Origin of the sequence: Campylobacter helveticus, assembly GCF_002080395.1 — a bacterium.
In the GTDB taxonomy this organism is placed as follows: domain Bacteria; phylum Campylobacterota; class Campylobacteria; order Campylobacterales; family Campylobacteraceae; genus Campylobacter_D; species Campylobacter_D helveticus.
In genome coordinates, this window is the sequence record NZ_CP020478.1 from 1,246,600 (window position 1) to 1,477,285 (window position 230,686).

A 230,686-nucleotide genomic window follows, 5' to 3' on the forward strand; every position below is an offset into this window, starting at 1 on the left:
CATTTGTTACGAAGCGACCAAAGAGCAAAATTATAAAAACTCACAAATTATCATCGCTCTTTCCAACAATGCGTGGTTTAATCACTCAAGCGAATATAAGCTCCAAAAACTTCTCATACAATTTTACGCAAATAAATATGGTGTCAGCGTTTATCACGCAACTAATGGCAAAGAAAATGCACTTATTTTACCAAAGAAAAGGCTGGATTTAAGATGGCTTGAGGAATTTAAAAAATGGAAGGAAAAATTATTTAAAAGCTAAAAAAGTTTCAAAATTCGCCCATTTAAAAATGCTTTGCACCCTTTTAAAACCCACCTTTTCAAGCAAATTTAAATTTTCTTTTTCCGTATAAGGCACAAGCACATTTTCCAAAGCCTCTCTTTTTGCGGCAATTTCAAAAAGAGAATACCCTTGTGCTTGTTTGTATTCTGCATAAATTTCTATAATATTTTTCGCTAAAAAAGGCTCTTCGTAGAGGATTTTTTCACTCATCAAAAATACGCCATTTTCGTCTAAATTCATATAAATTTTACGCAGTAAATCCTCTCTTTTAGGGGGTCTAATGAACTGCAAAGTATAATTTGCCACAAAGGCATCATTTTGATTAAATTCCCAAGAATCCAAAGTCTGTTCATAAAATTCCACTTCCGCTCCAAAGGCTTTAGCCTTATGCTTTGCAAGCTCTATCATCGCCTTAGAATTATCCACTCCACTTAATTTTACATCTTTTCTTAACTCAAAAAATTTCAGTAAAAAATTCGCACTCGAACAACCCAAATCACAAAGCCTCGCATCCTTTTTCAATAAGCGACTTAAAATTTTTACACCAAGTTCTAAATTTTCCTTATAAAAAGGCACTGAGCGTTCTATCATATCGTCAAAAACACTCGCAACACTTGCATCAAATTCAAACTGCTTTTTAGGATTTTGTTTAAAAAGTTCATCTTTCATTGTTTAAAATTTCCTTTGCTTGTCCTATATCTTGACTGATTTGTGCTTTAAGGGCTTTTAAATCGCTAAATTTTTCGTTTTCTCTTAAAAATTTCACAAAAAAAAGCTCCATTTCTTCACCGACTTGCACCGCGTTTTTAAACTCTTCAATGATGTGCGTTTCTATACTAAAAGCCAAATCTGTGCTTCTAAAGCCTAAAAAACTTACACTTTTAAAGCCTTTTTCTTGTACCTTTATCAAACTCGCATAAACGCCATTTTTAGGCAAAAAATAATTTAAATTCTCCAAATTGAGTGTGGCAAAAAGCTCCCTTTTTCCAAGCCCCTGCCCTTTCACAAGCCTAGCTTTAATGCTATAAATGCGTCCTAAAAAACGCCGAGCCTTTTCCACAGCCCCAAGCGATAAAAACTCTTTAATCAAACTTGTATGCACACTAAGTTCCTCAAGCTTAAATTCTGGCACTACGCTCGTTTTTATCTTGCTTAATTTTTCAATATCATAAGCCACAGCTTCCTTATTTCTACCAAAAGTAAAGTCATAACCCACAACAATATGCTCTAAATTGACAAATTCTTTTTTTAAAAACTCTAGAAAATCTCGTGCGCTCAAATGGCGAATTTTTTCAAATTCAAGTGTAAAAATAGCTCTTTTGCTTAATTCTTGCTTTTGCCTTTCATCACTTAAAACCTCCCCTTTAAATTTATCAATTATCAACAAAGCGCCATTTTTATCTAGCTTTTTAATCAACTCCAAATGCCCCAAGTGAATGCCGTCAAAACAGCCTATGGCAAGGGTTTTGACGCTAGCTTTTTCTAAAATAATAGAAAAATTCATCATTCCCCTCCTTTCCCTTAAGGCTTGAAAGCTCACATTTTTCCAAAATCCAAGCATAGGCAAAACAAGCCTTTTCAAAACCATCTCTTGCTTTTTTAACACTCTTTTCATCTTTTAAAACGCCTTTTTTATCGCGTTTTGCTTCTTTTCCTACTTCAAATTGTGGTTTAAAAAGCAAAATAATATCTTTTTTGGCAAATTTATCAATATAAAAAAGCAAATTCAAAAGTGAGATAAAACTCACATCACAGGTGATTAAATCAAATTTCTCATCACTTTCAAACTCTCTTAAATCTAGCCCCTCAAGGCTTTTTACCCTCGTATCCTGCCTTAAACTTGTATGAAGTTGATTTTGACCCACATCAAGCGCAACAACACTCTTAACACCATTTTGCAATAAAATTTGCACAAATCCTCCCGTGCTAGAACCTATATCAAGGCAATTTAAGCCCTCAAATTTAAGGGGGAGTTTTTCTAAAAAACCCTTAAGCTTTATCGCCGCTCTACTGACATAAATATCACCCAAAAGCTCTAAATTTAGTCTTTCATTTTCCCCATTAAGCTCAAAAGAGGGTTTTAAAAAAGCTCCATTTAACGCAACTTCTTTATTTTCTATTAATTCTAAAGCCTTGTTTCTGCTGATTTTAAGGCGTTTGGAAACAAAAACATCATACCTCATATCTTAACCATAGCATTAAACTCAGCCTCTTCAATGCACCTTACGCCAAGCTCTCTTGCTTTTTGAAGCTTTGAGCCAGCATCCTCACCAAAAAGCACAAAATGCGTTTTTTTAGACACGGAGGAGCTTACCTTACCACCAAGTGCTTCAATTTGCGCCTTAAATTCTTCTCTTGGGCGTGAAAGTGTGCCAGTGATGACAAAAGTTTTTTCATAAAATTCGCTTTGAGTGTTAATCTCTTGTTGTTCGTTTTGCAAATTTAAAAGCTTATAAAAAGCTTCAATTCTTGCCTCATTTACCCTTGCAAATTCCGCTAGGCTCAAAGCCATTTGTTCGCCAAAACCCTCTAAATTTTTATATTCTTCAAAGCTTTTTTTGTGCCACTCTTTATCAAAACTTAAAGCTAATTTTTTCGCCGCAACCTCACCGATATGCTCAATCCCAAGTGCCGTGATAAAGCGGTAAAGCGGACAGGTTTTTGCCGCCTCAATGGCACTTAAAAGCTTGGAAATCTTTTTCTCTTTAAAACCCTCAAGCCCCTCAAAATCTTGGGATTTAAGATAAAAAATACTTTCTATTGTGCGAATTTTTTGCTTTTCATATAAAAGCTCCACAATGCTTTCTCCAAGCCCGTCTATATTTAAACACTTTTTAGAAACAAAATAGATAATGGAATTAACAAGCCTTGCCCTGCAGTCTAAATTTTGACATTTTATCAAAGCACCCTCGTCTAAAAGCTCACTTTCGCACTCAGGGCAAAATTTTGGACGCTCTATTTTAACGGCATCTTCGCCCCTTCGCTCTTTAAAAACTCTCGTGATTTTAGGGATAACATCCCCGCTTCGTATCACGCTCACGCTATCTTTTATGCGTATATCAAGCCTTTCTATCTCATCAAAATTATGTAAAGAAGCTGATTTTACCATGACTCCGTCCAAATTCACAGGCTCTAAAACCGCCACAGGCGTTACCACTCCACTGCGTCCCACTTGCAAACTTACGCCTATTAACCGTGTGCTTTTTTCAAGTGCTGGAAATTTAAAAGCTGCCATAAATTTAGGATATTTTACCGTGTAGCCAAGTTCTTTGCAAAGTGCTAATTTATCCACCCTCACAACCATACCATCCATCATCATAGGCTTTAAATCTCTCAAAGCTAAAAGCTCTTTATAGCAAAGCAAAACCTCATCTAAATTAACACAAAGCTTTACAAATTCATCTTTTAAAAAGCCAAGTTCTCTTACAAAGTGCATTAGCTCACTATGTGTTTCAAAATGAAGCGAATTTTCCCCCACACCCCAAGGATAAAATTTCAAATTTCTTTCCTTAGTAATACCTGTATCAAGCTGTCTCAAACTCCCACTTGCAGCATTTCTAGGATTTGCGAAAAGATTTAAGCCCTCTTTAGCCCTTTTTTCATTTAGCTTTTCAAAATCTTCCTTTAAAATCACCACTTCCCCGCGAATTTCGATTTTGCCTTTATAAGGGATATTTTGAGGGATACTTTCTATCTCTTTCACATTAAGGCTGACATCCTCGCCTACCTCGCCATCCCCTCTAGTCGCAGCACTGACTAAAGTCCCATTTTCATAAAGCAAATTTAAACTCGCCCCATCAAATTTAGGCTCGATAAAAAAGCCTTCTTCACACCTAGCCCTCTTCGCCCAAGCTCTAAGCTCTACCTCATCAAAAACATCCTCCATAGACCACATTTTGCTCAAATGCTTATTTTTTTTAAATTTACTTTGTATCACTGGAGCGATTTTTTGCGTGGGAGAATCTTTAGAAATTAAATTTGGATTTTGCGCTTCAAATTCTTTCAGTTCTCTTATTAATTTATCGTATTCTTCATCACTAGCCAAAGGCTCATCTTTTTCATAATATGCCCTCATCCATAAATTTGCAAGCTCGACCTTTTTTAAATACTCATTCATATTATCACTTCCTCGTAAGCCTTTTGAAGTGCAAAAAGCTGCTTATGCTCGTATAAATCGTGCGTTCTAATAATGCTAGCACCATTTTCATAAGCCCTTAAATGCAAAAATAAACTTCCAGCCAAACGCTGCTGCACCTCGCTCTTAAAGTAAAAATTAATCGTGCCTTTACGACTTGCACCCACAAGCAAAGGTTTGTTAAATTGTAAAAAATGCTCCAAATTTTTTAACAAAATCATATTATGCTTTGCACTTTTTCCAAAGCCAAAACCTATATCTAAAATGCTTTTTTTCACTCCATAATGCTCTAAAATTTCAAGCTTAGTTGCAAAAAATCGCTCAATTTCTAAAATCACATTATCATAATTTGGATTTTCTTGCATATTGTGCGGTTCGTTTTGCATATGCATAAGACAATAATACGCATTGTAATTTTTCGCTAATTTTGCCAAATTTTCATTTTTAAGTCCCATAATGTCATTAATCATTCTAAAGCCCTTATTTAAGGCATATTCAAGACAGTATTCATCAAAGCTATCTAAACTAAAAATAGTCTTTGTGTGATAATTTTTCGCATAAATTAAATCAAGGCAATTTTTAAGACGCGAAAATTCCTCTTCTCTACCGCAATAAAAACTCCCAGGTCTTGAGCTTACCGCACCTATATCGATAAATTCAGGCTCTAAATCCAAAAGCTCGTTTAATCTTGCCTCAAAATCCTCTTCCCTAACGCGACTCTTAGGATTAAAACTATCTTCGTTAATATTTAAAATCGCCATTAATTTCACACTTTTGGGCTTTATAAATTCTTTTTGCAAAAAACTTGCCAAGCTTTTTAGCTTAAAATCTTGCTTCTTTTCCTTGTCTATCAAACTTAAAATTTGCTTCTTTGAGGCAATTAAAAGAGCGTTAGAGCTTTTATGTTTTGTGATGACCTCCTCATCACTCACTAACTCAGCTCCAATGCTAAGAGCATCTTGCTTTAAAATATTTGCCGCAGGAGAGGAGATATTTTCTATAAAAATAAAATGTAAATTTGCCTTTTCCTGCATAATCTTACGCCCCATTTTATGTGGCTTAATTAAATCACAAAGTAAATTAAAATCACTATTTGCGTTAAGTTTTATAAAGTTCATTTTGGCTTCTTTTCGTATAAATTTAATAAAAGCGTGGCAAGTAAAATTTGTGCTTTTGAATTTAATTTTGAAAGCTCATAAGTCTCATAAAAAAACTCAAGCTCCTCCTCACTAAAATCCTTTACTTTAAGACTTTCTCGGCTCAGTTTTATAATCAACTCACCCAAAGTATTTTTGTCCAAATTTTCGTTTTCTTTCAAAAATTCATAAATCATTTTTAAATCAAGCTTCTCAAGCTCTAAATCTAATTTCATCTCCACCTTTTGTTTTTTTCTTTTTTCGCAAATTAGGCGTGATTTAATGGTGGGCAAAAGCAAATTTTTGGAGGGGACGACGATTAAAAATTTAATATTTTTAGGCGGTTCTTCAAGAAGTTTAAGTAAGAAATTTTGTGCTTCGTGACGGAAAGAATGTGCCATTAAAACGATGATTTTCTCGCTACTTTCTGCAATGTAACTTTCCTTTTCCACAGCCCTTGCGTCTTCAAGCAAAAATTCATTTGGCACACTTTTTGGGATAAATCTTAAAGCATTTGCTCCAAATTGAGTGAGCATTTCCTCTCTCACCCCATCAAAATCATCACTGATTACAATTTTACTGATAAACATCAAAGGCTAACCTTTGAAAACAAAATCGCATCCAAACTCTTATCAAAAAGCTTATAAAGGCTAATAAGCTTAATATCCAAATCCTTATCACTAGAATCTAAATAAAAGCTATTTTGTAATTGCTCGTCAAAAAGCCAAAGAAGGCTGTCGTTTTTTGACTTTGCGATGTTGGATTTTTCATCCCTTGCTGTGCCAATGTAAAAATAAATAAAGCCATTTGGAAAGGCGATTTCTAACATATCATTAAGCAAAACGACATCAATGCTATCATCTTTTTTAATTTGAATTTTACGCCCCAACAAAGACTTAAGAGAAAAAAAAGGAAGCAACGGACGAGCCGAATTTGCATTGATATGCTGAAGAAAATAATTCTCATACCAGCTTCTTGCCTCATCGCAAATTAAAATAAAAGCCCTACCCTCCAACAAATATTTAAGTCTTGAAGCAACCAAAGGCGACCATTCTAAACGGCGACTCTCCATCCACGCCATAGAAGCTCCGCCGTTTCGTATATTTTCTAAACTCCAGCTTAAAAAATCACTCATTTATCAAGCCCATAAACCTCGTGTAACGCACGAACGGCTAATTCTCCATATTTTTCATGCACTATCATTGAAATTTTTATCTCGCTTGTAGAAATCATTCCTATGTTAATGCCCTCATCTGCTAAGGCTTTAAACGCCGTAGAAGCTACACCTGAGTGCGATTTCATCCCCACTCCCACAACAGAAACTTTAACCACAGCATTATCGCTTTCTAGTAAAACCTTATCGCCCAATATCTCTTTCATCGTTTTTTTAGCTAACTCAAGCTCATTTTCAGGCACGGTAAAGCCCAAATTTGTCGCACCATTTGTGCCGACATTTTGGATTATCATATCGACATTAATATTTGCCCTAGCAAGACTTAAAAAAATCTCAGCCGCAATGCCCGGTTTATCCTCGATATTTCTTAAAGTGATTCTTGCTTGATTTCTATCAAGCGCTATGCCACTAACTAAAGCTTGTTCCATTCCATCTTCTTTTGTTATCATTGTTCCCTCATTATTATTAAAACTACTTCTTGTAACCAAATTTACATTTAGCTTTTTAGCAAGCTCAACAGAGCGATTTTGCAAGACCTTCGCACCCAAACTTGCAAGCTCTAACATCTCTTCATACGAAATTTTGTCAAGCTTCTTAGCCTTAGGTTCGATACGCGGGTCCGTTGTATAAACCCCATCAACATCGGTATAAATTTCACATAAATCCGCATCCAAAGCCCCAGCCACAGCCACAGCACTTAAGTCGCTTCCTCCACGCCCCAAAGTCGTTACATTTCCCTCTTCATCTACGCCTTGAAAGCCTGCGATGATGACGATTTTACCCTCTTTCAAAGCTGCCTTTATAGCACTTGTGTCAATGTGCTTTATCCTAGCCTTGGTAAAAACGCTATTAGTAATAATACCCGCCTTTCTACCAGAAAAAGACACAGCCTTATAGCCTAATTCATTTAAAGCTATGGATAAAAGTGCTGAAGTTACCCTCTCTCCACTGCTTAAAAGCATATCCATATCCGCTCCGTTGGGATTTTTACTAAAATGCTCGGCTTGTTCAATGAGGCTATTTGTAACCCCACTCATCGCAGAAACAACCACCACAAGCTCATTTCCAGCCTTTACGCTCTCTATTACGCGTCTAGCCACCGCATCAATGCGCTCCAAATCCCCAACGCTCGTTCCGCCATATTTTTGAACTATTAGCATTAGATATAACCTTTCTCCTCAAAATATTTAATCACCTGCATATAAATCCTTTTTTTAAAATGATTAACCAGCTCAAAAAATTCCTTTTTGCTTACAAAACGATAATCATCAAATTCAGGGTGCTTAGTGTTTAAATTTATCTTAGCATTTGGCTTCAAACGCACCAAAAAATATTTTTGAATTTGCCCATCATAAGGATACATTTTAGAAACAACCTTACTAGGAAAATCATAACTCAACCACTCAGGATACTCGGCGATGACTTCAAGCTCTTTTGTGCCTATCTCTTCTTTAAGCTCCCTAATTAAAGCCTCTCTTGCACTCTCCCCCTCATCAATGCCGCCTTGTGGAAATTGCCAAATATCCTCCATATCACTTCTTTTTCCCACAAAAAGCCTACACTCAAAAGGATAAGCACTAGAAAGGACAATTGCAGCGACATTAGGACGATATTTTTTAGTTTTTTGCACACACTTTCCTTAAAAAACCAAATTTTAACAAAAAATAAATTACAATTAGAAAATGAAAATTAAATTTAAAGGTTTTAATGCATTTTTATATTCATATTCCTTTTTGCGAAAGTAAATGTCATTATTGTTCTTTTACCTCTTTAAAGAAAAAAGATTATGAAGAAGCGTATTTTAACGCTTTGCTAAAGGATTTGAACTATCAAATTTCTTATTTTAAATTAGCTAAAAATTCTATCAAAACGCTTTTTATAGGCGGTGGCACTCCAAGCGTAGTAGATGTGAAATTTTATGAAAAAATCTTTAAAACCCTCACACCTTTCTTAGAGGAAAAAGCTGAAATAAGCTGTGAGGCAAACCCAAATTCAGGCAATTTCAACTGGCTTAAAAATATGAAAGAACTAGGCATTAACCGCATTTCTTTTGGAGCGCAAAGTTTTAACGAAAAAAAACTTCAATTCTTGGGACGCACCCACTCATCAAAAGCGATTTTTGAAAGCCTTGAAAATGCTAAAAAAGCAGGATTTAAAAATGTTAATTTGGATATGATTTATGATACTAAGCTAGATGATAAAAAAATGCTTAAATTTGAACTTTTTCATTTAGAAAAAACAAAACAACTCATCAAACATCTTAGCGCATATCATCTTAGCATAGAGGAAAATACGGCTTTTTCTAAACTTTTTCATTATAAAAAAAATGCACCAAATTTAATGCGTTATTTTATAAAAGGCATTGAAAATTTAGGCTTTAAACAATACGAAATTAGCAATTTCTCCAAAAATAAACCCTGCCTTCATAATCTTTCCTACTGGCAAGGCAAAAACTACCTAAGTGCTGGACTTAGCGGGGTAGGATTTTATGAAAATCAAAGATTTTACACGCACAAAAATCTAAAAGAATACATTAAAGAGCCTTGTTTTAGAAAAATAGAGCATTTAAGCTTAGAGGATTTAAATTTAGAACGCTTATTTTTGGGGCTTAGAAGCGTTGTTGGAGTCAAAGAGAATAGCTTAAATAACGCACAAAAAACAAAAGCAAAGCTACTTCTAAAAGCAAAAAAACTCGAATTTGAAAAAGGAAGATATTTTAATAAAAACTTCCTTTTAAGCGATGAATTAGCTCTTTTTATCAGCTCTTAAAATTTTCAAGCAAGCTAATTAAACTTTTATATCTTGCAATAATTTACTTAAATAATCAATCGCTTGATTTTTCCTTGCCTGAAAATGTGCCTCACTCTCAGCTTGTCCCATAAAGTATCCTTTTTGGATAGCATTAGATTTTAAAACCTCAATCATCTCACCAAGAGCTTCGTGTTGTCTAAAAGTGCTAGAATTATCCAACTTATCATTATATTCTTTGATAAATACACTTTTATTTTTTCTAAAATTTAGAATGGACTGACTTGCCCAAGTAAATCCAACCAAATCAATGTAATCCTCTTTAGACAGCTCTTTTTCTGCTTTATCTAAAGCAGTATCAAGATAACTTTTCGCCCTTACATTTTTGCCTGCAAAATCATTTTGCAGGTAGTGGGCGTTATTTGTGAGCTTCATAGTATTTTACCTAATTTGAATACTTGTGCTCATTGAATTTCCCGGTGCATTAATAGAACGAGAAGCGAATTCAAAAGTTCCACTAGAATTAGCAGGTTTAGAAATATCCCAAATGTCATACCAACCATCAATAATATTATCACCCGTGTAATCCATTCCCTCTGAGCTTAACTGCACCGCTTCATTACCTGCAAATTTGGCTCTATCATTGCTACCACCCCCATAGCCCAACACAAGAGTATGCACCACAAATGGATTACCACCGTGGTCATTGTTGGTAGCCGTTTGGTTTTCTGCCAATTCTTCTCTTCCACCTTGCTCAGATACCACTCCCAACACCGCAACATAATAAACAGCAGGGGCAGGAGCTTTCATTGCTTTATTATTATTTTTATTAGCCTCATAAGCTTTTTTCATCGCCTCTAAAGCTTTATCAAAATTCGCCATTAAGATATTTTTGTTTATTAGCAGAATTTGGCTCTAAGAAAATATTAACACTATTGCGAGTAATTTTTTCTTTCCCATCTATTGACACCTTATCAGCAGCAAAAGCAATGCCACAACTTAAAACACTAGCAACCGCAACACGGATTAAACATTTAACCATACTTACCCCTTTTACACTTTATTGTAAGCAAAAACTATTCCAAATAAAGATTCGAAGAAAAAAAATTATGAGGATTTAGCCTCGCTTCACAAGGCTAAATCCTATCTTAAATGCTCGACAATCCTAAACGCATCATTTAAGCCCGTAACGATACTTGCACCATTTTTAGTCGCGATATCACCAGCGACAAAAATCCCACTCACATTAGTTTGCTTATTTGCATCCATTAAAGGCACACCTTTATCATCGACATTAACACCGCATTTTTGCAAAAAATCAAGCGGAGTTGAACCGCCGATAGCGTAAATAATTCTATCATAAAGCTCAATAGAGCCGTCATTAAAGCACACTTTAGCCTTGCCATTTTCATCTAGCACCTCGCTAATATCCACGCCAAGTTTTAACTCGACCTTGCCCAAATTTCCAGCCTCCATAATATCACTTAAATTAATATCATTTAACCTTGTGAATTCCTTTTTGCGGTAACAAAGTGTAATTTTATTATTATTTGCCAAATCCACAGCATACTCAGCCGCAGAATTTCCCCCACCAACAACAAGGATTTTTTCATTTCCTAGCACGGAATTTGCGTTAAAATTAATCATTTTAGTCAAAGTCATAGGTAGTTTATAATCAGGCTTATTTGGCTTACCCATACGCCCGATGGCAATGATGATATTGTTACACAAATAGGATTCTTTTGCCGTTTGGACGATAAAACCCTCATCTTGCTTTTTCACGCTTTCGACTTCGCTATTAAATTCCACCTCGATATTATGCGTTTTTAAAGCTTCTTCAAAACACGCTATCGTGCTTTCTTTCGTGCCGTCTTCAAAAGGAATATGCCCGTAATTTGTCCCCTCACAACCCTTATAAGCCTTATCCACGCGTTTGCCATCTTTATAATACTGCACTAAAGTTTGACAAATCAAACTCGTCTTTTCTAAAAGCAAAAGCTTTTTATTTTTAAGCTTTGCCTCCACAGCACAAGCAATTCCAGTAGGACCAGCACCGATAATAATCAAATCGAGTTTTTTCATATTTTTTCCTTAATTTTTAGTTGAAATTTAACAAAATTTTACAAATGAAAACTAAAACGCATAATTAGCTCAATCTAAAAACTGCACTACCTCATCAAATTTAAAACGACTCTTACTTGGCAAATCTTTATCATCACTATATCCAAGGGCTATCATTAGCGTTGAAAGCTCTTTATTTGTGTCAAGTTTTAAGTAGGCATTAAGCTTTTCCGCATCAAAACCCCCTATGGTGCAAGTCGCGATATTTAAAGCATTTGCAGCATATAAAATTCCAGCTAATGCGATATACGCTTGCTCTCTTGCATAAGCAATTTTTGCTTTTTTGTCCATATTTTGCAAAAAGGGTTTATAAAGGCTAAGGCGTTTTTGAAGTTCTTCTTCACGCATTTTTCTTTGTCTTAACTTTTCTTCAAAATACTCCGCAAAATCAAGCCTTGAAAGTATGATGATAACAGCCGCAGCATCTTTTATATGGCTTTGATGATTTGCAATGAAGCTTAATTCTTCCTTTTTCTTAGCGTCTCTTACGACAAGAAATTTCCAAGGCTCAAGCCCTAAAGAACTAGGACTTAGCCTAGCCACTTCTAAAATTTCTTTTAAATGCTCTTCCTTAAGTGCCTCTTTTTTAAAATTCCTACAAGAATATCTTGTTTTAAAAATTTCTAAACTCATAAATACTCCACAACCTCATCAAATTTCAGGCGGATTTTAGCATATTTGGGTTCATTTTTCTTATAGCCCAAAGATAAAATAACAGCCGTTTCAAAAGGCTCTTCAAGCCCCAAAAACGCGTCAATTTTTTCTTTTTCAAAACCCCCTATCATACAGCTATCCACGCCTATACTCATCGCAGCCAAGCTCATTTGCATTAGAGCTAGATAGCACTGAAGTTTAGAGTATTCATAAAGCTCTTTTTCGCTCATTTTGTTTGTTTTATGTGTGTAAATTTGTAAAATTTTTTGAAAATTTTCTTCGCTACTTCCAGCAAAACGGCGGATTTGTGTTCTTGCAAAAGCATCTTTTTCCCTCAAGTCTTTTCTAGCGACTAAAATGACATTATGGCTTGCAGTGGCGACATTTTGCTGATTTAAACAAAGCTTAGAAAGCTCTTCCTGCCTATCTTTTAAAACAAAAAATTTCCAAGGCTCAAAGCCGTGAGAACTTGGAGCTAAAACCCCACATTCTAGTATAAATTTCAAATCTTTTTCTGGGATTTTTGTATCGTTAAAAAGCTTACACGCGTGGCGTTTTTCTAGCAGGTCCTTAAAATTCATCTTCCTCTCCTTTTAAAGTTGTAATTTGATAATAAAAATTAATCGTCTCAAACAAATTATACTTCGCTCTTAAAAGCTCTTGTTTTGAAGAAATTAAAGCATTTGAAGCGTCTAAATAATCCTTTAGCTCACTCTTTCCAAGCTCGTATTTTTGAAAGTAAGCTTTCGTAATAAGCTCTTGTTTATCTCGTATCAAGCCCAAATTTGATAAAAGTTTTAAATCGCTCTCATAATCTTTAAAAACCAAATAAAATTCATTTAAGGCACTTTGTAAAATTTGCTCGTATTCAAACCGCAAAGCTTCATAAGCAAACTGCGAAATTTTAATATTTTGCCGCACCCTTCCATAATCTAAAAACGGCAAAGAAATTTGGACATTTCCACTTAGAATTTCTAGCTTAAAATTCTCTTTAAATTCCTCACTTTCCCCTCTTAAAGCTCCACCCAAAGAAATGCTCGGCAAAATAGACTTTTGCATACTACGATAATCTTTAAAAGCCGCCTTTAACGCACTTAATTTTGCTCTTACATCAGGGCGATAAGCTAAATTTTGCAAAGGGATATTAAAATCAGGCTTTAATAATTTAAAATCGTCTAAACTCGCCTTTTGGAAATGCTCCAAATAAAAAAATCCTTCTTTTTTACCAAGCAAATCCTGTAAATTCTTTATAATTAAATCGCGATTCTGCTCGTTTGTAAGTAAATTTTGCCTCGCTCTTAGTAAGCTTTGCTCCACATTTAATTTATCAAGCTCCTCTATCTTTCCAAGCTCAAATTTTAAGGCATAAAGCTCACTCATCTTTTCCAAATTAGCCACATAATCCTCAAGTAGAATTTTCACATCATTAAAATAAGCCAATTCAAAAACGCTATTTAAACTTGTATTAATAATGCTAAGTTTTAAACTCGCCAAATCATAAGCACTCGCACTCGCTCTTAATTCCTCCGCTTTAACGCTATCTAAAATCTTGCCATAAATATCAAGCTCATAGCTTAAATTTAAGCCATTAGAATAACTTTGTTGATTTGTGCCAGAATGCAAATTTTTCATTCTATTAAAACCCAAAGTTCCATCTAAGCTTGGATACAAATCATAATTTATCAAATCAGCTCTCGCTAAAGCACTTAAAAGAGAAGTTCTAGCGACATTAATGTCTTTATTATTTTCTAGCACGAAATTGAGAAAACCTTGCAAATTCGCATCTTCGTAAGCTCGCCACCATTCAAACCTCGCCTCAATCTTTTTCAACTCCTCTTCTTCCAAAACCACCTCTTTTACAGGCTCTATCTTAACTCCACATCCGCTAAATACCAGCAAAACAAGCAATAAAAAACTCAATTTTCTCATTTTATTCCTTTGATAAGGCGCTAATTGGATTTAAATTTGCTGCATTTTTTGCAGGGAAAAAACCAAAAATAAGCCCGATTAAAATAGAACTTAAAAGCCCTATAAAAACAGCACTGCTGGAAAGTATCATTGAAAAATCACTCGCAAAAAGATTAAAAACAAATATCACACCAAAAGAAAGCGCCACGCCCATAAAAGCGCCTATGACACATATCATCACAGCCTCAATTAAAAACTGCATTAAAATGTCCTCTTTTCTAGCGCCTATTGCCATTCTTATGCCGATTTCTCTTGTTCTTTCACTCACGGAAACTAGCATAATATTCATCACACCTATGCCACCCACCACTAAAGCGATTAAAGCCACGCAAATAGTTAAAATAGTCGTTGTGCGTTTATTTGCCGTGATGGCTTCTTTGAAGCTGTCTAAATTAAAAGTGAAAAAGTCTCTTTGCCCTCTTTTAAGCTCCAAAATTCTTATAATGGCATTTTCCGCCAAGCTTGAGCTGACCTCATCTTTGACTTTTACAACTATCTCTCTTAAATTTCTATCTCCTGTTAATTTATTCATCAAAGTCGTATAAGGCACATAAAGACGGACGATATTATCCTCTATGGGACGCTTATTATCCTTTTGCAAAACGCCGATAATTTTAAAAGGCGTGGAGTTAAATATCACAACCTTTCCTAAAATTTCCTCACTACTCATTTTAGGAAAAATATTTTTCTTCGCATTAAAATCTAACACCGCGACATTTGCACTCTCACTAATATCTTTTGCATCTAAAATACGCCCCGCTTCAACCTTTAAGCCGTCCATACTAAAGCCATTTATCCCCCTGCCCTCAGCTCTTGCATTTAAAGAAACATTTGTATAAGTGATAACGCCAGAAGTTCCCCCTTTAGCTTCAACAGCTTCTAAGTATTCTAAGCTTCTTAAGGTTTCTAAATCGCTAAAATTCAGCCTTGTCCTACCCGAGCGTAAATCCCCAAAACCTCGCCCAGGTCTTATTTCTATGGTATTTGTGCCAAGACTTGATGTTGTTTCTAAAACTTTAGCTTGTGAGCCAAGCCCAAGTGCCACCACACAAACAACCGAAGCAATGCCTATGATAATGCCAAGCATTGTTAAAAGAGACCTTAATTTGTGTGCGATAATGGAAGAATAAGCTATCTTAAAACATTCAAAAGCTTGATTTTTAAGCAAATTTAAATTTTTCTTTTCCTTTGGCATCGCCTTAATATGAAATTCTTTTATTTTTAAATCCTGCTTAGTATCGCTTAAAATTTCGCCGTCCTTTATCTCTATAATGCGCGTGGCTTTTGCGGCAATTTTTGCATCGTGGGTTACGAGGATAATGGTATGTCCTTCTTGATGAAGCTTTTGTAAAATTTCAAGCACCATAACACCACTTTTACTATCAAGCGCACCCGTTGGCTCATCGGCTAAGATTAAATCCCCTCCATTCATCAAAGCCCTAGCAATGCTCACTCTTTGCTGCTGTCCGCCACTTAACTCATTTGGCTTTGAGTTAATCCTATGGGAAAGCTCCAAATTTTCAAGTAAGCTTATGGCTCTTTGATTTCTTTCCTCGCTTTTTTTACCCGCATAAACGCTAGGTAAAGCGACATTTTCCTTAGCGCTTAAAAGAGGCAAAAGATTATAACGCTGGAAGATAAAGCCTATTTTCTCACGCCTAAGCCTTGCTTTTTCATCTTTGCTTAAATTTGTAACCTCATAATCTTCAAAGATAAAACGCCCAGCACTTGGCTCATCTAGCGTTCCTATGATATTTAAAAGAGAAGTTTTCCCACTCCCACTTTGCCCTATAATCGCGACAAATTCCCCTTTTTCTATATGCAAATTTACCTTATTTAAAATGGTGTTTTGCCCGATTTTCTTAGTGATATTTTCAAGCTTTATCATTAAAATCTAAATTTCATAGCAGGAGCTAGTGCTTCAAGACTTGAGGAAATGATTAAGTTTTCCCCCTCGCTTACACCCTCCAAAATTTCAGTATTTAATGCGTCTTTTATGCCAAGCTTGACATATTTTTTACGCACACTATCCTCTTCCAAAATTTCGACAAAATAGCCCTTATCATCATTTTTAATCACATAAGTTGGCACAGCGATAACATCATTTGCACTCGCAACAACAATTTCATTTTGGATACTCATACCTATACGAAGCAAGTTTTTTTCATTATCGACAAAAAATTTTGCATAATAATAAATCGCATTGCTTGTTGAATTTGAATTATTTGAAGAATTTTGCTGTGAGCTAGAATCGCTAATTTGCGTATCCGCAGGGTCAATGCTTGCAATTTGTGCCTCGTAGGTTGTATCAGGGTCGCTAAGTAAGGAAAATTGCAATTTTGTGCCTATTTTTATCTTACTTACATCGGCTTCTGCAATTTCCATTCTTACTTCCATTTGCTCTAAATTTGCAATGCGAACAAGGGTTGGGGTGTTTTGATTCGCATTAACCGTTTGCCCCTCATCAACAGCCACATTAATAATCACGCCGTCCATTGGAGCCGTGATGATGGTATAGTCTAAGTCCTTTTGTGCGTTCTTAAGGGTGATTTCAAGCTCAATCACTTCAGCATTTAAAGCCGCCACATCTGCTTTTAGGGTAAAATAATTATCCTTAAGAGTTTCGAGGCTTTCAAGAGAAGTCGCCTTTTTAGCATAAAGCTTTTGCTCCCTAATATACTGCTTTGAAGCAATGCTTAAGGCGACTTTTTTGCTTTCTAAATTTGCCTTTGCGCTCTCAAGTCTAGCCCTAGTAATATCCAAATCATTTTGCTGCTTATCTTTATCAATTTGTGCGATTAAATCGCCTTGCTTAACCTTATCGCCCACATCGACATAAAGTTTGATAATTTGTCCGCTCACTTGCGCACCCACATCAACTTGCTCTTTAGCATACACTTTTCCCACAGCTTCTATGGTTTGAGAAATATTTTTGCGTGTGATTTTTTGAGTGAGATACTCAACTTCTTCTTTGGAAAAATAACTATAAGCAAAAATTCCAAATACCACTAAAATACAAGCAGTTAAGCTAGTTATTATCTTCTTTTTCATTATCCAACCTTAAATGCCATATTGTATTCGGGCAAAGTGAATTTTTTGTGAATTTTAAAATAATTCTCCGTGCTTTTCATAATGACTTATCTTAGTAATAGCATTTTTTTCATCGACAAAAATGACCTTAGGCTTAAACCCCTCCAACTCTTTTTCGTCTAAATTTGCATAAGCCATAATAATCACCTTATCACCCACTTGCACTTGCCTAGCAGCCGCTCCATTAAGACAAATCGCACCCTTTTCTTTAGTCGCTATGGTATAAGTTTCAAATCTTGCGCCATTATTCACATTAACCACCTGCACCTTTTCATACTCAAGCATTCCACTCGCTTTAAGAAGCTCTTCATCTATGCTGATACTTCCCACATAATCAAGCCTTGCCTCACTCACACTTGCGCGGTGAATTTTGGATTTTAACATTGTGATTTGCATTTTTATCCTTTATTTTTAGTTGGCATTTTAGCTAATTTCAATCCTTTTTGCCACAAAAGCCCTATCAAAACCATTTTCATCCTTAAAAAATTCGACTTCAAAATGATATTTGCTTAAAATTTCTTCTAAAATTTCCTTTTGGTCATAGCCAAACTCACAGGCTAGAAATTTCACTCTTTTTTTGTGAGCTAGAATGATGATTTTTTCTAAAATTTCATAACCTTTTTCTCCCCCAAAAAGAGCATTTTTAGGCTCATTTTGCACCCATTTATCAAGAGGATAAGAATTTTTGATATAAGGGGGATTAGAAAAAATCAAATCAAATTCACCCTCTTTCAAACTAAGATTTTCAAAATCCTCCAACACAAAGTCAATCAAATGCCTCACTTCGTGCTTTTGTGCGTTTTTAAGCGCTAAATTTAAAGCAAGTGGGTTAATATCACAAGCCTTGATTTTAAATTGACACTTTTTAGCTAAAATAATGCTTAATATCCCACTTCCAAAGCCTATTTCCAAAGCACTTTTTGGCTTTTCTTTTTGACATAACTGCAAAAGTTTTTCAAGTAAAATTTCACTATCATAACGAGGGATTAAAACGCCCTTTTCAATGTGAAATTCCAAGCCATAAAAATCAACTTTTTTAAAAAGATATTCATAAGGCTCTCCCTCTTTAAAACGCCTTATAAGCTCAAAATACTCCCTCTCATCAAAATCAAAATTCTCATTTAAAAAAAGCCAAACCTTATCTTTTTGCAACAATTCACACAAGATAAATACAGCCTCATTTGAGTGCCTATCAAGCTCCAACCTAGCAAGGCGTAAAGCTTCTTTTATCTTCAAGAAAGTGCCTTAATCCTCTCGCTAATGCTAGGGTGAGAAAGATGAAAGAAAGTATAAAGTGGGCTTGTTTTAACAAAAGCTTTATTTTCTTTTGCAAGGGCGATAAGAGCGTCTTTCATATCCTCTTTTGAGCTTAATTTCGCTCCGTGTTTATCGGCAGCAAATTCATTTTTACGACTCAAAAAATTAAGAAGTGGAGAAACAAGAGAGGTAAAAATATTTCCAAAAATAAGCAAAAGGGCAAAAACACCCGCATTAACACCCTCTAAACCACTTTGCACATAAACAAAATTAGGCAAATTTGCAAAAAGAAAAAAAAGCACAAAAAGCATCAAAGCCCCGCTAATCAAAGCTTTTAAAATGTCCTTATGCACAAAATGCCCCAACTCGTGTCCCAAAACAGCTAAAAGCTCCCTTTCGCTTAGAGCCTTTAAAAGCGTATCAAAAAGCACCACCCTTTTACTTTTGAAAAGCCCACCAAAATAGGCATTAAGCCTCTTATCTCTCTTACTTGCATCGATGACATAAACGCCATTTGCACTAAAACCGCATTGTTTCATTAAAGCTTCAATTTTACTTAATAAATTCACATCATCAAGTTTTTGCATTTTATTAAAAAGCGGAGCGATGAGGGTTGGATAGATAAGATTTATCACCAAAATCACACAAAAAGAAAAGGCAAAAGCCCCAAGCCACCACAAATTCCCTAAAAAATCATAACACAAAAGCAACACATAAATAATCATAAAACCAAAAATAAGCAACAATGCTAAAGATTTCAAACTATCTTTTATAAAAAGAGCAACACTCATATTAGAAAAACCCTGCGCCTTATCCTTAACAAAATCTTTATAAATGCCCAAAGGCAAATTTAACAAAGTTGTTATCAACAAAAAGGCTAATAAAAATAAAGTATTTTCAAGTCTTGTATTTTCGCTGATTAACAAATTTTTAAGATAAGCCAAGCCAAAGCCAAGCCAAATAATATTAATCATTAAAGTGTAAAAATTAGAAAAAAGCTCAAATTTTTCATTTTCAATGGCAATATCAGCCGCCTTTTTATATTCTTCTTCGCTTAGAATTTCTGCCTTTTTTTCTCTTTCTTGCTCTAAAAAGCGTATTTGCACATAAGAAACAAGTGCAAAAATAGCCGTATAAAGACACAAAATCGCAATTAACAACATCTTCTTCCTTCAAAATTCATCATAAAAGCTAGTCAAAAAGCTTTCTAAAATCCTCTAATATTTTTTTTGCCATAAGTTCATAGCCTGCAACACTCAAATGCACATCTCTTAAAGAAAGCTTTTTTTCTATCCATAAAGCTTTACCGCCACTTTCTTGCATAAATTCGTGCATATCAAACAAAAGTGTTTTTTCCTCTTTTGCCAACTCATAAATGGCTTTTTTAACCTCGTGAAAATTAGGACTTAAAATATAATTTTTACCTTTTTTTTGCGTCACAGTTGGGGGAGAAATGAGCATAAAAACGGCATTTTTATTTTCTTTTCTTAAAATTTTAAACCATTCTTTATAATTTTTCTTAAATTCTACCCTATCAAAATCTTTCAGCAAAGCATCATTTGAGCCGTAAGCTAGGATTATCAAATTGTTTTTTAGTAAAGCTAATTCTTTTTTGACGACATCCAAATTCCAGCTTTTCCACAAATCACTCCTCGCCCCATTAATCGCCAAAGTATCTAAAAATTCATTTTTGCCATTTTTATCCATTATAAAATAGCCACCAAGCTCGGCATCTTTTTGCAAAGCGGTAATTTTAAGAGGAAAAGTGGGGGTAAATTCTTTATAAGACCATTTGTTTTTAGCGTTTGAACGCAAAATAAAATCTCTATCTTTAGCGTCTTTTATGCTAAAAGCATTTTGAGAAAGCGGAGCTTTAAAAAGAATTCCCACCTTAAATTCTTTCGTCTCTAGCTTGGTATTTAAATTAATACTAGCACCTTTTTTATCGGCTTTTGCGACAACACCTCCCAAAGGATAGCTATAATACTTTTCGCTAGGAATTTTAGAATTTAAAATAGAAAAATCTTTAAATTCATAATTTAAATTAAGATTTTGCTGGTATTTAGGCTGCAAAGCATAGGCAAAACCCACAGCATTAGAGCGTAAAACATAATCTCTTATCACACGCGGGAAAAAATCCGCAGCCATATGGGAGTCGCCATAAATTCGTATATTAAAACCTTTTTGCGCCTTAAATTTTTTCCCAAGATTCTTTAAGTCCTTTTTTGGGGCATAATTTTTAAACGCTTTAGAATTGACACTTTGTTTTAAAATATGCTCAATCTCATCATTCATACTCGCCTTTAAGCTTAAAGCAAAACAAAAGCAAAGGATAAGAATTTTAAAAGCTTGCATTATTATCCTTTAGTCTAATATACTCAAGCAAAAGCTTTGACATCTCCCTTGCTCCACTTGGGGTAAAATGCACCCCATCATCGCTTCTTACCTTTATGCTTTTATTGTTCTCATCTTTGATGTAGGCTGAGTAGGCATCATTTTTACTAAAGAAAAGTTTGGTATTGATGAAAATACCCTTATTTTTCAAAATTTCTTGACTATAAATTTGATTTAAAACGCTAACCTTTTTATTTAAATCCTCTTTTTTCACAGGCGGAATTTCATACCATAAAACCTTCGCATTATATTTTTCGGCGATTTTTAAGATTTCATCAACTCTTTGCGTATAAATTTCAAGCCAAGATTTGGAATTAAAACGATGATAAATTCCCTCCCTTTTAATATCCCAAGGGTCATTTGCTCCAAGTAAAACGACTAGGTATTTGATATTTTTATTATTTTGCAAAGTTTTAGTTGTCTCTTTAGCCCAGTCAAAATAAGACTTGTAAGAAAGTCCTGTATTTTGTTTGCTCAAATCCACAACCTTCAAGCCTAAATTTTTCAAGTCCTTATTAAGCGCCACAGCCACGCCTTGCATTAAAGAATCGCCTATAAGCAAAAACTGCTCCCCACTATCAACCTCAAGCTTAGTGTTGTCGATAAAGCTTATATTAGCCTCTGGCTCAATTTTCTCTTCAACCGCTGGTTTGCTTAAAGCAAGGCTTAAATTCTGCTCTTCTTTTATGCTTAAATTTTCTTCTTTTTCTTCCACCTCAAAAGAGGCTAAATTTGGATTTTCATTACTTAAAATCATACGCACTTGCTCAAGCTTGATTTTAAGGGCGTTTGCTTCGTTTAAAATATCATTTTGTGGGTAAAAAATGATATGATATTTTTGCTCTAAATAAGAACTTATACTTTTATTCATCACTAAAACAACTAAAACAAAAACAATAACCAAAATAAACAAAAACTTAACTATCTGCATTAAAAACTCGAATAAATAAATTCAGGCATTCCGCTTGGCATAAAAGCAAAAACAAGAAGCAAGATAAAGGTAATGATAAAGGGCTTTAATAAAAAAGGTGTGAGATTTAAAATTCTCACACAATACTCTTTAAAATTAATAAACAAAGGATAAGTGATAAAAAGCACCACAAAGGCAATCAAAATATACATATCTTCATATTTTAAAGGAAGGAAAAAATTCTCATAACAAGCTTTAAAGTATTCGAGTGCTTCGTTTAAGCTTTTGTAATAAAAAAATACCCACGCAAAACAAACAAAATGAAAGGTTATAAAACGCCCCACAAAGGCAAATTTTTTAAGACTAAAAGGCGTGAGAGCTACCAAATGTAAAAACACAACTCCAAAGCCGTGCAAAATACCCCAAATGAGAAAATTAATCGTATTTCCGTGCCAAATTCCAGAAAGGACAAAAGCGATGAGTATATTAACATTTGTCCGCACTAGACCTTTTTTATTACCCCCTAATGGAATATAAATATAATCTCTTATGAAAGTTGAAAGGCTAATGTGCCACCTCGCCCAAAAATCTTTAAGATTTTTCGCAAGATAAGGCATATTAAAGTTTATCGGCAAAACAAAACCTAGCATTAAAGCAAACGCACAAACCAAATTCACATAACCACTAAAATCACAATAGATTTGCACCGCATAAGCATAAATCGCACTTAAAAGCTCGGCAAAATTATAAGAATCTGGGTCATTAAGAATCTTTTTTGCATAAATCCCCAAATAATTAGCTATCAAAACCTTCTTAACAATACCAAAAAGTAGTAAAACGATGATGAGATTGGCATTTGTAAATTCTCTTGTTTTGTGTGCTTGAGAAAAGAAATAATCACTTCTCATAATAGGACCCATCAGCAAGGTTGGGAAAAAAGAGAGGTAAAAAGCTAGGTCAAAAAAGCTCACAAGTTTATGGTTTTTATAGACACTAACAAGATAAGTTATAGAATTAAAGACATAAAAGCTAATCCCGATAGGAAAAATAATATCAAAATTAATAAAATCTAAACCAAGATAAAATAAAATCGTATCTAAATCACCCTTGATGCTTGGAAAATACTTAAACACACAAAGATTTAAAATCGCAAAAAAAAGGCAAGTGAGAAAAATATATCTTTTGCGCCTCACAAAAATTAAAAGGGCAAAGTAATGGATAAAAAAAGTATAAACAAGTAAAATTAGAGAAAAAAGCGGATTTATCAAACTATAAACGCAGTAAGAAAAACCCAAAATCAAAGCATTTTGTAGTCTAAAGCTATCTTTAAAGAACCAATAGCACACAAAAAACACTATCATCAAAATACTAAATTCTAAGGAAAAATAAATCATAGAAAACCCATAAAATCCTAAAACTAGGACTTATTTAGTAATTAAAGTTTTGATATATTGGTCGGCTAGATAAAGCCCATTACCATTATCACTCATCAGCTTGATTTTATCAACTATACCGCGAAAAAGCGCCTCCTCTTCGTGCTGTTCGCTCACATACCACTGCAAGAAATTAAAAGTCGCATAGTCCTTATGTGCCAACATATGCTCAACTAAATTATTAATAGACTGAGTAATGCTTTGCTCGTGTGCGAAAGTCTTTTCAAAAACATCAAGTAAAGAGCTAAAATTCTGCTCAGGTTTTTTCACGGCCTCAAGCTCAACCTTCGAATCTGTTTCATTGAGGTAGGTAATAAGACGCCTAGCGTGCTCACTTTCTTCACTCGCGTGTGCGAATAAAAACGCTCCAGCTCCGTCAAAACTATTTTCATAGCACCAAGAACTCATAGCAAGATACAAATTCGCCGCATACATTTCTTTATTAATCTGTTCGTTTAAAAGCTTTACAACTTCATTTGACAGCATCACTTCTCCTTGTAAAATAATTTTGGAATAATACGCTAAGATTATTTAAATCTAGCATAAAATTTTTTATATTTTTAAAAGAAATTTGCATCAAATTTACCCAAAATGTGAATTTTTCACAAATTCACAAGAAAACTTAAAAAACAATAAAAAAATTTTTATGATTTTTAAAACTTAAAGTTCTATTTTAAGGTATTTTAAAACAAATTTCACAGCGTGAAAAGCCTGTGAATAAAAATAAATTTTCCCCAAACTTAAATATCGAATTTTATCTTCACTCTTACCAACTTCCACCCATTGACTCCATTTTTTTTTTTGATATAATCCCCTCAATCAACAAAATTCCAAAAACCAAAACATTAAACTACCAACAAAGGAAAACGCTATGATAAACAATCCTAACTCAGCCATACAAAGAATGAAAAATCATCTCTCTTATAAATTAGGGCAAGAGCTTATTGCATTTGACACGGGGGGGGGGGGGGGTAAGCTCTCTTCTTTTTAAACTCTATTTAATTAAAAAAACCCACAAAAAACATCTTAAAATTTATCAACAAATCACAGAAGTCTTCCCAGAACTTAGACGCATACCTTTAGAACAATGTAGCGATTATAAACAAGGCTTAGAATGTCAGTTTCATCTTTCTTATCTTTTAGGACAAGCCTTAATCAAAGCAGATAAGACTTGGTATAAGGGAGGCTATTTTAAACTCTTTAAAGACATCAAAGAAGCAAAGCAAATTTATAAAGCTTTTAAAGAGATGAAGGAAGAGCTTGGTGTTGTGCCAAATTTAGAAGGTGTTAAAGCAAATCATCTCAAAAAATCCTTAGTATCAAAAGAATTTCAAAGTCTTTTAAAAACATCATATATCCCTTTACAAAATCTCATCTTAGATAATTTTGCTTTTATCTTAGAGCATTTAGAACTCATCTATTTATGGCTTAACTCTAAAGAATTTAAAGACAAATATGAAAAGGAAAATTACCCTTATCCTCCATTACTTAATCCAGATATCTTAAATGAGCTTTTAAATTTAGAAGATGAACAAAATAAAGAAACACTAAGAATCAAGCTTAAAGAACTTTCCAATACACAACATACAAATGCTTTAAGTGATACTATAAAAGCCTATGCTAAGGCTGGGCTTGATTATAGACTAATCCCAGCTGAGAAAGCTTGGGAAATGAATTTGCCTTTGCCGAAAAATTATAAATTTTTGTTTTGGGGGAGTCATGGAGTGGGGAATACTGGCATTCATACTTTCTTATACCAGAGCGGTTTTACAGTCTATAGTTGCCTCGCTGATGAAGGCTCCAAAGCAACTTATCTTTATCAATATAAAGGCGTAATAAGTCATAAAAAAGGAGAAAATATTTATTTGTCTCTTATTGAATATTTTAATGCTGCGTATTATGATGAGGATGGAGATAAGCTTGGTAGTTTATATCCCGATACGCCAACTTTACATCAAACGAGAGACCCAATTTCATCTCATAAAACACATACAACAGTAAAAAGACCGGGAGCAAACTACAAAAGAAATGTAAATGTCGACGATGATGTAAAAGAAATTGTAAAAAATAGAGTGGGCTATTGGGGAGGAAGAGGCATTATTAACAATCCCTCTTTTATAGGCTCTTTGTCAATTATAGAATCCAAATATGAGATTTATCACGATTTTTTACTTAAAAAAAGATTAAAAAATATTAAAGATATTATTATCATTGATAGTGCTGATATAATAGGAGAAAAAGGTGAAAAAACAATGCTTCGTTTAGCCAAAGAATTTAATTTTGAAATACCAGATTTTGAAAGAATTAGAAAAATATTTTCTTTAAGAATATCCGAGTATTTTCCAACAATTTTCCCTCTTTATGTTGATTGCGATAAATATTTAAAATGCTTCGTTTGTCTTACCAAATTTCAACTTATGGATAAGGAACATATTAATGTCAATTCTTATTTTGGTTTCAAAGATGAAGAATTTATCGCTTGTGTGCACAAAGATGAATTGAAAATTTTCCGTCAAAATGTTTCAAAAATTCATCTTTGTAAGGATAAATTGCAAAAAATTGCTCTTGAGTTAGAAATTCTTAAGAAAAACGAAGAATACAAACGCAATAGAATAAAAGAAGATAAGCTTTTAGACTATCTTAAAGCTCACCCAAATATCGCTAAGAAATTTAAAAAAGTTCTAGATGAAAAGCATTTGCCCTTTATCAAAGAACAAAGACCCGACATCGTTGCTTCGTGGAAATACTACCAAGAATTTGAAAAGATGTGCGAGGAATTACAAAACCAAGATATTGTATAATTAAAAAAAACAATATCTAGGATAAAAATGGGTGTTTTTCTTGTTATTTTAGGAGGGATTTTTTGGGCTGTAAGTGGGGTGTTAGCGGAATATCTTTTTGAAAATCATTATAGTGTTGAGTGGGTAAGTTTTTACCGCCTTTTTTGCACGGGACTTATTCTTATTATTTTAAGCCTTAAACGCTTTGAGGTGCAAATTCTCACGCAAAAAAGCACCTTATTTTCTCTTTTCATTTACGCCCTTTTTGGACTTTTGCTAACGCAATATGGCTACTTTAAGGCGATTTTTTACACGGACGCTGGAACGGCTACGATGATACAATATAGCGCCCCCTTAATCATTATACTTTTTCTTTGCTTTAAAGATAAGGTTTTGCCTAAAAAACTCGAATTTTTGGCACTTAGTCTTATTTTAATAGGACTTTTTCTCATCGCAACTGGAGGAAATTTAAGTGATTTTAAAATGAGTTTTTGGGGGATTCTCTGGGCTTTAGCTGGGGCTTTTGGCGTGGCGTTTTACTCACTTTGTGCAAGGGGCATTATAGAAAAATATGGCATTTTTTTACTAATGGGCTGGGCAAGTTTAATTGCTAGTGGAATTTTACTCATTTTACTGCTTGGTAAAATTCCTTCTTATGACTTTGATTTAAAGGGCTATTTAGCCTTGGCTGGGATCATTTTTATAGGCACGATAGGAGCATTTTGTCTTTATTTAAAAGGGGTCGAATATATCGGTGCATTAAGGGCTAGTATGATAGCGTGTATTGAGCCAGTAGCGGCGGCTTTTATGTCTTATTTCTTCCTCAAAACACACTATGGCTTTTTAGAGCTTTTCGCTTTTAGCCTCATTATCGTTAGTGTCTTTTTAAATGCGATGAAAGTAAAACCAAAAATTGACTAAAGCTTGTTATAATTTCGCTTTATTAAAGGAAAATTATGACTTATTTACAAATAGAAGGCACAAATCATTTAAGCGGAAGCGTCACCATCAATGGTGCGAAAAATGCAGCTTTACCGCTCATCGTTTCTAGCATTTTGGCAAAAAATGAAGTTGAAATTTCAAATGTCCCTGAGGTGGAGGACATTAGAACCCTCATTTCACTTTTGCAAAATTTAGGGGCAAAGGCAAGTTTAGAAAATCATAAAGCCATCCTAAACACCGCAACGCTTAATCAAACCACAGCAAAATACGACATCGTAAGGAAAATGAGAGCCTCCATACTGACCTTAGGACCTCTTTTAGCACGCTTTAAACATTGTGAAGTGAGCCTTCCCGGAGGCTGTGCCATAGGGCAAAGACCGATTGATTTGCACCTTTTAGCTCTAGAAAAAATGGGAGCAAATATCCAAATCAAACAAGGCTATGTCGTCGCAAGTGGAGCTTTAAGGGGTGCGGAAGTGCTATTTGATAAAATCACAGTTACAGGCAGTGAAAATATCATTATGGCAGCAGCTTTAGCTAATGGCAAAACAAGACTTTTAAATGTCGCAAAAGAGCCTGAAGTCGTGCAGCTTTGTGAGGTTTTAAAAGACGGAGGGCTTGATATTAAAGGAATTGGCAGTGATGAGCTTGAAATTTATGGCACGGCTGGGGAGTGTTTGGAATTTAAAGAATTTGCTGTGATACCTGATAGGATAGAGGCAGGGACATATCTTTGCGCTGGGGCTATTGTCAATTCAAAAATTAGCATTTGTAAGGTAAATCCAAGTCATCTAAGTGCAGTTTTGGCAAAACTTGAGCAAATGGGCTTTGGTATCGTTGTGGAGGGGGATAGCATTACCTTACTCCCTGCGAAAGAAATTAAGCCTGTGGAAATTCTTACAAGCGAGTATCCGGGCTTTCCTACCGATATGCAAGCACAATTTATGGCTCTAGCCCTTAGGGCAAATGGCACAAGTATCATCGATGAAAGGCTTTTTGAAAATCGCTTTATGCATGTGAGTGAGCTTTTAAGAATGGGAGCGGACATTAAGCTAAATGGACATATTGCAACCATTAACGGCGGTAAAGAGCTTAACGCGGCTGATGTGATGGCGACAGATTTAAGAGCTTCTTCAGCACTTATCCTAGCAGCTCTTGCAGCAAAAGGGGTAAGTAGGGTGCATAGAATTTATCATTTAGATAGGGGTTATGAAAATTTGGAGGAGAAATTTAAAACACTTGGCGCAAATATCACAAGGCTTAAAGAATGAAAAATATTTTCGAAACCTTAGAGCTTCTAAAAGAGCAAATCGCACCCCTAAAGGAAAATGAGCTTATCGGTTTAGAAGACGCACTCGGTAGAATTTTAGCTTGTGATTTGTATGCAAAAAAAAATTTGCCAAGTTTTGATAATGCTGCCCTAGATGGCTATGCGTTTAATTATGCTGACATCAATGAGCCTTTGCGTATCAAAGGGACAATTTTGGCTGGCAATAAAACGCTTTATGAGCTTGGTAAAAACGAATGTTATAAAATAATGACAGGGGCATTAATGCCTAAAAATGCCGATACAATTTTAATGCTTGAAGAAGAAAATTTAGAAAACGGCAAACTTGTCATCAAAACAAAACCAAAGCAATTTAACGCTTTTCGTTTTAAGGGCGAAGAGCAAAAAATGGGGGAGCTTTTACTTAAAAAAGGACAAAAACTCAATGCTTCAATGCTAACCCTGCTTGCCGCACAAGGAATTTATAAAATAAAAGTGGTAAGAAAACCAAGAATTGCCATATTTTCAAGTGGAGATGAATTGAAAGAGCCTTGGGAGGAATGCGATGAAAAAAGCATTTATAATGCGAATGCTTTGGGCGTGAGTGCGCTACTTAATGGGTGTGATTTAAGCTATCTTGGCATAATCAAAGATGAAATGAGTGAAGTAAAAAAAGCCTTGCAAAATAGCAATTTTGACCTTATCATCACAAGTGGAGGGGCGAGTGTGGGTGAGGCAGATTTTATGGATAAGGTTTTAAAAGAGCTTGAATTTAAAAAACTTTTTGATGGGATTAAAGCGCGTCCAGCAAAGCCTACAAAACTTTATGAAAAAGATGAAAAATTAATTTTGATTTTACCGGGAAATCCTATGGCGGCTTTTCTTTCTTGTTTTATTTTTGCTAAAAAAATTGTCGATTTACTTGGTGGAAATTTGGAGGAGACGAGTAAAATTAAGGCTTTTATGGGACAAGATTTAAAGCTTAAGGTGGGGAGAAATAATTTGATTTTGGGAAATTTAAAAGGAAATCATTTTATCCCATTTAACGACAACAAATTTGGCTCAGCTATGATTTTACCGCTTGTAAAAAGTGAATTTTTATTCATTAGCGAGGAGGGACAAGCTCAAATTACAAAGGGCGAAGAGATGCAAATCATACGCCTTTAAGGCACTTACATATTTACTATTTTTAGTTAAAATCCCGCCTATGAATATGAAAAATTTATATAAAAGCATCTTATTTTCTTTTACTAAAAGTTATATCCTAGCCTTACAAAGCCTCTATTGGTCCCACCTTAATATTTCGAATTTTAATTTTAAATTTTCAAAATATTAAGGATATTTTTAAACTTAAATCTTTAAAACTTTTTTATAAATATGCTGTGCCTAATGTTATTAGCGTGGCTTTTTTCTCTGTTTATATTATTATTGATAGGATTTTTGTAGGGAAATATCTAGGTAGCGATTCGCTTGCGGCGCTTGGTTTAGTAATGCCTTTTGTGATGATAAGCTTTGCATTAAGCGATATGATAGCGATTGGCTCATCTGTGCAAATTACGATGAAATTAGCCTTAGACAAATTTAAAGAGGCTAATCGTGTATCTTTAGTTCTCATTTTTGCATTTAATACTCTCATAGCTTTTTGGCTTATTTTATTTCACCTCTTTTAATCGACTTACTTGATACAACAGCACAAATTCAAGCCCTTTGTAAAGAAGTCGCTTTGGTTTTTGCTTTATTTATGCCTGCGATTTCTCTTCATTTTGCTCTTGATAATTATTTAAGAATTTGCGGAAAAACTGCTCACGCTATGATTGTAAATATCATCGTAGCCTTTAGTAATGTCATTTTAGATTATCTTTTTACATTGTGTTTGACTGGGGTTTATTTTCGGCTGCATTGGCTTTAGCCTTGGGACTTTTTTGGATATTTATCCTTTTTTTACTCAAAAACTTCGGTTAAAATTAAGCGGAATTTATCTTTCTTTTTAAAACTTTAAAAAATATCATTTATAATGGAAGTAGTGAATTTTTTGGAAATATTTCTGCTTCAATTTATGAAATTTTTGCTAATTTTATCTTAATGGAGTTAGCGGGAGCAAAAGCTGTGGCTGCTTATTCTATTATACTTTATATTGATAATTTTATCACTATGCTTACTCTTGTAATGTGTGAGGCTATGCAACCAGATTTAAGCTATCATTTTGCTCAAAAAAATGACAAAGAATTTTTGGAATTTAGCACTCAAGCTTTATATATCTTTTCTTTTGTTTTTCTTATTTGTTGGTTTAATATACTTGTAAGCTGTATGCTAACAGCTTTTAACAAAGCTCATTTTTCACTTATTTTAAGCCTTATAAGTAATCTTTTTGCACCTCTTATTTTTGTCCTAATTTTGTCAAATTTAATAGGCTTAAATGGAGTGTGGATGAGTCCATTTTTGGCTGATTTTTGTGTCTTTTTCTTAGCTTTTTATTTTCTTAAAAAAGTTTAAAATCATAAATCGGTTGTTATATTAATGTAAAGAAAGGTTAAAATACAGCTTGACAAAAATGGCTTTTTTGTATTATAATTCATCTTTCTTGCGGGAATAGCTCAGGGGTAGAGCACAACCTTGCCAAGGTTGGGGTCGCGAGTTCGAATCTCGTTTCCCGCTCCACTTCAAATTTGAGTTAAAATGAATTTAGAACAAATCTTAGAAAAAACCAAAAATGTCCGCCTCATCGCTGCGAGTAAATATGTCAATGCTGAAATCATAAAAGAGTTTTATTATAAAGGCTTAAGCGAATTTGGCGAAAATCAAGTCAAGGCTCTAAGCGAAAAAAAAGAAATTTTAAAGAATGAGAACTTGGCTATTAAATGGCATTTTATAGGCACATTGCAAAGCAATAAAATCAATCTTCTTATCAAGCAACGACCCATATTATGGCAAAGTTGCAATTCTTTAAAACTTGCCCACGCGGTTAATAAAAGGCTTGATTATACCCTTGATACCCTACTTGAAATTAATAGTGCCTTTGAGGAAAGTAAAAGTGGAATTGAGCCCAATAAGGCTTTGGAGGAATATTTGCAAATTAAAGAAGAATGTAAAAATTTAAACCTTAAGGGCGTGATGTGTATAGGAACGCATAGCAACGATGTAAAAATGATACAAAAAAGTTTTGAAACAACTTATAAAATTTATGAAAATTTGCAAAAATACGGCGCAAACATTTGCTCTATGGGTATGAGTAAGGATTTTGAGTTGGCTTTGAAATGCGGTTCAAATATGCTAAGACTTGGGAGTATTCTTTTCAAAAGCCCTTAAAAAGGGCTTCTTTTAGTATAACAAAGAGGCGATTTTGGATTGAAGCATAATATTGCTTTGTGCGGCAGCGAAAGCGGCGGCATTTTCTTTTAAGTATCCAGCATTAAAGTCATTGACATTCTTCGCCATATCATTATTTAGCAAATTATTTTCTGCGGCTTTAGTGTTGATACTATTTTGCACACTCGCGTTAATATTAGAAGTTAAAGCATTGATACCTGAGCCTATCTCACTTCTTAGACTACCTAGTTGGTCAGTGAAACTTGTGATGCTTTCTTGATTATCTATGCTTAAACCATCGGTGTTTAAAGAATTTAAATTTGTTGTTTCTGTGCCACTACCTACCACAAATTCCATAGTTTGAAAAACATTTTTGCCGTTAAAAGTTGCATTATTAAAAGAGTCGTTAATAGACTGCGTCAAACGAGTTGCCTCACCCCTTAGCATATTTTTTTGTGCGTCAGTCATTACGCCGCTATTCATCCTCACAGAAAGCTCATTAAGCCTATCAGCACTTTGGGAAATATTTGTCAAACTTGCATCAGCGATTTGCAAAACACCTATCGCATCATAAGCATTTGCCACGCCTTGGTCTATGGTGCTTGACTGCGACCTTAAGGAATCTGCAATCGCCAAATTTGCACTATCAACTCCGCTAATAGCCCTCATCGCAGCGATATTTTCTAAAGCCTTATCCTGCGACTTTTGCGCATTGTTTAAATAATAATTTTGCTGCATCGCATTAGAGTTGTTAATTTTCATATCGATACCTCCTTCAATTTTTCGAAATTTTAGTCTTTTTTGGCTATTTTAAAGCTTAAAAAATATAAAAATATTTGCATACAAACGATAATTTTTATCACCACCTCACTCGCCTCGTGCATACTTTGAAATTCTGCTGTTTGTATCACGCTTTCGCCTAATTTTTGAGCTTCTAAAATATACGCGGTAAAATGAAATACAAAGAATAAAGCAAGAGCTAAAACGATGAAAGAAAGGGCAAATTTAGAGAATCTTAATTGAAAATTTTCTCTCTTTTTAAGAAAATTCACCAATTCATAAAAAGCATTAAAAAATGCTACCACAAGTAACACATAGCCCATTTTGACGAAAATATCACTCATTATAAGCCCACTTTGAAAGTGGTTTAAAACATTATCTCCAATTAAGTTTTGTGGATAAAAAATGACAGGTGCGACCACCACACCTAAAACAAGCTCCACCCCTATCACCGCAGCTAATAAAAAAAGATTGACCGCTTTCATTTTATTCCTTATTTTGTGCTTTCATTGCGATTAAAACACCCTCTATCATTTTTTTAATATCTCCGTCTAAAATTCCCTCTGCATTAGAAAAAGCTTCATTGCTTCTTGTGTCCTTAACCTGCTGATAAGGAAAAAGCACATAAGAGCGAATTTGATGCCCCCAGCCCATTTCGCTTTTTTCCCCTGAATTTGCCACCGCTTCTTGCTTCATTAACTCAAGCTCATAAAGGCGTGAGCGAAGCATTTTGAAAGCTGTGGCTTTATTTTTATGTTGGCTTCTGTCATTTTGGCACTGCACGACTATGTTGGTAGGGATATGCGTGATACGGACAGCTGATTCTGTTTTATTAACGTGCTGTCCGCCCGCCCCACTTGCGCGGTAAAAGTCGATGCGCAAGTCCTTTTCTTCAATCTCAATCTCAATGTCATCATCAAGCTCCGGACTTACCATAACGCTAGAAAAGCTTGTATGCCTACGCCCAGCACTATCAAAAGGCGAAGTTCTCACAAGGCGGTGAATTCCATTTTCTGCTTTTAAATACCCATAAGCATTTTCTCCCTTAACCAAAAAACTCACATCTTTAAGTCCCGCTTCATCACCTTCTTGAAAATCCAAAGTTTCGACTTTAAAACCCTCCCTCTCGCAAAAACGCAAATACATTCTATAAAGCATACTTGCCCAGTCATTACTCTCCGTCCCACCAGCACCTGGATGTATGGAGATGATGGCATTTTTATTATCATTTTCTCCGCTTAAAAGCATAGAAATTTCAAGACTTGTAATACTATCTTCCAATTTAGGCGCATCTTCAAAAAGTGCTTTTAAGGTCTCATCATCATTTTCACTATTTGCCATATCAAAAAGCTCACTCGCGTCATTTAGAGCATTAAAAGCGTTTTCATAAGCTGTGAGCAAATTTGTAATTTTCGTTTTTTCTTTACCTAGAACGGCGGCGTTTTTGGCATCATTCCAAAAATTTGGGTCATTTTCCTTAGCCTCAATTTCACTAAGCTTTATCCTAAGCTCGTTAGGTTTTATAATGGAGGCTATATTTTTAACCTTACTATCAAGGTTTTTTAAAAGTTCGCTAAATTCATAATTGTCCATAATTTTTCCTTAAAATCCGCATTTTATCAAATTTAGTTTAAGGCTTTTCAAATGGAAAATTGATTTAATGTTTTTATAACAATTAACGCCCAAATTTTTTCTTTAAGCTTAAAGCCTTGAAAATAAACCACACATAGCCTCCCTTATACCAAGTTTTATGTGCTTTGATTGAAGCTTGTTCTTTTTAAGAGCAAGAGATGATTTTTCATTCTTTGTATGGCTGAGTTAGGATTGTTTATCATAGCGTTTTCCTTTGTTGGTAGTTTAATGTTTTGGTTTTTGGAATTTTGTTGATTGAGGGGATTATATCAAAAAAAAAAAAAATAGAAGGCGAGGGAAACCAAACTAAAACCCAGCCTTATCAATTTTAATCTCCAAGTCGCTCTTAAAATCAATCTCACACCAGCCTCCATTTATCTCAACCGCCAAAGCATTGTCAAATTTATCTATCAAGGCTTGTAAAAAGCTCGTCATATACATGTTTTCAAAGTCCTTGCCATCATAGAGTGCGCTTCTATCTAGCCCATCATAAAAGGCCAAAACCTCAGGCAAAAAGGTGTGCGAAAATTTAAAAAGCCCGATGTATTGCGCCTCTATGTCGGCGTAGCTTGAGGGCTTTTTGCCAAGCTCTATGATTTTGCCCTCTTTAAATTTCAAGCTCTCAGCGTCTTCGAGCGGATTTTCAAAACGCTTCTCCCAAAGCTCACGCCAAGCTCTATCCACCACGATGGCTAAATCCGCCCTAGCTCGTGATAGCTTTTCAACACTTTCCTTAAAATAAACAATATCTGCATAAGAGATAATCAAATCCTGCCCCTCATCAATGCACTTTTGTATAAATTCCCTCGCACAAAAAAGCGTAAAAAGCATATTGCTTTTATCATAATTTTCATTTTTATAAAAGCTCTTAACACCAAGTCCAGCTACAAAGTCTTTTAAAACGGGAGCTAAATATCCGCCAACAACGGCAATTTCACTCACGCCCCCAGCCCTTAAAGCTTCAATTTCATATTCGATAATCGCTTTTTTTTCATACTCCACCATACATTTTGGCTTTTCTTTTGTCAGTGGCATTAGCCTTGAGCCAAAGCCTGCTGCTAAAATCAACGCTTTCATTTTACTCCTTTAAGCCATTTTTTAAAAATAGCACTTTCACCAAGCCCCTTTTCACGCTCGATGTGCCACATAATGCCATAAATTTGCCTTTTTTTATGTTTAAAAGCCTCTATACTTTTATCCTCAGCCACAGCGAGGCTTTTTAAATTTTCCCCCAAATTTTCAATGCAAAAATTATGAAAGGAATTTACTTCAAATACACCCTTTTTTGTCAAAATGCTATGAGTGCCTATATGATTTTGACAGGGCTTTAAAGAAGACTTAAAATACCACGCTATCATTTGCGCACCTCTGCAAATTCCTAGAAGTGGCAAGTCGTTTTTAAGACAATGGGCAATGATTTTACTCTCATAAGCATCTCTTTTTAGAGAAAGTTCGTTAGGATTTAAAGCGTTTAAGTCATTGCCTCCGCTTAAAATCACGCCCCTAAGATGCGGTGCATAAGCCTTAAAATCAACCTCATAAGAAAGCGGCAAGGGTAAAAAAGGCTTTAAATTTTCTTTAAAAAATTCCCCCCACTCAAGCGCTAGGGCTTCTCTTAGCTCGTAATAGCTCTCGTTTGAAAGTAAGCGTTGTGAAATTCCTATAAACAAAAGATTTGCTCACTTTCACACTCTATCTTAAGACGGCTTGCTTTAAGATATTTTTCAAATTCAACCTCACCCACGCCGATAACTGCAGGGAGTCCTAGCTCGGAAGCCCTTATCGCCATATGCGAATTGGCTCCACCATAGCAAGTGATGAAGCCGGCGATTTTTTTAGTAAATAAATAATCATAGCCCGGGTCAGCTGCGTAAATTAACACAATTTTACCCTCTAAGTTTTCCTCATTTTCCCGTGCCGTATTTGCCACAACGCTTTTTTGCGTGATGAAATTTGGACAGAGTTTAGCACTAAAGAAAGAAAAAATTTGCTCCGCATCGCTAAGTAAAGACGGAAGCTTAATGCTTTTGGTTAGCTCGTATTCTTTTTTATAATGCTTAATTTCTCTTAAAAACTGTTCTTTTGGACTTTGAGAATAAAGGCTTGAGTAAAGATTTAGCACGGCATTAATATCAAGATGTGCCATATCTTCTTTATCTATACCATAATACTCCCCAAGCTCCCCTATAAAAACAATGGCTTGCGAAAGAAGCTTGGTAAAATCAAATTTCACCATTTCACGCCCCTCAATCGCCTCTTTTAAAAAGCTAAAAAACTCATCCGTCCCAACACTTAATCCGTGCTCATTTAAAAGACTTTCAAATTTAGCCTTTTTGCTTGCACTTAGGCTAAATTTTTTCTCTTTTATTTTCGTTTTATTTTCGTTTTGTTTCAGTTCAAAATAAGCATTAAAATTCTCATCATAACGCGGAGAAAGTATATTGTAAGTGCCAGCCCTTAAATGCCCAAATTTCTTTAAAAATGCTGGTTTTGTTTTAGAATTTAAACTCTCACTTTCTAAGCTTAAGGTTTTGCTTATAGTTTGAAGAGAATTAAGAAAATCCGCCCTTTCCTTCTGTGTGAAAAAGCCTATCTCTACTAAAGAATTAAGCATTTGCATCGCGACAAATCCAGCCCTAGCCACCCCTGCAAAAGGCAAAGTGCCATAACGCTTACATTCTTCTAAAAGCCAGTAAATTTTATCAAGTAAAGAAAGCTTCGAGCTTGTAAGTTTTGCATAAATATCATTAAGTTTTTTAGCTTTTTGTATGTCTTTTAAATAAAGTCCTTTTGGATTGATAATATTATTTGTCAGCTCTAAAAGAGAAAATTCAAGGCGTTTGATTTCATTTTCATTAAAATTATGTTTTAAAAGTTTTTTAAGTTTGTTGGGCGTATTAAAATCATAACAAGAAAAAACGATATTAAATTCTATCTTATCGTGTAAATCGTGATTTAAATCAAGCTCATTAAGATAGTGATTGACAAGCTTTTCAGCGATTTTATCGTCCAAACTTTTTGGCACAAAAGAATTAAAAGAAAGCCTCACATCGACATAAGGAATTCCTAAAAACGAGTGTATAAGCGGGTGAGAGCGCAAGTCTTTATAGCCGTAATTATCCCTTTGATACGCCCAAATATTATCCGTAATAATTTGCTTATAAAGACTAAAAGCAAGGCGTTTTGGACGCAGTCCTATGATTTCAGCAGGATTCCAATCGGGCATCACGCCAAAAATAGCCTTTTCTCCCAAAACGCGGGGGCGCGGCTCTTGTAAAGAAATAAAGCGTTTGTAAAATCTATCTAAGGCTTCTTTAGGTAAAGAGTGAAATAAATTAATTTTACCCTCCATTACTAAAGGTCTCACCTGCAAACAAAAAAGCTCCCTCTTACCTCCGTAATTTGCAAAGGCAAATTCCACATCTAAAAAATTACACGCAAAAAGCTTTTCAAGCTCCTTAATTAAGCTTATAATTTGCTTGGTATCTTTATCTTTAAATTTCAAGCTTTCACGGTAGTGAAAATAGCTTAGAGCATTTTGCGCACTACCATCTGTGATAGAGGAATTTGAGCCGCTTTTGTCGTATTGTAAGCAAAAATAAGGGGCAAAATTATCTTTATCTACGCTAAAACCAACCCCACAAAGCTCGATTTTTTCAAGACAGGGTTGGATAAGAATTTCATCTTTTTTAGAGGGCATTGAAGAGCCCACATTAAAAAGAGCGTTTAAAAGCTCTTTTTCATTTTGCGCGTGGATATTTGCAAGGCTTAAAAAAGCCCCCGCGTTGGAATTTTTCGTGCTATCCTCCGCCTTAGAAGAAGAGCGGATAATGAGTTTTGTGGCTTTTAAATTTCTTATTGTTTGAAGGATTTTTGGCGTATCCTTTTCTAAATCCTCTAAAGTGGTTAGCACCATAGGTAAAATTTTAGCAGATTTTAATCTCCCCTCCAAAGAAGCTAAATTTCTAGCCTTAGTTTGAAAGTTCAAAGCCATTTTTATCCTTTAAATTTTCTTAGCACTCCAGCAACGCGTGGTGTATTTAATGTCAAATTCCTTAGGCAATCTTTCGGTAATTTTTGCAGAAATTTTTTCAAAAAGCTCCACGCCCTCACTCGTTTCTAAATCCCAGTAAGGATTTTTCACGCTTTTCCACGCATTGATGTAATTTTCTATGCTTTGGTGAAAATAAAAATCCTCTTCCAAATAAATGATATTGTCAAACAAATCTTTACGACTCTCAATAATAGGGCGTTGGTCTTCTCTTCTCGTGCCTCTTGTATAATTTGGCACAAATTCCATTATGGTGTCTTCAGCGATCTTTTGCATAGGATCGTTTAAATCCCTATGATTCCACATACAAGAAAAATAGCTCCCCTTTTTAAGCAAACGATGTGCTTCGCTCAAGGCTTCGTTTCTATCCATGACATTAAAACTTGAGCCAAAGGTTACCCAGTCAAATTCTTCTGCTTTTAGCGTGGAGTCTATACCCGTAGCACGAACCCACTCGATTTTTTCTCCCTTAGTTCTTTCCACGCCTATTTCTCTCATCGCATCGTTTGGCTCGACTGAGACGACCTCGCATCCTCTTTCAAGTAACATAATGCTTAAATTTCCTGTCCCAGCACCGATATCAGCGACCTTTAAACTAGAATCGCCGGGCCACCCCCCCCCCCTTTTTTGTGCTAGACACACGAGCATATCAATGCTCTTTGGTGCGTAATTTGGGCGGTATGAGTAAAATTTCGCATGCTTTGTGTAATCCCACACTTGTTCAACTAATTTTTCCATTTTTTGTCCTTTATATAAATTTTTTAGGCTTTTTTAGCCGTCCAAGCCCTAATTTTATAAGGCACTTCTATGGTTTGAAGATGAGAAATTTTAGCCTCTATCATCTTTAAAATCTTCTCCCACACTTCCTTGCCTGCTTGGGCTTGTATATCATTTACAGAGTGCCACGCCCCAAGATAACGCTCTTTATCCCAAGTTTCTGTGTAATCACACTCCATAAAAAAGCAGTCCTTAAAATCCCCTGTGGATACGAGAATTTCTTCCCATTTTTTCACATTTTGAGTCCCACTACTCACACGAGTAAGCTCAGGAACCATATGCTTAATCTCCTTTTCAATCTCATCGAAAATCGAGCCCTCTACGATATGGCGTGGATTCCAAATGGCGGTAAAATAACCTGCGCCGGGGCCACCCCCCCCCCCTTGCAAGAGTCGTGCAAATTCGGGTAAAGATTTCTTAGGGTCAGTCCAGTGAAATGATGAAGCCATTATTACCCAGTCAGCCACGCCACTTTTCACACCTGTTTCCTCGCCACTTCCTTTTTGCCACGCGATATTGGGGCAGTTTGCGGTGAATTTAATACCCTCTTCACGCATATTATCATTAGGCTCCACAGCAGTGATGTTAAGCTTAAAAATTTCGGCTAGCATTTTAGTGAGCTTACCCGTGCCAGCGCCTACTTCTACGACATTTAGCTCATTAAGTGGCTTATTAGTATCATTGATACACTTTATCAATTTTTCAAGCAAAAACGCACTATAAGCAGGTCTATTGATATAATGCTTTGCAACTTCGGTAAAATCGCCTTGTTTCATCACTTATCCTTATAAATAAAATAAAAACGAGATTATACAAAAAAAAAAAAAAACAAATTCTAGCCCTCAATTTCGTAATTTTAAAAAGTTAATATTAACCAATTGTTAAAATGAAAAGTTTAGATTTGCATTTAATATTAAGATTATTTTGATGAAATTATTTGAAATTTAATTAAAAATGCTTAAAAACAACAAACCTTAAAGGCAAACAATGGGAAATACTGAACTTTTAGAGAATATGCTTAAACTTCAACAAAAATTAAACGACGAAACAAACGGAAAAGGCTGGGAAAATGGCTATACTAAAGAGGGTAAGCTCATAAGTTGGAGGCGGTGCATTTATATGGAGTGTGCCGAGCTAATCGACTCTTTTGCGTGGAAGCACTGGAAAAACATTAAAAATCCAACAAATTGGGATAATGTCCGCATAGAGCTTGTGGATATTTGGCATTTTATCCTTAGTCTTTTGCTCGAAGATAAAGGTAAAAAAGAATTGACCTTTATCGCTATGGAATTAAGTTCCGTAAGCGTTTTTAAAGATTTTGTAAAAGAAAAAGGAACGCCAAGTGATGAGGATATGTATGCTATCGTAAGCGATATAGAGCTAATTATCCATAAATGTAGTGGCTTTGGCTTTGATATGGGTGGGCTTTTATCGGCATTTTTTACCCTTTGTATTAAATGCGGACTCAATCTAGAAAGCCTTTATAAAATTTACATCGGCAAAAATGTGCTAAATGCCTTTAGACAAGCACACGGATATAAAGAGGGGCATTATAAAAAAATATGGAACGATAAAGAAGATAATGAAGTTTTAAACGAAATTTTAAACCAAACCTTAAGCTATGAAGCCATTTACAAAGAACTTGAAAAGCGTTATGAGGCACTTTAATGAATATTTTTTGGTTAAGCCTTAAGGATTTTACGCGTTTTGAATTTTTTAAATACGCATTGCTTTCTATCGCTGTGGGATTTTCACTAATGATAATTTTGGGCTATTACTCTTTTACGAGCGTAAAGGACTATTTAGACGCACTTTTTGCTCCAGAAAGCGACTCCATTTTTGCGTGGTTTTATTCCTTTTCTTTAGTGAGTTTTTTAATCCATAGCTTGAATTTTTTAGCCGTGAGTTTTTTTGTCATTTTTGCTTCTAGTGCCGTCTCGCTTTTTTTGCTTTCTTTTTTCACACCACTCATCGCCACTAAAATTAATGCCAAATACTACAATCACGAGCCTAAAGAAAAAATGGGCGATTTAGCCTTATTCTTTCAAATGTTTAAAGTTTTACTCAAATTTATCCCACTTTTTTTCTTAGCTTTGATTTTATTTTTCATCCCGTTTATTAATTTAATCGCCTTTTTTATAGCTTTTTACTATCTTTTTCACAATGCCTTGATTTTAGAAGTTTTAGGGGCTGTTTTAGACAAAAAGAAATTTAAAGAGCAGACAAACACGCCTTTTGAGTTTAAATTTTATACGCTTATTTTTTATGTTTTAGCCTCTTTTCCTTTTGTTGGGCTTATTTTGCAGCTTTTTTTCGTCATTTTTCTCATTCATCTTAGCTATCAAAAAATTTATTTTTTAAGTCCAAAACTTAGCAATGTTTCAAGCTCGATTTGATGATTAAAACAAAAAGGGCGTAAAAGCTTGGGAATTTGTAGTTTTCTACATCTTTCCTTAAAGCTTTTAGGCATTTTCTCACAACGCTCATAAGTAAAAATAAAAGCCTTATTTTCCACATACACCACGCCTATTTTGGCACTAATCACACAATCTTTTTTAAGACACTCTTTTCTTTGCCTTTCACTCATTAAAACGCCGAGTTTTTTGCAAGCCTTAGCAATTAAACTTTCATTTTTCACGCAAATCAAAATTCCCCCAAATTCCTCTATTTCCCCCAAATTTAAGGCTTTTAAATCCTCTTGCAAAAAAACAAAACTTTTTTGCACACCCTTACTAAAATGCTTTAAAAATTCCTCGCTAAAATGCTTTCTAATGAAATTTCTTTTAAATGTCTCATTATGATTACTCTCATCATTAAAATATTTCAATCTATTTTCTTTTAAAAAAGCTAAAATTTGCCCCTTTGGCACATTAAGCAGAGGTCTTATAAGTGTAAAATGCGTCCTTTTTTCAAGGGCATTCATTCCCAAAAGCTCCATTAATCCAGCCCCCTTACCAAGCTGCATTAAAAACCACTCAAATTTATCATCAAGCTGGTGGGCTAAAATCACATTTTCATAGCCCTTTTCAAGACAAATTTTTTCAAAAAAAGCATAGCGAAAATCTCTTGCATTTTTTTCAAAATTGCTAACAAATTGAGGGGCTGTTTGTGTAAAAATTGCCTTATTAAAGCTCTTGGCTAATTTTTTAGCCTCTTCTTCCTCCAAATCGCTATTTAAACGCGTTTTGTAGTTGATTAAAGCCATATCAAAAGCGATGTTTTCTCTACAAAGCAAATAAAATAAAGCCGTGCTATCACTCCCATAGCTAAAAGCAAGTAAATTTTTGCGTCCCCTTAAATGCTTTAAAAGGCTTAATTTAGGCAAGTTTTAAAACCCTAGCTAATAATTTTGTATCTAGGGCTTGTGTGATTTCGCATTCATAAATTTGCCCTCTTTCCAAAGTGCCACATTCGCTTTCATTGATGAGAATTTCACCATCAATTTCTCTATCCCAACGCAAGTCTTTCCCAGCGATAAAAAATTCCCCCTCACTGCTCTCCCCCTCACAAACAACCAAGCGTTTTTGACCGACTTCTTTTTTAAAGCTTTTTTCAAGACTTTTTGCGACAATTTTTTCCAAAATCTTAAGACGCGCATTAATTGTTTTTCTAGGCACTTGCTCCATTTCAAACGCTAAAGTATCTTCTTCTTTGGAATAACCAAAAACGCTAATCCTATCAAATTCAAAACTTTCTATAAATTCACAAAGCTCATTAAAATCCTCTTCACCCTCACCCGGATGCCCCACAATAAAACCCGTGCGTAAAAAGCTATCTTTCGCCTCTCTCATCATCGTCAAAAGCTTTAAAATTTGAGCTTTTTTGCTGCCTCTTTTCATAATTTTTAGCATTTTATCGCTAATGTGCTGCAAAGGCATATCAAAATAATTGACAAACACCTTTGAAGCAATGATTTTTCGCACCACTTCCTCACTTAAAGTGCTAGGATAAAGATATAAAATGCGTGCAGCCCTTATGCTACTTAGCTTTTCGACCTCATCAATTAAACGCAAAAGCCCGTCCTTTTGCCCCTTATCAAAAAGATAAGATGAGCTATCTTGTGCGATGAAAGAAAAGTCCTTATATCCTCTACCTATAAGGCTTTGAAGTTCTTTTACAATACTTGAAATTTCGCGTGATTTAAGGCGTCCTTTAAAATGCGGTATAGCACAAAAAGCACAGCTTTGATTACAGCCCTCGCTAATCTTAATAAAAGCGTGGGAATTTGAACCTGTAATCACCCTTTTAACATTTTCGCCTTGCAAATAAGTCGAATTTGAAAACAAATTTTGCTTTTTTAAAATTAACTCATCTATCTTTTCAAAATCACCCACACCCGTAAATAAATCCACCTCAGGCAAAGCTTTCATCAATTCCTCTCTATAACGCTGCATTAAACAGCCCGTAACGACAAGTAAAGAGTCCTTTTTTCTCTGTGTGTGAAGATTTAAAATCGTTTCTATACTCTCTTTTTTCGCACTTTCTATAAAACCGCAAGTATTGACTATCAACACATCAGCTTTTTTAGGCCCATCACATAAAGTATAGTTTTCAAGGCGTCCAAGCATAATTTCACTATCGACTAAATTTTTATTACACCCTAATGAGTGAAGATATAAATTTGGCATTATTGTCCTTTAAAAATTTCGTAATATATCATAAAATAAGTATCTTAATTAATCTTTTATTATAGCTAAAAAGTATAATTAATCTAAATTCTCCAAGGAAATTTAATGCTAGAACTTTTCAAAAAAGAATGCAAGGCATTTTTGCAAGAAAGACTTTATGATTCTTACATCCACCGCTTTGCTTATGGTCTTGATGCTTCTTGTTACCGCTATATCCCAAAACTTGTTTTAAAACCCAAAAACGAAGAAGAAGTCGCTAAAATCATCATCTTAAGCGATAAATTTAATATCCCCCTTACTTTTAAAGGGAGTGGGACAAGCCTTTGCGGACAAGCTTTGAGCGATAGTGTCTTAGTGCTTTGTGTGGAAAATTTTAAAACAATTGAAGCAAATGCACATTCTATTTGGTGTGAATGCGGAGTCATCGGTAGCGATGCCAATGAAGCTTTAAAGCCTTTTGGTAAAAAAATAGGACCAGACCCCGCTACTATCAATAACGCCACCATAGGAGGGATTTTTTCCAACAACTCAAGCGGAATGTGCTGCGGAGTCAAGCAAAATAGCTACCAAACCATAAAATCCGTGCGTGTTATCCTAAATGACGGCTTTATCCTTGATACGAGTAAAGAAGAAAGCCTAAAAGAATTTACAAATACTCACGCCACTCTAGCCAATGGGCTTTTAAACTTACGAGAAGAGCTTTTGAAAGATGAATTTTTGACTAAAGAAATCAAACGCAAATTTGCCATTAAAAATACCACAGGCTATGGGCTAAATTCCTTATGTGATTTTAGTGGGCTAAAAGATATTTTAAATCACATTTTTATAGGAGCTGAAGGCACTTTAGGCTTTGTGAGTAAAGTTGAGTATGAAACCTGTGAGGATTATGCTTATAAGGCTACAGGCTTACTTTTTTATGAAAATTTAAGTAAAGCCTCTAATGCCGTTAAAATCTTAGCTTCACACGAAGATAAGGTTTTTGCTGCCGAGCTTATGGACTGGGCTTGTTTGGAGCTTACAAAAGAGCTTTGCGATATGCCCTCCTCGCTTAAAAATCCCAACTGCGCCCTTTTAATCGAACTTCAAAGCGACGAAGAAGAAAAGCTTTTAAACAATATCACTTTCGTTAAAGAGGTTTTAAAAGAAGCTCCTGCTCTTTTTGAGCCTGAATTTAGCCTTGATTCAAACATTCAGGCAAATTGGTGGAAAATCCGCAAAGGCTTACTTCCCATTTCAGCCTCCAAACGCCCTAAAGGTAGTGTTGTCATTACAGAAGATGTTTGTTTTGAAATAAAAAATTTCACAAAAGGCATAGGGGACATTGCAAAACTTTTCACAAAACACAATTTTGAAGGCATTATCTTTGGACACGCCCTCAGTGGCAATGTGCATTTTATCATCACACCCCTTTTAGACGACGCGAAAGAAAGGTTAAATTTTGAGCTTTTTATGCAAGATTTAGTCGCTCTTGTCGTATCTCTTAAAGGAAGCATTAAGGCGGAACACGGCACAGGGCGTATGATGGCAGCTTTCGTGGAGCAAGAGTAGGGAGAAAGGGCTTATAGCTTTCACAAAAAAATCAAAATGCTTTTTGACCCTAAAAATTTGATTAATCCGGGCGTTATCATCAACGAGGATAAAGAAATTCACAATAAAAATTTCAAACCCTCGCACGAAATTGAGGATTTTTTAGAAGCCTGTATGGAATGTGGCTTTTGTGAAAAATACTGCCCTAGCAAAAATTTAAGCCTCACCCCACGCCAAAGAATAGCCGTGCATAGAGAAATCAAACGCCTTGAAGCGCTAAGGCACAGAAGCAAGGAGGAAGAAAATGAGCTTTTAGAACTTAAAAAGGGCTATTCCTACGAAGTGGTCGCTACTTGTGCTGGGTGTTCGATGTGTGCTACGGCTTGTCCGTTAGAAATCGATAGCGCCAAAATCGCCAATGCCTATAACAACGAAAATGCCAAAGGAATTTTCCTCGCAAAAACCCTAGCTAAAAATTTAAGTAAAAGCGTGAAAATGGCAAAATTTGGCTTAAACCTAGCAAAGTTTGGACAAAATACGCTAGGAAAAGAAAAAATGAAAAATTTAAGCCTAAGTTTCAATAAGAAATTTCACACGCCCATAGTGCCTGTTTTTATGCCTACGGGAAATCACTATCCTTTAAATTCACGCATCAATGGCACAAAAAGCGTGATTTATCTAAGCTCTTGTTTAAATAGAGCCTTTGCACCCTCCCCTTTGGCTAGAGATAAAAGAACTTTGCAGGAAGTTTTTGAAAGTCTTTGTAAAAAAGCTAAAATTTCGGTGCTTTATCCTAAAAGTATCGATAAATTTTGTTGTGGTAAAGCCCTTAAAAATTACACCTTAAAAAATCCTGAGCTTAATCCACTAAACGCTATGATGGACGAGCTTTTAACTTTGAGTGAAAATGGTAAAATCCCTCTTGTGTGCGACCATAGTGCTTGCGGTGCCGAGCTACTTTTAAAACTAGATAAAAGATTAAAAATTTTCGATATGAGCGAATTTGTGGAAAAAGAAATCTTAAAGTATTTAAACATTAAACCGCTTGAAGAAGATATTGGAATTTATGCGGTATGTTCAAGTAAAAAATACGGCTTTGATACGAGTTTAAGAAAGATTGCCTCACTTTGCACTAAAGGCAAGGTTTATGAGCATAAAAATACGCATTGCTGTGGTTTTGCAGGTGATAAGGGCTTTATGAAGCCTGAGCTAAATATGAGTGCTTTAAACGATTTTGAAAAGTTTTTTAAAAATTTGAAAATTAAAAGGTTTTATTCTAGCTCAAGCACCTGCGAAATAGGACTAAGCGATAAGACAAAAAATTCTTGGCAACATTTAATTTATCTAGTAGATGAACTAAGCGGATAAGGGGCAAAGCCCCCTTTTATCAAGCATAAAAATCGAAATTTTTGTCTTTTTGTGTGGCGTTTTGCTCGTTTGCTTTTTCCTGAGCTTTTTCAAGCTGTTTTTTCATCTGCTCTAAAACCTCATCAAGCAATTTTTTACTATCTTCTAGTAGGCTTGAATTTTGCTCTGCATTTGGCGTTTGGTTTTTATTGAGTAAATTTTCTAATTTATTAGTAAAACTATTCATAATCGCATTTTGATGATTTTCATCTTTTGGCGTTGGAAGAACATTTGCCATTTGCATTGCACTTTGGATAAAGTCTTTTGGCTGAAGCTCACCCACCTTAGAATTTGCTAAAAATTCTTGTATCATAGGCTCGACTTCCTTCATCGCCACTTTTATCTCATCAAGTTCATTTTGTGTTAATTTAGACCCCTCAAAAGTAAAGCTAAATCCATACTCACGCTTCAAACTTAAGCTTTTAGAATTTTCGTCTTTAGCGTAGTTGATATTTTGATTATCATACATATCAAGGCTAAGTTTTTTACCACTTTTAGTTGTGTAGTCAAGGGAGAAGTTTTGATTTTTACTCACATCGATTTGCATTGTTACTCCTTTATGATTTATGTGATATATCGGCACTTTTTAAATTTACTTTAGTATAATTTTGCAATGGATAAAAAAATTTTACACTTTTTTAAAAAAAATACACTTTTAGCAATGTCAATGCGTGATGATTTGGGTGTTTATACCGCTAGTGCGTTTTATGCTTTTGATGAGACAAATTTAGCCCTCATCATCGCTTCACACGAAGATACCAAACACATCAAACTCGCCTTTTTAAATCCAAACATCGCCCTAAACATCGCCAAAGAAAACAAAATCGCCCTTTTAAAAGGTGTGCAAGCTAAGGCTATTTTTATGGAAGCCTCTAATGAGCAAGAGAAAATTTATTTTGCTAAATTTCCTTTTGCTAAACTTAGTAATGCTAAAATTTACGCTTTAAATCTTAGCTGGGTAAAACTCACGGATAACACCCTAATGCTAGAAAAAAAACTTGAATGGACGAGATAAATGAGACTTGCAATTTGTTTTATGGGGCATTTAAGAACTTATAAGCAAACTTATCAAAGTTTTTTAGATAATGTCTTAAAGCCAAATTTAGAGGATAAAATGTGGAAAGATGGCATCGATATATTTATCCACACTTGGGACACTTTTGAAAAATCGGGATTTGCTTGGCATACACACAACGAAACTCTTAATAATCAAAAAGTTGATGCCGAAGTTATCGAGGAAGTGAAGCAAATTTATCAGCCTAAAAAAATGCTTGTCGAAACCCTAACGCAAGACAGGGGAATGCGTCTTTCCATAGAAAGGTCGCAAAAACTTGCCCTCGAATATGAAAAAGAGCAAAACATTTCTTATGATTATATAATGGTTTTAAGACCAGATTTGTATTTTCATACTCCATTATTTCTAAGTTCTTTTATCGAAATTTATCAAAAGGACAAAAATTTAGCCGACTACCCTCTACCTACAAAGCACATTTTTGCCGCACACAATGCCTTTGGGAGAATGGTAGTTGATGACCCTAGATTACTTTGTGAGGCGGATTTATTATGGTTTGGCAATATTAAGCCAATGCCACTTATCTCAGGCTCGCATAATCCACAAAACATTTTCCTTATCGCTATAGATTATAGACTTCATAGGGATTTTTTCCTACAAAGACAAGATTTTAGATTAGGTTGGCAAAATGAAGATAGCATAATATCAGCCCAAAGCGTGATAAAATCACATCTATCTTATCAAATAGGTGAAATGGCTATGCTTTGCAAGAATTTTAAAGATTGTTTAAATTTGCTTCTCATTTTGCCTTTTTTAAAGAAAAAATTTAAGGGTCAAGAAAAAACACGCACCAACCATTTTTCCCTCTCTTTGTGCAAAGATTATGATAAATATATCAAAATCAAAAATTCCCCCACCTACAAACTTGGGCAAAAAATCATTAAAATCCATAAAGAAAATGGGGATTTGGGTTTAATCAAATTTGTTCTTTTCAAACTTTTGTCCTATAAAGAGGGGCTTTAGTCTTTTGTTAAAAATTCTTTTTTATAATTAAAGATTATCATTAGGGAGAAAAGTTGCTTGAATGCTTAATGTAATTTATGCTTTATTTTTTAGAGAGCTTAAAACACGCTTTGGTGCAAACCGCTATTTAGGCTACATTTGGGTTGTTGGAGAGCCTTTAAGCGTGGTTTTGGCTATTACCATTATTGTTACAATTATTAGAGAATATCATCATCAAGTAATGCCTGATGGAATTTCTATTTTTATGTTTTTAATCTCTGGCATAGTGCCTTATTTTATGTTTAGAAGCATCGTTACACAGCTAATGAACGGCATTAGTGCAAATTTGGGACTTTTTGCTTATAAGCCTGTCAAGCCTATCCATGTTTTTATCGCTAGAACTATGCTTGAATTTTGCATTTATTTTGTGATTTTCTTTTGCGTTTTATTTGTAGCTGGATGGTTTTTGCGTTTTGATGTTTTACCTGTATATTTTTTAAATGTAATGTTTTGTGTGTTTTTATTAATGCTTTCTGGTTTTGTTTTGGGGCTTTGCTTTGCGATACTTAGCCATTTTTTTGAAATTTTAAAAACACTTTTGATGTATTTTAGCATTGTTTTTTACTGGACTTCTGGGGTGATTTTCCCCACTTGGCTTATGCCACGCCCATTACTTGATATATTTTATTACAATCCTTTGCTTCATATAATGGAGCTTTTAAGATATAATTTTTTCGATTCTTATCCTTTACAAGATGATTATAGCTATACTTATCCTATATTTTGCATTATGTTTTTACTTCTTATAGGATTGTTTTTTTATCATCATAATAGACAAGCCTTAACCGCAGTGAGAAAACAATGATAAAGCTTGTCAATTTAACCAAATCCTACCCACTTTTTGCAGGGGGAAGGCATTATGTCTTTAAAGACTTTAATTTTGAATTCCCTGAAAATTGTAGCATTGGTCTAATGGGCGGTAATGGTGCTGGGAAATCAACCCTAATGAAACTTTTAAGTGGGGCTGAATTACCCGATAAAGGCAAAATCATCACAAACAAAAAGCTTTCTTGGCCACTAGGCTTAAGTGGAGGGATACAAGGCTCACTCTCCGCAAGAGATAATGCTAAATTTGTCGCAAGGGTGTATGGCTACAAGGGTAAAGAATTGTTAGAAAAGGTCAAATTTGTCGAAGAATTTGCAGAACTTGGGAAATTTTTCGATGAGCCGATGAAAAATTATTCTTCTGGTATGGGGTCTAGAATCACCTTTGGACTTAGTATGGCTTTTGACTTTGATTATTACCTCATCGATGAGGCTGGGGCTGTTGGAGACCCAAAATTTAGAGAAAAAAGCATTAAGCTTTATAGAGAAAGACTTTCTCGCTCTAAGGTGATTATGGTTTCACACGATGTAGCCGAAATTAAAGAATGGTGTGATAAAATTGTCTTTATGAAAGATGGAAAAATTACGGTTTATGATGATGTCGATGAGGGCATAGCTGTATATCAAGGAAAAGCATAATTATGGAAGAAAATAAAACTTTATTAGATAAAATTAAGGACTTAAGCATACTAGATTCTTTTAAAATCGTATGGTTTTTGATGATTTTTGTAGTTATTTATTATGTTTTCATCGCAGCCGATAGATATGTAAGCTCGATGAGTCTTAGTGTGCGTTCAACCAGCGGAGAAAGTGTCCAAGCAAGTGGAATTTTATCTTTACTCAGCACCACTTCTAATAATAGTGAAGATATGAAATACCTACGCGGATATATTCATTCTCTTGACTTGTTGCAAAAACTAGAAGAAAAAATTAAACTTAAAGAACTTTATCAAGAACAATTCATTGATTTACCTAACAAAATTTACAACTCAAGTTCAACCGAAAGCTATCTTAAATATTTTCAAAACCGCGTTAAACTTAGGGTTGATGACAAAACGGGACTTTTAAATGTCGATGTGGAGGGCTTTACACCGGAGTCTGCTAAAATCATAGCCCAAAGCATTATGGAGGAAAGCGAAAAATTTATCAATGAAATTTCTCATAAGGCGGCAAGAGAGCAAATGAAATTTGCCGAAGAAGAGGTTAATACCTACAAAGAAAGGTATTTAAAAGCACAAAATGCTCTCATATCTTTTCAAAATAAATATGGAGTTTTTGACCCCCTTAAACAGGCTGAAAGTAAGGAAAAGCTCATCGCTCAAATCGAGGCAAACCTAGCCCAAAGAGAAGCTGCTCTTTTGAATTTGCAAAGCTATATGAATGATAGCGCCCCTGAAGTTATCGCGTTAAAATCCGAAATTCTAGCAATCAAAAAACAATTAGAACGCGAAGTGGCAAAAATTTCAACAAATAATTCAAATGAGAAAAAACTCAATGATATGGCGGCTAAATTTCAAAATCTTACCATAGAGGCGAAATTCGCCCAGCAAGCTTATGAGGCAGCTCTTAAAGCTTATGAAAGTGCGAGGATAGAGGCTGGAAGGAAAATTAAGCAGCTTGTTATCGTGCAAAGTCCCAATTTGCCGGAAAGTGCGAGATACCCTGAAAGGATTTATAATATCATCACAGCTTTTTTAATTTTATCTTTAATTTTTGGCATTACGAAATTTGTGAAAATGATTATAGAGGAGCATAGATATTAAAATGAAAAAAATAGTTTTATTATTAACAGGTTTTATTTTAGCTTTTGGTGCAGTCGATGTGTCGCAAATAGTAGGAATTAATGAGGGTCCAACTTACGATAGTAACACAAGCTCAGCTTATTCTAATCAAAGCTACAAAAGTGAAAATAATGCAAGTGCCTCAAGCACAAATCCAACTCAAATTCCTGTTTTTGGTTCGCATCTTTTTAGTGGTAATTTTAAAAATTTCACGCAAAGAGTTTATAATCCGGACTATAAAATCGCCGTTGGAGACCAAATAAGCCTTAAAATTTGGGGAGCTGTGGAATTTGCACAGGTTTTAGTGGTAGATTCTCAAGGTAATATTTTTATCCCAAAAGTTGGTGCGGTCAATCTTTTAGGCGTAAAAAACAGCTCTTTAGTGCCTGTGATAAAATCAGCCGTTAATAAAATTTACAAAAACAATGTCTTCGTTTATGCGGATATGAACGCCTATCAAAATGTAAGCGTTTTTGTAACAGGAAGCGTTAATGCTCCGGGTCTTTATCAAGGATTAAGCTCCGATTCTATCATACAATACCTAGACAAGGCGAACGGAATCAACTTAGAATATGGAAGCTTTAGAGAAATTCAAATTTTAAGAAATAATAAGGTGATTAGAAATATAGACCTATACGACTTCTTGCTTAAGGGACAATTAGAACTTTTCCCTTTTAGAAGTGGTGATGTTATCTTAGTGGGAAATGTCGCCACATACGCTTTTGTCAGTGGCGATGTGCAAAAACCTTTTAGATTCGAACTTGGAAGCGATATTAAAACGCTTAATGATTTGGCTAGAATTTCAGGCGCAAAACCTATCGTTACAAATGCTGTTGTAAGAAGCTATGGCGATGAGCATAAGCTTGAGGTCAAAGCTTTTAACAAAACACATTTTCCTCAAGTTCCTATAAGAACAGGTGATGAAGTGGAATTCCGTCCTGAATACATCACAACAAACATCAGCGTTAAAATTCGCGGAGAACACGATGGACTAGGAACGCTAGTAGTAAAAAAAGGCACAACTTTGGAGGATATTTCAAGGCTCGTTATGGCAAATTCAATGTCCAATATGAAAGCGTTGCAAGTCTTTAGAAAAAGTGTCGCAAGAACACAAAAAGAACTAATAGCCGCACAGCTTAAAGAGCTTGAAACCTTAGCTCTCACCAGCTCATCTGTCAATTCCGAACAAGCAGCAATCCGTGCAACTCAAGCCAAAACCATACTCGAATTTATAGAAAGAGCGAAAAAAGCCGAGCCTAGAGGGCAAATTGTCATCGATGACGCTAAAGCTTACAAAACTTTAGTGCTAGAAGATGGCGACACTATCAATATCCCAAGCAAAAATAATCTTGTCATAGTCCAGGGCGAAGTATCCCTGCCGGGAGCTTTTGTCTATGGCAAAAAAGAAAATTTAAAATACTACATCGACTTAGCAGGAGGTTATAGCGATAGAGCGGATACCTCAAAGGTGCTTGTCATACGCACGAACGGCAAAGCGGAAAAATATCGCTCGGGCATCGATGTCAAAGCGGGAGATTCTATTTTAGTGCTTCCAAAAGTCGATAGTCAAAATTTACAAATTTTTTCTATGCTAACGCAAATTCTTTATCAAATAGCCATAGCTACAAATGTCGTGGTTAATCTTTAAGGAAGCAAAATGAAAGAAGCCATTAAAGTAGCTAGGGAAGTTTTTGAAATCGAAGCGGAAGCCATTAGGAATTTAAGCGAAAATTTGGATGATAATTTTGCCAAAGCCATCAAACTCATCCTAAATATAAAAGGGCGTTGCATTATCAGCGGTATGGGGAAATCAGGACACATCGGTGCTAAAATAGCCGCTACACTTGCTAGCACAGGAACACCAAGCTTTTTTATGCACCCCGGTGAGGCACTGCACGGGGATTTGGGAATGATAACAAATGAAGATGTTTTAATCGCCATTTCGAATTCAGGCGAAACGGAAGAACTTTTAAAAATCATTCCAGCGGTTAAAAGAAGACAAATTCCCCTCATCGCGATGTGTGGTAATGCCAAATCCACCCTTGCCAAACAAGCTGAAATTTTTCTCAATATCGCAATCAAGAAAGAAGCTTGTCCTTTGCAACTTGCCCCTATGTCCTCAACTACCGCTACACTTGTGATGGGCGATGCCATCGCTGCTGCCTTGATGAAAGCTAAAAATTTTCGACCAGATGATTTTGCACTTTTTCATCCGGGTGGTAGCTTAGGGCGTAAGCTTTTAACCAAAGTCAAAGATTTAATGGTCAGCAAAAAACTGCCTATCGTGGAACCAGAAACCGAATTTAACGAACTTGTCGATGTGATGACAAGCGGCAAGCTTGGGCTTTGTATTGTTTTAGAAAAAGATGAGCTTGTTGGCATTATCACAGATGGAGATTTACGCCGTGCGCTTAAGGCAAATGCCAAACCAAGGTTTGACTTTAAGGCAAAAGAAATTATGAGTCATAATCCCAAAATCATCGACCAAGAAGCTATGGCGACAGAAGCCGAACAGCTAATGTTAAAACACAAAATTAAAGAAATCGTTGTGGGTAAAGATGGGAAAGTCGTTGGCGTTATCCAACTTTATGCGATAGGAAATGTTTAGTGGCGCGCTCTAGAGGATTCGAACCTCTGACCTTTTGAACCGCAATCAAATGCTCTATCCAGCTGAGCTAAGAGCGCAAGAGATGAAATTATACAAAAATTTACTTAAATTTAGCTTCTTTTTGCGTAGAATTCTTTCTTAAATTCGCTAAATTTGTTTTGCATTATCGCCCCCCTCATCTCTTTTACTAAAGTTAGATAATAATGCAAATTGTGCAAACTCGCAAGCCTAAAAAATGTCAATTCCTTCGCTTTAAAAAGATGATTTAAATATGCTCTTGAGTAAGTTTTGCAAGTATAGCAAGAACAAGTCTTATCAATGCTTTCATTGTCATTAATAAATTCAGCTCTTTTGATATTAAATTTCCCAAAGCTTGTAAAAAATGTGCCGTTTCTCGCATTTCTCGTTGGCATCACACAATCAAACATATCCACACCGCGTTCAACATTTTCCACTAAATCCTCAGGCGTCCCAACGCCCATTAAATATCTTGGACGCCCCTCGTCCATAAAAGGCGTTAAATTCTCAACAACCTCATACATTAGAGCATTTTCCTCACCCACGCTTAAACCACCTATGGCAAGTCCATCAAAGTCCATCTCACAAAGCTCTAACGCACACTTTTTTCTTAAGTCAAATTCCGTCCCCCCCTGAATAATACCAAAAACATTTTGACTTAAAGCCTCACCTTGTTGTTGCTTAAATTTATGATGCGTTATAGCCTCTTTTGCCCACTTTATCGTTCTTTCAACGGAAAGTTCAACCCTCTTTCGACTCGCAGGTAAAGCCACTAAATCATCAAGAACCATACAAATATCACTATTAAAATCATACTGCGTTTCAAGCACACTTTTGGGGGTAAAAAGGTGCAAACTCCCATCAATATGACTTTTAAATTTAATCCCCTCTTCGAAATGTTTTGTATTTTGACTCAAAGAAAAAGCTTGAAAGCCACCACTATCCGTTAAAAAACTATGAGAAAATCGCGTAAAATTATGCAAACCACCCAAATTTCTTATAATTTTTGAGCCGGGTCGCAAATAAAGATGATAGGTATTTGCTAAAATAATTTTCGCTTTTAAAATTTCACTCATATCATAAGCGTCAAGACTCTTAACCGCAGCAGCTGTGCCAACAGGCATAAAAATGGGCGTTAAAAAAGAACTATGTGCCGTTTTTATCTCGCAAACCCTTGCGTGATTATCCTTGTGCTTTAGTTTAAATTCCATTTGCTATAATTCCCTTTTTGGAGTGTATTATGAATCATATTTTAATTATCATTGATGGCATTTTAGCAAAGCATTTCTTAGAAAGGCTTTGTTTTCAAAAAAGCTTGAGTTATTTTTTTACTATCGTCTATCAAAAAAGTGAAAGCGTGAATTTAAGCGAAAAAAATGAATACCTAGAATTCCACCAGTTTGACCCCACAAGTAGTGCAAGACTTGAGTGCATTATGAAACCCTACAAACAAGCTTTCATCTATATGCAAGATGAATTTGAGACAAAGAAAACTTACGAAGCTTTGAGGGGACTTGACTTAAATCTTGAAATTAACATTATGGATTTTTGGGGGCTGGGCATTAATGATAAGCTTTGTCATTTAATTGACGCAAGAATGAATTTAAGCAAAAGACTGACAGACTTTTTACCAGATGTCGCTCTTACAGCTCAATATATAGGACTTGGGGTGGGGGAGATAATGGAGATTAAAATCCCCGCTGGTTCAATCTTTGCTTATAGGCACATAGGCTCTATTCAGCAAAAAAGGTGGCGTATCGTTCTAGTCTATCGCAATGAAAAAATTCATTTCATCAAACCTTCTTTAATCCTCCAGCCAGGAGATAGTATTTTAATCGTAGGAGACCCTGTCATCCTACAAAGTGTTTTTCATAATGTAAAAGCTAGCACGGGACAATTTCCCGTGCCTTTTGGAACTAATGTTTTCACTCTCATCGATATGAAAAAGATGAATGAAAAAACCCAAGAACTTCTCATCAATACCACTCTAAGCCTTGTGAAAAAAACAAATGCTAGAAAATTTTTCATAAGAATTATTAATGCGACACTAGGCAAAACCTATCAAAAGCTCAAAGCCCTTTCTTTAGAATATGAAAATATCTTTTTTGACTATACAAATACAAATTTTAAAAATATCCGTAGCTTTTTAGAGCAAAATGATGTGGGCGTTTTTATCACAGATAATAAACATTTTGAAAAAGAAAAAAGGCAACTTTTTGAGCTTAAAATTCCCATCTTAAAAGTCGGCACTATGGATTTTGATAAGCTAGAAAAATCCGTCATTTTAAGCTCGGATGAAAGTGAAATCGAAAATCAAGCCAATGTGATAGTGGATTTAAGTAAGCAGTTAAAACTTGAGGTAAGCCTTTATTATTACCATCCTAATCGCAAACATAGTAGTGAGTTAAAAGACTATTTTAACAGCCTTTCTAAACTTTACGATAAAAATATACAAATCATTCAAAGCAATCTGCAAAATCCAATTCTAAGTTTAGAATACAAAGAAGATTTGCTACAATTTGTCAGTTTTACGCCGGAGCTTTTAGATAATGACATTAGCAAAATTTGGAGTATGGATTTAAATAGAAATTATTACAAACTTAGCAAAAATTACCAACTTTTCATACCTATGAGTTAAAATTACAAAAAGGAAAAAAATGCAAATCGAAGTCAAAGTTAAAGAGCCTTATAAAGTTTTCATTGATGAGGGTTTAAATTTTAAATTTAAGGGAAAAGTTGCAATTTTAACCAATCCAAAAGTCGCAGGACTTCATCTTAAAAGTTTGCTTGACAAAATAGAATGCGAAGAACTTTTTATCATTAGCGTAAAAGACGGCGAAGAGTATAAAAACCTAGCCACTATCGAAGAAATTCTAAATCAAATGTGCAATTCTAAACTTGACAGAAAAAGCCTACTAATTAGCTTTGGTGGGGGGGTAATTAGCGATATGGGGGGCTTTGCAGCAAGTATTTATCAAAGGGGGATAGATTTTATCAATATCCCCACCACACTTTTAGCTTGTGTAGATGCCGCTGTGGGCGGGAAAACTGGGGTTAATAATCATTTTGGGAAAAATCTCATCGGCACTTTTTACCAACCTAAGGCTGTGTATTGCGAAAGTGCATTTTTAAGAACTCTAAAGCAAAGAGAGCTTAGTGCAGGTTTGGCTGAATTTATCAAAATGGCAATCATTTTTGACGCAAATTTACTCAATTTCATAGAAAAAATAGACGCGAAAAAATTCTTAGAGGCAAAATGCGAAGAAGAAATTTTAACCCAAATCATCGCCAAAAGTGTGGAATTAAAAGCTAAAATAGTCGCGCAAGATGAAAAAGAAAGTAAAACCAGAATGTTGCTAAATTACGGACACACTTTTGCCCACATCATAGAAAATGAAACAAATTATAAAAGCTATCTTCACGGAGAGGCTGTGGCTATAGGTATGAATATGGCAAATCATCTAAGCTACGAACTTGGGCTTTTGAGCAAAGAAGAGTGTAAAAGAGTGGAGCAAATTTTACAAAAATTTATCCTACCTACGCAGTATAAAATTAAAAGTGTTGAAGAGTTTTATCAAGCTTTCTTCCTAGATAAAAAAAGTGCAAACCAAAAAATTCGCTTTATCTTGGCTGCGCCACTAGGAAGAGGCATTATAAAAGAAGATGTTGAAAAATCCATACTTTTAAAATGTTTGGAGCAATTTGTATGAAAAAGATATTTTTTTTAGCTTGTTTTGTTGTATTTTCCTTTGCAGAGCTTAATAACAGCCTCGTTTTAGAAAGCAAAGCTAAAATCAACACACTTAACACCATCATAGAGGCAAGCATTCATAATATACGCTATGATAATTTCATCAAGTATCAAAAAATAAGCGATGAGCTTATCATTTTAAGAGATGAGTTAAACAAAGAGCATTTAAGCTACGAGGAAAAAGATGCCACACAAAGCAAAATAGCAAACCTAGAAGAACAATTAAGACTTTTAAAAGACTACAAATATTTAAATTTTGCCCAAAGTTTAAATATCGGTGAAAATGTCGAAATCCTCCCAAAACTTACAAATCCACTTGCCATCATCGGTGCTTTTTCTCATATTAAGAAGTTAAAAGATGAAAGAGATGAGCAAAGCTTAAAGATTGAAGAATTTGAAAATTTGGTTTTAAAAATTAAAGAAAAAAATACCGAGCTTAAAGAACTTATAAAACTTGACAATAGTAAAGAAAATTTAAACGCCTTAAAAGAATCAAATAAAAAATTGAGCGAATTTGAAAACGCTTTACAATTTGCGAAAGTCTCTTTTTCCGTGTATGAAAAAAAGATTGAGGATGAAATCACACGCGTTAATGCTGAGATAAAAGTGCAAACGCTAAGGGCGATTAACATCTTTGTTGCTATTATTTTAGTCATCATTTTTTCCTTCTCCTTAAAATTTATCGCCAAAAAATATATTAAGGATAATGAACGCTACTATACAGCAACTAAAATCATCAATTTTATCAATCTCAACATCATCTTTCTCATCTTGCTTTTTGCTTATATAGAAAATATCACCTATCTTGTTACCATACTTGGCTTTGCTTCGGCTGGTCTTGCTATCGCTATGAAAGATATGTTTATGTCTATGCTTGGTTGGTGTGTGATTGTTTTTGGTGGGAGTATGAGGGTTGGAGACCGCATTAAAGTAATACAAAATGACTTAACTTATGTGGGAGATATTATTGATATTTCTTTTTTGCGTATCACGATTTATGAAACCTTAACTTTAGAAACTTATATGAAAAATCGCCGCAGCGGAAGGATTATTTTTATCCCAAATAACTATGTTTTCACACACTTAATAGCAAATTACACCCATCACGGAATGAAAACCGTGCTGGATGGCATTGACATTACCATAAGTTTTGATTCAAATTTAGAAAAAGCCAAAGAGATAATGGAGCAAATCGTTACAAAACAAGCCAAACCTTACACAGAATTAGCAAAAAAAGCTATGAAAAGGTTACAAAATGAGTATAGTATTAAAAATCCCAAAGTCGAACCAAAAATCTACATCTTTTTTGAACACTGGGGAGTAAGACTTTCGGCTTGGTATATGGCAAATTCTTACGCCGCACTTAATTTAAGAAGCACAATAAGTAAAGAGTTAATTAGTGAGTTTATGAAACACAAAGATATTAAAATAGCCTATCCTAGTCAAAACCTTTATCTAGACAAAAAACAAAACGCAGCCCGACAAGGGGATTTTAATGGATAAAGTCTTTTTTAAAACTTTTGGTTGTAGAACAAATATTTATGATAGTGAGCTAATAAAAAGCTATATGAAAGATTTTCAGCTTACGACTAATGAAAAAGAAGCTAATATTGTCATTATTAATTCTTGCACGGTAACAAATGGGGCGGATAGTGGATTAAAAACCTACATCAACAGCCTTAAAAAAAATAATATTAAAGTTATACTCACAGGCTGTGCGGCGGTAAGTAGGGGCAAAGAGCTTTTAGATAGTGGAGCGATTTTTGGCGTTTTGGGTGCTTCAAATAAGGCTAAGATTAATGATTTTTTAAAAGCAAAAACGCGTTTTTATGAGCTTGGAGACTTAAATTTCATCGATAAAGATATTGTTAAAGATTATGAAAATCACACAAAAGCCTTTGTGAAAATTCAAGAAGGGTGTGATTTTAACTGCTCTTATTGCATCATACCAAGTGTGCGTGGTAAATCAAGAAGCGTAAAAGAAAATGACCTTTTGGAACAAATTAAAATCTTAATTCAAAATGGCTACACCGAAATCGTTCTAACAGGCACAAATATAGGCTCTTACGGCTTAAAAGACGGCACGACTTTGGGCAAACTCTTGCAAAAAATAATGCAAATTCAAGGCTTAAAACGCATCCGCTTAGGTAGCTTAGAACCCGCACAAATTGACGCGAGCTTTATGGAAATTTTAGATGAAAATTTACTTGAAAAACATCTTCATATCGCCTTACAACACACCAGCGAAACAATGCTACGCATTATGAGGCGTAGAAGCCATACAAAAAATGATTTGTTACTCTTTCAAACCCTTGCAGATAAGGGTTTTGCATTAGGGACAGATTTTATCGTTGGACATCCGGGGGAGAGTGAAGAACTTTGGCAAGAAGCTTTAAAAAATTTCAAAGAATTTAAACTTACTCACCTCCACGCCTTTATCTTTTCACCGCGAAATAACACCCACTCAGCAACGCTTAAAAACACCATAAAAGGCGATGTTGCAAAAGAAAGATTAAATACGCTTAAAAACATCGTGCAGAAAAATAATTATGAATTTAGAAAGGCAAAAAAGGCTAAACTTGAAGTTTTAGTTGAAAGCAAAAAAAATGACTTTTATGAGGGCTATGACCAGTTTTTTAATAAAATTAAAATCATAAGCTCAAAAGATTTAAACAAAATGTGGCTAAATATTGAAGATTACGAAATTAAAGAGGAATTTAACGAAACGAGGCTAAGATGAAAAACAACAAAATTATCCTAATTTCTTTTATTATCTTATGTATGCTTTTAGCCATAGTTTATTTTAAAAACGAACCCAAATTCATCGATGAAGCATTATATAAAAGCCTTTTAGAACAAAAGCTTATCCAAAAGGCGACCATTGATGAAAATGAAATTTTACTCAAAGCTGCGGGGGAACATTATGTCATCATTAAAGAGGGCGTGGATATCAAAGAACTTTTGACACAAGTGCCTGTGGAGATAAAAAAAGATTATAGTGCTTGGATATTTTTCACACTTTTAGTCTTTTTACTCGCATCACTTATCAGTTTTAATTTTTTCCGCCGTAAAAAAGAAATGCAAAAATTCCCTATAAACAAAGCCACTCAAAACCCCTCTTTGCAAGAACCACTTAATTCTATAAAACCTGTCATTTCAAGCGTTACCTTTAATGATGTTGCAGGTGTTAATGAAGTAAAATTAGAGCTTAATGAGTTGGTTGATTTTCTTAAAAATCCTCAAAAATATAAAGAATTTGGCGTAAAAATGCCAAAAGGCGTTTTGATGATAGGACCTCCAGGAGTTGGTAAAACCCTCATCGCAAAAGCCGTTGCGGGCGAAGCTGGAGTGCCATTTTTTTATCAATCTGGCTCAAGTTTTGTTGAAATTTATGTAGGAATGGGAGCAAAAAGAGTTAGAGAGCTTTTCTCTCGTGCTAAAATGATGGCACCAAGTATCATTTTTATCGATGAAATTGACGCAGTTGGAAAAGCAAGAAACGAACTTTCAAATGGCGAAAGAGATAGCACCCTCAATCAGCTCTTAACCCAAATGGACGGCTTTGAAGATAACAGCGGTGTCATCGTCATCGCCGCAACCAACAAAATAGAACTAATGGACGAAGCACTACTTCGCTCAGGACGCTTTGATAGACGCATTTTTCTTTCTCTGCCTGATTTTAAAGACCGATTTAAAATTTTAGAAATTTATATGAAAAATAAAAAAAATAAAGTCGATTTGGAACAAATCGCAAAACTTAGCGTAGGCTTTAGCGGTGCGGGGCTTGAAACTCTTGTTAATGAAGCCGCCATTAATGCCCTTAGGCGGGGGAATGATTTGGTTGAAGATAGCGACTTTTACGCGGTTTTAAATAAGGTTCTTTTAGGCAAGAAAAAAATTCTTAATTTAAGCGAAAAAGAAAAGCAAATTCAAGCCCATTACCAAGCGGCAAAAGCTTTATGTGCGTATTATTTTGACATTAAATTTGATAAAATCACACTCATTGAAGATAGATTTAACGAGTATGAATCAAATATCAAATCAAAATCCGAGCTTTTAAATAAAATTAAAACACATCTTGCTGGATTTATCGCTATGAAACTTTTATATAACGAAAGCTATACAAATTCACAGCAAGATTTTTTAAAAATTAAAGAACTTGTAGAATTTATGTTAAGTTTCAATATGATTGAAGACAAAAGCCTAGAAATTCAAAAAAATGAGGTCGAGGAATTTTTAAAAACAAGAAAGGAGCTTATCGCTCTCTTAGCTAAACTTTTGCTAGAAAAAGAAAGTCTAACTTATAAAGATGTCAAAAAAATAAGTTTATAAATTTAACAAAGGAAAAAAATGAAAGCGAAAGGAAGTGAGTTAATCCCTATTTTAACCATAGCTGGAAGTGATTGTAGTGGTGGGGCAGGAGTGCAAGCTGACTTAAAAACTTTTAGTGCTTATAGGCTTTTTGGTATGAGTGTGATTTTAAGCGTGGTCGCAGAAAACACAGCAAGAGTCATTAGTGTGCATAATGTCCCTGTAAAATGTGTTGAAGAGCAGTTTTTAGCGGTATTTGAGGATATACCTCCAAAAGCAGTTAAAATAGGTATGATAGGAAGCAAGGACTTAATGCTTTGTGTCAAGGAAAATTTAGAGCATTTTAAACCGCAAAATGTCGTTATAGACCCTGTGATGTTTGCCAAAAATGGCTTCGCCTTAATGCCTGTTGAGTGTTGCGATTTTTTTAAAAATAATATTTTAAAATTTGCCGACATTCTCACGCCAAATATCCCAGAGGCAGAGTTTTTAAGTGGCTTTACAATTCAAAATGAGGAAGAAATGATAAAAGCAGCTAAACACCTACACGCGCAAGGCGCTAAAGCCGTTTTGATAAAAGGCGGACATAGAAACGAAAATGCCAACGATGTCTTTTTTGATGGGGAAAATATCCACATTTTAAAAGGCGAACGCATAGAAACGAAAAACACACACGGCACAGGTTGCACTCTAAGCTCCGCCATAGCTTCAAACTTAGCTCTTGGCAAAAACGCCCTTGAAAGCGTCAGTGAGGCAAAAGAATATGTTAGAGGGGCGATTTACTACAGCTTAAATTTAGGTAAGGGAAATGGACCTACTAATCATCTTTGGGCTTTTTAATGCCTGATTTAAGTTTATATCTCGTCGCAAGTCGTGGAAATTTAAGCGATGAAGCCTTTTTAAATGTGCTTGAAAGTGCTGTAAAAGGAGGAGTTAGCATTATCCAGCTTAGAGAAAAAACTCTTAATGCAAAGGATTTTTTCTCTCTTGGCTTAAAGGTCAAAAAACTCTGCCAAACCTATCAAATCCCCCTTATTATCAATGATAGAATCGACATCGCCCTAGCTTTAGACGCACACGGGGTGCATTTAGGACAAGAAGACTTGCCTCCAAACATAGCGAGAAAAGTTTTAGGCAAAGATAAAATCATAGGTTTAAGCCTTAAAACAACACAGCAGTTAAAATTTATCGAGGAAGCCAATTATCTAGGCTGTGGAGCCATCAAAACAACTCCAACGAAAGAAAGTAGTGTTTTACCCCTTGAAACCTTAAATCAAATTTGCGAAAGCTCTCCTTTGCCCGTCGTGGCGATTGGGGGCATTGATGAAGCTGTTGTAAAAGAATTAAAGGGGATAAAGCTTAGCGGAGTGGCTGTAGTAAGGGCTATAATGGAGGCTAAAAATCCTACTTTAGCCGCAAATGCATTAAAAAAGGCTGTGCGTGAAAATTTATCTCTTAAATGAAACCAAATTTGAAGGTGTGGAAAATCTTATCTTAAACGAAGTGAAATTTTTTGATTTTAATGTAAATTTAGAGGATTTTGACGCACTCATTCTTACATCTAAAAACGCTGTAAAAGCCCTAGAAAAAGCTAAAATAAAACTAGATTTTGATTTAAAAATTTACGCTGTGGGAGAAAAAACAGCAAAAAAAGCTCAGCAACTTGGCTTCAAACATATCAAAATTCCCTCAAAAGCTTATGGAAAAACACTTTTTGAAGAATTTAAAGAAGAATTAAAGGGACAAAAATGCCTTTATCTTAGAGCCAAAAACATCGCTTCAAATTTAAACGAAGATTTACGAGATAATGCAGTCGATTTAAAAGAAATTATCGTTTATGAAAATGTCTTTAAGCCTTGCAAAATAGCACTTTGCCAACCAGCCATTTTTATCTTTACCTCTCCACTGAGTGCTTTAAATTTCTTAAAAAATTATCACCCCCATCCAAAAGATAAATTAATAGCCTTAGGACAAAGCACAGCAAAGGCACTTAAAGGTTTTGACTATCATCTTGCTAAAGAACCCTCAATAAAGGCTTGTGTGGATTTAGCTAGGCTTTATAAAAACCCACTCCAGCAAGATTAACGCTTTTAATTTGCCCTCTCTCAAGCAAATTTTTTAAATGCTTTTTGCTTTCATCATCAAAACACGCCACATCAAGCTCACTTTGAGGACGCAAACGCAAAGTATTTAAAAGCTCTTCCTCGCAAAAGCTAAGTTTCGCACCTTGCTTTTTTTTCGCTATAAAAACAGGCACAGAGCTAATAAAACGGCTAAGCTCTTCAAGTCTAGCTTCTTCAACCCCACTCACAGCATAAGCTGGTGGTCTATCGATACTGCTTAAATCCACTCTCGTAGGTGCGATTTTAGCTAAGGCTTCATTAAGCAAAGCGAATTCCTCTTCTTTGTCATTTAGCTCCTTAACAACCAAAATTTCCATTACCAACGCGCCACTAAATTTAGCTCTAAATTCCGCCATTTTTTCTATCATCGTGTTTAAATTTATCTCTTTTAAAGCCCTGTCTATCTTATAAAAAGTCTTTTCGTTTGCACTATCAAGACTAAATTTAACAATATCACAAAGCATTAAGCATTGCATTTTTTCCTCATCTAAAACTGCTGTGCCATTGCTTAAAATAAGAATTTTTTTATCCTTAACAAGCTTTTTTAATTCTAAAAGCAACTCTTTTAAATGCGGATAAAGGCTTGGCTCTCCATTAGCCGTGAGAGTAAGCACATCAAATTTCACGCCTTTTTCTAAGACAATTTTAAGCTCATCTAAAATTTCTTTTACGCCTAAAACTTTCTCTTGCTCTTTGATGGGTTTTGCCGCCTCAAGCTCACAATACACACAATCAAAATTACACTGCTTCATCGCTCCACTTAAATCCACCCCCAAAGAAAGCCCAAAACGCCTAGAATTTATAGGACCAAAAACTATCATTTAACCGAGCTTTCTTGCACGAGTTTGATAAAATATTTTGCATTTTCCACAGGGATATCAGGAAGAATTCCGTGTCCTAAGTTAAAAATATGTGCCTTGCCACGCATAATTTGCAAAATGTCCTCAACGCCCTTTTTTATAGCGTTTTTATCATAAAGTCTGCAAGGCTCCATATTGCCCTGAAGTGTAAATTTATGCGAAAGCTTATCTCTAGCTAAGTCAAGCGGAGTACTCCAATCCACCCCAAACACATCAAATTCCCCATCAATTCTTTCTAAATACCCGCTCACGCCTTTTGGAAAGAGTATCACGGGGATATGTGGATATTTTTGTTTAAGATAAGCAGCAAGCTCTTTCATATAAGCGAAAGAAAATTCGAAAAACGCCCCCTCCTCTAAAGCCCCAGCCCAGCTGTCAAAAATCTGCACCGCATTTGCCCCCGCTTTAATTTGCTCTTCCAAATAAGCTTTCAAAACTTCATTTAATTTTCTTAAAATTTGATGTAAAAACTCAGGATTTTGATAAAGTAATTTTTTGCATTTAGCATAATTTTTACTTCCCCTACCCTCTATCATATAAGTAGCTATCGTCCAAGCACTCCCACAAAAGCCAATTAATGCTTTATCTTTTGGCAATTTTTCCCTTGTCAAAGAAAGTGCGTCATAAACATAACCAAGCCTCTTAACCGCCGCTAAAGAATCAAGCCTATCTAAATCCTCTTTATTTTTAAGAGGGGTGCTAAATACAGGACCTTCACCCTTTTCAAAACGAAGCTCAAGCCCCATTTCCAAAGGAACAACTAAAATGTCAGAAAAAATAATCGCCGCATCTACACCTAAAATATCCACAGGCTGTAAGCTTACTTCACTTGCTTTTTTATAATCCTTACAAAGTGAGAGAAAATCCCCAGCACTCTGCCTTACCGCCATATACTCACTTAAATACCGCCCTGCTTGACGCATCATCCACACAGGAGTATAGGGCGTTTGCCTCCTAAAACACGCATCAATAAAAATCATTTTCTTTCCTTTATAAATTTATTCATTTCGCAAAGTGTCTAAAATATTTACTTCGGTCGCCTTTTTCGCAGGGTAAAACGAAGAAAGTGCGATGATACATAAAGCACCTACTAAGGTAAGTACAAAGTCCAAAATAGACAAATCAAGCGGCAATTTCGAAGTGCCATAAACATCAGCTGGTAAAGAGATAATGTCGAAATTTCCCAAAAGCCAAAGCGTGATAAAGGCTAAAATCACCCCGCACACCATACCGCTACCGCCTATTAACATACCCAAAGCAAAAAAGCTTTTTTTTACCTCCGCTTTGCTTGCTCCAAGTGCAAGCAAAAGGGCTATTTCACTGCGGCGGTTCATCACTATCATCAAAAGTGAGCTTACTATATTAAGCCCAGCAACAAGGATAATGAGCATTAAAACGATGAAAAGTGCGCGCTTTTCAAGCTCTAGGGCGGAGAAGAAATTTTGATTTTGCTCCCACCAGCCTATGGCGGCATAATCCTGCCCCAAATAAGCCCTAAGCTTTTCTATATCCTTAAAGGCTTCTTGGCTATAAATATGCACACCATCATAGCCCTCTTTCACACCTAAAACTTTCCTAAGTGCCTTAGCCTCCACATACATATAAGCCTTATCGTAAAAAATAAGCCCGGAATTAAACTTAGCCTTCACATCAAAACGCTTTGTGGTAGGGGTCAAAGAGAAACCGCTAGGGTTCAAATTTGAAAAGATTAAAGAAAGTTTATCGTTTTTTTGAAGGCGAAACTCATCAGCTAAAGCCCCCCCTATAAGTATGTCATAACCGCTTAAATTTGTATCTTTAAGAGCATTTTGGACAACTTCGTTAATTTTCTTTTCCTCTTCAAAATTCACACCAAAAACAATTCCGCCCTCAAAGCGATTATCCCCTTTGGCTATCACTTGAGTGCTTAAATAAGGGCTAAAAAGCAAATGCGGAAACCGCCCTCTTAACTCCGCCACAAATTCATCATCAACAGGTGCATAAAATTTCGGCAAAAGGGTAATGGGATAATTCATCACAAAAAAGCGTTTTTGAAATTCCTTATCAAAGCCATTCATTATCGCCATAGCGACCAAAAGCACACAAAGCCCCACGCACACACCCAAAAACGCCAAAAGCATAGAAAGATTGATAAAAGGTTGCTCTTTATCAAAACGAAGGTATTTAAAAAGTAGATAACGCGTTAGACTCATCAAAGTTCTCTCAAAATTAAATTTTTCACATTAAATTCCATATTAATTTAAAAATTATCCCTCATTCAATTTTCCAAATCTTAAAAAATTCCTCAATAAGCCTAGCACTACGCTCTTCTACACTTTGCAAATTCCATTCATTTTTGTCCAATAATTCGCGAGTAATGAGTAAATCGGCACATTTTTTAATGCAATTTTTACGACTTCCATCGCCTTCTAGCTTTATTTTCCAAGCACAATTTTTTATAGTGCTATTCAAAGAGCCTTTTAAAAGGGTCATATTACCAATCTGATAAATATAATTCTTCGCTTTCTCATCATCGCCAACAATATCTTTCCAATGCGTTTGCCAAGTTTGTGGTATTAAATGCTCCAAAGTATAATCATAATTCAACTCCACTAAATCTTGCTTATCTTTGCTAAGATATCTTCTATATAATTCAATCCAAAATAAAATAAGTTTTGGAGCTCTATTATTCAAATACAAATGCTCTAAAGCCTTTTCTAATTCACTTCTACTTGGTATATCATTGAGCTTTTCTTTTAAATCTCTTAAAGGATTATTCAAATCAATACTTCTTACAATAGCGGCAAATTTTTTACTATAACTATTTGTATCATACCCACAAACATAACGCGTCATAATGTAATTTTCTATGACTTGCAAACACTCATTTAAAAGTGTCTGCTCTTTAACACTATGACTTAAAAATAAAATTAACGGCATAGCGGTATTGACATTTATCACGCTTATGATATGAAATAAACGCTTCATATCCTCATCAAAACGCAACGCCCCTCCCTTAAAAAAGGGTAAATTTATATAAATTTCTGCATATTCTTTAATGTGCTTTAAAAAGTTTTCTAATTCATTATTGTTAAAATTTTCAATATATCCTTTATAAAGAAAACTTAAATCCTCCAAAGAATTTTTCTCTGGATTAAAAAATTGCCCCACAACAGCAAAAGCATGAAGAAAAATTTCACTTTGCACCCTTTTAATTCTACCTATCTCAACTTCTATTTCCCAAAATTCTCTATTTTCTTTCACTTCAAAAACTGCTTCCCAACACTCCTTATAAAGCTTCTCATAATCTGCACCTATTTTAAGAGCCTTTGCAAAAATAGCATTTTTAATAATATCTGTCGCCGTTAGTCTTAAACCAGCCGTATTAATGGAGTCAAAAATTTTCTGCTCATCTTCGTTTGCTTCCAAATTAATAGCAACCCATAATTTTGACTCTAAAATAAAATCTAAAAAGTCCCTAAAATCCAATTTTTCACTTTCAATTTGCTCTTTAAAATACTGATAACATTGAAAAATTTTCTCATTTTGATATAAATGATTAATCCCCTCATCGCCACGCAAAACAGCCGCAAAAACTTCTCTATCAACTTTAGAATGCTCTATTCTTGGCTTTTTATTTTTAGTTGGTTTTTGAAACAAATACTCAGTATAATCACTCTTATCTTCATCGTCTAAACGCTCATATAAAACCTTAACTAAAAGGGAAAAGGTTGTTAATCTTTGCTGTCCGTCAATCAAACTTCTTTTTGAACCCTCTCCAGCATTCGTGGCTAATTGCTTAAAAATGACAGAGCCTAAAAAATGGTCTTTTTTATTATCTTTATAACTCTCCTTTAAGTCCTTAAATAATTGTTCCCACTGCTCTTTATCCCAAGCATAAGCTCTTTGAAAAAATGGAACTTCGATACAATTTTCCTCTCGCATAAAGCCAAAATTCTTCTCTGACGCTTTCATTGTTTTTCCTCTCTAATTAAAAATCTCTCTTATTATGCTCAAGCCCTATCTGCCATTACTCCCCTCTTAGGACCACTTTTTCCGTGGCATTCTTTAAATTTCTTTCCGCTTCCGCAAGGACAAGGTGCATTTCTAGGAACTTTTTTAAATTCTGCTTCGCCTAAATTATCCTCACTCGCGCCGATTTGTGCTGTGCTTTCTAAAAGTTCATCATTTTCTTTATTTGCTTTTTCCTCCAAATTTTCTGCATCTTTTTGAGAAATTTGCACACTAAAAAGTAATTTAATGCTATCAAATTTTATGCGTTCTACCAACTCTAAGAAAAGATTATAGCTTTCTTTTTTATACTCCACCAAAGGGTCCTTTTGATTATACCCACGAAGCCCTATGCCCGTTTTTAAAATATCCATTTGATACAAATGCTCGCGCCAAGCATTATCTAAAACTTGCAAATATAAAATCCGCTCGATATTTCTTAACTGCTCACTTGAAATTTGCGCCATTTTTCCCTCATAAGAGCGTTCTAAAATTTCACTGAGCTTTTCCTCCAAAGCAACTAAATCAAGCTCTTTAAAATCCACTTCGTCAATCTCGGTCGCAAAGTCTTGTGCAATTTTTTGCTTTAACGCTTCAAAATCACCCAAATTCTCACCCTCCATCATCGAATTTAAAGTTGTCTGTGCGTATTCTTTTATATTTTGTGAAATTTTTGCTCTTATATCGTAATTTTCATCCAAAAGCTCGTTGCGGTAGCGGTAAATTGTTTTTCTTTGCTCATTTGCCACATCATCATACTCAAGTAGGTGTTTTCTACTCTCAAAATGCAAACTTTCCACTTTCTTTTGAGCATTTTCAACAGCTCTTGTAACAATGCGACTTTCAATGCTCTCACCCTCTTTAATGCCAAGCCTATCCATAATGCTCTTTATCCTATCGCCACCAAAAATGCGTAAAAGATTATCTTCTAGGCTTAGATAAAAACGACTCACACCAGGGTCCCCTTGACGCCCCGCGCGACCGCGAAGCTGATTATCTATCCTGCGGCTTTCGTGCCTTTCTGTGCCGATGATGTAAAGTCCGCCAAGCTCTCTTACTTCATCATCTATTTTTATATCCACACCGCGTCCCGCCATATTTGTCGCTATGGTAACGGCTCCTTTTTTACCCGCATCAGCGATGATTAAAGCTTCTTGCTCGTGGTTTTTAGCGTTTAGCACATAATGAGGGATTTTTTCTTTTGCAAGCATAGAGTGAAAAACCTCACTTCTTTCAATACTAGCCGTTCCCACAAGCACAGGCTGTCCCTTAGCATTTGCCTTTTTAACCTCCTCAATGACGGCTTTAAATTTTTCCTCTTGAGTTTTATAAATCAAATCATCCTTATCTTGTCTTTTGATAGGGATATTTGTAGGGATAGAAACAACATCAAGGCTATAAATTTGAGAAAATTCACTCGCCTCAGTTTGAGCCGTGCCTGTCATACCTGCTAATTTATCATACATTCTAAAATAATTTTGAAAAGTAATGTCTGCTAAAGTTTGGCTTTCTTCTTGGATTTTTACGCCCTCTTTTGCCTCCAAAGCTTGATGAAGCCCCTCGCTAAAACGCCTTCCCTCGCCAAGTCTCCCCGTAAATTCATCAACGATAACGACTTCATTGCCCCTTAAAACATAATGCACATCTTTTTCAAAAAGATTATGCGCTTTTAAGGCTTGGTCAAGTTGGTGAGCCAAAATAGCATTATCAAGGCTATATAAATTTTCCACACCAAAAAGCTTTTCAGCCTTAGCAATGCCCTCTTCAGTCATTAAAATCGAGCGGTTTTTCTCATCTACGACGAAATCCCCACTCGCTTTAACTCCCCTTGCCAAATCTTTAGCCTCCGGCGCTTCACCCCTTTTCATTTGCTTTGCCACTTCATTTGCTTTAATATAGCCATCTAAAGTGCGGTTGGTCGGTCCTGAAATAATCAAAGGTGTCCTCGCCTCATCAATCAAAATGCTATCCACCTCATCAACGATGACAAAATGATGTTCTCTTTGCACTTTCTCAGCCTTAGAAAATTTCATATTATCACGCAGATAATCAAAGCCAAATTCGTTATTTGTCCCATAAGTGATGTCGCACTCATAAGCTTTTTTATGCTCTAAATCACTATTAGCAGAAGAAAGCACCGCCCCCACACTAAAACCTAGAAAATTATAAATCGCACTCATCTGCTCGGCGTCTCTTTTTGCTAGATAGTCATTAACCGTAACCACATGCACACCCTTGCCACACATCGCATTTAAAACCACAGGTAAGGTTGCCACTAGGGTTTTACCCTCACCTGTTTTCATCTCGGCGATTTTACCCTCGTGAAGCGCCATACCACCGATGAGTTGCACATCAAAATGACGCATATTAAGCGTTCTTTTTCCCACTTCCCTAACGATAGCAAAAACATCATTTAAAATATCATTTTCTTTTTTCTCTCCGCTTAAAATTTGCTCTTTAAATTTTGCAAATTCAGCCTTTAGCGCCTCATCATTTAAAGCTTGATATTTGCTTTCTAAGGCGTTAATTTGTGCTACTCTTTTAAAATATTTTTTAACCTCGCGTTCATTTTTTGTTCCAAATATGTTTTTTAGGGTATTTAAAAGCATTTTTAACCTTCTAATAAAATTATTCTAAGCCGTAATTATAACGATATTTTAATAATCTTTAGTTAGAATGCTAAGATAAAATTTAAAACTTTTTGGAGAGTTGATAATGAAATTTTTTGTTTTTTTAACCCTATTTTGTGCCTTAGTTTTTGCTTACGATTTAGATTATGAAAATTACACCAGCGAATTTAGTCAAAGCGTGAGTTCTAAACAGAGCAAACTTGATTATGAGGGACATTTCATTTTGGAAAAAGATAGAGCCTTTTGGTCTTATGAAAAACCAAGCAAAAAAGAAATTTATATCAATAAAAATGACATTATCATCGTGGAACACGATTTGGAGCAAGTCAGTTTTGCAAAGCTTGAAAAAATCCCAAATTTAAGCGCCATTTTCAAACAAGCAAAAGAAATCTCCCCAAACAAGCTCAAAGCCACTTACGAAAACACAGACTACATCATCACGCTTTTTAATGGCGAGGTTAAGAGCATAAGCTACAATGACGAATTTGAAAATAAAGTCCTCATTACGCTTCACAAACCTCAAAAAAATACCAAAATCAACCCCAGCATCTTTAAACCAAAATTTCCGCAAAATTACGACATCTTACGCTAATTTTGCGTAGAATTTGAGTCAAATTCGAGCTTAAAACCTGTGGTATTGCTTTCTTGGATTAAGTCTTTCTTAATCCTTTCTTCAATATCCCTAGAAATTTCAAAAAGCTTAGGATTTATCGCGTCCTCGTCATCCTTCATCTCTTCATTTTCAAAGATTTTAGGCAGGGTTAAATTATGATTTTGCTCACTAAGATTATTTTCTATTTTAGGCATTTCTAGCTTTGGAATTTCAAGCTGTGGTGAATTTTCTAAATCTTTCACACTTTCCTTAACTTCTTCTTTTAAATTTCTATCCTTTGCCTCCGTGCTTTCCAAAAAACGCTTAAATTCCTCAAGGTCAAATTTCTCCACTCCACTTAAAGAAAGGATATAAATGTCATTAAGTTTAATTTTATATTTTTTATCTACAAATTTGCTGAGGGTTTTTTTAAAATTATTTTTACCAAGCTCTGTAAAAATATCCTCATAAAAGAAGCCAGAAATTACCGTATTGACACTATCTATGAGCTTTTTTTCATTTGCTTTGATATTTTTACCCTCAAATTCTAAGGAAATTTCTATTTTCTTTAGCACATTAGCTCCACTCTTTGAGTAAAGCTCCGTTCTTAATTTCTCAAGCTCCACCACTTCAGCACTCAAAAATAAAGGCAAAATTAAACCAAACAGCACTTTTTTCATCATAAATCCTTTCAAAATTCTAAATCAACAAAATGATTTTCCTTATAAAAACAACTCACACTCTCGTCAAATTTTAACGCCCTCTCAAAATAAGTTCTAAAATCCCAACTTTTAGAATACAAAATTTTAAGATTTAAAGGGTCGGTAGCTCTTGAAAGTGCCACATAAAGCTGTCCATTTTCAAAAATGTTATCAATATCGCACACAAGTTTTTCTATGCTCATTCCCTGTGATTTGTGTATAGTAATGGCATAGGCTAATTTTATAGGATACTGCACCGCACAAGCCCTAATGCTTAAATCAAGCTCATCATCCTCACTTTGCAATTCGCTCAAAGTGAAGGTATAAGGCTCTAAAAGTATCATTTGTCCGTTATTTTTCATAATCTGCAAAAACACCCCTCGCTCATCCTCCACAATCCCCTCAACTACCCCTTGTTCGCCATTATAATAATTTTGCTCGAAATTGTTCATACAAAAAATGATTCTAGCCCCAATTTTTACCTTAAGCTCTTCCAAAATTCCAAGTCCGCTAACCCACGCCTTAAATTGTCCATCGCTTAAATTTGTATCCCTTTTTTCAAATTGAGCTTTAAAACTTAATAGTGGTGCATTTATCTTGGCTAATTTTTGTTCGTTTATAAAATTAACCTTCTTATTTATCCCACAAAGCAAGGTAAAACTATCATCTAAATCCTTTAAATCTTGCGTTTTAACAAGAAATTTTTCAAAATAATGAAGCGTTTGCTCTTTTAAGTAACCCTCACGCAAAAGAGATAGATGCTCGTAAAATTCAGCATTATTTGTTCTTTTTGGCACGGAAAGCTTGACATTTTTAAGTCTTAGCTCCTCCCAAAAAAGCGAAGCAAAAGCGTAGTAGGTATTAACAAATAAAGAATTTTGCTTTTCCTTTACCACTGGAGGCAACTGAAAAAAATCACCCACAAGCAAAATTTTTCCCGAAAAAGTCGAATTTTTAAGCCTTAACGCTACCATATCAAATACAATAGCACTTACCATAGAAATTTCATCGATAATAATTAAGTCAAGTTTGGAAAGCACTTTTTCTAATTTTTTAAGCTTTGCTCTTTGCAACCTATCATATTTTTTCAAATCCTCAAGGCTTTCCATCCTACCCAAACAAAAAAAACTATGTAGAGTAACACCACCTACATTAAGGGCGCTCAAAGCACTTGAGCCAAGAGCTATAAGTTTTTTATTTTGATTTCTATAAGAAATTTTAAGCTGATTTGTCAAAAAACTCTTACCAACACCAGCTCCGCCACTTAAAAAAACATTATGATGTCGCAAAATTTTTTCTAATTTATCAAGCATTATGTTTCCTTAAAGTATAATTATAGCTATTTATTGTAAAAGGTTGATAATGCGTTTTATTTTATGTTTTTTAGGTCTTTTTTTTATCGCTTGCTCCACCCACGAAACTCCAAAAAAACCTTTAGAAAATCCTATCTCAAAAGAAACAAATTCCTTTTATGCTAAATTAGAATATGAACAAAATTTAAGCATTCTCCCTACCTTAAATAGCAAATTAAATCCTAATGCAAAAAATTATAAAAAATCTTTCTTTACCCCTTGGCATAGTAGCTTTAAAAATCTTAAGAGTGCTGATTTATTTTGGTCTTTTGGGGTGTATAAAAGTGGCAATTATTATTTTTTCAATAAACAAAAAATCCCACTTTCTTGGTTTAATGCCAACATCAAAAATGCCAACACAAAAGCCCTAAACTCACTCAATCAAAAAGCCCTAGTCGTGCAAAATACTATCTTAAAAAATTTCCCAACACAAAAAGCAATTTTGAAAAATCCTTTTTTGCAAAGCGAGGGAATTCCATTTGATTATGCAAGCGATTCTGTTTTGAATGCGGGTAGTGCGGTTTTAATCTCGCATCTAAGCCTTGATAAACGCTACGCTTTTGTAATGAGTGAAAGCGGCTTTGGCTTTGTGGAGCGAAAAGATTTGGAAATTTTTAGCGATAAAAGAGCAAAAATTTATGAAAATTTAAATTTCATCACTCCACTCAAGGAAAAAGCAGCTGTTTTAGATGAAAGTGGCAAATTCTTTTTTGAAACACGCATAGGTGCGCTTTATCCTTACTACAAAAGCGATTTAAAATATTATTATGGAAAAATAGGCGCTAAAAAATACAAAATAAGCAAAAAAATCGCCTCAACCTTCCCGCTAAAATTAAACGATATGCATTTTAAAAGTCAAATCGCAGAGCTTTTATCCTTGCCTTATGGCTGGGGAGGATATGATTTTGAAAGGGATTGTTCTTTGTTTTTAAGAGATATTTTTGCCCCTTTTGGAATTTATTTACCGCGTAATTCTTTAGCACAAAATAAAACTTTCAAAAATTACGACATTAGCTTTCTAAGTAGTGAAAAGAAAAAAGAATTGCTTAAGAAATTTGCAAAACCTTACGCTACACTGCTTTATATGAAAGGACACATTATGCTTTATGCTGGAGAGCTAGGTGATAAAAGCGTGGCACTGCATAGCATTTGGGGATTAAGGCTAGATGATAAAGACAAAAGACTTTTGATAGGACAAAGTGTATTTACAAGTCTTGAAATCGGCAAAAATCAAATTCCAAAAGAAAATCTACTCTTAAGCAAACTCTCCCACCTTTCCTTTTTGAAACTGAGCGAGGAAGAAGATTTAAAGCTTAAAAACTATCTTTTTAAGCTTAACCCTGAGCTTCGGCAGTGATTTTCTCCACATACTTAGCCCTTAATTTTGGCACAAATTCGCCAACCTTACCGCCATTTATAAGCCTGTCATCAGCCTTTACAACGCTAAGAAGTAAAAGCGTGGCTGCCGAGATGAACACCTCATCTGCTTCATAAACTTCTTGCATACTAAAAGCTCTTTGCTCTATCTTTAAGCCAAGTTCACCAGCAAATTTAAGGATATTTTGCCTTCTAATCCCCGGTAAAATCGCGTTTGAAAAAGGCTTAGTAACAAGAGTTTTATTTTTAATGATAAACGCAGAAGCACTTGAAGCCTCATTAACCTTACCATTTTCTATCATAAAAGCCTCAAACGCTCCAGCCAAAACAGCCTGTTCTTTAGCGTAGCATTGTGCTAAAAGTGAGATGGATTTAATATCACGCCTTTTCCAACGCAAATCAGGCACACTAATCACGCTAACACCCTCTTCAAATTCATTCTTTAAGACATTGCATTCAAAAACAAAAGCCGTAATGGTGGGCTTAAGATTCTTAACAAAGCTAAATTCCCTAGACGCCACACCCCTGGTTACTTGCATATAAATTCCGCCCTCTTTAAGCAAATTTTTAGCGGTTAATTCGTTTAAAATTGCTTCAAATTCCTCTTTTTCATAAGGAAAATTAAGCTTTATAGCCTCCAAACTTCTCGTAAATCTTTGCCAAAATTCCTCTTTATCGACCATCTTGCCAAAAATAACAGGCACAACTTCATAAATTCCATCGCCAAAGATAAAACCCCTATCAAAAACGCTTATCTTTGCTTCATCTTTTGGCAAAAATTCTCCATTTAAAAAAACAAATTCTTTTTCTCGCATCATTTCAAAGCCTTTTTTGCTTAATTATACTCCAAATTTATGCTAAAATACGCCAAATTTAAATCAAAAAAGAAGTCAAAATGAAAAAATTTAAAGATTTTAGCCTTAATTTCCTTTTCAAAATTTCCAAGCACCCTGTGCTTTTAAGAGATTTACTAGAATCAAATGTCCTATTTAACGAAGGTATGCTTATAGACCCAGCCAAATTAAATTTCAAAATTAAAACACTTAATGCTTATATTTATTATGGGATTTTATGCCTTGTCGTTTTACTTCCCCTACTCGTTATAACGCATTATTTTTTCACGCTTTTGGATTTTCATATCAGCATCATTAGTGCGGTTTTGGTTACCGCTTTTGTATTTATAGGTTTTGATATTTTTAAGCTTTACGCAAGGAAAATCATATCAAAAAAGCTTATCTTAAAAGCGTGGCAAAACCATTTTCCCTGCTTTGCTTATGAAAAATATTCGCAAATTGTAGAAGAAATTTACAAACAAGCCCTAGAAGAGGAAGTGCCAAAAAACTCACTTGAACAATATGTCTTAGAAAAAATCGTTCAATATCACTCTAAATAATCTAAAATTTGATTTTGAAAACGCATATTTTCCAAACGCCTTTTAAGCTCTTTATTTTCTTCATTTAGCACACTTTCCTCCGCTTTTAGTGTGGCAATTTCTCTACTTAGATAATAAATTTGATTGCGTATATAAATTTGCGGCGCAAATAAAAATAAAGCAAAAGTAATCAACAAACTCGCAAAAAGCAAATGATTCGCATTTAAATTTCTGTCTTCTTTCGTTGCATTACTAAACCCCTCAAGCAAAGTATTTTTAGCCTCTAAAGCCTTAATGTCTAATTCTTTTGTGGTAGCGATGGGCTGAGTGTTAGTCTCTTTTTCTATCAGTTTTAAAGGCTTTTCCTCCACCTTTTTAAATTCCGCCTTAATTTTCGTTTCTTTTTTTTCAGCTTTTAAATCAATTTTTTGTGGAGCTTGGGATTTTGAAACTGAAATTTTAGGATTTGCATTGAAAGAAGTTGGCTTGATTTGATTTAAATTTGAAGATTCTTTTGTAGTGTTAATTTGAGTTAAGGTTTCTTTTTTGAGAGCTTGCTCTACTTTTTTTACTCTTTTAAAACTAAAAGTAAAACTTCTCTTTTTCTCACCTTTTACTTTTTTATTTTCAGTTTTTACACTTTCTTTTTCTTCCTTTTTGTTTTCTTTTGCCCTCTTTTTCCCCTTAAAATAAACAAAAAATTTAGAACCTAAGGGCTGTCTCTCTTCTAATTTGACATTAATTAAATCTTCTTTAAGATAAATGTTGGATTTTTTCGCCGAATTTGGCTCAAAAAATTCTTCGTTAAGCAAATTTTGTCGCTTGTTTTTTACGCGTCTTCTTAGAATATCATCGCTAGAAATTTCTTTTTTAAGTTCCTCATCCATAGGAATTCCACGCGTCATCGCACGCGAATATTTAAGCATTTTTTGGCGTATATTTTGCTTTTCTTTTAAAAAATCTTCTTCTAACATCAACTCTCACTTAAAATAAAAAGCTCGCATTTTCGCACAAGAAGAACGCGGATTACTTTTTTTCTCAATTTCACTTGGAGTTATGGGCTTTTTGGTTAAAATTTCACCCAAGCTATGATTTGCTCCACATTCACAACGCAATGCCCTTTCATTGCAAATGCAAGCCTTAGCCCACTTTTTAAAATAATTTTTTACCACTCTATCCTCTAAAGAGTGGAAGCAAATTATAGCCAAAATGCAGTCTTTTAGATTCAAATTTTCCAGTTTTTGTAAAAAAAGCTCTAAAACCTCTAGTTCTCTATTTACCTCTATCCTTAAAGCTTGAAAAGCCAAAATGGCACGAGGTATTTTTCTATTTCTAAGTCTTGTGTCGCCCAGAATTTCACAAAGCTCTTTCGCACTTTTTAACTCTTTTTTTGCTCTCGCTCGAACAATTTTTTCCGCCAACAAATCTCCATCTCTTAACTCGCCGTAAGTTTTAAAAATCTCAGCAAGTTTTTCTTTTGGATAAAAATTTACAACCTCAAAAGCACTTAACTCTTGACTTTTATCCATTCTCATATCTAAAAAATTAGAATGCACAGAAAAGCCTCTTTCATTTTTATCTAAGTGCAAAGATGAAACACCAATATCTGCAAGTATGCCTCTTAAATTTCCCGGCTCAATCTGCTCTAAAATTTGTGAAAAATTCGTATGATGTAACTTAATTCTCGTGCTGAAATTTTCTAAACGCTTTTTAGAGAATTTCAATGCTTCCATATCTTGGTCGCAAGCGATTAAGTGTAAATTTGGATGCGTCTTAAGTATCATTTCGCTATGCCCCGCATAACCCAAAGTGCAATCTAAAAAAGTCCCCTCATCAATCTTTTGAAAAAGCACATTAACTTCTCGCGCTAAAACTGGGATATGTGGAATTTGCAAAATCTATCCTTAAGCTTATTTTCCGCATTATAGCTTAATTGGGTAAAAAGTAATGAAATATTTAAAAAATTAAAGCTTGTTTAAAACTTATTTGATAAAATAAAAGCTTTATAAAAATGCTGAGAGGAATATTATATGCTTACTTGGATGCAACACCATAAGAAATATCTGGTCGTAACTATATGGATTAGCGTAATTGCCTTTGTTGGGGCTGGTGTTGTGGGCTGGGGGGCATATGATTATAACCAAAATAGAAATAGTTCTGTCGCTGTTGTAGGTGATGAAAAAATCTCTTTTGTGGAATTTAATCTAAGATATAACCAAATCTATGGTTACTATAATCAAATTAGCAATGGAAAATTGGACGAAGAAAATGCTGAAAAGTTAGGGCTTAAAGATTTAGCATTAAATTCTCTCATCGAAGACAAACTTTTGCTCAATTTTGCTAAAAGCTTGGGGCTTTGGGCTAATGAAAAGGAAGTCATACAAGAACTTTCTGGGGCAGAAGAATTTCAAAATGTTAATGGAATTTTTGATAAAAATATTTACTACGCCATTTTAAAACAAAACAACATACTTTCTAAGAATTATGAGCAAATTTTAAGCGATAAAATTATTCTTAACAAACTCAATAAAATTTTTGAATTGCCCAGCAAGGAAAATGAATTGCAAATGTTGGCAGCAAGTTATTTTATGCAAGATGCTTTAGAAATATCCAAAATAAGCCTTGACAAAAAAGATTTAGCCGTCGATGAAGTCGCACTCAAAAAACTATGGGAAGCCCATAAGGATAATTTTAAAACACAAAAAAACTACGAGCTTTCCAGCTATTTTATCGAAGCGAAAAAGGCTAATTTTACACAAGATGAACTCAAAGCTTTTTACGAGGATGAAAATAACAAATTTAAATATAAAGCCCAAGATGGCAAAATTTTAGATTTTGAAGTAGCCAAAGAAATGGTGATAAAGGATTTAAGCTTAGAAAAAACAAAAAATTTAGCTAACGAGAAATTTGTCGCCTTGAGAAATCAAAAAGATAGTTTTCAAAAAGATTTAAACATTAGTGAAAGTGATAAAACCTATCCGCTCGAACTCCTAGCAAAGGCTAAAAATAACGATATTTTAAAACCTCTAGTTTGGCAAGAATGTGAAGGTAAAATTTGCAAAGATGGTTTTATCATCTTACGTTTAAACAAGGTAAATCCTGTGCGCGTCAAAAATTTCGAAGAAGCAAAAGCTGAAGTTTTACCACTTTATTATAGTGAAGAAGCAAAGAAAGCCCTTGAAGAAAAAGCCCAAAAAGCATTAAATAATTTCAGCGGTATAGAGCTTGACTTTGTCAGCAGAAATTCTATCAAAGATTCTAAAAAAATTAGTGATGAAATGCTAAATAATGCCGAATTTAGCTTCTTTCTTTCGCAAGTTTTTAACTCCGAACAAAATAGCTCTTATGTGCTAATTGATGATAAAAAAGCTATACTTTATAGGATTAAAAAACAAAAATTAAATCCAAATAAGCAAGATTTTAATCAATACAAAACAATGCTGGAACCAAGCTTAAAGTCTCTTAAAAGTAATGAAATTAAGCAAGAGCTTTTGGAAGAATTAAAAAAGACATACAAGATTAAAATTTATCACTAAGGGAAAAATGTGAATATATTAGGAATTGACTTAGGCTCAACGCAAACTTGCGCTATCATCGCTCAAAAAGATGAAGACGGACTTAAAATTATAGGCTTTGCAAAAACAAAAACAAGTGGAGTGAAAAAGGGTGCCATTACTAATATAGAATTAGCCTCAAAATCCATAGAAGAAGCTGTTAGTAGTGCTGAAATGATGAGCGGAGTGCATTATGATAAGGTCGTTGTTTCCATTTCTGGTGCTTATACCAAAAGTGTTGATAGTGTGGGCGTTGTTAATATCCCAAACCACGAAATCGGCATTAAAGAAATTCACAGGGCTGTAAGCACGGCTAAACATACAGCAAATTTGCCAAGTGGATATGAGATTATCCATGTTTTACCTTATAATTTCAAAATCAACGACTTAGAACATGTTGATGACCCTTTAGGGATGAGCGGAAATCGTCTTGAAGTCTCAACACACATTGTTATCTCACAAGAATCACACATTAAAAATTTGAAAAAAGCCGTAGAGTTGGCTGATTTACGCGTGGACAATATCGTTCTTTCAGGCTATGCCTCATCTATAGCTTGTTTGGACGATAGTGAAAAAGAACTTGGTGCGGTTTTAATCGATATGGGTGGAGCAATTTGCGATATGGTAGTGCATATGGGAAATTCAATACGCTATAACGACTGCTTACAAATAGGCTCAATTAATATTACGCAAGATTTATCCATCGCCTTGCACGCACCACTAAAAGAAGCGGAGAAAGTGAAGCTTAACTACGCTGCTTTTTCTACACAACCAAATGTCCTCATACAGGTTCCAGCTATGGGAGATGAAAAAAAGGTTAATGAATATGCCCTTGATGCCGTCTCTAATGTGATTTATGCAAGAACTGAAGAAACTTTAATGATTTTAGCAAAAATTTTAAGCGACAATCGGTATGCCAATAGCACAGGCGGAGGCGTAGTGCTAACTGGAGGTATGACAAAACTTGCAGGACTTGATGAGCTTGCTTCTGCCACTTTTGATAATAAATCTGTCCGCCTTGCAAATGCTAGAAAAGACTTAATCGGCGGCTTTAATGAAATTTTTAACGACCCAGAAAATACTTGCGCCATAGGACTTTGTCTTTATGGAGCTGGATATTTCACCCCTTATGAATTAGATTCTAATGAAAAATTAAGATATAAAGGCGAAATTGAAAATTTCAATCGCCAAATTAAACAAGAATTTATCCCTCAAAAAGAAGAAGAGGATGAAATACGAAATGAACTTTTCAATGATGATTTGCAGGAAAATGATGCGATAAGCATACAAGAGCAACTAGATTTTAAAGAAAATAAAGAAAAAAAGCCAAGTGTCTTTAGTAACATTTGGCATAAGATTATGAATCAATTTTAACTCATTTTAGAAAGGGAATGATAACCGCCCTTTCTTTGCGAGTTTCTAGGCAAGTCTTCTCTTATATAAAATCCTCAGTTTTCTCTATCTCACACTAAAAACAAAGCTTTGAAATTACTTTTTGTAATGCAATAATATCTTTAATTTAAAAAAAATTATAAAAATACACTTAAAAGCCTCTCAAAAATTTAGCTTTTTAAAAGTTAGTATTTCTCCAAAAATTGTTTAAAATTTCTTAGCAATATTTAAATAGGTTGCATTAATTTGTAGAGAATTTTTAAAAAAAATCATTTTTTTTTTTTGTTTTTATCAATTATTAAGCTTAATGATACTACATTTACATAAAAGTTAATAAAAATTAAATGAGATGATTTATATCTTAAATAATTTATTTCATTATATTAACTTAAAAATTAATTTATAAGGTGTATCTTATGAAGAAGTTCGTCCCTAAAGGAATGGTTTTAACTCTATTGCTTGGAATAGGGTTAAGTGCAAGTGGTGCGGAGAATTCAAATGTTCTCATTCAAGGACAAGCCGCACAAGATGGCAATACAAAGCCAAGGACTCTTGAGGGTTATGTCCATCAAGAAGATGCGTTTTTTAAATATTTAAAAGAGCATCACCCAATGTTTAAATATGAAAAAGAGGGGCGTATAGTTGGTAAATATGCTATCAGCGATAGAGAGGAAGAGTATGTAGAATTTTCTAATGGTCCTACTTTCGCAGAGCAAAATAATCTAGCTCACGCCTCGGTAACTTATCGTTTGGGAATGGAATCTTTCTTAGATTTTCCAAATAAATTCGTAGGTCCAAAAAAGTGCGGTGAGTGCCATCCAGCACAATATAAAGCTTGGGAAAGGTCACGCCACGCTAAAACAGTTCGTTTTCCAGATGAATTTGAAGAAGTGGGAAATGACTTAAAAAAACCTATGTATAACTCACAATCCACCATTTTACCAGATGGAATTTATCCAGATGATGTTTTTGCCGTCATTGGGACACCAAGAACAAAATATGGATTTGTCGATAAATGGCTAGTTCGCGGAACTTATCATATTGAAGATGGAAATCTTAGTAATATGACTGGAAAGCTTGTAGCTGGAGGAAACCAATTTTCAAGGCTTTGGAGTGAGTTCTTAACACCTGAAATGACTAAAAGAATAGCAGAATTTTCTCCAGGATTCCCTACCACTATGGAAGAATTTGGTGGCAACGGCTCACAAGTTTGGGGGACCAACTCTTATGCAGCAAAATATCGCCAAACTATGCTTTTCCAACCAGCAAGTGCATATTGCGAAACCTGTCATACTTTCAAATTTGACTTTAAAAGCAAAGAAGAGTTTTACAAAGCTTTAGGAAATGCTCAAGAGCTTAGAAAACACACCATCGCCAAAGGAATTTCTTGCGAAGAATGCCACGGAGCAGGCGCTCACCTTTATGGAGCTAGAGGTGCTGGTATGCCATCAAATTGCGAAAGATGCCACCAAAGATTTTCTTATAACGAAGAAGATGCTAAGAAAAATCCTAGAAAACCATTTAACGCATTTTTTAAGTCTAGTTGTCCAGCTTGTGGAACTGAGGGCGCACAAATGTATAGCTCAGAACATTATGATAAGGGTATGAGATGTTCAACTTGCCACGACCCACACGAGGTTACTTTTAATGATTGGAAAGATGGTTATACTAAAGTAGGACTTAAAAAAACTTGCACAGATTGCCACGATACACAAGCAAGCTTCTTTAAACAAGGTGGAATTCACTCTAAGGATAATTGCACCTCTTGCCATATGCCAAATATGATGAGTTGTGAGAATTTTGGAGCGGTTCAAAATCCTGATAAGGGTGGATTTGATAATGTTAGAGCCTCTCACATTTGGAAGATAAAAGTAGATAAAACTGCAAAATCTCTCAACCCACCAGAAGGTAAAGAAAGGTCACCAAAAACTCCTGGATGGACCATAGCTAGAGATGATGATGGAAGATTCTTCCTTGACCTTATGTGGGCTTGCGGACGCACAAGCTTTAGCGATCCAAATTTAATGGGACCTGGAGCAAGTGGATGTCATAGTGCAGTGCAGTCAAATCTGCCTAAGAAACTTCACTTTACAGACCAAGAGACCATCTATAATGTTGTTGTGGGTTGGCAAAAACCTGTTAAAGAAGGCTATGAAAATATCCTTAAAGGTGTAAAGGAAATCGATAAAGCTATGGCTGAAAATCCTAAACTTTCTGTGGAGAAAAAATCTCGTGTAATTACCCTAGCTAATCAAGCAAGAGCCATTGCGGAAAAATTACAAAAAGACGGCTCTTGGGGTGTTCATGGTCCTGTTTACTCTAAAAAAATAGTCGATGAAGCTTTGATTTATATACAAGAAGCTAAGAACATTTTAAAATAATTTTTCGCCCATTTTTGGGCGATTTTAAGGAGTAAATTTTGAAACGAAGTTTAGTAAAACTCATACTACTTGCTCTTTTTTGTTTTTTAAATCCCTCTTTATACGCTGATGGAAAAATTCAAATTGGTATAGTAGAAGGCGTAACTCCCATTAGTATGGGAGAGGCTGAAAAACTTTTAGGACAGAAAAATGTCTATTTTATCGATGTTAATCCAGATGAGGAAAGAAAACTTGCTGGTAATATACCAGATGCCATTTTAGTAGATTCTCAAAACTGGCAAAATTTATTACCAGATGATTTTAACGCTACTTTAATTTTTTATGGTTCTAATCGCTTTACTTTTGACGCCTCCAACCTTGCAAGTTTAAGTCAAAAGCTTGGTTACACCCGTGTTTATGTGATGCTAGATGGTATAGAATCGTGGGTGCTTTCAGGAAGAAAAGTTCATAAAGAGCAAATTGAAAAATGGCAAAGTGCTAAAAATCTGGATGATTTTAAAGATAGTATTCACTCAAGAATGTATTTTGGAAATACTCCAAGCTGTAGGGATTGCCACGGAAAGGGAGAAGATAAAAAATCCATCCGCTACAACAATGCTGCAAATTTAGAACTCATCAACAAAAATTGCGCAAGCTGCCATAAGGAAGTTGATAAAGAATTTAAGCATAGTATCCATCAAAATATCAACCAAATGGAACTTAGCAAAGAGGGTAAAAAAGCTCCAACTTGCACAACTTGCCACGATATTCACAGCAATGACCCTTTAATGAATGCAATGACCTTAAAGCAAAGAAGTGATTTTAAATGCGGTGAGTGCCATCAGGATAAACAAGACCGCTACCACGATACTTTCCACGGCAAGGCTATGGTTTTAAATAGCCCAGGTAGTGCGCCAAAAATCGCAGCTTGTTATGATTGTCACGGTAAGCACAATATTTTAAAGGTTGAAGATTTAAATTCAACACTATCACCTTTAAACCGCGTTCAAACTTGCGCACAATGCCATCCAAATTCTAATGAAAATTTTGCAAATTTCATCGCACACGCTGACCATACTGATGGAGAAAATTATCCTATGCTTCACGGAGCCTATATTTTTATGACAGCTTTAGTGATAGGAGTGTTTGTGTTCTTTGGTTTGCACACTTTACTTTGGAGCATAAGACTCATTTTGGCTAGACTTTCACACCCTGTGGAATGGAAAAAAGCAAAAGAAAATGCTCATAATGATAAGGTTTTAATCAAACGATTTACAACTTTCCATAAAATTCAGCACTTCTTTATGGCAGCAAGTTTCTTAGGCTTGGCTTTCTCGGGTCTGCCACAAAAATTTTATTCTGCTCCTTGGGCGCAAACTATGATAAATCTTATGGGTGGTCCTATCGGTGCGACTGTTGTGCATCATATTAGCGCTATCGTTATGTTTGCAGTCTTTTTCTCACATATTGGGGAAATTATGCTTGTGAATTGGAAAAGAAGAGATTTGGTGCGCGACCCACAAACAGGTAAGCTCGATAAAATGAAAATTTTAAGAGCGCTTTTTGGTCCAGATTCCTTAATGCCAAATTGGCAAGATTTTAGAGATATGAAGGCACACTTTAAATGGTTCTTTGGTATGGGCGAAAGACCGCAATTTGACCGCTGGACTTATTGGGAAAAATTTGATTATCTAGCTGTATTTTGGGGTATGTTTGTAATAGGGCTTTCGGGACTTGTTTTATGGTTCCCTACTTTCTTTAGCACCTTTTTACCGGGCTGGATGATTAATCTTTGCTCTTTAGTGCATTCTGATGAAGCTCTACTTGCGACAGGATTTATCTTTGCCATCCATTTCTTTAATACCCATTTTAGAGCGGATCGCTTCCCTATGGATATGGTAATTTTTTCAGGAACTCAAAGTGAAGCTGAAATCAAGCAGGAAAGAAGTGTTTATTATAAACGCCTGAAGGAAAGCGGAAAACTTGAGAGTCTATATGAGAAAAACTCCAAATTTAATTCTTATAAAGGCATAGCAAAGTTAGTAGGTTATTTAATGCTAATTACGGGAATGATTTTCTTATTCTTAATGATTTATGCTTTTATAGTAGATTTACTAAAATAATAATTGCCTAGATTTTCTAGGCAATTTAAAAGAAAGGATTTGATGTTTAAAAAACTGACTTTAGGATTTGTAGCATTATTATTTTGCGCTTGTAATGATGAAAAAATAGATGAAGCCATACTCTCAAAAGGAACACAAACTACGGAAAAACATAAACAAGATGCTAATAATCTTGATTTAAATTCTTACAAAGAAATTGCAGAATTTTTTAAGGACAATCAAAACATTGTTTTTTCCAACAAACCTGTATTGATTATCTTTAGTGCAAATAATTGCACCTATTGCGATAAATTAAAACACGAAATTCAAAACGATAAAGAAGTTCAAAATATCTTAAAAAACACATACAATTCTTATTATATTAACACGAGTTATCACAAAATCCATAATTATGATGATAAAAAAACAAGCACAGAAGAACTTGCAAAAGAATTTAACATAGACGCTACGCCTACTCTAGTTTTCTTTACCCCTAATCATAAAACCCTGCTGATTTATCCCGGTTTTATGAGTGCTAAGCGTCTTGCTTTAACTATGGAAATTTTAAAAGAGAAAGAAAACCACGAACTAAATAAAGATGAACTTTTTAAAAAACTTTTTTTAGCTTATAAGGAAAAAAATGTTTAAAAAAATCTTTTTTTCATTTTGGGCAAGTCTTATCTTACTTTTTATTTATGCTTTTTCTTGTGCGGTAGCGACTTTTGTGGAAAATGATTTTGGCACGAGTGCTGCTAAAGCTTTGGTTTATAACACTTTGTGGTTTGATATATTGCACATTTTACTTTTACTCAATCTTATAGGCATTATCTTCGCACATAAACTTTTACAAAGAAAAAAATACGCTTCCCTAATCTTACATAGTGCTTTTATAGTCATTTTGCTTGGGGCTGGTATTACGCGTTATTTTGGAGTAGAGGGCGGTATGCATATAAGAGAGGGAGAAAGCTCCAATACTATCGTTACAAGAGATGAATTTATAGCCTTAATGCTTTATAATGACGAGGGTAAAGTTGTAGAATATCAATCTTTTGGTATAGCTTTTAACCCCTTTCTTCATAATGATTTTGAAAAAAAGGTTTCTATGCCAAATAAAACAATAGATTTAAAATTGCTTGATTATAAAAAAGCCCCTGATGCAATGAGTAATCCCATCATCAAAATGCAAATTTCTTTTAATGGTGAAACTAAGGAAATTTTACTTACCCCAAACTATAATAATGAAAATGTTCTGCCTTTTAGATTAGGCGGTGAAATTTTTGCTTTAAATTGGGGACCAGAAGAGATTAAGCTTCCTTTCTCATTAAGTTTAAAAGATTTCATTCTAGATCGTTACGCGGGCTCTATGAGTCCCTCATCTTATGCTTCGGATATTGAAGTGGTTGATGAGGATAAAAGTTTTGAGTATAAAATTTTTATGAATAATGTTTTAGACTATGGTGGCTATCGTTTCTTTCAAAGCTCTTATGACCAAGATGAGCAAGGCACTATACTTTCTGTAAATAAAGACCCTGGTAAAATCCCAACCTATATAGGATACACCCTGCTTACTTTGGGTTTTTTGTGGATTTTATTTGCCAAAAATTCAAGGTTTCAAAAATTATCAAATTATCTTAAGAATCAAAAAAATCTTCTATTTATCATCATTTGCTTCTTTGCTCTACACACTAAAGGTTTTGCCGATGAAAATGCCTTAAGGCTAATTCAAAACATTAAAGATAATTCCACGAAGCACTCTATGCTTTTTGGAACTTTACTCGTTCAAGATTTTGATGGTAGAATAAAGCCTATCGATACTTTAGCGATGAATTATATCCACAAAATCACCAAAAAAGATGATTTTTTAGGCTTAAACTACAATCAAATTTTCCTTGGTATGATGATATACCCACAACACTTTAGACAAATTAAGATGATTAGCGTTAAAACTCCAAAACTAAAAGAGATTTTAGGGGTAGACAAAGATGAAAAATACCTCGCTTACGATGATGTTTTTGACGGAGATGATTATAAGCTTTCAAATTATATCGAAGAGGCAAATCGCAAAAAACCCGCACTAAGAAATCAATTTGACAAAGACATTTTAGCACTTGATGAAAAGATTAATACTGCTTTTTATATTTATAGTGGAGAAATTTTTAGGATATTTCCAGACCCAAGCCAAAGGACTTATACTTGGTATTCTCCAGCTACTTCTATGCCCTTTAGTTTAAAAGATATAGAAAATATACAAGGCTTATTGGCAAAGTATTTTTTTGATTTCGAGCAAGCTCTTAGCAGTAAAGATTTTTCTAAGGCTGATGAAGATTTAAAAAATCTTAAAAATTTCCAAAATTTTTATGGTGCAAATCTCATTCCCGCACCTACCCAAATCTCTTTAGAAATTTTTCTAAATCATTATAATATTTTTAATAACCTCACCCTAGTTTATCTTTTACTAGGTGGTGTGCTTTTCATCTTGCTTAGTTATGAAATTCTAAGTCTTAAAAAAGCATCTAAAATATTCAAAAGAAGCATTTTTGCTCTCATTACTTTAAGTGTTTTGGCTCACGCTTTAGCTCTAGCATTTCGTTGGTATGTGGGCGGTCACGCTCCTTGGAGTAATGCTTATGAAAGTATGATTTATATAGCTTTTGCTTGTGCTTTTTCGGGATTAATTTTTTATAAAAAATCCTCCCTAGCTCTTTGCACTGCAAGCATTATGGCGGGAATTTCGCTTTTTGTAGCTCATCTTGGCTTTATGGACCCGCAAATTACAAACCTTGTGCCTGTTTTAAAATCTTATTGGCTCAATATTCATGTTTCTATTATCACGGCAAGTTATGGATTTTTAGGACTTTGCTTTTTACTTGGCGTGTTTAGTTTAATTTTATTTATGCTAAGAAACCCTAAAAAAGCACAAATTGACCAAAGCATTTTAAATTTACACTGCATTAATGAAATGGCGATGATAATAGGACTTGCCCTGCTAACCGTAGGAAATTTTTTAGGTGGCGTTTGGGCAAATGAGAGTTGGGGAAGATACTGGGGCTGGGATTCTAAAGAAACTTGGGCTTTAATCTCTATCATTATTTATGCTATTATTTTGCACCTTAGATTTATCCCTAAATTTAACAATCCTTATGTTTTTGCAAGTGCAAGTATTTTAGGGTTTTATTCCATTTTAATGACTTATTTTGGGGTGAATTTTTATTTGTCTGGGCTTCATTCTTACGCAGCGGGCGATCCTATTCCTATTCCTAAATTTTTATATTTTTTCATTGCCTTTACAATCATTTTGATTATGGGAGCATTTTTTAAAAGAAGACTTAAAAGTCCTATATAAAATTTCTCCTTGAAAATTCCAAGGAGAAATTTCTTTAATGCTTAATCCAAACACTCTTCTTCTAAAGCTATTAAATCCTCAAATTTTTCCCTTTTACGCACCATTTTAACAACGCTATTTTCGATAGCAAGCTCACAAATTCTAGGACGCGTATTATAATTACTGCTCATAGTAAAGCCGTATGCTCCAGCTTCTTTGATTAAAACAATGTCCCCTCTCTCACTTTTTGGAAGCTTACGCCCCTTAGCGAAAAAATCTCCACTCTCACAAATTCCACCAACCACATCACAAAGGCTTGGCTCCCCTTTTGCATAAGGTAAAACTATCTCGTGATAAGCATTGTAAAGACTTGGGCGGATTAAATCATTCATCGCCGCATCAACAACCATAAAGCGTTTTTTAAGTGTATTCTTCTCATACAAAACGCTACATACAAGCGTTCCACTCTTTGCAACCAAAAAGCGTCCCGGCTCCAAGCCTATAGTTACATCAAGTCCGGTTAAACTTGCCAAAATTCCTTGCGCATAATCATACAAACAAGGTTCTTTTTCTCCCTCATAGCTTATGCCAAGTCCTCCACCCACATCAAAAAATTTAAGCTCGATTTTTAAAGCCTTTAATTCTCTTAATAGTTTTGCCACAATAAACGCTGCTTCGTGTATAGGTGCTACATCAAGCAATTGCGAACCTATATGAAAATGCACTCCAACAGGCTCTAAAAACGCACTTTTCGCAGCGTATAAATACATCTTTCTAGCTAAATCAATTTCCACTCCAAATTTATTTTCATTTAAACCCGTAGAAATATATGGGTGAGTTTTAGCATCAACATTTGGATTTACTCTTATAGAAATTCTTGCCTTGAGCTTAAGCTTTTTTGCCACACTTTCTAAAAGTAGCATTTCCTCTTCACTTTCTAAATTAATATACAAAATATCAAATTTTAAAGCTTGCTCTAACTCATCTTCACTTTTTCCAACTCCACTAAATATAATTTTATAAGGCTTTGCTCCTACCCTTAAAGCTCTTCTAACCTCCCCTATACTTACGCAGTCAAATCCACTATCAAGCCTCACCAACATTTGCAATAAGCTTAAATTAGAATTTGCCTTCATCGCATAAAAAATTTGTGATTTTCTTGCCTTAAAAACATCCTTAAGCTCTAAAAAGCGACTTTTTATCAAATCAAAATCATAAAGATAAAAGGGAGTTTTAAATTCTTCTTTCAATTTCAAATAATCCATAAAATTCTCCTTAACGCTTTTTAAATAACATCACCAAAGCAGCAAAAGCTAAAAGTAAATTTGGCAAAATAATACCGAATTCACCACTTATCACTCCATTTTCACTCAGCCTTAAAAGCACAAATAACCCTCCCCAAACCACAAGCGTTACGATAAAAGCGATAAAAGCGATAAAGGCAAGGTTAAAAAAACGCGCAATCGCTGGAAAATAATAATACATTATCAGCATCAAAAAGGGTGCAAAAAAGGGTGCAAAAATAAGCTTGTAAAGGGTGATTTTCAAATTTCTCGTGTTGAGCTCTTGAGAATTAAATAAAACCAAACTTTGATAAGCATCATAAATTGAATACTCTCTACCACTTGCCACGCTTTGAGCAACTTTTGGCTTAAACCCCTCCAACGCTTCCAAACTTGTGAAATTTTCGCTCTTATAACCATTTTCTCCCAAGACAAACTTTTGAGGAATGTGCGTAATATTTCCGTCCCTTAAAAGCCAAGAATCTTCATTAAATAAAGCACGATTTGCTTGGATAAAATGGCTTAAATTTTCATCCTTTAGAGCAAAAATTTTAATCTCCCTAGCCAATCCATCATCTAAACTTTTAACATAAACAAATTCTTCATTGAATTTCAAAAAAATATCACCACTTTTTTTATTTAAAGTGCCGTTATTAAGTATGCTTCTTTTAAATTCATTTGCATACGCAAAAGATGTAAAGTTAAATCCAACATAAATAAAACAAAAAAACAAAGCCCATAAAAAAGGATAAATAACCACCCTATTTTTACTCAGACCTAAAGCATAAAGACTAACCAATTCATTATTTCTTATCATAGTTAAAAAGGACAAAACAAGAGAAAAAATTAAAGAAATGGGTAAAATATAAGTTACGGCACTAAAACCAACAAACAAAACATAAAGCAAAATTAAGTTAGCAGAGTCGGGTAAATCTTTAAAATTTAAAAGCATATCTACGCCGCAATAAAACCCAAGCAAAGCAAAAAATAAAATAAAAAAATTCTTAAGATAAATGGTTGAGATAAAATAAAAAAATACACCCATCATCAAGCTTTCAAACTATAAAGTGAAGAAATTTTTGCCAAATCGCCACCTTGCATAAGTTCAAGCAAAGATTCCTTAGCCTTTAATAAAACCTCATCCAAAATCACACTTTCCTCACTTGTAAATTGCCCTAAAACATGAGCAATGGTATCCCTACCTCTTCCTACACCTATACGCACTCTCTCATAATCATTTCCACACAAACTATCTACACTTTTAAGCCCATTATGTCCGCCACTTGAGCCGCCTTTTTTAAAACGCAAAGCGCCTAGATTCAAGTCGATATCATCGTGAATAACAATCAAACGCTCACACTTATAAAAATCAAGAACAGATTTAACACTAAAGCCAGAATGATTCATATAAGTATGAGGCTTAAGAAGTAAAGAAGAGCCTAGTTTATGAAGCTCTCCTTTGAATTTGGAGTGAGATAAAAGGCTAGTTTGACTTTCTTTTATAAGTAAGTCAATCAGCATAAAGCCTACATTATGACGCGTGTTTTCATACTCGCGTCCTATATTTCCAAGTCCTACGACTAATGTCATCTCGCTTTTTCTACGCCGACAACCGCCACCCTATCTGCTTCGATAATACTCACGCCCTGTGGAACAACTATATCTTTAACAAGCAAAGCATCACCCACATCAAGCTTACTTACATCAAGCTCAAAGAAATTTGGTAAATTCTCAGCCGCACATTTAACCTTTAGGCGTCTTTTAGATTGGATTAAAACACCCTTATTTTTAAGACCTATCGCAGTTCCACTAACTTTTACTGGAACCATATACTTAGATACCACTCCCTTTTGAGCAACTTTTAAATCCACATGCTTTAAATCGCTCGTAACAGGATCCTTTTGATAATCCACAACCACAACGCTCAAAGTCTTAGCACCGACCTTAACATCAAAGATAAGAGTGGTTTTTTTACGCACTTCTTTAATAAAATCATTAACCTTAAAAGCCGCGTGGATATTCTCCAAGCCTTTACCATAGATGTTTGCAATTAGATAACCATCTCTTTTTAAAGCTTTTGCCGCTTTTCTACCGATACTCTCTCTAACGATACCTTCTAACATCTTTTTCCTTTCTAAAAAAAATAAAGCGAAATTATAATCTTAAAATCATTTAAAAACGCTTAATTTTACAACTTTGCCAACAAATCATCAAATTCAACGCAAAAATTCTTTAAAGCTCCATCGATTAAATACTGACAAGTCTCATCTAAAAGCTCTTTAGAAACCAAGTCATTAAGCTTTTCACAAAGTTTATCATCACTCAAAGCCTCTTTAAATTCTGCCTTACCATCAAAAGTTCTAAGAGCGTCCAAAGGGGCTGTATTTAATGCATTATCTAAATAAAGCTCCCTTATATAAAAATCCTTTGGTAAATCGTCTCCCTTTACTCCTGTGCTAGCAAATAACGCACGGATATTTGGCTCATTTTGTGCCATAATGTAATTGTAAGCCAAATTTGCATTCAAAATGCCTATTTTATTTGGCTCATTCACTCTTTCGTTTAAAATTCTATCCAAACGACTGACAAAAATGCTAATCACAGCCTTAGGTTCCCTAGCTTTTGAACTTGCCTGCTCTTTTCGAAAAGCCTTCAAACCCTCATTTAAAGCCTCAAAACATTCCCTGTTTTGTTTTTGAGAAAAAATGAGAGTAGCATTCACACTTATGCCACTTTTCATTAATTCATACATTACCTCGTAAGAAGCTTTTGTCGCTGGAATTTTCATCATAACATTAGCCCTTGCCATAGTGCTGTGCAGTCTTTTTGCCTCACCTATGCTAAGACTAGCATTATCATAAATTCTAGGGTCAATTTCAAGACTGATAAAGCCATCATCTCCCTTTTCAAATTTATAAGCCAACCTATCCGCAGCCTTGCAAATATCGCGCATCGCGATACTTTCATAAATTTCTTTAGGCTTTTTACCTTTCAATTTAGCAATTTTATCTTTATAAGCTGGAGTTAAAATCACATTTTTTAAAATGAGAGGATTAGAGGTTGCCCCATTAATTTTAGAATGAAGTAAAGTAACAAATTCATTATCCAAAAAATTATCCTCAACAAAATCACACCATAAAGAAAATTGTTTCATCACATTACCTTTATAATTTCCTTTAAATCTTTCACATCGATACACACACTAGCACTTGCTCTTAAAATTTCCTTGGCGCAAAAAGCGATTTTTAAGCCACTATGCTCAAACATCGCCAAATCATTTGCACCATCTCCTACGCACATTACTTCCTCTAAACTCAAATTTAAAAACTGCTTTAATCTTTCTAGCATTAATCCTTTGGAGTTAGAAAACATCATCTCTCCCCCCACAAGCCCTGTAAGTTTGCCATTTTTATGATGAAGATAATTTGCAAAACCAAGTTTAAATTTAAGTTTTTCCATAGCACAATCCACACCCTCGTGAAAACCGCCACTAAAAACTACACAAATAATATTTTTAGAATTTAAAAATTCAATCAATTCAAAACTGCCGTTCATTAAAGGTAAATTTTGACTCACCTTTAAAACATCAACACAAGACATACCTTTAAGCAAAGCTACCCTTTGATGAAGACTCTCAAAAAAATCAAGCTCACCGTTCATAGCTCTTTGGGTGATGGCTTTTACCTCATCACCCACACCATAAGCATTTGCTAAAATATCTATCGTTTCACCATCCATTAAAGTGGAATCAAAATCAAAAACACAAAGTTTTATCATTAAAATTCACGCTTTAATAAAGCTTCAACTTTCAAAATAGTAAGGATATTTTCGTCTCTTTTGCCTATACCATAAATCATACCCTTTTCTTTCGCTAAAGTTTCAGGTGGCGGGTCAATCTTGTTTCTATGAATTTTAATTGCTTCTGTGAGTCTATCTATCACAAAACCGGCATTTCCACCCACACCGCTACCATTTGTTTCTCCACGAAGCACGATATAACGCGTTTGTGGGGTCATTTTAGAACTCCCCAAATTAAAACGCTGGGCAAGGTCGATAAGTGGCATTACATTACCCCTCATATTAAATACGCCCAAAACATAATCAGGCACACTAGGCACTCTCGTAAATTCGATAGGCTTAATTATTTCTTGGATATTAAGAATGGGAATAGCATATTCCTCATCTCCAACCACAAAACCAACAAGTTGGACAATATCATCTTCTTTTCTAGTCTCATCACGATCGACCATTTGAGATTGTTGTCTTTGTAAGACCTGATTTAATTTTTCATTACTCATTTCTTATCCTAGTTTCAAATTTTTACGCACCACATTTTCCAAATATTCAGGAGAATAAGGCTTAGTAATATACTCAGTCATACCGACTTCCACGCCTCTTAAGCGGTCCGTCTTACTTGTCCTTGAAGTGACGGCTATAAGAGGAAGTTGGCGGTATTTAGAATATTTACGAATCTCACCTGCTAAAGTATAACCATCCATTCTTGGCATTTCAATATCGATAAGTATGGCATCTATCTCGTGTTCGCCCGATTTGACGATATTAAGAGCCTCAACGCCATTAGTTGCTTCAAGCAGACTGATACCAAGCGGCTCTAAAGCTTTTTGCATTAAAGTTCTATCCATCTTAGAATCATCAACGATTAAAACCTTATAATCGCTTGGTTGCTCCTTAGGCTTTTTAACGCTTGATTCAAGTTGAGCTTTGATATCGACCTTAATCTCTTTTGCTATATCCATCATAGCGCCAACATCAATAATGAGCGTAACCCTACCATCACCTCGTATAGTCGCACCTGCTATACCTTGGATATTTTGCAAATAATCACCCATCGATTTAATAACAATTTCTTCTTGCCCCACAAGGGTATCGACTATAATTCCAAGCTTAGACTCTGCCACACCTATAATAACAACATAAGTTTGATCCCCACTTTCAAGCACTTGCTTGACCCCAAAGACATCCGAAAGTCTCACAAGAGAAAGCACTTCTTCACGCAAGCGCAAGACATTTTTACCCTCTATTGTGTAAATATTATCAATAGGCACTCTAACAGTTTCAAGAACTGAAGCAAGTGGTATCGCATAAAATTCTTCTTGCGTTCCCACAAGCAAAGACTGGATAATTGCCAAAGTAAGAGGAATTTTAAGCTTAAAGGAACTTCCCTTACCCAGCTCACTATCTATCTCAATTACCCCGTTTAATTTTTCGATATTTGTCTTAACGACATCCATACCCACACCGCGACCGGACACATTTGTAACTTTCGCAGCGGTAGAGAAGCCCGGCTTGAAAATCAAGGTAAAAGCCTCTTTATCCGTCATTTGCCCTGCTTCTTTTTCAGTAATCAAATTCTTTTCAAGCGCTTTTATCTTAAGTTCATTTGCATCAAGTCCTTTACCATCATCGGTAATTTCAACAACGATATGATTGCCCTCGTTATATGCCTTAAGCTGCACCACCCCTCTTTCTGGTTTGCCATTTGCTTTACGCGTGGCTGGATCTTCAACGCCGTGGTCGCACGAATTCCTAATCATATGCATAATAGGATCACCTATCTCCTCAACAATAGACTTATCAAGCTCAGTTTCTTCACCTGTAATCTCAAGCTCAATCTGCTTTCCAAGCTCACGGCTTAAATCCCTAACAACGCGCGGAAATTTATTGAAAACCTTAGCAATAGGCTGCATTCTTGTTTTCATCACTGCAAGCTGCACATCGGTTGTGATGATACTTAATTGTGAAACGACTTGGTTTAATTCCTCAAGAAATTTCTCTCCCTCATAACGCTCTTCAACATCATCATAAATTTTTAGTAGGCGGTTTTTACCCAAAACAAGCTCACCAATTAAATTCATCAAATGGTCAAGTCTTTTAACCTCTACGCGTATAGTTTGGTCCATACCACCACCACTACCAGAAGCTGGAACTTTCTTTTCTGCACCTGCTTCAGTCGTAGGTTTAGGTGTGGCTACAGCTGCATTTTTCTTTTTCTGAGCACGCCTTGCTTGGTCTTCAGCCTTACGCACTTTAAGCAATCTTTCAATCTCCGCTTCAACTTCAGAATCGCTAAGCTGATTCACATCAACATCAGGTTCAACACTTGGCTCAGGTGTAGCTGGGACGACTTCCTCCTTAGGCTCCACTTTAGGCTCTTCGCTTACAGACGCAACTGCTGAAACATCGCCCTCTGAAATAGCTGTAAGTCTAGCACAAATAGGTTCTATATCCATACCTATGGCAGAATCATTGCCATTATCACGAATGGAATTCAACAAAGTTTTCATCCTGTCAATGGATTCTAAAACAACATCCATAATATCAGGAGTAATCTTAAGCTCACCGTGTCTTGCCTTGTTTAAAACATCTTCCATATGATGTGTTAATTTTGTCAAAACATCAAAATTTAAAAAGCTTGATGAACCTTTTACCGTGTGAGCAACGCGAAAAATTCTATTGAGCAACTCCAAATCCTCAGGATTAGACTCAAGCTCTACTAAATCATGGTCGATTTGCTCGACAAGCTCAAAAGCCTCAACTAAAAAGTCTTCAAGTATTTCTTGCATATCTTCCATATCTTACTCCTCTCCTTGTGCTTTCTTCAAAACGCGTGTTATCTCAGAGAAGAAATCACTTGCATTAAATTTCACCAAATAACCCTCTCCGCCGGCTTCTTTCACGCCTTTTTCATTCATAAATTCGTTTGATAAAGAAGAATTAAATATCAATGGAATTCCCTCAAACCTTTCATCTTCTTTTATGTGTGCAGCAAAATTGAAACCATCCATTTGTGGCATTTCAACATCGCTAATGATAATTTTAAGATTATCTTTTAAATTTTCTCCATAAACTTGGCTAAGTTCTTCAAGCTTATTAAGTCCCTCGACACCATCTTTTGCCTCAACAACGGTAAAGCCCATTTGTTGCATCATATCTTTTACACGCCTTCTAGCTGTCATACTATCATCTAAAATAAGTGCAATTCCGCTAAATTTCTCCGCCTCTCCTATCTCAAGCTCAGTCTTAGGTGCATAAATTCCCAAATCCTCAACCACACTTTCAAGGTCAAGTATAAGCAAAACTTCATCATTTTCTATGCGTGTAACACCCGTAATTTTTCCCTTATCCAAAGCTCCAGAACCCGAGGAAAAACTTGCTGGCTCTATATCTTTCCAATTAATACGGCGAATTCTTTTAGCTTCATGAACTATAAATCCAATAAGTATATTAGAAAACTCCGTAATAATAACCCTAGGCTTTAACAAAGCACTCTCAGGCTCGACAATTTGCATCCATTTAGCAAGATTAACCACAGGAATTACCACACCACGAAGGTCGAAAATTCCCTCAATATAATCAGGAACGCCAGGAAGCTCTGTAAGGTTAGGAATCTTAATGATTTCTCTGACCTTAGAGACATTTACCCCATAAATTCCCTCATAAATTTTCTCGTGTCCTTGCTTGAAGATACGGAAATCGACAAGCTCCATCTCATTTGAGCCCGTTTTCACAATATTTTCATCAAACATCTTGACCTCTCAATTTTTGTTTTTCGAATTTGACTTCTGGCAAAAATTCTACTACAAAAAAACTTCTCTCGTATGCAAAACTCGGCAAATTAAAATATTTCACCACACCTTCTTGCAAAAGCAAATTTTGATGGTAATGTCCCTCTACCACCCAAGCACCATTAGCTTGGTATTTTGCGTATCTTTCATAAGCTAAATTTTTAAAATTTGCAATGGAATAAAAAAGATTCTTTCTCTTTTGTCTCGCCAAGATACAATTTGTAATGCTTGAAAAAGTAAGAATATTAATAAAATTTAAAAAACGAAGCAAAAAAGGATTTCTCAAGCTTTTAAGTAAAAATTGCAAAAATGGATTTAAAAAAATATCTCCGTGTGCCAAAAAAAATTTCTCATCATTACCTTTACTCGTATGCAAAATTAAAGGTTGATTTTGTAGGCTTACAACTTGCACTTTTTTAAAAAATCTGTTTAAATTAAAATCGTGATTGCCCTCAAGATAATAAATTTCCATTTTTTCGCTTAATTTCTCAAGCAAATTGATATAGGGCATAGCAAAAGCATAACTTGCCTTTACCTCCCCCACCAACAAATCAAAAATATCCCCCATTAAAAAAAGCTGAGGCGTGTAAATTTCACCCTTTTCTAATGCTTGCAAAAAATCCCAAAAATATCTTCTTTCTTCATTTTCGTGGGCATCAGCCAAAAAAAATGCCCCATTTTTAAGCTCAAGCATTAAAATTTTAAAGGTTCATAAGTTATGCTAATAATCTCAAATTCGCTTTCTCCCTTAGGCAAACGCACTTTAAATTCATCGCCCTCTTTTTTTCCTAGCATTGCCCTTGCCAAAGGCGAAGCTATGGAGATATAGCCCTTTTCCAAATCACTCTCACAAGTGCCCACAAGAGTATATTTGCTTTCCTTCTCACTTTCTAAATCCATAATAACAACACTTGAGCCAAATTTTACACTATCGTGAGGATAGCTTGCGGGGTCGATAACCTGCGCTTTTGAAAGTATGCCTCCAAGCTCGGCTATGCGGCTTTCTATAAGAGCTTGCTTTTCTCTTGCTGCGTGGTATTCAGCGTTTTCTTTCAAATCACCGTGGCTTCTTGCTGTGTCTATCTCCACGACAACAGCCGGGCGTTGATTATCTTTTAAATCTTTTAATTCAGCACTTAATTTTTCAAAACCAAAATGACTCATCGCTTCTTTTTCCATAATCTTCCTTTAAATTTCGCTTAATATTTTTGCTAAATTTTTAGCACTTCCAAATTGCAAATATTCTTTTAAAAAGCTCACTTTAGCAAAAAAAGACTTATAAGCAAATTTATTATAAGCGTTTAAAAGATTTTCCACACTCACTTCATCTTGCAAAAATTCGGGATTTAGTGGCTCTTTTCCTGCAAAATCGCAAAAAATATTTGCAAGTCCTATGTGTTTTAATTTCACAAAAAGTTTTGCGATAAAAATATCAATCGCCTTTGCCTTATATGCTAAAACAAAAGGCGTTCCCACTAAAGCCGCTTCCAAAGTCGCCGTGCCACTGCAAATAAAAGCAAAATCGGCTCTTTTAAGCAGTTTGGGCGTATCGTTTTCTATCTTAAAGTCGCTTGTGTCGCCATAAAGGTGCATTTTGTTAAGATTAAAGGGTGGCACACAAAGCACTTTTTCACCTTGAAAATTTTTAGAAAGCTCCCTAAAAACAGGCATTAAACGCGTGATTTCGCTTTTTCTAGAACCCGGTAAAAAGGCGATAGTTTTTTCTTTTTCTTTTTTGCTTAAAATTTCTTGCATCGCTAAGGCGTCTTTAAATTCGCAAATTTCATCAAGTAAAGGATGCCCTACAAAAATACTTTTTGTGAAAAACTGCGAATCAAAGGGTAAAATGGACGCTAAAACATCAAAATGTTCTTCTATCACAGGAATTCGTCCCTTTTTCCACGCCCAAACCTGAGGCAAGATATAATAAATGCGTTTTGTTGTGGAATCTGCTTTTTTTAAGGCTTTTGCAAAGGGGATATTAAAAGCGGGCGAATCAATACAAAGCACGGCATTAAATTCCGCCTCCATCTCTTCACGCTCTAGGGCTAAATTTACAAGCTCTTTAATCGCTCTTTTTGCTTTAAAAATGAGAGGTAAAACCTCCACAAATCCCATAGCGCTAAACTCGTGTGAGCTGTAAAGTGGCTTGGACTCGAGCTTAAATTCCTCACACAAGCTTTCATCATAAATCCCACAAAGCTCAAATTCTCCATATTCTTTTTTATAGACTTTCAGCATTTCTTTTAAATGTAAATTTGCGGACGGCTCTAAAGCACAGACCAAAAAACTTTTCATTGTCGCTCCATAGAAATTTTTATATTTAATTTAGAATAAAATGCTTGTTTATAATTCATAAAAAACCCCTTGTAAAATGGATGTCTGTTTTATCTTTATTTGACTTAACCGAAGAAATTTAAAAAGGTGCATTATTCATCATCTTTAAAAACAGAAATATTTTCAATCGGGACAATTTTAGTGATATTTCTTTCACTTTTTAAGCCTTGTATGGTATCTGTAAAACGCACATAGGCAAATTTGCTATCTCTAAAAATGAGCTTTCCAACAACAAATTTTTGTTTATCTTTAAGATAAATTTCTACTCTATCCGCACTTAAACCTTTTGTTTTTAAAAAGCGCTCAAAGCCTATTTCAAAATTATTTGGAAATAAAATCGCACAATAGGTTAAAATCACAAAAGCTCCAAAAGTCAAAGCAAAAAAATGCTTAGGATTCTTATTTTCATAAAAGTGCAAACAAGCCCCAATAAAGACAAAATAAACAAAAACAATAATGCCGCAAAACACCAGCCATTTAGGATTAAACTCATTTTTATCAAACATAAAAATAAAAACACCAACAATAAGCAAAAGCCCAACGAGGCTATATTTAAAAAGAATGTCATTTTTATCTTTTTTATATACCAAATAATGCCCCACGACATTAAAAGGCAATGCCAAGAAGGCAAAAACCAAAAAATACACAAAGACGAAAAGAAAAATCCATAAATTATCAAAAGAAAGCAAGTCAAAAGAGAAAATTTCATTGACTCTCATATAACTTACAACAAAAATAAACAAGCACAAAATACAAAAACCCAGCGTAGAAAAAATGGTGATTTTAAGGTATTTTGGTGCGAAATCCATCCATTCAAAAAAATCTTTTTTCATCGTCTCTCACTTTAAATTAAATTCTTAAGGCTTTTATTCTACACAAACTATATAAATTTAATGCGCGATGTGTATGCGACTTTTAATATCTTTTAAAAATAAAGTAATCGTAAAAGTCATCACTATCACAAGACTCCAAGCGCCCCATTTTCCAAAGCTTACCAAAGCCCAAGCACCAAGCTGATTAGGATAGCGCCAAACACCTAGTAAAGTGCCTAAATTTTCAGCTAACCAAATAAAAAATCCCACTAAAACAAAACTAAGCAAAAGAGGCATTTTGCGTTCTCTATCAAGCGGAGTAAAGACAATTACACTCCTAGCATAAAGCCCTAGCAAAAAAGCTAAAATATAATACCTAAAATCATTAATGTAGTGATGTGAGAAAAAATTGATATAAATTAAAGATGAACTAAGCACTGCTAATACAAAGGGTGGATGATGGATAACTCGCATATTAAATAGCCTCCAAGCCTGAATCACATAACTTCCCACCGCCGCATACATAAAACCTGAAAATAAAGGCACACCCCAAATTTTCGTATAAGCAAAATCAGGATAAGCCCAAGAATGCACCACAGAAGTCTTAAAAGCCTCTAACATAAAGCCAAGAAAATGAAACAAGCAAATCGCCTTAAGCTCATCAAAACTTTCAAGCTTTAAAAACACCATTCCAATTTGCACAAGCACAGCGATTAACAAAAGTAAATCATAGCGATAAATTCCAAAAAGCCCTTCCTTTGGCACACAAAACATAGCGATGAAAAAAATCCCTGCGAACAAGCAAGCTCTAGCCTGTTTCACACCAAAAAACCAAAATTCAAGAATAAACCTCTTAAAACCGCCAATTTGCCTTTTTTGAAAATTAAACAAAATTACATCAAGTTTTCTTATCATCTTGGCATTTTAACAAAGTAGTATTAATTTGAAAGTATTATAATACCTTCTTGTTTTAAAACAAGATTTAAGGATTAAAAATGAAATATGTCTTAGTCTTAGCGATGACTTTAATTCATTGCCGCTTGTGCTTATCATACAAAATTTAGAAAGTTTAGAGCCTCGTAAAAGCACAAAAAATGATGTAAGAGCCATTCTTGGTGAGCCTAATTGCACCACAACTTATATTTTAGAAAGCAAAGAACCATGGTATGAAATGTGGGCTTACGATTTGTCAAAACGCAACCATTTTAATGGAAACAATTTCGGTAGCACAGGTAGCGGAACCATCATCTTTCATTTTGACCCACAAGGTCGTTTTATCCAATACTTCAAAGTCAAGGGTTGCTCAAATTGTGGAAACGATGACTAATTTTTCATTAAAATCATATCGCTAAAATTTTATCCACTTTAGCGGTATCAATTTAACCTCACTTTATTCATCATTTCTTCTACCACTTTCAATAATCCATTTATAAAAATTTTGCTAAAATTCGCTTTTTTGAAGGGGATTTAATGAAAGAAATTTTAATCACAAATGACGATGGATTTGAGAGTGAGGGGCTTAAAAAGCTTGTTAAAATGCTAAAAAAAGAATTTAAAGCTAAAATCACCATAGTCGCCCCAGCAACTGAAAAATCGGCTTGTTCGCACTCTATCACCCTAACCAAACCTTTGCGTTTTGTCAAAGTAGGCAAACGCTTTTACAAGCTTGATGATGGCACACCAGCAGATTGCGTCTATCTTGCTCTAGCCGCTCTTTATAAAAATAGGCTTCCGGACCTTGTCATAAGTGGGATAAATATGGGGGCAAATGTGGGCGAGGACATCACTTATTCAGGCACTTGTGCAGGAGCTATGGAGGCTGTTTTACAAGGGATTCCCGCCCTTGCACTTTCACATTTTTACAAGTCAAACGAAAAGGAAATTAATTTTAAAAATGCTCTAAATATCACAAAAGAGCTGATAAATAAAATCTTTAATCAAGGCTTTCCGCTAGATAAAAAAGAATTTTTAAATGTCAATTTTCCAAGCCCTAAAACCAAATTTCAAGGCATAAAAATTTGCAAAGCAGGAAAAAGGGTTTATAATTTTAAAGCCCACGCAAATACCAATCCCCGCGGTGTAGAATACTACTGGCTTGCAAGTGCAAATTTAGACTACGAAGATGAAAAAGATTCTGACATCGCCCTTTTAAAGCAAGGTTATGCGACCATCACGCCCATAATGCTTGATTTAACCGCTTATGAAAAAATGAAAAATCTTAAAAAATGGCTAAAGGACTAAAATGAACGATAGATTTACCCGCGTAAAATGGCTTGTAGGAAATGAAAATTTCGAAAAAATCGCTAAGACAAGAGTGCTAATTTTTGGACTAGGAGGAGTAGGAGGAATTTGCACCGACGCACTTTTTCGCACGGGTTTTACAAAGCTCACTTTAATCGACGCTGATAGCTTTGAAAATACCAATCTCAACCGCCAACTTCACAGCGAACACATAGGGGAAAAAAAGGCTAAGGTTTTTGAAAAAATTTACAATGCTAAGGGTATAGTTGCTAAGGTGGATGGAAATTTTTTAAATGAATTTGATTTAAGCGAATTTGATTTGATTATTGATGCGATTGATGATATACCTGCGAAAGTGGCTTTAGCGATGCGCGTGGATTTAAAACGCCAAATTTTTGTCTCAAGCACAGGTGGAGCGAGAAAACTTGACCCCACACGCATCAAGACGACGAGTATTTTTAAAACGCACGGCGATGCGTTAGCAAAAAAATTTCGTTATGAGCTTAGAAAAGCGGGCTTTAAAGGGGATTTTGATGTGGTATTTAGTGATGAAGAGGCAAAATGTAAAGATTTGGGCTCTTTTATGGGCGTTACAGCGTCTTTTGGTTTGGCTTTAGCAAGTTTAGCTTTAAGAAAAGTGTTGGATAAAAACTAAATTTTAAAAGCCTTGCTTAAAAATTGACATTTTAGTAAATCTTAAAACATTTTTTGTTTCAATTAAGAATTTATTTTAATCTTAAGGTTAGCAAATGAGTTCTAAATTCTCAAAAATAGGTTTTGTTTTGGCTGTGGCTGGTTCAGCTGTTGGGCTTGGAAATGCGTGGAAATTTCCAACTTTAGTAGGGCAAAATGGTGGCTCAGCTTTCGTTCTTTTATATCTTTTGCTAACTTTGGGTGTAGCTTTTGTCATTTTTTTAGCTGAACTTAGCATAGGAAAACTAAGCGAAAAAGACCCTGTTAATGGCTACAAAACTCTCGCCCCAAGTAATAAAAATGCCTGGTCTATGGCTGGCTTTACGATGTTAGCAGCGATTTTAATCGTCTCTTTTTATAGCCTTGTGATAGGTTGGATTATCAAATATATGTATTTTAGCATTAGTGGAAATTTAAGCCTCACTTTGGAGGAAAGCAAAAAGCAGTTTGACACTCTTTTACTGAATGATTTTACTAGTCAATTTATCTGCTTTACTCTTGTCTTTTTCATCGTCTTTTATGTAGTTTCAAAAGGTGTTAAAAATGGCATTGAAAAACTTAATGTATGGATGATGCCGACCTTATTTATACTTCTTGTTTTAATGCTTCTTTATGCTCTAAGCAGAGGGGGTGGCTTTATGGATGCTATGCAGTTTCTCTTCGTGCCTGATTTTTCAAAAATTACCGGCGATTCTGTTTTGGAAGCTTTAGCCCTTGCCTTTTTTAGTCTGTCTTTGGGTGTTGGCACTATCATAACTTATTCTGCTAGTTTGCCGGATAAAACAAACTTTATCACAAGCACACTTAACATTATCCTTATCAACATACTTATTGGGCTTATGATGGGGCTAATAGTTTTTACCTTCATCTTTGAATTTGGTGCAAATCCAAATCAAGCCGGTCCGGGACTTATCTTTATCTCACTTACCACACTTTTTGCTAAACTTGGTGTCATAGGACACATACTTGGAGCCGCCTTTTTTCTCTCTTTAATTTTTGCAGGTATTACCTCAGCAATTTCTATGATAGAGCCTTTTGCGTTTTATCTTATTAATACCTACAAAATGAGCCGCAAGAATGCTTTAATTTTAATAGGAATTATCGTTTATGTTTTAGGAAATTTGTGCATTTTATCGACACTTAGTGCAACTGAATTTAAGATTTTTGAAATGAGCTTTTTTGATGTGCTTGATAAACTTACAAGTAAAATTATTATGCCTTTAGGTGGAATTTTAGCCGCGATTTTTGTGGGCTTTGTAATGAAAAAAAGGGCGCTAGAAATTTTATTTCAACCTTATATGAGTGGGATATTTTTCAAGATATGGTATTTCTTTTTAAGATTTATCTCGCCTTTAGCCGTAATTGTCATCGTTATTAACGCTTTTCGATAAAAAATAATTTTAAATTCTTAGCGTTAAAAATTAAATTGTAAAATTCTTGTAAATATTTGAATTTTGAAGGACAATTATGGCAAAAAAATTCATAGATGTGATGGACACAAGCTTTAGAGACGGCTTTCAGTCTGTTTATGGGGCAAGAGTTTTGATGGAAGATTTTTTCCCAGCACTTGAAGCGGCAAAAGAAGCAGGGATTAAACATTTTGAATTTGGCGGTGGGGCGCGTTTTCAAAGCCTTTATTTTTATCTCAACGAAGATGCTTTTTTGATGATGGATAAATTCCGCAAAATCGTGGGAGAAGAAGCAAATTTACAAACTCTTTCAAGGGGGATTAATACCGTAACCCTAGATACAGGAAGTCGTGAGCTTATCGATTTACACGCAAAGCTTTTTGCTAAACACGGCACAACAACGATAAGGAATTTTGACGCTTTAAATGATGTGAATAATCTTAAATTCAGCGGAGAATGTATCACAAAACACGGCTTAAAACACGAGATAGTCATCACGCTTATGGATTTACCGCCAAATTGTTTTGGGGCGCACGATGTTGCCTTTTATGAAAGAATTTTAAGAGAAATTTTAGTCGCAGAAATTCCTTTTTCAAGCCTTTGTTTTAAGGACGCAAGTGGCACATCTAACCCTGAAAAAATTTATCAAACCATCAAAATGGCAAGAAGCATTTTGCCAAGCCAAACACACATAAGACTTCACACGCACGAAACTGCTGGAGTTAGCATAGCGTGCTATTTGGCTGCACTTGAAGCTGGAGCTGATGGAATAGACTTAGCCGCCGCACCTGTAAGTGGGGGGACTTCTCAGCCTGATATTTTAACGATGATGCACGCAATTAAAGGGAAAAATTACGATTTTGGTTTGGATTTGGAAAAAATTTTAAAATATGAAGAAGTGTTTAAAGAATGTATGAGTAATTATTTCTTACCGCCCGAATCGACTATGGTAAGCCCACTTATCCCATTTTCACCTATGCCCGGCGGAGCTTTAACGGCAAATACGCAAATGATGAGGGACAATAATATCTTAGATAAATTCCCAGAAGTTATCAAAGCAATGCGTGAGGTTGTGGAAAAAGGGGGATTTGGCACTTCCGTAACACCCGTTTCGCAATTTTATTTCCAACAAGCTTTTAACAATGTAATGTTTGGCAAATGGAAAAAAATAGCTGATGGCTATGGCAAAATGGTGTTAGGCTATTTTGGAAAAACTCCAGTCTCACCCGATGAAGAAATTGTCAAACTTGCCGCAGAACAATTAAAATTAGAACCCACCACAGAACTAGCAGTTGATTTAGCTGATAAAGATGAAAGCAAAAGTTTAACCTACATCAAAACGCTTTTAGAAAAAGAGGGCTTGGAGACAAGTGAGGAAAATATTTTTATCGCTGGAGCTTGTAAAGAAAAGGGTATAGCCTTTCTAAAAGGTGAAGCTAAAGTTAATGTGCGAAAACTTAGCACTATGCCAAAACCAATTAGTGCAGATGAAAATAAATTTACAGTTTCAGTCAATGGCAATAAATATCATGTCGAACTTCACGCAGGGTTTGATAAAGATGTCAATGTCAAAAATATTCAAAAAATCCCTCAAAATGAAATACCAAATGAAAATGCCATTGAAGCTGGAATTTCTGGCAATGTCTTTAAAATTCTCGTCAAAGAAAATGATGCAATAAAAGCTGGGCAAGTTGTGATGATTTTAGAGGCAATGAAAATGGAAATAGAGGTGCAAGCCACAAAAGACGGCACAATAGAACAAATTTGCGTTCAAACAGGTGATGCGGTAAGTGAGGGTAGCGCCCTTGCGATTTATAAAGATTAAAGGAAAAATAATGAAAAACATAGAAAATTTAGGATTAGAAAATGTCAAAGAGGTATTTTACAATCTAAGTTACGAAGAACTTTTTTTACACGAAACGCAAAATAAAGAAGGCGAATGCACTCAAAATGGAACTTTTAGTGTCGATACGGGAATTTTTACAGGAAGAAGCCCTAAGGATAAATATTTTGTCAAGCAAGACCCTTCGCAAAAATACCTTGCTTGGGGCAAAGTCAATCAACCCATCAGCAAAGAGCTTTTTGATAAGCTTTTAAACAAAGCCAAAAAGGCACTAAGCGGAAAAAATATCTACATACAAGATGCGTATTGTGGGGCAAGTCTTAAAAGTCGCAAGGCAGTGCGTTTTGTAACAGAAATTGCGTGGCAAGCACATTTTGTAAAAAATATGTTCATAAGACCAAAGCAAGAAGAGCTAGGAAATTTTAAACCTGATTTTGTGGTTTATAATGCTTGCAAATGTGTCAATGAAAACTATAAAGAAGATGGTTTAAATTCCGAAGTTTTTGTGATTTTCAATATTGAAGAAAATGTCGCTGTTATCGGCGGCACTTGGTATGGTGGCGAGATGAAAAAAGGAATTTTTTCAATGATGAATTACTGGCTACCTTTAGAAAACAAGCTTTCGATGCATTGTAGTGCGAATGTTGGTGAAAAAGGTGATGTTGCTTTATTTTTTGGATTAAGCGGCACAGGGAAAACCACGCTTTCAACAGACCCTAAACGCAAATTAATAGGTGATGATGAGCACGGCTGGGATGAAGAGGGTGTGTTTAATTTTGAGGGTGGTTGCTATGCTAAGACTATCAATCTTGACCCAAATAATGAACCTGAAATTTACGCAGCTATTAAGAAAAATGCGCTTTTAGAAAATGTCGTTTTAAAAGCGGATAAAAGCGTTGATTATGCAGACGCTTCTAAAACGGAAAATACTAGAGTTTCTTACCCTATCGAACATATCATTAACCACGAGCCAAGCTTAAAAGCTGGACATCCGCAAAACATCATATTTTTGAGTGCCGATGCTTTTGGAGTATTGCCTCCCGTTAGCAAATTAAGTCCCGAGCAAGCGATGTATTATTTTTTAAGTGGTTACACGGCTAAAGTTGCAGGAACTGAACGCGGCATCACAGAGCCTCAAGCAACTTTTTCTGCTTGTTTTGGTGAGCCTTTTATGCCACTACACCCTACAGTTTATGCGCGTTTGTTGGGAGAAAAAATTCAAAAACATAAGGTTAATGTCTATCTTGTCAATACAGGCTGGAGTGGCGGAAGCTACGGCGTTGGAAAAAGAATGAGTATTAAGGCAACTAGGACTTGCATTAATGCAATTTTAGACGGCAGTATAGAAAAATGTGAATTTGAAAACCTAGAAATTTTTAATCTTGCTGTGCCAAAATCTTTAGAAGGTGTAGAAACAAAACTTTTAAATCCTATCAACACTTGGGAGGATAAGAACGCCTATTTAGCAATGCGAGATAAATTAGCCAAAATGTTCATGGAGAATTTTAAACGCTACGAAGATGTAAAAGAAGGCGTAGAATTTAGTAAATTTGGACCTACAATCTAATGAAAAATCAAATGTGGTCTGGACGCTTTAGTGGTGTTAGCGATGAGCTTTTGAAAGAATTTAACGCGAGTTTAAATATCGATAAAGAGCTTTTTAAACAAGACATAAAAGGCTCAATAGCACACGCTAGTATGCTTAAGCATTGTGGAATTTTAAATCAAAATGAACTTGATGCCATTTTAAAGGGTTTAAAACAAGTCAAAAGTGAAATTCAAAACGGCGATTTTGTTTTCAACATCGATGATGAAGATATTCATATGGCTGTGGAGAAACGCTTAAGCGAAATCATAGGCAAGGAAATAGGCGGTAAACTCCACACGGCAAGAAGTAGAAACGACCAAGTGGCAACAGATTTTAAACTTTTTGTTAAAGAAAGTCTGCTTGAACTCGAGCTTTTACTAAAAGAACTTATCCTTACCCTCATCGCACACGCAAAAGAGCATAAAAAGAGTATTATGCCCTCTTTTACACATCTTCAACACGCTCAACCTATAAGCTTTTCTTTTTGGATTTTAAGTTACGCCTTTATGTTTAAACGCGATATTTTAAGACTTAGAAATTCACTTGAATTAGCCGATGAGTGTCCTCTTGGAAGCTGTGCTTGTGCGGGGACAAGCTATAAAACAGACAGGGCTTTAAGTGCAAATTTACTTGGCTTTAAAAAACCGATGCAAAATGCTATGGATGGAGTGAGTGATAGAGATTTTGCTTTAGATTTGCTTTATGATATTGCTGTGATTTTTACGCATACCTCAAGACTTTGCGAAGAGCTAATACTCTTTTCAAGCTCCGAATTTAACTTTATCGCTATAAGCGATAGTTTTTCTACGGGAAGCTCCATAATGCCTCAAAAGAAAAATCCTGATGTATGTGAGCTAATACGCGGTAAAACAGGGCGTGTTTATGGAAATTTAATCGCTCTTTTAACCACGATGAAAGCCTTGCCTTTAGCTTATAATAAAGATATGCAAGAAGATAAAGAGGGTGTTTTTGACAGCGTAAAAACAGCCAAAAAATCGCTCATTATTCTCAACGCTATGCTTAAAGAAATGCAAGTTAAAAAAGAAAATTTACTTAAAGCTTGTCAAAATGGACATTTGTTGGCTACTGATTTAGCGGATTATTTAGTAAGAGAGAAAAATATCCCTTTTAGAGAGGCGCATTTTATCGTAGGAAAGGTTGTAGCTTACGCAGAAAATAAGGGGATTGATATTAGCGAAATTGAAAATTTAACTGAAATTGACAATGTTTTTGACAAAGAAGCGATGAAAATCTTAGATTTTGAACATTCCTTAAATTCTAAACAAAGCGAAGGTTCAAGCTCCATTTCGAGTATAGAAAAACAAATCGAAAATTTAGAAGACTTTTTAAAGGCAAAATAATTGCCTTTAAAAGAGTGTTTGCTGGTTGGTTTTATCTTTATTCTTTGAAAGTTCAAAACCACCCAAAATGTGAAAATGCAGATGAAAAACTTCTTGTCCGCTATTTTCACCACAATTGCTTACCAAACGATAGCCACTTTTATCTAAGCCCAAAAGCGTGGCTAATTCTTGTATAAAACGAGTCATTTTAGCCATAAGCTCTGGCTCAAATTCTTGAAAATCCCTAAAATGTTTTTTAGGGATAACTAGAATATGAATCGGTGCTTTTGGATTAATATCGTGAAAGGCGAGAAAATCATTATCTTCTAAAACCTTATTGCAAGGTATTTTGCCCTCAACGATAAGCTCAAAAATCGTCTTTTCTCGCATTACTCACCCCCTTAAGCTATATATCCAGCGGCTAAAGCTAGGAAATATCCAGCTATACAAGAGGTGATTACGCCGATTAAGCCAGGGATTATAAAGCTATGATTGATGACAAATTTGCCAATTTTTGTTGTGCCTGAGCGGTCAAATTGTATGGTTGCCAAATCACTTGGATAAGTTGGCAAGATATAGTAGCCATAACAAGCAGCCGCAAAGGCGACAATAATACCAGGCTCCACGCCAATACCTAAAGCCAAAGGCACAAAAGCAGCGATTGCCGCAGCTTGAGAATTAACAAATTTAGAGATTAAAAGCAACATAATCGCATAAGTCCAAGGATATTCTTTTACCACATCACCAAGCGCAGCCTTCATCATAGGTGTATGCACCGCAAACATCGTATCCGCCATCCAAGAAATTCCAAATACCGCAACAAGGGCTATCATACCTGATTTGAAAATTTCATTAGAAGCGATTTTCTTTGCCTCTGTTTTTGTAAAAATAATAATTAAAGAACCAGCAATAAGCATAAACATCTGAATCACAGCAACCATTGAAAGCGTGTTCATTTTAGGATTTCCCAAAGCATCTGTTTGAGGAATGCCATTTTTTATCACTTGTCCCCAATTTGGTCTTAAATTATCAAATATCCCAAGTAATGCCACTAAAGCAATCGCTCCTAAAAATATCCACATCGCCGCCCAACAACTTGTATTAAGCTTAACTCCTAGTAGAGTTTTACTATCGCCATAAACATATTGTTTAAATTCTGGGTCTTTAAGTTTATTTTGAAACTCTTCATCTTTATCTAAATCTTTACCCCTAAACCAAGAAAAAATTCCCACACACAATACGCCAAATAAAGTGCTAGGAATGGTGATTTGAAGAAGATTAATGTAGCCATCAAAGCCGGCTAATTTATTATCCGCATTTAAAAGTAAAGCGGTTAAAGAAACCACAGCCACGCTCACAGGTGAGGCGATAATTCCCATTTGAGAACTTATAGAAGCAGCAGCCATAGGGCGTTCTGGGCGAATTCCATTTTTAATAGCAATGTCATAAATAATAGGCATTATAGTATAAACGACATGTCCCGTTCCGCAAAGTATGGTTAAAAAACAGGTTACAAAAGGTGCCAAAATCGTTAGAAATTTAGGATTGCGTCTTAAAATGCGTTCTGCAATTTGAAGCATAACATCAAGCCCACCACTTGCTTGCAAGGTTGCACTTGCTACAACTACGGCTAAAATGGTTAGCATTACATCAATGGCAGGTTTTCCCGGCTTAATGTGAAAAGCAAAAACTAACATTAAAATACCTATGCCACCGAGCAAACCAAGAGCGATGCCGCCTTTTTTTGCTCCGTAAAATAGACAAATCAATACAACGATGATTTGTATGAGAAACTGAGTGCTCTCATTAAGACTTGTTAAAAAGTCCATAAAAACTCCTTTTAATGAAATAAACTTTTAATTATATCTAAATTTTTATTAAATATCATCTTTTAATCTTAAGCTAAGCTGATAAAACATCAAAGAGTGATAAGACTTTGCGAATTTTTTATGGTAATCATCAAGCTCAAAAGCCTCATTTGTATCTTTTAAGGTGGTATTATTTTCATAAAAATAACCCTTAGTATTTTCTAAAGGATACACGCCAAAATTATCCGCCCAAACGACTTCATTAAAAGCAAATTCAAGTTTTTCATCGCTAGGAGCGGCTAATAAATTTCGACCACCTAAACTATAATAAGTCGTCTCGCTTAAACTTAACCCATAAAGCGTAGGAAAAATGTCCTTGTGAGAGGCAAGGCGGTATTTATCATAATAAAGATTTTTTTGATAATTTTGAGGCACATAAAGATAAAATGGAACACTATAAGCAAAGGCTTTTTCTTTCTCAAAGTCTATTTTCATATCTCTTACTCTGTGGTCTCCTGTGGCGGCGATGATGATTTTATCTTTTAAATCACTTGCTTTTATTTTACTTACAAATTTGCCAAATTCACTATTAGCGTAAGCATAATTATTAAGATTTTCATAGGTATTTTTAGGAAGTTTTTCATTAATTTTTCCGCTTAAATTTGCCTTAGAAATGCTTTCATAAACTTTAGGGTAAGGAGGGTGATTACTCGTGCTAAGGGCGATGATAAGCAGAGGTTTTTCTGCCCCTTTAAAAAGCTCATAAGCCTTATAATACATATACTCATCTAAAATTCCATAAGCTGTTTTTTGGGCGTTTGGATAGTCTTTAAGTAAGCTTATAGAATCTATGACCTTGATTTTTTGCCCCTCTAAAAAAGTGCCAAGCCCAAACCAAGAACGATTCCCTGAAGTAAGAAAAATGACCTCATAGCCCTGCTTTGTAAAAGGCTCGGTTGGATTTTGCGTTAAATTTGTTTTTAAATATTTGCTTTTTGTTAAAATAATAGGACTATTAAAATAGAGATAAAAAAGCGAAGGTGCAGTCCCATTTGCTGCGCTTAAAAATCTTTCAAAAACAAAATCCTCCTTAAAATGCTTCTCAAGCTCTCCTAAAAGATTAAGCTCTAAGCTATGAAATTCTAAAGCATTATTCGCAAAACTTTCCATAAGATTAACAAAAATATGCGGTTTATTTTGGGGATTATAAGGCGTTGTGGCAAAAAGAGAAAAAAGTTCTTTTTGTAAAGCCAAACCCTCCTCCTCGCTAATATAAGGAAGTTCTTGAAGCTCTTTTGAGGCTTTTCTTGCCCAAGAAAAAGCCATAATAGGATTAAGTGCAGTATCGTTAATCACTTCCAAATTTGCAAAGCGATAATTTCTTTCGTTCATAAAAACATGATGATTAACTCCTCTTAAAGCTATAATGTAAATACCTATTAAAAGCAAATTAACAAAAATAAAACTTATAGGTTTTAATTTTAGGGGTTTAAAAGGGCTTTTAAGAATTCGATTATTAAGTAAAAAGCAAAAAATACTTATCAAAATCAAAGCAAAAATTCCACTAAAAAGCGGATAATCCTTATAAATGATGCTAAAAATTGTTCCTAAATTCTCATTTAAAACACTAAAGATAAAAAGATCAATCTTGCTTTTATACATTTCATAATAATAATACTTTATAAAAGAAAAAGCCACGCAAAGCAAAGCTATCAAAGCGATATAAAATGAAGAAAAGATGGAGTAAAATTTAACAATTTGAACCCTTACCCCCCCCCCCCCTTAATTTTTAATAATGGGGCAAAATAGCTCAAAAATCCGCACAAAAGTAAGGGTAAAAACGCCGCACTTAAAAAACGCACATCGTGATAGCTTCCAAAAAGATACATTTTTAAAAGTTCTATTTTATCGGCACTTTGTGGGATAAAAGCAAGATGCATTAAAACACGCGTAAGATTAGAAATGACAATAAAAATTGCACTAAAAATAAGAATTTGAAGTAAAACTTTTCTCATTTGCTTTCCTCATAATGAAAATAAGATTCGCAGTATAGCAAAAAACTAAATTACAAATCCTTAAGCTTTTTAATCTCATCTCTTAAAGCTGCAGCCTTCTCAAATTCCAAATTTTTAGCCGCTTCAAGCATTTCTTTACGCAGTTCTTTTACTATTTTTGCTCTTTCACTTGCTGGCATTTTTTCAAATTTTGCACCTTTTCTATAAATTTCTCCCAAATCTTCATTTTTAAGGCTTTCTTCTAAATTTCTCTTCACTGAAGTTGGTGTGATTTTATGCTTTTTATTATATTTTTCTTGGAGTTTGCGGCGTTCATTTGTTGTATCTATGGCTTCTTGCATTGATTTTGTGATTTTTTGACAAAAAAGCAAAACCTTGCCATTGACATTTCTAGCAGCTCTTCCCATCGTCTGTATCAGGCTTGTGGTGCTACGCAAAAAGCCCTCTTTATCCGCATCCATTACAGCTATAAGTGAAACTTCGGGCAGGTCAAGCCCCTCTCTTAGTAAATTAATGCCTATAAGCATATCAAATTCCCCGCTCCTAAGCCCCCTTATAATCTCATTTCGCTCAATCGCATCAATGTCTGAGTGCATATATTTAACCTTAAGTCCAAGCTCTAAATAGTATCTACTAAGCTCTTCAGCTAACTTTTTTGTAAGCACCGTAACTAAAATTCGCTCATTTCTTGCTATGACTTTTTTAGCTTCATCATAAAGAATTTCCACTTGATTACCACTATCTTTTAACTCAATGATAGGGTCAAGCAAACCCGTAGGACGCATAATTTGATGAAAGATATTTTTCCCACTTAGCTCAAGTTCTAAAGGTGCTGGCGTTGCAGAAACAAAAAGAAATTGACAATTTTTTTCTATAAATTCATCAAACATTAAGGGACGATTATCAAGGGCGGAGGGCAAACGAAAGCCATAATCAACCAAAGTTTGCTTTCTACTTCTATCCCCAGCAAACATTCCACGAAACTGGGGTAAAGACACATGACTTTCATCAACGATGACTAAAAAAGGGCGTTTTTTAATAGCATAATAATCAAAAAGCGTGTAAGGCGTTTGTCCTTCTTTAAGCCCTGTTAAGTGCCTCGCATAATTTTCCACGCCCTTACACATACCCGTGCTTTGCAACATTTCAAGGTCAAATTCCACCCTTTGCTTAAGGCGTTGATACTCCACAAGCTTGTTTTCATTTTCAAAATAAGCAAGGCGAGAATTTAGCTCCTCTTTTATCTCTTTTATCGCTTCTTTAAGTCTTGCCTCTCCTACGCTAAACTGGCTTGTAGGGTATAAAATAAAGCGTTTTAAATCCTTTGTTTTTTTATTTTCTAAAATATTATAATGATAAATTCTCTCCAAATCATCACCAAAAAACTCAAGCCTCACCACTTCATCTTCATAATAAGCAGGGTAAATATCCACCAAATCGCCATTAACACGAAAATCTGCCCTATCAAAAAAATTATCATTGCGTTTATAGCCCATATCTACAAGCTTTTTAAGCAAATCTTTTTGAGAAATTTGCATATTTTCCTCAAAAATCAAAACCATCCCCTCATACTCGCTAGGATTTCCTAAGCCATAATTTGCCGAAACCGAAGCGATACAAACCACATCTTCGTAGCTTAAAAGCGAAGCTGTGGCACTTAAACGGAGTCTTTCTAAGTCTTCATTAGTCGAGCTATCTTTTTCGATAAAAACATCAGTGCGTGGGATATAAGCTTCTGGCTGGTAATAATCATAATAGGAGATAAAATATTCAATATGATTGTGTGGGAAAAAACTTTTAAATTCGCTAAAAAGCTGAGCACAAAGGCTTTTATTATGACTCATAATTAAAGTAGGCATAGCAAGTTCTTTAATCACATTTGCCATTGTAAAGGTCTTACCACTACCCGTAACGCCGAGTAAGGTTTGATATTTATGCCCAGCTTTAATACTTTTAATTATACCTTCAATCGCTTCTTTTTGGTCAAAACTTGGCTTAAATTCGCTTTGCAGTTGAAACATCTCACACCCTAAAAATAAAGCAAAATTGTAGAAAAAAAAACTAAAATAAAAATAAATCATTAAATTTAATTTGCTAAAATGGCAAAATCATTTAAAATTACAAGAAGGCAAAATTATGTTTGATGAAAAAATTATTAACACAATGACAGACAAGGTTAATGAATTAATCGAAAAATACAACGAAGTCTGTGAAATCAATGAAAATTTAAGAAATGAACTCGTAAGCGTCAAGGCACAAAATGAAGCCAAAAGTAATCAAATTCTACGCCTAGAAGAAGAGCTTAAATCTCGCAATATAGAAAGCGAAGATATTTATAAAAAAATAGAGGCTGTTCTTGGCAAATAATCTCAAACAAGTTATCATCAACATTTCCGCAAAGGATTTTGTTATTAAATGCAGTGATGAATTTGCGGATTTTTTAGAAGATGATATTGCCCTACTTTCCAATGGCACAAAGAAAATGGAACTTAAAAGTTTTGTTGATGCCTTTGTAAAAAAAAGCTATCAAAACTATACTTTGCAAAAAAAATTGCAAAAACTCATCAAAACAATGAATGAAAATTTAAACACCACTCCCTTGAAAAATGAGCCTTAAAAAAGCCTTTAGTCTCCTCGAGCTTGTTTTTGTCATCATTATCATCGCCATTTTAACAGGAATCGCTCTGCCCTACCTCAACCAAAATAAAGAAGAAGCTAAACTTTTAAAACTTAAAATGGACTATGAAATGCTAAATTCTGCTCTAAGCTTAATGCGAAATGAGGCGGATTTGAAAAATTTAAGCTATATCAATGAACTAGACAAGGCACAAATTTTAAAAGAAAATGAAAGTTTGTTTTATTGTCAAAACTGCTCTTTTAGTCTTTTAAGTAGCCCTATTTACTCTAGCAAAACAGGCTGGATAAAAAGTGGGATTAATCAATACCGCTTTTTTCTCAACCCTCAAAAAAGTGTGGAATTTATCTATGAAAATGGGCTTTTAAAATGCACTAAAAACTGCAAAGAACTTTTATGAGATATTATGAAGTCGCTCTCAAAGGCTTGTATTTAGATAATTTAATCTTCCAAAGTGAATACAAAATTCTCCCTTTAAGCGAAGTGCTGGTTGATTTAAAAACGCGTAAAAATTGCAAAGCTATCATTATTAAAGAATGCGAAAAGCCCAATTTCACCACCAGCGACATCAAAGAAATTACACCCTTTAGCTTAAGCAAAGAGCAATTTATCTTAGCGGAGTTTATAAGCCATTACCACTCTTCTAAACTCGGCTTCACTCTTTCTCTTTTTGAAAGCTCAAAACCCTACCAATGCGAAATTTTTAAAGCCAAAGACTCCCCTACCCTAAGCCCGAAACAACAAGAAGCCTTAAATTTCTTAAAAACACAACAATCCGCCCTACTTTTTGCAGATACAGGGAGTGGCAAAACAGAAATTTACATTAGTCTCATAAAAGAAACTTTAGAAAAAGGGCGTCAAGTGTTACTTTTAATGCCCGAAATTTCTCTCACCCCGCAAATGCAAAAACGACTCAGCCTTTATTTTAACGAAGATTTTTTTATGTGGCACTCTAAAATTTCAAAGAAAAAAAAGCAAGAATGCCTTGAAAAATTTAATGAAGGTAAAGTTCTTTTAGTCGCTGGGGCGCGTTCGGCTCTTTTTTTACCTTTTAGAAATTTAGGGCTTATAATCGTTGATGAAGAGCACGATAATTCTTATAAGGCTTCTAATAAGCCTTATTATAATGCAAGAGATTTGGCTCTTTTTTTGGGAGCAAAACTAAACATCAAAGTCGTCTTAGGCTCTGCTACACCGAGCCTTACAAGCTTTTATAAACAAAAACATTTTAGATTAAAAGGCACATTTTTTGAAAGTAAAAAGCACTTTTTGTATGATGAAAATGATTTAGCTCTCACACCTATGCTTTTAAATGAGTTAGAAATGAGCTTAAAAAACCACAAACAAGCCATAATCTTTTTACCTAACCGCGCAAATTTTAGACAAATTATTTGTAAGGATTGCGGTGCAAGTGTGAAATGCCCCTTTTGCTCCATAGCGATGAGTTTGCATAAAAAGAAAAATTTACTCAAATGCCATTATTGTAATTTTAGCACACCCATTTACTCAAGCTGTCCTAATTGTAACGGCACTATGCTAGAAGCTAAAAAAATGGGGACTAGTGAGCTTTGCGAACTTTTGCAAAATAGCTTTAGTGAAGCCAAAATAGCCAAATTTGATAGAGATGAAATTACGAGCGTAAGAAAATTAAATGCAATTTTGAAAGATTTTAATGAGCAAAAAATTGATATTTTAGTCGGCACTTCTATGCTTGCTAAGGGACACGATTATCATAGTGTAGATTTAAGCGTGATTATGGGTTTAGATGAGTTTTTATCGCATCCAAATTTTAGAGCCACTGAAGAATGTCTAGCCTTAGCGATGCAAGTAGCAGGAAGAGCCGGACGAAAAGGCGAAGCAAGGGTTTTATTACAAAGTAAAAATAGAACTTTTTTTGAAAAATATATTAACGATTATGATACATTTTTGCAAGATGAATTAGAAATTAGAAAAGCACTCTATCCGCCATTTGCAAGACTTTTAAGATTGATTATAGAAGATAAAAATCAAACAAAAGCAAGAGAGCTTTGCGAAAATTTAGCTATGGAATTTAAAAATCTAAAAAGCGTGGAGCTTGTGGGCTATGGGGCGTGTGCGATTGAGATGATACATCTTAAATTTCGCTTTTATATCCTTTTAAGAAGTTATACGCATAAAAATCTTATCAAAATCCAAGAATACGCCCTAAATTTTCCTACACTAAGTGCCGATATTGACCCTATAGACTTTTCTTAAAGGACAAATTTGCTTAATCAACTCTTAAACGCTCCTAAAGATGCACCCGTTTTTTTAAGCCCTAAACTTGAAGAAGAATTTATATTAAAAGCTTATGCTCTTGGTCTTTTTCCTTGGACAACTAAGCCTGTTAATTGGTGGTGTCCTGACCCTAGATGTGTGCTAGAGCCTCACAAAATTCACATACAAAAAAATATGAAAAAATTTATGAATCTTTATGAAATTAGGCTAGATTTTGACTTTTTAGCTCTTATCACGCTTTGTAAAAATGCAAGAGTTAAAAGCTGGATAGACGAAGAATTTATAGAAATTTACCATAATCTTTTCAAGCAAGGTTTTGCTCACAGCTTAGAGCTTTACGAGCAAGATGAACTTGTGGGGGGAATTTATGGACTTATCATTGGCAAAATGTTTTTTGGAGAAAGTATGGTAAGCCTTAGAAAAAATGCTTCCAAAATCGCTATGATAAAGCTTTGTGAGCTTTTAGCCCCTTATGATTTTCTTATCGACTGTCAAGTGCATAATAAACATTTAGAATTTATGGGAGCGCAAAATATCCCAAGAGAAGATTTCTTAAAAATCCTCGATAAAAAATGCCAAAGTCCAAGCGGCTTTGAAACTTTTAAAGACTTACTTTTTTAATTTACCATAAAATCCAAATTTCAAAACTTTATATATATTAGCTAATTAAACTTTAGTCATATTAACTAAAGTAAATTAAATAAATTTTTTTATATTATACTTGACAAAATAACACTAAATGTTATATAATACTTTTAGCAATCAAAAAAGAGAGTGCTAATTTATAAGGAAAAAGAAGCGATGAAAAGTCAAAATAAAAGAGAGTTGATACTTGAATCTATCATTGAAACTTATTTATTGGCTAACACGCCCATAGGTTCAAATGAACTCAATTCTAGTCTTTGTATTCCCGCTTCAACGATAAGAGTGTATCTTAAAAGATTAAGTGATGAGGGGTTAATCACCCAGCTTCATATCAGTAGCGGTAGAATTCCTGCCGTAAAAACAATGCAAAGCTATTGGCAAAATGAACTTGATACAAATGAAGAATTGCAAATAAAAAATATCAATTTTTTACGCACGCTCAGTGAAGAATTTGAAATTTATTGTCTTATTTATGAGGGGCGTGAGTTGATGTTAAAAGAAATTCTAAATTTAAACGATAAATTTATCGTTTTGGATTTTGGAGCAAATGAAATGGCGCTAAAATATCAAAATGAAGCCTTTGAATTTCTCAAAAGTCTCATAGGCTTAAATATCTTTGACATTGAAAATATCGCCTTAAAAGTGCATTTTTATGAGCTGGTAGAAAAAATCTCTACCATTAAAAAAAGCTTAACCTGTTATCGAGCAAACGAAAAAAAAGCTTATCAAATTTATCAAAACGATGATTTTGTTAAGCTTTTAGACTGCGAAATTCACAAATATTTTAAAGAGAATTTGCAGTTTCAGCCCTTATTTAAAGAGGGTTTTATGGGGCTTAAAATCGATACAAATTTTTTAGGAAAACAAGCCAATCTTATCGTCGCTGGCAGTGTTTATACCAATTATAAAAAAATTTTAAAACAAATAAAGGAGGTAGCGTGAGCGAAGAGGAAAAAGTAGAAGAGCAGACCGAAGAAAAGCTCAAAAATGAAGTAGAAAAAACAGAGGAAAAAGATTTTGAAGCAGAGTATAACGCTTTAAAAGACCAGTATTTAAGAGCAAATGCAGAATTTGAGAACATCAAAAAGCGTCTTGAAAAAGAAAAATTAAACGCTATGGCTTACGCTAATGAAAGCTTTGCGAAAGATTTGCTAGATGTTTTAGATGCTCTTGAAGCGGCGATTAAGGTTGAAGCAAGTGATGAAGTGAGTTTAAAAATTAAAGAAGGAGTGCAAAATACTTTAGATTTATTTTTGAAAAAGCTTGAAAAGCACGGAGTTAAAGAGATAGAGTCGGCTTGTGAATTTGACCCAAATTTACACGAAGCTATGTTTCATATAGAAAGTGCCGAACATCAAAGCGGAGCTGTGGTGCAGGTGCTTCAAAAGGGTTATAAACTTGGTGAAAGAGTAATACGCCCTACAAAAGTTAGTGTTGCAAAATAAATTTAATTAAAAGGATAAAAAATGGCAAAAGTTATAGGTATAGATTTAGGAACGACAAATTCTTGTGTCGCTGTGTATGAGAGAGGGGAAAGTAAAGTTATCCCTAATAAAGAGGGCAAAAACACAACCCCTTCTGTAGTCGCCTTTACCGATAAGGGCGAGGTTTTAGTGGGTGATAGTGCTAAACGCCAAGCCGTAACAAACCCTGAAAAAACCATCTATTCTATCAAAAGAATTATGGGTTTAATGATAAATGAGGACGCAGCTAAAGAAGCAAAAAATCGCTTACCTTATCACATTACCGAAAGAAATGGGGCGTGCGCGATTGAAATCGCTGGTAAAATTTACACTCCGCAAGAAATTTCAGCTAAGGTTTTGATGAAGCTTAAAGAAGATGCAGAAGCCTTTTTAGGTGAAGCGGTGGTGGATGCGGTCATTACCGTGCCTGCGTATTTTAATGATGCTCAAAGAAAGGCGACAAAAGAGGCAGGAACGATAGCAGGGCTTAATGTGCTAAGGATTATCAACGAGCCTACTTCGGCAGCTTTAGCTTATGGGCTTGATAAAAAAGATAGTGAAAAGATTGTCGTGTATGATTTAGGTGGAGGGACTTTTGATGTTACCGTGCTTGAAACTGGGGATAATGTCGTAGAAGTTTTAGCTACAGGTGGTAATGCCTTTTTAGGGGGCGATGATTTTGATAATAAGCTCATCGACTTTTTAGCCGAGGAATTTAAAAGCGAAAATGGCATTGATTTAAAAAATGATGTGATGGCTTTACAAAGGCTTAAAGAAGCGGCAGAAAATGCGAAAAAAGAACTAAGCTCGGCTAATGAAACAGAGATAAACTTACCTTTCATCACAGCAGACGCCTCAGGTCCTAAGCATTTAGTGAAAAAAATCACAAGAGCTAAATTTGAAAGTATGATAGAAAAACTCGTTAGCGAAACCATCACTAAAATTAATGAAGTCGTTAGCGATGCAGGGCTTAAAAAAGATGAAATCAAAGAAATCGTTATGGTCGGTGGCTCTACGCGTGTGCCTTTGGTGCAAGATGAAGTGAAAAAAGCTTTTGGTAAAGATTTAAATAAATCAGTCAATCCTGATGAAGTTGTGGCAATAGGAGCAGCAATTCAAGGTGCGGTTATTAAAGGCGATGTTAAAGATGTGCTTTTGCTTGATGTAACCCCGCTTTCACTAGGCATTGAAACACTTGGCGGTGTGATGACTAAAATCATAGAAAAAGGCACAACCATACCAACCAAAAAAGAGCAAGTTTTCTCAACTGCAGAAGACAATCAAAACGCCGTTACCATCAATGTCTTGCAAGGTGAGAGGGAATTTAGCCGCGATAATAAATCGCTAGGAAATTTCAATCTTGAAGGAATTCCACCAGCCCCAAGAGGTATGCCTCAAATCGAAGTTACCTTTGACATTGACGCAAATGGAATTTTAACCGTTTCGGCAAAAGATAAGGCTACAGGTAAGGCGCAAGAAATTAAAATCACAGGCTCAAGTGGTTTAAGTGAAGAAGAAATTAATAATATGGTTAAAGACGCCGAACTTCACAAAGAAGAGGATAAAAAACGCAAAGAAGCGGTAGAAATGAGAAATCAAGCTGATTCTTTAGCACATCAAGTAGAAAAATCCCTTAATGAACTTGGCGAAAAAGTGGCGGAGGAAGATAAAGCTAATATCCAAAAAGCTCTTGATGATTTACGCGAGACGCTTAAAAATGAAAATGCAAGTAAAGAGGAAATTGAAAGCAAGATGAAAGCTTTAAGCGAAGTCTCTCATAAATTAGCCGAAAATATGTATAAAAAAGATGAGGGTGCAGATACAAAGAAAAAAGATGATGATGTCATCGACGCTGAAGTTGAATAAACCCTAAAGCCCTAAAATCACTAGGGCTTTTCTACCAAATTTTAAATTTTCTATGTTAGAATTAATCCTTTAAATTATTAAGGAAAGAGATGAAACTTCTTCTTATAGGTTCTTCGACAGGGGGACCAAATCAACTTAAGTTTTTACTAAAAGATTTAAACATCAAAAACACTTGCGTCGTAATCGCTCAACATATGAGTAGCAATTACCTATCCTCTTTTGTCAATAAATTTAACGAAGAAAGTGTCAGTGAAGTTTGTTTGCTTGAAGACAAGGAACTTTTGGAGAATAAAATTTACATTTGTAAAAAAAATACTATCCTTACAGGAAATCTCTCCCTAGTCGCTTTATGGCAAGATGTTGAAAGCGCCTTTAAACCCAGTGTTGATTTGCTCTTCCGCTCAGCCGTAAATTTAGCCAAAACTAATAAAATTCTAGCCGTTGTATTAACAGGAATGGGAGATGATGGAGCCAAAGGACTACTCGAGCTTTATAAAGCCGGAGTAAGGTGTCTATGCGAAAATGAAACAGATAGTATCGTTTATGGTATGCCAAAAAGGGCAAAAGATTTAAACCCGCACTTAAGACCGATGAGCCTAAAAGAAATAAAAGGCGAAATAAAGCACTTCATAGAGGAAGAGTAATGAAACAAATGCACAAAAAAGAAACAATCCACTTTAACGACACAGAGCTTAATGAATTTATTAAAATCATTAACGAGCTTTGTGGTATGGATATGCAAGATAAAAAGGCTGTTTTATCACTAAAACTTCCTAGTTTTCTTCACTCTACAAATATTAAAAATTTTGCTGAATTTTTAGCAAAAATAAAGGTCAATAAAAATCTAAGACAAGAAACTTTAGATTTTGTAACCATAGGGGAAACATATTTTCACAGGGAATTAACTCAACTTAAAGATATTGTTTTTTATATCAAAAGTTTAGATAAAAGAACAAGTATTTTAAGTGTGCCTTGCAGTAGTGGGGAGGAAGTTTATTCTATGGCTATGCTTGGAGCGCAACACTGCATTAAGGATATGTATATTGTCGGTGTAGATATTAATTCCAAAGTGATAGAAAAAGCAAAGCTTGGAAAATATCAAGGCAGAACTTTACAAAATTTAAGCGAACACGAAAAAAGGAAATTTTTCAAAGAAGAAGACGGCGTTTATACGATTAATAAAAATGAATTGTGTCCCTGCAAATTTAACCTTTGCAATGTGTTTGATAATAGCTTTATGACGCTTGGGAAATTTGATATTATTATGTCAAGAAATATGATAATTTATTTTGATTACGACTCCAAACTAAAGCTTTTAGAACGCTTTGCAAATCTTTTAAATGATGGTGGTAGGCTTTATGTGGGGAGTGCTGATTTAATCCCAGAAAATATCTATTTTAAAAAAGTCTTTTCTACTCGTGGGACTTATTATGAAAAAATTTAGAGTTTAAATTTGTTTCAAAAAGTTACATTGATAAATTTGAAGTTACGAAATTAAGCTTTCTTTGCAAGGAAAAACACTAAAATTTCTTAATTTATTATTTTGAAGGAAGAAATTTGATTGAATTAAGAAATGTTAATAAATATTATGGCAAACATCATGTTTTAAAAAATATCAATCTTACCATAAAAGAAGGTGAAAAGCTTGTCATCATAGGACCAAGTGGTAGCGGTAAAAGCACCACGATACGCTGTATGAACGGACTTGAAGAGGTAAGCTCTGGCGAAGTCATTGTTAATAATCTCGTTTTAACGCACAAAAATAAAACTGAGATTTGCAGAAAATATTGTGCTATGGTTTTTCAGCATTTTAATCTCTACCCCCATATGAGCGTTTTAGAAAATTTAACCCTTGCTCCGATGAAATTGCAAAAAAAGAGCAGAAAAGAAGCGGAGGAAACAGCATATCATTATCTTAAAGTAGTAGGACTTGTCGATAAGGCTAAAGTTTATCCTGCCACACTTTCAGGGGGGCAACAGCAAAGAGTTGCCATAGCAAGAAGTCTTTGCACGAAAAAGCCTTACATTTTGTTTGATGAACCAACCTCAGCACTTGATCCTGAAACCATACAAGAAGTTTTAGATGTGATGAAAGAAATTTCTCATCAAAGTAACACAACTATGGTTGTAGTAACCCACGAAATGGGCTTTGCAAGAGAAGTCGCTGATAGAATTATTTTTATGGAAGATGGGGCTATAGTTGAGGAAAATATCCCTGAGGAATTTTTCAAAAATCCTAAAACAGAAAGAGCCAAACTCTTTCTAGGTAAAATTTTACAACACTAAACCAAATTTGAAAGGAGAAAAAATGGTTTTAAAAAATTCTTTACTTAAGTTGGCAGCACTTGCCTTAGGAGCTTCACTTGCTTTCACTTCAGCAAATGCTGGAAAGATAGAAGACATTAAAGCGAAAGGAACGCTTGTTGTAGGTGTGAAAAACGATGTGCCACATTACGCTTTGCTTGACCAAAAAACAGGTGAAATTAAAGGCTTTGAAGTCGATGTAGCTAAGATGTTGGCTAAGGAAATTCTAGGCGATGAAAACAAAATCAAACTTGTAGCCGTTAATGCTAAAACAAGGGGTCCTTTACTAGATAATGGCACATTAGATGTAGTTATCGCTACTTTTACCATTACGCCTGAAAGAAAGAAAATTTACAATTTTTCAGAGCCTTACTACCAAGATGCTATAGGTTTGTTAGTCTTAAAAGAAAAAGGCTATAAGTCTTTGGCTGATATGAAAGGTGCTAAAATAGGCGTAGCACAGGCAGCTACAACTAAAAGAGTTATAGGAGAAGCCGCAAAAAAAGCGGGTGTGAGCGTGAGCTTTAGCGAATTTCCTGATTATCCAAGCATAAAAGCAGCTCTTGATGCCAAAAGAGTCGATGTTTTCTCTGTGGATAAGTCTATTTTGCTAGGCTATGTAGATGAAAATAGCGAAATTTTACCAGATTCTTTCGAGCCACAAGATTATGGTATCGTTAGCAAAAAAGATGATAAAGAATTTGCTGCCCTCATCAATGATTTTGTGGGTAAAAATAAAGCAAACATAGACGAATTAGCGAAAAAATGGGGCTTATAATATGAATGAAAGTGTAGGCTTTGTAGCTTGGTTAAGGGAGTTTTTTAACTCCCTTGGACTTTATGATGAGGAAAGCGTAAGTCCCTTTGCCTTATGGAAATTTCTAGATACCCTAGAACAATCGCAAACCTTTATAGATGGCTTTGTCTATACGCTACAAATTAGTATTTTAGCCTTATTTATCGCTGTAGTCTTTGGCACTATAGGCGGTGTGATGGCAACGAGCAAAATAGTCGCGCTTAGAGCTTACACTCGAATTTATGTCGAAATTTTTCAAAATACTCCCTTAGTTATACAAATTTTCTTTTTGTATTATGGTTTGCCACACTTAGGAATTAATTTAGACATTTTTACCATAGGTGTTTTAGGCATAGGTGCTTATCACGGTGCGTATGTGAGTGAAGTCGTAAGAAGTGGAATTTTAGCCGTGCCAAAAGGACAATTTGAAGCCTCTGCTTCGCAAGGTTTTACTTACACCCAACAAATGCGTTACATCATAGTTCCGCAGACTATAAAAATTATCCTACCCCCTATGAGCAATCAAATGATAAATCTTATCAAAAACACTTCCGTGCTTTTGATTGTTGGTGGAGTGGAACTTATGAGCACAGCAGATAGCTATGCCGCAGACTATGGAAATTACGCTCCTGCTTATATTTTCGCTGCGTTTTTGTATTTTATCGTATGCTATCCTTTGGCGTATTTTGCAAAATTTTATGAAGAAAAGCTTAAAAAAGCTCATCTAGCGAGGTAAAAAATGAATGAAGTTTTTAATGCTCAAAATGTAAATTTTTTACTACAAGGCTTAACTCTCACACTTAAAATTGCCTTTGCGACTTGTGTGATTTCTATACTTTTTGGCACTTTTTTAGCTATCACAAAAAATTATGGCGATCGTTTTAGTCGCTTTTTGGCAAGTGCCTATATTGACATTTTTAGAAATACCCCTCTTTTACTTTGGATGCTTGCAGCCTGTTTTGTTTTGCCCGTATTTTTTGGACAATTTCCTCAAGCCTTTTGGGGGACCATAGGCTTTTCACTCTACACAAGCTCCGTTATGGCTGAGATTATCCGTGGGGGCTTAAATTCTATACCAAAAGGGCAGTTTGAAGCGGCTTATTCTCAAGGATTTGGTAAATTTTTCACACTTTTTTATATCATCTTACCTCAAACCTTTAGAAGAGTTGTCCCCTCAATGCTCTCGCAAATTATCACAACCATTAAGGATACAGCTTATTTAGCTGGACTTGGTATAGCAGAGCTAACCTACAAATCCAAAACCATCTTAGCTAATCTTAAGAGCTTTGAAGAAATTCTAGCAGTCATTGGCTTTGTGGCAGGAATTTATTTTATCATTTGTTTTTCCCTATCTATGCTTGTGCGTTACTATGCGAAAAAAACTGCTTATGCCCATTAAATTTTATGGGCTTTTTAGCTAAATTTTAAACTTATTAATATAAAATTAATACTCAAATATCTAAAACAAGGTTAATTATGCGTGGTTATAAAATTTTTTCAGGTTCGGCTAATTTGGAATTTGCAAAACAAATTTCTAAATATCTATCTCTACCTTTAAGTAATGCGGGTGTAAAGCGTTTTAGCGATGGTGAAATTAGTGTGCAAATCGATGAAAGTGTGCGTGGAAAAGATGTTTTCATCATACAAAGCACCTGTGCACCTGCTAATGATAATTTAATGGAGCTTCTCATCTTAACAGATGCCTTGCGTCGCTCAAGTGCAAATTCTATCACGGCTATCATTCCTTACTTTGGCTATGCAAGACAAGATAGAAAGGCAAATCCTAGAGTGCCTATCAGTGCCAAGTTGGTTGCAGATTTAATCGAAGCTGCTGGTATCGATAGGGTTGCGACAATTGATTTACACGCTGGACAAATTCAAGGTTTTTTCAATATCCCCGTTGATAATCTCTATGGAAGTATTGTTTTTAACGATTATATCAAATCCAAACATTTTGAAAATGCCATAGTTGGAAGCCCTGACATAGGGGGGATTGCAAGAGCTAGAAGTGTGGCTAAAAAACTAGGACTTGACATCATCATCGTTGATAAAAGAAGAGAAAGAGCAAATGAAAGTGAAGTGGTGAATATCATAGGTGATGTTAATGGTAAAGATGTTGTTTTAGTCGATGATATTATTGATACAGCTGGCACCATAGTAAAAGCAGCAAAAGCCCTCAAGGAAAAAGGGGCAAAATCTGTTATGGCGTGTTGCACTCACGCCGTTTTAAGCGGTGAAGCTTATGAAAGGATTGCTAAGGGTGATTTAGATGAGCTTGTCATCACAGATACAATTCCGCTAAAAAAAGAACACGAAAAAATTAAAGTTTTAAGTGTAGCTCCAATTTTTGCAGAGGTTATACGCCGTGTTTATCATAATGAAAGCGTAAATTCTTTATTTATTTAAGATGGATTGCGAAAAAATTCTATTTAAAATTCAGCATTTTATACAAGAAAAGATTGCAAATTCTAATGCAAATGGCGTTATTTTGGGACTTAGCGGAGGAATTGACTCCGCCTTAGTGGCAACTTTATGCAAAAAGGCATTAAAAGATGGGACATTTGCTCTTTTAATGCCAACAAAACATTCCAGTAAAACAAACTTGCAAGACGCTCTAAAACTTTGTGAAACGCTTAATTTAAATTATAAAATCATAAACATAGACGACATTTTACAAGCCTTTTTAAAAGAATTTGAGGGGGCTGATAAAATTCGCACAGGCAACTGCACCGCAAGAATTAGAATGAATTTGCTCTATGATTATTCCGCCCTTAAAAATTATCTTGTCGTTGGCACTTCAAATAAAAGCGAATTGATGTTAGGATATGGCACTATTTATGGAGATTTAGCTTATGCTTTCAATCCCATAGGAGGACTTTACAAGAGTGAAATTTACACCCTTGCAAAATATCTTAATTTAGATGAAGTTTTTTTAAAAAAAGTCCCATCGGCTGATTTATGGGAAAATCAAAGCGATGAAGAAGACTTAGGATTTTCTTACGCCCTAATCGATGAGGGCTTAAAAGCTCTAGAAAAAAACGATGAAGCAACAATAGCCAAACTCAACCCAGACCTCATCTTAATGCTACAACAACGCATTAAGAAAAATGCTTTTAAAAGAGAAATGCCTCAAATTTTACGCTTAGATGAGTTTTTATGACTTGGCTTGAGCGTTATTTTTTTAACCCATCTTTTTTTCAAAAATGCCTAGCTTTCGCACTTCTACCCTTAAGTTTTCTCTATACTCTTGTAGCGATTTTAAACACAAAATTACGCTCTAAAATCGATTTTAAAGTGCCAATCATTAGCGTAGGAAATTTAAGCTTTGGTGGCAATGGAAAAACTCCACTTTGTAAAGCGATTTCAAGAGAATTTGAAGGTGTTTTTGTCGTGCTTAGAGGCTACAAAAGACAAAGCAAAGGCTTAATCCTTGTCAAGCATCAAAATCAAATTCTTTGCGAAGTGGATAAAAGTGGCGATGAAGCTATGGAATACGCGTTTTGCAAAAGTGTAGAGGGCGTGATAGTAAGCGAAGATAGGATTAAGGGCATAAAGGAAGCGTTAAAACTTGGAGCAAAGCTTATTTTGCTTGATGATGCTTTTTCTAAATTTCACATTAAAAAATTTGACATCTTACTCGAGGGCAAACCTCTTCCTTATTTTAATTTCACTCTACCAAGTGGGGCTTACAGACTGCCGCTTTATTTTAAAAAAAAAGCCGATTTTATCGCTAAAGAGGGAGAAGATTTTTATCGCCACTCTTTTGTAAAAGAAAATGTTAAAGCTATCTTAGTTACAGCAATCGCCAAACCATACCGCCTCAACGAACATTTTGATAAAGTAAGGGCTTGCTATTTTTTTAACGACCATTATAGCTTTAAAAAAGAAGAACTTGAAAATTTACTCAAAAAACATCATTGCCATACTTTAATGCTAACTTTTAAAGACTATGTAAAAATAAAAAATTTTGGTTTTAAGTGTGAAATTATAGAACTAAATGTAGAATTAAGCGAAAAATTTAAAAAACTTTTAAAAGCTTATGTGAGGAGTTTTGATGCACTTAGTTGAAAGTCAAAATGCGAATTTTAGCGTGGATTTTAAAGAAGCTTTAATCAATCCCAACACCCCACAAGGTGGGCTTTACACCCCTGCTTTTTTGCCTAAATTTGACGGCTACGCTTGTAAGAATTTATCGTATAAAGAATTTGCATTAGAACTTATCAAAAGTTTTAAATTTGGTTACGAAGAGACATTTAAAAAAGCTCTAAAAAGCTATGATAAATTTGATGATAAAAATTGCCCCATTGTTTTACAAAAAATCAATGAAAAACTTTATATCAACGAGCTTTATCACGGACCAACAAGAGCCTTTAAAGATATGGCTTTGCAGCCTTTTGGAGTGCTTCTTAGTGAATTTTGCAAAGATAAAAAAATCTTAATTCTTTGTGCAACAAGTGGCGACACAGGACCTGCGACCTTAAAAAGCTTTGAAAATAACCCAAACATTAAAGTTGCTTGTATGTATCCTAAAAATGGCACAAGTTTAGTTCAAGCCTTGCAAATGAGAACAATGAAAGCTGAAAATTTAAGGGTTTTTGCCATTAATGGAGATTTTGACGAAGCACAAAAAACACTTAAAAATTTACTCTCAAAAGAAGATTTTAAAAATAAACTTAAAAATTATGAACTTTGTGCGGCAAATTCTGTCAATTTTGGACGCATTTTGTTTCAAATCATTTACCACTACTACGCCGCTGTTCAAATTGGTAAAAAGCTTGATATAATCGTGCCTAGTGGAAATTTTGGTAATGCTTTAGGAGCTTATTTTGCAAAGAAAATGGGTGCTAAAATTGATAAAATTAAAATCGCTTCTAATGAAAACAAAATTTTAAGCGAATTTTTTAACGAAGGCGTGTATGATTTAAGAGATAAAAAGCTTATAAAGACAATTTCTCCAGCTATGGATATATTAATTTCTTCCAATGTTGAACGCTTACTTTTTGATAAATTTAAAGACAAAAGAACCAAAGAATTAATTCATCAACTCAAAAATCAAAAATATTTTAAACTCAATCAAAACGAGCTTGAAAGCTTAAGGGAAGATTTTGAGGCGGATTATTGCACAGATGAAGAATGTGTCAAATTTATCAAAAACTCAAAAATCCTCATCGACCCACATACGGCAACCTGTTTTAAACTTTTCAATGAAAACAAAATACAAATCATAAGCTCAACTGCCGAATGGAGCAAATTCACTCCAAGTATGATGAAAGCACTTTTTCAAAAAGAATGTATCAACGAAAAAGAAGATATCAAACGCATCGCTAAGGAATTTAAAGTGGAGTTAAAACCAGAAATTTTGGAACTTTTTGACAAGCAAGACGAAAGTGTTGAAAGTATTGAAAGTGAAGAAGTGGAAAATAAAATTTTAGAATGGATAAATCAATGATAATCATACCAGCAAGATTAAAATCAACGCGTTTTGAAGAAAAAATTCTCTGCGATATCAAGGGTGTACCTATGTTTATCGCTACAGCAAAAAAGGCTACTTTGGTTGATGAAGTGTGTATAGCCGTTGATGATGAAAAAGTGCTTGAGATAGCAAAAAATCAGGGCTTTAAAGCTGTTTTAACGAGCAAAACACACGAAAGTGGAACGGATAGAATCAACGAAACTTGTCAAATTTTAAAGCTAAAAGACGAAGAAATCATCATCAATGTCCAAGCAGATGAGCCTTTCATTGAAGTAGAAAATTTATTTCGTTTTAAAAAATTTAGCGAAAAATGTTTAGACAAAGAAGCTTTTATGGCAAGTTGTTTTAAAAAAATCAACCCAGAGCAAGCAAAAGATGCGAATTTGGTCAAGGTTTTATGTGATAAATTTGGCTTTGCACTTTATTTTTCAAGAGCAAAAATTCCTTTTGAAAGAGAGACTTACAAAGAAGAATTTAAGGGACATTTGGGAATTTATGCTTACAGCGTAAGAGCTTTGAGAGAATTTTGTGCATTTGAAAGCTCAAGTCTTGAAAAAGCTGAAAAATTAGAACAATTAAGAGCTTTAGAAAATGGTAAAAAAATTAAAATGCTTGAAATTTCAACGCAAAGTATGGGTATAGATACAAAAGAAGATTACGAAAAGGCTCTTAAGCTTTATGTGGGTGAATGACTTTGTGGTTTTTATGATTGAAAATTCATAAAATCTCAAATTTACCACCACAATTTCTAAAAATTTGACCAAAAATGCTTTTATTTTTCATTTTCTTCCCCTCAATTTAACAATGTAAAACAAATATTTGTTAAAATCTTTTTAAAGTTTATTGACTATAATTCTTAGTCTTGTAAAATGTAAATAAAATTGTGTCCTATATAAAGGGTTGTAAAAATTTAAGTTAGGAGTGGATTATGAGCGAGTTTTCAGTCGAAGAAGCGCAACACAATAAAGGCGCCAAAATTAAAGTTATAGGCTGTGGTGGCGGTGGTGGTAATATGATTAATCATATGGTAAAAATGGGACTTAACGATTTAGATTTAATCGCAGCCAATACCGACGCACAAGCTATCTCTAACTCTTTAGCTAAAACAAAAATTCAACTAGGCGAGAAAAAAACTAAGGGCTTAGGTGCTGGAATGTTACCAGAGGTTGGTGCGGAAAGTGCTAGAGAAAGTTTTGAGGAAGTTAAGGCTTCTTTAAGTCAAAGTGATATTGTTTTTATTGCTTCCGGATTTGGAGGAGGCACAGGCACAGGTGCAACTCCCGTCATCGCTCAAGCGGCTAAAGAAATAGGTGCCCTGACCGTTTCTGTTGTAACAATGCCTTTTACTTTTGAGGGCAAACAAAGAAAAAAATTAGCCGAGGCGGGGCTTTTGGAACTTAAAAAAGAAAGCGATTCAATACTTGTAATCCAAAACGAAAAACTTCTCAGCATTATCGATAAAAAAGCTGGAATTAAAGATGCTTTCAAGCTTGTTGATGACATTTTGGCGCGTGCGGTTAAGGGTATGGTTTCTATACTGCTTGATAATGGCGATATCAATGTGGATTTTGCTGATGTAAGAACCATTATGAGCCATAGAGGTTTGGCATTAATGGGAGTTGGAAGTGCAAGTGGCGAAAATGCCATAGAAGAAGCTCTTGCTAATGCTATGGAATCCCCTCTACTTGATGGGATGGATATCAAAGGTGCTAAAGGTGTCATTTTGCACTTTAAAACAAGCTCCAACTGCTCTTTGATTGAAATTTCATCCGCTGCAAATAGCATAGAAGAAGTTGTTGATGAAAATGCCAAAATTATTTTCGGCTCAACAACGGATGATAGTATGGAAGATAGGGTAGAAGTTACCATCATCGCCACAGGCTTTGAGGATAAAACTCAAGTAAGCGAAAAAACACCCAACGAAAACGCTCCTAAGAAAAATCCTTATCTAAATCTCAAAAAAGTAAGTGGTGGGTATAATGAAGAAATGATGACTCAGCTCGAAGCCCCTACATTTTTACGCCAACAAATGGATTGATGAGAATTCTCATCAATCTTTAAGTGTTATTTTTATACAAAGCCTTGAGATTATCATAAGCAATTTGAATTTTTTCAAACTGCTCCCTACAATACGCTCTTTCTATCGCACTTTTATTTTGCTGAAAATCGGGATGATAAAGCTTAACCAATACAAGATATTTTTGACGAATTTCGCTTAAATCATTTTGTGGAGTGCATTCTAATGTAGAAAAATAATTGCTAAAAAGTTTAGCGAGAGCATTAAATTTCCACTTCATATTCTCGGCATTATGAATATTTTGGCGAAAATTCTTATACTCTTCCTTATCAATGCTAAAATCAACACAATATTTCAAATGCTCACTCTCATCAGCAAAAGCCTCAAAAAGCTCTAAAGTGCTTTCATTTTGATATTCCAAACTTGCGATATTCATCGCTTCATCAAATTCTTTAAAATGATGTTTGAAGTAATTCCTCATATAAGTTACAAAAAGCTTCTCACTAGAGCTAAATTGCATCAAAATATTTTTCCCACAAAAGCTTACTTTTATATGGAGCATAGGTCTTAAAGTATTTCCTTGCTCAAAATTTAGTCTAAAAGTCTTAAAGTGCGCATCTTTTAAATCTATACTTTCATTATGGCTTTTGCGATATTTTTGGTCAAGAAGCTTTAAAAAATAGCGTCTTTGGGGGATTTCATTTTCTTCAAAAAAAGAAAAAATTTTATTTTTCCTCCCTATGACTTTAGTAAAATTTTTGGTAATCAAATCCTTAAAATAACAAAAAATGGAAATATCATCCGTATTTACATTAATCGTCTCTAAAGTTTGCACTACTTGCATCATCATACTCCCATAAAGGTAATTTTTCACAAGGCACACTCGTGCCTCTTAAAATTTCTCTAGGTGTATAATCGACTTTATAAGATAAAGATTGACACTTTTTTACAAAATATCCTAAATAAATGTATTTTAAATTCTTTTTTTGGGCGAGTCTTATTTCACTTAAAAGAGAAAATTTTCCCAAAGAAAAAGCCCTATAATCGGGATCATAAAAACAATAAATGCTAGAAATTCCTCCCTCAAAAATGTCTATCAAATCCACACAAACTAATTTCTCGTCAATGTAAAAATCCAACTCATAAGCAAAATCCATAGCCCCATCAATATATAAATTAAAATATTTATGAAAATTTAAATCATATCTTTTCCACGCTCTTTTCTTTTCCATAAAGCGATGATATTTATCATACAAAAAAAGATGTTCATTGCTAATTTGTGGAGCTTTTAAAAGAATTTTTGTTTTTTGATTTTTATTAATTACTCTTCTTTGACTCTTGCTAAACTTAAACTCATTTGCCAAAATTCTCACGCTTAAACATTCCTCACATCCCTCACAAATAGGACGCGAAAAATAGCACCCAAAACGCCTCCATCCCCTATAAATCAACTCTTCATTTAAAGACTTCGGGCAGTGTTCTATAAATTTGTATTCCGTCCTTATCTTCCTATCTTTAAGATAAGGACAAGTTTCTTCTAATGTGCAAAAGCCAATTTCTCGCATTAAATTTTCTTAATATTCGCATTTTTAATCAATTCACTAAATTCATCAAGAAGCTTCTCTTCTTTTAAAAAAATCGCCCTCAACTCATCTTCTTCGCTTTTTACTTTTGCTATTTCGCCTTTTTCTTTGGCGAGAGTTTCAAGCTCGCTATTTTTTAGCCCCACACCACTTTTTTCTGCTTTATTTTTAGAGCTTTTTTGCTCTTGCATTTGTTTTTTAATATCCTTAAGACTTTCTACAAAATCCATCACTTCCTACTTTCTCTAATCTTCTTCAAAGTCGCCGCGATAGCCGCTACAACCTCTTCTTTATTATCCTGATGTCTATCTTCAGTATTTGCCAAAAGCTCATCTAAATGCGTTTCTATAAAAGAAGTGTCAAAATATCCTCTTCTAAATTCACGCGTTTTAGTAATGGCAATTAAAAAAGGTATGGTCGTTCTTATATCATCGATAACAAATTCTTTTAAAGCTCTTTCTAGCTTATTCACAGCCAAATCATAACTTGTCGCCTTAATAATCAATTTTGCCAACATAGAATCATAATAAGGAGGCACAACATAATCCTTATAAATATGACTATCCACCCTCACAGATGGTCCTAATGCTGGGTAATACTCGCCTATTTTACCCGGACTTGGGATAAAATTTTTCCACACATTTTCAGCCGTAATTCTTACTTCTATGGCAAAACCTCTAGCTCTAATATCACTTTGCTCCAAATCCAAAATTTCCCCATCCGCGATACGAATTTGACGCACAATCAAATCCACACCCGTAACCTCCTCTGTTACAGGATGCTCAACTTGAATTCTTGTATTCATTTCCATAAAGTAAAATTGATTGTAATCGTCAAGCAAAAATTCTATCGTTCCGGCATTTGTATAGCCCACAGCCTTAGCTGCTGCAACAGCAGTAACCCCCATAGTTTTACGCAAATTTTCGGATATCCCCGGACAAGGCGCTATTTCAATAACCTTTTGATGACGCCTTTGGATTGAACAATCCCTCTCACAAAGGTGGATGATATTGCCATAATTATCACCCAAGACCTGAAATTCGATATGACGCGGATTGACAATATATTTTTCCATAAAAACCTCGTCGTTGTTAAAATATGCCAAAGCCTCCCTCTTACAAGATTCAAAAGCACTTTCAAGCTCCTCTTCTTGATGCACGACACGAATTCCTCTACCTCCGCCGCCACCACTTGCCTTTAAAATCACAGGATAGCCTATTTTTTCCGCTTGATTCTTAAGCTCATCTAAGGAAAAATCATTTAATTTCTCCGTTCCCGGCACGACAGGAATTCCATTTTTCGCCATTAAATTTCTTGCGATATTTTTATTTCCCATTTTATAAATGACTTCGGATTTTGGACCAATAAAAATGATATTAGCCTCCTCACACGCTTTAGCAAATTCATAATTTTCGCTCAAAAAACCATAGCCCGGATGGATAGCATCAGCCCCACACGCCTTAGCAATCTCAACAATCCTAGCAATATCTAAATAACCCCTTATCGCATCTGTTCCTATTCTATAAGCCTCATCGGCGATTTTCACATGCAAACATTCCCTATCAGGCTCGGTAAAAACAGCCACACTTTTAATATGCAAATCCCTACAAGCACGAATGACACGCACGGCTATTTCCGCACGATTTGCAATGAGAATTTTTCTTATATTTATCATCAAAAACCCCTAAAACAAATTTCTTAAATTCTATCAAAATAAGTTTAAAAATTCGTGTTATAATGGCTGTTTGTTATTTTATAAGGGAATGAATGGTTGCGGATAAAAAGTTATTTTATTTAAGCTGTGTTTTAATTACGATAGGCGTAGTCTTTTCCTACTCTCTAACCACTTTTACCATTTTATATTTTGATTACAATGAATTTCATTTTTTTATCCGTCAGCTTTTTTTTGGCATTAGCGGAATTTTAATTATGTTTTTCCTTTCAAAACTGAATCCGGATAATATAAACTCACATAAAATTATACTCACTATCCTCATCTTTTCATTTTTAGCCATTATCATCTTACCCTTTTTGCCTACAAGCTTGGCAACAGAAAGTGGTGGAGCGAAAAGGTGGATTAGACTTGGTCCAGTATCTATCTCTCCTGTTGAATTCTTTAAAATCGGGCTTATTTATTTTCTTGCTTGGTCTTATACTAGACGCATTAATGATGAAAAAAAAGCAATAAAACACGAAATTCTTATACTTTTACCTTACTGTATCGTGGCAACTTTAGTGATAGGCTATATCTACATCACACAAAATGACTTGGGACAAAGTGTCATTAGCTTTTTTCTTATCCTTGCACTTGCATTTTTTGCGGGAGCTAGCAAAAGACTTTTTGCTTTTGGAATTTTAATCGTAATGATGATAGGTATAGCTGTAATTTTTAGTAATCAAAGAAGAATTCAACGCATTGCAAATTGGTGGGGTAATATACAAGATGCCTTTTTGCCACTGCTTCCGGACTGGATAGCTTCGGCTATTCGCGTGAGTGAAAATAGCGAACCTTACCAAATTTCACACTCGCTCAATGCCATAGCCCACGGAGGTATGTTTGGAGAGGGCTTGGGGCTTGGAATTTTCAAGCTTGGATTTTTAAGTGAGGTGCATACAGACTTCGTTTTATCAGGAATTACAGAAGAGATAGGACTTTTTGGACTTGCTTTTATTTGCTTTCTTTATCTTTGGATGATTCTAAGAATTTTTAGAATTGCTGGGCGTTGCGAAAAAAAGGAGCATTTTATCTTTTGCTCTGGTATTGCCCTACTCTTACTTTTTTCTTTTTTTATGAATGCTTTTGGTGTCATCTCGCTAACTCCACTCAAGGGTGTTGCTGTGCCTCTTTTAAGCTACGGAGGGAGTTCGATGTGGGCGATTTGCGTAGGACTTGGTTATGTTTTAATGATTTCAAAAAAGGTTAAATTATGATAGTTTTAACAGGTGGAGGCACAGGTGGGCATTTAAACATTGTTCGTTGCCTACTCGAAAGTGCAACACAAAAAAATCTAGAATGTATCTATATAGGTAGTGAAAATGGGCAAGATAAGGCGTGGTTTGAAAATGAAGAGCGTTTTAAAGCTAAATATTTTTTAAGCTCCACGGGCGTGGTTAATCAAAGCAAATTTAAAAAATTAAAAGCTTTAAAACATATCTTAAGTCTTTCTTTTGAATGTCGAAAAATTTTCAAAGAACACGAGGTAAAAGCTGTTTTTAGTGTGGGTGGTTATAGTGCAGCTCCTGCTTCTTTTGGGGCGATTTTTTCTCACATTCCCCTTTTTATCCACGAGCAAAATTCAAAAAGCGGGAGTTTAAATTCCTTTCTTAAACCTTTTTCCAAAGGATTTTTTAGTGCTTTTGAAAAAGAATTTACCCCCTATCCCATAGCGGAAGATTTCTTTACTTTGGCAAGACAAAGAAAAGAATTAAAAACTATCATTTTCTTAGGTGGCTCACAAGGCGCTAAATTTATCAACACCCTTGCCATAAAACTTGCACCAAAACTCGTAGAAAAAGGGATTAAAATCATTCATCAATGCGGAAAAGATGATTATGAAATTTGCAAAAAAGCTTATGAAGAGCTTGGCTTAAAAATTGATTTATTTGCTTTTCATTCCAATTTAGCCTTAAAAATGCAAGAAGCCGACCTAGCCATTTCAAGGGCTGGAGCTAGCACTCTCTTTGAGCTTTGCGCAAATACCCTGCCTTGCGTTTTCATTCCCTATCCTTATGCAACAAAAAATCATCAATTTTTTAATGCTAAATTTTTACAGGACAAAGCATTGTGCCAAATTTTTACTCAAGAACAATGTCAAAACGAAAAAGCACTTTTAACTTCTATTTTTACAATGAATTTAGAATATCTTAGCCAAAACTTACAAGGTATAGCTCAAAAAAATGGTGCAAATTTAATGCTAGAAAAGGCTCTTAATTCTCTTTAAGCTTACGCTTGGCAAGTCCCATCTGCTCATAAGCGTCAATTTCTTTCTTGTAAGAATTAGAGAGTTTCTTTAATTCTTTATTTAAAAAACTGACACTAGCAGCACTAGCGTTAGCGTTTGAGGCAAAGCTTGAAACAAATTCAAGCTTCTTCTTAGTTTTATCATCCAAATCTTTAGAAGTTTTAGAGCCTAATTTGTGTGTGGCAACAAAAAGAGCTGCAAGCTCCTTTAAATCCTTATCGCTCAAACTTAAATCCTCCGCCTTAGCTATCATCACATCCAAGTCTGTGCTGATTTTTTTCTTAGGATGCACTTCATTTTTTGCCCTTTTGGGTGCTTTTTCCTTACCACCCAAAATTAAAAAAGTCATCAAAACAAAAATAAGAAGTAAAACTCCTGCCGCACAAAAAGCGATAAATAAAACGCTAGAGCCTACCAACAAATTCACGCTTCCTATATGCTAAAACTCCCAAAACAACCATCAAGCCAAAACCCCAATATACATAATTTGGAATTTGTGCCGCCTCACCAGCAGCGTAAGAGTGCATACCCACCAAGAAATAATTAACTCCAAAATAAGTCATAATAATTACCCAATAAGCAAACATACTCCAAAGTGCAAAAATAAACTGATTAGAATATTTTGGTATCATTCTAAGGTGCAAAATCGCCGCATAAACCAAAATACTAACTAAAGCCCAAGTTTCCTTAGAGTCCCAACTCCAATACCTTCCCCAGCTCTCATTTGCCCAAATAGCGCCCAAAAAATTTCCCACAGTAAGCAAACAAAGCCCTAAAATCATAGCCATTTCATTAATCCTAGTTGCCTCCGTAATATTTCTTAAAATGCTGCTTTGTAATTTTCCATTTTTCTTAAGAAAACACATTAAAACCAAAACAAAAATTCCAAGCAATGCACTCAAGCCTAAAAATCCATAACTTGCCGTAATCACAGAAACATGGATACTAAGCCAATAAGAATGCAAAACAGGCATTAAAGGTGTAATTTGCGGATTCATCTCATTTAAATGAGCCACAGCCAATACAACACCTGCCAAAATAGAAGTTAAAGAAAGTGAAATAGGACTTCTTTTTGAAAAAAATATCCCAGAAAGTGCTAAAGCCCAAGCAATATAGACCATACTCTCGTACGCATTACTCCAAGGTGCGTGTTCTGCCAAATAAGCCCTTAATCCAAGTCCCAAAGTATGGATAAGAAAAACAAAAATATTTAAATAATAAACAAGCTTGAAAACAAAATCTATCTTAAGCTTATAATTTATCATCTTAGCCAAAATCAAAAGTAAAAGTAAAAAACCAGCCAAAAGATAAATAGGGATAAGCTTAACAAAAATTTGTGCCTTATTAATAAAAATTTCTGTGGCAATTTTCTTTTCACTTGGCATCACACTAGAGCCGAATTTGAGTTGGTATTGCTTAAGCAAATCTAAACTAGCATTCGCCTTGGTCCAATCGTGGCTTACCAAAGCCTCATCTACGGAGGTTAAATAATTACTAATCAAAGCCCAAACAATTTTTTGCTCTTCCCCTTGCAAATTCTCTAAAGCTGAAAAAGGTGGAAGCCAAAGATTATTTTCATCATTTTGCTTAGGAATGATTTTAAACAAAACTCCACGAAAAACATAATTGACAACATTTGCCCTCTCATCCAAAGCTATAATTTCCTTATCAAAAACCCCTCTTGCATTTGGATTTTTACGATTAGAATTTTCTACATAGCGTTGTAATTTATATTGTCCGTCTTTATCAAAAAAATCTTGATAAGCGATATACTTGGCACTCTCTATGCCCAAAATTTTAGCTATTTCACTTCTTACTGCCTCATTTTTTGGCATAATGATAAAAGGTTCTTTTTGCCACTCATTTGCATTCATCATCATAGAAAGCATTATTGCGCTTGCCTCCTGATTTTGATAATTATCGCTTTTTCGAATTTTTTCTAAAATCTCTCTTGCAAGAGTATCAAAAGGACTCATACGCCCATCAAATTTTTGCACAACTAAAAAGCTAAGCGCGTTAGCGTGTTCTTTGTCTATTATAGGTAAGTTATTTTGTGCTAAAGCTTTACTTGTCCCAAAAAAAAGAAAAGCAAATAAAAACAAAGCAGAAGTGTTTTTCATCGTTTCTTTATTTATCAGCTTTGCTAAAGTTCTAAATCTTGAATGCGGATTTAACAAATTTAAAAACATACCAAGACAAAGTAAAAAATAGCCTATGTAAGTAGGGATTTTACCAGGGTCTTGATTGACGGAGAGTATAGTGCCAAGCTCATCTTGGTCAAAAGAACTTTGATAAAAACGATAACCCTTATAATCTAAAACATTATTCATAAAAATCCTATAATCAAATTCTTTATCCTTGTCCTTTACAACAACCTCACTTGCATATGAAGCCGGAGAATTTGAACCAGGATAACGCTCCATCACAAAATCTTTAAGATAAAGCTCAAAAGGAAGCTCTTGATAGCTGTAATTCCAAGAAATGAAAAATTTACGCCCCTCAAGCTCCACAGCAAGAGGGTTATCGTATTCAAACACGATAACTTCTTGACTCTTGCCTTTATAATTTAATTCAAGTTTTAAAGCATTGCGTCCTTGAAGTTTAAGAGCTTGGTAATCCTTACTCATAGCAAAATCTTTTAAGCCCAAAAGCCAAGAGGCTTTCCAAGTCTGTGGCTCACCAAAAGAAGAAACTAAAAAAGTGCGTCCCACTTCCATCCAAGCACTTTTAAACCACGCCCAAAAACTCGCATCTTGCTCTCTATTAACACCCTTAAGACTTTCTTTTGCACTCAAAGAAGCAAATTTAACCACAAAATTGACATTATTTAACTCATAAAGTCTTCTTTGCTTCGCATCTTCTTTAGTATTTGCCTTTAAAACCGCACTTGTGCCATCGCCCATACTTAAGAATTTCAAATCTTCGCTGGAGCTAAGATTTAATTTTTCATCAATTTTTACAAAAGGTGCTTTTACCTCATCATTTAAGAAAGCAAAATTCACCCCACCCAAATTTTTAATTTCCCCTTTTTTAAATACTACTTCACTTCCTTGCATTTCTTGTGCTGAAAGCATTAAAACAAGTAGAGGCGAAGAAGCATTATTTTCCTCAAACACATACTGCGCATCTAAAAGCAAATCCTTATAAACCAAATTTGCCTTTTCGCTCATATTAAGCTGCATATTAAAAGAATTAACAAAGGGCAAAACGCCTATATATTCAGTATTAACACTACTATAAATTTCCCCATTTTCCACCGCAGAAAAACGGATTAAACTTTTAGCACTTTGCATAACGGAATTAGCACTATTTTCTCTAATATGAAGCGAACCCTCAAAGCCACCATATCTTGTCATCGCACTACCCAAAAGTATAAACAAAAACGAAAAATGAAAAATCACCAAAGGTAGTTTTTTAACCTTAAACATCTTATAGGCAAACATACCAAAAAGCAAGTTAATGCCAAGTAAAAGTTGAATATAGCCAAACCAAGCCGTGCCATAAATCATAGCCCAAGCCGTAGGCGTTCCATAAGCACTTTCAATAAAGGTTGCTAAAGCACAAAAAAGTGCAAAAAGTAAAAATAAAACAATAGAAATTCGTAAATCCCCTATGCTTTTTATCATATTTTTCATTTATAACCCCAAATATTTCTTTCGAATTTCATCATTATGAATTAAATTTTTTGCTTCATCTTGCATTACAATATGCCCATTTTCCAAAACATAAGCATAATCGCTAATCTTAAGTGCCGAAAAAGCATTTTGCTCAACCAAAAGTATCGTGATGCCCTCTTCTTTTAAACGCAAAATGATATCAAAAACCTCTCCCACAATCTTAGGTGCTAGACCAAGAGAAGGCTCATCGAGCATTAAAAGCTTAGGCTCACTCATCAACGCTCTAGAAATAGCCAACATCTGTGCCTCTCCCCCGCTTAAATTCCCAGCTAATGTATGTTTTTTACTCACAAGACGCGGAAAAAGCTTATACATTTGCTCTCTTAAATGCTCGTAATTTTCACTATTATTATAAGCACCTATTTTAAGATTTTCTTCCACACTTAAATTAATAAAAACCCTACGCCCCTCAGGAACTAAAGCGATGCCCTTTTGCACCAAAGTATGTGTTAAATGCCTCTTTGTTTCATAACCTAAAAAATTAATTTCACCTGTTCTTTTAACAGAATTTAATAAAGCATTTAAGGTCGATGTTTTACCAGCCCCATTTGAACCTATAAGAGAAACAATTTGTCCGGTTTCTACTTCAAAATCAATACCCTTCAAAGCCTCAATCAAACCATAATAAACATGTAAATTTTTAACAACCAGCATCAAAATCCCCCAAATAAGCCGCGATAACTTCCTTATGATTAACGGCATCGCTTAATTTCCCCTCAAAAATCGTCCGTCCATAATCTAAAACCAAAACCCTATCGCAAAGTTGATTAACAAATTTCATATCGTGTTCTATAAGTAAAATACCCATTTTATAATCTTCTCTTAATTTAAAAATAAGCTCTGCTAAAGCCTGACTCTCCGCACTATTCATTCCAGCTGCTGGTTCATCGAGTAAAAGCAAACTAGGATTTGTCGCCATAGCTCTTGCAATCTCAACCTTTCTTTGCTGCCCATAACTTAAACTTGTCGCTTTATGGTTAGCAACTTCATCAAGCTCAAGCTCCTTTAAAAGCGCATAAGCTTTGTCCTTAAATTCGCTTTCCACCTTAGCAAAGCGTCCTAAGTGCAAAAAAGCCTCTAAAATGCTGTATTTCATTTGATGATTAAAACCTATCAACACATTTTCAAGAACACTCATACTAGAAAAAAGTCTAATATTTTGAAAAGTTCTAGCTATGCCATAATGCACAATTTTATGGGGTTTAAGCGTGTCAATTCTCTGCCCCTTAAATAAAACTTCCCCACTTGTTGGCTTATAATTTCCTGTAATAATATTAAAAAGCGTGGTTTTGCCAGCTCCATTTGGACCAATGAGAGCAAAAATTTCGCCCTCACCTACCACAAAAGAAGTTTCATTTATCGCCTTAACTCCACCAAAGCTTTTGGAAATTTTTTTTAATTCTAAAATCATTTTTCCCTCCCCCTAAAACGCTTTTGTAGGGATTTAAAGACTTCCGTCAATTCTTTATCGCCCATAATCCCTTTTCTTGCAAATAACATTACCAGTATAAGGATAAGAGAGAAAACGACCATTCTAAGTCCGTGTCCTGTTTGCACTTCCGTTCCAAACAGCTCCACTTGAATTTTAAACTCATCTAAAAATCTTAACCATTCAGCTCCACCAATGACCAAAATAGAACCCAAAATCGCCCCAGAAGTTGAACCAAGACCCCCCAAAACGATGATAATAAGAAGTTGAAAGGTAAGTAAAAAGTCAAATTGCTCTGGTGAAACCGTCGTTAAAAGACAAGCTAAAAGTCCTCCACCAACGCCCTCTAAGAACGCTGAAGTCCCAAAGGCAAGAGTTTTAATCCAAAAAGTATTGATTCCCATAGCGCTTGCAGCATCTTCATCATCTCTTATGGCTTTCATCGCGCGTCCGTATTTAGAATAGATTATATTTAAAATAAGCACCACAGCAATAATAGCAATACCGCCAGTCCAATAAATATTAGAATAAGCTGGAATTTCGTTAATCCCTCTTGAGCCATTTGTAAAAGTGGGAAAACTCAAAGCTAAAAGCTTGATAATAATCCCAAAACCAAGTGTTACAATAGCCAAATAATCTCCCCTCACACGAAAAACTGCAAAAGAAAGAATAAAAGAAAGCAAACAGGCACATAAACCAGCCGCTATCAAAGCAACAATAAAGCTTGGAGAGTGTAAAGCCAAAATGAAAGGATTAATCCCAACGTAAAAAAACTGCTCTTCTTTCGCCTCCGTGCTTAAAAGCACTAAAGCTGCGACATAAGCCCCCACAGCCACAAAACCATTTGGCTCTAAAGAGAACTGCCCTGTAACGCCATTAATCAAATTATAACTAACTGCTAATATCACAAAAATAGCGATTTGATTAACAATACTCATACCATAATCGCTAAAAATTTGAGGAGAAATAAAAATAAAAGCAAGTGCTAAAAATAAAAATATCAAATGCGAATTTTTTGCTCTACTCATCATCAAAACCTACTTTTTTCAAAGTTAATGCCTAAAATTCCCGTAGGCTTAAATAACAAAATAAACACCAAGAAAATAAAAGCAAAAGCATCTTTAAAACCAGAAAGTTCCGGAAAAAACGCCACAGCAACAACCTCAGTAAGTCCTATAATTAACCCCCCTATAACAGCACCTACCACAGAACCTATACCGCCCAAAACTGCAGCGGCAAAAGCTTTAAGTCCTATCAATGTGCCCATAGTAGGCGTAATGGAATAATACATACTCGCCCAAAACACCCCACCTACAGCAGCCAGAGCAGAACCCAATGCAAAAACTATCGCAATAATGCGATTTGCATCAATGCCCATCAAATTTACAGTTTGCACATCAAAAGCCAAAGCGCGAATTGCGATACCATACTTACTTTTATATAGAATTAAAAGCACAATTATAACAATGATAAAAGTAATTAAAGGCACAAGCAAACTACCAAAAGTCATACTCACTCCCCCCACACTAATAAGCTCTTCAAAATAAGCTGGTGGTATAAAAGCCTTTGGAGTTGAAGTAAAAAGCATATTGAAAAGATTTTGTAAGAAAAAGCTAATCCCTATCGCGGTAATGAGCAAAGAAATTCTAGGAGCTTTTCGCAAAGGCTTATAGGCTATCCTATCTGTAGCAATCCCCACAACCATAGCAAAAATCATAGCTAAAGAAAGTGCTCCCAAAAAAGGCACATTAAGGCTAGTGATACAAAAAAGTGCCGCATATGCACTCACCATCATAATATCGCCGTGAGCAAAATTAATCAATCTTAAAACACCATAAACCATAGTATAGCCCACAGCAATAAGCGCATACATACTACCGAGACTAAAACCATTCACAAGTTGTTGTAAAAATAAAGTCGAATCCATAGTCTATAAATTTCTCTTAAGGGTTAATAACATCTTTAAAAACCTGCTTTTGGTTTTTAATCTCTTTAAGCACAACCGAACGCGTTGCATTACCTGTTTTATCGATACTAATCACGCCAGTTACGCCCTCAAAATTAGTTGTTTGATGAATTTTTTCATTGACACAAACAGAAGTTAGATTATCTACACAAGCATTAAGGGCATTAAACATTACAAAATATGCATCCGCTCCCATAGCTGTGAAATTTGGCACTTCTTTCGTGTGTTTAATTTTTTCATAACTTGCAATAAATTCTTTGCTAAGCTTCGTAGTAGGATTATTAAAATCAAAACTATCGGTAAAAATATATCCCTCACTTGCACTTCCAGCCAACTCTATAAAACTCTTATCCGCAACGCCATCAGCAGAAGCCATAGGTGTAGAAAGCCCCGCATTTCTCGCCTGACGCACAAATAAAGACGCCTCACTATAATAAAGTGGCAAGAATATAAACTCAGGGTTTAAACCCTTAATCTGTGCAATAATAGCCTTAAAGTCTTTATCCCCAGAATTTACCCTCAAGCTTTTTAAAATTTTACCACCTTTGGCACTAAATTCTTTCTCAAAAGCCCTAGCCAAACCTAAAGAATAATCTGTGCTTTGGTCCAAAACCACCACAGCGTTTTTATAATTTAAATTTTCAAAAGCATATCTTGCCAAAGAAGCACCCTGAAAGCTGTCCATAAAACACACCCTAGAGGAGTAAGTTTTCTTATCTAAAAGTCTATCTCCTGTGGCAGCTGGGGCAATCAATGGAATTTTATTTTCTTCGGCTACACGCATTACTTGTAAGGTGTTCGCCGTCGTCATCTCGCCTATTAACCCCACAACCTTATCTTGAGAGACAAGACGATTTGCCGCACTTGATGACTCTAATTTATCACCCTTGGTATCAATTACCACGAGATTGACTTTATCACCATTTTGTAAATTTGCCTGCAAAGAATTAGCCAATTTAATCCCCTCTAAAGCACTTTGACCATAAGCTGCCGTTGTTCCCGTTAGAGGCAATACGACACCTATTTGAATTTCTTTAGCGCTTAAAGTTGCTACTAAGCAACTAATTAAAACTAAACTCCTCTTCATCTTTTGCCCCTATGGATTAATAATGGTTTTATAAACTTGTTTTTGATTTTTAATCTCTTTTATTACAACAGAACGCGTTGCATTACCACTAGAATCTATGCTAATAAGTCCGCCAACTCCCTCAAAATTAGTTGTTTGATGAATTTTTTCATTGACGCATTCAGCACTTAAATTATTAATACAAGCATTCATAGCATTAAGCATTACATAATACGCATCTGCCCCCATAGCAGAAAAAGCTGGAAGCTCTTTGACTCCCTTAGCTTTTTCGTAACTTGCAATGAAATCTTTAGCCAATTTCGTGCTAGGATTATTAGAATCAAAACTATCTGTGAAAATCACACCCTCCACGGCATTGCCACCAAGTTCGATAAAAGTTTGATTATTGACCCCATCTCCCGCAGCCAAGAGCTTATTAAAGCCCATTTGTCTTGCTTGTCTTGCGATAAGAGCTGCCTCTGGATGATAAATAGGCATATAAACAAAATCCGCATTTAAAGCCTTAAGCTGAGAAATAACAGCTCTAAAATCTTTATCGCCAGAATTTATCATCAATTTTTTAAGCACCTTACCGCCATTTGCTGTAAAGCTTTCCTCAAAAGCCTTAGCAAGCCCTAGGGAATAAACATTGCTCTGGTCTATGATAAGAACGGCATTTAAGAGCTTCAAATCTTTAGTTACAAAATTTGCAAATTTATCACCTTGAAAGCTATCTTTAAAGCAAACCCTACTAGCATACTTTTTTTTATCTAAAAGTCTATCCCCAGAAGCAACCGGAGCAATAAGGGGAACTTTTTTGTCCTCCACTATGGAAATGGCTTGAATTGTATTAGGCGTTGTAGCCGCTCCTATAATCCCCAAAACACCATTTTGAGAAATGAGACGATTAACCCCGCTTGAAGTTTCTAGCTTATCGCCCTTATTATCAATCACAATAAGATTTACTTTATCGCCATTTGAAAGAGTTGGATTTAATTTATTTGCCAATTCTACTCCAGCAAAAACATCCTGACCATAAGCTGCAAACGCTCCAGTCAAAGGCAAAACAACCCCAACATTAACATCTTTTGCATACAAAAAGCTCGTTAGAGCTAAACTCGTCAAAGCTACAATACTTTTTTTCATTTTTTCTCCTTTTAAAATAAATTTACTTAATAAAAATTCCATGCTTAGTTTTTTGCGGCGGCTCTTCTTCAAGTAAATCTTTCACTTGCAATTCCACCGCAAAATCTTCGCCTTTGATATAAGCAATAATTTCATCAATTTCAGCATGGCTTAGATTTCTAGAATGCACAGCCATATTGACAGAATTTCCTCCCTCTAAGGTGAAGTTAATTAAAGAATATTTGATATCTTCTGGCTTCATATCTTTTAAAGCCTTCCCTGAAATTTTTCTTTCACCATTATCGCCGTGGCAAGTTTGACACTTTTTTTGAAAATACAAATCTCTAGCTTTTTGCATATCATAAGTTTTACCCGCATCAAAGGTATAGGTAAAAAAAGATTTTAAATTAACCCCAAAAAGACCGACAATAAAAATAGAAATTAAAAATACAAATTTCGCCATATAAAAAAACCTTATTGGATCGTAATATCTGTGCGTGTTTTGGTGCTAGACTTTGAATTTTTACTCTTTAGCTTTGCGCTTGAGCTTTCATATCTATAACGCACCGTGCCTGAAACTTCCACATCTTTAAAGACTTCATCAAGAGGAGCTGCACTAGAAACTAAAATATTTGAGCTTAAAAATACACAAATAAGAGCAAATTTCCTCATTGTTTCTCCTTGAAATTCGTTAGGTTGAGGATTATAACAAAAAAAGTTAAACTCAATGCCCACCCTTATGTAAAAAATAAAGTCCCACACAAAGAGCTAAAATAGAACCCGCCAAATAAGCCATATCCACAGGAGTCGCAAATTTCATCTGTAAAACACGCTGAAAAAAATTCACCACCAAAACCATAATAATCACTTTTGCAAGCTTGTCCTTAAGCTGGTCTAAACTATGCACCTCTAAAACTTTGCTTTGCTTAGTTTGCTTAAATTCCTCTATCTCACTAATGAAAAGTTCATACACTCCAAAGGAAAAGATAAATAAAACCAAAGCCATCAAATATAAATCCACAGCCCCAATAATCAGCCCTACAACATCTTCGTGCAAGTCAATCTCAACGCCCGAAGCAAAGAAATATTGATAAGTGAAAAAAATCACTTTTAATACATCATAACTCGCAATGAAAAACAACACAAAAGCCCCAACAAGTCCAAAAATAACAGGCAAAATCGTAACAATACGACTTTTTATCAATAAGCCTTCAAACATCTTTTCCAACATCATTTTCCCCTTAACTCAAGCCATTTTTGTGCGATTCTTACAGCATTTGTCGCTGCTCCTACGCGAATTTGATCCGCCACACACCATAAGTGTAAAACATTATCACGACTAATATCTTTACGAATTCTCCCCACATAGGTTTCATTTGTATCACTAGTAAAAAGTGGCATAGGATATTTTTTATTAGCCACATCATCAATAACTACGACACTTGGAGCTTTTTTAAGAATTTCTCTAGCCTTTTTCACATCAACTTCTTTTTCAAAATGCAAACTCAAAGCCTCACTATGACTTCTAAGCACTCCCACACGCACACAAGTAGCCGAAATTTCTAGGTTTTTATGTAAGATTTTTTGCGTTTCATTGACCATTTTAAGCTCTTCTTTTGTGTAGCCATTGTCCGTAAATTCATCGATTTGCGGGATTAAATTGAGTGCTAAGGTGTAGGGGAAAGTGCTAGACTTAAATTCATCAAGTTTAAAAGCAAAAAAGCTTTGAAGCCCTTCCACAAGCTCAGCCATACCCTCTTTGCCAGCCCCACTTGCCGCCTGATAAGTCGCCACATCGACTCTTTTAAGCTTAAAAACTTCATCTAAAGGCTTTAAAATATGCACCATTTGTATGGTAGAACAATTTGGATTCGCAATGATGCCTGTTTTTTTCCAAAGCTTAATATCTTCCGCATTGCACTCAGGAACAACCAAAGGCACATCTTTATCCATTCTAAAATGGCTCGTGTTGTCTATAACCACAGCACCGGATTCTACGGCAAATTTTGCATACTTTGCCGAAATGCTCCCTCCAGCACTGAAAAAAGCGATATCCACAGGATTTTGCCTAAAAACTTCTTCGGTTAGCTCTTTTACTTTATAAAATTTCCCCTGAAATTCAACCTCACTCCCAGCACTTTTCGCACTTGCCAAAGGCAAAATGCTCTCCACTGGAAATTTAAGCTCATCTAAAACATTTAAAAGTTCCTCACCCACAGCACCTGTTGCACCCACTATAGCTATTTTTTGTTTTTTCATTTAACTTATCCTTTTATATGATATTTTTTCATTTTTTCTTTTAAACTCTTAAGCTCCATACCTAAAAATTCTGCCGTTTTTTCTACATCATAGTCCATATTCTTAAGGCTTTCTTCTAAAAGTTCTTTTTCTAAATTTTTTAATTCTTTTTTTGCACTTCTAGCCTCTAAAAATAAATCTTCCTTTGAAATCGTATCTTCCTCACTCAAAATACACGCTCTTTGCACTATGGAAATAAGCTCTCTAATGTTCCCCGGAAATTCATATTCTAGCAAAGCATTTTGCGCTTCTTTTCCCAACTGCTTGTCATTAAGTCCATATTCTTTACAAGTATCCAATAAAACTTTATTCGCTATACCCAAAATTTCTTCTTTACGCTCTCTTAAAGGAGGAATTTGTATTGGTAAAGTATTTAAGCGATAATAAAGGTCACTTCTAAATTCACCATTTTTAATTTTATGCTCCAAATCTGCATTTGTCGCACTAATAATTCTCACATCGATTTTAATCGCCTTCGTGCTTCCAAGACGCGTAATTTCTTTTTCTTGCAAAGCTCTTAAAAGTTTAGCTTGAATTTCATAGGGCATCTCGCCAATCTCATCTAAAAAAAGCGTCCCCTCATTTGCCATTTCAAAAAGTCCTATTTTCGTGGCATTTGCATCTGTAAAAGCTCCCTTTTCAAAACCAAAAAGCTCACTTTCAATCAAATTTGTAGGAATAGCCGCCATATTAATCGCCACAAAAGGCTTTTCTGCCCTTTTGCTATTTTTATGTATATGTCTTGAAAAAAGCTCTTTCCCCACTCCACTTTCACCAAAAAACATCACAGAAGCATCTGTTTTTGCCGCTTTTTCGCTTAATTTTAAAGTCGCTTCTAATTTAGCCGAAGTGGCAAAAAATTCATCATTTGAGTCATTTTCTTTTTTTATGCTTTTTTTATCGCTTGTTTTTTCGCGTATGATTTTCGCTCTTTTAATCGCCTGAACTAAGGTATTCACATCAAAAGGCTTGGTTAAAAAATCTTTCACCCCCAAACGCACGGCTTCGATGGCGCGGTTAAGCGTGGCATTACCTGTGATGATGATAAAATCATATTTATTCTCACACGCCTTAACAAATTCTAATCCATCAAGTCCGGGCATATTAATATCTGTGATAATCAAATCTGTATCATCACTCAGTTTTCTTAAAGCTTCAGTGGCAGATTTATAAGACTTGATTTTAAATTCTTCATATTCTGCTAAAGCGATTTCTAAAGATTTTCGCATATTAATATCATCTTCAACTATAACCAAATTCATTATTTCCCTTTATATTTAAAGTCTATACTATAACAAAAACAAGCTTTTAAAAAAGTTAAGTTCATTTCATCTTTTTTTAAAAAGCTTTTTGCTAGAATTCGCCCTTTATTACACCAAAGAAAGCAATATGGACAGAATAGTAGAAATTGAAAAATTCTCCCCAGATGAAACTTACGAAAGCTCTTTAAGACCTTCAAATTTTGAGGGCTATATAGGGCAAGAAAATATTAAAAAAAATCTTCATATTTTCATTAATGCAGCAAAAAAACGCGGTGAGTGTTTAGACCATATCCTTTTTAGCGGACCGGCAGGACTTGGCAAAACGACCTTAGCCAACATTATCGCCACAGAAATGGGAGCAAATATCAAAACCACAGCCGCACCGATGATAGAAAAAAGCGGAGATTTAGCCGCAATTTTGACAAATTTAAGCGAAGGTGATGTGCTTTTTATCGATGAAATTCATCGTCTAAGCCCAGCCATTGAGGAAGTGCTTTACCCTGCAATGGAAGATTTTAGGCTTGATATTATCATAGGAAGCGGACCAGCTGCCCAAACCATTAAAATCGACCTACCAAAATTTACCCTCATCGGCGCAACCACAAGGGCAGGTATGTTAAGCAACCCTCTAAGAGACCGCTTTGGTATGCAATTTCGCCTTGAATTTTATAAAAATGAAGAATTAGCTCTCATCTTGCAAAAAGCAGCACTTAAGCTTAATAAAAACTGCGAAAAAGAAGCAGCACTAGAGATTGCCAAGCGTTCGCGCTCCACCCCACGCATTGCTTTAAGGCTTTTAAAAAGAGTTCGCGATTTTGCCGATGTCAATGATGAAGAAATAATAAGCCTTAAAAGAGCTTATGAGGCACTCAATTCTTTGGGGGTTAATGAGCTAGGATTTGATAGTATGGATTTAAGATATTTAGAGCTTTTAACTACTGCTAAGGGTAAGGCTATGGGACTTGCAAGTATAGCGGCAGCTTTAAGCGAAGATGAAAATACCATAGAGGATGTTATAGAGCCTTATTTGTTGGCTAATGGCTACATTGAACGCACTGCAAAAGGTAGGATAGCTAGTGCAAAAAGCTATCTAGCACTTAAGCTTAATTATGAAAAAACTTTATTTGAGGACTGAATTTTGAAAAGTGGGAAAATATTTTTAATTTGTTTTATTTTGGTTATTTTAAGTCTTTTGCTTTATCTTTTTAAAAGCTTTTTGCTTGTGATGGCAATAGCCGCTCTTATGGCTGTGGCGACTTCAAATTTACACGCTAAATTCTTAAGCCTTACTAAGCAAAGAAAGCTTTTAGCCTCCACACTTACAACCTCCTTTATGATTTTACTTTTTTTCGCACCTTTTATCTATACAAGCATAGAGCTTGCAAAGGCTTTGAAAAATTTCGATATTAACCTCATCACCCAAACTCTTGATTACATTAAACATTACGAATTTTCTCTGCCCTCTTCTTTGGAGTTTTTAGAGCCTAAGATTAAAGAATTTATCGCTGAACTTGATTTAAATTCGCTTTATAGACAAGCTCTTACTTACGCTTCAAGCTTTACAAAATCAGGAGCCAAATTTCTTATGGATATGGCTTTAATTTGCGTGTTTTATTTCTTTGCAAATCTTTACGGCACAGAACTTGTCATCTACTTAAAGACCATAATTCCCATTAACAAAACCGAGCTTGATGAAATTTTAGGCGAAGTGGGTAATGTTATGGCTGTGGTGCTTTACTCTATGATTATCGTGGCGATTTTCCAAGGCGCACTTTTTGGAATCATAATGTTTTTTTATGGCTATGATGGACTTTTAATGGGTGTGATTTTTGCGGTTAGCTCTTTAATCCCTGCTGTGGGTGGAGCTTTGGTTTATGTGCCTGTGAGCCTTTATACCTTTGCTTCTGGGAATTTAAGTAGTGCGATTGTGATACTTATTTATTCTTTCATAATGATTTCTTTTGTTGCTGATACACTCATTAAACCACTTATTATAAAGTGGATTAATGAAAAGCTCGTTAAAACCCCGACAAATATCAATGAGCTTCTTATCTTTCTTGCGATGATAGCTGGAATTTCAAGCTTTGGCTTTTGGGGGATTATTTTAGGACCTGCCATTTTAACCTTTTTCATTTCCACACTAAGGCTTTATAATATTTTAAAAGATAAGAATTTGATTTAAGGTTATGCGTTACAATTATATTTTTAATTAAGGAGTTTGTTTTGGCGAATTTTGATAATGTCGTTACCTATACAGAGAATCCTTACAAAGAAATGCTAAGTGTAGCATCAAGAACGGGGCTTAGTGTCCAAGAGCTTGATTTTAGACTTTTGGCTTTTTCAACACAATACCGCTTTGGTGAGGATAAATGGCAAAAAATAGCCGAAAAAGAACTTGTAAAATTTGATGATGATGAAGTTTTTTTAAAAAAAGACTTGCAAATTAAGCAAGAATACAAAATTGAAATTTACCAAAGCCAAGAAAACGATATTTACGCAAACGCTATCAAACTAGTCGCTAATAAAAACCTCACTAAAATCATAGCCCAAATCGATTTAAAAACTCTCGTTTATGAAGAAAAAATCGCTATAAAAATTCTCCAAAATATCTACAAAAAAATGCTAAAACTTAAATTTCTCATAGGAATTCGTATTTTTAATTTTAAAAAAGAACTGCTTGAGCTTTTAAGCAAGCATAAAAGCACACCCATTAAACAAATCGTCCAAATTACCATAGCTAAGGGCGTCGAGCCAACACAAAGTCAAGATGAAGCCCTTATTTTATGCTATAAAGACAAGGTAAAAAACTATACTTTGGACGAGCAAAGAGCAGATATTATTACCGTTGGTGAAAATGAGGTTGTGCTAAGACATTTAAAAGCTAAAAATGGCAAAAAGGGTAAGGATATTAATTTACACATTTTAGAGGTTTTAGAACCTAAGGAAAATAAAATCAATTTTTCTTGCTCCAATGCTTTCAAACGCGAAGAAAAAGAGGAATTTGTAGAATACATCGCCCTCAAAAAAGGCTTTGTGGTAGAAAATGCAAATAATTATGACATTGCCAATGAGCTTGAGTATGGGGCTGTGGATTTTAAAAGCGTTGGCGTTATCCGTGCTGGTTTAGATAAAAATGTAAAAATTAATATCAAATTTACATCAGATATGCAAGATGCTGTTAATTCTGGCGTTGGGATAGAATGTGAAGAGCTTAATATCTCCGGGAGTGTCGCAGGAAATACCAACCTTAAAGCTACAAGACTTAGAATCGACGGCACAACGCATACTAAAGCAAAAATTTACGCCAAAGAGGGCTACATCAAAACACATAGAGGTGCAATAGATGGCGAAAATATAAGCGTGGATTTGCTTGAGGGAGGAAGCATTAAGGCTAAGGTGGTAAGGATTAAAAAAAGTTTGGGCGGAAATGTAGAAGCAGATAAAATTTATATAGAATCCCTTGCGACAAATAACACTTGCACATTCTTTGAAAATGTCATCGTAGAACGCTTTGAGGGTGATAATAATAAATTTTTTGCTAAAGTAAAAACTTTGGATAAAAATTATGAAGAAGAATTTAAAAATATAGACGATGAGCTTTTTAATCTCCAAAATAAAATGCAAAATTTAAAGCAAAGCATACTAGTAGGAAAAAGTGCCGTAGCGACACTAGAAATGCAAATACAAAAGTTAAGAGAAAATAAGCAAAAAATCCCAGATAAATTTTTAAAAATGCTTGAGGATTATGCAAAATTAAACGAAGAATTGCAAAAATTGACTCAAATGCAAAAAGAGCTTTTAGAAAAAAAGGCAAATTTGAATGAAGAATTATTGAGACTACAAGATGCACTTTTAAACGCTAAGTTGATTAATAGAGGCGGAAAATGGAGCGATATGAATGAGGTGAGGTTTTTCCTTATCGCACCTAAAAATGAACTTTTTTTCGCTTCTAGTGCTGATGAGGCGGTAAGATATATAGGGCTAAAAAAAAGCATACAAAATAATAAAGAACTTGTAGAGCTTGAAAAGAAAATTGATTATGATGAAAAGGATATACAATGGTTGTCGCCATCGAAGGGATAATTACTAAAAAAGAACCCACTTTCGCAGTATTAAAAACTCAAAATGGCGTGAGTTATGGAATTTACATCTCCCTTTTTTGTGCAGCTAAATTAGAACTTCACGCCAAATGTGAGCTTTTAATCACGCAAATTATAAAAGAAGATTCACACAAGCTTTATGGCTTTTTAGAAAAAGATGAGCAAAAAATTTTTGAAATGCTTTTAAAAGTCAATGGCATCGGTGCAACTACAGCAATGGCGATATGCTCAAGCCTTGATAGCAATGCCTTTTATAAAGCCTTGACCTTAAATGATGAAAGTGTATTTAAAAAAGTGCCGGGCATCGGTGCAAAAAGTGCAAAGCGCATTATTGTCGAGCTTAGCGATTCTAAAATCGCACTCACAAATGTCAGCGATAATAAGGCTGAAGCTCTAGCCGCTCTTCTTTCTCTTGGCTTTAAACAAGATAAAATTCTAAGCGTTTTAGCCACTTGCGAAGCAAAAGACACAAGTGAGCTAGTCAAAGAAGCTTTAAAAAAACTTGCATAAAAGGATAAAAATGAAATTTGCCATACTTTTTGGAGGGAATTCTTACGAACACGAGATTAGTATAGTCAGTGCTGTAGTGCTTAAAAAAGTGCTAAGCGAAGAAGCTTTGTTTATATTTTGTGATGAAGAAAGGGAATTTTATCTTATCGAAGCTTCAAATTTGAATGCCAAAACTTTCAGCTCAAAAGCTTATAAAAAAGAAAAAAAGCTTATTTTAAAACAGGGTGGCTTTTATATTAAAAATTTTTTAAAGGAAAATAAGCTCGAAGCCAAATGCGTGATAAATCTTATCCACGGAAGAGACGGAGAGGATGGTAAAATCGCCGCTTTGTTTGAATTCTTTGGAATCAATTTCATAGGACCGCGTCTTGAAGCTAGCGTGCTATCCTTTAACAAAGAGCTTACCAAACTTTACGCTAAAAGCGTTGGTGTCAAAACTCTTAAATACTCTATCCTTAGAAAAGGTGCAAATTCTCAATTTACACCCACTTTTCCTTGTATTTTAAAACCTGTGCGTTTAGGAAGTAGTATAGGCATTAGCGTGGCGAAAAACGAAGAAGAATTTAATTATGGTAAAGATGTGGGCTTTGAATTTGATGATACCTTACTTGTAGAGGAATTTAAAAAAGACATTAAAGAATATAATTTGGCGGGGTGTATGGTGGGCGATGAGCTAATTTTTTCCATCATAGAAGAGCCTAAGAAAAAAGAATTTTTGGATTTTGAGCAAAAATATCTTAGTTTTTCAGGACATAATGAACTCATCGAAGCAGATTTAAACGATGAGCTAAAAATCAAACTTAAAGAAGCCTTTAGCAAAATTTACAATCCTCTCTTTAAAGGTGCCTTAATAAGATGTGATTTTTTCATTTTTGAAAATGAAGTCTATTTAAATGAAATCAATCCAAATCCGGGCTCACTCGCCAATTATCTCTTCAAAGACTTCAACACTACACTTAATCAACTCGCAAAAAGTGTAAAAAATGAAGCTAAAATTAAGATAAATTATAGTTTTTTACATAGTATCAACGGACAAAAAGGCAAATTATAATGCTTTGCAAGCAAGATGAAATTTACACTGCCACTGAGCTTGTAAGAAATTTTAGTCCCATTTTAGAAAAGCTTAAAAAAAGTTCTTCGGGCAAAATCGTCATCCTTAAAAACAATAAATTCGAAGCTGTGATGTTAAGCGTTAAAGAGTATGAGCGCCTAGAAGAAGCAGTCAAGCTTTTAGAAAATATCTACAAAAATCAAAAGGCATAAAATGGCACAAAGCAAAGTTATTTATAAAGGTAAAGATTATGCGCTGAGCTATGAAATTATGGGACTTGAAAAAGAAGAAAAAATTCTCATTTTACACGGCTGGGGAGCAAACAAAGAACTTATGATAAATGCCTTTTCTCAATTTTTGAAAGATTTTTGTCAAATTTATATCGACTTGCCTGGTTTTGGCAATTCAAGCGTAGAAGAAGTGCTTGAAAGTAAAGATTATGCTTTGATTTTGGAAGAATTTATAAAGTCAAAAAATTGGCAAATTGCGTATTTGCTGGGGCATTCTTTTGGGGGGAAAGTTTGCGCCCTTTTAGCTCAAAATCGCCTCAACACTTCCTTAATCCTGCTTTCAAGTGCTGGTATTATCACCTTAAAACCCTTTAAAGTGCGTTTTAAAATTGCTCTTTTTAAAATTCTAAAAAAGCTTGGATTTGGCAAATTTTACCGCTTTTTTGCGAGTAAAGATGGGGCAAATTTAAGTCCTATGATGTATGAAACTTTTAAAAGGGTTGTAGATGAGGACTTTAGCGGCATTTTTAAAAGTCTTAAAAATCAAAGTTTCATTTTTTGGGGAAAAGAAGATAAAGCCACCCCACTTAAAAGCGGAGAAATTTTGCATTCTCTATTAAAAAATAGCACCTTTTACGCCTTAGAAGGCGACCACTTTTTCTTCTTAAAAAACACGAAATTTATCGCAGACACCATTAAAAAGGCTAAAAATGCTTCATAGTATTTATTTTATCAACACCCTACTTTTTAATTTTTGTGTAGCTTTTTATTTGATTTTAGCATTGCAGTGGTATTCTTACAAGCTCAAACGCATTATTTTCCATTATCATAAACCCTTATGGCATTTATATTTTTTAGCCCTACCCTACCTCATCTTCATCACTTCTTTAGGTTTTTCTTGGCTTTCTTTAGCGTATTTTGTGCTCATTCATACGCCAATTTTATATTTTTGGCATAAAAGAATTGATAAAAAGCTTGTTTTTACCGCAAAAGTGGGGTGGTTTTTTCTCTTTGTTTTTGGCTTTAATGTCCTTTTTGCCATACTTTCTTTGCGTTTTTCTTTCCTTTATAATCTTTTAAGCCTACCTTGTGCCTTACTCGCCCTTAAAGTTTTAGGATTTTTACAAGCAAAATATTTTCTCAAAAAAGCTAAAAATAAAATTCTAAAAAATCCCAACCTAACCATCATACTCATCACGGCAAGTTTTGGAAAAACGAGCATTAAAAATTTCCTTTATGAACTTTTAAAAGATGATTTCATCACAAGCAAAAGTCCAAGAAGTGTCAATACACTAATGGGTATAGTGAAAGACATTAATGAAAATTTAAAAGATGATACGCAAATTTATATCGCAGAAGCTGGAGCTAGACTTAGAGGTGATATTTTAGAATTAAGCGATTTTTTAGAGCCTCAAATTTGCATTATAGGCGAGATTGGTGGAGCACATTTAGAATATTTTAAAAATATAGAAAACACTAGGGAAACAAAGCTTGAAGCCTTACAATCCAAAAGATTAAAACAAGCTTTTTTACACTCAAGCACTCTCAAAAAAGATGAAGAAAATATCAAAATTTACGACATCTTGCTTCTTAATTCTCACTCAAATCTTGAAGGACTTGAATTTTCTATGCGTTTAAACGAAAAAGAAGAGCATTTTAAGAGCTCTATTTTAGGTGCTTTTAATGCAGAAAATTTATGTGCTTGTGTGTGTTGTGCAAATTTTTTAGGCATAAAACTTGAAAAAATCAAAGAGCAAATCGCGAATCTAAAAGCCGTAGAACACCGCCTACAAATCATATCAAAAGAACCGAAATTTATCATTGACGATGGTTTTAATGGAAATTTTAAAGGTATGAGTGAGAGCTATCAATTAGCTAAAACTTATAAGGGGCGTAGAATTTTAGTTACTCCGGGCATTATTGAGGGAGGCGAAGAGGACAATATAAAACTTGCCAAAATCATCAACGAAAGTTTTGATTTAGCCATTATCTCAGCTCACATTAACGCAACACTTTTTGAAAAAGAGCTTAAAATTAACAAAATCATTTTAAAAGAAAAAGCCGAACTCGTGCAAATTTTAGCCAAACACACGAAAAACGGCGACTTAATTCTCTTTTCAAATGATGCGCCAAGTTATTTATAACCTTAAACTCTTTTTAACCCTTAAAATTCTATAATCAAAGATTAAAAATTAAAGGGAAAAAATGGATATATTTGATTCTATGTTTAACAAAAGCCCTCAAGAAAAATTCTTAGAAATCGTGCAAAATGGAAATCTAGGAGCATTAGAAAAAACATTTGAAAATTTCTTTGCGGAATACATCGCTATGGTTGAGCTTTTGGAAAAGCAAGGTTTAAACGAAAATGATGTTAAAAATTTCATTTTGGAAAATAATGAATTGATAGAACAAAGACAAAATGACATTTATATAGAACTTGGAGCGAAAATTCTAGGACACGAGGGCTAAATGAAAATTTTTGTCTTAACACTCTTTTTAATGACAAGCATTTTTGGCTCAACACCCATATTTGAGCATACTTATAAATTTGAATTAAAAAAAGATGAGAGAGCAAGTGTGCAAATCAAAGAACTTGGCTTTGAAGATAAGGTGCAAAATTTTGACTTTTATTGGACTCTTTTTGATAACACAAACATTGTGGTGCATTCTAAATTTAGGAAATATCCAAGACAACTCATTCTTTCTTTACGCAGAAATTTAAACTGGGCTTCGCAAACATTGATTCCTGATTATCAAAATCCTCACATTGATAGAGCGAGGTTGATTTTAGAATTTAGCGATTATAAAAAGGGGATTGCAACTTTTACGATTTATATTGAAGATAAAGATTCTAGGCTTATGGTTGAATTTTTAGACCCGCATAAAATGCCTTTAAAAAATCCCCCTCAAAATAATCAAATCGTGCCTATGATAGATTTAAACCAACCACAAACAACACCACCAAATAAGGAATAAAAGTGCAAGAGATTGATAATATCATACAAACTTACTTAAAAGAGCTTTCCTACGAGCCTATTTTAACAATGCTTGCCAAAACAAGTTCGGGCAAAAAACTCCGCTCAAAACTACTTTTAAGCATAGCAGGGGAAAGTAAAGAAGCCTATAATTTATGTGCGATTATTGAGCTAATTCATCTTGCTAGTTTGCTTCACGATGACATCATTGACGAGAGCGATTTAAGGCGTGGAGCAAAATCAATCAACGCGGAATTTGGGGCGAAAAATGCCCTAATGCTTGGCGATATTCTATACTCTAAAGCTTTTTATGAGCTTTCCAAGCAAGAAAAAAATATCGCTCAAAATCTTTCAAATGCCGTTTGCAAACTTGCCATAGGTGAGCTTATGGATGTTGATTTAAGCAAAAAATTTAATGAAAACAAAGATGCTTATTTGACGATGATTTACCATAAAACCGCCGTTTTAATTGAGGCAAGTGCAAAGTGTGGGGCTATGTTAGCAAAGCTCGATGAAGAAGCTTTTGGTGCGTATGGAAAAAATTTGGGACTAGCCTTTCAAATTGTTGATGATGTGCTTGACATCACAAGCGACGAAGCTACACTTGGAAAGCCTTCGCTAAGCGATTTTAAAGAGGGTAAAACGACCTTAGCCTACATTTATCTCTATGAAATTTCAAACGAAAATGACAAAGAAAAATTAAAAAATTTATTCAAAAAAGACTTAAATGAAGAAGAAAAAGCGTGGTTAAAGCAGCAATTTACAGAAAAAAATGTGATAGAAAAAAGTATAATAGAGGCAAAAAGATATGGAAATTTAAGTCTAGAAGCGATTAAAAAATACAAAAACGAAAAGCTTGAAACCATCGTAAAAGCTTTGATAGATAGGAATTTTTAATGCATTATTTTTGCATCAGTTTCACACATAAAAACACAGATTTAACCTTAAGAGAAAAGCTTTCTTTAAATGACGAAACAAAAAAAAGCGAATTTTTAAAACTCGTCCTTTCCAAAGAAAACATCATAGAAAGCTTAGTGATAAGCACTTGTAACCGCGTGGAAATTTTAGCCTTTGTTGAAGATTTAGAACAAGTTAGTAAGCACATCATAACAGCACTTGCCCTACTTTGCGAGGTGGATAAAAATGATTTGACAAAAAGAGCAGATATTTTTGAAGATAGCGGAGCAATCCACCATCTTTTTTCGGTCGCAAGCTCACTTGATAGCCTAGTCATAGGAGAAACGCAAATCACAGGTCAAATAAAAAACGCCTTTCATTTTGCTAAAAATTTGGGATTTTGTGGCGATAATCTAGCCTTTGCCCTACATCACGCCTTTAAATGTGCGGCAAAAGTAAGAAATCAAACGCAAATTTCTAAAAACCCCATTTCAGTCGCCTCAGTCGCAGTCGCTAAGGCAAAAGAGCTTTTAGATTTATCTCAAAAAAAAGCAGTTGTTATAGGTGCTGGCGAAATGGCACAATTAGCCTGTAAGCATCTTTTGCAAACTGGAGCAAAACTAGTCATTTTAAATCGCGACATACAAAAAGCACGAGAATTGAGCGAAGAATTAAAATGTGAATTTGACAGCCTTGAAAATCTGCCAAACTACCTTAACACACACGAGCTTTTTTTCTCGGCAACTAATGCAAATCACGCTATTATCACGGATAAAATGATTAAGAGCGTGGAATTTAAGCGTTATTTTTTCGACATCGCTGTGCCAAGAGATATTGAGCTTGACGAAAATGATAATGTAAAAGTTTTTGCAGTCGATGATTTGGAAGAAGTCGTGCGTAAAAACTTGGCTTTAAGAGAATGCGAAGCTGGTATAGCGTATAGCATCATAGGGGCGATGACAACAGAATTTTTTAAAACACTTAGCGATTTAACCCTAACACCCACCATCAAAGCATTGAGGCTAAAAGCTAAGGAATGCGCCTCCAAACAACTTCAAATCGCTCTTTCAAAAGGTTATTTAAAAAAATCTGACGAAGAAGAAGCAAGAAAGCTCATCCATCAAACTTTTAAAGCTTTTTTGCACGAGCCAACACTAAATTTAAAGCATTTGCAAGGCAAAAAAAGCGAGGAAATTATCCATTCTTTAAACTATCTTTTTAATTTAGGAGAGCATAATGAAACTAAGTAAATTTTACGCACCAACACTCAAAGAAGCTCCAAAAGATGCAATTTTACCCAGCCATATTTTCTTAACAAGAGCAGGCTTTATCGAACAAAATGGAAGCGGACTTTATAATTTTTTGCCCCTTGGTAAAATGGTTTTAAACAAAATAGAAAGCATCATAAGGGAAGAAATGAGCAATGCTGGGGCATTAGAAACAAGTCTTAGTTTCACCACTCCAGCTTCATTGTGGCAAGAAAGTGGGCGTTATAATGTCTTTGGGAAAGAACTTTTACGCTTTAAAGATAGAAAAGAAAACGACTTTGTTTTAGGACCAACGCACGAAGAAGCTATGGTAAATGTCGTTAAAAATAAAATCACAAGCTATAAACAACTCCCCCTTAATCTCTATCAAATAGGCTTAAAATTTAGAGATGAAGCAAGACCGCGTTTTGGGCTTTTAAGATGTCGCGAATTTATAATGAAAGACGCGTATAGCTTTCACAAAAATGAAGAGGATTTGGGGCACGAATTTGAAAATATGCACGAAGCTTACAGCAGAATTTTAAAAAGACTTGGGCTTGATTTTAGAGTTGTTGAGGCTGATAGTGGAGCGATTGGAGGAAGCGGGAGTAAGGAATTTATGATTTTAGCTAAAAACGGCGAAGATGACATTATACTTTGCTCAAAGTGCGACTATGCGGCAAATGTAGAAGCAGCAAAAAGAGCAAAAAAAACCTGTGATAAAGAACGCCCTGAAGCAAATTTCGCAAGCAAATTTCACACGCCAGATATTAAAACCATCGAAAATTTAGCGAATTTTTTTAAAATCGATACATTTTATACCATTAAAGCCGTAGTAAAAAAGGCAATTTATGAAAACGAAAATAAGCTCATCGTCTTTTTTATAAGGGGTTGCGATGATTTACAAGAAACAAAAGCGCAAAACGCCTGCAAGGCTTTGGAATTAGTCGATGCAAGTGATGAAGAGCTTAAAAATGTAGGGTTAAATGCGGGATTTATCGGTTTTATAGGGCTTAAAAATGTTGATTTTTATGTTGATAATGAACTCAAAAACGAAAAGCAAATGATAATGGGTGCAAACGAGAAAGATTATCATCTCATCGGCATTGATGTTGTCAATTTAAACGAAGAGCGTTTTAAAGATTTGATAGAGGTTAAAGAGGGGGACTGCTGCGCTAAATGTAAAAGTAAGCTTGTCAAAAGCAAAGGGATAGAAGTGGGACACATTTTTAAGCTTGGCACAAAATATTCCAGTGCGATGAATGCAAATTTTTTAGATGAAAATGGCAAAGCTAAGCCTTTTTATATGGGGTGTTATGGTATGGGTGTGAGTCGCCTAGTTGCCGTTGCTGTAGAGGCTAGCCACGATGAAAAGGGTATCATTTGGCAGGAAGCACTTAGCCCCTTTAAACTTGTCATCATCATCTCAAATACCAAAGACGAAAAAGCTCTTAATCTAGGCACTCACCTGTATGAAAATTTGAAAAAACTAGACATCAATGTGCTTTTGGATGATAGAAATGAAAGATACGGGGTTAAGATGAACGATTTTGAGTTAATGGGCTTCACTCACGCTTTAATTTTAGGTAAAGACTTGGAAAATAATGAAATTCAGCTTGTGAAAAGAAAAGATTTGGTCAAAATAAAACTGAAAGCAAATGAGGCTTTAGAAGAGCTTAAAAAGGTTTTAATATGCCTTTAAAATTTTCTTTGGGGGCACCATTTTTTATCGCTGAAATTATCGCTTGCGTACTTTTCATCTTAATTTTTGGCTTTGGGAATTTTTTAATTTTTATGCTTTTAAGTATGATAGCTGGAGTAGTGCTTTTGGCATTATTTTGGAGGAATATGTTAAATTTTCAAATGGGGAATTTGAAAGACACACTCAAGCAATTTGCTTTTGTAATCGCAGGTTTTTTATTTTTAATCCCCGGTATTTTAAGTTCTGTTTTTGGCATTTTGGTGCTTGTTTTTGGACTAGTTTTTCAAACAGGGATACAAACAAATTTTCACAAAAAAGAAAAAAAAGAAAATACTGAAGAAATCATCGATGTAGAAGTGATAGAGGATAGAAAATGAAAAAACTAATCATAGCAACTAGAAAAAGTCCGTTGGCTTTGTGGCAGAGTGAATTCGTGGCGGATGTTTTGAGAAAAACACACGATATAGAAGTATGTTTGGAGGGTTTTAGCACTAAAGGCGATGTGCTTTTAGATAGCCCTTTAGCTAAGATAGGTGGCAAGGGACTTTTTACCAAAGAGCTTGAAAATGCTATGCTGGAGGGAAAGGCTCATTTGGCTGTGCATAGTTTAAAAGATGTGCCAAGCTTATTGCCGCAAGGCTTGGTTTTGGCTGCGCTGACAAAAAGGGAGGAGGATAACGACTCTTTGCTGAGTGAGCGTTATGAAAATTTAAATGCCTTACCGCAAAATGCTAAGGTTGGCACGACTAGTCTAAGGCGAAAAATGCAGCTTTTAAATTTGCGTCCGGATTTGCAAATTATAAGTTTAAGGGGTAATGTTAATTCCCGTCTTGAGAAGTTAAAGCGAGGCGAATTTGATGCCATCGTTTTGGCGAGTGCTGGGGTGAAGCGTTTAGGGCTTGATAAAGAGGTAAAATTCATTTATCAATTTAGCAAAGATGAGCTAGTGCCAGCGGCGGCACAAGGAATTTTAGGTATTGAAAGCCCACAAGATGAGGATATTTTGCAATTTTTAAAATGTCTTAACGATGAAAAAGCCATCATAGAAAGCACCATTGAGCGTGATTTTATCCGTGTTTTGGAGGGAGGCTGTCAAGTGCCTATCGGTATCAATGCGGAGTTAAAAGGAGAGCAAATTACAGTGCGAGCGATTTTAGGGCTTCCTGATGGTAGTGAAATGTTACGCGAAAAAAGAATCATCTTAAAAAGAAATTTTCAGGGTTTTGGTGAAAGTTTGGCGCTTGAGTTTATCAAGCGAGGGGCTAAGGAGCTTTTGCAAAGAGCTGAGGCTATGGTATGAGAAGATTTATTGAAATTTTAAAAGAAAATGACTTATTAAGAGTGATTGACGAGCCTTTAGATGTGGAGCTTGAAATCCCCCACATCGCCTATATCGAGGCGAAGAAATTTGAAGAGGGCAAGGCTTTACTTTTTACCCAGCCCGTAAGGGATAAAAAGCCTTATGCTTATCCTGTGTTGATGAATACTTTTTGCAATAAAAAGGCTCTAAATTTAGCCTTTGGGAGGGATTTTGAAGAAGTGGCTGCTGAGTTAGCGGAACTTACAAAGCTTCACATTCCAACGACTTTAAAAGCGAAATTTGATTTTTTAGCCCAGCTTTCAAAACTGCGTTTTGCACCGCCAAAAAGACTTAAAAAAGAAAAAGCTTTGTATCATTATGAGCTTTTATCTAGTTTGAAGGAATTGCCTATTTTAAAAACTTGGAAGCTTGACGCGGATAAATTTATCACTATGGGACAGGTTTATACGCAAAGTCTTGACAAAACACAAAATAATTTAGGAATGTATCGTTTGCAAGTTAGTGGAGATAATGAGCTTTTAATGCACTGGCAAATTCACAAAGATGCGGCGAATTTTTGCAGAGCCTATAAAGAAGCAGGACTTTCAAAAATGCCCGTAAGCATAGCCATAGGTGGCGACCCACTTTATATATGGTGCGCACAAGCTCCGCTTCCAAAAGGCATTTTCGAGCTTTTACTTTATGGCTTCATTAAAAAGCAAAATGCAAAGCTTACGCCGTGCGAAAATGGTATTTTCGTCCCTTATGATAGTGATTTTGTGATTGAGGGTTTTGTGGATTTAGAAAATTTTAAGCTCGAGGGTCCTTTTGGAGACCATACGGGCTTTTATACTCCGCCTGAGCTTTTCCCTGTGATGAAAGTGGAAAAAATTTATGCTAAAAAAGACGCCATTTATCAAGCCACGGTCGTGGGAAAACCGCCTTTGGAAGATAGGATTATGGCATTAGCGACAGAGAGGGTTTTTTTACCGCTTTTGCAAACGAGCGTGCCTGATTTACTTGATTATAAAATGCCAGAAAATGGCGTCTTTCATAATCTCATCTTGGCTAAAATCGACACGCATTATCCAGCCCACGCACAGCAGATTATGCACGCACTTTGGGGGGTGGGGCAGATGAGCTTTGTTAAACACGCCATTTTTGTGGATAAAAACGCCCCTGCGTTAGAAGATTATGAGAGCTTAATCCCTTACATTTTAAACCGCTTTGATGTGGAGAAAATTTGCATTAGTGAGGGCATTTGCGACCAGCTTGACCACGCTTCTCCAAATGCTTGTTTTGGAGGTAAGGCGGCACTTGATGCGACTTTGAAATCAAGCGTAGAAGAGCTTGAAATTTTAGACGATGTGAATCTTAAGGGCTTTTTTGAAAAAGAGCTTGAAATTTATGATTTAAAGCAGTTTTATAAAAAATGTAAAAGTCCTATCGTCTGCATTTTGCTGGATAAAAAAGAGAGCATTGAAGAAAGCTTTACAAAGCTTTTAAGATTTAAGAAGCATTTTAGAATTCTCATCTTTTTAGATAAAGAAAATCACTTGGATAATCCTTATATGCTTCTTTGGCGTGTGGTGAATAATATAGACGCTAAAAGGGATATTTTCATCAAAAATGGGCGTATTGCCTTAAACGCCACAGCGAAAAATCACTTCGAAAATTACAAAAGAGAGTGGCCAAGGCAAACGGATTGTTCTAAAGAGATGGTGGATAGCCTTATCTTGCGTAAGATTATCGAAGATGACAAAAAACTTTTTGATAAATTTGAAATTTTTGGCTGAGTTTTCAGCCAAGCTCTTCCTTTAAACTTCATTTGGCACACTTTTTGCTTATATTTTATAAAGAAATTTTCTAAATTTTTTGTTTTTATGTGTTTAGAAAATTTTTATATAGTCGATATAAAGAGTAGAAATTTTAAAAAGGATTTTAAAATGGAAATATCGAAGGCAACAGCAAGGCAGCAAATGGACTTGGTCTCAAATGCAAAGAGTTCCAGCACTGCTGATAATGCCTCAAAAATAGAGGCAAACAACAAAGCGACTATGCAATCTGAGCAGGGAAAGCAAAGTTTTGCAGAAAGGTTACAAGATGTCGCGCAAAAGCTCAACGAGCAAGCGCAGACTTTAAACACGGATGTGCATTTTGGCTATAACGACAAGATAAATTCAATGTATCTTAGCGTTACGGAAAAAAGCACAGGTAGAGATACGCCAAATTCCAAGTGAAGAGGCGATGAGATTAGCCGAGCACTTTAAAGAGGTGATAGGTATGATATTTGATAAGGAGAGTTAAGATGGCACTAGGGACTTTATCAAGCTTAGGCTTTGCTTCAGGGGTTTTGACCCAAGACACGATTGACAAACTTAAAAAGGCAGAAGAGGCGGCGCGAGTCGACCCTTATACCAAAAAGGTCGAGGAAAATGCTGCTAAGCAAAAGGACTTAACCGAGATAAAAACTAAGCTTTTAGCTTTTCAAACAGCTGTTTCTTCGCTAGGAGATGCCACAGCTTTTGCAGCGAGAAAAGTGATAGCAAGCATCACAGAAAACCCACCCGCTAGTCTTAAGGCAGACTCTGGTGTGGCAGTGCAAAATATGCACATCGATGTGAAAAAACTTGCCGAAAAAGATGTGTATCAAAGTAAGGCTCTTAGTAATGAAACAGGCTTTGTCAATGCAAGTTTGAAAAATGAGCAGAAAATCACTTTCTTTCAAAATGGCAAAGAGTATGTTGTAACCATAGATAAAAACACGACTTATAAGGATTTAGCGGAGAAGATTAACACCGCAAGTGGAGGCAACATCATCGCTAAGGTCATCAACACAGGCGAAAAGCCTGATGGCTACCGCCTTACCATCACAAGTAAAGAAACAGGCGAGGATAATGCCATAAGCTTTTATCCGGGTTCTAAGGTGGAGGTAACTAACCAACAAACAGGAAAAAAAGAATGGAAATATCAAGAAAGCAATGAAGCTTCAAATATCTTTAAAAATTTAGGCTGGGAGCTTAATACTAGCACTTCTTTAAAACCTGAAGATGTGGAGAAAAATAAAAAGGGCTATGGACTAAAAGACCAGACAAATCACCTTAAAACAGCCAGCGATGCGGAATTTTTAATGGACGGAGTGAAAATGACTCGCCCAAGCAATACCATCACCGATATAGCCGTAGGACTTACGCTAACGCTTAATAAAACAGGTGAAATCAATTTCGATGTGCAGCAAGACACCGAAGCCTTAAGCAAGGCTATGGAGGATTTGGTAACGGCTTATAATGACTTGGTGGTCAATCTCAACGCCGCGACTGACTTTAATAGTGAAACAGGCGCAAAAGGAACTTTGCAAGGCGTTACAGAGGTCAATAGCATACGCTCAAGTATCATTTCGACTCTCTTCGATTCTCAGCCTATCGAGGGTATAGTAAAAGATGAGAATGGTAACGATGTGCATACAACGGTAATGCTTTCTATGCAAGACTTTGGTATCACAATGACTGAAAGCGGGACTTTGAATTTTTCAAAGAGTGAATTTGAAGAAAAGATGAAGGAAAACGCAGAATTTGCGGAAAGCTTTTTCTCTGGGGTAACCAAGTATAAAGATATAGACCATAAGGGCGATGTTATCAAACCAGATAATTTAAAACAAGATATAGAATTTAAACCGGGTGATTTTAAAATCGTCTTTAACGGCGAGGTGTTTGACCTAGGTAAAAATAAGGACGGCACAAATTTCAAACTCGCTGGAAAAGATGAAGCAGAGAGGATGAATAACCTTGTCGCTCACATCAACAGCCTTGGTATAGATGGCTTGACGGTGAAAGCAGAGGCTGCGAAAGATGATAAGCAGCAAGACAGCTTCAAACTAAGCTTTCATAGTGAAAACGGCTCTGATTTTGCTATAGAGGGAAGTAAAAACTTCCTTAAGAAATTTGGCTTAAGCGAAACGAAAATCACAGCCCAGCCTATCGAGGGTAAGGGGATTTTTGCCCAGCTTAAAAATGTGCTTAAGGGTATGACGGATTCTGATGGCTCTATAACTAAATATGATGAGCATTTGACAAAGGATACTAAAAAACTCAACGAGTCTAAAGAATCCACTCAAGATATGATAAACAAGAGATATGAAACAATGCAAAATCAGTTTTTGCAGTATGAGGTCATCTTAAATAGACTTGATACGCAGCTTAAAACCATAACTAATATGATTAACGCTGCGAATCAGTCTAATAGCTAAGGATAGATGATGGAAAATAATCTAGCTTATAGCGTTTATTCAGAATCTCAAGTGGGGATAGAATCCCCACAAAGACTTGTTGAAATGCTTTATGAGGGAATTTTACGCTTTTGTGCGAGGGCGAAACACGCCATAAGAAACGAAGATATCGAACAAAGGGTGCATTTTATCAAGCGTGTAACGGCTATTTTTATCGAGCTTACAAATAATTTAGACTATGAAAAGGGTGGCGAGGTCGCTTTTTACTTAGCGGGACTTTACACAAGAGAAATTCAGCTGTTATCTTTAGCAAATTTAGAAAATAGCGAGGAAAAAATCGATGAGGTTATCAATGTAACCAAAGGGCTTTTAGAGGCTTGGAGAGAAGTGCATAGTAATGAAAATCAATGAGTGGATTAAGGAATTTAAAATCGCTCTTATCGAAGAGGATATTAGTAAGATAGAGGCTTTATCTTCTACTTTAGATTTAAAGGCTATGGTGGAGGATTTAAATGATGATGAAAGCTTAAGAGAGAATTTAAATTCTTTACTCCCCCAGCTCGAGGCTCTTTTAAAAGAGGCGTTCGTGATAGTCGGCGTTAAAAAGGACTATCAAGCCGTAGAACTACAAAAATTTCAAAAAGCACTCAATTATATCAAAGCATAGCGATAAGCCGAGTTCTGTCGTGAATGCTCATTTATCTAGTTTTGTTTTTGCAAACAAAATCAAGCGAAGGGTTAAAATAAAGACGATAACCACCCCTTCTTGCTGCACATTGGGTTTACATAGCCGACTTTGTTGCCAAAATCGCTGGTGGGCTCTTACCCCGCCGTTTCACCTTTTCCGCTTTCGCGGTAGTTTGCTTTCTGTTGCACTTTCCCTTAGGTTACCCTAGCCATCTGTTAGATGGAATGCTTGTCTTTTGCAGCTCGGACTTTCCTCTTCTTGCGAAGCGAGCATTTACTATGCTTTGAGCTGGTAATTCTAGCGAAAAAATCTTAATGCAACTCATTTATAAATTTACTTTTTTTATCTTATAATTTTTATCTTTTGAAAGGGGATTTGATGCTAATGAATTTAAAACATAAAAAAAGCGTTTTGTTTAAGAAACTTCACAACGCTCTTGGGCTTGATAAAATTCAAAAAAATATAGAGCTTATAGAAAGAAGGCAATTTTTACATCTTTTTACGCAAAGTAGCCAAAATGCTGAAGAAAAGGATTTTAAAGAGAATCATTTCGTGCTATTTGATTATTCTCATCATACTTATCTTGGCTATCATAATCTTGGAGACTTTATCCAAACTATCGCCACAAAAGCTGCCATTGAGAAAAAATTTGCCGAGCCAAATTTTGAGTATTTTAGTAATGAGAGCCTTATGTTTAAACGAGGTGGTGGCATTGTCATTATGCAAGGCTATTTTTCACTGAGTAATAATTTTCTCCCACCGCCTAATGTTTTATGCGTTTTTATCGGCACACATTTTAACCCTCAGGCGATGAATTTTATACAATTTTTCAACGCACATTTTCCGTATTATTTTAAAAATAAAGATATAGGTTGCAGGGATATTTTTACCTTAGAATTTTGTAAAAAAATGGGCTTTAACGCTTATTTTTCCGCTGCCTTACCCTTACTTTTGATAAACGAGAAGAAAGCGCGGGGCAAGATAAAATCTTTTTTGTGAATATCGATGAAAGAATTTTACCTTTTATCCCAGAAAATTTACGCAAAAATGCCGAATTTATCAATCAAAAATCCATAAAGCTAGAAGAAGAACCAAGCTTTAGTCAAGAGCATTTTTTTAACAAAACGCAGAATTTACTAAGACGCTATAAAAATGAAGCAAAGCTTGTCGTTACCACAGGGCTTCACATCGCATCCCCTTGCACAGCTATGGGAATTCCTGTTGTTTTAATCGCGTTAAATGATGAGCAAATTGACCGCTTTTCAGCTTTAAAGGACATTATCCCTATTTACACCAGAACGCAATTAGAGCAAGGTGGCGTTGATTTCGCCCCTAAAGTTCCAAATATAGAAGATTTAAAAGAGGCTATGCTAGAAAATGTCAAACTAAGCGTTGCTAAGGAAAGAGGCGAGGAAGTCGATACGCAAAGACTTAAAGAACTGCGTGAATTCATAGCAAATTACAAGACAAGTCGCTTTCATTAAATTTTAAAAGAATTTTAGCTAGAATTCGCGTTTTATTAAATTAACAAGGAAAAATTATGGCAACTTATTCAATGGGTGATTTAAAAAAAGGGCTTAAGATAGAAATTGACGGCGTTCCGTTTAAGATAGTAGAGTATCAACATGTAAAACCGGGCAAGGGACCGGCTTTTGTCCGCGTGAAAATCAAGTCTTTTATAGACGGCAAGGTTTTGGAAAAAACTATCCACGCAGGAGATAAATGCGAAGCTCCAAATTTAGAACAAAAAACTATGCAGTATCTCTATGATGATGGAGAAAATTGTCAATTTATGGATACGCAAAGTTACGAGCAAGTGGCTATCAGCGATGATGATGTGGGCGAGGCTAAAAAATGGATGCTTGATGGTATGATGGTCGAAGTGCTTTTTCACAATGGCAAAGCCATAGGCGTGGAAGTGCCTCAAGTAGTTGAGCTTAAAATCATCGAAACCGCTCCAAATTTCAAAGGCGATACACAAGGCTCAAATAAAAAACCCGCCACGCTTGAAACAGGTGCTGTGGTGCAAATCCCTTTTCATGTTTTAGAGGGCGAAGTAATACGCGTGGATACTTCAAGAGGCGAGTATATAGAAAAAGCAAATAAATAATGATAAAAATCATCGGTGCAAGAGAAAATAATCTCAAAAATATCAATCTTAACCTACCTAAAAATAAACTCATCGTTTTCACAGGCTTAAGCGGTAGCGGTAAATCTACCCTTGCCTTTGGCACACTTTATGCCGAGGGACAACGCCGCTACATTGAAAGCTTAAGTGCTTATGCAAGGCAGTTTTTAGATAAGGTAGGCAAACCAGAAGTCGATAAAATCGAGGGCTTAACCCCAGCCATAGCGATTGACCAAAAGACTACCTCTAAAAATCCCCGTTCCACAGTGGGAACGATAACAGAAATTTATGATTATTTGCGTTTGCTCTATGCAAGGGTAGGAATGCAGCATTGTCATCAATGTGGAGAAAAAATTTCTTCGATGAGTGCAGCGGACATTGTCAGCGAAATTTTAAAACTTCCAAAAGGTGCTAAAATCATCATCTACGCTCCGCTTGTGCGTGATAAAAAGGGAACTTATACGGATTTACTTGAAAATTTACGCAATAAAGGCTATATAAGGGCGCAAATTGACGGCGTTTTGGTGCGGCTTGATGAGGATATCGAACTCGCTAAAACCAAAAAGCACACGATAAAACTTGTCATTGATAGAATTGAAGTGCAAGAGAATCTTCTCGCTCGCCTTGCAAGTGATATAGAAAAAGGCTTGGAGGAAAGTTTTGGGGAGATTGAACTTGAGGTTTTAAACGCTGAAGAGCTTGGAATTTCAAAGCATTATCATTATAGTGAGCATTGCGCGTGTTTTGCTTGTAAAATTTCTTTTACTCCGCTTGAGCCACTGAGCTTTTCTTTTAATTCTCCAAAGGGAGCATGTGAGGCTTGTGATGGACTTGGAATTCGTTATACTTTAGATATGAAGAAAATCATTGATGAAAATTTAAGCCTTGAAAATGGGGCGATTAAAACGATGTATGGTTTTAATAAAAGCTATTATTATAAATTCCTCATCGCTTTTTGCGAGCAAAATCAAATTCCTACTAAAATCCCTTTTTGTGAGCTTAGTGAAGAGCAAAAAAGGCTTATTTACTATGGCAATGCGAAGCAGATTGAGTTTTTTTGGAAAAGAAACCGCCTAAAACGCACTTTCGAGGGCGTGGTAAAGATAGCTTATGATATGCTTAAAGATGAAAAAGATTTAAATGATTATATGAGCGAGAAAATTTGCAAGGACTGCGGCGGACATCGATTAAAACCTCAAAGTTTAGCCGTAAATGTAGCAGATAAGGGCTTGGGTGAAATTTTAGATATGAGTGTGGAGGACTGCACGGCATTTTTTTCTAAAGAGAGAAATTTTGCGTATTTAAACGAGCAGGAAAAACTCATTGCAAAGCCTATTTTAAAGGAAATTAACGAAAGGCTTTTTTTCCTTTATGATGTGGGGCTTGGCTATCTTAGCTTGGGGCGAGATGCAAGAAGCATTAGTGGGGGTGAGGCACAAAGAATTCGCATTGCCTCTCAAATTGGTAGCGGACTTAGCGGAGTGATGTATGTGCTTGATGAGCCTAGCATAGGACTTCACGAAAGAGATACGGCAAAACTCATCAAAACGCTAAGAAATTTGCAAGAAAAGGGTAATACTCTCATCGTAGTTGAGCACGATAAGATGACGATTGAGGAGGCAGATTTCATCGTAGATATCGGTCCTAGAGCTGGGAAATTTGGCGGGGAAGTCGTTTTTGTAGGCACTTACAAAGAATTGCTAAAAAGCAAAAGCGAAACCGCTCTTTATATGAGTGGAAAAAAGCAAATTTCACACTCTTTAAATCGTCCTCAAAAAGAATGGCTTAAACTAAAAAATGTCAGTATTAATAATATTAAAAATTTAAATGCGAATTTTCCTTTGCAAAATTTAGTCGCCATCACAGGTGTTTCAGGCTCTGGAAAAAGTTCGCTTATCCTTCAAACCTTACTTCCTTTTGCCCAAGAAGCACTTAATCACGCTAAAAAAGTTAAAAAACTTGGTGGTGTGGAGATTGAGGGACTTGAGCTTTTGGATAAGGTGATTTATCTAGACCAAAGTCCTATAGGACGCACCCCTCGCTCAAACCCAGCTACCTACACAGGAGCGATGGACGAGATAAGAAATCTTTTTGCCGCTACGAAAGAAGCCAAAATGAGAGGTTATAAGGCTGGGCGTTTTTCTTTTAATGTCAAGGGTGGGCGTTGTGAAAAGTGTAGTGGCGATGGGGAGATTAAGATAGAAATGCACTTTTTACCCGATGTAATGGTAGTTTGTGATACTTGCAAGGGGAAAAGATATAACGACGCCACTTTAGAGATAAAATATAAGGGCAAAAATATCAGTGAAATTTTAAATATGAGTATTTTGGAGGCAAATGAATTTTTTACTTCTGTGCCTAAGATTAAGCAGAAATTAGACACTCTTGTTAAGGTGGGGCTTGACTACCTTACCTTAGGGCAAAATGCTACGACTTTAAGTGGGGGCGAAGCACAAAGAATCAAACTCGCAAAAGAATTAAGCCGCAGTGATACAGGCAAAACGCTTTATATCCTTGATGAGCCAACAACGGGACTTCATTTTGATGATGTGAGTAAGCTCATAGCTGTTTTGCAGCATTTGGTGGAGCTTAAAAATTCAGTTTTTGTGATAGAGCATAATTTAGATGTGATTAAAAACGCTGATTATATCATTGATATGGGTCCTGAGGGTGGTGTAAAAGGCGGTAAAATCATAGCGGAGGGTAATGTAGCAACCCTAGCTAAAGCCCACAAAAAAAGCTATACGGGACATTATCTTAATTTAGAATTGAAGAATTACAAGTGAAAGAGAATTTAAAAGCTTATTTAATAGACGCGGAAAATGTGAGTCCGCATAATTTTTTTAAAAAATATAAATTTAAAAAAGATGAAAAAAATATCTTTTATATCGTAGGAAATTCGCATTTGCATTTTGATACGCGTAGCTTAAAGGTTCTTAGTAAGACAAAATATGAAATTTTTACTTTCGACCACCCCAGCAAGGATTATGCTGATAAAATCATCCTAACCCTACTTGGGATTTTGGCGACAAAAAAGAAAATTACGGACATTTACATCATCAGCAATGATAAAATTTTTGAAAATCTTGAGTATATGTATGAGTTTTTTGGTAAGGAAATTCATCTTATTCATATTCAAAAAGAAGAGCCTTTTTTTCTCAAGCACGAAGAAGAAATTTTAAAGCTTTTGGAAAAAGCGAAAAGCAAAAGTGAATTTCATACCTTTTTGCAGAAAAAATACTACAAATCAGCGGCGGAAATTTACCGCTTTATTAAAAAAATGCGCCCAGAGCTTTTAAAAACACTCAATGCTTGATTTTTTTTATAGCGATTTAAGCTATGTCGGGCTTTTTATCGTCTCTTTTCTCTCTTCCACGCTTTTGCCTTTGGCGAGTGAAGCTTTTGTTTTGGCTTTTATTAAATTTGATTTTAATCCCATCCTAGTGCTTTTTGTGGCTACTTTAGCCAACACACTAGGAAGTCTTAGCACTTATGCTCTAGCTTATCTTGGCAAGGAAAAAGTTTTACAAAAATACTTTGCTTCATCTTTAAAAAAACTAGAAAATTACACGCTAAATTTTTACAAATTTGGAGGAATTTTTGCTTTTTTAAGCTTTTTGCCCTTAGTGGGCGATATTTTTGTGCTAGGGCTTGGCTTTGCAAAATATCCTATATTAAAAGTTGCTTTTTTCATCGCTTTGGGTAAATTTAGCCGCTATTTTTTCTTAGTTTGGATTGCTTTAAACTAATATTTTATGTTTTTTAACTTTGAAAAAAGCTGTAAGCAAAAGACATTTAGTCACCTTGATAACATAAAACGCGATAAATCTCAAATATCAATCTAAAAGCTCACTAAGGTAAAAATTTTCATAGATTTCGAAAATTTCCATCATCTTAATTTGGAAACAACTAAGAAATCCATCATCGTTTTTAAATAAGATAAAAAACTAACACTAAAACATATCAGAAATAAATCTTGTTGCATTTGGCATTATTCATCACATACAAACCGCTCTACCGCAACTACTTAAAAAGCAAAAACTACAAAATGTAGCAACAAGTAAGATAACAAATTTCTAGTATTATGTAAGCTTACAGCGTCACAATAATACTTTCCACATATCCCATATACACTTATATAACACAAAATATTCAAATAAAACAATGCAAATTTAACCGTGCAACCCTCTAAAAATTTCAAGATACAAAAAATTCATTTATCCTAGCTTTATCCTCGTAAGCTTTAGTTTGAAATTTCTCCCCTTTAAAACCCAGCTCATAAAAATTTTCAGGATTATTTTTAGTATAAGTAAGGGCGATTTGCAAGGCTAAATTTAAATCCTCCTTACAAATGTCGCTACTTACTAAAGAATACGCCCCCACCAAGTCAAAAAGTTTGATTTCTTCATATTTAGGTGTTTTCAAATTCCTTAAAAGCTCGTTTTCAAGCTCATTGCGTCCTATTATCATTTTCGCCCCTTTTGGAAGCCTTAAATGCCGTCCATATTTTAAAAGCTGGGCATCATTGACCCCCATATCCTTGTCAAATTCTTTAAAATCTTTAATTTTCTTCGCAAAACTTTCCAAAGTGAGCAAACACCCTCCCCCCGGACTTTCAAAATCCTCCAAGCCAAATTCCTCCGCCATCTCAAGCTGTCTTTTGCGACTTCTACCGCTAATGCCCTCAAGCTTTTCTCTATCCACCCAGCCCTCTCTTTCTGGTTTTGTGAGGGGTAAATTTTTCGCGCACATAGGACGCAAGATTAAATCCTCTTCATCGTCTGCTAGGCGTTTGACCTTAGCCATCGCATCGCTTCTTTGACTCATAGGGCGTTGTCCTAAAACCTCCCCCGTGATGATAAAGCTCGCCCCCTCATCTTTTAACATAACAAGAGCCGTTTTAAACATAAAAGCGTGGCAGTCTATGCAAGGATTAAAATGCTTCCCATAACCATACTGAGGGGAAAAAAGCACTTCCTTAAGATAAGAATTTCTCACATCGACCATTTCAAATTCCGCCCCCACTAAAGCAGCACGGCGTTTCATATCCTCGCTTTTATCTGTGCGTGAACCAAAGCCTATGTTGATGTTTAAAGCCTTTACCGCGATGCCTTGTTGCGTGATGAGCTTCATCGCAAGCATCGAATCAAGTCCTCCGCTAAAAAGTGCTAATGCTTTCATAATATCCTTTCACTAAAGTTTTTAAAAAATTTACCGATATGTAAAAAAGGGGTAATTTTAACCTAATTTTGTAAAGAAATAAATTTTGTAGATTAAAGTGACATATTATTTATTTTTACCATAAAAATTTGTTTTTTACATTAATTATCATATTTTGTTTTGTTAAAATCTTAAATGCAAATATCTTAATTTGAAAGGCAGATAATGAAAAAAGTATTTTTTGTTATGTTGTTGGGTGTGTTGTTTTCAGGTGTTGCTTTAGCAAACTCTGATTGTGATGTTAAATGTCAAATTCTTAAAGAACAGTGGAACATTTATTATAACAAATTAAGAGAGTGTGATAGACTGCCTTATTATCAAGCAAGTATGTGCCGTTTATCAGCTATGCACTCCAAACCAAGCGAGTAAAGGAGAATTTATGAAAGTCGCCAACGATGTTCAAATTATCGGTTTAAATGACGCCCTTACTTATTCTAAAAGAGCGAATATAGCAAGTAAAGATTTTCAAAGCTTGAAAGAAGAGGAGCTTAAGCAGGAAGATTTTTTAAGTGTTTTAAATCATAGTGAGGGCATCAGGGTGATTTTCCAAGATGAGGAAAGCTCTAAATTTGTCAGCTTAAACCTCACAAAAAGTAATTTCGCAAGAATTTTAAAGCATTTTAATCAAAACGATAATTATTTTTTACGAGAAAACGGAGCGATAAGGCTTAACGGAGCTGCACAAAATTTTGTCGCTGGGTGGTTTAAAAATGCAGCTTATGATTTAAATTATCTCAAAGCCGATGCGGATAAAAATGGCTTGATACAAGGAAAAGAAAACGAAAAGCTTTACCTTTACAATGATGTAATCTACACACCCGATGTTTATAAAGGTGGTCCAAATGATGTCATAAGACAACTTTATCTACAAGGTGGGGGGGGTAAAATTTTGGCAAATGATGATATGGAAAGACACTTAGATGGAGCTTTAAATGCCCTTCTTGCTTTTGATAAAAATGCAGATAGAAAGATAAGCATTTTAGAGTGTGAGGGCTCTAGGGAAAGGGTTGTCGCTAAGGCTAAAATTAAGTTTGATAATCCAAGCTCCATAAGTAAAGAAATGTTAGAGAAATTAAAAAGAAAAAGCAAAGAGATAGAAAACGCAAACGATGAAGCAGAAGATGAAAGCGAAGCTTCAGCCATCAAAGATAAGGCTTTAGAAAATGGGCTTAGCGCCTTAAATATGCAAGAGCTTTTAAAGCTTAAAGAAAAATTTCCAGAAGAATACGAGCAATTAAAGCAAAAAGATTTGGAAAATTTAAGTGGGGATTTAAGCGAAGATTTGCAAAAGCAAATGCAACTTCAAAGCTTAATCATCATAGATAAATTAGTCTAAAAAATTTAATACACACTATAAATTAATACAAATTTTTGCCGATATGAATTTAAGTTATGCCAAGAAACTAAGGCTTGACTTTAAAATTTCTTAAGGAGCAAATTATGGACAAATTGACAAATAATCTTAATATTTCTTTGCCAAGTTCTCAAAACGCTACAAACCGCAAAGAAATTTTAGAGTTGAAAAAAGAGGAGCAAAATAAAGTCAAGGTTGATGATATTTCAAACGCCAAATCAGGCTTTAAAGTCGTTTTCGAAAATAAAGAAGGCGAGTTAATGGCTTTAAGAATTAGCGAGGAAAATTATAAAAATTTGCAAGAGCATTTTAGCTCTTATACTAACTACATCGCCAGAGATGATAATAGCATAAGGCTTAATGGCGAGGCAAATGAATTTGTGGCGAATTGGTTTGAAAAAATAAGCAGTGCATTTTTTAATCCCACTTCGTTAAATAATGACAAAGATTCAGAGTATATCAGCGTAAATTTTCACAAAAAAACTACACTTGAAAGTTTGCAAAACTTGGCTTTTAAGGGTGAAGATAGCTTAACTAAAAATGCAAATTTGGAAGAAAAGCTTAATTTCGCTTTAGAAAAAGATGTCAATCTTGACGGAAGCGTGAATGAATTTGATGTCAAAAAACAAAGCTTGACGGAAATTTTAAGAGATCTAAAAAACGCATCAGGCGAAAGTGCGGACGCTAGTAAAATGCAAGATACGCAGAAAAAAGTTGAAAGTGATGATAAAGATAAGATAAAAGAGAAAAAAGATGAGGAAGAAAAAACGCCTCTAGAAAAAGCTCTAGAAGAAGGCTTAGAATCTCTTAGTCAAGAGGAAAAAGCTCAGCTTGAAAGCTCACATCCGCAAAAATTCGAAGAGCTTAAAAGACAAGAATTGGAACAAAATTTAAGCAAGGATTTCAAAGAGCAAATTCTACGCGGTGAAAGCCCACTTGTCGATAAATTCGTCTAAAATGGTGCATTTTCTAGCCCGAAATCTAAAGCATTAAAGCTTTTTTGGGCAAAAATTTTATGCCAAGTTTTAAGACGCGCTTCTAAAATTTGCTCGTCTTTTTCATTTTTGATAAAGCTTAAAGCCTCTTTATAAAATTCAAAAAGAGCATTTTCATCAAGCTGTTTTTTAAGCCTTTCGGCATTTTTATCCAAAAGACTTAAAAGCTGTTTTTTAAGCCCTAGATGTGCTTTTGTGATGGTAAGGGCATTGAAAAAAGCAAGATTAACCTTGCAAAGCACACACAAAAATTCATTTAAGCTTTTTATGCCGTTTAAATTTCTAAGCTCAAGCTCTCTTATGTCGCTATCCTCAAGCCCACAATCATTTAAAATTTTTTCACAAAGCTCTTTATGCTTCAAACAGGCTTTATCACTCATCTTTAAAAACAACGCCCTAGCCTCGCTTGAGTTTCTAAGAAAGGTCAAAAGCTCCAGCTCACTTAAATGCACCCTAGTTTTTTGCGTTTGCAAAAGAGGTGTTTTAGCGGAGGCTTTATGATTTTTACTTAAAACGATAAGGCTTTGCTCCACACCCAAAAGCTTCGCCACTAAACTCGTATAAGAATTTGCCACCAAAGACTCAAGTAAAAAGGTATATTTTTGCACATTTTCTAAGGCTTTTTGTTTATCAAGGGCTGAATTTATGCCTCCCCTTAAAAGCTCTCTTATGTAAAATTCGCCAAGCTCCATAGCCTTTTCTAAAAGTAAATGTAGCTTTTTCGTCTCGCCATTTGCGACAAGCTCGGCAGGGTCTTTTCCACCCTCAAGTAAAACAACCTTGCCGTCTATTTTATTAACACTTAGCAAAAAAGCCGAGCGAAAAGCCGCTCTACGCCCAGCTTCATCATTATCAAAACAAAGCAAAACTCTCGCATCATAACGGCGAATAAGTGGGATATGATGCTCGGTTAATGCCGTGCCAAGCACCGCCACAGCGTTTGTAAAACCTGCCTTATGAAAGGCTATGGCGTCCATATAGCCCTCGCAAATTATCATTTCTTTTTGCTTTGCTATGCTTTCTTTGGCAAGATTAAAAGCGTAAAAAATGCGTGATTTGTCAAAAAATGCACTTTGGGGAGAATTGACATATTTTGCGGCATTATTAGCATTTAGCGTTCTACCTCCAAAGCCGACCAACAAGCCCTTATAATCATAAATAGGAAAGGTGATTCTGTGGATAAAACTCGCATACACCCCTCCCCTATCATCTTTTTTAACCGCCCCTACATAAAGTGCGTCTTCGTTTGCAATTTGCTCGTTTTTAAGTAGCCTTAGGCTTTCTTCATTTCCCACCGCATAGCCAAGCTCGAATTTTTTTATATCTTCGTCATTTAATTTTCTTTGATAAAGATAGTCTAAAACCTCTCTATGTGAAGCCAAATTTTGCTTATAAAAGGCATTTAAAAGCGGTAAAATGTGCTTGACATCTTTTTTATTATCTTCTTTTTCTTTAGTGTAAGTAAGGGTAAAATTACTCAACTGCGCGACTTTTTCCACCGCTTCTGCGAAATTCACCCTTTCAAATTCCATTATAAATTTAAAGACATCGCCCCCTGCCCCACAAGCAAAACAATGATAAAAGCCTTTTTGAGAATTAATGTGCATAGAGGGGTTTCTATCATCGTGAAAAGGACACACACATACATACGAAGCTCCACTTCTTCGCACCTCAACAAAATGTGAGATGATATGAACAATGTCGGCTCTTTGATTTAAAAGTTCTATGCTGGATTTTGCTATCATTTTCTAACCTTAATTAAAATTATACAAAGATTTAGCTATAATTTTGTTAATTTAACTTTTGCGGATATTTTATGGACTTTTTCTTTGTAGAATACAGAGACCCCATAGTCGGGCTTATCTTTCTTACCCTACTTATTTTAGTCGTAGCTTTAGCAAATTATGCTTGGCGGATTTTTGCAAATAAGGACGAAGAGCAAAAGTTAGAAAAATTCATTAAAAAATTTGAACTTGAAAATTCACACAAAAACCTTTTAAGAAGTGAAAATTTAAGCTTTTCAAATCTTAGCTTTTTAGCCGAAATTTTTACAAAAAGCGGTGAATTTGAAAAAGCAACGCAAATTTATCTCATCGCTCTAGAAAAAACAAAAGATAAAGACGAACAAGAAGCGGTATTTTTGGCTTTAGCAAAGGTTTATTTTAAGGCGGGATTTTTACAAAAATGTACAGAAGTGCTTTTAAACGCCCTTAAAATTCGCCCCCGCAATAAAGAAGCATTGAAACTTCTTAAAATAGCCTATTTTAAACTTAAAATGTATAAAGAAAATTTAGAGCTTTTAGAATGCTTGTTTGAGCTAGGTGAGGACATTAAAGAAGAGGCTGAATTTATCAAAGCTTTATCTTTAGAAAACAAAAAAGAAGCAAAAGAGCAAATTTTAAAGCTTGATTATGAAAATAATGCCTCTTTAAAACGCTATTTATTTGAAAAATATCACATTTTTAAAAAACAAAATTTAGCCCAAATTTGCGATGTGCTTTATAAAGATAAAAAGCCTATAAATACAGACGATGAAAAGTATTATGAATTTTTTTATATGCTTGGTTTAGTTGAAGAAAAACAAGGCTTTCGCTTTAAAAACTCGCATTTTAAAATGTATCAAATTTTAAAGCAAAACAACTTTAAAGCGAGGCTTGATTTTTCTTATATGTGTTTAGAATGTAAAAACATTATGCCGCTTTTTTTCTACCACTGCCCCATTTGTTATGAATTTAACCGCTGTAAAATTTTATACGAAGTGAAAAACGATGAAGCATATTGAAATTTACACAGATGGTTCTTGCTTGAAAAATCCGGGCTTTGGAGGTTACGCTTTTATCGTGCGTTATAAAGAACACGAAAAAGTTGGTGTCGGTGCAGAAGCCAACACGACAAATAACAGAATGGAGCTAAAAGCCATCATCAAAGCCCTAGAAGTGCTGAAAGAGCCTTGCGAGATAAGCCTTTATACCGATTCAAATTTAATGGTGCAAAGCATTAATGAGTGGCTTCAAATTTGGGCGAAAAAAAATTTCAAAGATAAAAAAAATGTTGATTTGTGGCGTGAGTATTTAAAGCTTTCAAAACCGCACAAAATCAAAGCATTTTGGATAAAAGCGCACAATGGACACGAAGAAAATGAACGCTGCGACACCCTAGCAAGAGAAGCCGCACAAAATTTACAAAGGAAACATAATGGCTAGGCTAGAGCTTTTAGAAGCAAAAATTGACTATAAATTCAAGGATAAAAACCTCCTCATCTACGCACTCACGCATAAAAGTGCTAAGAAAAATTACAATAATGAAAGGCTTGAATTTTTAGGTGATGCGGTGCTGGATTTAGTCGTGGGGGAATATTTATTTCATAAATTTAAAAACGAAGCGGAGGGGGATTTATCTAAGCTTAGAGCCGCCCTTGTCAATGAAAAATCCTTTGCTAAAATCGCAAATTCTCTTCATTTGGGCGATTTTATCTTTATGTCTGTGGCGGAAGAAAATAACGGCGGTAAAAACAAACCCTCCATACTCTCAGACGCTTTTGAAGCGCTTATTGGGGCTTTGCATTTAGAGGCTGGTTTTTCACAGGCTAAAAATATCGCTTTGAAATTGATAGAGGAGAATTTTCCGCATATAGATGCAAAAAATTTACTTAAAGATTACAAAACAAAACTGCAAGAAATCACTCAAGCTAAAATGGGCTTAACCCCAGAATACGAAACTCTAAGAGCCTTTGGACCCGACCATCAAAAAAGCTTTGAAATCGCCCTAAATTTGGAGGGTAAGGAAATGGCAAGAGCCATAGCAAATAGCAAAAAAGAAGCCCAGCAAATGGCAGCAAAAATCACCTTAGAAAAGTTAGGAGCGTTATGAATACCTTTGGAGTTAGACTTAAATTTACAAGCTTTGGAGAATCGCACGGCAAAGCCATAGGTGTAGTGCTTGATGGTATGCCATCTTGCGTGAAATTTGATGAAGAATTTTTACAAAATGAGTTGGCAAAAAGAAAGGGGGGGAGCAAATTTGCCACACCTAGAAAAGAAAACGATGAGGCAGAAATTTTAAGCGGTGTTTTTGATGGCTTTACCACAGGACAGCCCATAGCGATGATTTTTAGAAATGAAAACACGCGTTCAAAAGACTATGCAGAAGTTAAAAATCTCTTCCGTCCCTCGCACGCAGATTTCACCTATTTTAAAAAATACGGCATAAGAGATTATAGAGGCGGTGGGCGTTCAAGTGCAAGAGAAAGTGTAGCTAGAGTGGCGGCTGGAGCTGTGGCTGCTATGCTTTTAAAGGAATTTGACATAGAAGTTTCAAGCGGTGTTTTTGGCGTGGGAGAGTGCGTTTCACCCCTTCAAAATAGTGAATTTGACTTTGAATTTGCAAACAAAAGTGAAATTTTTTGCCTTGATAAAAATTTAGAAGAGGCTTTTAAAGAAGAAATTTCAAAGGCAAAAAAAGAAAAAGATAGCGTTGGGGCGGCTGTTTTTACTAGAGTGAGTGGGGTAATGGCAGGGCTTGGGGAAGTGCTTTATGACAAGCTTGATTCTAAACTCGCCCACGCCCTTATGGGGATAAATGCCGTAAAAGCTGTAGAAATAGGCTCTGGTATAAACTCAAGTCAAAAAAGAGGCTCACAAAATAATGATTTAATGCAAAATGGTAAATTTTTAAGTAATCATAGTGGAGGGATTTTAGGGGGAATTTCAAATGGCGATTTGATAGAGCTTAAGAGCTATTTTAAACCCACCCCTTCCATTTTCCTCACCCAACAAAGTATGAACGAAAAAGGCGAAAATGTCCTTTGTGAGTTAAAAGGCAGACACGACCCTTGTGTAGGCATAAGAGGAAGCGTCGTCGCAAACGCTATGGTTCGGCTTGTCTTGGCTGATGCCTTGCTTTTAAATGCAAGTGCAAATTTAAATCATCTAAAAAAAATTTACTCTAAAGCTTGAGCTTAAAGCCCTCTTTCTCATCTTCAAAAGTAAAAATTTTATCCTCGCAAGGATAGCTTATAGAGGCGTTTAGAAGAGGGAAATTCTGCCCCTCAAATTTTTCTAAAAGAAGTGGGAGTTCTTTTAGAAATACACGGTGGTTTGAAATGCCTCCGTGTGTTAAATTTCTTATGATTTTATTGTCGATATCATCTTTTTTTATCAAATGTAAAGCTGCATCAAAGCCCATATTTTTATAAATTTCATATAAAAGCTTTTTATCTTTTGCCGTTTCAAATTCATCTTCGCTACTATGATAACTCACAAAATGAATATGTTTGCAATTATCTTTTTGAACTTCTAAATGCGATGAAGTTAGCAAAGAGCGAATTTCGTAATGTGCTTTTGTGAAATTGCTTTCATTCCAAAAAGTTTTAGTAAAACAATGAAACATAAATTCATTTGTTACCACAAAACACTCTCCGTGTCCTAAAGCCCTACCCATAAACATCTCAAAAAATGGTAATGGCGCACAAGCGATGTCAATGACCGCGTTAGTATGGTGTGGAGCAATTTTGGCTATCAAATGCGCCAAATAGCCCCCGTAACACCCTCCAGCATAAATGACGGGTAAGTTACCCCCCCCCCCCCCCGTGTATTTTGAGGTGTTTTAAGACATTGATATGGTCAATGGCTGCCATAATGCCGTAGTTTTGATATTCTTCATTAGGTGGCACTAATGTATAGGTTAAAGAATCGATTTTAAAATCTTTAGCTAAAGCCCCTTTCGCTTTTTCTTTTTCCATAGACTTTTCTATAAATTCTAAAGCGTCCATTGTCGTTAAATTTTCATAAGGTAATCCAACTTTTTGACATAATCTAATCAAATTTGCCTTATCCCCTTCAAGCATAACTCTTTTGGCACTATAGTTTAAATCATACTCATTAACGCGACAACAAAAGCAATGATAAAGCACATTAACAGCCATTACATTAAATTTCTCAGCAATTTGCCTTCTAGTAAAATCCATCATTCTAAGGTCGGCATTTGTCCCAAAACCCCCTATAATGAAAAATATCGCCTTAGGATTTTCCCTATAACTTACGCGGTATTCAAGCTTTGCATTTCTTTTGATACCAAGCTCCACATCATCACACGAGGCAATGAAAAATTGCTTATCTGTCATTTTAGTCCTTAAATTTCACATTATCTATCAATTTTAAAATCTCGCACACATCATAATTGTGATTTTTACTTAGCATTCCAAAGATTTTAAAAATCTCTAGTAAAAAGTTTTTATCCTTAGAATCTAAGATAAGCAAACCACATTCTTTAGATTCTGCCACTCTGCCTAAAAGCACGGGGTTGCAATGTAGCTCTGTGATGGGGAAGCAGACATAAAGCATGGGCTGTACGCCAACTGCCCTTTGCTTTTCTTTAATGATGATTTCTACTAGCACATCAAAATGATTAAATTTATGCACCAAAAGTGGATATTTGACTTGAGATTCATAAAATTCTACGCCTAAAATATTTTTGCTTATAGGGTGGCTTCGTAAAATCTGTAAATCGCTCGTAGAATCTAAAAATTCATCATCATTAATATTTTGCAAAAATGCTAATAAATTTGTTATTTCACTCTCTGTGATAATCCCCCATTGCGTAAAATAGTAAAGATATTCACTAAGCTCATACAGGGCTTTTGTCTTGCCATTTGCCCCGATAAACTCACTTTGCCCTAAAGTGCTTAAAGCCAACTTTTCTTTATCATTTTTATCTACATCATAGCCGATTTGCCACTCAATATAATGCTTTTGTGAAAATGGAGTCTGTCTTGTCGCAGTAGGTAGTCCATACTCATAAAAACTATTGCGCGTTTTTACTCTTGTTTTACCACTTTGCGTGGTTAGCGGGATTTCTACAAAGATTTGCCCATTTTCACATTTTTGGATTCTCATAATGCACTCCTAGTAAGTCTTTAAAATATTGCTTGATTTTAGAATCTATTACGCCACTTTCACTTGCTTTGATAAAGTTGAATTCTAGATTCTTAAATTTCTCATAATCAATCATCACATCACAATTTCCAAAATAATATGGAATATGAGCTAAGAATTTTTTAAACACATCAACATAGCAGTAAAGGCTATATTTATCTTGTGGGACAAAAATTGTATTGCTATTTTCTTTATTCATAAAAGTTTTTGAGCGGCGCAAAGCGTTAATATCACGCATTGTGTAAAACATCGCTTTGATTTGAGAGCTTGCTACACGCTTTTTATTAGGATATTTATCAATATAATTACTTATAAAATCAAAATCATTTAATCTAAAATTTTTACCCCCTATAGTTTGAAAGTTAAAGTTTTTTATAAAATCATAATCCATTCCTTTTTTATCTTTTTGATAAAGGGCAATGATAATGGGAAAATATCCCTTAGAATCTTGGCAAAATACTTGTGAGCTAATGATTATAGAATCTAAAAGTTTATAGGATTTTACGAAGTCTTTTAAAGCTTGAAAATTTGCGCTTTTTATCAAATAAGAAAGTGGATGTAACACACAAATAAAATCCGCATTCAATTTCTCATAAGAGCGCAAAAAGCTTATGCCAATATCGCGCGCTTGTAGAGCAGAATCTATCATTATTGATTCTGTATTTTTCAATGCACTCTGCACAATAGAAGTTCTATCGTTATAGGGTGGATTACCCACTACAATAAGCCTACTAGATTCTGGGATATGAAAGCCCTGCCTACTCACATTACAGAGCGCATTTTTATGTAGCAAAATTACACTAGAATCTAGCCTTTTTCTTGCAAAATCTATGGCGGTTTTATCAATATCTACACCTATAATTTTGCTAAAGCTATCTCTTGTAATCCCGCTCTTAATCAACGCATTGTCGCATAAAAAATTCCCACTCCCACACGAGCTATCAAGCAGCACAAAATCTTTAAAATCTACATATTTTTGAAGCATAAAATAGACTTCGTCTATTAAAAATTCAGTAGTGTAAAAACTACCCAAATTAATTTTATCTTGCTTATTTAGATGAAGTGCTTCTGTCATTATTGCACCCTAAAATATAAAACCCATTATAGCAAATCCTACAAGCTAATTTCAATTGATTAAGCATAGTAAAGAAGAAATGGGGCGTAAGCCCCCAGAAGATTAAAGTAAAGAGTTGATTTTATCAGCGATGGTTTGTTTTGACTGCGCACCTACAAGCTGTGCTACAACTTCGCCATTTTTAAAGAAAATCAAAGTCGGTATAGAGCGAACACCATACTCAGCCGCCAAATCGCCCTGCTCGTCTGTATTGACCTTACAAATTTTAGCCTTGCCATCAAAATCGTTTGCAAGCTCGTCAATCACAGGTGCTAACATTCTGCAAGGTCCGCACCAAGGCGCCCAAAAATCCACCAAAGCCACACCCTCTTTTGCTGTCGCAAAATTTTCTGAGGTTAATTCAATATATTTTCCCATCATTTTCTCCTTTTAAATTTTTCGCAATTATAATAAAATAAATAAAATCCTAGCTTAAAGGCTAATATTCTCAAAAAATTCAATTTCTTTATCTTTAATGCAAATCAAATCAAGCTGAAAATCATTATAAAATTGCTTTTTTAGTTTGTAAAATTCTATCGTTTTTAAAATTTTATTGTATTTTTTAGTATCAAGCCTTTCATAAGGCTCATAATCTTTTTGCGTAAATTTCACCTCAATGAAATGTAAAATCTCATCTTTTTTAGCGATAATATCAATCTCGCCAAATTTAGAGTGAAAATTCCTCTCCAAAATCTCAAATTTACGCTTTTTTAAAAAAGAACAAGCCCTATTTTCCCCCAAAATTCCGCTTAAATGTGAAGCTAAACCCATTATTCTTCTATACGCATCATAAAAGGGCTAGCTTTTATAAATTCTTGCTCTTTTAAAGCCTTGAGTAGTTTTCTTATACTTTTTTCATAGCTTTTATGTGTGGTAAAAAAAAGTGTGCTATGAGGCTCATTAATTTTAGGCTTTTGCAAAAAACTGTCCACAGAAATTCCGCACTCGCTCATTAAATTTGTGATTTTAGACAAAACGCCTATTTTATCCTCGACCTTAAGCCTTAGATAATATTTTGTAAAAATTTCTTCTTTTTTGAGCAAGGTAAAAGGTAAATTTTGCTTAAAACCAAGCATTGGTTCAAAATAATTCTCTCTTGCAAATTCCATTAAATTCGCCACCACAGCACTTGCTGTCGCCTTCCCACCTGCTCCAGCTCCATAATAAAGACTCTCGCCCAGTAAATCGCCAACGATACTCACAGCATTCATCACGCCATTTACCTTAGCTATCATTGTATCTTTTGGAATGAGCGTAGGATGCACTCTAAGCTCGACACTAAAATCTTGCGCCTTAGCAATTCCCAAAAGCTTAATGGTATAGTCAAATTCCTTTGCAAAATACATATCAAGAGCATTTATATCGCTAATGCCCTCGCACAAAATTTCCTCAGGCTTTGCCCTGATACCATAGGCAAGACTTGCCAAAATCAAAAGCTTATGTGCTGCATCTTCTCCACTAATGTCAAAGCTTGGATTAGCCTCTGCGTAGCCTAATTTTTGTGCTTTTTTAAGCGTATCTTCAAAATCATCCCCTCTCTCACTCATCGCACTTAAGATATAATTGCTCGTGCCATTTAGTATGCCTTTAATGCTTATAATTTTATTTGCCGCTAAACCCTCTTTTAGAGCTTTAATGATAGGAATTCCCCCAGCCACACTCGCCTCAAAAGCTAATTTTCCCACTAAACTTTCAAGCTCATAACGATAATAAGCAAGCATTGCCTTATTTGCAGTTACGACCTTTTTACCCTCTTTCAAAAGCTTATATACAAGCTCATAAGCAAATTCCACACCGCCCATAAGCTCAACATACACATCAATATCTTCACGCTTTAAAATTTCATTAACATCACTCACAACAGGGATTAGGGCATTTGGCTTAGGGCTTCTTGCAAGAGCAATGATAGGCTTTATCTCTTCGCCACATCTTGCTTTAATGATTTCTTTATTTTCTATCAAAGCCTCAGCCACAGCAGAACCGACACTCCCATAACCCAAAAGTGCTACATTCATCTTTAATCTTTTAGGAATTTTTTAATGTTTCTCGCAGCTTGGCGTATGCGATTTTCATTTTCTATTAAGGCAATTCTTACAAATTCATCTCCAGCTTCTCCAAAACCAAGTCCGGGACTTACCGCAACATTAGCCTTTTGTAAAAGTTGCTTGGAGAATTCTAAACTTTTTAAATACCTTTTGCTTTCTGGCAAACGCGCCCATATAAACATACTTGCTCTAGGTTTTTGCAAAACCCACCCCGCATTAGCAAAGGCTTCAAGCAAAACATCTTTTCTTTTATCATAAGTTTGACGAATTTCTTCCACGCACTCTTCATTACCATCTAAAGCTATGGTAGCTGCAACTTGTATGGGCGTATACATACCATAATCAAACCAAGATTTAATTTTTTTAAGAGCGGCGATGAGGCGTTTATTTCCCACGACAAAACCCACACGCCAACCTGCCATATTGTAAGATTTAGAAAGGGTATAAGTTTCCACAGCGACATCTTTAGCACCCTCTACCTCTAAAATCGAAGGGGTTTTATAATTATCAAAAGTTAAATCCGCATAAGCAATATCGCTAATAATATAAAAACGCTCTTTTTTAGCCGTAGCAACAAGCCTTTCATAAAAGCTTCTCTCACAAGTGATTGTTGTGGGATTATGCGGAAAATTAACAACCAAATAACGCGCCCTTGGCACACTCTCGCAAAGTGCGTGATTTAAACTTTCAAAAAAAGCATTTTCATCAAGCTCAAATTTATCATTGTAAAAAAGTGGCATTTTAGAAACATTTCCACCTGCGATAATGAAAGCTTGCGTATGGATAGGATAAGCTGGGGTCGGCACGATGGCGACATCACCGGGGTTTATGACCGCCCTTGCAAGATTGACAAAGCCCTCTTTTGAACCCATTGTTGCCACCACTTCGCTCTCAGGGTCTAAATTGACACCATATTTTCTTTTATACCAATTACAAATTGCTAAACGCAGTTTATAAATTCCCATAGAAGTCGAATAGCCTGAAGTCTTGTCTTTATTTGCACTTTCGCAAAGTTTATCTATAATGTGCTGAGGCGTTTTACCATCTGGATTTCCCATAGAAAAATCAACAATGTCCTCCCCTGCTCTTCTTGCTGCCATTTTAATCGCATTAACCTCTGCAAAAACATAATTAGGAAGTCTTTCTATAGTGTGGAAACGAATTTCATCAAACATCTTATCTCTTTAAAGTAATTTTTAAACCTCTTTTGATATTGTCCAAATTATACATATCACTAACTATGGCATAAACTGCACCACTTGGGATAGAGCCTGAAAAACTATTATTTTTCTTATCATTTTTTATCGCACTAATTAAATTTAAATTTTTATCCAAAAATAAAATCTTAGCAAACCAAGAATCTGCCGCATTTGCCTCAATGCTAATGCTTTTTGCACCCTTAAGTGCAAAAACATAATCTCTCAATGGCTTTTCCAAATTTTTCGTTACATTTAGAGCTAAATTGACATTAGTTTCAAGTCTTGCTTCACTAAAATCAAGTTCATATTCATAATAATTTTTCGCACTTTGCCTAATATCTTCAATATAAACAGAATTTGCCCTTAAAATTCTGTAAAAAGTGCCTGGGTCTAAAACATACTGCGATTCAACCTGTATGGTATAGTCAATCTCCCCTTTGCTAAGATTTAAATGCACAGGGATAAAATACACATAACCAGCCTCATTTAAAGCTTCATTAATAATTTTGAAAAATAAAACCGCATCACTTTTTGCTTTAAAATTTAATCTTAAAGTTTGAGGGCTTGGCAGAGTAAGATTTAATAAAGAATTTGTTTTTAATATCCTTGAAATGCGTTCTATATCCAAATTTCCTTTATTATCATTTAATTCTTGATGGGCGAATAATAAATCAATTTGCCTTTTTTTACTGCTATCTGCTACGATATTTTGCGCCAACTCTAAGCTAGAAACTCCAAAAACACTTGAAGTTAAAAAAACAATCAAATATAAAAATCTCATCTTACCAATCTTTACCATTATTTAAACGCTTAAATTCTGCGGAATTAATGCTAGTTATTTTTCCATTTTGCACCAAAAAGCGTTTTGAAATTCCTGCGGGATAAGACTTTTCTTTGCCTTCCTCATCACTTAGCACAAATGCTGTAGCTCCCGTTAAAATGAGTTGGTCTTCACTCAATGAAACATTAAAATCACTATCTTTAACCAAACTTGTTTTTTTACCACTTTTTAAATTGATTAAACCTACCCAAACTTTACTATTTACTTTAAAAACAGCAAATTCCTTTAAAGCGTTTTGTGAATTTACACTTGTCTCTTCTAATTCAATTTGATTCGCTTCGCTTGTGTTGTTTTCACTTGATAGGGGAGTAGATTTTATACTTTCGTTACTATCTTTAACTTCCTTTTCATCTTGATTTAAATTTTCCTCAGTCTCAACACTCAAATTTGTCTCATTTTGGCTTACATTTTCCTCACCCACGACAACAACAGAATTTTCAAGGCTTTGTAAATTTAACTCAGTTTCTTTTACCACATCCAAACTTACCACATTTGAGATATTTTCATCACTTTTTAACAATTCTTTAAATGTATCAAAATAATAAATTCCAGTCCCCACAACAAGCACAAGTAAAACAATCGCAACAATAGGCAAAGCAGAACTTTTATGGCTATAAGAAGCAAGTGGAGGCGTTACCGTCTTTGTGGCGTGTAAAGAATCAGGCTGGTTTTCGCTTAAATAATTGTCAAGCTCTTCATTAAATTCTGTAAAATCAAGCTCATACTCACGCTCTAAAATTTTAATAAAACCTCTCACATTAAAACGAACTAAGGTCTTAAAATCTTTCTCTACCAAAGCATTTAAAAAAACCATTTCAATTTGTGTATTTGCCGAGACTTCTCTCAAATTCAAGTCTTGTAATTTTTTATAATCTTGCATGCACTATCCTATCACAAAGTATTGCAAAAGCTGCGCTAACATTAAGGCTATCAAAATCATTTTGCATAGCTATACCAACGCACTCATCGCATTTTTGGATTATTTTTGATGGTAATCCAAACCCTTCACTTCCCATTATTAAAACTTTCTTACCTTTTGGAAAGGCGAAATTATGAATTTCTTTGCCTTTTCCATCAGCACCATAAAGCTTAAATTCCATTTGTTTAAGCTCATTTAACGCACTCAAAGCATCAGGGCTTAAACAAATGGGTAAATCAAGCGCAGCCCCACTGCTTGAACGCACAATGCTTTCTTTTGCTAAATTTTTTCCTACAAAAAGCAAACCTCCAACGCCTAAAGCATAAGCTGTGCGTATAATGGCACCGATATTTCCAACATCACTAATACCACAAAGCATCACAATAAATTCGCTTTTTTTAAGCTCAAAAAAAGGCACGAAATCAAATTCCTTAATGTCCATTAAGAAACCTTGATGATTCCCACCCCTTGCTAGAGCTTGAGCGCTTTTGAAGTCTAGCTTTTTAATCTTAAAACCAGCTTTTGCTATCAAAGAAAAAGTCGCTTTATCACACTCTTTTGCCAAATAAAGCTCATTTATTAGCTCTTTATGTTTTTGCAAAATATAGAAAAATACTTGCTTTCCATAGACTATCATTTATTTTACCTCATTTTGACTTAAAAGCAGTTTTTGATAAAGCTCTTTAGAATTTTTTCCACTCATCTTAGCCAAAAGCTTACTTTTAACTTTCAAAGGCAAGTCAAGTGCCAAAATATCTTCCTCACAAAGTGAATTATGGGCAAAATTGTGTAGAGACTTTGCCACAACCAAAACCCATTCTCCACTTAAATTTACACTTTCTAATTCTTTGGCGAGATTTTTAGCACGACCTCTAAACGAAGTTTGAAATTTTTTACTAATTTCTTTCATTGCGAAAAGTTCTTTTTCTGGTTCAAGTTTTGCGATGTTTTGCACCAAAGAAAGAATTCGCTTGGGAGATTCATAAAGCACACTAGGATAAGGATTTGAAAGCAAATTTTCTATATCTTTTTGTCTTTCCTTGCCCTTATTTGCCAAAAAACCAAGAAAGATAAATTCCTTTTCGCACAAATTTGAACTGACAAGCGCGACTAAAGCAGCATTTGCACCGGGCAAAACCTCATACGAAAGCTTATGTTTTAAGGCAAATTGAACTAAAGCAAATCCTGGGTCACTAATGCCCGGCATACCAGCATCGCTTAAATATGCTACATTATCTTTAAAAAGCTCTAAGTCAAGTTTTTCAAGCACTTCCTTTTCATTGTGTGAGTGTAAAGAAAGAATTTTGTAGGGTTTAATGGAGGTTTGAAACCTTTCGTTTAATAGGGCAATCAAATGCTTACAAACTCTCGTATCTTCACAAAATACAAATCTGCAAACATTTAAAAGCTCTAAGGAGCGTAAGCTAATATCGCCTAAATTTCCTATGGGAGTAGGAATAAAATAAAGCATATTATTGCATTGCGTATTTTTTCTTAAATTTCTCTACACGCCCTGCAGCATCGACAATTTTCTCACTACCTGTAAAAAAAGGATGGCAATTAGAACAAATATCAACTCTTAGTTCAGCCTTATTAGACCTTGTGGTAAAGGTATTTCCACAAGCACAACTAACCTTGCATTCTACATACTCTGGATGAAGTTCTTTTTTCATTGATTTTCCTTGAAATTTTTAAAACAATAAGCCGTAATTATAGTTTATTAATATAAAAAAAAGATAAAATTAAGCAAAATTAAAGCAAAATTTTTGCCAAAACACCCAAAGCTGCACTTTGACTTTTCAAAATAAAAGGGGAATTAAGAGCAATTTTTTCTTTAATTTTTTCCCTTTCACTCTTGCTAAATCCTCCCTCTGCACCGATAAAATATAAAACTTCTTTGCTAAATTCTTTCTTTTCTCCCTCAAAATCCACCAAAACGACCTTAGGATAAGCTTTTAAAAATGAATCAATACTTTCATAAATTTCAATCTGCATCAAATCGCCTCTTCCACATTGCTCACAAGAATTGATAAGAATTTTTTTCAAGCGCGTTTCATCAATTTTAAAATTTTTTTGAGAAAATTCACAATAAACCAAAATTAATTTTTCCAATCCCATTTCATTAAAAAATGGTAAAATCTTCTCTAATACTTTAGGCTCTATAACGGCTAAAGCAAGACTAACTCCGCTTTTTGGATTTTTAATTTGATTTTGTGCGATAAGATTTAAAACGCAGGAATTTCTCTTTAAAGTGCTAACTTGATAAGTGTATAAAATATCATCTTCAAAATTGCGTAAATTTAGGCTTTCTCCCTCTCTTACGCGTCTAACTTTAAGATGTAAAAAATCCTCTTTTTCTAAAAAAATATAAGGATTTTTCGCCTCTTTATGATATAAAAACTGCATAATTTGGAAGAATAAAAGGAATAAGTAGTAAGAAAAGCTCGGTTAGCAAAATCGCCAAACTAGCCCATCTAAAAACCACATAACGCCTTGCATTGCGCGCTTTTTTAAATAATACAAAATGAAAAATAGCTAAAGCTAAAATCAAAACCCAAATCAAAAGCATCAACAAAAAGTGCAAATTTGCCTCAAAGCCCTTAAGCGCCCAAAGCAAAGCTCCCGTAAATAAGGTAAGACTCAAAAAAAGATAAAATACAGGTAAAAAAAGTCGAATTCTGCGGATAAAAATAAATTCGGTTTTAAAATTTCCCTGAGTTAATCCCAAATAAAAAAGCATCAAAAATGCACTTGCATAAAGTGTGTAAAGGTGTAAAGCAAGAAAAAGCTCGTAAGCTTGCATTACTGCCCCCCATCTTCCACTGGTAAAGGAAGATTATTATCATTTAATTCTGCTTTTTCATCATTTTGCTCAATTTGCACCACCTCATCTTCAACACCATTTTTTACTTCTTGTTCTTTTTCTGTGCTACAAGCACCCAAAAACAAGGCAAAACAACATACCAAAACACCAAAAATTCTCATCATAACTCCTTAGGGTTGATAAAAGTATAAGCTCCGCAAAGCTTTTCATAAAAGCCCTCATCGCTCCACTCTGCTTTAATCGCCTTAGAAAATTCGATGTCTTCTAAGGCTATCTTAGGCAAAATTTCACTATAAGCATCTTCTCTAAAGCCTTGCGCATAGCCTGTCCTTGTCTCGTGGATAATAATGCTTTGAAGCTTAACGCCTTTTTCGCCATTTTGCATTTTTGTTTTTTCCAGCAAAGAATCAATAAGGACAAAAAAGACACGACAAAAATTCTCCGCACTCACATTTACGGGCAAAACCACCCAACGATGAGAGTGCTTTTTCATCTCTTCAAGATATCCCTCATCATCATTCTTAAAAAGCGTTATCGCGTGGTCAAAACTATCTATAATTTGCTTAATTTCATTTTTCAAAAGTCCAAAATCATAAACCATACCCGCATTATCCAAATACCGACTTTCAAGCAAAATCTCAATCCTATAAGAATGTCCGTGTATGCTAGTTTTACAACGCTTCGAAGAGCAAAATCTCACAATATGCGCGTTCTCAAATTCAAACATTTTTCTTATAATCATACGCCCTCTTTATCTTCCCAAAGCCTTATGTGTATTCTATCTGAGTAATTATAGCCATTTTCTAAGCAAAATTTAACAAGTGCTAGGGCATTTTTTTTAAGCTTCTCTTCATTTTCACCCAAAGGCATACAATAAACTTCATTTTTCACAACGCTTAAAATTTCCTCAATCTCGCCTTTCGCCTTAGACAAAAAACCCTCGTCTAAAACAAATTTATAAAAACTTTTTTTCGCTTCCTTTCTAAAAGCTTTTAACGCCTTGAAATTTAATCTTTTATCTTTTGAAATGCCACTATTACTAAGCTTTACCCCAAGTGAAAAAACGCATTTTTTATACAAAGGATACTTTTTAAAATCAATTTGAATGCTTGCATTTGTTTCAAAATGCACCTTAAATTTTGCTCTTAATAAAAGTGTGATAAATTTTAAAAACTCAGCCTTTTTATGATGTATCAAAGGCTCTCCACCCGTAATAACAATAATAGGCTTAAAGTCTTTAGCCAAATTTAACACCCTTGCAAAAAGCTCATTTGCGTTTAAATCCTCATAAGTTTTTTGATACTCTTTGGTAAAAACAGCCCTTATGGTATCGCAACCCAAAAGCTCCCTACCCTCTTTTTGCCTTTTAACTTTAAAGCCCACACAGTTAAAATTGCAACCAGCAAAACGCACAAAAACAGCCAAACGCCCAGCAAATTTTCCCTCCCCCTGCACACTTAAAAAACTCTCAACAATTTGCATTTAGCCCCCTGTTTGATAAAAAGCGCGTTTAGAAATTTGATTATTGTTTAATTTCCACTCATTTTTTTCAGGCTTGTTTTCTAACACCTTCGTTAAAATTTGCAAAGCTTTTTTAATGTCTTTTGAACGCATCGCTTCTTTGATGCTAAGTGCGTCTTCGTGATACAAACAAGGGATTAAAAGCCCCTCAGCACTTAATCTTATGCGGTTACAACTCTTACAAAATGTATCACTATGGGGGTCTATAATGCCAAATTCATAGCCACTTGCACTATACAAACTCACAGGAGCAAATTCGGCTTTTTTTATCAAAGATACTGCGTATTTTTTAGATAAAATTGCGATAATTTCATCTTTTTTAAGCCCTTTTAAAGCTCCATATGCGTGGATATTTTCCATAAATTCTATGAAGCGAATTTGAACTTTTTTATGTTTAGCAAATTCTAAAAGAGAAATTAACTCATCAGCATTTAAATCTTTAAGCGCAACGGTATTTAATTTAACCTTTAATCCGCAATCAATCGCCTCATCAATACCAGCCAAAACAAAGCTTAAAACATCTTTTTGGGCAATCTTTTTTGCCTTTTTTTCATCTAAGGTGTCAAGGGAGATATTAATACGCTCTAAACCAGAATTTTTAAGCTCTTTCGCATAGTCTTTTAATAAAAAACCATTGCTCGTTAAAGCCAAATCAATATCACTTTTATAATCCTTTATCATTTTGATAAAAATGCTTAAATCCCTACGAAGCAGCGGTTCTCCACCACTTATGCGGATTTTTCTTATCCCTCTATCGATGAGTTCTTTCACAAAAGCAAACATCTCTTCAAAACTCAAAAGCTCTTCTTTGGGGACATAGTCAAAAGGAATTTTAGGCATACAATAAAGACAGCGAAAATTACATCTTTGCGTTACAGAAATGCGGAGATAATCAATTTGCCTACCAAAACCATCGATTAGCATTATTTTATAATCCTTTTGAATTTTAACACAAGCTCAACATTACCCGTGCCAATTCTTAAATCTTTAGCAATTTGCTCTATGCTTTTGCCTTCTTTAAACAAATCGATAATCTTTTGCTCCTCAGCGTCATAATTTGGCGTAAGCTTGGTGATGCTTTGTGCTTTTTGCTCCAAACTCAAAAGTCTTTCTTGCTGCTCATTTTGAAACTGCTCGATGATATGCTCCATACCTTGCAAACTTTTTAAAATCGGCAAAATTTTATTTGCCACCTCTTTTTCGAGCAAAATTTGCATTTCGTTTCTTAAAAGCTCATTGTTGTATTCTTCATCAAAGGCATCTCTACTTAAAAGCTCTTTTTTGATATAGTGAAGCTCTTTGCTCATATCCTCAACAACACTTTCAAATTTCGATAATTTAAGACTTTGCTCCTTGTCTTTAATATACATATAAGCAACAATAGCAGCAAATAAAACAACGATAAATACTAAATAAAGCAATTCTTCACCCATTAGCTTCCTTTTTTTCCCTTATTGCATTTCTTTGAGTTTCAACCACAAAAGCGTTATAAGAAATCAAATCCTCAGGCTTCATCTTGGTAATTTTAGCCAAATTTTCGCTTTGTGATTTAAAGAAAAAGGCGATTTTTTGATTATTTAACTCAAATCTCGCGTAATAATCCTTACCATTTTCAAGCAAATTTTCTAAAAATTCTAAATATTCAAAATTTAAAGCCTTAATGTGCGTTTTGTGCTTTAAGGTAAGCAATTCTTCTTGGTTGAAGAGATGATTTTCTATGCGGATAATATCTTCTTTAAGACTCAAAAGCAAATCAAAAATAACCCTTTCACTTTCTTCAAAATCCACCTTATAGGAAAGTTTTTTCCATTTAACCAACCTAGAATTAACATTGATGTTGGCATATTCGTTTAAAATCTCACTTTTACCCTCATCAAATTCTTCAAATTCAATCTTAAGTCTTGTTTGAAATAAATTTATCTCCATAATAAATCCGCCCACACAAAAATAAAAAATACAACGCTTAAATAACCATTTAAAGTAAAAAATGCTTTGTCAATATGAGCGAAATTTTTACGCACGATAAAATGTTCCGCCATTAAAATAACTCCACAAATCAATACCCCAAAAAAAGCAATGCTGCCAAGCGGTGCAACCCAAACAAACAAAAGCCAAAAAAGCACAGCCAAAAGATGACAAAACGCTGAGATAAAAAGAGTCGCATTTGCCCCAAATTTCGCAGGGATAGAGTGCAAACCCACCTTTTTATCATACTCCATATCTTGCAAAGAATAAAGCAAGTCAAATCCAGCCGTCCAAAAAGTAACGCCCAAGCATAAAATCACACTAAAAAAATGAATTTCGCCCAAAACTATAATGCACCCAGCCACAGGTGCAAGTCCTAAACAAAAACCTAAAACCAAATGTGCCAAAGCACTAAAGCGTTTAAAAGCAGAATAAATAGCCAATAAAAACAGCACAGGAAAAGAAAGATAAAAGGCAAGAGGATTGATAAAATAAGCACAAAGCACAAAAATAAGGGCATTTACAACAATAAACCCCCAAACGCTCCCCTTACCTATACGACCACTGATATTAGGGCGATTTTTGCAGCGAGGATTATCCTTATCAATATCCTCATCCATTAAGCGATTTGTCGCCATAGCAAAATTTCTAGCACTTACCGCACAAATGACACCTAAAATTAAAGCCAAAAAGCCAAACCAAGCACTATCATTTTTAATCTTAGAAGCGACTATCATCGCACTAAATAAAAAAGGCAGAGCAAAAATGGAATGCTTAAAAACCACAAGCTCCAAAATATCCTTAACTTTCATCCATAACGCACTCATTTTCTGCCTTTAAATTTTTGCTATAATTTTACTTAAAATAAATAAATTTTTAGGAACAATGGGCTATGTTTTTTGAATTTGCACTCATAGGCACTACAGCTAGCGGCAAAACAGCTCTCGCAAACGCTCTCGCACTAGAATTTGAAGCTGTCATTTTAAGCCTTGATAGTCTTTGTGTATATAAGGAAATCAACATAGCCAACGCAAAAGTGGAAAAAGAACTTTTAGAACAACTTGATTATTTTGGCATCAATCTTTTAAGCGTAAGTGAGCATTTTAATGTGAGTTTATTTATCGATGAATACCAAAGAGCTAAAAAATTCGCTCAAGCGAAACAAAAACCTCTCATCATCACAGGAGGAACAAGCTTTTACCTCAAAACAATGATGGATGGCTTAAGCGATAAAATCGAAGAAATGCCAATAAACCTAAGCAATGATGAAATTTACGAGCTTTGCATAAGGCTAGACCCCAAATTTAAGGTGGCTAAAAACGACAGCTACCGCCTTAAAAAATGGATAAATATTTACGAAGCCACAAAAGAATTGCCAAGCGAATTTTTACAAAAAACAAAAAAAGAGGGTATTTTAAAAGAGCTTGAAATTTATGAATTATGCTGGGATAAAGAAGCGCTAAAACAAAATATAAAAAAACGCACTCAAACTATGCTAAAACAAGGCTTAATAGAAGAGGCTAAAAAGCTTTTTTCGCATTTTGATGCAAACTTAAAACCTTTGAATTCTATAGGATTAAAAGAATGCAAGGCATATTTAAACAATGAAATTTCACTCAAAGACTTAGAAACTCTCATCAACACCCACACTACACAACTTGCCAAAAGACAAAGAACTTTCAATAAAAAATTTAGAAGCACTCCCTTAGAATTTCATCAAGCTACAAGTATTTTAAGAAAGAAATTTAATTAAGCAATAGCAATGTAATATAAATCATTTTAAAAAGAATTAATTTTTTGTTAAAATATACGCCATATTTTATTATGAAAGGTTTTCAATGAAAAAAGTTTTAGTAACCGCATTAATGAGTGGCATTTTAGCTTCTGCGTTTTTGGTAGGCTGTGGGGATTCTATGGAAGATAGTGGAGAAAAAAGTATTGCTGAATATACACATAATATTGAAGAAGCAAAGAAAAAAATTGCTTGGTGCAAAGAAAAAACGGGCATTACTGATGAAATGATAGAAAAAGAAACAAAGGAAAGAAAAGCTTTGAAAAAAAATGGTGGTGTTCCTCTTCCATTTTTAAGTGGTGAAATAAAAGATAAAATTGATGTTGCGTATTTAAATAAAGAGAAACAAACTTTAGATGAAATAAATGCAATAAACTGCGAATATGCAATTATTTCCTTATCTGAAGTTGAATAATGATTTCATAACTCTCAAAAGAGAGTTATTTTTCATTACTAATTACTCTTTAGTCGGCTCATTCTACATTTCAATCTTGGCTATACCGACTTATTAATTTTTAAGCAAGGCATTTTTTTCCCTGCATAAATTCTGCCAATTTGACTCACCATTTACTTCCAAACATTCTTTAAGACTTTGCTTTTGAGCGTTGATATTATTTAATTTTTCATAAATTTGACTTCTTGCATAAAGCACTCTTGCCTTATCACTAGGAGAAAGCTTGAGCTTAATTAAATCTTTTAAAAGTTCTAAAGCTTTGTCGTATTGGGCATTTTTTTGCAAAGCGTCTAGATAAACAAATTCTAAATTTGGACTAAAAAGATTAATTCCTTTAAAATTTTGATAATCAATCGCCTTAGGCGCATAGGTCAAAATAGTCGTTATCATACCCTTGTCTTTAGCAAAAGAAATAAGCTCATCATAAGCCTCAACCATAGTAAAATTCATAGGAAAGCTCTCTAAAATTTGTAAAATTTTAATCGCTTCATTATAATGATTTAAACGCAAAAGAGAAACAAACTGCAAATAATACGCACTAAATTCCTCCTCCTCACTCTTTAAAACCCTAGAATTACTTATATCTTTAGTCAAAGCGATACTTTGGGTATATTTTTTACTATCAAAATAAATTTTTGCCTTTTGAAGATGATAAAAAATGCTATCTTCGTGAGCGTTTTTATCGATATAATCTAAGGCTTGATTTATATTAGAAGTTCTTTGCAAACAAGCAAGCATTTGCTTTTTATTGTCTATCTTTTGTCCTATCTCATACGCACTAAATTCCGTAAAAATCTTCACAGCCTTTATACACTCATCTTTTTTAAGTTCCGCCTTTAATTCCTCCACTGCTGCCATTTCCAAAAGCTTGGTCGCATTAGTCAATTTACTTGCCTCAACAGCATTTTTATAAGCCAAGATAGCGGGATAATCTTTTTCTTTAAAATAAAGCTTCACATCTTCATCCAAAGCTTTATTAGCAATATTTTTATCCTTTGCCTCATACTCTTTCATTAAATCTTTATAACGCGTGTGCAAAAGAGTGGCATTATCATCACCAACAGCAAAAAAAACTTCATCGCTTGCCTTTTTTATCTCATCCAAATATTTACCATCGTAATACTCATTAAGATATAAGTCGATATACTTTTTCGCCTCAATAGCCTTGGAATTTTGTGCTAAAGCTAAAGATAAATTTTTTAAAGTTTCCTCATAGCGTTCGTCAATTCTAGGCATTTTGGAAAAAGTGTGCGTGTAAATTTGTGAGCTTAAATCATAATCTTTCATCGCATAAAAAAGCTTGGCAAGTTCTAAAGAACGCGTAATATCTTCACCAAAATAACTTGGATTAGCCTTTAAAATGGTATTGATAAATTCTTTTGCTTTAAAAGCATTATTATTTGCCAGAAAATCCTTTGCCAAAGCCATAGCAGCTCTTGAGGCAAGATTTAAATTATCGGTGTTAAAATAAATATCTTCATAAATTTTAATCGCCCTATCTACCTCATTAAGATGATAAATATAATCCGCATACTCAAGACGAGAAAGTTGAGTAAAGTCATTTTTGGGAAGTTCATTTTCTAAAATCGACATCGTATAATCAACATCTTTTCTTTGCGACAACGCAATATAAGTTTTAAGCATAATGTGCAAAATTTCTGCATAATTTTTATCGCTGGTGAAAGTTCTTGTGTAATTTTTAATTTCATCTATCATTTTTTCTAAAATTTGCTGGTCTCTTATGCTTGGATTTTGCGTATAAAGCTCACTTTGCGCCCTAAGCTTATAAAGGATAAATTCGCTCATAAAAATGCTACCTTTATAACGCATAATAGCATTTTGTGCATCTGTGATAACCTGAGTAAAATTCCCTTTCTCAAATTCATTTTTAATGCGTAAGTAGGTATTAATGTCCGCACTTTGAGGGATAACAACTGGGTCTGAGTTTAAATCAAGCGCCCCTACAAATGGCAAAGACTCGTGCGGAAAAATAATATCAAAATCCAAACCATCATAAATATTATTTGTCATCACTTGATGAGAAAAAACAAAAGTAAATTGCTTAGAGTGATGCGAATTTAAGGCGCTTAATTCTTTATCTTTATAAATATTTTGAGAAAGATTAAACATTTTTGCACTAGTTTTTGGAAAGATAAACATTCTAATCTTTTGCTCTTCCTTTTGAAATTTAATGTCAAAAAGGGCAAAATTTTGATTTTTTAATTCGTTGCTAACCACACCAGGAATTTCGCACTCAAAAAAGACCTTCGCCGCATCAATCTTTTGCATACAGCTAAACTCATCGTCATTTTTCGTATGCAAAATGGCAAAAGGCTCATTTTCTTCACGCCCAGAATTTACCACAAGCTCAAAAGAAAAAGCTGAAAAAACACTTAAAAATAATAAAAATAAAATTCTCATATAAAAATTATAGCAAAACTCTTATAACATCAACACTAAGGCAAAAATATTTACAATAATACAAAGTGCTAAAGTGAATTTTTGCCCCCATTCTAAATCTTTATAAGTATCCTCGCCCACCTTTGTTCCTCTAATGAAAAAAGAATGGATGATAAGCTTTAAATAATTATAAAGCATAAGCACAGACGCTAAGGCAACAAAAAGTGCTAAATATGTCAAATCATTATCCACTAAAGATTTTAATACCATAAATTTACCCCAAAAAAGCCCAAAAGGGGGAATTCCAGCCAAAGAAATCGCACAAATTCCTAAAGCAAAAGCTAAAAACGGCTTGGTAATTGATAAAGAATTCAAAGCCTCAAAAGAACTTTTTTTCAAAGTGCTTAAAACCAAAAATAAACCATAATTTGCAAAAGCAAATAAAACCCAATAGCCAAAAACCACCCAAAAAACAAAGCTTAAATCACTCCCAAGCTCAATACTTAGCATAGGCGCAAGTGCTGCCAATACGAAAGAAGACTGCGTTACAGAAGAATAAGCAAGCATTTTTTTTACATCTTTTTGACTTAAGGCTACTAACGAAGCCACTATCATAGAAAAAACCGCTAAAATAATGATGATTTTATCAAATTTCGTATGATTAAAAAAATCAAATAATCTTATAAGAACCGCAAACATCGCTATCTTAGGAACAACAGAAATAAAAGCAACTAAATTAGAATGACTTGCATAATAAACATCGCGTAACCAAAAATGAAAAGGTGCTAAGGAAAGTTTAATAGCGCAAAGAATGAAAATTAACACACCAGCACTCAAAAGCCAAATATCCTTTTGTGCAGCAGTTAAAGCCAAAGTTAAATCAAAATTTCCCGTTTTAAGATAAATAAAAGCACAAGCCAAAACAAAAAAGCCACTCCCCACAGCCGCGACACTAAAATATTTAAGCGCGGAAGAAATTGCATTTTTGTGTCCTTGCATTGCGATAAGCGTATAAAACGCCAAGGAGGAAGCTTCAAGTCCTATAAAAATCAAAAGTAAATTCCAGCTTGAAACCATAAGCATTAAAGAGGCTACCATAAACAAAAATAAAGCATAAAATTCACCCACACGCTCTTCTTTATCCATTAAGAGATATAAAAATGAAAAGAGCAAAATCACGCAATTAGCAAAAAATGCGATAAAATCATTATTCAAAGTGCCTAAGAAAGCAGAGGCACTAAAGCCAAAAGCATTGACATTAGAAAGCTCTAAGAAAAAACTTGCCATTAAGGCTAATAAACTTAAACTAGCGTAAAAATTTGCTTTCAATCTATAAAAAGCACTACAAAGCAATAAAATAATCGCCGCAACAATTAAAAATAAAAAAGGATATGCTAAGTCGATATTTAAATTCACTCCATTTAAAAATTCACTCATCACGCCCTCCGTTTAAAAAATCCACACTATCTTGCTCTACCACTCTTAACTCCATAATCTCTTGCAAAGCTCTAGCCTCATCTTGCAAAGGTTTTAATAAAATATTTGGAGCGATACCCAAATAAAAAATTAAAGCAACGATGGGAATTAGAGCTAAAATTTCTCGCATTTTAAGCCTAAAATTTGATATAGTGCTTTGCCCCTGCATAAAAAAGATTTTTCTAAATACTGCCAACATATAAATCGCACCTAAAATGACCACAAACCCTGCAGATAAAGCAAAGAAAATATTAATCTTTGCTAAAGCCAAAAGCACCAAAAACTCGCCCACAAAAGAGATGGTTAAAGGCAAAGAAACACTAGCGAGTAAAACTAAAGCGAAAAAGATGGCAAAACCCGGAGCCTTGTTTGATAAAGAATGAAGCAATCCAATCTCACTTGTGCCACATTTTTCAACTAAAAGCTCTGCTAATAAAAATAAAGCTCCCGTAACCAAGCCGTGTGCAAACATATAAAAAACAGCTCCACTAATCCCAAAAATACTAAAAGTAAAAATCCCTGCCACCATAATGCCAATATGTGAAATTGAGCTATAAGCAATCAGTTCTTTTAAGTCCTGCGTTTTAAAGGCTATAAGTGCGCAATAAATCACACTTACGATACATAAAACCAACACAAAAGGCATTAAATATACGCTTGCATCGGGAAAAAGTGGCAGACAAAATTGTAAAAAGCCAAAAGGCGCCATTTTAAAAGCGACAAGCATTACAGAAACCAGAATAGGCGAATTTGCATAAACTTTTGGCGCCCAAGTGTGCAAAGGAAATAAAGGGGCTTTAATGGCAAACGCGGCAAAAAAAGCTAAGAAAAGCAAAATTTGCTGTGAAAGTGGGGTAACGGAAACATTATTTTTCCAAAGCTCCAAATCAAAAGTAAAAATTCCCAAAACTTGTTGAGTCAAATATGCTTGATAAAGTATGGCTATGAGCATTAAAATAGAACCTGCAAAAGCATAGATGAAAAATTTAATCCCCGCCTTAAAATCCTTGCCATACACGCCCAAAATATAAATTAAAGGCAAAAGAGAAAATTCCCAAAAGACATAAAAAAGCAAAGCGTCTAAGGCACTAAAAAGCCCCATCATCGCAAATTCTAAAAAGAAAATCGCACTAATAATTGCCTTATCTTCAATCTTTAAAAATAAAAAACTTAAAAATATCATTAAAGAACAAAGTAGCATTAAGCTCAAAGATATGGCATTAACACCGATATGAAAACTAAAAAATTTCGCAAAACCTAAAGTAAAATGACTTTCAAAATTTACACCTTGTAAAAAATCGTAAAAAATGTGTAAATTCAGTCCTAAAACTAGCAAACTTGCCACTACACTAAAAATTTTAACCCCGCCACGCCCTAGAAATAAGCTCAAAAAAGCGACAAGCAAAGGAAAGAAAATCAAAATATTTAACATCTATAACCCCCACACCAAAAGAAATAACACCACAAAAGCTCCTATCATAAAATAAAGCATTAAGCTAAGACTATTTGGCATAAGAATTTTATGTGAAAATTTAAGCACAAACGCACAAATTTCTTTTATAAAACAATCAAGCACTCCCACATCAAATTTTCTTGCAAATTTGCAAAGTAAAGTATATTTTCCCACGATAAAATGATGGTAAAAACGCGGGATAAAATAATCATTTTGCAAAAGTTTATACACGCTTTTTTCCTCAATGTTTTCCTTAAACCAAGAAAATCGATAAGCTAAAATAGCCAAAAGCACACCAAGCACCGCAGCGACACTGGCTAAAATCATCACTAAAGAATTTTGTGCGTCAATGAAAATAAGTTTAGTGCTAAGATACTCTAAAAAACTATGCTCAAAAAAGCCTGAAATAAAAGCTAAAATCACCAAAGGACTCATAGCAAAAAGGGCAATCTTACTTGCTTCGTGCGGATGATACTGATGTCTTTTTGGCGTGAAAAACACAAGCATTAAAAGTCTAAAACTATAAAAAGCTGTCATAAAAGCGGCGATTAAAAGTGTTAAGAAAATTCCGTGATGAAAGCTAATAAAAGAAAAACCTAAAATCAAATCTTTAGAGAAAAATCCAGCAAAAGGATAAATTCCTGCCAAAGCTAAAGAGGCAATGCTCATAAAAATCGCTGTGATTTTTAAAGGTTTGGCTAATCCACCCATTTTTTTAATATCAAGCTCATCATTCATCGCGTGCATCACATTACCAGCACCTAAAAAAAGTAAGGATTTGAAAAAAGCGTGTGTGGCTAAATGAAACAAAGCCAAAGCATAAGCCCCAAGCCCAGCCGCAACAAACATATAGCCAAGTTGTGAAAGGGTAGAATAAGCAATTATGCGCTTTAAGTCTCTTGCCACCAAAGCTAAAGAAGCAACAAAAAGCGCCACAAAAGCACCCAAAAGAGCAATAGCATAACCCACTTCAGGCACTAAATCATAAATTCCACCAGCTCTTATCACTAAATATACCCCAGCTGTAACCATAGTCGCCGCGTGGATAAGTGCGGAAACAGGCGTAGGTCCCGCCATCGCATCGGCAAGCCAAGTGTGAAGTGGAAATTGTGCGGATTTACCCATCGCACCGATAAAAAGACAAGTTGCAATAAGAATTAAAGCACTATGCTCTAAACCACTCGCCATAGCAAAAACCTCGCTATATTTTAGCGTTCCAGCTTGCAAATAAAGCCAAAAAATTCCAAGCAACATTCCCAAATCTGCAATTCTATTCATTATAAAAGCTTCATTTGCCGCAAAAGAATATTTGTCATTTTTATACCAAAAACCAATCAAAAGCCAAGAGCAAAGTCCAACACCTTCCCAACCAACAAAAAGTCCTAAAAAATTATCACTCATCACCAGAAAAAGCATAGAGAAAACAAAAAGCCCAAGATAAGCAAAAAATTTATTAAAACCCTCATCTTCTTGCATATAAAAAATACTATAAAAATGCACACAAGTTGCGACTATACCCACAACACTCATCATACTTAAAGAAATAGCGTCAATATCAAAACCAAAATTTACCCCTACAAACCACTCAAAAAGCGTTATATTAAAACTTGTATTTTCAAAAAATAAAACTAAGGAAGACACCGCACTTAAAGCGATAAGCAAAGAGCAAACAAACCCAAGCAAAATACTTTTTTGACGCAAGGAAAACACACTAGCAATCAAAAAGGATGCAAAGGGTGCAAAAAGAGAAATCAAGGCTAAATTTTGCATATTAATCCTCCACTTCTTTTAAGCTTTTAAGCTCCAATGTGCCTGTTTTTCTATACCAAAGCACACATAAAGCCACCCCAACGGCTACCTCAGCTGCGGCTATCGCCATTACAAAAAGGGCAAAAATTTGTCCATTTAAATCATTATGTGCCTTTGAAGCGGCGATAAGCGCTAAATTTGCAGCATTAAGCAAAATCTCACTCGATATAAAAAGCATAATTAAATTTTGCCTTCTTAATATCCCTACAAGTCCTATAATAAACATTAATAAAGCTATAAAAAGGTATTTTTCTATCATTGCTTTTCCTCAATAAGTTTCTTGTGAGTTAAAACAACAGCACAAACAAGGGCGATTAAAAGCAAAAGAGCAATAAATTCGAAAGCTAATAAATATTTAGAAAAAATCGCTAAAGCAAGTTGTTTATTTAAATCAAACAAGGCTGTATCAATAAATGGCAAATCGCCATTTACAGCACCTAATTTAAAACTTGCAAAACTTGCAAAAAACCCTACCAAACTAAGAGTAATCAAAACAAAAAAGCTCTTTTTAAATTTTAATCTTTCTTTAAAATTTTTTGAAGCATCAAAAAACATCATCGCAAAACTATAAATTCCAAGCACAGCTCCACTATAAACAATGATTTGTATCACGCCTAAAAACTCCGCATCAAGCATAAAATAAAAACTTGATAAAAATACCATTCCCCCAGCTAAAGCCGAAAGAGCATAAAGCATATTTTTACTTAAAACGGCGATTAAAAAAAAGCCTAAAACTACAAAAGAGAAAAAATAAAATCCCAAATTTTCAATCATCACTTCTCCTTTGTGTTTCAATCTCGTAATAATTTGGCGTTTTTTTCACAAAACAATCCGCATCTTTTCTAAGAGAGCCTGAACCCTCGAATTCAACCTGATTTTTAAGCTTATCAATTGGCGTTAAAAAATCTTCCTTATAACCAAAATATGACCTTTGCTCTGCAGCATTTTCATACTCAACGCCATGCACTATGGCAAGTTCTGGGCAAACTTCCGCACAAAAACCACAATAAATACAACGCCCAAGATTAATACTATAATCATTTGCCTTTTTGCGTCCATTTTCATCTAGTGAAGTTTCCATCCTTATACAATTACTAATGCAAATTTTTTCACATAATCCACAGCCTATACAACGCTCATTTTCACTCTCAATAAAACGCATTAATCTATGCACAGCACGGTAACGATTATCAAGCTTTACTTTCTCAAAGGGGTATTTAATTGTCGCGGAATTTCCTCGCTTTAAAAACTCACGCATTACCACCCACAAACCCACAAAAAGCTCTAATTTTAAGCTACGCTTTAAAGCCCTTGCGATTTTCTCCCACGCAGTTTGTGGATTTTTCCTTTTCTCATCGATTAAATAATACATCAAACCCCCTATAAAAGCACGAATAAAGCGGTTATTAATAAATTTAGAACCGCTAAAGGAATGAGAATTAAATAGCACATTCTCATCACTTGGTCAGGACGCAACTGCGGAAAAGCCGCCCTAGCCCAAAAATACCAAAAGAAAATGAAGCTCGACTTTAAAATCATCATAATCCATCCGGGGATAAAATAAAAATCATTAAATCCCCCTAAAAATAAAAGTGTGATTAAAATAGCTCCAGCTATCATCGAGGCATATTCTCCTATAAAAAACATACCCCAGCGAAGTCCGGAATACTCCGTCCCATAACCTGAAACAATATCAGCCTCATTTTCCGTCAAACAAAGCGGAGTGCGATTTGTCTCTATAAAAAGAGCGATGACGAAAAGCACAAAAGCAAGAGGCTGCTTAAAAATAAGCCAAGATAAAATGCCATCACTTTGATAATTATTAATTTCAATCAACGAAAAAGAACCGACCAACATCACCACAGCCACCAAAGCCAAAGCTCCCACACTTTCATAAGAAATAATTGCCACCAAAGCCCTAGCTCCACCTATGATGGAATATTTATTATTACTCGCTAAACCACCTAAAAATATCGCATAAAAGCAAAGCCCCGAAGTGCCGATAACAAAAAGCAAGGCGACATTAATATCCGCAATAATAGGACGAATAGTGTGTCCAAAAAGTGTGAATTCTGGAAGCATAGGAATCGCCGCCAAAGAAACAAATGCACAAATAGCGGCTATTAAAGGGGCGATAGCAAAAATGAGTTTTTGTGAATTTGAGGGGATAATATCCTCTTTTGTAAAAAGCTTTATCATATCCGCAACAAGCTGAACAAGTCCAAAAGGACCCACCATATCAGGCCCAATGCGTCTTTGAAAATACGCCAACACCTTTCTTTCGGCATAAGTTGCAAAACCCGCTAAAGTCGCAAAAATAGCCAAAACAAAAAGGCACTTAATCAAGCTTTCCAAAATAAAAAAACCCAGCTCACTCATCGCTTCCCCCTATTTTCTCCAAACTTGCTTTCAAAACTCTTTCTTCAAAAAAGCTTAAAGTGTCTATCTTTTCATCAAAATAAGGCAAATAAGCCGCTCCAACCAAATCCTTATCCACCCTTACACTTAAACTTAACGCCTTATCTTTTACTTTAAGCTTAATCAAATCCTTATCCTTAACACCAAATTTAAGTGCTAAATCTTCACTAAGCCCTAAAAAAATCACCTCATTTAAAGCACTTGCTCTATTAGAAAAACGCCCAAATTGATAACTAGGATTTGCACTATAAAGCAAAATTTCATCTTTAATATCCAAAGCATTAAATTCTGGCTCTTCGTAATTTAAATTTGGTGTTTTTTCATAGCAAGATACATTAAGCACATAACCTCTTTTATTTTCTCCACCATTTGTATAAAAATTATCTAAATTATCAAAAGCAATGGGAGAAAAACCCTTATTTATAGGAAATTTTTGCGTATAATCAATGGTATATTCCTCATCAAATCCTAAAGCATTTGCCACATCGTTTAAAAAATAGCCCCCAAATTCTAAAGCAACATTTGTCGGCACAACTCTTTTATCGTAATTTAAAAAAGTGCCTTCTTGCTGATTTAAACTTGCACTCGCCAAATCACAATGTTCTTCATAAGAAAAACTAAAATCTCCCTTTTCGTTATAGCCTAGAATTTCGCCACTTTGTGCCTCTTTATCTAAATCGCATAGCAAAGCTACACCCAAAGTATTTGTGTGCGTAGGATTTAAGAAAATTTGAAAAGGCGTTGTTTTTTGAATGAGAGCAAGTAATTTGGCAAGTTTTTTTGCTTTTTTACTAAAATAAAAATCGCTCCCAACCACAAGAGTAAAACGCGTTTTCTTTAGTAATAAATCCTCCACCTTATCCTCATCAAATCCCAAATTTTTGGCAAAAATACTACGATTTACAAGGATAGTTTTTTTAACTTTTTTTACCACACTTTTCTTTACTTCTTTTTGAATTTCTTCGCCCTCTTCATTTTTTTCAGTTACAAATTCACTCACTTCCTCATTTATACTTTCTTCAATTTCCTTTTCCTCTTCGACAAAAAAACCTTTTAAACGCTCTTTTATCAGCTCATCTGTGCTAAATTTTTGAAGCAAATAGTAAAGAATTTGCTCTTCTTCTCCACTTTTGTGCGTAAAGGAAAGAAAATTTTTAGAATATTTCTCCACGCCCTTATCTTTGAAAAGATGAAAATAAAGTCCCGAACCCTTATTCATCACTAAAGCATTATTAATTTTATAACTTAAGCTTGGTGCATCATAACGCAACGCCATTCCAGCTACCACGATAAAATCACTCTTTACAATATCTTCACTACTAGCACTATAAAATTCACCCGCATTTTGTATAAATTCCTCCAAAAATTCCTTAAATTTCAACGCTTCATCGTTTAATAAATTAAGATTAAATTTTTTCTTTAAATTTTGCAAAATGAAAGCTTCCTCATTTGTGATGAAACTATTAAATTTAATATTTTTAATCACACCATTTTGAATTTTTTCGCACAACACTTTAAAAGCCTTTTCGTCTTTAAAAGCTTCATTTTGGGTATCAAACCCATATCTTGCAGCCTTGTTTAAAGTCGCAAAAGAAAAGTCGTTGCTCACCCTATAAATTTTAGGCTTTTGCACAGCTATACCGCTTTGCTTAATGTCATAATAAAGCAATTCGCAATCACTTGAATGTGGATTTGAAGCGGGAATTCTTTTAAGCTCCCAAATGTTTGAAGTGTATTGAAATTTAGCCCCTATTAAAGCTCCTGTAGGACACACGCTCGCGCATTCCCCGCAAAAAGAACAATCAAGCCTTTCTCCTGCCACTGGAGCAATTAAACTTTTTTGAAATTTTGTCCAAATCGCATAAGCGTCTTTTCCCATACTTTCCTTAAAACTCGCATCCACAGTCGCCCCACCTCTTGGAGTTGTTTTTAAGGCACTCTCACCTATCTTATCTTTACACACAGTTACACAACGCTCACAAACAATGCAAAGCGCAGGGTCATAATTAATAAAGCCCCATTCTTTATGAGGCTTGTGCGTATCTTGTATCCAGTGTTTTTGAGTATTTACCCTTGCTTTGTGTGTAAAATTTTGAAGCTCACATTCTCCGGACTTATCACAAACACCACATTGCAAAGGGTGATTAATGCAGTATGCTTGCATAATTTCATTTCTCTCATCCCAAAGATTTTGCAAATCACTCTCCACAACCATACCATCTTTAGCCTTAGTGTTACAGGCATAAACCTTTTTACCATCGGCTTCCACCATACACATTCTACAAGCTAAAGTTGCACTACAACCTGAAAGATAACAAATGGCAGGGATAAAAATATCATTTTTTCTTGCGATATTTAAAATTGTTTCACCCTCATTAAAATCGCATTCTATGCCATTAATTTTTACCCTCATTGTAGTTCCTTTAGCCTAATTTTTACAAAATCCTCATTTGTATTTTCATAATTTAAAAAAGCAATAGTCCCTTGCAAATTTTCATCCAAAACAATCTTTGTTTCTATCTTTAAATTTTTACCTTCAAGCTCGACCAAAGCTTCATTTTGACACTTAGCCACAAGTAAAAATTGCCTTGAAGCGTGAAGCAATTTATCTTTTAAAGGCGCATTAAAAAGCACTAAACCATCATAATTATCAAGCTCTTTTAATTCTTTTAAAATCACATCTTTAAATTCACATTTTACGCCCTTGCTATCCAAAAGCTCCAAACCAAATTCCTTACTTAAGAAATTTAAAAAATATTTAATATTTTCATAATCCTTGTGTTTTTTTAAACCCTCATCAAAAATCAAAGCCTCACAATCTTTAAGAAAATCAAGCACCTCCAAAGCCTCATCTTCCCCAAAGCAAGACTCAGCACTCAAATATCCCTCATCTAAAGCTTCAAATTCTAAAGGCTTATAAAGCTTACAAAGAAGAGCCAAAACAAAACTCGCACTTTCAATTTCACATTTATAAAATCTCGCTTTAAAAGCCTTATCTTCAAGGCAAGAAATATTAACACTATCCCTTAAGCTTTCACATAAAGCTTTATTTTTCAAAGAAAGCATATTAACAAAACAAAGCGCTTTCATATTTTCACCTTTTTTATCACTATACTCCAATCCACCTCATTAAATTTCAAGGAATTTAAAAGCTCACAATTTTGCTCCTTAACAAAAGCAAAACTTCTTTCAACAGGGCTAAAATCTCCTATCTCAAAAAGCACAACCAAAACTTCACCCTGTTTAGCCTCTTGAAGCAAAAGAGCCAAATCTTCAAACAAATCCTTGCTTTTCCTTAAATCCACCCGTCTCATCTGTCAATTTCACCCAAAACGATATTTACATTTCCCATAATTGCCACCACATCAGCCAAATAGCTCCCCACAAGCATTTCCTCAAAAAATGCACAATGCCAAAAACTTGGAGTCCTAGCCTTAAGCCTATAAGGACGACTTGTGCCATCACTATGGATAAAAAAGCCAAGCTCACCTTTAGGACTTTCAGTCGGCACATAAACCTCACCTTTTGGAGGCTTAAGCCCCTGAGTGATAAGGACAAAATGCTGCATCAAAGAATAGTTTTGAGTCATAATTTGCTCTTTTGAAGCACTCACATACTCAGGGTGGTTTGCCAAAATTTCTGGCGGAGTGTCCTTATAAAGTCTAGCGCACTGCGTTAAAATTTTAAGACTCTCTCTAAATTCTTGCATATAGACTTTATATCTTGCATAAGAATCGCCCTGCGTCGCATAAGGCACACCAAACTCAACCTCATCATAAAGCAAATAAGGCTCTTCCTTACGGATATCATAGCACACCCCACTTCCTCTTAACATCACGCCGGAACAGCCCCAATTCATCGCCTGTTCTTTACTCACAACGCCTACATTCTCGGTTCTCAAACGCCAAATTCGATTATCATCTAAAAGCGCTTCATAATCTTTCACATCATTTGGAAATTTCGCACAAAAGGCTAAAAGTTCTTCTAAAAAGCCCTCAGGCAAATCAAGCATTACTCCACCTATACGCATTGAAGAATGGGTTAATCTTGCCCCACAATACCTTTCTATCAAATCAAGCACATATTCACGCTCTCTAAAACAATATAAAAATACACTCATCGCCCCAATATCCAAAGCGTGAGTTGCGAGCCAAAGCAAATGCGAAGCAATTCTATTAAGCTCTAAAAGTATCATTCTAATCACAGCCGCACGGCGTGGAATTTCAAGCCCACAAAGCTTTTCTACTGCCGCACAATACGCATAATTATTTGCCGAAGCCGCGATATAATCCATTCTATCCGTTGTAGGGATAAATTCTTGATAAATCATATTTTCAGCCATTTTCTCCATACCGCGGTGCATATAGCCTATGCACGGACGCGCCTTTACGACTTGCTCTCCATCAAGCTCTAAGATAAGTCTTAAATTCCCGTGAGCTGATGGGTGCTGAGGACCAAGATTGATAATCATCTTAGAATCCTCTCTTTCAAAGGCGATATTTTCATAATAGGGTTTTAATTTACTAGGAATTTGCATTTTAACGCCTTTTTTCTAAAATTTTTGCTTCATCGCGCCTTATCTTTTTAACAAAAGACACACCGCCTTCTTCTTGGTATTCTTGCTTAGCCCTTTCTTTTTTAGGCTCTTCGCCCTTTTGTGTTTCGTGGTAAAGTCTTGCAAAATTAAGCGTATCTTTGTCATTTGCGTAGCCAGAATCTCTTTGTTCTTCGCCCACCACTTCGCGATATTCTTTCCCAAAAATTTTATCTATCTCATACCATTTTGCGAATTCATCACCTTGTAAAGGATAGCTCTTTAAAAAAGGATGCCCAAACCAATCATCGGGCATTAAAAGTCGCTTTAAATTTGGGTGTCCAACGATAAAAATGCCAAACATATCATAAATTTCTCTCTCGCTCCAATTAGCCCCTTTAAAAATATGAACCACACTCTGCAAACGCTCTTTTACACTGACAAAAGTTTTTACCCTCACTCTTAATTTTTGCTTTAAATTTAAAAGCTGATAAAATACCACAAAACCCTTTTTTGAAGCGACAAAATCCACAGCACTAGCCTCCGTGAAAACTTCAAATCCTAAGCCTTTAAGCAAGGTTAAAGCCTTGACATTGTCCTCTTTTTGAATTTCTAGCACCCAAAAATCAAGCTCCACAAAAGAACTCTTAAGCTCAAGTTCCTTTTTAAGCAAAACCTCATAATCTTTAAAAGCACTCTCCTCCACAGGCAATTTTTTCGTATGCGGAGCGTGGTAAAACCTATCTTCGTAATAATTTTTTAATTGTGCATTTTTTTTATCTGTGTATTTTCTCATCAAATCAACCTTTTTGGAGCGATTTTACGCGAAGCTTTTTCCTTGCGAATTTTTTTCTGCAAAATCATCAAAGCAAATTGAAAACTCTCAGGACGAGGCGCACAACCTGGCACATAAATATCAACAGGTATAATCCTATCAACACCCTGCACGGTGGAATAGGTATTAAACATACCACCTGTATTAGCGCAACTTCCCATAGAAATGACCCACTTAGGCTCAGGCATCATATCATAAAGGCGGCGTGTAAATTCGGCGTGTTTTTTACATAGCGTCCCTGCGATTATCATCACTTCACTATGACGCGGAGAGGCTCTAAAAATCGTCCCAAATCTATCAAAATCATATCTTGAACCCCCAGCTGCCATCATCTCAATCGCACAACAAGCCAAGCCATAAGATAACGCCCACAAAGAATTGCTCCTACCCCACTGCACAAGCTTATCAACACTTGTTAAAACCACAGGCAAACCACTAGCATAATTTACTTGATGCTCTGCCATCTAAAGCCTCCTTTTTTGTATGCGTATAAAAATCCCACCGCCAAAAGTGCAAGAAAAATAATAATCTCCAAAAGTCCAAACCAGCCCAAATCTTTAAAAATCAACGCCCAAGGAAACAAAAACACCACCTCAATATCAAGCAAAATAAAAATCAAAGCGAAGATGAAAAATTGAGAATTAATTTTATTTGCTTGTTTAACGGGGATAGGACCACACTCATAAATTCCAAGTCCTAGCTTTTTGCGGTTCTTTGCGGCAAAATTATTGCCGATTTTTGAAGCCAAAAACACTAAACCAAAAAAAATGACACTAGCAAGAACTAGCATAATAAAAATACCCAAATAAGGATGCGCCACACTCATATGAGTCATTCATTTTCCTTAAGTTAAAAAATTATTTATAAAAATTCTACATAATTTTTCTATATCAAAACTTATATAAGATAAAAAAACTACGAAATTTTTATTTTAACTTAATCTAAATTTAAATGATAATTTTTTTATACGCAAAATCTTTAAAAAATTCCTCTTGATGTGTGATAAAAATGTAAGAAATGGCGTGATTTTCTTGATATTCTTTTAAAAACTTAATTATTTTTAAAGCATTTAAAATATCCAAAGCACTCGTTAGCTCATCTAAAATTAAAATTTTTGGGCTTAGCAAAAAAGCCCTTAAAAGTCCTATTCTACTAGCTTCTCCACCGCTTAATTGCGTTGATTTTAACGCAAGCAATTCTTCCTTTAAACTTAAATTCTTCAAAAGCTCTTTTAAAAAGTTTTCATCTTTTTTTAAGGCAAAATTTTCCCATACATCATTAATAAGGCTTTTGATTTTTCTATAAGGATTAAGAGCGAGTTTTTGGTCTTGAAAGACATATTGCACCGCTTTTTTAAAGTGCAAATTTTCTCCTAAATGTAAATTTTTCCCTTCATAAAAAACCTCCCCAAAACTTGGCTTTTCTAAACCACAAAGCACCCTAGCTAAAGTGCTTTTACCAGCTCCGCTTTCACCGCAAATAAGCAAATTTTCACCCAAATTAAAAGAAAAATTGATATTTTTAAAGATTTCTTTTTGCTCTTCTTTAAGATACCAGTGTCTTTTTATCGTGTAATTTTTAGCTAAATTTCTTACCTCAAACATAAAATTTCCCATAAGCTTTCAGCCACGCATTTTGTGAATTTAAAAATTCTTGCATTTTAAATTGCCTTGCACGACCTTTTTCGAAAAATAAAACCTCATCACACAGAGAAATCAAGCGTAAATCGTGCGTGATGAGTATAAGATTTAAACTATCTTTTAAGCTTTTTAAAAGATTTATCATTTTTTTCTCATTTTCTTTGTCAAGTGAGCTTGTAATTTCATCACAAATTAAATATTTTGGGGAGCTTGAAAGAGCCAAAGCAAGTCCAATGCGTCTTGCCATACCTGTGCTAAATTGATACGAAAAAGAATGCCACAAAAGCTCCAAGTCTTTCAAGCCAAGCCTTTGCATACATTCAAAAGCCCTTTTTTTACGCTCCTTTGCATCTAAATCTGTATGTGTTTTTAAAATGATGTGAAAAATATCCCCCAAATTCAAATAAGGATAAAAGCTATTTTGCGCGTCTTGAAAGATTAAAGCAACTTCACCTCTAAATTCTTGCAAAGCTCTTTTTTTAAGGTGTATAGGATTTTTTTTATTGATGAGAAATTCTTTAGCGTTTAAATGATAATTTTGATGAAACAAAGCAATTAATGCTCTTGCAAAGAGACTTTTTCCACTCCCACTTTCACCCAAAATGGCTAAATGCTTTCCCTCTTCTAAATTTAAATGAATATCTTTTAAAAGCTCTACTTTTTCATAACTTAAATTTAAGCCACTTAAATAAATCATAATCTCACGCCTAAATATTTTCTCAAATACACACTCAAAGCTAAAAGCGGCAAGATAAGCACAAGCAAAGCCAAAAGTGGATAAACTACCATCCACCAAGCCCCTATAAAAATAGCCTTTGAAGCCTCGTTTAAAATATTTCCTAAACTAGCGATTTCAAAACCAAGTCCTAATCCAAAAAAACTTAAAGTCGCCTCTGTGCCTATGGCGTGGATAATATTTAACACAAAAAGCACAGACAAAAGAGAAAAACAAGGAGGAAGCAAATCTCTAAAAAAAGCCCGAATTTTTGTGCTTCCAAGCACTAAAGATGCTTGATAAAATTCCAAACTTTCCAACCTCTTTAGCTCATTTGCAAAAAGTTTTGCGACAAAACTCCAGTGTGTCAAGGCAATGATTAACACCATACTAATGAAATTTCCCTCCATAAAACTTGAAAAAAACATCATTAAAAGTAAAAAAGGAAGAGCCAAAAACATATCAAGCAAACGCATAAAAAACTCATAGAACAAAAGTCTTGCCAAAAGCACATAAAAAAGAGCTAAAGCCAGAGTCAAAAAAGAGCTAATAAAACCGATAAAAAAGGAGGTTTTAATCGCATAAAATATGCGTGTAAATAAGTCCCTTCCCAAAATGTCTGTGCCAAATAAATGCCCTAAATTTGGCGCGATGTGTATCTTGTTAATATCGCCAAAATTTGGATTATAAGAGCTGATAAAAGGCGTTAAAAAAGCTAATAAAAGCACTAAAAATAAAGGGCTTAAAATATAAAATACTCTCAATCAACACCCTTTAAACGAGGGTTTAAAAACACGCAAATTAAATCCGCCAAAAAAGTAAAAACCCCCGCTAATAAAACACTCACTAAAACCAAAGCCAAAACCACAGGATAGTCCTTAAAAATAATGCTTTCAATCATCAAATTCCCAAGCCCCCCATAAGAAAAAACACTCTCAATCACATAAGCGCTCATCATAAAACTCAAAGCACAAGCTCCAAAATATGAAATCACAGGGCTTAAAGAGTGTTTAAGCGTGAAATGCAAAATGATTCTTTTTTGGCTTAAACCTCTCGCGTAAGCATTGAGTATAAAAACCTTTTCATAGCTCTCAAATAACGATGTTCTAGCCACTTGCGTAAAAACAGCCAAATGTGATAAGACCAAAACGCTCACAGGCATAATTAAATGCGTAATTCTATTTAACATATCATCTTCAAAACCTATATCCGCTGTGCCAGAGCTTGGTAAAATTTGCAAAAATGCCCCAAAAAATAAAATAAAAACCAAAGCCAAAGCAAAAGAAGGCAAAGCAAAAAAACTCATACAAATCACATTAATCAACTTTTCTAAAAAAGAATTTTCATAAAGCAAACATAAAATTCCAAGCATTAAAGAAGTAAAGAATAAAATGAAAAGTGAGGAAAAACTTAAAATCATAGTGTTTAAAAAACGCTCTTTAATGAGAGAAAAAACATCTTCGGTGTGGATTAAAGAAATTCCAAAATCTCCCCTCAAAGCCTTAGAAAGCCAAGAGCCGTATTGTTTTAACAAAGGCTCATCTAAGCCAAAACTTTTTTCAAGGCGTTCTTTTGCCTCTAAAGTTGTGGTATTTGTGCCTTTTGCATACGCAATGCTACCCTTACTAAAATGAAGCATTACAAAACACAAAAAAGTGCTAAAAAAGGCGATAAATACCACAAAAATAAGGCGTTTAAACACTAATTTTTACTCCACTCATAAGCATTATGCGTAAAACCAACGCCGTGATGCCCTAAAATTCTAGGCTTAACACCCTTTAAATTCGCATCATAAACTAAAGCAAAATCTAAATAAGTAAGGAAAATGAAAGGCGGATTTTCATAAAGGGCATTGATAAATTCAGCATAATGCTTCTTTCTTTCTTTAGAATCTAGTGAATTTCTCGCTTTTTCTAAAGCTTTATCCACATTTTCATCATTATAGTGTCCAAAATTCCAGCCTATCGGGCTTTTATTTGTATCTTGTGAGCTTTCAAATACCCTATAAGTGTGAAAATCCGGGTCATACGGACTCCCCCAGCCTATTAAAAAACTATCCACCTTAGAATAGTCAAAACTACCCGATGGCTTAGCCACAACCTTAGTTTCCACGCCAAATTTCTTAAACTCACTCTGTAAAATTCCAGCCAAACTTACACGCAAAGGGTCATTACTCATCGTATAAATGTCAAAACTTAGCACCTTGCCATTTTTCTCATACAAACCTTTTGCATTCTTTTTAAAACCCGCCTTTAGCAAAAGCTCATCAGCCTTTTTCATATCATAAGTATAGCTTTTAAATTCCTTAGGAGCTGCCCAAGAATTTTGCAAAGGATGCGAAGCAACAAAACCATATCCATGCAAAATATTATCAACGATGGCTTGTTTATTTACCGCATAATTAAGCGCTAAACGGACATTTTTATCTTTTAAAAATTCATTTTCCAAATTAAACATTAAGGCTCTATAATCAGCCGATTTCTCCCTCGTAATTTTAAATTTCTTGTCCCCCTCAAAAGTTTTTAGCAAAGAAGAATCAATCAAAGCCGCGTCAATTTTGCTATTTTTAAGCTCCACAGCCGCGACATTTGCATCATTAATATGCCTTAAAATAAGCTTTTTGCTCTTTACCTTTCCCAAGTAAAAATTCTCATTTGCGCTTAAACTAACATACTCGCCTTTTTTCCATTTTTCAAATTTAAAAGCTCCCGTGCCGACTGGATTTTGATTGAACTTGCTTGTGTTTAAGTTCTCTTTTTCAAATAAGTGAGCTGGCAATATCCCAGCACTTAAAGAATCTAAAAAAGCCACGAAAGGCTTAGAAAGCGTGATTTTGACCTTATAGTCATTTAAAATTTCTACACTTTTAATATCCTTAAAATTAACATAAATTTCCGCATTATTTTTAGGATTTTTAAACGCTTCAAGGCTAAATTTCACATCTTTGGCGCTAAATTTCACCCCATCGTGCCACAAAACATCATCTCTAAGCTCAAACTCATAAACCAAACCATCCTGACTAATGCTCCAAGATTTTGCTAAATCAGGCTGCACTTTCATATTTTCATCAAAACGCACTAAACCTGAAAAAATTAATCCTATCACCGCATCGTGGTCCTCACTATAAGCTGGGTTGATTTTAACCGCTTCATTTTCCACGCCGATGATAAGCATATCCTTTGCCCATAAAGCATATAACAAACATAGCATTAAAGCTAAAATTCTCATTCTTTCTCCTTTAAAAATTTATGGGATTATAAAATAATTCAAAAAGCCTTACAAGCCTAAGGGGGGGTTAAAATTTCAAATTAATTCAAAAATTTAATTTTTTCTTATGTTTAGTTTATATAGAATTATGATTTTTATTTTCAAAGGAGACAAAATGGAGTTTTTAGAACTTTTACTTGTTTTAATCGCCCTTATTTTAATCCTAGCAAAACCAGAAAAAGAAAAACTCGCTTTTGGTTTGGTGATGGTATCTTGGGTTATTATGATTTTTTATTATGTTGGACACAAATCCACCGCATTTTTGACGATTATGAATTTGTAAGGGAGTAAAAATGTGCGAAATGAATAAAACAAAAAATTTCTACACTCTAATGTGTTTAGCAGGCTTTTTAATCATACTTTTGCCTGTTGGGATAGCAAATTTAATCTTTGGCTATGTTTTAAAAGATAGCCCTTGCACACTTTGCTGGGGACAAAGAGAAGCGATGATTTTCATCGGCGTAATCGCTCTTTTTATCGTGCGTTACGGACTTAAGGGTAAATATTTAGCCGCACTTTTGATTATGACAGCTTTTGGACTTTACCAGTCTTTTGCTCATTTTGGCAATCACGCTCATAGAGACTTAGACCAAGGTTTTGGTTTAGCCGTTTTTGGCATTCATACTTATTTTTGGGCTGAAGTTGTATTTTGGGCTGTTGTACTTATTTTAGGTGTTATTTTTGCTTTTGCGCCGAAATTTAGTGCGTTTGAAACAGAAATGGCGGGAGAGAAATTTAGACCTTTTAACAAATTTGGCTTTGCAGCGGTTTTAATCAGCACTTTCATCGTGGCTTCAAATGTTTTCCAAGCTTTTGTTAGCACGGGTGTGCCGCCTTATGTTGGACAAGGGGACCCTGTAAGATTCACGCTTAATCCAAAATACATCATTTGGAGCGATAAAGGCTGGGATGGTCTATGGCAAAATCTTTCCTTCTTAGGAAAACGCGATGTTAAAGCACCAGATTATGCTTTTGCTCCCGCAAGCGAAAAGCTTGGAGTTGTTTTTGATAACGATAGTGCAAATGCTCCTTTTGCAAAAATTGACGAAAATTTAAAAATCACAAGTGAGCAAAACATCAGCTTTGACAAGCCTATCAACACTCTTGATTTTATAGGCGGTGAATTTGTAGCAAGTTCTAAATTTGATGTGGCATTTATGGACGAGGAATTTAATGTCAAAAGTGCATTTGAGCTTGACCCTTATTTTTCAGCGACCATTGACCCAATTATAGGCATTATCCCTTATATGCAAGATAAATTTTTACTGATGGGTTCGAACAAATCTTTCTTAAGATTTGCCAAAAATGAAAATGCCGATGAAGCGTTGCAGTATGCTGATTTTGTTAAAGGTGCGGACAAATTTGAAGGACAGGGTAAAGATTTAGGGCGTGGCAGACTTGATACTGTGCGTGCAAAATTCCACCACATCGCTAGTATGACAAACGATGCAAATTGCCTTTATCTAGCCACAGTGCCAAATAATAAGGACGCAAAAAGCTTCGTCATCTCTAAAGTTTCCTTAAAAGATAGAGTGCTTTCAGGTGAATTTACTCCAAAAGCCACACTCAAAGAGGGTAAAAGTTTAGGCGATTTATACATCACCTCTATGGCATTTAAAGATGGTAAAATTTACGCCCTAAGTAAAAATCATAATGTTATAGTCCTTATCGATGTTGCCAAAGAAGAAGTGAGTAAAGTTGCCTCTTATCCAAGTGAGATAAAAAATGCTAGAAGCCTTTTCTTTAAAGATAACAAGCTTTACATTTTATCTTATCAAGACGGCTCAAACAAGCTTTATGCTCTTAAATAAGCCCTATTTATAGGGCTTTAAGGGCTTATTATGAAAAAATTATTATTCCTTTGCCTCTGCTCTTTTGCTTTGGCAAATCCTATCATCATCGCGGAAAAAGCAGGTTTTAAAGATGCACCGGAAAATTCCCTCATCGCTCTTAAACTCGCTCTTAAAAACAAAGCAGATATGATTCACATCAGTGTCCAGCTTAGCAAGGATAAAAAGCTCGTGTTGTATCATTATAAGGATTTGAGTGTTTTAAGCGATAAAAAAGGTAAAATTAGCGAATTTGACCTTAAGGAATTAAAAAAAATTCCTCTGCATACTAAAGAAAAAATTTACAATAGCGACAATCTTCGCATTCTTTCTCTTGATGAAGTGCTGAAAAAATTTCCAGAAAACTCTTTTATTATAGAACCAATACTTAACGATTCAAATGAAAAAGAAATGGCAAAAATCCTCTATGAAAGTGTGCAAAAAGATTTAGAAAGAATTAGAATTTATAGCAAAAATGACAAATTATTACTTTCTCTTAATGAAAATGTCCCTAAATTTGCCCCATATAGCAAAACTTTCGACAAATTTTTAAAAGCAAAAATTTGTCGCACTTGTGAGACGGAAGAAATACCTAAAACTTTCTATGCTTTTGACTTTGAAAAAGAAGTTAAAATTTTAGATGAAGAAAATGAAAAAAGTTTCAAACTTACTTGGGATGAAGAAGCTGTAATGTGCTTTAAACAAAATGAGGGAGAAATTTTTCTTTTTAATGCCGATTCTACAGAAGCCTATGAAAAGGCTAAAAATTTAAATATTGACGCAATTTTCACTTCCAAACCTAGCCTTTTTAAAGATAATTAAAGCCCCAAATTTTTAGGGCTTTTTGCTATAATGTAAAAAACAAAGGGGAATGATGAATCTAGCTTTAAGCTTTCGTCCTAACACTTTAAGTGAAATTTTAGGACAATATGAACTCGTAGAAGTCTTTCAAAAATTTATCACTATGCAAAAACTCCCACACAGCCTCTTTTTCGGCGTGGCTGGCTCTGGAAAGACAAGCTTCGCAAGAGCTATAGCAAAGGAATTTGGGCTGGATTTTTACGAATTTGATGGAGGAAATTTCAAACTTGAAGAATTGAGAAAAATCCTAGACAACTACAAAAATAGTCTTTACAAACCCCTCATTTTCATCGATGAAATTCATCGCTTAAACAAAACACAACAAGAAATGCTTTTAATCCCTATGGAAAATTACCGCTGTATTTTAATCGGTGCTAGCACGGAAAATCCTTATTTTGTGCTAAGTTCTGGCATAAGAAGCCGAAGTATGCTTTTCAAATTTAAAGCTTTGGGCGTAAAAGAATTAGAAATTTTGCTCAAAAGGGTGCAAGAAAAGCTAAATTTCACGCTCGAAGAAGAAGCTAAGGACTTTCTTGTTAAAAGTGGCGATGCAAGAACTATGCTTAATTTAATCGAATTTGTGCTTGTTTTAGATGAAAATCATATCAGCCTTTCAAATCTTAAAAAACTCAAAAGTGACACAAATAGCGAGGGTGTCAGCTCAAAAGATACCCATTATCTTCTTGCAAGCGCTTTGATAAAGAGTTTAAGGGGGAGTGATGTTGATGCGGGGCTTTATTATCTTGCGAGGCTGATTGAGGGGGGTGAGAGTGCAGATTTTATCGCGAGGCGTTTGGTGATATTTGCAAGTGAGGATGTGGGAAATGCCGATAGCAATGCCCTTATTTTAGCGACTTCCACCCTAAACGCAGTTAAAAACATAGGCTATCCTGAAGCTAGAATCATACTTGCTCAATGTGTCGTTTATCTCGCAAGTGCGCCCAAATCAAATTCAAGCTATAAGGCTATCAATGAAGCTTTACATTTTGTAAAAAACAACCCACTCCTTGAAATCCCAGCCTATCTTAACAACAACGCCCCCCAAAGTAAAGATTATCTCTATCCACACGATTTTGGAGGCTATGTCGAGCAAAAATACCTCAGCCAAGCCTTAAAATTTTATCATTCTAAAGGCATAGGCGAGGAAAAAAGACTTTTAGAAAATTTGCAAAAACTAAAATCTAACTAGAACAGGCACTTTTACCATTCATCACGGGCTGAATGGCGGCATTATCACTGCTTCCATTTTTTTGTATAAAATTCCAAAGCTTTTCCGCCGCCTGAGCGTAGCGTTTTGCACTCACGCTTTCACTATGGTAAAAACTCACAGGCTTACCCTCATCGCCTCCCTCTCTTACAATCATTTCAAGCGGAATTTGCGCCAAAAGCTCACACTCATATAAATCCGCCATAGCCTTAGCATTACCCTTGCCAAAAATTTCATATTCTTTATGATTATCAGGGCATAAAAAACCACTCATATTTTCTATAACCCCAGCAATAGGAATATGAAGTTTTTTAAACATATCTAAAGCCCTTTTGCTATCATCTAAAGAAACAACTTGAGGCGTGGAAACGCACACACCAGCATTAATAGGAATGCTTTGTGCGGAAGTAATTTGCGCATCGCCAGTGCCTGGAGGCATATCCAAAAATAGCACATCAAGCTCAGGCCACAACACATCGCTTAAAAGCTGCTCGACCGCTTTCATTATCATAGCTCCACGCCACATTAACCCTTGCCCCTCATCTATCAAAACGCCCATACTCATCATATAAATTCCGTGCGTTAAAATAGGCTTAAGCTTTGCTCCTACAACCTCAGGCTGAGTGCCGACTTCACCAAGCATTCTTGGGATATTAGGTCCGTAAATATCTGCATCAACAATACCGACTTTTAAGCCCATTTTCGCCATAGAAATCGCTAAATTTAAAGCTGTCGTGCTTTTACCCACACCCCCCTTGCCACTTGAAACCATTACAAAATTTTTTACTTGAGGGGCGACATTTTTCCCGCTTTTTGAATTGCTTTTTTCCTCTTCGATTTTAGGTTGTAAAATTTCTATATCAAGTGCTTTTAAATTTAAGTCTTTTAAAGCCTCAGCGATGTCCCTTTTTAATTCTTCAGCCACACTAGAATTTGCCGAAACGATTTCAAGTTTTATATAAGCTTTTTCATCTTCTATTTTTATCTCTTTTACAAAACCATAACTCATAATATCCTTTTCGAAATTTGGATACTTCACCTTAGCTAATCTTTCTTTTACTTCTTCTATCATCAAGCTCTCCTTAAAATAAAGTGAATTTTACTCTTAAAAAGTTACAATTTAGCTTTTTAAAGTGTATAATATAGTAACATTAAGAATTTTAAGGAGCAAAAGTGTTAGACATAAGCTTAATTATGCTTGCTGCTGGAGATTCCACACGCTTTAATATGGGCGTAAAAAAGCAATTTATCCGTCTAGGAGACCTCCCTCTTTGGCTTTGGGCGACAAAAAATTTAAGTTCTTTTTATCCTTTTAAAAAGATAATTGTTACTTCTAGTAACATTTCTTATATGAAAAAATTTTCAAAAAATTACGAATTTGTCGAGGGTGGAGCAAGTAGGATGCAGTCTTTAAAAAATGCTCTTAACCTAGTCGATAGTGAATTTGTAATGGTTAGCGATGTCGCAAGGGTTTTAATCTCAAAAAATTTATTTAACAGGCTTTTAGAAAATATTCACAATGCAGATTGCATTACCCCAGCTCTTAAAATTTGCGACACTGCCCTTTACGAAAACGAACAAGCCCTACAAAGAGAAAAAATCAAACTCATACAAACGCCCCAACTTTCACGCACCACCTTACTCAAAAAAGCTCTAGAAAAAAACGAAGAATTTACAGATGATAGCACGGCTATCGCCTCAGTGGGAGGTAAAATTTGGTTTGTTAGCGGAGAAGAAAATGCAAGAAAAATTACCTTTAAAGAGGATTTAAAAAAACTCAAGCTACCCGCTCCTAGCAAGGACATTTTTACGGGAAATGGCTTTGATGTGCATGAATTTGGCGAAATGCGTCCTTTGATTTTAGGGGGGGTTACAATCCACGAAACAATGGGGCTTAAAGCCCATAGTGATGGAGATGTTTTAGCTCACGCACTAGGCGATGCTCTTTTAGGTGCTTCCTCACTTGGCGATATAGGGGAGCTTTTTCCAGATACAGACTTAAAATATAAAAATGCCGATTCTATGAAACTCTTAACCCAAATTTATACGCAAGTGAAAAACTATGGTTTTGAGCTTGTGAATATCGACATTACTATACTCGCCCAAAAGCCTAAAATCGGTGCTTTTAAGGCAGAAATTGCTAAAAATATCGCTAAGGTTTTAGAGCTTGACGAATTTAGAGTCAATGTCAAAGCCACCACCACAGAAAAACTAGGATTTATAGGAAGAAGCGAGGGTATAGCCGTGCAAACAAGTGTCAATTTAAAATATTTTGACTGGAAAAAATTATGCGAGTTTTAATCATAGAAAACGAATTATACTTAGCACAAAGCATAGCGATGAAGCTAAGTGATTTAGGATATCATTGCGAAATTTTCAATTCTTACGATGAATTTAGCGGACAAAAAAGCTACGAGGTTATTTTACTTTCATCCAACACGCCAAATTTCTTAAAAGCTGTGGAAAAATTTAAAAATAACATTGTCATTTTGCTCATTTCCTACATTAGCACGGACACGGTTTCCACACCTTTAAAAATGGGAGCAAGTGATTATATACAAAAGCCTTTTATGATAGAAGAATTACTAAGGAAAATCAAACACCACCAAGATTTCAAACGCCTTTTAACGCTCAATTCTACCTATCAAAATTATGTCAAATCCCGTCTTAGTGCAGTTAAGCTTCCACACTTTTTATATAAAAAGCTAAAGCTCCCCCTCATCTTACAAACCAACAAGCAAAATTACGCCGACGCTTTCGCCTTTGCCTATATGAATGAATGCGGTGTGGAGCTTTGCTATATCGATTTATCTGTGCCAAATTCCGTAGAAAAAGTGATAAAACTAGACTTAGAAAACAAAGTGCTTTTTTTAAGTCATTTCCAAATTCTAAAAACTAGCGAAAGGGAAAAGCTTTTAGAATTTATCAAAAACAAGCCCATTATTTTACATACGCATAAAATTTGTGAGCTAAATTTTGAAGAACTTGGCTTTCACTGCATTGATTTTAATCACAACGAAAAAGACATTAATAATAATGAAATTCTAACCATAGATGAATATATCAAGCACATCATTTTAAACTATCAAAATGTTTTTGCCGACACGGAACTTTCCAAAAAACTTGGAATTTCACGCAAATCCTTATGGGAAAAAAGGAAGAGATATGAAATTAGCAAGAAAAAATAAAAGCATTAAAATAAGCCCTAGTGAATTTGGCATACTTTCACTCATAAAAGAGGGTTTGCTAGGCTCTTGCTCACGCTTAATGAACGAAAAAGAAAGCGAACAAATCTTAAAAACAGGCAAATTCAATAACGAAAGTTTCCCACACCCTTTAAGCTTCGCACCAAGTGATTATGGTGTTTTGGAAAATTTAAAAATGGGAGATTTGCTTGAGCTTGAGCTAGAAAGCGAAATTGTGGGACACATCGTTTATCAGGGTAAATTTAAAAATGATAAAAAATTTATTGATATTTTTAATCCAAACGCTTGTTTGCTTGATAACGCGGATAATTTTTACATTTATGGAGAAATCGAACTCTACCGCAATGAACTTTCTCACTACAAACAAGAATTTAACCACATTAAAAATACGCAAAATGCACAAAAAATTACCGCGATTGTTTCGAGCTTTGACCCACTTCACAGAGCGCACGAAAGAATTTTCCGCTGGACAATTGACAAGGCGGATTTGGTCGTCGTTTTTTTAATCGAATCCTACGAGGCAAATGGCTTTGAA

234 protein-coding genes, 2 tRNA genes, 1 other RNA gene and 2 pseudogenes (2 of these 239 running past the window's edge) are annotated in these 230,686 nt (G+C 34.9%); 109 read left to right on the forward strand and 130 right to left on the reverse strand.

Annotated elements, in window-relative coordinates; translation table 11 throughout:
• Window positions 1–262, forward strand: partial view of an apolipoprotein N-acyltransferase gene (locus tag CHELV3228_RS06630; protein ID WP_082200238.1) — the 3' portion only. Its footprint begins 1,070 nt before the window's first position; only the last 262 of its 1,332 coding nucleotides appear in the window; the start codon falls outside the window, past its left edge; it ends in the stop codon at window positions 260–262.
• Here the strand turns inward: CHELV3228_RS06630 and cmoA are convergent.
• Genes cmoA through CHELV3228_RS06675 form a run of 9 tightly spaced genes read right to left on the reverse strand, consistent with a single transcriptional unit; the run spans window position 248 to window position 8,358 of the window.
• A complete protein-coding gene (gene cmoA, locus CHELV3228_RS06635) occupies window positions 248–952 on the reverse strand; it encodes a carboxy-S-adenosyl-L-methionine synthase CmoA (protein WP_082200239.1) in 705 nt (234 codons plus the stop codon). The two genes, CHELV3228_RS06630 and cmoA, sit on opposite strands and share 15 nt — an antisense overlap.
• Window positions 942–1,787, reverse strand: coding sequence for a bifunctional riboflavin kinase/FAD synthetase (locus tag CHELV3228_RS06640; protein ID WP_082200772.1), 846 nt, complete (start codon window positions 1,785–1,787; stop codon window positions 942–944). The genes cmoA and CHELV3228_RS06640 overlap by 11 nt, the downstream gene beginning before the upstream one ends.
• On the reverse strand, window positions 1,756–2,466 hold the full coding sequence (tlyA, locus tag CHELV3228_RS06645) for a 23S rRNA (cytidine-2'-O)-methyltransferase TlyA (RefSeq protein WP_082200240.1): 711 nt from the start codon (window positions 2,464–2,466) through the stop codon (window positions 1,756–1,758). Before tlyA ends, CHELV3228_RS06640 begins: the two co-directional genes overlap by 32 nt.
• The gene (ligA, locus tag CHELV3228_RS06650) at window positions 2,463–4,400 is read right to left on the reverse strand and encodes an NAD-dependent DNA ligase LigA (protein ID WP_082200241.1); all 1,938 of its coding nucleotides are present in this window, start codon (window positions 4,398–4,400) and stop codon (window positions 2,463–2,465) included. Before ligA ends, tlyA begins: the two co-directional genes overlap by 4 nt.
• The gene (gene folP / locus CHELV3228_RS06655; RefSeq protein ID WP_082200242.1) at window positions 4,397–5,536 is read right to left on the reverse strand and encodes a dihydropteroate synthase; all 1,140 of its coding nucleotides are present in this window, start codon (window positions 5,534–5,536) and stop codon (window positions 4,397–4,399) included. Before folP ends, ligA begins: the two co-directional genes overlap by 4 nt.
• A complete protein-coding gene (locus CHELV3228_RS06660) occupies window positions 5,533–6,144 on the reverse strand; it encodes a DNA polymerase III subunit delta' (RefSeq protein ID WP_082200243.1) in 612 nt (203 codons plus the stop codon). Before CHELV3228_RS06660 ends, folP begins: the two co-directional genes overlap by 4 nt.
• A complete protein-coding gene (locus CHELV3228_RS06665; RefSeq protein ID WP_082200244.1) occupies window positions 6,144–6,689 on the reverse strand; it encodes a HobA family DNA replication regulator in 546 nt (181 codons plus the stop codon). The genes CHELV3228_RS06660 and CHELV3228_RS06665 overlap by 1 nt, the downstream gene beginning before the upstream one ends.
• Complete coding sequence (locus tag CHELV3228_RS06670; protein ID WP_082200245.1) at window positions 6,686–7,888, reverse strand: aspartate kinase; 1,203 nt, start codon at window positions 7,886–7,888, stop codon at window positions 6,686–6,688. The genes CHELV3228_RS06665 and CHELV3228_RS06670 overlap by 4 nt, the downstream gene beginning before the upstream one ends.
• On the reverse strand, window positions 7,888–8,358 hold the full coding sequence (locus CHELV3228_RS06675; RefSeq protein WP_082200246.1) for an RNA pyrophosphohydrolase: 471 nt from the start codon (window positions 8,356–8,358) through the stop codon (window positions 7,888–7,890). Before CHELV3228_RS06675 ends, CHELV3228_RS06670 begins: the two co-directional genes overlap by 1 nt.
• Before the next feature lie 77 nt (window positions 8,359–8,435).
• Here CHELV3228_RS06675 and hemW point away from each other — a divergent pair, with 77 nt between their 5' ends.
• Window positions 8,436–9,497, forward strand: a complete 1,062-nt coding sequence (gene hemW, locus CHELV3228_RS06680) for a radical SAM family heme chaperone HemW (RefSeq protein ID WP_082200247.1) — start codon at window positions 8,436–8,438, stop codon at window positions 9,495–9,497.
• Between the two features lie 18 nt (window positions 9,498–9,515).
• On the opposite strand, the gene CHELV3228_RS06685 is transcribed toward hemW, so the two are convergent.
• The 16 genes from CHELV3228_RS06685 to CHELV3228_RS06755 form a co-directional block, all read right to left on the reverse strand.
• A complete protein-coding gene (locus tag CHELV3228_RS06685; protein ID WP_004274800.1) occupies window positions 9,516–9,911 on the reverse strand; it encodes a hypothetical protein in 396 nt (131 codons plus the stop codon).
• A gap of 6 nt (window positions 9,912–9,917) precedes the next feature.
• Window positions 9,918–10,358: a DUF4879 domain-containing protein gene (locus CHELV3228_RS06690; RefSeq protein WP_167562803.1), complete on the reverse strand. Its 441-nt coding sequence runs from the start codon at window positions 10,356–10,358 to the stop codon at window positions 9,918–9,920.
• A complete protein-coding gene (locus CHELV3228_RS10305) occupies window positions 10,345–10,518 on the reverse strand; it encodes a hypothetical protein (RefSeq protein WP_167562804.1) in 174 nt (57 codons plus the stop codon). The genes CHELV3228_RS06690 and CHELV3228_RS10305 overlap by 14 nt, the downstream gene beginning before the upstream one ends.
• Before the next feature lie 101 nt (window positions 10,519–10,619).
• The gene (locus CHELV3228_RS06695) at window positions 10,620–11,558 is read right to left on the reverse strand and encodes an NAD(P)-binding domain-containing protein (RefSeq protein WP_082200248.1); all 939 of its coding nucleotides are present in this window, start codon (window positions 11,556–11,558) and stop codon (window positions 10,620–10,622) included.
• Between the two features lie 69 nt (window positions 11,559–11,627).
• Window positions 11,628–12,230 carry a nitroreductase family protein gene (locus CHELV3228_RS06700; RefSeq protein WP_082200249.1) on the reverse strand — a complete coding sequence of 201 codons (603 nt, stop codon included), beginning with the start codon at window positions 12,228–12,230 and terminating at the stop codon, window positions 11,628–11,630.
• Window positions 12,227–12,832: an NAD(P)H-dependent oxidoreductase gene (locus tag CHELV3228_RS06705; RefSeq protein ID WP_082200250.1), complete on the reverse strand. Its 606-nt coding sequence runs from the start codon at window positions 12,830–12,832 to the stop codon at window positions 12,227–12,229. Before CHELV3228_RS06705 ends, CHELV3228_RS06700 begins: the two co-directional genes overlap by 4 nt.
• Complete coding sequence (locus CHELV3228_RS06710) at window positions 12,822–14,171, reverse strand: TolC family protein (protein ID WP_234980989.1); 1,350 nt, start codon at window positions 14,169–14,171, stop codon at window positions 12,822–12,824. Before CHELV3228_RS06710 ends, CHELV3228_RS06705 begins: the two co-directional genes overlap by 11 nt.
• A gap of 10 nt (window positions 14,172–14,181) precedes the next feature.
• Complete coding sequence (locus CHELV3228_RS06715; RefSeq protein ID WP_082200252.1) at window positions 14,182–16,107, reverse strand: ABC transporter permease; 1,926 nt, start codon at window positions 16,105–16,107, stop codon at window positions 14,182–14,184.
• The gene (locus CHELV3228_RS06720) at window positions 16,107–17,270 is read right to left on the reverse strand and encodes an efflux RND transporter periplasmic adaptor subunit (RefSeq protein ID WP_082200253.1); all 1,164 of its coding nucleotides are present in this window, start codon (window positions 17,268–17,270) and stop codon (window positions 16,107–16,109) included. The genes CHELV3228_RS06715 and CHELV3228_RS06720 overlap by 1 nt, the downstream gene beginning before the upstream one ends.
• A gap of 54 nt (window positions 17,271–17,324) precedes the next feature.
• Window positions 17,325–17,705 carry an aspartate 1-decarboxylase gene (gene panD, locus CHELV3228_RS06725; RefSeq protein WP_082200254.1) on the reverse strand — a complete coding sequence of 127 codons (381 nt, stop codon included), beginning with the start codon at window positions 17,703–17,705 and terminating at the stop codon, window positions 17,325–17,327.
• A gap of 27 nt (window positions 17,706–17,732) precedes the next feature.
• Entirely contained in the window at window positions 17,733–18,545 is an 813-nt protein-coding gene (locus CHELV3228_RS06730) for a HemK/PrmC family methyltransferase (RefSeq protein WP_082200255.1), read from the reverse strand.
• Entirely contained in the window at window positions 18,542–19,729 is a 1,188-nt protein-coding gene (locus CHELV3228_RS06735) for a M48 family metallopeptidase (protein WP_082200256.1), read from the reverse strand. The genes CHELV3228_RS06730 and CHELV3228_RS06735 overlap by 4 nt, the downstream gene beginning before the upstream one ends.
• Before the next feature lie 28 nt (window positions 19,730–19,757).
• A complete protein-coding gene (locus CHELV3228_RS06740; RefSeq protein WP_370445654.1) occupies window positions 19,758–20,927 on the reverse strand; it encodes a GDSL-type esterase/lipase family protein in 1,170 nt (389 codons plus the stop codon).
• Entirely contained in the window at window positions 20,908–21,891 is a 984-nt protein-coding gene (locus tag CHELV3228_RS06745) for an SGNH/GDSL hydrolase family protein (RefSeq protein ID WP_082200258.1), read from the reverse strand. Before CHELV3228_RS06745 ends, CHELV3228_RS06740 begins: the two co-directional genes overlap by 20 nt.
• Window positions 21,891–23,264 (reverse strand): MBOAT family O-acyltransferase, encoded by a 1,374-nt coding sequence (locus CHELV3228_RS06750; protein WP_082200259.1) that lies wholly within the window; start codon window positions 23,262–23,264, stop codon window positions 21,891–21,893. The genes CHELV3228_RS06745 and CHELV3228_RS06750 overlap by 1 nt, the downstream gene beginning before the upstream one ends.
• 30 nt (window positions 23,265–23,294) lie before the next feature.
• Window positions 23,295–23,789: a ferritin gene (locus CHELV3228_RS06755; protein ID WP_082200260.1), complete on the reverse strand. Its 495-nt coding sequence runs from the start codon at window positions 23,787–23,789 to the stop codon at window positions 23,295–23,297.
• Window positions 23,790–24,174: 385 nt separating this feature from the next.
• On the opposite strand from CHELV3228_RS06755, the gene CHELV3228_RS10095 reads away from it, so the two are divergent.
• The 8 genes and pseudogenes from CHELV3228_RS10095 to CHELV3228_RS06790 all read left to right on the forward strand — a co-directional run bounded on the left by CHELV3228_RS10095 (window position 24,175) and on the right by CHELV3228_RS06790 (window position 31,598).
• Entirely contained in the window at window positions 24,175–24,294 is a 120-nt protein-coding gene (locus tag CHELV3228_RS10095; RefSeq protein ID WP_244289594.1) for a sugar transferase, read from the forward strand.
• Window positions 24,248–26,104, forward strand: a complete 1,857-nt coding sequence (locus CHELV3228_RS06760) for a DUF2972 domain-containing protein (RefSeq protein WP_167562805.1) — start codon at window positions 24,248–24,250, stop codon at window positions 26,102–26,104. Before CHELV3228_RS10095 ends, CHELV3228_RS06760 begins: the two co-directional genes overlap by 47 nt.
• A 27-nt stretch (window positions 26,105–26,131) precedes the next feature.
• Window positions 26,132–27,004, forward strand: coding sequence for a DMT family transporter (locus CHELV3228_RS06765; protein ID WP_082200261.1), 873 nt, complete (start codon window positions 26,132–26,134; stop codon window positions 27,002–27,004).
• Window positions 27,005–27,039: 35 nt separating this feature from the next.
• The gene (gene murA, locus CHELV3228_RS06770; protein ID WP_082200262.1) at window positions 27,040–28,296 is read left to right on the forward strand and encodes a UDP-N-acetylglucosamine 1-carboxyvinyltransferase; all 1,257 of its coding nucleotides are present in this window, start codon (window positions 27,040–27,042) and stop codon (window positions 28,294–28,296) included.
• Complete coding sequence (locus tag CHELV3228_RS06775; RefSeq protein WP_082200263.1) at window positions 28,293–29,459, forward strand: molybdopterin molybdotransferase MoeA; 1,167 nt, start codon at window positions 28,293–28,295, stop codon at window positions 29,457–29,459. The genes murA and CHELV3228_RS06775 overlap by 4 nt, the downstream gene beginning before the upstream one ends.
• A 164-nt stretch (window positions 29,460–29,623) precedes the next feature.
• A pseudogene (locus CHELV3228_RS10750) lies at window positions 29,624–30,785 on the forward strand (MATE family efflux transporter).
• 90 nt (window positions 30,786–30,875) lie between these two features.
• A tRNA-Gly gene (locus CHELV3228_RS06785) sits at window positions 30,876–30,950 on the forward strand.
• An 18-nt stretch (window positions 30,951–30,968) separates the two neighbouring features.
• On the forward strand, window positions 30,969–31,598 hold the full coding sequence (locus tag CHELV3228_RS06790) for a YggS family pyridoxal phosphate-dependent enzyme (protein WP_082200264.1): 630 nt from the start codon (window positions 30,969–30,971) through the stop codon (window positions 31,596–31,598).
• A 12-nt stretch (window positions 31,599–31,610) separates the two neighbouring features.
• Here the strand turns inward: CHELV3228_RS06790 and flaC are convergent, their stop codons facing one another.
• From flaC to CHELV3228_RS06830, 8 genes are all read right to left on the reverse strand, one after another.
• Window positions 31,611–32,360 carry a flagellin C gene (flaC, locus tag CHELV3228_RS06795; RefSeq protein WP_082200265.1) on the reverse strand — a complete coding sequence of 250 codons (750 nt, stop codon included), beginning with the start codon at window positions 32,358–32,360 and terminating at the stop codon, window positions 31,611–31,613.
• Window positions 32,361–32,389: 29 nt separating this feature from the next.
• A complete protein-coding gene (locus CHELV3228_RS06800) occupies window positions 32,390–32,863 on the reverse strand; it encodes a DUF4149 domain-containing protein (RefSeq protein ID WP_082200266.1) in 474 nt (157 codons plus the stop codon).
• A 1-nt stretch (window position 32,864) separates the two neighbouring features.
• Window positions 32,865–33,971: a peptide chain release factor 2 gene (gene prfB, locus CHELV3228_RS06805; RefSeq protein WP_082200267.1), complete on the reverse strand. Its 1,107-nt coding sequence runs from the start codon at window positions 33,969–33,971 to the stop codon at window positions 32,865–32,867.
• 345 nt (window positions 33,972–34,316) lie between these two features.
• Window positions 34,317–35,087 carry a phosphocholine cytidylyltransferase family protein gene (locus CHELV3228_RS06810; RefSeq protein WP_082200268.1) on the reverse strand — a complete coding sequence of 257 codons (771 nt, stop codon included), beginning with the start codon at window positions 35,085–35,087 and terminating at the stop codon, window positions 34,317–34,319.
• Window positions 35,084–35,680, reverse strand: coding sequence for a gamma-glutamyl-CDP-amidate hydrolase (locus CHELV3228_RS06815; RefSeq protein WP_082200269.1), 597 nt, complete (start codon window positions 35,678–35,680; stop codon window positions 35,084–35,086). The genes CHELV3228_RS06810 and CHELV3228_RS06815 overlap by 4 nt, the downstream gene beginning before the upstream one ends.
• Window positions 35,671–38,004 (reverse strand): PEP-utilizing enzyme, encoded by a 2,334-nt coding sequence (locus tag CHELV3228_RS06820; RefSeq protein ID WP_082200270.1) that lies wholly within the window; start codon window positions 38,002–38,004, stop codon window positions 35,671–35,673. The genes CHELV3228_RS06815 and CHELV3228_RS06820 overlap by 10 nt, the downstream gene beginning before the upstream one ends.
• A 9-nt stretch (window positions 38,005–38,013) precedes the next feature.
• The gene (locus tag CHELV3228_RS06825; protein WP_082200271.1) at window positions 38,014–38,799 is read right to left on the reverse strand and encodes a class I SAM-dependent methyltransferase; all 786 of its coding nucleotides are present in this window, start codon (window positions 38,797–38,799) and stop codon (window positions 38,014–38,016) included.
• A 23-nt stretch (window positions 38,800–38,822) separates the two neighbouring features.
• Window positions 38,823–39,614 carry a class I SAM-dependent methyltransferase gene (locus CHELV3228_RS06830; protein WP_082200272.1) on the reverse strand — a complete coding sequence of 264 codons (792 nt, stop codon included), beginning with the start codon at window positions 39,612–39,614 and terminating at the stop codon, window positions 38,823–38,825.
• 211 nt (window positions 39,615–39,825) lie between these two features.
• On the opposite strand from CHELV3228_RS06830, the gene dut reads away from it, so the two are divergent.
• Both dut and CHELV3228_RS06840 read left to right on the forward strand, forming a co-directional pair.
• Window positions 39,826–40,506 carry a dUTPase gene (gene dut, locus CHELV3228_RS06835; protein ID WP_082200273.1) on the forward strand — a complete coding sequence of 227 codons (681 nt, stop codon included), beginning with the start codon at window positions 39,826–39,828 and terminating at the stop codon, window positions 40,504–40,506.
• The gene (locus CHELV3228_RS06840) at window positions 40,506–41,234 is read left to right on the forward strand and encodes an EI24 domain-containing protein (protein WP_082200274.1); all 729 of its coding nucleotides are present in this window, start codon (window positions 40,506–40,508) and stop codon (window positions 41,232–41,234) included. The genes dut and CHELV3228_RS06840 overlap by 1 nt, the downstream gene beginning before the upstream one ends.
• Here the strand turns inward: CHELV3228_RS06840 and tilS are convergent.
• The gene (gene tilS, locus CHELV3228_RS06845; protein WP_082200275.1) at window positions 41,189–42,163 is read right to left on the reverse strand and encodes a tRNA lysidine(34) synthetase TilS; all 975 of its coding nucleotides are present in this window, start codon (window positions 42,161–42,163) and stop codon (window positions 41,189–41,191) included. The genes CHELV3228_RS06840 and tilS overlap by 46 nt on opposite strands.
• Window positions 42,156–43,466 (reverse strand): 30S ribosomal protein S12 methylthiotransferase RimO, encoded by a 1,311-nt coding sequence (rimO, locus tag CHELV3228_RS06850; protein ID WP_082200276.1) that lies wholly within the window; start codon window positions 43,464–43,466, stop codon window positions 42,156–42,158. The genes tilS and rimO overlap by 8 nt, the downstream gene beginning before the upstream one ends.
• Window positions 43,467–43,571: 105 nt before the next feature.
• On the opposite strand from rimO, the pseudogene CHELV3228_RS06855 reads away from it, so the two are divergent.
• Window positions 43,572–46,361 (forward strand): annotated as a pseudogene (locus CHELV3228_RS06855) (FAD-binding and (Fe-S)-binding domain-containing protein).
• Between the two features lie 19 nt (window positions 46,362–46,380).
• Here the strand turns inward: CHELV3228_RS06855 and ciaI are convergent.
• The gene (gene ciaI / locus CHELV3228_RS06860) at window positions 46,381–46,947 is read right to left on the reverse strand and encodes an intracellular survival protein CiaI (RefSeq protein ID WP_082200277.1); all 567 of its coding nucleotides are present in this window, start codon (window positions 46,945–46,947) and stop codon (window positions 46,381–46,383) included.
• 66 nt (window positions 46,948–47,013) lie between these two features.
• Here ciaI and CHELV3228_RS06865 point away from each other — a divergent pair, with 66 nt between their 5' ends.
• The 7 genes from CHELV3228_RS06865 to CHELV3228_RS06895 all read left to right on the forward strand — a co-directional run bounded on the left by CHELV3228_RS06865 (window position 47,014) and on the right by CHELV3228_RS06895 (window position 53,688).
• Window positions 47,014–47,415, forward strand: a complete 402-nt coding sequence (locus CHELV3228_RS06865) for a hypothetical protein (protein WP_082200278.1) — start codon at window positions 47,014–47,016, stop codon at window positions 47,413–47,415.
• Window positions 47,416–48,435, forward strand: coding sequence for a hypothetical protein (locus CHELV3228_RS06870; protein ID WP_082200279.1), 1,020 nt, complete (start codon window positions 47,416–47,418; stop codon window positions 48,433–48,435). It abuts the gene before it with no gap.
• 61 nt (window positions 48,436–48,496) lie between these two features.
• Window positions 48,497–49,279, forward strand: coding sequence for a capsule polysaccharide transporter KpsM (kpsM, locus tag CHELV3228_RS06875; RefSeq protein WP_082200280.1), 783 nt, complete (start codon window positions 48,497–48,499; stop codon window positions 49,277–49,279).
• Entirely contained in the window at window positions 49,276–49,938 is a 663-nt protein-coding gene (locus CHELV3228_RS06880; protein WP_082200281.1) for an ABC transporter ATP-binding protein, read from the forward strand. Before kpsM ends, CHELV3228_RS06880 begins: the two co-directional genes overlap by 4 nt.
• Before the next feature lie 2 nt (window positions 49,939–49,940).
• Window positions 49,941–51,062 carry a KpsE/RkpR family capsule polysaccharide export protein gene (locus tag CHELV3228_RS06885; RefSeq protein WP_082200282.1) on the forward strand — a complete coding sequence of 374 codons (1,122 nt, stop codon included), beginning with the start codon at window positions 49,941–49,943 and terminating at the stop codon, window positions 51,060–51,062.
• A 1-nt stretch (window position 51,063) separates the two neighbouring features.
• On the forward strand, window positions 51,064–52,728 hold the full coding sequence (locus CHELV3228_RS06890; protein WP_082200283.1) for a polysaccharide biosynthesis/export family protein: 1,665 nt from the start codon (window positions 51,064–51,066) through the stop codon (window positions 52,726–52,728).
• 9 nt (window positions 52,729–52,737) lie between these two features.
• The gene (locus CHELV3228_RS06895; RefSeq protein ID WP_082200284.1) at window positions 52,738–53,688 is read left to right on the forward strand and encodes a KpsF/GutQ family sugar-phosphate isomerase; all 951 of its coding nucleotides are present in this window, start codon (window positions 52,738–52,740) and stop codon (window positions 53,686–53,688) included.
• On the opposite strand, the gene CHELV3228_RS06900 is transcribed toward CHELV3228_RS06895, so the two are convergent.
• Together CHELV3228_RS06900 and tgt are read right to left on the reverse strand one after the other, a co-directional pair.
• Window positions 53,689–53,765, reverse strand: a tRNA-Arg gene (locus CHELV3228_RS06900).
• A gap of 33 nt (window positions 53,766–53,798) precedes the next feature.
• Window positions 53,799–54,917 carry a tRNA guanosine(34) transglycosylase Tgt gene (gene tgt, locus CHELV3228_RS06905; protein ID WP_082200285.1) on the reverse strand — a complete coding sequence of 373 codons (1,119 nt, stop codon included), beginning with the start codon at window positions 54,915–54,917 and terminating at the stop codon, window positions 53,799–53,801.
• Between the two features lie 29 nt (window positions 54,918–54,946).
• On the opposite strand from tgt, the gene CHELV3228_RS06910 reads away from it, so the two are divergent.
• The 8 genes from CHELV3228_RS06910 to CHELV3228_RS06945 are packed head-to-tail and all read left to right on the forward strand — an operon-like array spanning window position 54,947 to window position 63,853.
• On the forward strand, window positions 54,947–56,344 hold the full coding sequence (locus tag CHELV3228_RS06910; protein WP_082200286.1) for a COG3400 family protein: 1,398 nt from the start codon (window positions 54,947–54,949) through the stop codon (window positions 56,342–56,344).
• Window positions 56,345–56,363: 19 nt separating this feature from the next.
• Window positions 56,364–57,416 carry a 3-dehydroquinate synthase gene (aroB, locus tag CHELV3228_RS06915; RefSeq protein WP_082200287.1) on the forward strand — a complete coding sequence of 351 codons (1,053 nt, stop codon included), beginning with the start codon at window positions 56,364–56,366 and terminating at the stop codon, window positions 57,414–57,416.
• Complete coding sequence (locus CHELV3228_RS06920; protein WP_082200774.1) at window positions 57,413–58,960, forward strand: mechanosensitive ion channel family protein; 1,548 nt, start codon at window positions 57,413–57,415, stop codon at window positions 58,958–58,960. Before aroB ends, CHELV3228_RS06920 begins: the two co-directional genes overlap by 4 nt.
• Window positions 58,953–60,197 (forward strand): tRNA (N(6)-L-threonylcarbamoyladenosine(37)-C(2))-methylthiotransferase MtaB, encoded by a 1,245-nt coding sequence (mtaB, locus tag CHELV3228_RS06925; protein ID WP_082200288.1) that lies wholly within the window; start codon window positions 58,953–58,955, stop codon window positions 60,195–60,197. Before CHELV3228_RS06920 ends, mtaB begins: the two co-directional genes overlap by 8 nt.
• Window positions 60,194–61,789, forward strand: coding sequence for an AAA family ATPase (locus CHELV3228_RS06930; RefSeq protein WP_082200289.1), 1,596 nt, complete (start codon window positions 60,194–60,196; stop codon window positions 61,787–61,789). The genes mtaB and CHELV3228_RS06930 overlap by 4 nt, the downstream gene beginning before the upstream one ends.
• 18 nt (window positions 61,790–61,807) lie before the next feature.
• Window positions 61,808–62,608 carry a bifunctional hydroxymethylpyrimidine kinase/phosphomethylpyrimidine kinase gene (gene thiD / locus CHELV3228_RS06935; protein ID WP_082200290.1) on the forward strand — a complete coding sequence of 267 codons (801 nt, stop codon included), beginning with the start codon at window positions 61,808–61,810 and terminating at the stop codon, window positions 62,606–62,608.
• Complete coding sequence (gene thiE, locus CHELV3228_RS06940) at window positions 62,608–63,231, forward strand: thiamine phosphate synthase (RefSeq protein ID WP_082200775.1); 624 nt, start codon at window positions 62,608–62,610, stop codon at window positions 63,229–63,231. The genes thiD and thiE overlap by 1 nt, the downstream gene beginning before the upstream one ends.
• The gene (locus tag CHELV3228_RS06945) at window positions 63,209–63,853 is read left to right on the forward strand and encodes a uroporphyrinogen-III synthase (protein WP_082200291.1); all 645 of its coding nucleotides are present in this window, start codon (window positions 63,209–63,211) and stop codon (window positions 63,851–63,853) included. The genes thiE and CHELV3228_RS06945 overlap by 23 nt, the downstream gene beginning before the upstream one ends.
• On the opposite strand, the gene CHELV3228_RS06950 is transcribed toward CHELV3228_RS06945, so the two are convergent.
• The 5 genes from CHELV3228_RS06950 to secA all read right to left on the reverse strand — a co-directional run bounded on the left by CHELV3228_RS06950 (window position 63,819) and on the right by secA (window position 71,350).
• Entirely contained in the window at window positions 63,819–64,712 is an 894-nt protein-coding gene (locus CHELV3228_RS06950; RefSeq protein ID WP_082200292.1) for a radical SAM protein, read from the reverse strand. The genes CHELV3228_RS06945 and CHELV3228_RS06950 overlap by 35 nt on opposite strands.
• Complete coding sequence (hemE, locus tag CHELV3228_RS06955; protein WP_082200293.1) at window positions 64,709–65,731, reverse strand: uroporphyrinogen decarboxylase; 1,023 nt, start codon at window positions 65,729–65,731, stop codon at window positions 64,709–64,711. Before hemE ends, CHELV3228_RS06950 begins: the two co-directional genes overlap by 4 nt.
• A gap of 18 nt (window positions 65,732–65,749) precedes the next feature.
• Window positions 65,750–66,943: an ABC transporter permease gene (locus tag CHELV3228_RS06960; protein WP_082200294.1), complete on the reverse strand. Its 1,194-nt coding sequence runs from the start codon at window positions 66,941–66,943 to the stop codon at window positions 65,750–65,752.
• Between the two features lie 61 nt (window positions 66,944–67,004).
• Window positions 67,005–68,705, reverse strand: a complete 1,701-nt coding sequence (locus CHELV3228_RS06965; protein WP_082200295.1) for a DUF262 domain-containing protein — start codon at window positions 68,703–68,705, stop codon at window positions 67,005–67,007.
• Between the two features lie 38 nt (window positions 68,706–68,743).
• Window positions 68,744–71,350, reverse strand: a complete 2,607-nt coding sequence (gene secA, locus CHELV3228_RS06970; RefSeq protein WP_082200296.1) for a preprotein translocase subunit SecA — start codon at window positions 71,348–71,350, stop codon at window positions 68,744–68,746.
• Between the two features lie 103 nt (window positions 71,351–71,453).
• Here secA and lolA point away from each other — a divergent pair, with 103 nt between their 5' ends.
• Window positions 71,454–71,963, forward strand: coding sequence for a LolA-like outer membrane lipoprotein chaperone (gene lolA / locus CHELV3228_RS06975; RefSeq protein WP_370445655.1), 510 nt, complete (start codon window positions 71,454–71,456; stop codon window positions 71,961–71,963).
• Here the strand turns inward: lolA and CHELV3228_RS06980 are convergent.
• Both CHELV3228_RS06980 and CHELV3228_RS06985 read right to left on the reverse strand, forming a co-directional pair.
• On the reverse strand, window positions 71,960–72,643 hold the full coding sequence (locus CHELV3228_RS06980; protein WP_082200298.1) for a hypothetical protein: 684 nt from the start codon (window positions 72,641–72,643) through the stop codon (window positions 71,960–71,962). The genes lolA and CHELV3228_RS06980 overlap by 4 nt on opposite strands.
• Before the next feature lie 11 nt (window positions 72,644–72,654).
• Complete coding sequence (locus tag CHELV3228_RS06985) at window positions 72,655–73,977, reverse strand: ATP-dependent DNA helicase (protein WP_082200299.1); 1,323 nt, start codon at window positions 73,975–73,977, stop codon at window positions 72,655–72,657.
• Between the two features lie 49 nt (window positions 73,978–74,026).
• Between CHELV3228_RS06985 and CHELV3228_RS06990 the strand changes: the two genes are divergently transcribed.
• Window positions 74,027–75,373 carry an SH3 domain-containing C40 family peptidase gene (locus CHELV3228_RS06990; protein ID WP_082200300.1) on the forward strand — a complete coding sequence of 449 codons (1,347 nt, stop codon included), beginning with the start codon at window positions 74,027–74,029 and terminating at the stop codon, window positions 75,371–75,373.
• Here CHELV3228_RS06990 and CHELV3228_RS06995 read toward each other — a convergent pair.
• Window positions 75,351–76,211 carry a D-amino acid aminotransferase gene (locus tag CHELV3228_RS06995; protein ID WP_082200301.1) on the reverse strand — a complete coding sequence of 287 codons (861 nt, stop codon included), beginning with the start codon at window positions 76,209–76,211 and terminating at the stop codon, window positions 75,351–75,353. The genes CHELV3228_RS06990 and CHELV3228_RS06995 overlap by 23 nt on opposite strands.
• Window positions 76,212–76,288: 77 nt before the next feature.
• Here CHELV3228_RS06995 and CHELV3228_RS07000 point away from each other — a divergent pair, with 77 nt between their 5' ends.
• A complete protein-coding gene (locus CHELV3228_RS07000) occupies window positions 76,289–76,786 on the forward strand; it encodes a hypothetical protein (protein ID WP_082200302.1) in 498 nt (165 codons plus the stop codon).
• Here CHELV3228_RS07000 and CHELV3228_RS07005 read toward each other — a convergent pair.
• Together CHELV3228_RS07005 and rsmH are read right to left on the reverse strand one after the other, a co-directional pair.
• Entirely contained in the window at window positions 76,774–77,739 is a 966-nt protein-coding gene (locus CHELV3228_RS07005) for a hypothetical protein (RefSeq protein WP_082200303.1), read from the reverse strand. The genes CHELV3228_RS07000 and CHELV3228_RS07005 overlap by 13 nt on opposite strands.
• A 6-nt stretch (window positions 77,740–77,745) precedes the next feature.
• Window positions 77,746–78,660, reverse strand: coding sequence for a 16S rRNA (cytosine(1402)-N(4))-methyltransferase RsmH (gene rsmH / locus CHELV3228_RS07010; RefSeq protein WP_082200304.1), 915 nt, complete (start codon window positions 78,658–78,660; stop codon window positions 77,746–77,748).
• 135 nt (window positions 78,661–78,795) lie between these two features.
• Between rsmH and CHELV3228_RS07015 the strand changes: the two genes are divergently transcribed.
• The 6 genes from CHELV3228_RS07015 (at window position 78,796) to CHELV3228_RS07040 (ending at window position 89,516) form a co-directional block, all read left to right on the forward strand.
• Window positions 78,796–80,301 carry a peptidylprolyl isomerase gene (locus tag CHELV3228_RS07015; protein ID WP_082200305.1) on the forward strand — a complete coding sequence of 502 codons (1,506 nt, stop codon included), beginning with the start codon at window positions 78,796–78,798 and terminating at the stop codon, window positions 80,299–80,301.
• A 9-nt stretch (window positions 80,302–80,310) separates the two neighbouring features.
• Window positions 80,311–81,693 (forward strand): cell division protein FtsA, encoded by a 1,383-nt coding sequence (gene ftsA, locus CHELV3228_RS07020; protein WP_082200306.1) that lies wholly within the window; start codon window positions 80,311–80,313, stop codon window positions 81,691–81,693.
• A gap of 434 nt (window positions 81,694–82,127) precedes the next feature.
• On the forward strand, window positions 82,128–84,092 hold the full coding sequence (locus tag CHELV3228_RS07025) for a multiheme c-type cytochrome (RefSeq protein ID WP_082200307.1): 1,965 nt from the start codon (window positions 82,128–82,130) through the stop codon (window positions 84,090–84,092).
• Between the two features lie 38 nt (window positions 84,093–84,130).
• Window positions 84,131–86,194 (forward strand): rhodanese-like domain-containing protein, encoded by a 2,064-nt coding sequence (locus tag CHELV3228_RS07030; protein ID WP_082200308.1) that lies wholly within the window; start codon window positions 84,131–84,133, stop codon window positions 86,192–86,194.
• Window positions 86,195–86,236: 42 nt separating this feature from the next.
• Entirely contained in the window at window positions 86,237–86,821 is a 585-nt protein-coding gene (locus CHELV3228_RS07035) for a SoxW family protein (protein ID WP_082200309.1), read from the forward strand.
• The gene (locus tag CHELV3228_RS07040; protein WP_082200310.1) at window positions 86,814–89,516 is read left to right on the forward strand and encodes a cytochrome c biogenesis protein CcsA; all 2,703 of its coding nucleotides are present in this window, start codon (window positions 86,814–86,816) and stop codon (window positions 89,514–89,516) included. Before CHELV3228_RS07035 ends, CHELV3228_RS07040 begins: the two co-directional genes overlap by 8 nt.
• Before the next feature lie 41 nt (window positions 89,517–89,557).
• On the opposite strand, the gene lysA is transcribed toward CHELV3228_RS07040, so the two are convergent.
• The 14 genes from lysA to CHELV3228_RS07110 form a co-directional block, all read right to left on the reverse strand.
• A complete protein-coding gene (gene lysA / locus CHELV3228_RS07045; protein ID WP_082200311.1) occupies window positions 89,558–90,760 on the reverse strand; it encodes a diaminopimelate decarboxylase in 1,203 nt (400 codons plus the stop codon).
• Window positions 90,761–90,770: 10 nt separating this feature from the next.
• Window positions 90,771–91,823, reverse strand: coding sequence for an LptF/LptG family permease (locus CHELV3228_RS07050; RefSeq protein ID WP_082200312.1), 1,053 nt, complete (start codon window positions 91,821–91,823; stop codon window positions 90,771–90,773).
• Between the two features lie 2 nt (window positions 91,824–91,825).
• Entirely contained in the window at window positions 91,826–92,368 is a 543-nt protein-coding gene (gene pth, locus CHELV3228_RS07055) for an aminoacyl-tRNA hydrolase (RefSeq protein ID WP_082200313.1), read from the reverse strand.
• Entirely contained in the window at window positions 92,365–92,901 is a 537-nt protein-coding gene (locus CHELV3228_RS07060) for a 50S ribosomal protein L25/general stress protein Ctc (RefSeq protein WP_082200314.1), read from the reverse strand. Before CHELV3228_RS07060 ends, pth begins: the two co-directional genes overlap by 4 nt.
• 65 nt (window positions 92,902–92,966) lie before the next feature.
• A complete protein-coding gene (locus tag CHELV3228_RS07065; protein WP_082200315.1) occupies window positions 92,967–93,932 on the reverse strand; it encodes a transaldolase in 966 nt (321 codons plus the stop codon).
• The gene (gene serB / locus CHELV3228_RS07070) at window positions 93,932–94,555 is read right to left on the reverse strand and encodes a phosphoserine phosphatase SerB (protein ID WP_082200316.1); all 624 of its coding nucleotides are present in this window, start codon (window positions 94,553–94,555) and stop codon (window positions 93,932–93,934) included. The genes CHELV3228_RS07065 and serB overlap by 1 nt, the downstream gene beginning before the upstream one ends.
• Entirely contained in the window at window positions 94,555–95,076 is a 522-nt protein-coding gene (locus CHELV3228_RS07075; RefSeq protein WP_082200317.1) for a chemotaxis protein CheW, read from the reverse strand. The genes serB and CHELV3228_RS07075 overlap by 1 nt, the downstream gene beginning before the upstream one ends.
• Before the next feature lie 3 nt (window positions 95,077–95,079).
• Window positions 95,080–97,371 (reverse strand): hybrid sensor histidine kinase/response regulator, encoded by a 2,292-nt coding sequence (locus CHELV3228_RS07080; protein WP_082200318.1) that lies wholly within the window; start codon window positions 97,369–97,371, stop codon window positions 95,080–95,082.
• 3 nt (window positions 97,372–97,374) lie between these two features.
• Complete coding sequence (locus CHELV3228_RS07085) at window positions 97,375–98,325, reverse strand: chemotaxis protein (RefSeq protein WP_082200319.1); 951 nt, start codon at window positions 98,323–98,325, stop codon at window positions 97,375–97,377.
• Window positions 98,318–99,058, reverse strand: coding sequence for a UDP-2,3-diacylglucosamine diphosphatase (locus CHELV3228_RS07090; protein ID WP_082200320.1), 741 nt, complete (start codon window positions 99,056–99,058; stop codon window positions 98,318–98,320). Before CHELV3228_RS07090 ends, CHELV3228_RS07085 begins: the two co-directional genes overlap by 8 nt.
• Window positions 99,058–99,543, reverse strand: coding sequence for a transcription elongation factor GreA (greA, locus tag CHELV3228_RS07095; RefSeq protein WP_082200321.1), 486 nt, complete (start codon window positions 99,541–99,543; stop codon window positions 99,058–99,060). Before greA ends, CHELV3228_RS07090 begins: the two co-directional genes overlap by 1 nt.
• Before the next feature lie 9 nt (window positions 99,544–99,552).
• Window positions 99,553–100,662 carry a lipid-A-disaccharide synthase gene (gene lpxB, locus CHELV3228_RS07100; RefSeq protein ID WP_082200322.1) on the reverse strand — a complete coding sequence of 370 codons (1,110 nt, stop codon included), beginning with the start codon at window positions 100,660–100,662 and terminating at the stop codon, window positions 99,553–99,555.
• 131 nt (window positions 100,663–100,793) lie between these two features.
• Entirely contained in the window at window positions 100,794–101,534 is a 741-nt protein-coding gene (locus CHELV3228_RS07105) for a hypothetical protein (protein ID WP_082200323.1), read from the reverse strand.
• Between the two features lie 57 nt (window positions 101,535–101,591).
• Window positions 101,592–102,428: a DUF817 domain-containing protein gene (locus CHELV3228_RS07110; protein ID WP_082200324.1), complete on the reverse strand. Its 837-nt coding sequence runs from the start codon at window positions 102,426–102,428 to the stop codon at window positions 101,592–101,594.
• A gap of 118 nt (window positions 102,429–102,546) precedes the next feature.
• On the opposite strand from CHELV3228_RS07110, the gene CHELV3228_RS07115 reads away from it, so the two are divergent.
• From CHELV3228_RS07115 to argH, 7 genes are all read left to right on the forward strand, one after another.
• Complete coding sequence (locus CHELV3228_RS07115) at window positions 102,547–102,840, forward strand: hypothetical protein (RefSeq protein ID WP_082200325.1); 294 nt, start codon at window positions 102,547–102,549, stop codon at window positions 102,838–102,840.
• A 143-nt stretch (window positions 102,841–102,983) separates the two neighbouring features.
• Complete coding sequence (surE, locus tag CHELV3228_RS07120) at window positions 102,984–103,754, forward strand: 5'/3'-nucleotidase SurE (RefSeq protein WP_082200326.1); 771 nt, start codon at window positions 102,984–102,986, stop codon at window positions 103,752–103,754.
• A 1-nt stretch (window position 103,755) separates the two neighbouring features.
• Entirely contained in the window at window positions 103,756–104,409 is a 654-nt protein-coding gene (locus tag CHELV3228_RS07125; RefSeq protein WP_082200327.1) for a tRNA threonylcarbamoyladenosine dehydratase, read from the forward strand.
• A 94-nt stretch (window positions 104,410–104,503) separates the two neighbouring features.
• Window positions 104,504–105,838 carry a sodium-dependent transporter gene (locus tag CHELV3228_RS07130; RefSeq protein WP_082200328.1) on the forward strand — a complete coding sequence of 445 codons (1,335 nt, stop codon included), beginning with the start codon at window positions 104,504–104,506 and terminating at the stop codon, window positions 105,836–105,838.
• 76 nt (window positions 105,839–105,914) lie between these two features.
• Window positions 105,915–107,681 (forward strand): biotin/lipoyl-containing protein, encoded by a 1,767-nt coding sequence (locus tag CHELV3228_RS07135; protein ID WP_082200329.1) that lies wholly within the window; start codon window positions 105,915–105,917, stop codon window positions 107,679–107,681.
• Window positions 107,682–107,691: 10 nt separating this feature from the next.
• The gene (pckA, locus tag CHELV3228_RS07140; protein ID WP_082200330.1) at window positions 107,692–109,266 is read left to right on the forward strand and encodes a phosphoenolpyruvate carboxykinase (ATP); all 1,575 of its coding nucleotides are present in this window, start codon (window positions 107,692–107,694) and stop codon (window positions 109,264–109,266) included.
• Window positions 109,266–110,648, forward strand: coding sequence for an argininosuccinate lyase (argH, locus tag CHELV3228_RS07145; RefSeq protein ID WP_082200331.1), 1,383 nt, complete (start codon window positions 109,266–109,268; stop codon window positions 110,646–110,648). The genes pckA and argH overlap by 1 nt, the downstream gene beginning before the upstream one ends.
• A gap of 6 nt (window positions 110,649–110,654) precedes the next feature.
• Here the strand turns inward: argH and CHELV3228_RS07150 are convergent, their stop codons facing one another.
• The 5 genes from CHELV3228_RS07150 to uvrB are packed head-to-tail and all read right to left on the reverse strand — an operon-like array spanning window position 110,655 to window position 116,471.
• Entirely contained in the window at window positions 110,655–111,017 is a 363-nt protein-coding gene (locus tag CHELV3228_RS07150) for a histidine triad nucleotide-binding protein (protein WP_082200332.1), read from the reverse strand.
• A gap of 11 nt (window positions 111,018–111,028) precedes the next feature.
• The gene (locus CHELV3228_RS07155; RefSeq protein ID WP_082200333.1) at window positions 111,029–112,456 is read right to left on the reverse strand and encodes an anaerobic C4-dicarboxylate transporter; all 1,428 of its coding nucleotides are present in this window, start codon (window positions 112,454–112,456) and stop codon (window positions 111,029–111,031) included.
• Window positions 112,457–112,504: 48 nt separating this feature from the next.
• Window positions 112,505–114,151, reverse strand: coding sequence for an LTA synthase family protein (locus tag CHELV3228_RS07160; RefSeq protein ID WP_244289595.1), 1,647 nt, complete (start codon window positions 114,149–114,151; stop codon window positions 112,505–112,507).
• 50 nt (window positions 114,152–114,201) lie between these two features.
• A complete protein-coding gene (locus CHELV3228_RS10600; protein WP_027304115.1) occupies window positions 114,202–114,450 on the reverse strand; it encodes a hypothetical protein in 249 nt (82 codons plus the stop codon).
• A 50-nt stretch (window positions 114,451–114,500) separates the two neighbouring features.
• Window positions 114,501–116,471 (reverse strand): excinuclease ABC subunit UvrB, encoded by a 1,971-nt coding sequence (gene uvrB, locus CHELV3228_RS07165; protein WP_082200776.1) that lies wholly within the window; start codon window positions 116,469–116,471, stop codon window positions 114,501–114,503.
• Between the two features lie 115 nt (window positions 116,472–116,586).
• Between uvrB and CHELV3228_RS07170 the strand changes: the two genes are divergently transcribed.
• The 20 genes from CHELV3228_RS07170 (at window position 116,587) to ftsZ (ending at window position 133,926) form a co-directional block, all read left to right on the forward strand.
• Window positions 116,587–116,817 carry a hypothetical protein gene (locus CHELV3228_RS07170; protein WP_082200334.1) on the forward strand — a complete coding sequence of 77 codons (231 nt, stop codon included), beginning with the start codon at window positions 116,587–116,589 and terminating at the stop codon, window positions 116,815–116,817.
• The gene (locus CHELV3228_RS07175; protein ID WP_082200335.1) at window positions 116,807–117,067 is read left to right on the forward strand and encodes a hypothetical protein; all 261 of its coding nucleotides are present in this window, start codon (window positions 116,807–116,809) and stop codon (window positions 117,065–117,067) included. Before CHELV3228_RS07170 ends, CHELV3228_RS07175 begins: the two co-directional genes overlap by 11 nt.
• Window positions 117,057–117,485 (forward strand): type II secretion system protein, encoded by a 429-nt coding sequence (locus tag CHELV3228_RS07180; protein ID WP_082200336.1) that lies wholly within the window; start codon window positions 117,057–117,059, stop codon window positions 117,483–117,485. Before CHELV3228_RS07175 ends, CHELV3228_RS07180 begins: the two co-directional genes overlap by 11 nt.
• Complete coding sequence (locus CHELV3228_RS07185) at window positions 117,482–119,320, forward strand: primosomal protein N' (RefSeq protein WP_082200337.1); 1,839 nt, start codon at window positions 117,482–117,484, stop codon at window positions 119,318–119,320. Before CHELV3228_RS07180 ends, CHELV3228_RS07185 begins: the two co-directional genes overlap by 4 nt.
• A 9-nt stretch (window positions 119,321–119,329) precedes the next feature.
• Window positions 119,330–119,962, forward strand: a complete 633-nt coding sequence (gene aat, locus CHELV3228_RS07190) for a leucyl/phenylalanyl-tRNA--protein transferase (RefSeq protein ID WP_082200338.1) — start codon at window positions 119,330–119,332, stop codon at window positions 119,960–119,962.
• A gap of 180 nt (window positions 119,963–120,142) precedes the next feature.
• Window positions 120,143–120,928, forward strand: coding sequence for an HrcA family transcriptional regulator (locus CHELV3228_RS07195; RefSeq protein WP_082200339.1), 786 nt, complete (start codon window positions 120,143–120,145; stop codon window positions 120,926–120,928).
• Window positions 120,925–121,431, forward strand: a complete 507-nt coding sequence (gene grpE / locus CHELV3228_RS07200; protein WP_082200340.1) for a nucleotide exchange factor GrpE — start codon at window positions 120,925–120,927, stop codon at window positions 121,429–121,431. The genes CHELV3228_RS07195 and grpE overlap by 4 nt, the downstream gene beginning before the upstream one ends.
• Before the next feature lie 21 nt (window positions 121,432–121,452).
• Window positions 121,453–123,315: a molecular chaperone DnaK gene (gene dnaK / locus CHELV3228_RS07205; RefSeq protein ID WP_082200341.1), complete on the forward strand. Its 1,863-nt coding sequence runs from the start codon at window positions 121,453–121,455 to the stop codon at window positions 123,313–123,315.
• An 89-nt stretch (window positions 123,316–123,404) separates the two neighbouring features.
• Entirely contained in the window at window positions 123,405–123,959 is a 555-nt protein-coding gene (locus CHELV3228_RS07210; RefSeq protein ID WP_082200342.1) for a CheB methylesterase domain-containing protein, read from the forward strand.
• Between the two features lie 8 nt (window positions 123,960–123,967).
• A complete protein-coding gene (locus CHELV3228_RS07215) occupies window positions 123,968–124,759 on the forward strand; it encodes a CheR family methyltransferase (protein WP_082200777.1) in 792 nt (263 codons plus the stop codon).
• Between the two features lie 113 nt (window positions 124,760–124,872).
• Complete coding sequence (locus CHELV3228_RS07220; protein ID WP_082200343.1) at window positions 124,873–125,601, forward strand: amino acid ABC transporter ATP-binding protein; 729 nt, start codon at window positions 124,873–124,875, stop codon at window positions 125,599–125,601.
• Between the two features lie 22 nt (window positions 125,602–125,623).
• Window positions 125,624–126,397 (forward strand): transporter substrate-binding domain-containing protein, encoded by a 774-nt coding sequence (locus tag CHELV3228_RS07225; RefSeq protein ID WP_082200344.1) that lies wholly within the window; start codon window positions 125,624–125,626, stop codon window positions 126,395–126,397.
• A gap of 1 nt (window position 126,398) precedes the next feature.
• Entirely contained in the window at window positions 126,399–127,151 is a 753-nt protein-coding gene (locus tag CHELV3228_RS07230) for an amino acid ABC transporter permease (protein ID WP_082200345.1), read from the forward strand.
• A 3-nt stretch (window positions 127,152–127,154) separates the two neighbouring features.
• Window positions 127,155–127,814 (forward strand): amino acid ABC transporter permease, encoded by a 660-nt coding sequence (locus tag CHELV3228_RS07235; protein ID WP_082200346.1) that lies wholly within the window; start codon window positions 127,155–127,157, stop codon window positions 127,812–127,814.
• Between the two features lie 77 nt (window positions 127,815–127,891).
• Window positions 127,892–128,821 (forward strand): ribose-phosphate pyrophosphokinase, encoded by a 930-nt coding sequence (locus tag CHELV3228_RS07240; protein ID WP_082200347.1) that lies wholly within the window; start codon window positions 127,892–127,894, stop codon window positions 128,819–128,821.
• A 1-nt stretch (window position 128,822) separates the two neighbouring features.
• The gene (locus CHELV3228_RS07245) at window positions 128,823–129,575 is read left to right on the forward strand and encodes an NAD+ synthase (protein WP_082200348.1); all 753 of its coding nucleotides are present in this window, start codon (window positions 128,823–128,825) and stop codon (window positions 129,573–129,575) included.
• A complete protein-coding gene (locus CHELV3228_RS07250) occupies window positions 129,572–130,483 on the forward strand; it encodes a tetraacyldisaccharide 4'-kinase (protein ID WP_082200349.1) in 912 nt (303 codons plus the stop codon). The genes CHELV3228_RS07245 and CHELV3228_RS07250 overlap by 4 nt, the downstream gene beginning before the upstream one ends.
• Window positions 130,470–131,864, forward strand: coding sequence for a threonine synthase (gene thrC, locus CHELV3228_RS07255; RefSeq protein ID WP_082200350.1), 1,395 nt, complete (start codon window positions 130,470–130,472; stop codon window positions 131,862–131,864). The genes CHELV3228_RS07250 and thrC overlap by 14 nt, the downstream gene beginning before the upstream one ends.
• The gene (gene kdsB, locus CHELV3228_RS07260) at window positions 131,861–132,580 is read left to right on the forward strand and encodes a 3-deoxy-manno-octulosonate cytidylyltransferase (RefSeq protein ID WP_082200351.1); all 720 of its coding nucleotides are present in this window, start codon (window positions 131,861–131,863) and stop codon (window positions 132,578–132,580) included. Before thrC ends, kdsB begins: the two co-directional genes overlap by 4 nt.
• Window positions 132,581–132,816: 236 nt before the next feature.
• Entirely contained in the window at window positions 132,817–133,926 is a 1,110-nt protein-coding gene (ftsZ, locus tag CHELV3228_RS07265) for a cell division protein FtsZ (RefSeq protein WP_082200352.1), read from the forward strand.
• 19 nt (window positions 133,927–133,945) lie between these two features.
• Here ftsZ and CHELV3228_RS07270 read toward each other — a convergent pair whose 3' ends face one another.
• The 4 genes from CHELV3228_RS07270 to CHELV3228_RS07285 are packed head-to-tail and all read right to left on the reverse strand — an operon-like array spanning window position 133,946 to window position 137,163.
• Entirely contained in the window at window positions 133,946–134,749 is an 804-nt protein-coding gene (locus tag CHELV3228_RS07270) for an adenylosuccinate lyase (RefSeq protein WP_082200778.1), read from the reverse strand.
• Window positions 134,718–135,470: an arginyltransferase gene (locus tag CHELV3228_RS07275; protein ID WP_082200353.1), complete on the reverse strand. Its 753-nt coding sequence runs from the start codon at window positions 135,468–135,470 to the stop codon at window positions 134,718–134,720. Before CHELV3228_RS07275 ends, CHELV3228_RS07270 begins: the two co-directional genes overlap by 32 nt.
• On the reverse strand, window positions 135,470–135,718 hold the full coding sequence (locus tag CHELV3228_RS07280) for a hypothetical protein (protein ID WP_082200354.1): 249 nt from the start codon (window positions 135,716–135,718) through the stop codon (window positions 135,470–135,472). Before CHELV3228_RS07280 ends, CHELV3228_RS07275 begins: the two co-directional genes overlap by 1 nt.
• Window positions 135,718–137,163, reverse strand: a complete 1,446-nt coding sequence (locus CHELV3228_RS07285; RefSeq protein WP_082200355.1) for an acetyl-CoA carboxylase subunit A — start codon at window positions 137,161–137,163, stop codon at window positions 135,718–135,720. Before CHELV3228_RS07285 ends, CHELV3228_RS07280 begins: the two co-directional genes overlap by 1 nt.
• 92 nt (window positions 137,164–137,255) lie before the next feature.
• On the opposite strand from CHELV3228_RS07285, the gene ftsW reads away from it, so the two are divergent.
• Together ftsW and murG are read left to right on the forward strand one after the other, a co-directional pair.
• Window positions 137,256–138,419, forward strand: a complete 1,164-nt coding sequence (gene ftsW / locus CHELV3228_RS07290) for a putative lipid II flippase FtsW (protein WP_082200356.1) — start codon at window positions 137,256–137,258, stop codon at window positions 138,417–138,419.
• On the forward strand, window positions 138,413–139,429 hold the full coding sequence (murG, locus tag CHELV3228_RS07295; RefSeq protein WP_234980985.1) for an undecaprenyldiphospho-muramoylpentapeptide beta-N-acetylglucosaminyltransferase: 1,017 nt from the start codon (window positions 138,413–138,415) through the stop codon (window positions 139,427–139,429). Before ftsW ends, murG begins: the two co-directional genes overlap by 7 nt.
• On the opposite strand, the gene CHELV3228_RS07300 is transcribed toward murG, so the two are convergent.
• Genes CHELV3228_RS07300 through CHELV3228_RS07360 form a run of 13 tightly spaced genes read right to left on the reverse strand, consistent with a single transcriptional unit; the run spans window position 139,416 to window position 152,273 of the window.
• On the reverse strand, window positions 139,416–139,799 hold the full coding sequence (locus CHELV3228_RS07300) for a hypothetical protein (protein ID WP_234980984.1): 384 nt from the start codon (window positions 139,797–139,799) through the stop codon (window positions 139,416–139,418). The genes murG and CHELV3228_RS07300 overlap by 14 nt on opposite strands.
• A gap of 55 nt (window positions 139,800–139,854) precedes the next feature.
• Window positions 139,855–143,085 carry a cytochrome c biogenesis protein gene (locus CHELV3228_RS07305; protein ID WP_082200358.1) on the reverse strand — a complete coding sequence of 1,077 codons (3,231 nt, stop codon included), beginning with the start codon at window positions 143,083–143,085 and terminating at the stop codon, window positions 139,855–139,857.
• Window positions 143,086–143,781 carry an ABC transporter ATP-binding protein gene (locus CHELV3228_RS07310; protein ID WP_082200359.1) on the reverse strand — a complete coding sequence of 232 codons (696 nt, stop codon included), beginning with the start codon at window positions 143,779–143,781 and terminating at the stop codon, window positions 143,086–143,088.
• Complete coding sequence (locus CHELV3228_RS07315; RefSeq protein WP_082200360.1) at window positions 143,768–144,538, reverse strand: ABC transporter ATP-binding protein; 771 nt, start codon at window positions 144,536–144,538, stop codon at window positions 143,768–143,770. The genes CHELV3228_RS07310 and CHELV3228_RS07315 overlap by 14 nt, the downstream gene beginning before the upstream one ends.
• Window positions 144,535–145,587 carry a branched-chain amino acid ABC transporter permease gene (locus CHELV3228_RS07320; protein WP_082200361.1) on the reverse strand — a complete coding sequence of 351 codons (1,053 nt, stop codon included), beginning with the start codon at window positions 145,585–145,587 and terminating at the stop codon, window positions 144,535–144,537. Before CHELV3228_RS07320 ends, CHELV3228_RS07315 begins: the two co-directional genes overlap by 4 nt.
• Complete coding sequence (locus tag CHELV3228_RS07325) at window positions 145,587–146,483, reverse strand: branched-chain amino acid ABC transporter permease (RefSeq protein ID WP_082200362.1); 897 nt, start codon at window positions 146,481–146,483, stop codon at window positions 145,587–145,589. The genes CHELV3228_RS07320 and CHELV3228_RS07325 overlap by 1 nt, the downstream gene beginning before the upstream one ends.
• Window positions 146,484–146,499: 16 nt before the next feature.
• Complete coding sequence (locus CHELV3228_RS07330) at window positions 146,500–147,609, reverse strand: ABC transporter substrate-binding protein (RefSeq protein WP_082200363.1); 1,110 nt, start codon at window positions 147,607–147,609, stop codon at window positions 146,500–146,502.
• Window positions 147,610–147,618: 9 nt separating this feature from the next.
• Window positions 147,619–148,734, reverse strand: coding sequence for an ABC transporter substrate-binding protein (locus tag CHELV3228_RS07335; protein WP_082200780.1), 1,116 nt, complete (start codon window positions 148,732–148,734; stop codon window positions 147,619–147,621).
• Window positions 148,735–148,756: 22 nt separating this feature from the next.
• Entirely contained in the window at window positions 148,757–149,176 is a 420-nt protein-coding gene (locus CHELV3228_RS07340) for a c-type cytochrome (protein ID WP_082200364.1), read from the reverse strand.
• Window positions 149,177–149,187: 11 nt separating this feature from the next.
• Complete coding sequence (locus CHELV3228_RS07345) at window positions 149,188–149,385, reverse strand: mini-MOMP protein (protein ID WP_004276951.1); 198 nt, start codon at window positions 149,383–149,385, stop codon at window positions 149,188–149,190.
• 52 nt (window positions 149,386–149,437) lie between these two features.
• Window positions 149,438–149,944 carry a YqhA family protein gene (locus CHELV3228_RS07350; protein ID WP_082200365.1) on the reverse strand — a complete coding sequence of 169 codons (507 nt, stop codon included), beginning with the start codon at window positions 149,942–149,944 and terminating at the stop codon, window positions 149,438–149,440.
• A complete protein-coding gene (locus CHELV3228_RS07355; protein WP_082200366.1) occupies window positions 149,944–150,972 on the reverse strand; it encodes an aspartate-semialdehyde dehydrogenase in 1,029 nt (342 codons plus the stop codon). The genes CHELV3228_RS07350 and CHELV3228_RS07355 overlap by 1 nt, the downstream gene beginning before the upstream one ends.
• A 5-nt stretch (window positions 150,973–150,977) precedes the next feature.
• Window positions 150,978–152,273 carry a sigma-54-dependent transcriptional regulator gene (locus tag CHELV3228_RS07360; RefSeq protein ID WP_082200367.1) on the reverse strand — a complete coding sequence of 432 codons (1,296 nt, stop codon included), beginning with the start codon at window positions 152,271–152,273 and terminating at the stop codon, window positions 150,978–150,980.
• A gap of 127 nt (window positions 152,274–152,400) precedes the next feature.
• Between CHELV3228_RS07360 and ruvB the strand changes: the two genes are divergently transcribed.
• The 21 genes from ruvB to CHELV3228_RS07460 all read left to right on the forward strand — a co-directional run bounded on the left by ruvB (window position 152,401) and on the right by CHELV3228_RS07460 (window position 171,177).
• Window positions 152,401–153,408: a Holliday junction branch migration DNA helicase RuvB gene (gene ruvB, locus CHELV3228_RS07365; protein WP_082200368.1), complete on the forward strand. Its 1,008-nt coding sequence runs from the start codon at window positions 152,401–152,403 to the stop codon at window positions 153,406–153,408.
• Window positions 153,409–153,411: 3 nt separating this feature from the next.
• On the forward strand, window positions 153,412–154,455 hold the full coding sequence (locus tag CHELV3228_RS07370; RefSeq protein ID WP_082200369.1) for an AI-2E family transporter: 1,044 nt from the start codon (window positions 153,412–153,414) through the stop codon (window positions 154,453–154,455).
• A 41-nt stretch (window positions 154,456–154,496) separates the two neighbouring features.
• A complete protein-coding gene (locus CHELV3228_RS07375) occupies window positions 154,497–156,356 on the forward strand; it encodes a flagellar assembly protein A (protein WP_082200370.1) in 1,860 nt (619 codons plus the stop codon).
• Window positions 156,332–156,883 carry a Holliday junction branch migration protein RuvA gene (gene ruvA / locus CHELV3228_RS07380; RefSeq protein WP_082200371.1) on the forward strand — a complete coding sequence of 184 codons (552 nt, stop codon included), beginning with the start codon at window positions 156,332–156,334 and terminating at the stop codon, window positions 156,881–156,883. The genes CHELV3228_RS07375 and ruvA overlap by 25 nt, the downstream gene beginning before the upstream one ends.
• 10 nt (window positions 156,884–156,893) lie before the next feature.
• Window positions 156,894–157,934, forward strand: coding sequence for a D-alanine--D-alanine ligase (locus tag CHELV3228_RS07385; RefSeq protein WP_082200372.1), 1,041 nt, complete (start codon window positions 156,894–156,896; stop codon window positions 157,932–157,934).
• Window positions 157,931–158,146: a type II toxin-antitoxin system Phd/YefM family antitoxin gene (locus tag CHELV3228_RS07390; RefSeq protein ID WP_082200373.1), complete on the forward strand. Its 216-nt coding sequence runs from the start codon at window positions 157,931–157,933 to the stop codon at window positions 158,144–158,146. The genes CHELV3228_RS07385 and CHELV3228_RS07390 overlap by 4 nt, the downstream gene beginning before the upstream one ends.
• Window position 158,147: 1 nt before the next feature.
• Complete coding sequence (locus CHELV3228_RS07395; protein WP_082200374.1) at window positions 158,148–158,885, forward strand: alpha/beta fold hydrolase; 738 nt, start codon at window positions 158,148–158,150, stop codon at window positions 158,883–158,885.
• Entirely contained in the window at window positions 158,875–160,308 is a 1,434-nt protein-coding gene (locus CHELV3228_RS07400) for a Mur ligase family protein (protein ID WP_082200375.1), read from the forward strand. The genes CHELV3228_RS07395 and CHELV3228_RS07400 overlap by 11 nt, the downstream gene beginning before the upstream one ends.
• A 61-nt stretch (window positions 160,309–160,369) precedes the next feature.
• Complete coding sequence (locus tag CHELV3228_RS07405; protein WP_082200376.1) at window positions 160,370–160,633, forward strand: DUF2018 family protein; 264 nt, start codon at window positions 160,370–160,372, stop codon at window positions 160,631–160,633.
• Window positions 160,634–161,140, forward strand: a complete 507-nt coding sequence (locus CHELV3228_RS07410) for an exporting protein (RefSeq protein ID WP_082200377.1) — start codon at window positions 160,634–160,636, stop codon at window positions 161,138–161,140.
• A gap of 2 nt (window positions 161,141–161,142) precedes the next feature.
• Complete coding sequence (locus tag CHELV3228_RS07415) at window positions 161,143–162,036, forward strand: polyprenyl synthetase family protein (RefSeq protein ID WP_082200378.1); 894 nt, start codon at window positions 161,143–161,145, stop codon at window positions 162,034–162,036.
• Window positions 162,036–163,286: a glutamyl-tRNA reductase gene (gene hemA, locus CHELV3228_RS07420; protein ID WP_082200379.1), complete on the forward strand. Its 1,251-nt coding sequence runs from the start codon at window positions 162,036–162,038 to the stop codon at window positions 163,284–163,286. Before CHELV3228_RS07415 ends, hemA begins: the two co-directional genes overlap by 1 nt.
• Window positions 163,270–164,985, forward strand: coding sequence for a proline--tRNA ligase (locus tag CHELV3228_RS07425; protein WP_167562816.1), 1,716 nt, complete (start codon window positions 163,270–163,272; stop codon window positions 164,983–164,985). Before hemA ends, CHELV3228_RS07425 begins: the two co-directional genes overlap by 17 nt.
• On the forward strand, window positions 164,976–165,362 hold the full coding sequence (locus tag CHELV3228_RS07430; protein WP_082200381.1) for an FxsA family protein: 387 nt from the start codon (window positions 164,976–164,978) through the stop codon (window positions 165,360–165,362). Before CHELV3228_RS07425 ends, CHELV3228_RS07430 begins: the two co-directional genes overlap by 10 nt.
• Window positions 165,359–166,285: a hydroxymethylbilane synthase gene (gene hemC, locus CHELV3228_RS07435; RefSeq protein ID WP_082200382.1), complete on the forward strand. Its 927-nt coding sequence runs from the start codon at window positions 165,359–165,361 to the stop codon at window positions 166,283–166,285. The genes CHELV3228_RS07430 and hemC overlap by 4 nt, the downstream gene beginning before the upstream one ends.
• Entirely contained in the window at window positions 166,282–168,081 is a 1,800-nt protein-coding gene (locus CHELV3228_RS07440; protein WP_082200383.1) for a menaquinone biosynthesis decarboxylase, read from the forward strand. The genes hemC and CHELV3228_RS07440 overlap by 4 nt, the downstream gene beginning before the upstream one ends.
• Window positions 168,082–168,231: 150 nt before the next feature.
• Window positions 168,232–168,525 carry a flagellar protein FlaG gene (locus tag CHELV3228_RS07445; RefSeq protein WP_425266401.1) on the forward strand — a complete coding sequence of 98 codons (294 nt, stop codon included), beginning with the start codon at window positions 168,232–168,234 and terminating at the stop codon, window positions 168,523–168,525.
• 7 nt (window positions 168,526–168,532) lie between these two features.
• Window positions 168,533–168,592 carry a hypothetical protein gene (locus CHELV3228_RS10775; RefSeq protein ID WP_425266403.1) on the forward strand — a complete coding sequence of 20 codons (60 nt, stop codon included), beginning with the start codon at window positions 168,533–168,535 and terminating at the stop codon, window positions 168,590–168,592.
• Window position 168,593: 1 nt separating this feature from the next.
• A complete protein-coding gene (gene fliD, locus CHELV3228_RS07450) occupies window positions 168,594–170,531 on the forward strand; it encodes a flagellar filament capping protein FliD (protein WP_082200384.1) in 1,938 nt (645 codons plus the stop codon).
• 9 nt (window positions 170,532–170,540) lie between these two features.
• Window positions 170,541–170,921 carry a flagellar export chaperone FliS gene (gene fliS, locus CHELV3228_RS07455; RefSeq protein ID WP_082200385.1) on the forward strand — a complete coding sequence of 127 codons (381 nt, stop codon included), beginning with the start codon at window positions 170,541–170,543 and terminating at the stop codon, window positions 170,919–170,921.
• A complete protein-coding gene (locus CHELV3228_RS07460; RefSeq protein WP_082200386.1) occupies window positions 170,908–171,177 on the forward strand; it encodes a hypothetical protein in 270 nt (89 codons plus the stop codon). The genes fliS and CHELV3228_RS07460 overlap by 14 nt, the downstream gene beginning before the upstream one ends.
• Here CHELV3228_RS07460 and rnpB read toward each other — a convergent pair.
• Window positions 171,165–171,483: RNase P RNA component class A (gene rnpB / locus CHELV3228_RS07465), an RNA gene on the reverse strand. The two genes, CHELV3228_RS07460 and rnpB, sit on opposite strands and share 13 nt — an antisense overlap.
• 93 nt (window positions 171,484–171,576) lie before the next feature.
• Here rnpB and CHELV3228_RS10605 point away from each other — a divergent pair.
• The 6 genes from CHELV3228_RS10605 to CHELV3228_RS07490 are packed head-to-tail and all read left to right on the forward strand — an operon-like array spanning window position 171,577 to window position 177,075.
• A complete protein-coding gene (locus tag CHELV3228_RS10605; protein WP_234980977.1) occupies window positions 171,577–172,197 on the forward strand; it encodes a hypothetical protein in 621 nt (206 codons plus the stop codon).
• The gene (locus tag CHELV3228_RS10610; protein ID WP_234980976.1) at window positions 172,194–172,682 is read left to right on the forward strand and encodes a hypothetical protein; all 489 of its coding nucleotides are present in this window, start codon (window positions 172,194–172,196) and stop codon (window positions 172,680–172,682) included. The genes CHELV3228_RS10605 and CHELV3228_RS10610 overlap by 4 nt, the downstream gene beginning before the upstream one ends.
• A gap of 56 nt (window positions 172,683–172,738) precedes the next feature.
• Window positions 172,739–173,308, forward strand: coding sequence for an elongation factor P (efp, locus tag CHELV3228_RS07475; RefSeq protein WP_082200387.1), 570 nt, complete (start codon window positions 172,739–172,741; stop codon window positions 173,306–173,308).
• The gene (gene uvrA / locus CHELV3228_RS07480) at window positions 173,308–176,112 is read left to right on the forward strand and encodes an excinuclease ABC subunit UvrA (RefSeq protein ID WP_082200388.1); all 2,805 of its coding nucleotides are present in this window, start codon (window positions 173,308–173,310) and stop codon (window positions 176,110–176,112) included. Before efp ends, uvrA begins: the two co-directional genes overlap by 1 nt.
• A complete protein-coding gene (locus CHELV3228_RS07485) occupies window positions 176,109–176,642 on the forward strand; it encodes a PIN domain-containing protein (protein ID WP_082200389.1) in 534 nt (177 codons plus the stop codon). Before uvrA ends, CHELV3228_RS07485 begins: the two co-directional genes overlap by 4 nt.
• Window positions 176,635–177,075 carry a YqaA family protein gene (locus CHELV3228_RS07490; protein WP_082200390.1) on the forward strand — a complete coding sequence of 147 codons (441 nt, stop codon included), beginning with the start codon at window positions 176,635–176,637 and terminating at the stop codon, window positions 177,073–177,075. Before CHELV3228_RS07485 ends, CHELV3228_RS07490 begins: the two co-directional genes overlap by 8 nt.
• Window positions 177,076–177,523: 448 nt before the next feature.
• Here CHELV3228_RS07490 and CHELV3228_RS07495 read toward each other — a convergent pair whose 3' ends face one another.
• Window positions 177,524–178,507, reverse strand: a complete 984-nt coding sequence (locus tag CHELV3228_RS07495) for an argininosuccinate synthase (RefSeq protein WP_082200391.1) — start codon at window positions 178,505–178,507, stop codon at window positions 177,524–177,526.
• A 204-nt stretch (window positions 178,508–178,711) separates the two neighbouring features.
• On the opposite strand from CHELV3228_RS07495, the gene CHELV3228_RS07500 reads away from it, so the two are divergent.
• From CHELV3228_RS07500 to CHELV3228_RS07510, 3 genes are all read left to right on the forward strand, one after another.
• Window positions 178,712–178,915, forward strand: a complete 204-nt coding sequence (locus tag CHELV3228_RS07500) for a hypothetical protein (RefSeq protein ID WP_082200392.1) — start codon at window positions 178,712–178,714, stop codon at window positions 178,913–178,915.
• A 10-nt stretch (window positions 178,916–178,925) separates the two neighbouring features.
• On the forward strand, window positions 178,926–179,882 hold the full coding sequence (locus CHELV3228_RS07505; RefSeq protein ID WP_082200393.1) for a hypothetical protein: 957 nt from the start codon (window positions 178,926–178,928) through the stop codon (window positions 179,880–179,882).
• Between the two features lie 104 nt (window positions 179,883–179,986).
• Entirely contained in the window at window positions 179,987–180,856 is an 870-nt protein-coding gene (locus tag CHELV3228_RS07510) for a hypothetical protein (RefSeq protein WP_082200394.1), read from the forward strand.
• On the opposite strand, the gene dnaG is transcribed toward CHELV3228_RS07510, so the two are convergent.
• Entirely contained in the window at window positions 180,853–182,640 is a 1,788-nt protein-coding gene (dnaG, locus tag CHELV3228_RS07515; protein WP_082200395.1) for a DNA primase, read from the reverse strand. The two genes, CHELV3228_RS07510 and dnaG, sit on opposite strands and share 4 nt — an antisense overlap.
• A gap of 71 nt (window positions 182,641–182,711) precedes the next feature.
• On the opposite strand from dnaG, the gene CHELV3228_RS07520 reads away from it, so the two are divergent.
• The 4 genes from CHELV3228_RS07520 to aroC are packed head-to-tail and all read left to right on the forward strand — an operon-like array spanning window position 182,712 to window position 185,850.
• Window positions 182,712–183,677 carry a tetratricopeptide repeat protein gene (locus tag CHELV3228_RS07520; RefSeq protein ID WP_082200396.1) on the forward strand — a complete coding sequence of 322 codons (966 nt, stop codon included), beginning with the start codon at window positions 182,712–182,714 and terminating at the stop codon, window positions 183,675–183,677.
• Window positions 183,664–184,098 (forward strand): ribonuclease HI, encoded by a 435-nt coding sequence (gene rnhA / locus CHELV3228_RS07525; protein ID WP_082200397.1) that lies wholly within the window; start codon window positions 183,664–183,666, stop codon window positions 184,096–184,098. Before CHELV3228_RS07520 ends, rnhA begins: the two co-directional genes overlap by 14 nt.
• Window positions 184,091–184,765 (forward strand): ribonuclease III, encoded by a 675-nt coding sequence (gene rnc, locus CHELV3228_RS07530; RefSeq protein ID WP_082200398.1) that lies wholly within the window; start codon window positions 184,091–184,093, stop codon window positions 184,763–184,765. The genes rnhA and rnc overlap by 8 nt, the downstream gene beginning before the upstream one ends.
• On the forward strand, window positions 184,762–185,850 hold the full coding sequence (aroC, locus tag CHELV3228_RS07535) for a chorismate synthase (RefSeq protein ID WP_082200399.1): 1,089 nt from the start codon (window positions 184,762–184,764) through the stop codon (window positions 185,848–185,850). The genes rnc and aroC overlap by 4 nt, the downstream gene beginning before the upstream one ends.
• Here aroC and CHELV3228_RS10705 read toward each other — a convergent pair.
• The 22 genes from CHELV3228_RS10705 to mqnP form a co-directional block, all read right to left on the reverse strand.
• Window positions 185,840–186,424, reverse strand: coding sequence for a DUF2920 family protein (locus CHELV3228_RS10705; protein WP_256594216.1), 585 nt, complete (start codon window positions 186,422–186,424; stop codon window positions 185,840–185,842). The genes aroC and CHELV3228_RS10705 overlap by 11 nt on opposite strands.
• Window positions 186,425–186,464: 40 nt before the next feature.
• Entirely contained in the window at window positions 186,465–187,016 is a 552-nt protein-coding gene (locus CHELV3228_RS10710; protein ID WP_082200401.1) for a DUF2920 family protein, read from the reverse strand.
• Between the two features lies 1 nt (window position 187,017).
• Complete coding sequence (locus CHELV3228_RS07550; RefSeq protein ID WP_082200402.1) at window positions 187,018–187,788, reverse strand: R.Pab1 family restriction endonuclease; 771 nt, start codon at window positions 187,786–187,788, stop codon at window positions 187,018–187,020.
• Window positions 187,769–188,902, reverse strand: a complete 1,134-nt coding sequence (locus tag CHELV3228_RS07555) for a class I SAM-dependent methyltransferase (RefSeq protein WP_082200403.1) — start codon at window positions 188,900–188,902, stop codon at window positions 187,769–187,771. Before CHELV3228_RS07555 ends, CHELV3228_RS07550 begins: the two co-directional genes overlap by 20 nt.
• A gap of 102 nt (window positions 188,903–189,004) precedes the next feature.
• Window positions 189,005–189,319 carry a thioredoxin gene (gene trxA, locus CHELV3228_RS07560; protein WP_082200404.1) on the reverse strand — a complete coding sequence of 105 codons (315 nt, stop codon included), beginning with the start codon at window positions 189,317–189,319 and terminating at the stop codon, window positions 189,005–189,007.
• Between the two features lie 54 nt (window positions 189,320–189,373).
• On the reverse strand, window positions 189,374–189,712 hold the full coding sequence (locus CHELV3228_RS07565; protein ID WP_082200405.1) for a YraN family protein: 339 nt from the start codon (window positions 189,710–189,712) through the stop codon (window positions 189,374–189,376).
• The gene (locus tag CHELV3228_RS07570) at window positions 189,712–190,956 is read right to left on the reverse strand and encodes a homoserine dehydrogenase (protein WP_082200406.1); all 1,245 of its coding nucleotides are present in this window, start codon (window positions 190,954–190,956) and stop codon (window positions 189,712–189,714) included. The genes CHELV3228_RS07565 and CHELV3228_RS07570 overlap by 1 nt, the downstream gene beginning before the upstream one ends.
• Window positions 190,957–190,958: 2 nt before the next feature.
• Window positions 190,959–192,161, reverse strand: coding sequence for an LL-diaminopimelate aminotransferase (locus tag CHELV3228_RS07575; RefSeq protein ID WP_082200407.1), 1,203 nt, complete (start codon window positions 192,159–192,161; stop codon window positions 190,959–190,961).
• A 1-nt stretch (window position 192,162) separates the two neighbouring features.
• Window positions 192,163–192,966, reverse strand: a complete 804-nt coding sequence (locus tag CHELV3228_RS07580; protein WP_082200408.1) for a hypothetical protein — start codon at window positions 192,964–192,966, stop codon at window positions 192,163–192,165.
• A 1-nt stretch (window position 192,967) separates the two neighbouring features.
• Window positions 192,968–193,906 carry a hypothetical protein gene (locus CHELV3228_RS07585; RefSeq protein ID WP_082200409.1) on the reverse strand — a complete coding sequence of 313 codons (939 nt, stop codon included), beginning with the start codon at window positions 193,904–193,906 and terminating at the stop codon, window positions 192,968–192,970.
• A complete protein-coding gene (gene rlmB, locus CHELV3228_RS07590; protein ID WP_082200410.1) occupies window positions 193,893–194,582 on the reverse strand; it encodes a 23S rRNA (guanosine(2251)-2'-O)-methyltransferase RlmB in 690 nt (229 codons plus the stop codon). Before rlmB ends, CHELV3228_RS07585 begins: the two co-directional genes overlap by 14 nt.
• A complete protein-coding gene (gene rsmI / locus CHELV3228_RS07595; protein ID WP_082200411.1) occupies window positions 194,583–195,416 on the reverse strand; it encodes a 16S rRNA (cytidine(1402)-2'-O)-methyltransferase in 834 nt (277 codons plus the stop codon).
• A gap of 1 nt (window position 195,417) precedes the next feature.
• Entirely contained in the window at window positions 195,418–195,618 is a 201-nt protein-coding gene (rpmE, locus tag CHELV3228_RS07600) for a 50S ribosomal protein L31 (protein ID WP_082200412.1), read from the reverse strand.
• A 79-nt stretch (window positions 195,619–195,697) separates the two neighbouring features.
• Window positions 195,698–196,351: a 16S rRNA (uracil(1498)-N(3))-methyltransferase gene (locus CHELV3228_RS07605; RefSeq protein ID WP_082200413.1), complete on the reverse strand. Its 654-nt coding sequence runs from the start codon at window positions 196,349–196,351 to the stop codon at window positions 195,698–195,700.
• A complete protein-coding gene (locus CHELV3228_RS07610; protein ID WP_082200414.1) occupies window positions 196,332–196,748 on the reverse strand; it encodes a hypothetical protein in 417 nt (138 codons plus the stop codon). Before CHELV3228_RS07610 ends, CHELV3228_RS07605 begins: the two co-directional genes overlap by 20 nt.
• The gene (locus tag CHELV3228_RS10780) at window positions 196,748–196,930 is read right to left on the reverse strand and encodes a cytochrome C (protein ID WP_082200415.1); all 183 of its coding nucleotides are present in this window, start codon (window positions 196,928–196,930) and stop codon (window positions 196,748–196,750) included. The genes CHELV3228_RS07610 and CHELV3228_RS10780 overlap by 1 nt, the downstream gene beginning before the upstream one ends.
• The gene (locus CHELV3228_RS07620) at window positions 196,930–197,511 is read right to left on the reverse strand and encodes a 6-pyruvoyl trahydropterin synthase family protein (RefSeq protein WP_082200416.1); all 582 of its coding nucleotides are present in this window, start codon (window positions 197,509–197,511) and stop codon (window positions 196,930–196,932) included. Before CHELV3228_RS07620 ends, CHELV3228_RS10780 begins: the two co-directional genes overlap by 1 nt.
• Window positions 197,508–198,251, reverse strand: coding sequence for a 7-carboxy-7-deazaguanine synthase QueE (locus CHELV3228_RS07625; RefSeq protein WP_082200417.1), 744 nt, complete (start codon window positions 198,249–198,251; stop codon window positions 197,508–197,510). Before CHELV3228_RS07625 ends, CHELV3228_RS07620 begins: the two co-directional genes overlap by 4 nt.
• On the reverse strand, window positions 198,252–199,214 hold the full coding sequence (gene moaA / locus CHELV3228_RS07630) for a GTP 3',8-cyclase MoaA (RefSeq protein ID WP_082200418.1): 963 nt from the start codon (window positions 199,212–199,214) through the stop codon (window positions 198,252–198,254).
• The gene (locus CHELV3228_RS07635; RefSeq protein WP_082200419.1) at window positions 199,214–199,723 is read right to left on the reverse strand and encodes a DUF6115 domain-containing protein; all 510 of its coding nucleotides are present in this window, start codon (window positions 199,721–199,723) and stop codon (window positions 199,214–199,216) included. Before CHELV3228_RS07635 ends, moaA begins: the two co-directional genes overlap by 1 nt.
• Window positions 199,716–200,216 (reverse strand): hypothetical protein, encoded by a 501-nt coding sequence (locus CHELV3228_RS07640; RefSeq protein WP_082200420.1) that lies wholly within the window; start codon window positions 200,214–200,216, stop codon window positions 199,716–199,718. Before CHELV3228_RS07640 ends, CHELV3228_RS07635 begins: the two co-directional genes overlap by 8 nt.
• Window positions 200,207–201,082 (reverse strand): menaquinone biosynthesis prenyltransferase MqnP, encoded by an 876-nt coding sequence (gene mqnP / locus CHELV3228_RS07645; RefSeq protein ID WP_082200421.1) that lies wholly within the window; start codon window positions 201,080–201,082, stop codon window positions 200,207–200,209. The genes CHELV3228_RS07640 and mqnP overlap by 10 nt, the downstream gene beginning before the upstream one ends.
• Window positions 201,083–201,147: 65 nt before the next feature.
• Between mqnP and miaA the strand changes: the two genes are divergently transcribed.
• Both miaA and CHELV3228_RS07655 read left to right on the forward strand, forming a co-directional pair.
• Window positions 201,148–202,008, forward strand: coding sequence for a tRNA (adenosine(37)-N6)-dimethylallyltransferase MiaA (miaA, locus tag CHELV3228_RS07650; RefSeq protein WP_082200422.1), 861 nt, complete (start codon window positions 201,148–201,150; stop codon window positions 202,006–202,008).
• Between the two features lie 85 nt (window positions 202,009–202,093).
• Entirely contained in the window at window positions 202,094–202,462 is a 369-nt protein-coding gene (locus CHELV3228_RS07655; protein WP_082200423.1) for an EexN family lipoprotein, read from the forward strand.
• A gap of 93 nt (window positions 202,463–202,555) precedes the next feature.
• Here the strand turns inward: CHELV3228_RS07655 and CHELV3228_RS07660 are convergent, their stop codons facing one another.
• From CHELV3228_RS07660 to CHELV3228_RS07755, 20 genes are all read right to left on the reverse strand, one after another.
• On the reverse strand, window positions 202,556–204,922 hold the full coding sequence (locus CHELV3228_RS07660) for a DUF7494 domain-containing protein (RefSeq protein WP_082200424.1): 2,367 nt from the start codon (window positions 204,920–204,922) through the stop codon (window positions 202,556–202,558).
• A gap of 21 nt (window positions 204,923–204,943) precedes the next feature.
• Window positions 204,944–206,338, reverse strand: a complete 1,395-nt coding sequence (locus CHELV3228_RS07665) for an NADH-quinone oxidoreductase subunit N (RefSeq protein ID WP_082200425.1) — start codon at window positions 206,336–206,338, stop codon at window positions 204,944–204,946.
• The gene (locus tag CHELV3228_RS07670; protein WP_082200426.1) at window positions 206,331–207,809 is read right to left on the reverse strand and encodes an NADH-quinone oxidoreductase subunit M; all 1,479 of its coding nucleotides are present in this window, start codon (window positions 207,807–207,809) and stop codon (window positions 206,331–206,333) included. The genes CHELV3228_RS07665 and CHELV3228_RS07670 overlap by 8 nt, the downstream gene beginning before the upstream one ends.
• Window positions 207,810–209,600, reverse strand: a complete 1,791-nt coding sequence (nuoL, locus tag CHELV3228_RS07675; protein WP_082200427.1) for an NADH-quinone oxidoreductase subunit L — start codon at window positions 209,598–209,600, stop codon at window positions 207,810–207,812.
• Window position 209,601: 1 nt separating this feature from the next.
• Window positions 209,602–209,898 (reverse strand): NADH-quinone oxidoreductase subunit NuoK, encoded by a 297-nt coding sequence (gene nuoK / locus CHELV3228_RS07680; RefSeq protein WP_082200428.1) that lies wholly within the window; start codon window positions 209,896–209,898, stop codon window positions 209,602–209,604.
• On the reverse strand, window positions 209,895–210,413 hold the full coding sequence (locus tag CHELV3228_RS07685; protein ID WP_082200429.1) for an NADH-quinone oxidoreductase subunit J: 519 nt from the start codon (window positions 210,411–210,413) through the stop codon (window positions 209,895–209,897). Before CHELV3228_RS07685 ends, nuoK begins: the two co-directional genes overlap by 4 nt.
• Window positions 210,406–211,011, reverse strand: a complete 606-nt coding sequence (gene nuoI, locus CHELV3228_RS07690) for an NADH-quinone oxidoreductase subunit NuoI (RefSeq protein ID WP_082200430.1) — start codon at window positions 211,009–211,011, stop codon at window positions 210,406–210,408. The genes CHELV3228_RS07685 and nuoI overlap by 8 nt, the downstream gene beginning before the upstream one ends.
• A gap of 8 nt (window positions 211,012–211,019) precedes the next feature.
• Window positions 211,020–212,018 (reverse strand): NADH-quinone oxidoreductase subunit NuoH, encoded by a 999-nt coding sequence (nuoH, locus tag CHELV3228_RS07695; protein WP_082200431.1) that lies wholly within the window; start codon window positions 212,016–212,018, stop codon window positions 211,020–211,022.
• Window positions 212,011–214,470: an NADH-quinone oxidoreductase subunit G gene (locus CHELV3228_RS07700; RefSeq protein WP_082200432.1), complete on the reverse strand. Its 2,460-nt coding sequence runs from the start codon at window positions 214,468–214,470 to the stop codon at window positions 212,011–212,013. Before CHELV3228_RS07700 ends, nuoH begins: the two co-directional genes overlap by 8 nt.
• Window positions 214,467–215,147: an NADH dehydrogenase gene (locus CHELV3228_RS07705; RefSeq protein WP_082200433.1), complete on the reverse strand. Its 681-nt coding sequence runs from the start codon at window positions 215,145–215,147 to the stop codon at window positions 214,467–214,469. The genes CHELV3228_RS07700 and CHELV3228_RS07705 overlap by 4 nt, the downstream gene beginning before the upstream one ends.
• Complete coding sequence (locus CHELV3228_RS07710) at window positions 215,144–215,371, reverse strand: NADH-ubiquinone oxidoreductase subunit E family protein (RefSeq protein WP_082200434.1); 228 nt, start codon at window positions 215,369–215,371, stop codon at window positions 215,144–215,146. Before CHELV3228_RS07710 ends, CHELV3228_RS07705 begins: the two co-directional genes overlap by 4 nt.
• Window positions 215,368–216,594 (reverse strand): NADH dehydrogenase (quinone) subunit D, encoded by a 1,227-nt coding sequence (nuoD, locus tag CHELV3228_RS07715; RefSeq protein ID WP_082200435.1) that lies wholly within the window; start codon window positions 216,592–216,594, stop codon window positions 215,368–215,370. Before nuoD ends, CHELV3228_RS07710 begins: the two co-directional genes overlap by 4 nt.
• 1 nt (window position 216,595) lies before the next feature.
• The gene (locus CHELV3228_RS07720) at window positions 216,596–217,390 is read right to left on the reverse strand and encodes an NADH-quinone oxidoreductase subunit C (RefSeq protein ID WP_167562806.1); all 795 of its coding nucleotides are present in this window, start codon (window positions 217,388–217,390) and stop codon (window positions 216,596–216,598) included.
• On the reverse strand, window positions 217,387–217,890 hold the full coding sequence (locus tag CHELV3228_RS07725) for a NuoB/complex I 20 kDa subunit family protein (protein ID WP_082200437.1): 504 nt from the start codon (window positions 217,888–217,890) through the stop codon (window positions 217,387–217,389). The genes CHELV3228_RS07720 and CHELV3228_RS07725 overlap by 4 nt, the downstream gene beginning before the upstream one ends.
• Window positions 217,872–218,261 (reverse strand): NAD(P)H-quinone oxidoreductase subunit 3, encoded by a 390-nt coding sequence (locus CHELV3228_RS07730; protein ID WP_082200438.1) that lies wholly within the window; start codon window positions 218,259–218,261, stop codon window positions 217,872–217,874. Before CHELV3228_RS07730 ends, CHELV3228_RS07725 begins: the two co-directional genes overlap by 19 nt.
• Before the next feature lie 112 nt (window positions 218,262–218,373).
• On the reverse strand, window positions 218,374–219,030 hold the full coding sequence (locus CHELV3228_RS07735) for an ABC transporter ATP-binding protein (protein WP_082200439.1): 657 nt from the start codon (window positions 219,028–219,030) through the stop codon (window positions 218,374–218,376).
• Entirely contained in the window at window positions 219,023–219,859 is an 837-nt protein-coding gene (locus tag CHELV3228_RS07740) for an ATP-binding cassette domain-containing protein (protein ID WP_234980974.1), read from the reverse strand. The genes CHELV3228_RS07735 and CHELV3228_RS07740 overlap by 8 nt, the downstream gene beginning before the upstream one ends.
• On the reverse strand, window positions 219,760–220,545 hold the full coding sequence (locus tag CHELV3228_RS07745) for an ABC transporter permease (RefSeq protein WP_082200441.1): 786 nt from the start codon (window positions 220,543–220,545) through the stop codon (window positions 219,760–219,762). Before CHELV3228_RS07745 ends, CHELV3228_RS07740 begins: the two co-directional genes overlap by 100 nt.
• Window positions 220,542–221,483, reverse strand: a complete 942-nt coding sequence (locus tag CHELV3228_RS07750; RefSeq protein ID WP_082200442.1) for an ABC transporter permease — start codon at window positions 221,481–221,483, stop codon at window positions 220,542–220,544. The genes CHELV3228_RS07745 and CHELV3228_RS07750 overlap by 4 nt, the downstream gene beginning before the upstream one ends.
• Window positions 221,483–223,009, reverse strand: a complete 1,527-nt coding sequence (locus CHELV3228_RS07755; protein ID WP_082200443.1) for an ABC transporter substrate-binding protein — start codon at window positions 223,007–223,009, stop codon at window positions 221,483–221,485. Before CHELV3228_RS07755 ends, CHELV3228_RS07750 begins: the two co-directional genes overlap by 1 nt.
• 154 nt (window positions 223,010–223,163) lie before the next feature.
• On the opposite strand from CHELV3228_RS07755, the gene dba reads away from it, so the two are divergent.
• From dba to CHELV3228_RS07775, 4 genes are read left to right on the forward strand one after another with little or no spacing between them, the layout of a single operon-like run.
• Window positions 223,164–223,331, forward strand: coding sequence for a disulfide bond formation protein Dba (gene dba, locus CHELV3228_RS07760; RefSeq protein ID WP_082200444.1), 168 nt, complete (start codon window positions 223,164–223,166; stop codon window positions 223,329–223,331).
• Between the two features lie 10 nt (window positions 223,332–223,341).
• On the forward strand, window positions 223,342–224,859 hold the full coding sequence (gene dsbI, locus CHELV3228_RS07765; RefSeq protein ID WP_082200445.1) for a disulfide bond formation protein DsbI: 1,518 nt from the start codon (window positions 223,342–223,344) through the stop codon (window positions 224,857–224,859).
• Between the two features lie 30 nt (window positions 224,860–224,889).
• Window positions 224,890–225,699, forward strand: a complete 810-nt coding sequence (locus CHELV3228_RS07770; protein WP_082200446.1) for a glycerophosphodiester phosphodiesterase family protein — start codon at window positions 224,890–224,892, stop codon at window positions 225,697–225,699.
• A 52-nt stretch (window positions 225,700–225,751) separates the two neighbouring features.
• Complete coding sequence (locus tag CHELV3228_RS07775; protein WP_082200447.1) at window positions 225,752–226,927, forward strand: replication-associated recombination protein A; 1,176 nt, start codon at window positions 225,752–225,754, stop codon at window positions 226,925–226,927.
• On the opposite strand, the gene CHELV3228_RS07780 is transcribed toward CHELV3228_RS07775, so the two are convergent.
• Window positions 226,920–228,017 carry an Mrp/NBP35 family ATP-binding protein gene (locus CHELV3228_RS07780; RefSeq protein ID WP_082200448.1) on the reverse strand — a complete coding sequence of 366 codons (1,098 nt, stop codon included), beginning with the start codon at window positions 228,015–228,017 and terminating at the stop codon, window positions 226,920–226,922. The two genes, CHELV3228_RS07775 and CHELV3228_RS07780, sit on opposite strands and share 8 nt — an antisense overlap.
• Window positions 228,018–228,118: 101 nt before the next feature.
• Here CHELV3228_RS07780 and CHELV3228_RS07785 point away from each other — a divergent pair, with 101 nt between their 5' ends.
• The 3 genes in view from CHELV3228_RS07785 to CHELV3228_RS07795 are tightly spaced (each overlapping or abutting the next) and all read left to right on the forward strand, a layout consistent with a single transcriptional unit that may run on beyond the window.
• On the forward strand, window positions 228,119–229,246 hold the full coding sequence (locus CHELV3228_RS07785; RefSeq protein ID WP_082200449.1) for a bifunctional 2-C-methyl-D-erythritol 4-phosphate cytidylyltransferase/2-C-methyl-D-erythritol 2,4-cyclodiphosphate synthase: 1,128 nt from the start codon (window positions 228,119–228,121) through the stop codon (window positions 229,244–229,246).
• Complete coding sequence (locus CHELV3228_RS07790) at window positions 229,234–230,133, forward strand: DNA-binding transcriptional response regulator (RefSeq protein ID WP_082200450.1); 900 nt, start codon at window positions 229,234–229,236, stop codon at window positions 230,131–230,133. Before CHELV3228_RS07785 ends, CHELV3228_RS07790 begins: the two co-directional genes overlap by 13 nt.
• Window positions 230,111–230,686: the beginning of a sulfate adenylyltransferase gene (locus tag CHELV3228_RS07795; protein WP_082200451.1), read on the forward strand. 582 nt of this gene lie beyond the right edge of the window; the window shows 576 of its 1,158 coding nt (coding positions 1–576); its start codon is at window positions 230,111–230,113; its stop codon lies beyond the right edge, outside the window. Before CHELV3228_RS07790 ends, CHELV3228_RS07795 begins: the two co-directional genes overlap by 23 nt.

Excerpts from the sequence above, each read along its gene's own strand:
- rimO (WP_082200276.1), bottom strand. The coding sequence starts at position 43,466 with ATGCCAAATTTATATCTTCACTCATTAGGGTGTAATAAAAATTTAGTC.
- lysA (WP_082200311.1), bottom strand. The coding sequence starts at position 90,760 with ATGGATTATTTGAAATTGAAAGAAGAATTTAAAACTCCCTTTTATCTT.
- greA (WP_082200321.1), bottom strand. The coding sequence starts at position 99,543 with ATGGAAAAAGAAGCGATGAGTCATTTTGGTTTTGAAAAATTAAGTGCT.
- ciaI (WP_082200277.1), bottom strand. The coding sequence starts at position 46,947 with ATGCAAATCGATGTGAGTAAAAATCAAAACTTCTCCCTTGACTACACA.
- dsbI (WP_082200445.1), top strand. The coding sequence starts at position 223,342 with ATGTGCGAAATGAATAAAACAAAAAATTTCTACACTCTAATGTGTTTA.
- miaA (WP_082200422.1), top strand. The coding sequence starts at position 201,148 with ATGTTTTTTGAATTTGCACTCATAGGCACTACAGCTAGCGGCAAAACA.
- pckA (WP_082200330.1), top strand. The coding sequence starts at position 107,692 with ATGAAAAACATAGAAAATTTAGGATTAGAAAATGTCAAAGAGGTATTT.
- uvrB (WP_082200776.1), bottom strand. The coding sequence starts at position 116,471 with ATGTTTCAACTGCAAAGCGAATTTAAGCCAAGTTTTGACCAAAAAGAA.
- CHELV3228_RS06690 (WP_167562803.1), bottom strand. The coding sequence starts at position 10,358 with ATGGCGAATTTTGATAAAGCTTTAGAGGCGATGAAAAAAGCTTATGAG.
- CHELV3228_RS06820 (WP_082200270.1), bottom strand. The coding sequence starts at position 38,004 with ATGGCTTTGAACTTTCAAACTAAGGCTAGAAATTTAGCTTCTTTGGAG.
- CHELV3228_RS07665 (WP_082200425.1), bottom strand. The coding sequence starts at position 206,338 with ATGAGTGAATTTTTAAATGGAGTGAATTTAAATATCGACTTAGCATAT.
- aroC (WP_082200399.1), top strand. The coding sequence starts at position 184,762 with ATGAATACCTTTGGAGTTAGACTTAAATTTACAAGCTTTGGAGAATCG.
- CHELV3228_RS06715 (WP_082200252.1), bottom strand. The coding sequence starts at position 16,107 with ATGATAAAGCTTGAAAATATCACTAAGAAAATCGGGCAAAACACCATT.
- dut (WP_082200273.1), top strand. The coding sequence starts at position 39,826 with ATGGGAAATACTGAACTTTTAGAGAATATGCTTAAACTTCAACAAAAA.
- CHELV3228_RS07275 (WP_082200353.1), bottom strand. The coding sequence starts at position 135,470 with ATGCGAGAAATTGGCTTTTGCACATTAGAAGAAACTTGTCCTTATCTT.
- CHELV3228_RS07090 (WP_082200320.1), bottom strand. The coding sequence starts at position 99,058 with ATGCTTGAGCTTAAAAATGGGGCATTTTTTTTGGCTGATGCCCACGAA.
- CHELV3228_RS07585 (WP_082200409.1), bottom strand. The coding sequence starts at position 193,906 with ATGCAAGATTATAAAAAATTACAAGACTTGAATTTGAGAGAAGTCTCG.
- rsmI (WP_082200411.1), bottom strand. The coding sequence starts at position 195,416 with ATGCTTTATTTTATTCCTACTCCCATAGGAAATTTAGGCGATATTAGC.
- CHELV3228_RS07660 (WP_082200424.1), bottom strand. The coding sequence starts at position 204,922 with ATGAGAATTTTATTTTTATTATTTTTAAGTGTTTTTTCAGCTTTTTCT.
- CHELV3228_RS07250 (WP_082200349.1), top strand. The coding sequence starts at position 129,572 with ATGACTTGGCTTGAGCGTTATTTTTTTAACCCATCTTTTTTTCAAAAA.
- CHELV3228_RS07710 (WP_082200434.1), bottom strand. The coding sequence starts at position 215,371 with ATGAGACGGGTGGATTTAAGGAAAAGCAAGGATTTGTTTGAAGATTTG.
- CHELV3228_RS06750 (WP_082200259.1), bottom strand. The coding sequence starts at position 23,264 with ATGATTTATTTTTCCTTAGAATTTAGTATTTTGATGATAGTGTTTTTT.
- CHELV3228_RS06810 (WP_082200268.1), bottom strand. The coding sequence starts at position 35,087 with ATGAAAGCGTTGATTTTAGCAGCAGGCTTTGGCTCAAGGCTAATGCCA.
- CHELV3228_RS10605 (WP_234980977.1), top strand. The coding sequence starts at position 171,577 with ATGCTAATGAATTTAAAACATAAAAAAAGCGTTTTGTTTAAGAAACTT.
- CHELV3228_RS07430 (WP_082200381.1), top strand. The coding sequence starts at position 164,976 with ATGCCTTTAAAATTTTCTTTGGGGGCACCATTTTTTATCGCTGAAATT.
- CHELV3228_RS07085 (WP_082200319.1), bottom strand. The coding sequence starts at position 98,325 with ATGTTTGATGAAAATATTGTGAAAACGGGCTCAAATGAGATGGAGCTT.
- kpsM (WP_082200280.1), top strand. The coding sequence starts at position 48,497 with ATGCTTAATGTAATTTATGCTTTATTTTTTAGAGAGCTTAAAACACGC.
- CHELV3228_RS07150 (WP_082200332.1), bottom strand. The coding sequence starts at position 111,017 with ATGCGAGAAAAGACGATTTTTGAGCTTATCGTTGAGGGCAAAATACCT.
- CHELV3228_RS07230 (WP_082200345.1), top strand. The coding sequence starts at position 126,399 with ATGAATGAAAGTGTAGGCTTTGTAGCTTGGTTAAGGGAGTTTTTTAAC.
- CHELV3228_RS07040 (WP_082200310.1), top strand. The coding sequence starts at position 86,814 with ATGTTTAAAAAAATCTTTTTTTCATTTTGGGCAAGTCTTATCTTACTT.
- CHELV3228_RS06640 (WP_082200772.1), bottom strand. The coding sequence starts at position 1,787 with ATGAATTTTTCTATTATTTTAGAAAAAGCTAGCGTCAAAACCCTTGCC.
- CHELV3228_RS07505 (WP_082200393.1), top strand. The coding sequence starts at position 178,926 with ATGAAAGTCGCCAACGATGTTCAAATTATCGGTTTAAATGACGCCCTT.
- CHELV3228_RS06880 (WP_082200281.1), top strand. The coding sequence starts at position 49,276 with ATGATAAAGCTTGTCAATTTAACCAAATCCTACCCACTTTTTGCAGGG.
- CHELV3228_RS06985 (WP_082200299.1), bottom strand. The coding sequence starts at position 73,977 with ATGCTTGATAAATTAGAAAAAATTTTGCGACATCATAATGTTTTTTTA.
- CHELV3228_RS07240 (WP_082200347.1), top strand. The coding sequence starts at position 127,892 with ATGCGTGGTTATAAAATTTTTTCAGGTTCGGCTAATTTGGAATTTGCA.
- CHELV3228_RS07195 (WP_082200339.1), top strand. The coding sequence starts at position 120,143 with ATGAAAAGTCAAAATAAAAGAGAGTTGATACTTGAATCTATCATTGAA.
- ruvA (WP_082200371.1), top strand. The coding sequence starts at position 156,332 with ATGGTTGTCGCCATCGAAGGGATAATTACTAAAAAAGAACCCACTTTC.
- CHELV3228_RS07235 (WP_082200346.1), top strand. The coding sequence starts at position 127,155 with ATGAATGAAGTTTTTAATGCTCAAAATGTAAATTTTTTACTACAAGGC.
- CHELV3228_RS07340 (WP_082200364.1), bottom strand. The coding sequence starts at position 149,176 with ATGGCGAAATTTGTATTTTTAATTTCTATTTTTATTGTCGGTCTTTTT.
- kdsB (WP_082200351.1), top strand. The coding sequence starts at position 131,861 with ATGATAATCATACCAGCAAGATTAAAATCAACGCGTTTTGAAGAAAAA.
- CHELV3228_RS07285 (WP_082200355.1), bottom strand. The coding sequence starts at position 137,163 with ATGATAAATATAAGAAAAATTCTCATTGCAAATCGTGCGGAAATAGCC.
- CHELV3228_RS07105 (WP_082200323.1), bottom strand. The coding sequence starts at position 101,534 with ATGAAAAAAGATTTTTTTGAATGGATGGATTTCGCACCAAAATACCTT.
- CHELV3228_RS10600 (WP_027304115.1), bottom strand. The coding sequence starts at position 114,450 with ATGAGAAAAGTTTTACTTCAAATTCTTATTTTTAGTGCAATTTTTATT.
- CHELV3228_RS07775 (WP_082200447.1), top strand. The coding sequence starts at position 225,752 with ATGAATCTAGCTTTAAGCTTTCGTCCTAACACTTTAAGTGAAATTTTA.
- CHELV3228_RS06735 (WP_082200256.1), bottom strand. The coding sequence starts at position 19,729 with ATGTTGTTAATTGCGATTTTGTGTCTTTATACGGCTATTTTTGCACTT.
- CHELV3228_RS06765 (WP_082200261.1), top strand. The coding sequence starts at position 26,132 with ATGGGTGTTTTTCTTGTTATTTTAGGAGGGATTTTTTGGGCTGTAAGT.
- CHELV3228_RS07135 (WP_082200329.1), top strand. The coding sequence starts at position 105,915 with ATGGCAAAAAAATTCATAGATGTGATGGACACAAGCTTTAGAGACGGC.
- CHELV3228_RS06960 (WP_082200294.1), bottom strand. The coding sequence starts at position 66,943 with ATGAGTCTAACGCGTTATCTACTTTTTAAATACCTTCGTTTTGATAAA.
- CHELV3228_RS07770 (WP_082200446.1), top strand. The coding sequence starts at position 224,890 with ATGAAAAAATTATTATTCCTTTGCCTCTGCTCTTTTGCTTTGGCAAAT.
- CHELV3228_RS07555 (WP_082200403.1), bottom strand. The coding sequence starts at position 188,902 with ATGACAGAAGCACTTCATCTAAATAAGCAAGATAAAATTAATTTGGGT.
- CHELV3228_RS07725 (WP_082200437.1), bottom strand. The coding sequence starts at position 217,890 with ATGGCAGAGCATCAAGTAAATTATGCTAGTGGTTTGCCTGTGGTTTTA.
- CHELV3228_RS07130 (WP_082200328.1), top strand. The coding sequence starts at position 104,504 with ATGAGTTCTAAATTCTCAAAAATAGGTTTTGTTTTGGCTGTGGCTGGT.
- CHELV3228_RS07225 (WP_082200344.1), top strand. The coding sequence starts at position 125,624 with ATGGTTTTAAAAAATTCTTTACTTAAGTTGGCAGCACTTGCCTTAGGA.
- CHELV3228_RS07270 (WP_082200778.1), bottom strand. The coding sequence starts at position 134,749 with ATGCAAGTAGTGCAAACTTTAGAGACGATTAATGTAAATACGGATGAT.
- CHELV3228_RS07705 (WP_082200433.1), bottom strand. The coding sequence starts at position 215,147 with ATGAAAGCGCTTTGTTTTGTTAATATGCTTTCTTTGAAAAATAAAGCT.
- CHELV3228_RS07185 (WP_082200337.1), top strand. The coding sequence starts at position 117,482 with ATGAGATATTATGAAGTCGCTCTCAAAGGCTTGTATTTAGATAATTTA.
- CHELV3228_RS07605 (WP_082200413.1), bottom strand. The coding sequence starts at position 196,351 with ATGCAGTTTTTATATCATAAAGAGGCGAAAAATCCTTATATTTTTTTA.
- CHELV3228_RS07780 (WP_082200448.1), bottom strand. The coding sequence starts at position 228,017 with ATGATAGAAGAAGTAAAAGAAAGATTAGCTAAGGTGAAGTATCCAAAT.
- CHELV3228_RS10305 (WP_167562804.1), bottom strand. The coding sequence starts at position 10,518 with ATGGTTAAATGTTTAATCCGTGTTGCGGTTGCTAGTGTTTTAAGTTGT.
- CHELV3228_RS06790 (WP_082200264.1), top strand. The coding sequence starts at position 30,969 with ATGAATTTAGAACAAATCTTAGAAAAAACCAAAAATGTCCGCCTCATC.
- CHELV3228_RS07005 (WP_082200303.1), bottom strand. The coding sequence starts at position 77,739 with ATGTTAGAAGAAGATTTTTTAAAAGAAAAGCAAAATATACGCCAAAAA.
- CHELV3228_RS07575 (WP_082200407.1), bottom strand. The coding sequence starts at position 192,161 with ATGTTTGATGAAATTCGTTTCCACACTATAGAAAGACTTCCTAATTAT.
- CHELV3228_RS07335 (WP_082200780.1), bottom strand. The coding sequence starts at position 148,734 with ATGAAAAAAAGTATTGTAGCTTTGACGAGTTTAGCTCTAACGAGCTTT.
- panD (WP_082200254.1), bottom strand. The coding sequence starts at position 17,705 with ATGCAAATCACAATGTTAAAATCCAAAATTCACCGCGCAAGTGTGAGT.
- CHELV3228_RS07460 (WP_082200386.1), top strand. The coding sequence starts at position 170,908 with ATGAAAATCAATGAGTGGATTAAGGAATTTAAAATCGCTCTTATCGAA.
- serB (WP_082200316.1), bottom strand. The coding sequence starts at position 94,555 with ATGATAAAACTTTGTGTTTTTGATTTTGATTCCACTTTAATGGATGGT.
- CHELV3228_RS07510 (WP_082200394.1), top strand. The coding sequence starts at position 179,987 with ATGGACAAATTGACAAATAATCTTAATATTTCTTTGCCAAGTTCTCAA.
- CHELV3228_RS06755 (WP_082200260.1), bottom strand. The coding sequence starts at position 23,789 with ATGCTGTCAAATGAAGTTGTAAAGCTTTTAAACGAACAGATTAATAAA.
- dnaG (WP_082200395.1), bottom strand. The coding sequence starts at position 182,640 with ATGATAGCAAAATCCAGCATAGAACTTTTAAATCAAAGAGCCGACATT.
- CHELV3228_RS07305 (WP_082200358.1), bottom strand. The coding sequence starts at position 143,085 with ATGAAAAATATGATAAAAAGCATAGGGGATTTACGAATTTCTATTGTT.
- CHELV3228_RS06890 (WP_082200283.1), top strand. The coding sequence starts at position 51,064 with ATGAAAAAAATAGTTTTATTATTAACAGGTTTTATTTTAGCTTTTGGT.
- fliD (WP_082200384.1), top strand. The coding sequence starts at position 168,594 with ATGGCACTAGGGACTTTATCAAGCTTAGGCTTTGCTTCAGGGGTTTTG.
- CHELV3228_RS06695 (WP_082200248.1), bottom strand. The coding sequence starts at position 11,558 with ATGAAAAAACTCGATTTGATTATTATCGGTGCTGGTCCTACTGGAATT.
- hemA (WP_082200379.1), top strand. The coding sequence starts at position 162,036 with ATGCATTATTTTTGCATCAGTTTCACACATAAAAACACAGATTTAACC.
- surE (WP_082200326.1), top strand. The coding sequence starts at position 102,984 with ATGAAAGAAATTTTAATCACAAATGACGATGGATTTGAGAGTGAGGGG.
- CHELV3228_RS07620 (WP_082200416.1), bottom strand. The coding sequence starts at position 197,511 with ATGATTATAAGAAAAATGTTTGAATTTGAGAACGCGCATATTGTGAGA.
- folP (WP_082200242.1), bottom strand. The coding sequence starts at position 5,536 with ATGAACTTTATAAAACTTAACGCAAATAGTGATTTTAATTTACTTTGT.
- CHELV3228_RS06995 (WP_082200301.1), bottom strand. The coding sequence starts at position 76,211 with ATGATGCGAGAAAAAGAATTTGTTTTTTTAAATGGAGAATTTTTGCCA.
- CHELV3228_RS07570 (WP_082200406.1), bottom strand. The coding sequence starts at position 190,956 with ATGAATGTAGCACTTTTGGGTTATGGGAGTGTCGGTTCTGCTGTGGCT.
- CHELV3228_RS06865 (WP_082200278.1), top strand. The coding sequence starts at position 47,014 with ATGGATAAAAAAATTTTACACTTTTTTAAAAAAAATACACTTTTAGCA.
- fliS (WP_082200385.1), top strand. The coding sequence starts at position 170,541 with ATGGAAAATAATCTAGCTTATAGCGTTTATTCAGAATCTCAAGTGGGG.
- CHELV3228_RS07320 (WP_082200361.1), bottom strand. The coding sequence starts at position 145,587 with ATGATGAGTAGAGCAAAAAATTCGCATTTGATATTTTTATTTTTAGCA.
- CHELV3228_RS07355 (WP_082200366.1), bottom strand. The coding sequence starts at position 150,972 with ATGAAAAAACAAAAAATAGCTATAGTGGGTGCAACAGGTGCTGTGGGT.
- CHELV3228_RS07685 (WP_082200429.1), bottom strand. The coding sequence starts at position 210,413 with ATGATTGAAAATTTGGGATTTTATTTTTTCTCTTTTGTAGTTTTAGGC.
- CHELV3228_RS07350 (WP_082200365.1), bottom strand. The coding sequence starts at position 149,944 with ATGTTGGAAAAGATGTTTGAAGGCTTATTGATAAAAAGTCGTATTGTT.
- CHELV3228_RS06800 (WP_082200266.1), bottom strand. The coding sequence starts at position 32,863 with ATGAAAGCGGTCAATCTTTTTTTATTAGCTGCGGTGATAGGGGTGGAG.
- CHELV3228_RS07035 (WP_082200309.1), top strand. The coding sequence starts at position 86,237 with ATGTTTAAAAAACTGACTTTAGGATTTGTAGCATTATTATTTTGCGCT.
- rlmB (WP_082200410.1), bottom strand. The coding sequence starts at position 194,582 with ATGATAGTCTATGGAAAGCAAGTATTTTTCTATATTTTGCAAAAACAT.
- CHELV3228_RS06660 (WP_082200243.1), bottom strand. The coding sequence starts at position 6,144 with ATGTTTATCAGTAAAATTGTAATCAGTGATGATTTTGATGGGGTGAGA.
- CHELV3228_RS07580 (WP_082200408.1), bottom strand. The coding sequence starts at position 192,966 with ATGAGATTTTTATATTTGATTGTTTTTTTAACTTCAAGTGTTTTTGGA.
- CHELV3228_RS07400 (WP_082200375.1), top strand. The coding sequence starts at position 158,875 with ATGCTTCATAGTATTTATTTTATCAACACCCTACTTTTTAATTTTTGT.
- CHELV3228_RS07180 (WP_082200336.1), top strand. The coding sequence starts at position 117,057 with ATGAGCCTTAAAAAAGCCTTTAGTCTCCTCGAGCTTGTTTTTGTCATC.
- cmoA (WP_082200239.1), bottom strand. The coding sequence starts at position 952 with ATGAAAGATGAACTTTTTAAACAAAATCCTAAAAAGCAGTTTGAATTT.
- CHELV3228_RS06910 (WP_082200286.1), top strand. The coding sequence starts at position 54,947 with ATGAATCATATTTTAATTATCATTGATGGCATTTTAGCAAAGCATTTC.
- CHELV3228_RS07360 (WP_082200367.1), bottom strand. The coding sequence starts at position 152,273 with ATGAATTTGGTTATAGTTGAAGATGATATTAATATGCGAAAATCTTTA.
- CHELV3228_RS07050 (WP_082200312.1), bottom strand. The coding sequence starts at position 91,823 with ATGGGTGTATTTTTTTATTTTATCTCAACCATTTATCTTAAGAATTTT.
- CHELV3228_RS07000 (WP_082200302.1), top strand. The coding sequence starts at position 76,289 with ATGAAAAAATTTAAAGATTTTAGCCTTAATTTCCTTTTCAAAATTTCC.
- thiE (WP_082200775.1), top strand. The coding sequence starts at position 62,608 with ATGCCTGATTTAAGTTTATATCTCGTCGCAAGTCGTGGAAATTTAAGC.
- CHELV3228_RS07410 (WP_082200377.1), top strand. The coding sequence starts at position 160,634 with ATGAAAATTTTTGTCTTAACACTCTTTTTAATGACAAGCATTTTTGGC.
- CHELV3228_RS07500 (WP_082200392.1), top strand. The coding sequence starts at position 178,712 with ATGAAAAAAGTATTTTTTGTTATGTTGTTGGGTGTGTTGTTTTCAGGT.
- CHELV3228_RS06920 (WP_082200774.1), top strand. The coding sequence starts at position 57,413 with ATGAAAAAGATATTTTTTTTAGCTTGTTTTGTTGTATTTTCCTTTGCA.
- aroB (WP_082200287.1), top strand. The coding sequence starts at position 56,364 with ATGCAAATCGAAGTCAAAGTTAAAGAGCCTTATAAAGTTTTCATTGAT.
- CHELV3228_RS07155 (WP_082200333.1), bottom strand. The coding sequence starts at position 112,456 with ATGGACTTTTTAACAAGTCTTAATGAGAGCACTCAGTTTCTCATACAA.
- efp (WP_082200387.1), top strand. The coding sequence starts at position 172,739 with ATGGCAACTTATTCAATGGGTGATTTAAAAAAAGGGCTTAAGATAGAA.
- ligA (WP_082200241.1), bottom strand. The coding sequence starts at position 4,400 with ATGAATGAGTATTTAAAAAAGGTCGAGCTTGCAAATTTATGGATGAGG.
- nuoD (WP_082200435.1), bottom strand. The coding sequence starts at position 216,594 with ATGCAAATTCCTAGTAAATTAAAACCCTATTATGAAAATATCGCCTTT.
- CHELV3228_RS07075 (WP_082200317.1), bottom strand. The coding sequence starts at position 95,076 with ATGAGTAATGAAAAATTAAATCAGGTCTTACAAAGACAACAATCTCAA.
- prfB (WP_082200267.1), bottom strand. The coding sequence starts at position 33,971 with ATGGACAATTATGAATTTAGCGAACTTTTAAAAAACCTTGATAGTAAG.
- CHELV3228_RS06840 (WP_082200274.1), top strand. The coding sequence starts at position 40,506 with ATGAATATTTTTTGGTTAAGCCTTAAGGATTTTACGCGTTTTGAATTT.
- CHELV3228_RS07395 (WP_082200374.1), top strand. The coding sequence starts at position 158,148 with ATGGCACAAAGCAAAGTTATTTATAAAGGTAAAGATTATGCGCTGAGC.
- CHELV3228_RS06895 (WP_082200284.1), top strand. The coding sequence starts at position 52,738 with ATGAAAGAAGCCATTAAAGTAGCTAGGGAAGTTTTTGAAATCGAAGCG.
- CHELV3228_RS07310 (WP_082200359.1), bottom strand. The coding sequence starts at position 143,781 with ATGCTGGTTGTTAAAAATTTACATGTTTATTATGGTTTGATTGAGGCT.
- CHELV3228_RS07495 (WP_082200391.1), bottom strand. The coding sequence starts at position 178,507 with ATGAAAGCATTAGCACTTTTTAGCGGAGGACTTGATTCGATGCTTGCG.
- pth (WP_082200313.1), bottom strand. The coding sequence starts at position 92,368 with ATGACATTAGTCGTAGGACTTGGAAATATAGGACGCGAGTATGAAAAC.
- nuoH (WP_082200431.1), bottom strand. The coding sequence starts at position 212,018 with ATGAGTGAGCTGGGTTTTTTTATTTTGGAAAGCTTGATTAAGTGCCTT.
- CHELV3228_RS10780 (WP_082200415.1), bottom strand. The coding sequence starts at position 196,930 with ATGAGAATTTTTGGTGTTTTGGTATGTTGTTTTGCCTTGTTTTTGGGT.
- flaC (WP_082200265.1), bottom strand. The coding sequence starts at position 32,360 with ATGAAAATTAACAACTCTAATGCGATGCAGCAAAATTATTATTTAAAC.
- CHELV3228_RS06670 (WP_082200245.1), bottom strand. The coding sequence starts at position 7,888 with ATGCTAATAGTTCAAAAATATGGCGGAACGAGCGTTGGGGATTTGGAG.
- CHELV3228_RS07550 (WP_082200402.1), bottom strand. The coding sequence starts at position 187,788 with ATGAGAATCCAAAAATGTGAAAATGGGCAAATCTTTGTAGAAATCCCG.
- CHELV3228_RS06870 (WP_082200279.1), top strand. The coding sequence starts at position 47,416 with ATGAGACTTGCAATTTGTTTTATGGGGCATTTAAGAACTTATAAGCAA.
- CHELV3228_RS06885 (WP_082200282.1), top strand. The coding sequence starts at position 49,941 with ATGGAAGAAAATAAAACTTTATTAGATAAAATTAAGGACTTAAGCATA.
- CHELV3228_RS07170 (WP_082200334.1), top strand. The coding sequence starts at position 116,587 with ATGTTTGATGAAAAAATTATTAACACAATGACAGACAAGGTTAATGAA.
- hemC (WP_082200382.1), top strand. The coding sequence starts at position 165,359 with ATGAAAAAACTAATCATAGCAACTAGAAAAAGTCCGTTGGCTTTGTGG.
- ruvB (WP_082200368.1), top strand. The coding sequence starts at position 152,401 with ATGGACAGAATAGTAGAAATTGAAAAATTCTCCCCAGATGAAACTTAC.
- CHELV3228_RS07735 (WP_082200439.1), bottom strand. The coding sequence starts at position 219,030 with ATGTTTGAGGTAAGAAATTTAGCTAAAAATTACACGATAAAAAGACAC.
- nuoI (WP_082200430.1), bottom strand. The coding sequence starts at position 211,011 with ATGTATTATTTAATCGATGAGAAAAGGAAAAATCCACAAACTGCGTGG.
- moaA (WP_082200418.1), bottom strand. The coding sequence starts at position 199,214 with ATGCTAATCGATGGTTTTGGTAGGCAAATTGATTATCTCCGCATTTCT.
- CHELV3228_RS07315 (WP_082200360.1), bottom strand. The coding sequence starts at position 144,538 with ATGATTTTAGAATTAAAAAAAATTTCCAAAAGCTTTGGTGGAGTTAAG.
- CHELV3228_RS07060 (WP_082200314.1), bottom strand. The coding sequence starts at position 92,901 with ATGTTAGAAGGTATCGTTAGAGAGAGTATCGGTAGAAAAGCGGCAAAA.
- CHELV3228_RS07440 (WP_082200383.1), top strand. The coding sequence starts at position 166,282 with ATGAGAAGATTTATTGAAATTTTAAAAGAAAATGACTTATTAAGAGTG.
- CHELV3228_RS07065 (WP_082200315.1), bottom strand. The coding sequence starts at position 93,932 with ATGAAACAATTTTCTTTATGGTGTGATTTTGTTGAGGATAATTTTTTG.
- rnhA (WP_082200397.1), top strand. The coding sequence starts at position 183,664 with ATGAAGCATATTGAAATTTACACAGATGGTTCTTGCTTGAAAAATCCG.
- CHELV3228_RS07025 (WP_082200307.1), top strand. The coding sequence starts at position 82,128 with ATGAAGAAGTTCGTCCCTAAAGGAATGGTTTTAACTCTATTGCTTGGA.
- CHELV3228_RS06685 (WP_004274800.1), bottom strand. The coding sequence starts at position 9,911 with ATGAAGCTCACAAATAACGCCCACTACCTGCAAAATGATTTTGCAGGC.
- tgt (WP_082200285.1), bottom strand. The coding sequence starts at position 54,917 with ATGGAATTTAAACTAAAGCACAAGGATAATCACGCAAGGGTTTGCGAG.
- hemE (WP_082200293.1), bottom strand. The coding sequence starts at position 65,731 with ATGATTTTTATTGATGCGTGTTTTAGGAGGCAAACGCCCTATACTCCT.
- CHELV3228_RS06665 (WP_082200244.1), bottom strand. The coding sequence starts at position 6,689 with ATGAGTGATTTTTTAAGCTGGAGTTTAGAAAATATACGAAACGGCGGA.
- CHELV3228_RS06965 (WP_082200295.1), bottom strand. The coding sequence starts at position 68,705 with ATGAAAGCGTCAGAGAAGAATTTTGGCTTTATGCGAGAGGAAAATTGT.
- CHELV3228_RS06775 (WP_082200263.1), top strand. The coding sequence starts at position 28,293 with ATGAAAAATATTTTCGAAACCTTAGAGCTTCTAAAAGAGCAAATCGCA.
- CHELV3228_RS07300 (WP_234980984.1), bottom strand. The coding sequence starts at position 139,799 with ATGACTTTTTTAATTTTGGGTGGTAAGGAAAAAGCACCCAAAAGGGCA.
- nuoK (WP_082200428.1), bottom strand. The coding sequence starts at position 209,898 with ATGATAGAAAAATACCTTTTTATAGCTTTATTAATGTTTATTATAGGA.
- ftsZ (WP_082200352.1), top strand. The coding sequence starts at position 132,817 with ATGAGCGAGTTTTCAGTCGAAGAAGCGCAACACAATAAAGGCGCCAAA.
- uvrA (WP_082200388.1), top strand. The coding sequence starts at position 173,308 with ATGATAAAAATCATCGGTGCAAGAGAAAATAATCTCAAAAATATCAAT.
- CHELV3228_RS07345 (WP_004276951.1), bottom strand. The coding sequence starts at position 149,385 with ATGAGGAAATTTGCTCTTATTTGTGTATTTTTAAGCTCAAATATTTTA.
- CHELV3228_RS10095 (WP_244289594.1), top strand. The coding sequence starts at position 24,175 with ATGATAAACAATCCTAACTCAGCCATACAAAGAATGAAAAATCATCTC.
- thiD (WP_082200290.1), top strand. The coding sequence starts at position 61,808 with ATGAAAGCGAAAGGAAGTGAGTTAATCCCTATTTTAACCATAGCTGGA.
- CHELV3228_RS07080 (WP_082200318.1), bottom strand. The coding sequence starts at position 97,371 with ATGGAAGATATGCAAGAAATACTTGAAGACTTTTTAGTTGAGGCTTTT.
- mtaB (WP_082200288.1), top strand. The coding sequence starts at position 58,953 with ATGGATAAAGTCTTTTTTAAAACTTTTGGTTGTAGAACAAATATTTAT.
- CHELV3228_RS07385 (WP_082200372.1), top strand. The coding sequence starts at position 156,894 with ATGAAATTTGCCATACTTTTTGGAGGGAATTCTTACGAACACGAGATT.
- mqnP (WP_082200421.1), bottom strand. The coding sequence starts at position 201,082 with ATGAGTGCGTTATGGATGAAAGTTAAGGATATTTTGGAGCTTGTGGTT.
- lpxB (WP_082200322.1), bottom strand. The coding sequence starts at position 100,662 with ATGAAAAGTTTTTTGGTCTGTGCTTTAGAGCCGTCCGCAAATTTACAT.
- CHELV3228_RS07330 (WP_082200363.1), bottom strand. The coding sequence starts at position 147,609 with ATGAAGAGGAGTTTAGTTTTAATTAGTTGCTTAGTAGCAACTTTAAGC.
- CHELV3228_RS07445 (WP_425266401.1), top strand. The coding sequence starts at position 168,232 with ATGGAAATATCGAAGGCAACAGCAAGGCAGCAAATGGACTTGGTCTCA.
- trxA (WP_082200404.1), bottom strand. The coding sequence starts at position 189,319 with ATGGGAAAATATATTGAATTAACCTCAGAAAATTTTGCGACAGCAAAA.
- CHELV3228_RS07625 (WP_082200417.1), bottom strand. The coding sequence starts at position 198,251 with ATGCAAATTGTTGAGAGTTTTTTAAGTGTGCAGGGGGAGGGAAAATTT.
- CHELV3228_RS10710 (WP_082200401.1), bottom strand. The coding sequence starts at position 187,016 with ATGACAGATAAGCAATTTTTCATTGCCTCGTGTGATGATGTGGAGCTT.
- CHELV3228_RS07210 (WP_082200342.1), top strand. The coding sequence starts at position 123,405 with ATGAAACTTCTTCTTATAGGTTCTTCGACAGGGGGACCAAATCAACTT.
- CHELV3228_RS07635 (WP_082200419.1), bottom strand. The coding sequence starts at position 199,723 with ATGGGTGAAGAATTGCTTTATTTAGTATTTATCGTTGTTTTATTTGCT.
- dnaK (WP_082200341.1), top strand. The coding sequence starts at position 121,453 with ATGGCAAAAGTTATAGGTATAGATTTAGGAACGACAAATTCTTGTGTC.
- secA (WP_082200296.1), bottom strand. The coding sequence starts at position 71,350 with ATGCTTTTAAATACCCTAAAAAACATATTTGGAACAAAAAATGAACGC.
- CHELV3228_RS07110 (WP_082200324.1), bottom strand. The coding sequence starts at position 102,428 with ATGATAAGAAAACTTGATGTAATTTTGTTTAATTTTCAAAAAAGGCAA.
- CHELV3228_RS07125 (WP_082200327.1), top strand. The coding sequence starts at position 103,756 with ATGAACGATAGATTTACCCGCGTAAAATGGCTTGTAGGAAATGAAAAT.
- murA (WP_082200262.1), top strand. The coding sequence starts at position 27,040 with ATGACTTATTTACAAATAGAAGGCACAAATCATTTAAGCGGAAGCGTC.
- CHELV3228_RS07640 (WP_082200420.1), bottom strand. The coding sequence starts at position 200,216 with ATGGAGATAAATTTATTTCAAACAAGACTTAAGATTGAATTTGAAGAA.
- CHELV3228_RS06825 (WP_082200271.1), bottom strand. The coding sequence starts at position 38,799 with ATGGAAAAATTAGTTGAACAAGTGTGGGATTACACAAAGCATGCGAAA.
- dba (WP_082200444.1), top strand. The coding sequence starts at position 223,164 with ATGGAGTTTTTAGAACTTTTACTTGTTTTAATCGCCCTTATTTTAATC.
- CHELV3228_RS07700 (WP_082200432.1), bottom strand. The coding sequence starts at position 214,470 with ATGAGGGTAAAAATTAATGGCATAGAATGCGATTTTAATGAGGGTGAA.
- thrC (WP_082200350.1), top strand. The coding sequence starts at position 130,470 with ATGCACTTAGTTGAAAGTCAAAATGCGAATTTTAGCGTGGATTTTAAA.
- CHELV3228_RS07325 (WP_082200362.1), bottom strand. The coding sequence starts at position 146,483 with ATGGATTCGACTTTATTTTTACAACAACTTGTGAATGGTTTTAGTCTC.
- CHELV3228_RS06830 (WP_082200272.1), bottom strand. The coding sequence starts at position 39,614 with ATGAAACAAGGCGATTTTACCGAAGTTGCAAAGCATTATATCAATAGA.
- CHELV3228_RS07280 (WP_082200354.1), bottom strand. The coding sequence starts at position 135,718 with ATGGATTTTGTAGAAAGTCTTAAGGATATTAAAAAACAAATGCAAGAG.
- ftsW (WP_082200356.1), top strand. The coding sequence starts at position 137,256 with ATGGTTGCGGATAAAAAGTTATTTTATTTAAGCTGTGTTTTAATTACG.
- CHELV3228_RS07215 (WP_082200777.1), top strand. The coding sequence starts at position 123,968 with ATGCACAAAAAAGAAACAATCCACTTTAACGACACAGAGCTTAATGAA.
- argH (WP_082200331.1), top strand. The coding sequence starts at position 109,266 with ATGAAAAATCAAATGTGGTCTGGACGCTTTAGTGGTGTTAGCGATGAG.
- nuoL (WP_082200427.1), bottom strand. The coding sequence starts at position 209,600 with ATGCAAAATTTAGCCTTGATTTCTCTTTTTGCACCCTTTGCATCCTTT.
- CHELV3228_RS07520 (WP_082200396.1), top strand. The coding sequence starts at position 182,712 with ATGGACTTTTTCTTTGTAGAATACAGAGACCCCATAGTCGGGCTTATC.
- CHELV3228_RS06930 (WP_082200289.1), top strand. The coding sequence starts at position 60,194 with ATGAAAAACAACAAAATTATCCTAATTTCTTTTATTATCTTATGTATG.
- CHELV3228_RS07670 (WP_082200426.1), bottom strand. The coding sequence starts at position 207,809 with ATGTTAAATATTTTGATTTTCTTTCCTTTGCTTGTCGCTTTTTTGAGC.
- CHELV3228_RS07610 (WP_082200414.1), bottom strand. The coding sequence starts at position 196,748 with ATGCAAGCTTACGAGCTTTTTCTTGCTTTACACCTTTACACACTTTAT.
- CHELV3228_RS06745 (WP_082200258.1), bottom strand. The coding sequence starts at position 21,891 with ATGCAGATAGTTAAGTTTTTGTTTATTTTGGTTATTGTTTTTGTTTTA.
- hemW (WP_082200247.1), top strand. The coding sequence starts at position 8,436 with ATGCATTTTTATATTCATATTCCTTTTTGCGAAAGTAAATGTCATTAT.
- CHELV3228_RS07730 (WP_082200438.1), bottom strand. The coding sequence starts at position 218,261 with ATGACTCATATGAGTGTGGCGCATCCTTATTTGGGTATTTTTATTATG.
- CHELV3228_RS06950 (WP_082200292.1), bottom strand. The coding sequence starts at position 64,712 with ATGATAGTTTTTGGTCCTATAAATTCTAGGCGTTTTGGGCTTTCTTTG.
- CHELV3228_RS06700 (WP_082200249.1), bottom strand. The coding sequence starts at position 12,230 with ATGAGTTTAGAAATTTTTAAAACAAGATATTCTTGTAGGAATTTTAAA.
- CHELV3228_RS07490 (WP_082200390.1), top strand. The coding sequence starts at position 176,635 with ATGCTTGATTTTTTTTATAGCGATTTAAGCTATGTCGGGCTTTTTATC.
- CHELV3228_RS06705 (WP_082200250.1), bottom strand. The coding sequence starts at position 12,832 with ATGAATTTTAAGGACCTGCTAGAAAAACGCCACGCGTGTAAGCTTTTT.
- CHELV3228_RS06980 (WP_082200298.1), bottom strand. The coding sequence starts at position 72,643 with ATGAAAAAAGTGCTGTTTGGTTTAATTTTGCCTTTATTTTTGAGTGCT.
- rnc (WP_082200398.1), top strand. The coding sequence starts at position 184,091 with ATGGCTAGGCTAGAGCTTTTAGAAGCAAAAATTGACTATAAATTCAAG.
- CHELV3228_RS06720 (WP_082200253.1), bottom strand. The coding sequence starts at position 17,270 with ATGAAAAAGAAGATAATAACTAGCTTAACTGCTTGTATTTTAGTGGTA.
- CHELV3228_RS07655 (WP_082200423.1), top strand. The coding sequence starts at position 202,094 with ATGAAAAAAGTTTTAGTAACCGCATTAATGAGTGGCATTTTAGCTTCT.
- CHELV3228_RS07565 (WP_082200405.1), bottom strand. The coding sequence starts at position 189,712 with ATGGGTTTAGCTTCACATTTAAGCGGAATTTTGGGGGAAAATAGGGCT.
- tlyA (WP_082200240.1), bottom strand. The coding sequence starts at position 2,466 with ATGAGGTATGATGTTTTTGTTTCCAAACGCCTTAAAATCAGCAGAAAC.
- rpmE (WP_082200412.1), bottom strand. The coding sequence starts at position 195,618 with ATGAAAAAAGAACTTCATCCAGAGTATGTAGAATGCAAGGTTAGTTGT.
- CHELV3228_RS07755 (WP_082200443.1), bottom strand. The coding sequence starts at position 223,009 with ATGAGAATTTTAGCTTTAATGCTATGTTTGTTATATGCTTTATGGGCA.
- CHELV3228_RS06990 (WP_082200300.1), top strand. The coding sequence starts at position 74,027 with ATGCGTTTTATTTTATGTTTTTTAGGTCTTTTTTTTATCGCTTGCTCC.
- CHELV3228_RS07245 (WP_082200348.1), top strand. The coding sequence starts at position 128,823 with ATGGATTGCGAAAAAATTCTATTTAAAATTCAGCATTTTATACAAGAA.
- CHELV3228_RS07790 (WP_082200450.1), top strand. The coding sequence starts at position 229,234 with ATGCGAGTTTTAATCATAGAAAACGAATTATACTTAGCACAAAGCATA.
- CHELV3228_RS07405 (WP_082200376.1), top strand. The coding sequence starts at position 160,370 with ATGGATATATTTGATTCTATGTTTAACAAAAGCCCTCAAGAAAAATTC.
- CHELV3228_RS07015 (WP_082200305.1), top strand. The coding sequence starts at position 78,796 with ATGCTTACTTGGATGCAACACCATAAGAAATATCTGGTCGTAACTATA.